Raw genomic sequence first — 227991 nt, 5'->3', positions numbered from 1 at the left:
AACGCCGCCGCCGCGAGGAACGCGCCGCAGATCGTGACGTTCTGGTGGCGCGCGGTCAGCTGGGAGGCCTGGGCGACGAGACCGGACTTGTTCAGCGCGGCGAACCCGAACCCGGTGGTGATGAGGAACCCGATGAACAGCTCGTCGTACTCGGTGCCGATGCCGTAGGTGAAGACGGTCAGGCCGAGGGCGAGAATGCCGACGATGATCAGGATCTCGGCGTAGGCCGGGAGCTTGCCGACCGGCTTCGGGGTGCCTCCGGCGAACGCGGCGCGCAGGGTCGCCCCCGCGTGCCGGGCCCGCTGCCTGAACTGGTCCCAGCCCGAGTCGTCGGGGTCGAGGGGTTCGGGGGCGGGGCGTTCGAAGGGCAGCGCGAGGGCGCCGGCCAGGGCGGCGAGGGACGCGACCGCGGCGAGGAAACCGCCGGGTTCGAGGTTGACGAGGCCGCCGAGCTCGGTGCTGATGGACAAGGCCGTGTACCAGGCGGTCGCGAAGGTGGCGAGCGCCGCGAACTTGACCGCGCCGTCGCTTCCGGCGGGGGTGAGCCAGGTCAGGCCCTTGACGCCGTAGGAGGACAGGCAGAACAGGGTGGTCAGGAGGGCGCCGACCAGGACGAGGACCTGGAGGCCGCCCGGGTAGCCGTACACCGTCAGGTCGCCGGGGAAGTCGGCGGTCCAGGTCCAGGCGAGGAACGCGGAGACGACCGTCAGGGCGGCGCCGCCGGTCGCGAGCGCGCGGCCCGCCTTCTCCGGCAGGGGTATCAGCCCGCCCGCGGCGGGGACCGGGGTGCTCGGGGTCTCGGGCGTGGTGGTCTGTGTCGTCATGGCTCTCACGCCCTGTCCGCGACGCGCTCGCCGAGCAGCCCCTGGGGCCGCAGCAGAAGCACGAGGATGAGGAGTACGAAGGCCCAGACGTCGGCCCAGGACTGGCTGCCGAACTTGTCCAGACCGGGGATGTCCGCGATGTACGCGGTCGCCAGGGTCTCCGCGACCCCGAGGACGATCCCGCCGATCATCGCGCCGTAGATGTTGCCGATCCCGCCGAGGACGGCCGCGGTGAACGCCTTCAGGCCCAGGATGAAGCCCATCCGGAAGTTGATCTCGCCGTACTTCAGCCCGTACGCGACGGCCCCGACGGCGGCGAAGGCGGCGCCCAGCGCGAACGCGATCACGATGATCCGGTCGGTGTTGACGCCCATCAGCCGCGCGGTGTCCGGGTCCTGGGCGGTGGCCTGCATACCGCGCCCGGTGCGGGTCTTCATCACGAAGTACGCGAGGAACGCCATGCTGACCGGCGCCGCGCACAGCAGGAAGATGTCACCGGTCTGGATCGTGACGTTGCCCAGGTGGAAGGGGCCGCCCGCGATCTCGGGGAAGGTGCGCGAGGACTTGGCGTCCGGGTACCAGGCCCAGACCGCCTGCTGGAGCGCCAGCGACAGACCGATCGCGGTGATCAGCGGCGCGAGCCGGGGGGCACCGCGCAGCGGACGGTAGGCGAACCGCTCCGCCCCCACCGCGACGGTGACCGAGACGAGGATCGCCCCGGCCAGCATCAGCGGCAGCAGCACCCACATGCTGGTGCCGCTCGGCAGCCAGAGCGAGACCGTGAGCGCGCCGAAGGCGCCGGTCATGAAGATCTCGCCGTGGGCGAAGTTGATGAGCTGGACGATGCCGTAGACCATGGTGTAACCGATGGCGACCAGCCCGTACATTGCTCCCAGTAGCAGGCCGTTGACCAGCTGCTGCGGCAGTTCGTTCACCGCATGTCCTCCGAGACGGTTCGGTTGGGGGATCCGGCATCCGGATGTGCTCCGGCGGGGCCGGATGCGAGTGCGCGCGGGGCGCCAGTGGAACAGCGCCCCGCGCGGCTCGTGTTGCTGGATCGGCGTCAGTTGCCGTTGTAGGTACCGGACGTGACGGTCGTCCAGACCCCGCCCTTCACGGCGTACACCGTGAGCTGCTTGTTGGTGGCGTCGCCGAACTCGTCGAAGGAGACCTTGCCGGTCACACCGTCGAAGGAGACGTTCTGCATGGCCGCGGTGATCTTGGTGCGGGCGTCGCTGGGGAGCTTGCCGCCGTTGTCGTCGACGACCTTCTTGACGGCCTCGATGACCGCCCAGGCGCTGTCGTAGGAGTAGCCGCCGTAGGCCGAGTAACCGTCCTTGTAACCGGCCGCCTTGTAGTCCGCGACGAACTGCTTGGCGGAGGCCAGGGTCTCGACGGGGGCGCCGACGGAGGTCGCGAGGTCGCCGTCGCTGGCGGTGCCGCCCGCGAGCTTCATGAAGGTGTCGTCCTTGATGCCGTCGCCGCCGACCAGCGGGATCTTGGCACCGGCGGCCTTGATCTGCTTGCTCAGCGGACCGGCCTGCGGGTACTCGCCGCCGTAGTAGACGACCTGCGCGCCGGAGTTCTTCACCTTGGTGACGACCGCGGAGAAGTCCTTGGTGTCGGGGTTGATGTGCTCGGTGCCGACGACCTGGCCGCCGAGCTTCTTGAACTCCGCGGTGAACGTGGCCGACAGACCCGACCCGTAGGTCTTCTTGTCGTCGATCACGAAGACCTTGGTCAGCTTGGCCGTGTTGTACACGTACTGCGCGGCGAACGGACCCTGGATCGCGTCCGTGGTCGCGGTACGGAAGTACGACTTGTACGGGCGGACCTTCTTGGTCTGCCAGTCCTGGCCCTGGGTCAGCGCCGGGCCGGTGTTGGCGGGGGAGACCAGGACCAGCTTGGCGTCGTCGAGGACCTTCTGCATCGACTCGGCGACCGAGGAGTTCAGCGGGCCGACCACGCCGAGGACGTTCTTGTCGGCCACGAACTGGGCCGCGTTCTGCTGGCCCTGGGAGGGCTGGATCTGGTCGTCGAGGGACTCGACCTTGAAGGTGACGCCCTTGACGAACTCCTGCTTGTTGGCGATCTTCGCGGCGAGGTCCGCGGAGTTCTTGATGCCGAGGCCCATGGCGGACAGATCACCGGTCAGCGGGGCGTCGACGCCGATGGTGACGGTCGTGCCGCCCGAGGCGGAGCCCTTGTCATCACTGCCGCCGCGGGAGCCGCAGGCGGTGAGCGTGAGTGTGCCCGCCGCCAGCGCGGCGGTGATGGCGATGAGCGAACGTTGACGCACGTTCCAGTCCTTTCCCTGCACGGGACTTCCCGGCTATTCCGCCGCGCCGTGACTGGCCGTGACTCTAAGCGGGTCCGGGATACCGAGAGGAGAGTCTGGAACAGGATGTGACTCTCTTGTTATGACCAGGGGTAATACGAGGCGGTTCGAGAACCGTCCGGATGCTGAGAACCCGCAGGACTGGCGGGTGCTGCGTTCAGGTGTCTCGGGGTTTTTGGTGATTACCGGGAAAAGGTTCAACGGCCACGGAAATCGTGATCGTTTATTGCGTCGCTATTACGCAGCGTTACGTTTGGGAAAGGGAATCCGGCATTCAGCTCCACATTCCCGCATTCCGCCCCCCCGGGGGGGGTGACACGAAGAAGCGCCCTCCGGCCGGGGCGGGAGGGCGCTGGGCGGGGCCGCCGGCTCAGCCGGGCAGGGACGTCTCCTCGTTCGCCCGTACGTCCCGCAGGAGGCAGGTGAGCCGGGCGGTGCAGACGCGGCGCCCCGACCCGTCGGTGATCACGATCTCGTACGTCGCCGTCGAGCGGCCCCGGTGCACGGGCGAGGCGACGCCGGTCACCGAGCCGGAGCGGATGCCGCGGTGGTGGGTGCAGTTGAGGTCGACGCCGACCGCGATCTTCGAACTGCCGCCGTGCAGCATCGCCCCGACCGAGCCGAGCGTCTCCGCCAGCACGGCCGAGGCGCCGCCGTGCAGCAGCCCGTACGGCTGCGTGTTGCCCTCCACCGGCATCGTGCCCACGACCCGCTCCGCCGAGGCCTCGACGATCTCCACGCCCATCCGGTTGCCCAAGTGGCCCGCGGAGAACAGGGCTTGGATGTCGATGCCGAGGGCGGCGTACTCGTCGATGACGTCCTGGGGGAATCGCGCGTGCTGCTGCTCGCCCATGGGTCGCGGCTCCGTTTCGTCGTGTCCTGCTCGTCGGGTCCCTGCCGTCACTGAGCAAACGCTCAGTCGGACGATTGTTCCAGACGGACCACGACCGACTTGCTGGCCGGGGTGTTGCTCGTGTCCGCCGTGGCGTCCAGGGGGACGAGGACGTTGGTCTCCGGGTAGTAGGCGGCGGCGCAGCCGCGCGCGGTCGGGTAGGCGACGACGCGGAAGCCGGGCGCGCGCCGCTCGACGCCGTCCTTCCACTCGCCGACCAGGTCCACGTAGTCGCCGTCGGCCAGACGCAGCGCGCGGACGTCCTCGGGGTGGACCAGGACGACGCGGCGGCCGTGCGTGATGCCCCGGTAGCGGTCGTCGAGGCCGTAGACCGTGGTGTTGTACTGGTCGTGCGAGCGCAGCGTCTGGAGCAGCAGGCGGCCCTCGGGCAGCTCGGGGGACTCGACCGGCGCGGCCGTGAAGTTGGCCTTGCCGGTCGCCGTCGGGAAGCGGCGTTCGTCGCGCGGGGCGTGCGGGAGGGCGAAGCCGCCGGGGTGGGCCACGCGCGCGTTGAAGCCGGCGAAACCGGGGACCACGCGCGCGATGCGGTCACGGACGGTCCCGTAGTCGCCCTCGAACTCCTCCCAGGGGATGACACTGCGCTCGCCCAGGACGCGCCGCGCGAGCCGGCACACGATCGCCGGTTCCGACAGCAGGTGCGCGCTCGCGGGCGCCAGCCGGCCCCGGGAGGCGTGCACCATCCCCATGGAGTCCTCGACGGTCACGAACTGCTCGCCGCCGCGCTGGAGATCGCGCTCGGTGCGCCCGAGGGCGGGCAGGATCAGCGCGCGGGCGCCGGTCACCACATGCGAGCGGTTGAGCTTCGTCGACACCTGCACCGTCAGCCGCGCGCGGCGCATCGCCGCCTCCGTGACCTCCGTGTCCGGCGCGGCCGAGACGAAGTTGCCGCCCATCGCGAAGAACACCTTGGCCGCGCCGTCCCGCAGCGCGCGGATCGCGCGTACGACGTCGTACCCGTGCGCGCGCGGGGGAGCGAAGCCGAACTCCCTCTCCAGGGCGTCCAGGAACGCGGGCGCGGGGCGTTCGAAGACGCCCATCGTGCGGTCACCCTGGACGTTGCTGTGCCCGCGCACCGGGCACACCCCCGCGCCGGGGCGGCCGATGTTGCCGCGCAGCAGAAGGAAGTTGACGATCTCCCGGATCGTCGGCACCGCGTGCTTGTGCTGGGTCAGGCCCATCGCCCAGCAGACGATGACCCGCTGTGAGGCGAGGACCATGCGGAGGGTTTCCTCGATCTGCGCGCGGGTGAGGCCGGTGGCGGTGAGGGTGCCGTCCCAGCCGGTGGCCCGGGCGGCCCGGGCGAACTCCTCGTAGCCGTGGGTGTGTTCGGCGATGAAGGCGTCGTCCAGGGCGCCCGGGGTCTCGATGATCAGTTTGTTGAGGAGGCGGAAGAGGGCCTGGTCGCCGCCGAGGCGGATCTGGAGGAAGAGGTCGGTCAGCGGGGCGCCGGTGGTGAGGCCCTTGGCGGTCTGCGGATTCTTGAACCGCTCAAGTCCCGCCTCGGGCAGCGGGTTGACGCTGATGATCCGCGCGCCGGACGCCTTGGCCCGCTCCAGGGCGGAGAGCATCCGGGGGTGGTTCGTCCCCGGGTTCTGGCCCGCCACGATGATCAGGTCGGCCTGGTAGAGGTCTTCAAGGAGGACGCTGCCCTTGCCGACGCCGATGGTCTCGCCGAGCGCCGAACCCGACGACTCGTGGCACATGTTGGAGCAGTCGGGCAGGTTGTTCGTGCCCAGCTCGCGGACGAAGAGCTGGTAGAGGAACGCGGCCTCGTTGCTGGTCCGGCCCGAGGTGTAGAAGACGGCCTCGTCGGGCGAGGCGAGCCGCGCGATCTCGTCCGCGACGGTGGCGAACGCCCGCTCCCAGCTGACGGGTTCATAGTGGGAGGCGCCCTCGGGGAGGTACATGGGGTGGGTGAGGCGGCCCTGCTGCCCGAGCCAGTAGCCGCTGCGGGCGGCCAGGTCGGAGACCGGGTGCGCGGCGAAGAACTCGGGGGTGACGCGGCGCAGCGTGGCCTCCTCGGCGACCGCCTTGGCGCCGTTCTCGCAGAACTCGGCCGTGTGCCGCCGGCCGGGCTCGGGCCAGGCGCAGCCCGGGCAGTCGAAGCCGTCCTTCTGATTGACGCGCAGCAGCGTGAGCGCGGTGCGCCGCACGCCCATCTGCTGCTGCGCCATCCGCAGGCTGTGCCCGATCGCCGGGACACCTGCGGCGGCGTGCTGCGGCTCTCCGACCTCCGGCGCGTCCTGGACCGGGTCGGCTTTCGGGGGTTTCGTCGCCATCGCGGACCCACTCCTCACAGCCGTTCTCGCCTGTCCTTCGATCCTGCCACGGACCACTGACAGTCACCCCGTCCGCGCTCCCTCCGGCGGCCGGTGGCACAGCATTGTCAGTGGGCCGTGGCAGGATCGGGGGCGTGGCAGAGACAGCATCGAAGAAGACCGACAAGAGCCCCGGCGCAGGCCGGCCCCGGCTGATGCTCATGGATGGGCACTCACTGGCGTACCGCGCGTTCTTCGCGCTGCCGGCGGAGAACTTCACTACGGCGGTGGGGCAGCCGACCAACGCGATCTACGGCTTCGCCTCGATGCTGGCGAACACCCTGCGTGACGAGGCGCCCACGCACTTCGCGGTCGCCTTCGACGTGTCCCGCAAGACCTGGCGCTCCGAGGAGTTCACGGAGTACAAGGCGAACCGCTCCAAGACCCCGGACGAGTTCAAGGGCCAGGTCGAGCTGATCGGCGAACTGCTCGACGCGATGCACGTCTCCCGGTTCGCGGTCGACGGCTTCGAGGCCGACGACGTCATCGCGACGCTGGCCACGCAGGCGGAGGCCGAGGGCTTCGACGTCCTGATCGTCACCGGCGACCGGGACTCCTTCCAGCTGGTCACCGAGCACACGACGGTGCTCTACCCCACGAAGGGCGTCTCGGAGCTGACCCGGTTCACCCCGGAGAAGGTTTTCGAGAAGTACGGCTTGACGCCCGCCCAGTACCCGGACTTCGCGGCCCTGCGCGGCGACCCGTCCGACAACCTCCCCGGCATTCCCGGCGTCGGCGAGAAGACGGCCGCCAAGTGGATCAACCAGTTCGGCTCCTTCGCGGAACTGGTCGAGCGCGTCGAGGAGGTCAAGGGCAAGGCGGGCCAGAACCTCCGCGACCACCTGGACGCCGTCAAGCTCAACCGCCGCCTCACCGAGATGGTGCGCACGGTCGGGCTGGACAAGACGGTCCCCGACCTGGAACGCGCCCCGTACGACCGCACGGCCGTCGCGATGGTCCTGGACACCCTGGAGATCCGCAACCCGTCCCTGCGCGAGCGCCTGCTGGCCGTCGACCCCGGCGGCGAGGAGAGCGACGCGGCGGCCCCGGCGGGCGAGGGCATCCAGGTCGACGGCGCGGTGCTCGGCACGGGCGGGCTGGCCCCCTGGCTCGCCGGACACACGGACGGCACGCTGGGCGTCGCCACCGTCGACACGTGGGCGCTGGGCGCCGGCTCGGTCGCCGAGGTCGCCCTGGCCACCGCCGACGGCCCCGCCGCCTGGTTCGACCCCGCCCAGCTCGACGAGGCGGACGAGACCGCCTGGGCCGCCTGGCTCGCCGACGCGGCCAGGCCCAAGGTGTTCCACAACGCCAAGGGCGCCATGCGGGTCTTCGCCGAGCACGGCTGGAGCATCGCCGGCGTCAGCATGGACACCGCCCTCGCCGCCTACCTCGTCAAGCCCGGCCGCCGCTCCTTCGACCTCGACGCCCTCTCCCTGGAGTACCTGGGCCACGAGCTCCAGCCCGCCGCCGCGGCCGACGGCCAGCTCGCCTTCGGTGCCGACGACGGCGCCGAGGCCGACGCCCTGATGGTCCAGGCCCGCGCCATCCTCGACCTCGGCGAAGCCTTCGGCACCCGCCTCCAAGAGGTGGGCGCCGCCGACCTGCTGCACGACATGGAGCTGCCCACCTCTGTCGTCCTGGCCCGCATGGAGCGCCACGGCATCGCCGCCGACCGCGCCCACCTGGAGGCCATGGAGCAGATGTTCGCCGGAGCCGTCCAGCAGGCCGTCAAGGAGGCCCACGCGGCGGCGGGGCACGAGTTCAACCTGGGCTCGCCCAAGCAGCTCCAGGAAGTCCTCTTCGGCGAACTCGGCCTGCCCCGGACGAAGAAGACCAAGACCGGCTACACCACCGACGCCGACGCCCTCGCCTGGCTCGCCACCCAGACCGACAACGAACTGCCGGTCATCATGCTCCGCCACCGCGAACAGGCCAAACTGCGCGTCACGGTCGAGGGCCTGATCAAGACGATCGCCGCCGACGGCCGCATCCACACCACGTTCAACCAGACCGTCGCCGCCACCGGCCGCCTCTCCTCCGTCGACCCCAACCTCCAGAACATCCCCGTGCGCACGGAGGAGGGCCGCGCGATCCGCCGCGGCTTCGTCGTCGGCGAGGGCTACGAGTCGCTGATGACGGCCGACTACAGCCAGATCGAACTGCGCGTCATGGCCCACCTCTCCGAGGACCAGGGCCTCATCGACGCGTTCACCTCCGGCGAGGATCTGCACAACACCGTCGCCGCCCAGGTCTTCGCCGTCGACCGCGGCTCCGTCGACCCCGAGATGCGCCGCAAGATCAAGGCCATGTCCTACGGCCTCGCCTACGGCCTCTCCGCGTTCGGCCTCTCCCAGCAGCTGAACATCGACGCCGGGGAGGCCCGCGCGCTGATGGACACCTACTTCGAGCGCTTCGGCGGCGTCCGCGACTACCTGCACCGGGCCGTCGAGGAGGCCAGGGCCACCGGCTACACCGAGACCCTGTTCGGCCGCCGCCGCTACCTCCCCGACCTCAACAGCGACAACCGCCAGCGCCGCGAGACCGCCGAGCGGATGGCCCTGAACGCGCCGATCCAGGGCACCGCCGCCGACATCGTCAAGATCGCCATGCTGAAGGTCGACCAGGCCGTCCAGGAGGCGGGCCTCACCTCCCGGCTGCTGCTCCAGGTGCACGACGAAATCGTCCTGGAGATCGCCCCCGGCGAGCGGGAGCAGGTCGAGGCGCTGGTCCGCGCGGAGATGGCCGACGCGGTACGGCTGCGGGCGCCGCTGGACGTGTCCGTCGGCGACGGGGCGGACTGGGAGTCGGCGGCCCACTGAACGCCCGCCCCGGCCGGGGGAGTTGACGTCCCGGGAGCCCCTTGCGCGACTCAGGCCGAAGGGCTCCCCAGGGCCGTACATGAGCAACGGGTGAAAAGGCGACCCCGACGGGTGCCGGGTCAACGTAAGTTGTCGTAGGGTCGCGTGCGTCGCCCTACCCACCGGTACCACGGGCGAGCGGGGGGACAGGTCCGGCGAAGATCCGCACAACCCGTGCGGTCCGCCGATCGTCTCTACAGGGCGAGCAGTCGAGAAGACGGACGCCCGGGGCGTCCAGTGGGAGGGGTTCGCTTCATGTCGGCGCATTTCGGTAAGAGGCTGCGCAAGGGCGCCGTCAACACCACCGTGGCCGCCGTCGCGGTCGCCGCCCTCGCCGCGTCACAGGCCCCGGACGTCGTCGCGGGAGCGCAGAACAGACAGAGCGCCGCCGACAACACCCCCTCCGCGAGCGGCCAGGCGAGCGGCGGCGGCGCGACCGGCAACTCCCCGTACTACACCGACCTGCCGCCCCTCAACAGCCCCAACCCGGCGCCCAGCACGGGCACGAGCCCGACGACCGGCACCTCCATAGGCAGCTCCGAGTCCGGCATCCCCGCGACCGTCCTGGACGCCTACAAGAAGGCCGCCGACGCCCTCGCCCAGGCCAAGCCCGGCTGCAACCTCCCCTGGCAGCTCCTCGCCGCGATCGGCAAGGTCGAGTCGGGCCACGCCAATGGCGGCCGGGTCGACGCGAACGGCACCACGCTCACCCCGATCCTCGGCCCGCCCCTCAACGGCGTCGGCTTCGCCCACATCAGCGACACCGACAACGGCGCCTATGACGGCGACTCGACCTACGACCGCGCCGTCGGCCCCATGCAGTTCATCCCCTCCACCTGGGCCTGGGCCGGCCGCGACGGCAACGGTGACGGCAAGAAGGACCCCAACAACGTCTACGACGCCGCCCTGGCCGCCGCGCACTACCTGTGCCGCAACAGCTGGGACATGAACACCACCAGCGGCATGCGCAGCGCGATCCTCAGCTACAACCCCTCGACGGACTACTACAACACCGTCATCTCCTGGCTGGAGTACTACCGCAAGGACAGCCACTCCATCCCGGACGGCACCGGCACGCTCCCGTCCCACAGCAGCGGCACGGGTTCGGGCAGCGGCGGCACCACGCCGACGACGCCCACGACCCCGTCGTCCCCGCCGAAGCCGTCCACCCCCTCGACCCCCAAGCCCAACCCGCCGGAGACCCCCAAGCCGCCCACGACGACCCCGCCCAGCACCCCGCCGACCCCCACCGACACGGTCGACCACCTGGAGGCCACCTCCGCCGCCGCGCTCACCGCGACGGCCGGGGACACCTTCGCGACCCAGCTCGGCATCCGCGCGGAGACCGCCACGGGCATACCCGTCGGCAAGGTCCGTGTCCGCTTCGCGATCGTCGGCGACACGGACACCGCCTTCGCGACCGGCGAGAAGGTCGCCACCGTCGTCACCGGCGCCAAGGGCATCGCCACCCTCCCCGCCCTCAAGGCGGGCGAGAAGACCGGCACGTTCACGATCCGCGCCCTCCTGATCGGCCGCGAACTCACCCCGGTCGACACCAAGGCCACCGTCACCGCCCGCGCCGCCGACCTCCTGGCCCGCACCACGGACACCGCCCTCACCTGCGTCACGGGCGCCGAGTTCACCGACCAGGTCGAGGTCAAGGCCACCTACAAGGGCGCTGTCGCCGGCAAGGTCGCAGCCACCGCGACCCTGATCAAGTCCCTCCTCGACCCGGCCGCGAACGACCAGGGCCCCTACTTCAAGGACGCCGACGGCAAGCCCGTACGCACCCTGACCGGCCTGACGACCGACGCCAACGGCCTGCTCAAGCTGCCGAAGCTGTACGCCGACGACGTCACGGGCACGTTCCTGCTGCGCGTCACCACCGAGGGCGGGGCGACGATCGACGTCCCGCTCACCGTGACGGCACCGGAGCCGACGACCACACCGGAGCCGGAGCCCAGCGGATCGGCGGCACCGAGCCCGGCGGCGTGACGCGGCCCCTGTAGAGGCTCCTATAGACGAACGGCGCTCCTCCTCAAGTAGGAGGAGGGGCGCCGTACCTGTTCCCCTCTCCGCCCCCCATTGCTACGGTGCCGCCACCTGACGGCCCGTCAGGCCCGGGAGGTCCGTATGCGTGCCCTGATCGCCGCGGCGGCCGGTCTCGCCGCCGCGCTGGCCCTCGTCCTGACCGTCGGCGCGATCGGCACGCCCACCGGCAGGACGTCCCCGCGGCCGCTGCTGACGACCGTGCCCGCGCACCCCTGAGGAGGCCGCGATGCGCCGCGGAGCCAGCCTCGTCCTGCTCGCCCTGGCCGTGTTCTGCGCGGCCCTGGCCCCCCTCCTGCGCTGGTACGCCTTCCCGCGCCTCGCCAAGGTCCCCGCGAACGCCTACCAGACGATGGTCCTCCAGGCACGGGACGCGACCCTCCTGGACTACGGGACGATGACCGCGCGGACGGTCCCCCAGGTGACGATCGTGCAGACCCTCAAGGGCGACGTGGGCGCGGCCGAGGCGATCGGCAGGAGCACCGGGCGCGACGTCGTCGTATGGGACGGCCTCTCCTATGTCGCCGGTCCCGACGGCAAGATGGTCTCCAAGGTGCCCGAGCGGTACATCTTCGACGCGCACAGCCAGGAGCCCGTCCACGCGGCCGGCGAGATGGTCGACGGCGACCCGGTGACCCGCCAGGGCATCGAGTTCAAGTGGCCCTTCCTGACGCAGAAGCGGGACTACGAGTACTTCGACGCGCAGACCCGCACCACGTCCCCCATCCACTACCGGGGCACCCAGGACTTCCGCGGACTGACGGTCTACTACTTCGAGCAGACCGTCCCCTGGACGCGGGTCCCGATGCCCAAGACGATGCCCGTCGCCGGCATCACCCCCGAGACGATCGCCGCCACCGGCACCACCCGCTGGTACACCACCGTCCGCAAGTTCTGGGTCGAACCCGTCACCGGCGCCCCCGTCTACGGCGAGGAGATCCACCAGGAGGAACTGCGCGGCGGCACGCTCCTAGGGGGCCGCGCCAAGGTCACCGCGTTCGCCGGGGACGTCAAGATGCGCGAGGACTACGTCGAGCACACCGTCGCCCTGGTCAAGCACAACCGCACCCTGGTGCTGCTCCTGGTGTCGTACCTGCCCTGGGGCTGCGTGACCCTGGCGGCCCTCCTCCTGGCCCTCGCCCTCTGGCTGGAGGCACGCGGCCGCCGCCCGGGACCGCCCACGCGCGCGCGGGAGCCGTCCCCGCAGCCGGTCACCGCCTGAGGCGCGCGTTGGTGTGCCGGGTGGGCTCGGCGGCGGCCGGGTCCTCGGGCCACGGATGCTTCGGGTACCGCCCGCGCAGCTCGGCCCGCACGCCCTTGTAGCCGTCCTTCCAGAAGGACGCGAGATCGGCGGTCACGGCCGCGGGCCGCCCGGCGGGCGACAGCAGATGCACCAGCAACGGCACCCCGGCGACCTTAGGCGACTCCTCCAGCCCGAACATCTCCTGGAGCTTCACGGCGAGCACGGGCTGAGCGGGGTCGCCGTAGTCGATCCGCACCCGTGACCCGCTGGGCACGGCGATCCGCTCGGGCGCCAGCTCGTCCAGCCGCCCGGCTTCTCCCGACGCCCAGGGCAGCAGCCGGTTCAGGCCGTTCCCGGCGTCGATCCGCCGCAGCTCCTGCCCCCGCCGACAGCGCCCCAGCTCCGGCTCCAGCCACTCGTCCACGCGCGCGTAGAGCGCGTCGTCACCGACATCCGGCCAGGGCTCGCCAACTCGCCTGTGCAGAAAGGCGAGCCGCTGCCGCAACAGCACCGCCCCCTCGGACCACCGCAGCATCCGCAGCCCCTCCACCCGCAGCCCCTGAAGGAGCGCGGCGCGGACGAGACCGGCGTCGGCGTCCCTCAGGGGCCGCGCGCTCAACTCGACGGCCCCCAGCCGCTCCACACGCCGGGCGACGACGTCCCCGTCGGCCCAGTGGACCTCCTCCCGCCGCTGGAGCAGCGCGCCCGCGGCTTCGCGGGCGACGTCCTCGTCGACGACCGCCGCCAGCTGCACGCGCGCGAGGCCCTTCCCGACGGGACGGTCGGCCACGGCGACGGCCAGCCAGGGGGCCGAGCGCAGCGGCGAGGCCTCGGGGAGTTCGGCGCGGGTGCCGGAGAGCATGAGGTGGCTGGCGCCGGTGAGCCGGGCGAGGCGCTCGGGGTGGGCGAGGGCGGTGACGAGACCGGCCGCGCGTTCGTCGGTGGGGGTGCGGGTGTCGGTTCCGGAGGAGCCGGAGGGGGCTGCGGGCTGGGCGGCGGCGCTTCCTGAGGGCTGCGTGAACTGTGCGGCGGCGGTGCGCAGCCGTCGTACCTCCGTGCGCCAGCGCGCGCTGTAGGCGTCTCCTGAGCGGCGGGCGGTGCGCAGGGCCGCGGTCAGGTCGGGGCCGTACTCGCGGGGGACCTCCTCGCTCAGGAGGGCCACGACCTCGGCCGCCCGCTCCGCGCCGACCGCCGCCGTGCCGTCCAGCAGGGCCCTGCCCAGGCGGGGGTGCAGGCCCAGCCTGGCCAGCCGGAGGCCGCGTTCGGTGGCCCGGCCCGCTGCGTCGACCGCCCCGATCGCCGTCAGCACCTCCCGCGCCGCCGCCATCGCACCCGCCGGAGGCGGATCGAGCAGTGCCAGAGAAGTGGCCTCAGGATCGCCCCAGCAGGCCGTCTGGAGGGCGAACGCGGTGAGGTCGGCCAATCTGATCTCGGGCGCCGGAAAACGCGGCAGACGGGCGTCCTCGGCCTCGGTCCAGCAGCGGTAGACGGAACCCGGCGCCTCACGCCCCGCCCGCCCGGCCCGCTGCCGCCCGGCCGCCTGCGACGCCCGCACGGTCGCCAGCGCGCTCAGCCCCCGCGCGTGATCGACGCGCGGCTCCCGCGCCAGCCCGCAGTCCACGACCACCCGCACCCCCGGAACCGTCAGCGACGACTCCGCGACGGAGGTCGCGAGGACCACCCGCCGCCGCGCGCCAGGGACGAGCACCGCGTCCTGGACGGCGGCCGGCGCCCGACCATGCACCTGGAGCACGTCCACGTCCCCGAGCCCGCCCAGCTGCCCCGCCACCCGGGCGATCTCCCCGACCCCGGGCAGAAAACACAGCACGTCCCCCGCCCGCTCGGCCAGCGCCCGCCGCACCACCGCCGCCACATGCCCGAGGAACACCGGATCGACCCGCGTCCCGTGCGCGGCCCGCACCACACGCGCGGGCGGCGCCCACACGGTCTCCACGGGATACGACACCCCCGCCGCCTCGACCACCGGCGCCCCGCCCAGCAGCCGCGCCCACCCCTCGGCGTCGGTCGTCGCGGACGCGGCCACCAGCCGCAGCTCCGGCCGCAGCGCCTCCCGCACGTCCCACAGGAACGCCGCCGCCGTGTCCGCGTCCAGATGCCGCTCATGGCACTCGTCGAGCACCACCACGTCCACCCCGGCCAACTCCTGGTCCCGCTGGAGCCGTTGCAGCAGCACGCCGGTCGTGACGACCTCCACGCGCGTGCGCGGGCCGACGACCCGCTCCCCGCGCACGGTGAACCCGACGCTCTCCCCGGGCCGCTCGCCCAGCAGCCACGCCATCCGCCGCGCGGCGGCGCGGACGGCGATCCGCCGGGGCTCGGCGACGACGACCCGCCGCGCGGGCCCGCCCCCGACGAGCCCGGCGAGCGCCAACGGCACCAGCGTCGTCTTGCCGGTCCCCGGCGGCGCGACCAGCACAGCGGTGCCGTGCCCGTCGAGAGCGCGGGCGAGCGCGGGGAGGGCGGCGCGGACGGGGAGGGCGTCTAGGGCGTCGTGGCGGATCACGGGCCTAGTGTCGTACGGCGGTGAAAACGCGCACTACGCGCGCGGGTGGGGTGGTAGCGGGTAGTTCGTGTTTCTACCCGATGCATCAATTGATGCATCGCTCGCAGTCCCGTTCAGTCCCGTTCGCAGGTGAAGATCGCCGTTCCCGGGATGAGGTTTCCCCTCAGGGGGGACCAGCCGCCCCACTCCGAGGTGTTCCAGGACGGCCACTCCGGTTCGGTGAGGGCGGTCAGGCGGAAACCGGCGGTGACGATGTCGCGGACGCGGTCGCCCAGGGTGCGGTGGTGCTCGACGTAGACCGCGCGGCCGTCGTCGCCCTGTTCGACATAGGGGACGCGGTCGAAGTAGGAGGAGGTGGCGGTCAGACCCTCGGGGCCGGGCTCGTCGGGGAAGGCCCAGCGGACGGGGTGGGTGACGGAGAAGACGAAACGGCCGCCGGGGCGCAGCACGCGCCGCACCTCGCGCAGCACCAGGACCGGGTCGGCGACGAACGGCAGGGCGCCGTACGCGGAGCAGGCGAGGTCGAAGGAGGCGTCGGCGAAGGGGAGGGCGCCGGCGTCGGCGCACACCAGGGGGAAGCCGGAGCCGATGCGCAGGGCGTGCTGGAGCTGGCGGTGGGAGATGTCCAGGGCGACGGGGCGGGCGCCTTGGGCTGCGAGCCAGCGCGAGCACTGGGCGGCGCCGGCGCCGATCTCCAGGACCGCGCGGTCCTTCAGTCCCTCGGCGGGGCCCAGGAGTTCGGCCTCGACCTCGTCGAGCCCTTCGGGGCACCACACGAAGCGGTCGTCGCCGAGGAACGTGCCGTGCTCGACCTGGTACTCGTCCGCGTTGCGGTCCCACCAGCCCCGGTTGGCGCGGGCGCTCTCGGCGGTCCCGGCGGCACGCCGGGTGGCCTCGGGCTCGGGATCGGCATCGTGGCCGTACGCGGAAACGGTGGACTCTTGGATGATCGGCTCCCTCGTCGTACTCTTCCGTAACTTCTCCGGAGCGGAGCCCGTCGGGGAGGGTCACGGAAGGGGTCTCACGGGCCTGCGTGGCCTCAAGAGACGTTTCTTGCGCCGGGTATGGGGCGATCCGCCCCCGGTGTGCGTCTTCGTGCATTGACCCTGTCCGGCTGCACCCGTATGCTACAAGTTGCGCTGCGGGCCTGCGTACCTCAGACAGAGCAGGCGCGCTCGCATCTGTTGTATGTCCCCTCGGTTCTCGAGGCGTCGTTGCCGATCTCTGGCGGGGCGTTTCTTTGGCTGTCCGGCTTCTTCAGAGCGATAACGGGCTCCCGGCGTAGCAGTACCTACGACTTCAATGTCCGTACCGGAGCCCTTTCCCACATGACGAGCAGCACCGAGACCACCGCCACCACCCCGCAGGTTGCGGTCAACGACATCGGTAACGAGGAAGCCTTCCTCGCCGCGATCGACGAGACGATCAAGTACTTCAACGACGGCGACATCGTCGACGGCGTCATCGTGAAGGTCGACCGGGACGAGGTCCTGCTCGACATCGGTTACAAGACCGAAGGTGTCATCCCGAGCCGTGAGCTCTCGATCAAGCACGACGTCGACCCCAACGAGGTCGTCGCCGTCGGTGACGAGATCGAAGCCCTTGTTCTCCAGAAGGAGGACAAGGAAGGCCGCCTGATCCTCTCGAAGAAGCGCGCCCAGTACGAGCGTGCCTGGGGCACCATCGAGAAGATCAAGGAAGAGGACGGCATCGTCACCGGTACCGTCATCGAGGTCGTCAAGGGTGGTCTCATCCTCGACATCGGCCTCCGCGGCTTCCTCCCGGCCTCCCTGGTCGAGATGCGCCGTGTCCGCGACCTCCAGCCGTACGTCGGCAAGGAGCTCGAGGCGAAGATCATCGAGCTGGACAAGAACCGCAACAACGTGGTCCTGTCCCGCCGTGCCTGGCTGGAGCAGACCCAGTCCGAGGTCCGCCAGACCTTCCTCACGACCCTCCAGAAGGGTCAGGTCCGCTCCGGCGTGGTCTCCTCGATCGTCAACTTCGGTGCCTTCGTGGACCTGGGTGGCGTCGACGGTCTGGTCCACGTCTCCGAGCTGTCCTGGAAGCACATCGACCACCCCTCCGAGGTCGTCGAGGTCGGCCAGGAGGTCACGGTCGAGGTCCTGGACGTCGACATGGACCGCGAGCGCGTCTCCCTGTCGCTGAAGGCGACCCAGGAAGACCCGTGGCAGCAGTTCGCCCGTACGCACCAGATCGGCCAGGTCGTCCCCGGCAAGGTCACGAAGCTGGTTCCGTTCGGTGCGTTCGTCCGCGTCGACGAGGGCATCGAGGGCCTGGTCCACATCTCCGAGCTGGCCGAGCGCCACGTGGAGATCCCGGAGCAGGTCGTCCAGGTCAACGACGAGATCTTCGTCAAGGTCATCGACATCGACCTGGAGCGTCGCCGGATCTCGCTGTCCCTCAAGCAGGCCAACGAGTCCTTCGGCGCCGACCCGGCCTCGGTCGAGTTCGACCCGACCCTGTACGGCATGGCCGCGTCCTACGACGACCAGGGCAACTACATCTACCCCGAGGGCTTCGACCCCGAGACCAACGACTGGCTCGAGGGCTACGAGACCCAGCGCGAGGCCTGGGAGCGCCAGTACGCCGAGGCGCAGACGCGCTTCGAGCAGCACCAGGCGCAGGTCATCAAGTCCCGCGAGGCCGACGAGGCCGCTGCGGCCGAGGGCGGCGACGCGGCGGGTGCGGCTCCGGTCGCGTCCGGCGGCTCCTACTCCTCCGAGGGCCCGGACACCTCCGGCGCGCTGGCCTCGGACGAGGCGCTGGCTGCCCTGCGCGAGAAGCTGGCGGGCGGCCAGAGCTGACCGCTCACCGCTCAACCGGCGCTCACTGAGCGGTAGTTGTTGACTGAAGGGCCGTACCTTTCGAGGTGCGGTCCTTCAGTCTTCTGGTGCATCCGGCCAGTCACGGGAATGCGGGGGACCGCCCGTTCGTTGTCCTCTGTGAACACGAGGAGGAGCGGTCCAAGTGCTTGATCCGCAGGGTTTGTACGCATGGGAGCCGAAGGGGCTGGCGGTCGTCGACATGGCGCTGGCCCAGGAGTCGGCCGGACTTGTCATGCTCTACCACTTCGACGGGTACATCGACGCCGGCGAGACGGGCGACCAGATCGTGGAAGGCCTGCTCGACGCGCTGCCGCACCAGCTCGTCGCCCGCTTCGACCACGACCGGCTGGTCGACTACCGCGCCCGCCGCCCGCTGCTCACCTTCCGCCGCGACCGCTGGCACAGCTACGAGGAGCCGGCCATCGAGGTCCGCCTCGTCCAGGACGCCACGGGAGCGCCGTTCCTGCTGCTGTCGGGCCCTGAGCCGGACGTCGAGTGGGAGCGGTTCGCCGCCGCCGTCCAGCAGATCGTGGAGCGCCTCGGCGTCCGGCTGTCGGTCAACTTCCACGGCATCCCCATGGGCGTCCCGCACACCCGCCCCGTCGGCCTCACCCCGCACGGCAACCGCGCGGACCTCGTCCCCGGTCACGGCACCGCCTTCGAGGAGGCCCAGGTCCCCGGCAGCGCCGAGGCGCTCGTCGAGTACCGCCTGATGGAGGCCGGCCATGACGTGCTGGGCGTCGCCGCCCACGTCCCGCACTACATCGCCCGCTCCACGTACCCGGACGCCGCCCTGACCGTCCTGGAGTCCATCACGGCCGCCACCGGCCTCGTCCTGCCCGGCGTCGCCCACACGCTGCGCACGGAGGCGCACCGCACGCAGACCGAGATCGACCGCCAGATCCGCGAGGGCGACGCCGAACTGACCTCCCTGGTCGAGGGGCTGGAGCATCAGTACGACGCCGTCGCCGGCGCCGAGACCCGCGGCAACATGCTCGCCGAGCCCGTCGACATCCCGTCGGCGGACGAGATCGGGCGCGAGTTCGAGAAGTTCCTCGCGGAGCGGGAGGGGGAGGGCTGAGGGGCCCTTCCTGAACCCGCCTCCCTCTGGAGGCCGAGTGCTTTCCGCGCGGTACGCACAGCCCGAGGGCCCGCTGTCAGTGGCGGGCCCTAAGCTTTCGCTCATGCTGACAGTGGGGCTGACCGGTGGGATCGGGGCCGGCAAGAGTGAGGTGTCGCGGCTGCTCGTGGAGTGCGGCGCCGTGCTGATCGACGCGGACCGCATCGCGCGGGAGGTCGTGGCGCCGGGGACGCCCGGACTCGCCGCCGTCGCCGAGGAGTTCGGCAGACTCGGGGAGGAGGTGCTGGCCCCCGACGGCAGCCTGGACCGCCCGAAGCTCGGCTCGATCGTCTTCGCCGACCCCGAGAGGCTCAAGCTGCTCAACTCGATCGTCCACCCCCTGGTCGGCGCCCGCTCCCGCGCACTCCAGGAGGCGGCCCCGCCGGACGCCGTCGTCGTCCATGACGTCCCCCTCCTCACCGAGAACGGCCTGAAGGGCCTGTACGACGTCGTCGTGGTCGTCGACGCCTCGCCCGCCACCCAGCTCGACCGGCTGACCCGGCTGCGCGGCATGACCGAGCAGGACGCCCGCGCGCGGATGGCGGCCCAGGCGGCGCGGGAGGAGCGGCGGGCGATCGCGGACGTGGTGATCGACAACGACGTGCCGCTGGAGGAGCTTCAGCGGCGCGTGCGGGAGGTGTGGGAAGGGCTTCGGGGACGGGCCAGGGAAGGGGCGAGCGGGGAGTGAAGAGGGCTGTGCGCAGGGGGTCCGCAGGAATAGCGGGTCCCGTGCGGGGCGTTGAACCGTCTCAGCGAGGGAAGGACTTTTCCGTGCCCGAAACCAGCGGTTCGACCGGACGTTCTCCGGAGACGTACGTCATCGACTTCCGCGCCGCGGAGCAGCTCCTCGCCGCACGGGATCCGCGCGGCGCGGTGAAACTGCTCGACGGCGTCATCGCCGCGCACCCCGAGAACACCGCGGCCCGGCTGCTGCGCGCCCGAGCCTTCTTCGCCGCCGCCCAACTGCGCCCCGCCGAGCTGGAGTTCACCATCGTCCTGGAGCGGGAGCCGGACAACGCCTACGCCCACTTCGCGCTCGCGCGCACCTATGAGCGACGGGGGCTGCGCGAGCAGGCCAAACGTCACTTCAGGCTCGCCGCGGCGCTGGACCCGAATCCGGAGTATCTGAAGGCGGCGCGGTTCGACACGTAAGGGCGCCGTACCGGGGTGCTCAGGGGTGGCGGTGTTCCGGGGGCCGGTAGGGCGGGACGTCCCGGCCCGGCTGGTAGTGCGGCCCCTGGTGGATGTGGTGCAGGACGACGAGGAAGTCGACGGTCGCGACCAGCCACAGCACCCCGCAGGCCGCCGCCCACCCCGGCCGCCCCACCAGGGCGAACGCGGCCGTGCCGAAGACCGCCCACGCCAGGCCCCACAGGCTCAGCCACAGGCGCATCCGCAGCGCGCTGCGCGCGGTCGTCGGCTCACTGCCCGTACGCATCCTCGATCACATTCCTTCTTGAAACGTACTCCGTGGCCGTAGCGTTCTCCAGAGGCCCGCTTCGAGCGGCCGAATCGCTTCTTGTCTCGCGGAACGGGGTGTGCTCATGGAGGACGGCGTGGCGGTGCTGTCGCAGGCCGACGAACTGGTGGAGGCGATGCTCGACCTCGGGGTGCCGCATCAGGACATCGCGGAGCCTCTGCGGCTCGCCCGGCAGGTCGTGGGTGATTCCGAGACGCGGGAGGTTCTGGAGCGGTCCGTGGCCGTGCTGACCGACCGGATGGGCGAGATTCGCGGGGGCATCGAGCTGCCGCGCCATCCCGGCGCCTCGCATGCGCTCGCGCGGTGGTTCCCGTTGTACGTGTTCATCGCCGCGTTGCCGGCCGCGCGGGCTTATCACCGGGAGCGGGGGGTTCCGGACGAGGTCAGCAGGCGGACGTTGCTCGATGTCGGGCGGGGGGTTGCCGTGCATCGGCGGTGGCATGGGACGGGCGGGATTCTGACGGCTCGGTGGCTGTCGATGCATCTGCATGGGGAGATTTATCAGTTGGGGCGGTTGCAGTTTCAGCGGGGGTGGGTGGGGGAGGGGTTGGCGGGGGCGGTGACTGGAGCTTCCGGGGCTTCTGAGGCGTCCGGGGTTTCTGGGGTTTCCGGGGCGTCCGGTGAGGGCGGGTCGTTGCTCGGGGAGCGGGAGTTGGCGCTCGGGGTGCATGTGCCGGACTTCATGGGGCCGTTGAGTCCGGAGCTGCTCGATCGGTCGTTCGCCCGTGCCCGGGAGTTCTTCGCGCGGTACTTCCCTGAGGAGCCGTATCAGGTCGCTACCTGCCGGTCCTGGCTGCTGGATCCGCAGTTGCGGCGGTATCTGCCGGGCGACTCCAACATCGTCCGCTTCCAGGATCGGTTCGATGTGGCTCATGTGCCGGAGAAGCCCGAGGACTTGACGCCGGTCCGGTTCGTCTTCGGGTCGCCGCAGCTGCCGTTGGACGAGCTGCCGCGGCGGACGGTGCTGGAGCGGGCGGTGGCGGATCATCTGCGGGAGGGCGGGCATTGGTATGAGGCGGAGGGGTGGTTCGGGCTTCAGGGGTGAGGGTGGGGTTGGGGAGGGGTGCGGGTCGGGCGTCCTGTCGGTGACGCCGATGTCCTGTCGGTGGCGTCGGTGTTCTACGGGGCGGGCCCGGGGTCCTGTCGGCGGTACCGGCGTCCTACGAGGGTGGTGTCGGTGTTCTGCGAGGGCGGGCCCGGGGTTCTGTCGGTGGCGACGGCGTCCTACGGGGGCGGGCCGGGGTCCTGCCGGCGGCACCGACGTCCTACGAAGGCGGCGTCGGCGTCCTACCGTGGGCGTATGCGTCCCCAAGATCCGCTTCCCCTGGACCTCCTCGACGAGCGGGTCTCCGAGTGCCGGGCCTGTCCTCGGCTGGTGGCCTGGCGGGAGGAGGTGGCGCGGGAGAAGCGGGCGGCGTTCAGGGGCTGGACGTACTGGGGGCGACCGGTGCCGGGGTTCGGGCCGGCGGACGCGCGCCTGCTGGTCGTCGGCCTCGCACCGGCCGCGCACGGCGGGAACCGTACCGGGCGGATGTTCACCGGGGATCGTTCCGGGGACGTGCTGTATCAGGCGCTGTATGACGTGGGGCTGGCCTCGCAGCCGGAGTCCGTGCGGGTCGGGGACGGGCTGGAGCTGTACGGCGTGCGGATCACCGCGCCGGTGCACTGCGCGCCGCCGGAGAACAAGCCGACGCCGGGGGAACGGGATGCGTGCCGGCATTGGCTGGTCGAGGAGTTGGGGTTGCTGCGGCCGACTGTGCGGGCGGTGGTCGTGCTGGGGGCGTTCGGGTGGCAGGCGGTGTGGCCGGCGTTGGCGGGGGCGGGGTGGGAGGTGCCTCGGCCTAGGCCGGGGTTTGGGCATGGGGTGCGGGTGGGGGTGGTGGCGCGGGGTGGGGGCGGCGGGGGGTTCGGTGTGGGTGGGGTGGCTGGTGGTGGGGCTCGGGTGTCCGGCGGTGGGGCTGGGGTGACCGGCGCTGGGGCTGGTCAGGCCGGGGAGTTGGAGGTGTTCGGGTGTTTTCACGTCAGCCAGCGGAACACGTTCACGGGGAAGCTCACGCCGGAGATGCTGCGGGAGGTGCTGGGGGAGGCGGCGGAGGCGGCAGGGCTGCCGCGTGTCCCCAGGACGTGACGGGCGTTCCCATCTCGGTGGCTCGGTGGCTCGGTGGCTCGGTGGCTCGGTGGCTCGGTGGCTCGGTGGCTCGGTGGCTCGGTGGGCCGGTGGCTCGGTGGGCCGGTGGGCCGGTGGGCCGGTGGGCCGGTGGGCCGGTGGGCCGGTGGGCCGGTGGGCCGGTGGGCCGCTTGCCCCGTAGGGGCGTCCGCTTCAAGCGGCGTTCCCGGAATCCCGGGCGCGGAACAGAGTCGCGTCGGCGGAGTTCGGCGAAATCGGGGTGAGCGGCGTTCGGCAGCCCGGCTAAGGTGCGGCGGATGAGCCTCTATCCGGAGATCGAGCCGTACGACCACGGGTTGCTCGAAGTCGGGGGTGGTAATCGCGTCTACTGGGAGAGCTGCGGGAACCCTCGGGGGAAACCGGCGTTGGTGCTGCATGGGGGGCCGGGGAGCGGGTGCGGTCCTTATTTTCGGCGGCTGTTCGATCCTGTGAAGTATCGGATCGTCCTGCTGGATCAGCGCGGCGCGGGGCGGTCGACTCCTCGGGCCAGTGACCCCGGCACCGACATGAGCGTCAACACCACCGGCCACCTCATCGCCGATCTGGAGCTGCTGCGGCGGGAGTTGGGGATCGGGCGCTGGCTGGTGTGGGGGGTGTCGTGGGGGTCGGTGCTCGGGCTGCGGTACGCGCAGACGTACCCCGGGGTGGTGTCGGAGCTGGTGCTGACCGGGGTGGCGACCGGGTCGGACGCGGAGGTGGGGCTGCTGACCCGTGGGCTCGGGCGGATCTTTCCCGAGGCGTTCGGGGAGTTTCTCGCCGGGCTGCCCGAGGGGGAGCGGGACGGGAATCTCGCGGCGGCGTACAACCGGCTGCTGGAGTCGTCCGATCCGGCGGTGCGGGAGCGGGCGGTGCTGGCCTGGACCGACTGGGAGACGGCGATCATCCCGGCGCCGCCGCGTTCCGTCGAGCGGTTCCAGGACCCGGAGTTCAGATACTCCTTCGCCCGCACGGTCACGCACTACTTCGGCAACGGCCACTTCATGCCGGACGGGGTGATCCTGCGCGAGGCGCACCTCCTCGCCGGCGTCCCCGGCACCCTCGTCCAGGGCAGCCTCGACTTCGGCAACCTCCTCGGCACGGTCTGGCGGCTCCACCAGGCCTGGCCCGGCAGCGAGTTGGTGCTCGTCGACGATGCCGGGCACAACGCGGGGGCGCCGGGGGTGGGGGAGGCGCTGGTGGCGGCGACGGACAAGTACGCGCGGGGCTGGGGGGCGTAGAGGGGGCCGTCGTACTCGGAAGGGGCGGCGGGCGGTGGCACGTCAGCCGCCCTTCCCGAGTACGACGCCCTCGCGGATTCGCCCTCGCGGATCGGCGGGCGGCGAACCCGGCATCGTCCGCCTTGACTCCGGCCCCTCGGCTCACTTCTCTCCACCGGCCCTGACGTCCCCCGCACGCGCTGCCGCCCTCGCAGCCCGGGCGTCCCCCTCACGCCCCGCTGCCCCGGCGCCCCGGCATCCCCCTCACACCTTGCCGCCCCCGCAGCCCCGACGTCGCCCTCATGCCCCGTCGCCCTCCGCCGCCCCGGCGTCTCCCTCCCCAAACAAATGCCGCAAAGTAGACCGATGGTTCGTGCGGACGTGGTCCAAAGCGTGAGTCCTCGCCCTGTCCGGGTCGCCGGAGGCGATTGCCCTGTACAAGTCTTGGTGTTCCGCCAGGAGTTGGGGCCACTCGTCGTTCTGGTGGGTCAGCCAGCGCAGGCGGCCCGCCACCGGGTCCATGACGGAGATGAGGAGGCTGTTTCCGGCCATGGTCAGGATGCCGTCGTGGAAACGGGTGTTGATGTCGGTGATGGCCTCGGCGTCGGCCTCCTCCATCGCCCTCGCCGCCTCCGTCAGCAGCCCGCGCAGCGCCGCCAGGTCCGCCGGCGTCGCCCGCGCCGCGGCGAGGCCGGCCGCGTAGACCTCCAACGCCTCGCGCAGCTCGAAGAGTTCGTGCACGTCCGCGGCGGTGAGCCGGCGGACGACCGCGCGGCGGGCGGAGGCGAAGTGCACGAAACCCTCGGCCACCAGCGCGCGGACCGCCTCGCGCACCGGTACCCGGGAGACCCCCAGCCGCTCGGCCAGCTCCCGTTCGACGAGCCGGTCGCCGGGGGCGAGGCGGCCCGCGATGATGTCCTGCCGCAGTGTGCCGAGGACGCGTTCGCGGGTGGCGCCGAGGGGTTCGGTGGCCGGTGCGTGCTGAGTGGTGGAGCCCATGGGGTCATTTTCGCCGACGGGGGAGCGCTTTCGGCGGGGGTGCTTCAGCGCGGCCCCCTGTGAGGCCGCCGCGGAGTCGTACGCAGCTGTGCGTGAGGCCGCCGCGCAAGGTTCCACGCGGCCTCACGTGAGAGGCCGCCGCGCAAGCCCCACGCGGCCGTACGCGAGGCCGCCGCAAAGCCGTACGCGAGCTGGCCGCGCAGCCCCGCCTGAACCTGCCGCGCCGCCCCGCTTGAACCCGCCGTGCCGCCTCACCTGAACCCGCCGTGCCGCCTCACCCGGGCCTGCCGTGCAGCCGACCCGAACCCTCGCGCCGCCTCACCCGGGCCCGCCGTGCCGCCTCACCCGGGCCCGCCGCGCAGCCGACCCGAACCCTCGTGCCGCCTCACCCGGGCCCGCCGCGCAGCCGACCCGAACCCTCGTGCCGCCTCACCCGGGCCCGCCGCGCCGCCTCACCCGAACCCGCCGCGCAGCCCACCCGAACCCGCCGCGCAGCCCCCGCTCCCGCCCGCCCCCCCAGGTGCTTTTACGGAGCCTTAACGGGACGGACATCGGTCGAAGTGTTCGGCGGGAGCAGCATGACCCCAGTTTGGTATACCAAACCCCGCTGAAGCGGCCCTCTGAAGTCCCCCCCGCCCTCCGCCACCCCGTCCCCAGGAGCCCCCCGTGGCATTGGCCGAAAGTACCCAAAGCACCGGCATATCCCCCGAGTTCACCCCCGACCCCCGCCTCGTCAACGAAGACCTCGCGCCCGCCGAGAAGCGCAACTGGAAGGTCTTCGACCTCTTCGCGATGTGGATGTCGGACGTCCACAACCTGGGCAACTACACCTTCGCGGCCGGCCTGCTGGTCCTCGGGATGAACGTCTGGCAGGTGTTCACCTCCCTGCTCGCCGGCTTCGTGCTCATCTACATCGGCATGAACTGGATGGGGAAGATCGGCCAGCGCCACGGCGTGCCGTTCCCGGTCGTCAGCCGGATCAGCTTCGGCGTCTGGGGCGCCAACATCCCCGCGCTGATCAGGGCCGTCATCGCGATCATGTGGTACGGCATCCAGACCTACCTCGCCTCCGTCGCCGTCAACGTCATGCTGCTCGCGGCCTGGCCGGGGCTGGAGTCCTGGACCCGGCACTCCTTCCTCGGCCTCGACGCGCTGGGCTGGGTCTCCTTCCTGTCGCTCTGGCTGATCCAGGCGCTGATCATCAGTCAGGGCATGGAGTCGGTGCGCAAGTTCCAGGACTTCTGCGGGCCGGCGATCTGGCTGGTGATGATCGCGCTGGCGGTGTGGATCCTCGCCAAGGCCGGCTGGTCGATCTCGCTCACCTCCACCCCGCACCCGGTCTCCGTCGGCGAGCAGTGGCGGCAGTGGTTCGGCGCGATCGGCCTGATCCTCGCGACCTACGGCACGCTGATGCTGAACTTCTGCGACTTCTCCCGCTTCGCGCCGGACCAGAAGACCGTGCGGCGCGGGAACTTCTGGGGGCTGCCGGTCAACTCCACGGCCTTCGTCGTCGTATCCGTCATTGTCACGGCCGGTTCCCTGAAGGTGTTCGGCGAGGCCATCACCGACCCCGCCGAGCTGGTCGCGAAGGTCGGCAACACCTGGGTGCTGGTGGTGGGGGCGTTCACGTTCGCGGTGGCGACCATGGGCGTCAACATCGTCGCCAACTTCGTCTCCCCGGCGTACGACCTGGCCAACGTCTGGCCGCAGAAGATCACCTTCAAGGTCGGCGGCCTGATCAGCACCGTCGCCGCGCTGCTCGTCACGCCGTGGAACCTCTTCTCCAACCCCACGGTCGTCAACTACTTCCTCGGCGGCCTCGGCGCGTTCCTCGGACCGCTGTTCGGCGTGATCATGGTCGACTACTACTGGGTCAAGCGCGGCCGGGTCGACACCGAGGAACTCTTCGACGCCCGCCCCGGCTCCCGGTACTACTACCGGAACGGCGTCAACCCCAAGGCCCTGTGGGCGTTCCTGCCCTCCGCCGGCGTCGCCGCGGTCCTCGCGCTGGTGAAGACGTTCAGCGACGTGGCGCCGTACTCATGGTTCATCGGCACGGCCCTCGCCGCCGGCCTGTACATGGCGATCTGCCGGAGCGAACGGGCCGAGCCTGCCGGGCAGGAGGTCTGAGCGGGTGCGGATCGTCGTCACCAACTGCAACACCACGCAGGAGATGACCGAGGAGATCGTACGAGGTGCCCGGGCCGCCGCGGCCCCGGGCACCACCGTCGCGGGCCTCACCCCGTCCTGGGGCCCGGAGTCCGCGGAGGGCTGGCTGGACAGCTACCTCTCCGCGGCGGCGGTCCTCGACACCCTGCGCACCTACGACGGTCCCGCGTACGACGCCGTCGTCCTGGCCGGCTTCGGCGAGCACGGCCGGGAGGGGGTCCGGGAGCTGGTCGGCGTACCCGTCGTCGACATCACCGAGGCCGCCGCCCACCTCGCCTGCCTCCTCGGCCGCCGCTACGGCGTGATCACCACGCTGGAGCGGACGCGGGGGCAGATCGAGGACAGCCTGGAGCTGGCCGGAGTCGCCCGCAACTGCGTCGCGGTCACCGGCACCGGTCTCGGCGTCCTCGAACTCACCGACCGGGAACGCACGGAGGCGGCGTTCCTCACGGCGGCCGAACGGGTGGTCGCGGCGGGCGCGGAGGTCCTGGTGCTGGGCTGCGCAGGGATGACGGGCCTCCAGCGGACGGTCGCGGAGAAGCTGGGGGTTCCGGTGGTGGACGGGGTGGGGGCGGCGGTCAAGCTGGCGGAGAGTCTGGTGTCCTTGGGGCTGACGACGAGTCGGGTGGGGGGTTATGCGGCGCCGCTCGCGAAGGGGAGACGGTGGGGGCGGCCCTCCTGAAGTGAAGTCACGGGAGTTTTAAGGGACCACGGCGACGGCCGTGATCTCCACGAGCTGTCCGCTGTAGCCGAGCGCCGAGACGCCGAGGAGGGTGGAGGAGTGCGGGCCGAGACTGAGCCCTGAGGCTTCGACGACCTCCCACACCTTGGCCAGCACGGCGCTCTCGGAGCTCACCACATACACATCGGTGTACACCACGTCCCCGAACCCGCTCCCCACCGCCCGCAGTTGCTCCCCCAGATTCCCCAACACCTGCTCGGCCTGCCGCACATGATCCCCCGCCCCCACCAACTCCCCCTCCGCGTCGAGCGGTACCGCTCCGGAGAGGAAGGCGAGCCTGGTCCCGGCTTCCACGGTCGAGGCGTGGGAGTAGGTGGGAGGCGGGAAGAGGTGGGGGACGGTGCTGCGGCGGATCATGCGGGCTCCTCTGGGTCCTCGGTCTTCTGATCATCCGCAGGGATGAGGCCCCTCGCACGCGGTTTTCCGGTGGCCGTCGCTGAGGACGCGGCGCGGCATGGGTGGGTGGGCCGCTTAGACGTCGGCGGCTGGAGAACCGATCGCCGGCTGCGTTCGCAAGGCCCCGCCCGCGAGTTGCGTTCATAAAGAAGGCGGCCAACCCCATCCTTCTTCATCTCCATGAAACGCAAACCACCCCCACCCCTCCGTACCGTAGAAGCACCCCCCGGTCGACGAAGCCCGCCGGTATCCGTCAATTGTCGATCGGCAGGAGCCCCGTGCCCCCTCGTCCCCGTGTCGTGCTTCCCCCCTGGCTGGCTCATGCGCTGCGGGCGCAGCGGGGGCCCGTGCCGTGGGCCGCGGTGGTGCGGGGGGCGTTGGCCGCCGGGCCGCTGCTGGGAGGGGCCGTCGCGTTTCATGCGACCTCGCTCGGTGTCGTCGCCGCCATCGCCGCCATGCTCGCCGGGATCAACGACCGGCCCGGGAGCCGGCGGGCCGCGGTGCGGCGGCTGGGGGTGCCTGCGCTGGCCGGGGCCGGGGGGATGCTGGTCGGGACGGTCGTCGCCGGGCGCGTCGACGCCGTCGTCCTCACCCTTGTGCTGACCGGGATCGGGCTGCTCGCGGGGTGCATGAGTGCCATCGGGCCCGTCGCCTCCGCCGGGGGGACGCAGATGCTCGTCGCCTCCGCGATCGGGGCGGGGATGCCGGTGGAGGAGAGCGGGTGGGTGCGGGCCGTCGCGTTTCTCGGCGGGGCCGGGTGGCTGATTCTGCTGCGGCTCGCGCTGCCTACGCCTGGGGCCATCGCCGGGGACTTCCGGTTCGACGGGGAGCGGGCCGCCGTCGCCGGGGTGTACGACGCCGTCGCCGGGCTGCTCGACGCGGCCGGAGGTTCCCACGCCGGGCGCGCCCGGGTCGCCCTCACCGCCGCCCTCGATCACGCCCAGGACGCCCTCACCGGGCCCCGGTTGCGGCGGTTCGCGAGTTCCGCGGCCGAGCGGCGGCTGCACGCGCAGTACGCCGCCGCGCTGCCCCTCGCCGAGGCCGCCACGGCGCTGGCCTGGGCCGGGGAGGCGGTGTCGGGGCGGGCGGCGGAAGGGCCGCGCCGGCTCGCCGTCGCCGTACGGGAGAACACGCCCACCGGTCCGCTGCCCGCGCCCGCCCGCTCCGCCCCGGCGCTGCGGGCGCTCGACGACGCGCTGCTGCGCGCCGCCGAGGCCTTCGACCAGGGGCACGGGGTCGCGCTGCACACCCGCCGGCGCGGCGCCCGCGATCTGCTGCGGGCCGCGTTCGGGGCCGGCGGGCGCGAGTACGGGCTGCGCGTCGCCCTCTGCTTCGGCGCCAGCGTCGCCATCGCGCAGGCGCTGCACCACTCCCGCTGGTACGGGGAGCACAGCCACTGGTACTGGCTGCCCGCCACCGCCGTCTTCCTCGTCAAGCCCGACCTCGGGCCGCTCGTCTCGCGCGTGCTGTCCCGGGCCGCCGGGACCGTCCTCGGGGCGCTGCTGTTCGCCGCCTTCGCCGCGTTCCTGCCCCGGCCCGAGGGGCTGATCGCGCTGGTCGCGCTGAGCGGGGCGGTCATCCCCGTCGCCACCCGGCACTTCGCCGCCCAGACGGCCGTCGTCACCGTCCTCGTGCTCGCGCTGGTGATGGTCGGGGGCGAGCCGCAGGCCTCGCTCGGGCGGATCGGCGAGACGCTGCTGGCGTGTGTGCTCGTGCTGGTCGTGGGGCATCTGCCGATGCCGGGGGAGCAGCAGCGCGGCGGGCAGGTGCGGGCGCGGCTCGCGCTGGCCGCCGCGTCCGCCGGGGAGTACCTGGCGCACGTCCTCGCGCAGGGCGCGCGCGCCGAGCGGTGGGCGCTGCGGCGGGAGGCGTACCGGACGCTCGCCGAGGCCCGCGCCTCCATCGCGCTCTCCGCCGCCGAACACCCCGCCCTCGCCCGCCACACCGAGGGCACCGACGAGGTCGCCGTCCTCCTCGAACGGCTCGTCGACACCATCACCGCCTGTGCCGTCCAGCTCGACGACACCGGGCACCTCGGGCGGCGGCACCGGGAGCTGCTGGACGAGATACTGGGTGAACTCGCCGGGTACCGGGGGCGGTTGAAGCTGGTCGGGGAGCTGCCGCGCGCGGTGTGAGCGGGCGGTGCGAAAAAGGCAGGGGGCCGCGCAAAAAAGGCAGCGGGCCGCGCAAAAAATCTTCCCGCCCGGCGATGAGTTCCGCACCCCCCTCAAGTCACCCCCTCCGTAACGACCTTGCGGCACGGAGGAGTGGTTCGGCGATGGTGTTCCCGGAGATCGTTTCGCGGGCGGAGTGGGTGGCCGCGCGGGCCGAGCTGCTGGCGAAGGAGGAGGCGGTCGCGCGGGCGCGGGAGGCGCTGAGCGCCGAGCGGCGGCGGCTGCCGGTGGTCGAGGTCGAGGAGGAGTACGTCTTCGAGGGCGGCGACGGCAAGGCCGTACTGCTCGATCTCTTCGCCGGGCACGCCCAGCTCGTCGTGCACCACTTCATGTTCGCGCCCGAGTGGGAGACCGGCAGCCGCAGCAGTGCCGCGTTCCTCGACCAGGTGGGGCACCTCGCGCATCTGCGGGCGCGCGACACCGCGTTCGCCGTCGTCTCCCGGGCGCCCTACACCCGCATTCTGCCGTTCCAGGCGCGGCTCGGGTGGGTGCTGCCCTGGTATTCGTCCCACGGCAACGACTTCAACCGGGATTTCGAGGCGACCGTCGAGCGGGCGGACGGGGGGCTGGTGGAGCGGTCGGGGGTGAGCTGCTTCCTGCGGGAGCGGGAGCGGGTGTTCCACACGTACTCGGCGTTCGGGCGGGGCCTCGACGGTCTCGGCTCGGCCGCCAGCCTGCTGGATCTCACGGTTTTGGGACGGCAGGGGGAGGCGAGGGTGCTGTTCCATGACGAGTACGAGTTCTGAGCGGCACCGGCTTGCTGAACTGCTCCGCCTGCAACCCGTACAGCTCCGCGTACACCCCTCCCCGCGCCAGCAGCCCCTCCGGCGTCCCCGACTCCACCAGCCGCCCCTGATCGAGGACATGCACGAGATCCGCGTGCCGCACCGACGCCAGCCGGTGGGTGATCAGTACGACCGTCTGCCCGCTGCCCGCCAGCGCGCGGATCTTCTCGAACACCTCCAGCTCGGCCCGCGCGTCCAGCGCGGCCGTCGGCTCGTCGACGACGAGGATCCGCCCCCGCCGGTAGGCCGCCCGCGCGATCCCGAGCCGCTGCCACTGCCCGCCGGACAGCTCGTGCCCGCCGCTGAACTGCCGGGCCAGCAAGGTGTCGAGGCCGCGCGGCAGATCGCCGACGACGTCCTCGGCGCCCGCCTGCACGACGGCGTCGGCGAGCCGTTCGTCGGTCAGCGGCGCGGCGGGGCGGCCGACGGCGACGTTGACCTTCGCGGTGAACGGCCACCGCTTGAAGTCCTGCGCGACCATCGCGATCCGCTCCGCCAGCTGCCGCCGGTCCGCGCCGGCCGCGTCGACGCCGTCCCACAGGATGCGCCCCGCATCCGGCCGGTACAGCCCGGCGAGCAGCTTGACCAGCGTGGTCTTGCCGGAGCCGTTCTCCCCGACGAGGGCGATGATGCGGCCGAGCGGGAGGGCGAGGGTGACGTCGTCCAGCGCGGGGCGCGAACTGTCCCCGGGATAGCGGAAGGTGACGTTCTCGAAGCGGATCTCGCTCGGCTCGGCCGGGAGTTCGGCGCCCCCGTCCGGGATCGCGTGCTCGGCCGCCTCGACGTACAGCCGCTGGAGATCCCCGACGAACAACGCCTCCTCGTGCAGCGAATTCATCTCCAGCACCAGCGAGTTGAGACTCCCCGAGCCGCTGCGTACGGCGATCACGGCCGTCCCCGCCACCGACAGCGCCATCGCCCCGCCGAGCAGCAGCCCGCCCAGCGTCGCGTACGTCGCGACGGTCGCGAGGCCCGTCCAGCCCGCCGCGATCAGGCCGGTGCGCGCCGACAGCCGTGCCAGGCGCGCCTGTTCGGCCTCCGCGGTCTCCGCCATCTGCCGGAAGTGCCGCAGCAGGAACGGGCCCACGCCGTGCACCCGGATCTCCGGCGCCGCGGCCGGCTCGGTCAGCAGCCCCGCGATCAGCTGTCCTGCGCGGGCGTGCTGCACCCAGGTGTGGAACGACTCGTAGCGCCGGCGCGCGTTGGTCAGCGCGCTCCACGCGCTCGGCAGGGTCATCGTGACCAGCAGCGGCAGCAGCGCCGGATGCAGCACCGTCAGCACGCCCGCCGCCGCGGCCAGCGAGATCACCGCGTTCACCACGCGCGTCCCGTACCCGATCATCCGGCGCGCCGACGCCGCGCCGTACTGCGCGGTGTCCAGCAGCTTGTGGAACGCGTGGTCCTCGATCGCCGCCAGCTCCACCCCGGCGGCCCGCTCCAGGTACAGCTCGGTCGCGACCCGCTCGACCTTCGGTTCGAGCCGCCCGGTCGCGTACGTCGACGCGGCCCGCAGCAGGGCGCCGGTCAGCAGGACGACGGCCAGCGCGGCCAGCGCCGGGGCGGCGCCCTCGACCCGGTTCTCGATGGGGCCGCCGGTCAGCAGGCGGGCCAGGACGGCGTTGGTCGCGAGCAGGCCGACGGCCTGGGAGACGCCGCGCGCGGTCTCCGCGGCGACCACGATCCGGGCGGCGCGGGGGTCCGCCTGGCGGGCGAGGCGCAGGCTCATCGCGAGGAGGGAGGGGAGGCGGGTGAGGAGGGCGCGCAGGCCCAGCGCCAGGACGGCGTCGTTGTGCTGGTTCCAGCCGGTGTCGTAGCTGAGGGGGCCGCCGAAGAGGAGGCGTTCGGAGTCGGAGACGCGGCGGGGGCCGGGGGGTGAGTCCGGGTCCGGGTCCGGGGTCGGGGGCGGGTCCGGTGGGTCGCTCGGGGTCTGTTTCGTTCGCTGCCCGCGCGGTGTGCGCACGGCCGACCTCCCCCGGTGCCGATGGCGTGACGGTGCTGTCATATGCACGGAGGGCCACTATGGCGTGTGGGGCCTGTGTGGGGGAGGGCGTGCGGGGGGAGGGGGTGGGTGCGCGGGCGTGCGCCGCACAGGGGGCTGCGGGGCGACTTGGCTGCGCCCGGCGGCGACTTGGCTAAGTCGTACCGGCGCGAAGTCGTCTTACGCGCTGATCGGCCTGGACCAGGCCGGTGTCTCGCCCATCAGCCGGCACAGCGCGAGGTACAGCGGTATCGGCGGGGTGTACGGCAGCGTGCCGTCGGGGCGGTGGACGAGGGTGAGGGTGCGCGGGGCGTCCGGGACGATCGCGCCGGTCGCGTACCGCGCGGGCGCGGGCCAGTCCAGGGCGTAGTCGGAGTCGGCCGGGACGAGCCACCACCAGTGCGCGTCGTCGGCGTACACGCAGCCCACGCGCGGCAGCCGGGCCGTCAGCAGCGGGCCCAGGCGGGCGGGGATCGCCACGGCGTCGCAGCCGAGGGGGGCGGTCATGCCCTCCGGGAGGGGCAGCCGCAGCGGCTTGTCGGCGTGGCCCGCGAGGTCGCGTCCGATCCTGACGAGTGTGTTCATGCTGAGCACCGGCCCTTCGGCGGAGAGGGCGCTCACTCCCGGCTCCGCTCTTGCTCCATGGAGGCGGACGGCTCCGGCGGCCATGACGCGGCGTGCGCCGGAGCGGGATGCGAGCGCCAGGGGGTGAGGTCGGCGGCCGTGCTCTGCGCGCGCTGGTGCGGCACGGAACGGGCCGGGTGACCCTGGGGATTCTGGGAGTGCACCGGGGTGGGGCTCGGGACGTGACTTTGAGGGTGACCTTCCGCGCGGCGCGGCGCGGACTGTCGTACCGCAGTCTGTCGTACCGGCGTGTGCTCCTCGGGGGCGGGGTGGGGTAGTGCGGTGAATCCCTGGTGGGGGAGGGCGAGTTGGCGTACGACGCTCGTGTGCTGGGTCGCCGTCTGCTTCTTCTCCGTCTCCTCGGCGGTGCCCGTGTTCTCGCCCTGGCGTTCGGGGGCGGGCTTGGGGCGGGCGCCCCAGCCGAGGTCGGCGTGCGCGGTGTCCTGCGGAGCGTCACCCCGGGGGAGGTCCGCCCAGACGAGGAGGCCGGAGCCGTGCTCCTGGGCGCCCCACGCGCTACAGATCGCGTCGATGAGCAGCAGGCCGCGGCCGTGCTCCTCCTCGGGGCGCTGCGCCGCCGGGCGCGGCTCACCCGTCGTGCACCCTTGATCACGCACGGTGATACGCACCACGTCGCCGCCGTCGTACAGCTCGCACACGACGGTCCCGCTCTCGGTGTGCACGATCGCGTTGGTGACCAGCTCGGAGACGACGAGGGCGGCCGAGTCGCAGGTGTCCTCGCCCACCGACCAGCCGGTCAGCCGGGCCCGGACCAGGCGTCTGGCCTGAGCGGGGGAGGCCGGGTGCGCGGCCAGCTCGAACCGGAACCGGCGCGCGGCGGCCCGGTCACGGCCTGCTCCCGGCGCACTGCCGAGACCGGCGGGGCGGCCGGCGGCGTCTGTTCCTAAGGGCGCGGACGGAATCACGCTTGCCACTATCGCCCCGCCGTGAACACTTGGCAAGTGTCACTCTGAAAAATGCAGAGTGCTGTGTGACGCGGTGAGGCGCCGTGGCACACTGCTCGCAACAGCACGTAGAGCGGCGCCAATTGGGATCGCCGGCCGCCTTCCGTACCGGGCGTGTGCGTACATCGACGTACACACGCTCCGTAGTCGTACGGATCGCCGCCGGCCAGGTCTCCGAACGGCGCCGCAGGGCTGTCAGGAACCCCGGTGCCGGGGAGCCGGGCGCCCGCACGTGGTCGTCGGCGGTTCCCGGGGGTTTTGTTCGGACGTTCTTCAGCAGAGGTGGAGGTGGAGCGTGAGCGAGCCGCGGTCCGCGCCGACCGTGGGCCAGGTGGTCCTCGGACGGCGTCTGCAAGACCTGCGGGAGAGCGCGGGGCTGGGGCGTGAGGAAGCCGCCCGCGTCCTGCGCGTCGCCCCCGCGACGATCCGCCGGATGGAGACCGCCGAGGTCGCCCTGAAGATCCCCTACCTCCAGCTGCTGCTGAAGGCGTACGGCGTCGCCGACGACGAGGCCGCCGCCTTCGTCCACCTCGCCGAGGACGCCAACCGGCCCGGCTGGTGGCAGCGCTTCCACGACGTCCTGCCCGGCTGGTTCTCCATGCACGTCAGCCTGGAGGGCGCGGCGAGCATGATCCGCCAGTACGAACCGCACTTCGTCCCCGGCCTCCTCCAGAGCGAGGAGTACGCCCGGGGCGTCCTCACGTCCGGTGCCATCGGCCAGACCCGGCCCGAGGACATCGAACGCCTCGTCGACCTGCGGATGAAACGCCAGGAACTGCTCACCCGTCCCGACGCGCCCAGGATCTGGGTCGTCATGGACGAGACGGCGCTGCGCCGTCCGGTGGGCGGCCCGGAGGTGATGCGCGCGCAGTTCGGCAAACTCCTCGACAGCACGGAGCTGCCCAACGTGGTCGTCCAGGTCGCCCCGTTCGCCAACGGGCCGCACCCCGGCACCTACGGGCCCTTCGTGCTGTTCCGATTCGCCATGCCGGAGCTTCCGGACATGGTCTACAGCGAGTACCTGACCGGCGCCGTCTATCTCGACGGCCGCCAAGAGGTGGCGACCCACCTCGAGGTCATGGACCGCATGGCGGCGCAGGCCGCTACGGCACATCGCACGAAGGAGATCCTCCAGGATCTCCGCAAGGAGCTGTAATGGATCGCATCACGTCCTCTCCCTCTCCCGCGCCGCGGATCTACAACGGCATGCCCGCGCGGGAGCTGGGCAGCGAGGGCTGGCACAAGCCGTGGAGCGGCGGGAACGGGGGCAACTGCCTGGAGGCGATGAAGCTCGACGACGGACGGATCGCCCTGCGGCAGTCCACCGACCCCGACGGGCCCGCGCTGATCTACACCACGGCGGAGATGGTGGCGTTCATCGAGGGCGCGAAGGCGGGTGAGGCGGACTTCCTCCTTTCCTGAGCGGGTGACTTTTGCTGATGTTGCTTACTTTGAACAGCCGAACCTGACCGCGCCGCCCCTCCTCGTCACCGGAGCGGGCGGCGCGGCGTACGTCCGCTACACCCCCATAGGCCGGTCGAACGCCGACACCGGCGCCGGAAGCCGAGAGCTTCCCGTCATGTACCGGTCCACCGCCGCCGCGACCGCCCGCCCCTCCGCGATCGCCCACACGACCAGCGACTGACCGCGCCCGGCGTCCCCGGCGACGAAGACTCCGGGGACGGCGGTCGTGAAGTCGTCGGCGCGGGTGAGGGTGCCGCGCCGCTCCACGGCGAGCCCCAGCTGCTCGACCAGGCCGTCGGTGAGGTCGGGACCTGAGAAGCCGAGGGCGAGCAGGACGAGGTCGGCGGGGAGGGCGCGGTCGGTACCGGGCAGGGGCCGGCGGGCGGCGTCCACCTCGACGAGGTGCAGGGCCCGGACCCGCCCGTCGGCGTCCCCCTCGAAGCGGAGCGTGGACGCGGCGAACAGTCGGGCGTCGGCCGCGGGCGCCGTCTCCAGGTCGCGCGCCTCCTCATGGGCCGCCGAGAGCCGGTACAGCTTCGGGTACGTCGGCCAGGGGTCCGCGTCCTCGTCGCGCGCCTCGCCGGGACGGTCGTAGATGTCCAGCTGGGTGACCGAAGCGGCCCCTTGCCGTACCGCCGTGCCCAGGCAGTCCGCCCCCGTATCACCCCCGCCCACGATCACCACGTGCTTTCCCCCGGCCGACAAGGGTGAAGCTGAACCCGACCCCTCGCACACCCTGTTGGCCGCCGGCAGATACTCCATCGCCTGCCGTATCCCCTCCAACGACCGTCCCGGCACCGAAAGTTCCCGCCACGCCGTCGCCCCCGTCGCGATCACCACCGCGTCGTACCGCGCCCGCAGCTCACCCGCCCTGACGTCGCGTCCGACGGCCGTCCCCGTACGGAACTTCGTCCCCTCCGCCCGCATCTGCGCCAGGCGCCGGTCCAGGTGGCGCTTCTCCATCTTGAACTCGGGGATGCCGTAGCGCAGGAGGCCGCCGGGGCGGTCGTCCTTCTCGTAGACGACGACCGTGTGGCCCGCGCGCGTGAGCTGCTGCGCCGCCGCGAGCCCCGCCGGGCCCGAGCCGACGACGGCGACGCGCCGCCCCGACAGCCGGTCCGGCGGCCGGGGCGGCACGAAACCCTCCGCCCAGGCGCGGTCGGCGATCGCGCACTCGACGTTCTTGATGGTCACCGCCGGCTGGTTGATCGCCAGGACGCACCCCGCCTCGCACGGCGCCGGGCACAGCCGGCCGGTGAACTCGGGGAAGTTGTTCGTCGCGTGCAGCCGCTCGGCCGCCGCCCGCCAGTCCTCGCGCGCCACCAGGTCGTTCCACTCCGGGATCAGATTCCCCAGCGGACACGCGTCGTGGCAGAACGGCACACCGCAGTCCATGCACCGGTCGGCCTGCTCGACGATCAGCGGGAGCAGGGCCCCGGGCACGTACACCTCGTCCCAGTCCCGCACCCGCTCCGCGACCGCCCGCCGCGGCCACTCCCGGCGGGGGGCACGCATAAAACCCTTGGGGTCGGCCATGGCGTACACCTCACGTCCACGTTCTTTTCCGGACAGCGGGCGGTGTCTTTTTCGCCACGATACGACGGGGTGGGGGTGGGTGCGCGTCGGGTGGGGCGGGGGCCGGCGGTCGGGTCGGGGGCGTTTCGCGAGGCTCTGCCTGTCGGGTCGGGGGCGCTTCGCGGGGGCTGCCTGTCAGGTCGGGGGGCTCTGTTCGTCAGGTCAGCGCCAGTACGTACGACACCGCCGCCGCTCCCGCCGACGCCGTCCGGACGTGGTTCCAGAACGTCCATCCCCGCAGGTAGGACGGCCAGTACGCGACCCCCTCCGGCGAGTCCGCGCCCAGCTTCAGCAACGTCTCGCCGCGCGGCACGCTGGCCAGGACGGTCACCCCGAACACCCCCGCCAGATACAGCCCGCTGCCCAGCAGCAGCTCCACCCGCCCCGCCTGCGGCCACAGCACGAACGTCACCACCGCGATCACCGCGCACACCCCGGCCGCACCGAAGAACAGCACCATGAACACCGGCCCCAGCGCGACCGAGTTGACCGCGTTCATCGCCGCGGCCCCCCGCGCGGCCGGCAGCGCGGCGAACGCGCGCACGACCAGGACCGACAGACCGGCGAAGAGCCCCGCCATCACACCGGAGACCAGCACACCAGCTGCGGCCATCACCGCGTACGGCCCCTGGACCATGAACGTCAACTCCTGCTTGTAGTACCGGGATCCGTCAACTCCGGTTCGGGGGACGGGGGTCCGACGCCGGTTGCGCTTTGCGCAGCCGCGGGGCGCCGACTCCCGCTCGGCGGAACCGAGCCCCCTTCCGCCGCCGAAGCCCACCCCTCACCCCACCGCAGCCACCCCGCCCCGCCACCGCGCCAACACCGTCTCCGCCCCCGCCGCGATCCTGCGCCGCGCCTCCGCACGCGGGACCCCGTCCATCAGCAGGCGGTCGTACGGGGTGTCGACGTGCCGTACAGAGGCGACGACCGCGGCGGTCACCGCGCTCTCGGTCAGCGCGCGGCCGGCCGCGCTGCGCCCCACCCGGCCGCTGCCGCGCACCGACGCGTGCCCGGCGATCGCCTGCGCGCGGTTCGCCGGGCAGGCCGGGAACAGCCGCCGTATCTCCGCCGCGAACGCCGCCGCGAACCGCACGTCCTCGGCGGCCCGGCGCCGCGCGTCCCGCGCCCGCCGTCTGCGCCGCGCCTCGGCGTCCGCGAGACAGCGGGTCTCCGCCCGCGCGAGCCCCGCCTCCTCGACGAGCACGCCCTGCCGCTCGTACCGCCCCCTGCGCCGGTCGAACCGCACGACCACCACCGACAGCCCGCTCTCCTCCCGCGCCCGCCGGGTCAGCGCCGTGTCCCCGCGCGGGAGGAACACCAGATGCCCGAGATCCGCGCACCCCAGACACCAGGGCGCCCCCTCCTCCCGCACGAGTGACGCCAGCGGACCCCGCCGGCACTTGGCACAACAGACCCGCCGCACCGCCTGAAAGACCAACAGCCCCGAACGCCCGCCAGCCGCCATACGCCTTTCATGCCCGGGTTCCGGGACGGGGACACGCCGGTGGGGGCAGGGGGCGGGGCGGGAACGCGCCGGTGGGGATCGGTCGACGGGGGTGGGCGGAGGGGTGTGGGGCGGGAGCACGCCGGTGGGGGGCGGTCGACGGGGGGTGGGCAGGGGGTGCGGGACGGGATCGCCCCGGTGGGGGCCGGCCGACGGGGGCTGGGCAAGGGTGCGGGGCGGGAACGTGCCGGTGGGGAGGGGGCAACGGGGGCTGGGCGGAGGGGTGCGGGGCGGGAGCACGCCGGTGGGGGCGGCCGACGGGGGTGGGCAGGGGGGTGCGGGGCGGGATCACGCCGGTGGGGATCGGTCAACCGGGGCTGGGCAGGCGGGTGTTGGGGTGCGTCGGCGGGCGGGGGCGGCGGCTGAGGGGCGGACCTCCTGCGCGAGCCCTCACCCCCTTGCCGCATCATGACCCCTGTGCGACTCGAAGCGATCACCTGGGACCGGCTCGGTGAGCTGTTTGGCCGAGCGGCTGGCGGGACTGGAGCCGTCGGACGGCAGCCCCTGGCCGAGGGTCGCCTTCGACGGGGCCCCGGCCGCGCGGCCGGGCGAGCTGGCGGCACGGGTCGCGGACGCGCTGCGGGTACGCGGGCGGCCGTCCCGTACGGTCGACACACACGGCTTCCTGCGCCCCGCGTCCGTCCGCTTCGAGCACGGCCACCATGACGCGGACGCTTATTACGACGGCTGGTTCGACACCCGCGCGCTGTGGCGGGAGGTCTTCGGCCCCCTCGAACCCGGCGGCGACGGACGTGTCCTGCCCGACCTGTGGGACCCGGCGACCGACCGCGCCACCCGCAGCCCGTACGTCCGGCTCCCGCCCGGCGGCTTCCTGTTGCTGCACGGCCCCCTCCTCCTGCGGCACTGGTTCCCCTTCGACCTGACCGTCCACCTCCAGCTCTCCCCGCCCGCCCTGCGCCGCCGCACCCCCGACGCCGAGCAGTGGACCCTGCCCGCGTACGAGCGCTACGCCGCCGAGACCGATCCGGCGACGGCCGCCGATGTCCTGATCCGGGCCGACGATCCACGGCATCCTGCTTGGAACGCCGGCGGGGAGGGCTGACCCCCCGGGGGGGCTTCCGGGAGAGGGCTTCCCAGAGAGGGGGCTTCCCGGAGGGGGGGGCTTCCCGGAGGGCTTTCGGGAGGGCTTCCGGTAGGGCTGAGCTTCTTCGGATGCGGGCTTGGAGCGGCCGGCCTGGTTCCGAAGGGCCGAGCGCTCTGCGAGATGAGCCCGGCGTGCCCTCCCGCTCGGCGCGCCCTTCTTTGGCCGGTGCGGCCCGCCCGGCTTCGCCCCGCCCCGGGAAGGTGCGCCCCCCAGGAGGTGCCCTCCCGGGAAGGTGCGCCCCCTCCACCCCCCGGCGACAATGGATCCCGCCGGGACAGTGACGCCCCCCGCGCCGCGCCGGCCGTCCGGCAAGGGAGGCCGTCCATGACCACGGCCGGAGACATCATGCACCGGGGTGCGCAGTGGATCCCCGCCCACGAGACCCTCGACCGCGCCGCCCAGCTGATGCGCGACCTGAACGTCGGAGCCCTGCCCATCAGCGACGAGAACGAACGGCTCTGCGGCATCCTCACCGACCGCGACATCGTCGTCGGCTGCGTGGCCATGGGCCACGACCCGGCGAAGGTGACCGCCGGCGAGATGGCCCAGGGCACCCCCCGCTGGATCGACGCCGGCGCCGACGTCAGCGAGGTCCTCCAGGAGATGCAGGGCCATCAGATCCGCCGGCTCCCGGTGATCGCCGGCAAACGCCTCGTCGGCATGATCAGCGAGGCCGACTTGGCCCAGCACCTCACCGCGAGCCAGCTGGCGACCTGGACGGAGAGCGTCTACGCGCGGACCGGCCCCGGCCCGCACTGAGCGCCCCTCACAGCCACCCGTTGCGCCGGAAGCCCCGGTACAGGGAGAGGCAGACGACGGCTATCAGCCCGAGGACGAGGGGGTATCCGTAGGTCCAGTGCAGCTCCGGCATGTGGTCGAAGTTCATGCCGTACACCCCGCACACCATCGTCGGCACGGCGATCACCGCCGCCCACGCCGTGATCTTGCGCATGTCCTCGTTCTGCGCGACGGACACCTGCGCCAGATGCGCCTGGAGGATCGAGTTCAGCAGTTCGTCGAAGGCGGCGATCTGCTCGGTGGCCCGCAGGAGATGGTCGGCGACGTCCCGGAAGTACGCCTGTATCTCCGGCTCGATCACCCGCGCCGGCCGGTCCGCGAGCTCCAGCAGCGGCCGGCCGAGCGGCACCACCGCCCGCTTCAGCTCCAGCAGCTCCCGCTTGAGCTGGTAGATCCGCCCCGGGTCGGCCCGCCCGCCCTCGTCGGTGAAGACGTCCGTCTCCACCTGGTCGATGTCCGCCTGCATCGCGTCGGTGACGGCCAGGTAGTCGTCGACGACATGGTCCGCGATCGCGTGCAGCACCGCCGAAGGGCCCTTGGCGAGCTGCGCGGGGGAGGCCTCCAGGCCCTCGCGCAGAGGGCCGAGCGAGCCGTGCCTGCCGTGCCGGACGGTGATCACGAAGTCCCGGCCGACGAAGACCATGATCTCGCCGGTGCTCACCACCTCGCTGGTCGCGGTCAGTTGCTCGTGCTCCACGTAACAGACCGTCTTGAACACCGCGAACAGCGTCTCGTCGTACCGCTCGACCTTCGGCCGCTGATGGGCCTCGACCGCGTCCTCCACCGCCAGCGGATGCAGGTCGAACAGCTCGGCGATGCCCGCGAACTCGGCGTTCGTCGGCTCGTGCAGCCCCAGCCAGACGAAGCCGTGCTTCTGCTTGCGGACCCGCTCCACCGTGTCCACCAGGTCCCCGGCCGCGGGGGCGCGCACCCCGTCCTCGTACGCCACGCAGTTGACCACCGAGGAACCCAGCGGTGAGCGCGCCGGATGGCTGAGGTCGACCCGCGCGACCTTGCGTGCCAGCCGCACCGCCTTGCGCAGCCCCCCGACCCTGCCCAGGCCGGTGACCTTCCGCAGATTTCCCGCCATGGTCATACGGCTCTCCTCCCCGGCTCTTCCCGCTTTGCGCCGATCCGTTCGTCTGGCCCGCCAGTGTGCCAGCCGGACGTATGCGACGGGTAAGGCCTGTGGAAAACCGGCATTCCGCTTTGTTCCCGCCTGTGGAAAACGGTCGCGTCGGCCTCCCTCGACAACCCGGATAAATGGGATGATCACCTCATGACGCGAACCGACGGGTATCTCCTCGACAACCAGCGGGCCGAGGCGGGCGAGCGTTTCGACGCCTTCGCCACCCTCTTCGACCCCACGACCTTCCGTCACCTCGAAGGCCTCGGCATCGGACCCGGCTGGCGCTGCTGGGAGGTCGGCGCGGGCGGTACCTCCGTGGTCTCCTGGCTGGCCAAGAAGGTCGGCCCGACCGGCCGGGTGCTCGCCACCGACCTCGACACCACCCACCTCGCCTCCGCCGCCCGGCCCGTCGAGGTCCGTGTCCACGACGTCGGCGCCGAGGAGCCGCCGGGGGAGGGCTTCGACCTGGTCCACGCCCGCCTCGTCCTCGTCCATGTCCCGGACCGGGACCGGGCGTTGCGCTCGATGATCAAGGCGCTGCGGCCCGGCGGCCGGCTCCTGATCGAGGACGCCGACCCCGCCCTCCAGCCGCTGATCTGCCCCGACGAGCACGGCCCCGCCCAGCAGCTCGCCAACCGGCTGCGGCACGCCTTCCGCACCCTGCTCGCCGAGCGCGGCGCCGACCTCGCCTATGGCCGCCGACTGCCCCGCCTGCTGCGCGAGGCCGGCCTCCAACGCGTCGAGGCCGACGCCTACTTCCCCGTCACGTCCCCCGCCTGCGCGGCCCTGGAGTCGGCCACCGTCCGCCATCTCCGCCCCGCCCTCACCGCCGCCGGCCTCGCCACCGACGAGGACATCGACCGACACCTGGCCAACATCGCCTCCGGAGGGATGGATTTGGCCACGGCACCGATGATCTCGGCTTGGGGGCGGAAGGGGTGATGCGCGCGGGGGCGCTCGGCCGCGGGCGCGTGCGCGGCTGGGGCCTGTACCGCAATTTCCTGACCTGCCGCGCCCTCCGTCCACGGTCGCGTGCGCGGCTGGGCGCTGCCCGCGCGGGGCGGCTCTTCGGCCGGGGCGCCCGCGCGGCTGACGATGCCTTGGCCCGCCGGATACGCCCGCCCGGCCGGGGGCAGTTGACCGCCCGGGGACGCCTCCTCGCCCGAGGCCGCCCGCGCGGACAGCGGCACCCACCGCCCAAGGCCGCCCGCGCCTCCCAGCGCGCCCCTCCCGCCGAACCCCACCCCTCAAACCCCCGGTGGCCGGCCCCCCACCCCCTCCACCGCCCGTGCCCCCGCCCGGCACCCCTCGCCCGCCGCCGTCTCCGCGTCCGCGCCGGACGACAGCGCCGCCAGGAACGCCCCCGTGAACGCGTCCCCCGCCCCCGTCGTGTCCCGGGCCCGCGCTGCGACGGCCGGTACGCGCGCGAGGATCTCGCCGCCGCGTGCCACCACCGCCCCCTCCGCGCCCTGCTTGGCCACCACCAGCGCTACCTGGAGGCTCAGCTTGGCCGCCGCGTCGGCGGTGTCGGGCAGGCCCGTCAGCAGGCACGCCTCGTCACGGCTGGGCAGCAACAGGTCGATGCCGTCGACGAGTTCCAGGAACCGCGCGGTGCCCAGCTCCGTGAGGAAACCGGCCGACGCGGGGTCGAGGCTGACCGGAACGCCCCGCGCGCGGGCCGCCGTCAGCGCCGTACGCACCAGGGCGCGGCCGGTGGCGGAGAACAGCAGGTAGCCCGAGAGATGCAGCCGGGCGACGCCGTCCAGGAGGGCGTCGGACCAGTCGCCGGGGGACAGGCGCAGCGAGGCGCCGCTGTCGGTGAGGAACGTCCGCTCGGCCCCCGCCGCGGAGTCGACCAGGCAGATCACCGTCCCGGTGGCCGCCTCAGGATCGACGACCAGGAGCGGCCGTACCCCGTGGGCGGCCAGTTCCCGCTCGTGCCACGCGGCCGAATCCGCCCCGACCCGGCCCAGCAGCCGTACGTCCGCGCAGCCCCAATGGGCGGCCCAGCACGCCACGTTGGCGCCCGCGCCGCCCGGGAGGGTCGAGATCGCGGCGGCGGTGTCGGTACCGGCCGCCGCAGGGCCCGCGTAACGGGCCACCACGTCCGTCACGACGTCCCCGACGACCAGGAGCCCCCCGCCGCCCGCCACGGCCGCTCAGCCCTCGGCCCAGGCCGCCGCGATCCGCGCGGCCAGCCGGACGTTGCCGCCCACGGCCGCGAGGTTGGCCTCCAGGGACGCGCCGTCGGTGTGCCGGACCAGGTAGCCCAGCAGGAACGGGGTGACCTGCTGCCCCTTGATGCCCGCCTCCTCGCATGCGCGCAGGGCGTCGGCGAGCACGCGCGCGTGGAGCGCGGGATCCAACTGCCGCTCCTCGGGCACGGGGTTGGCGACGATCAGTGCCGAAGGCGGCGTCCGCAGCGCGTCCTGGGCCCGCATCACCTCCGCGACCGCCCCGGGCGTCTCCAGGGTCCACTCCACGGGGTGGCCGGAGTCCGACAGGTAGAAGCCCGGGAAGCGGTCCGTGCCGTACCCGGCGACCGCCACACCCAGCGTCTCCAGGCGCTGGAGCGTCGCCGGCACGTCCAGGATCGACTTCACGCCCGCGCACACCACCGTGATCCGCGTTCGCGCGAGCAGCCCCAGGTCGGCCGACTCGTCCTGGGTGAGCGTCCACTCCCGGTGCACCCCGCCGAGCCCGCCGGTGGCGAACACCCGCACCCCGGCCAGCGCCGCCAGCTGCGCGGTCGCCGACACCGTCGTCGCCCCGCTCACCCCGGCCGCCACCGCCAGCGGCAGATCCCGGTGGCTCAGCTTGCGGACGTCCTCATTGGCGATCCGCTCGATCTGCTCCTTGTCGAGCCCCACATGCGGCAGCCCGTCCAGCACCGCCACGGTCGCCGGTACGCCGCCCTCCGCGCGGACGGCGTCCTCCAGTTCGCGCGCCACCTGGAGGTTGCGCGGCCGGGGCAGCCCGTGCGAGATGATCGTCGACTCCAGCGCCACCACGGGCCGCCGCGCCGCGAGCGCCTCCCGTACCTCTTCCGACACCGCCAGCACCACGGGCCCGCCTCCTCTAGGTCGCTCCTGACCTCATCTCTGGCGGTCGCGGCCCCTGGTCAAACCCTTGCGCCCTGTGGAGCCCGCCACCCTGCGGGGACATGACGGACAACACCACACGTCTCACCCGCCACCCCGCGCCCAGACGCGGTCAGAACAGCGGCTCCGGCAGCACCCCCTCCAGCGCCAGCAGCCTCCGCTTCGTCTCCAGGCCGCCCCCGAACCCGCCGATCCCCCCGTCGCTCTCCACCACCCGGTGACACGGCACCACGACCGGCAGCGGATTGGCCCCCATCGCCACCCCCACCGCCTGAGCCGCCCTCGGCTGCCCCACCCGCCGCGCCAGCTCCCCATAGCCTGCTACGGCCCCGTACGGCACCCCTGACGCCAGCTCGCGCAGCACCTGCCGGTTGAACCCCGTGACCAGCGACCAGTCCAGCGCCAGCGCGAACCGGCGCCGCCGCCCCGCGAAGTACTCCTCCAGCTGGCGTACCGGCTCCGCCAGCGCCGCCGACCCGGGCGCCTCCACGGGCAGACTCCCCAGCCGCTCCCCGAGCCGCTCCAGCGCCCGCCCGCGCACCGCGCCCTCCGCGTGGAACACCACATGCACCAGCCCCGCGCGGGTCGCCGCCAGCAGCAGTGGACCGACGCCACTGCCGACGACGGCCCACACGACCTGCTCCCCGGACTCCCCGACACCGCTCATGCCCTCACGGTACGGCCCGGCACTGACAACGCCGGATCAGTACCAGTACAGCGCCCGCCGCACGACGTCCGGTTTGTTGCTGATGATCCCGTCGACGCCGTACCCGCGCACCGTGCGCGCGGTGGCCGCGTCGTCGACCGTCCACACGAACACCTTCAGCGGCGCGTTGTGCGGCCCCCGGACGCTGTGCGCCGCCGCCACCCAGCTCTGCGACACCCCGCCGTACGCCGGGTTGACCTGGTCGACGAACCGCGCGTAGGCGGGCAGTTCGGCCTCCGTCGGCGTGCCCAGGTAGCCGGTGCGCACCGCCGGGCGCAGGTCATGGACGGTTTTCAGACTCTCCGCGTCGAAGCTCTGCACCACCAGGCGGCTCGTCAGATGCGCCCGGTCCAGCCAGCCCTCGTTGCCGAGCACCTTGACGATCTGCTGCTCGATCCCCGGATACAGCTGCGGGTTCTTGATCTCCAGAAGGAGCTTCTGACCATTGTGTTCGAGGCGATTCACGAACTGCTTCAGGGTCGGTACGCGCGTGCCCGCGTAAGCCTGTGAGAACCAGCTGCCCGCGTCGAGCTTCGCGATCTCCGCCGCCGTGAAGTCCTTCACTTTCCACGGCGCGCGGCCCGGAAAGATCTTGGCCGCATTCGTCGTACGGCGCAGGGTGTCGTCGTGGATCACCACGAGTTCCCCGTCCTTGGTGCGCTGCACGTCGTTCTCGATCCAGCCGATGCCCAGTTGGGCCGCCTTGTCGGCGGAGGCCAGGGTGTTCTCGGGGGCCTGGGAGGAGGCCCCCCGATGGCCGATGACGGCGGGGAAGGGGCGGCTCACCGCCTGGGCCTCCTGGACCGGCGCCATCAGGAGCGCCGCGGCACCGGCCACAGAGGCGGCCGCGGCGACAACTACGCGCGCGTACATGCGTACTCCCTCGCTTCTTGTGACCACGTAAGTATTCACTGTGACATTCGTGGGAGGACCGCGGAGGGGACGCCGGATGGCCACACAATGAATGGAGTTGCCCGCAGGCGCTCACCACTGGCGCACAAGTGGGGCAGAGGCGTGTTTCTTTGCCGGAAAATCGTTCGACCATTCCGGTGAGGGTCATACTCTCTGCGTCGACCCTGACCGCTCGCGCGGTCCACGGGAAGGGGCGCATTCCAGGAAAGTCAACAAACAGGGGCGGAAGGGCAGCCGCGCATGCAGGGCACGGTCGACGGATTCAGCTACGGACTGGTCACCCCGCTGGTGGCCTATGTGCTGGCCTGCCTCGGTGGTGCGCTGGGACTGCGCTGCACGACCAGAGCGCTGCTCGTCGCCCACTCCTGGCGCCCCGGCTGGCTGGCCCTCGCCTCCGCCGCCATGGGCTCCGGCATATGGACCATGCACTTCATCGCCATGATGGGCTTCACCGTCCACGGCGCACCCATCCGGTACGACAAGCCGATCACCTACGCCAGCCTCGGTGTCGCGATCCTCATGGTCGGCGTCGGGATCTTCATCGTCGGCTACAAGGGCGCCTCCGGGACGGCCCTGTTCACCGGAGGGACCGTCACCGGCCTGGGCATCGCCTCGATGCACTACCTGGGTATGGCCGGCATGGAGCTCAACGCCCAGCTGGAGTACAGCACCGCCTCCGTCGCGGCCTCCGTCGCCATCGCCATGGCCGCCGCCACCGCCGCCCTGTGGGCCGCCGGCCGGGTCAGAGGCCTGTGGTGGAGCATCGGCGCCAGCCTTGTCATGGGCCTGGCCGTCACCGGCATGCATTACACCGGCATGGCCGGCCTCAGCGTCCACCTCCACCCCGGCGCCGACGGCTCCGCCGACACGCCCGCCTCCCTCCTCGCGCCCATGCTGATCGGCCCCCTCGCCTTCCTCGCCGTCGCCGGGGTCCTCGTCATGTTCGACCCCCTGATGGTCATGGGCAGACCCGCCGTGCCCCCCGCCGAGCACAAGCCCGGAGTCCCCGCCCACCCCGCCGCCGGACACCCCGGCCGCCACCCCCGCCTGCGCACCCGGCGCGGCGCCGCACACCTCGGCGAGCGCACCCCGCAGAACCGCTGAGCCGCACAAAACCCCTGATCGGACGCTGTTGTCAGTGCGGGGTCGTACGGTGGATGACATGCGGCCCGTTTCCAGCATCGAACGTACGGTGGCGCCCTTCGAGGTCGTCAGCCCCTACCAGCCCAGCGGTGACCAGCCGGCGGCCATCGCCGAGCTCGCCAAGCGCGTCGAGGCCGGTGAGAGGGACGTCGTCCTCCTCGGCGCGACCGGCACCGGCAAGTCCGCCACCACCGCGTGGATGATCGAGAAGCTCCAGCGCCCCACCCTGGTGATGGCCCCCAACAAGACCCTGGCCGCCCAGCTGGCGAACGAGTTCCGCGAACTGCTGCCGAACAACGCGGTCGAATACTTCGTCTCGTACTACGACTACTACCAGCCCGAGGCGTACGTCCCCCAGTCGGACACCTACATCGAGAAGGACTCCTCGATCAACGAGGAGGTCGAGCGGCTGCGCCACTCCGCGACGAACTCGCTGCTCACCCGCCGCGACGTCATCGTGGTCGCCTCCGTCTCCTGCATCTACGGCCTCGGCACACCCCAGGAGTACGTCGACCGCATGGTCCCCCTGAAGGTCGGCGAGGAGATCGACCGGGACGAACTGCTGCGCCGCTTCGTCGACATCCAGTACACCCGCAACGACCTCGCCTTCACCCGGGGCACCTTCCGGGTGCGCGGCGACACCATCGAGATCTTCCCCGTCTACGAGGAACTCGCCGTCCGCATCGAGATGTTCGGCGACGAGATCGAGGCCCTGTCCACGCTCCACCCGCTCACCGGCGAGATCATCAGCGACGACCGGCAGCTGTACGTCTTCCCGGCCTCCCACTACGTTGCGGGACCCGAACGCCTGGAGCGCGCCGCCAACGACATCGAGAAGGAGCTCGGCGCACGCCTCGCCGAACTGGAGAAGCAGGGCAAGCTCCTGGAGGCCCAGCGGCTGCGCATGCGCACCACGTACGACCTGGAGATGCTCCGCCAGATCGGCTCCTGCTCCGGCGTCGAGAACTACTCGATGCACTTCGACGGCCGCGAGCCCGGCTCCCCGCCCAACACACTCCTGGACTACTTCCCGGACGACTTCCTCCTCGTCATCGACGAGTCGCACAACACCGTCCCCCAGATCGGCGCCATGTACGAGGGCGACGCCTCCCGCAAGCGCACCCTCGTCGACCACGGCTTCCGCCTCCCCTCCGCGCTCGACAACCGCCCCCTGAAGTGGGAGGAGTTCCAGCAGCGCATCGGCCAGACCGTCTACCTGTCGGCCACCCCGGGCAAGTACGAGCTGTCCCGCGCGGACGGCGTCGTCGAGCAGATCATCCGGCCCACCGGCCTCATCGACCCCGAGATCGTCGTCAAGTCCACCGAGGGCCAGATCGACGACCTGGTGCACGAGATCCGCGGCCGGGTCGAGAAGGACGAACGGGTCCTGGTCACCACCCTCACCAAGAAGATGGCCGAGGACCTCACCGACTACTTCCTGGAACTCGGCATCCAGGTCCGCTACCTCCACAGCGACGTCGACACCCTGCGCCGCATCGAGCTGCTGCGCGAACTGCGCGCCGGCGAGTTCGACGTCCTCGTCGGCATCAACCTCCTGCGCGAGGGCCTCGACCTGCCCGAGGTCTCCCTGGTGGCGATCCTCGACGCCGACAAGGAGGGCTTCCTGCGCTCGGGAACCTCCCTCATCCAGACCATCGGCCGCGCCGCCCGCAACGTCTCCGGCCAGGTCCACATGTACGCCGACAAGATCACCCCGGCGATGGAGCGGGCCATCGACGAGACCAACCGGCGCCGGGAGAAGCAGGTCGCCTACAACACGGCGAACGGCATCGACCCCCAGCCGCTGCGCAAGAAGATCAACGACATCGTCGCCCAGATCGCCCGCGAGGAGGTCGACACCGAGCAGCTGCTCGGCAGCGGCTACCGCGCGAAGAAGGACGGCCGGGGCACCAAGGCGCCCGTGCCCGCCCTCGGCGACAAGTCCCTCAAGGGGGCCAAGGCGAAGAAGGGCAAGGCCAAGGAGGCCGTGCCGACCGACCGGCCCGCCGCCGAACTCGCCGGGCAGATCGAGGAGATGACCGCGCGGATGCGCGCCGCCGCCGCCGACCTCCAGTTCGAGGTCGCCGCCCGGCTGCGCGACGAGGTCTCCGAGATGAAGAAGGAACTGCGCCAGATGAAGGAGGCCGGTCTGGCCTGAGCCGGCGGCTGTGTTGCAGGACCGACACAAAACACCCGCGCGGGTACGGCACTGTCAGTGCCCTTGCGTAGGGTTCAGGACAACCGCGTCAAGGCAGTTCGAGAGGGGAAACAGCCCGTGACCGTCAACTTGTCCAAGGGCCAGGCCATCAGCCTTCAGAAGAACGACGGAGGCAGCCTGACCGCGGTGCGGATGGGTCTCGGCTGGAAGGCGGCCCCCCGGCGCGGCTTCTTCGGCAGCCGCACCCGGGAGATCGACCTCGACGCGTCCGCCGTCCTGTTCGCGGACAAGCAGCCGGTCGACGTCGTCTTCTTCCGCCACCTGGTGAGCGACGACGGCTCGGTCCGGCACACGGGCGACAACCTGGTCGGCGGCGTCGGCCAGGGCGGTGACGACGAGGCGATCCTCGTCGACCTCTCGCGCGTGCCGGTCCATGTCGACCAGATCGTCTTCACCGTCAACTCCTTCACCGGGCAGACCTTCCAGGAGGTCGAGAACGCCTTCTGCCGCCTGGTCGACGAGACCAACGGCCAGGAGCTGGCCCGCTACACGCTCGCGGGCGGCGGCGCGTTCACCGCCCAGGTCATGGCGAAGGTGCACCGCGTCGGCCAGGGCTGGTCGATGACCGCGATCGGCACCCCGGCCAACGGCCGCACCTTCCAGGACCTGATGCCCGCGATCCTGCCGGTCCTCTGACCGGCCTTCCCGAGAGGGACCGGGGCACCACCACAACAACACACGCACCACAGGGGGACAGGCGATGACGGCCGAGCTGACGCGGGGGCAGAACGTCCCGCTCTCCCAGGTCCGCCTGGAGATCAGGGTCTCGGCCGGCACACCGGTGCTGGCCGGGGCCACCCTCGGCGACGAGGAGGGCCGGGTCCGCGCCGCCGGCCAGGTCGCCCACCCCGGCGCCCCGGCCCTGCCCGGCCTGGAGGTCCCCCGCACCGCGGCCGTGCGCCACCGCCTCGCCGTCGACCTGGACGCCGTACCGGCCACGGCCCACCGTGTCCACATCCTGCTGGCCCTCCCCGCCGGCGGCCCGCCCCGCTTCGGCTCCGTCGCCGCCCCCTACGTGAGCGTCACCACCCCCGACGGCACCGACCTGGCCACCTTCACCCTGACCGGCCTGGACACCGAGTCGGCGGTCGTCGCCCTGGAGCTGTACCGCCGCCGGGGCACCTGGAAGGTCCGCGCGGTCGGCCAGGGCTACTCCGGCGGTCTGGCGGAACTCCTCACGGACCAGGGCCTGCCCCAGGCCCGTGAACTCGCGGCGGCGATCCACGACTGCGCGGCCCCCACCGTCCCCGGCCAGATCCCGGCCCCGGACCGCTTCCACGCCCCCGGCACGGCGTACAGCAGCCAGGAGGCGGGCATCCCGGGAGCCGCCCAGCGGCCGACGGGCCCGTACGACGCCCAGGCGCCCCAGCAGACGCCTCCGCCGGCCTCGCCTGCCCTGGGCGCCCCGGGAGGCCCGTACGCGGCTCCTGAGCCCGCTCAGGGGGCGTCCGCGAGCGGACCGTCCGCCCCGGTCGACTACACCCACCCCGGCCGCCGTACGACCCCTCCCGTCCCGCCGGCCCCGCCCGTCGTGCCGGTCGCCGGGGACGCGAACGGGTGGTCCATGGAGGAGCGGCTCTACAACCAGGTGTGGGGCATGTTCGAGGATCTGGCGCGGTCGGTGGCGGCTTATCGCGGCGCCGTCGACTTCGCGGACGGGCGGATGGAGCGGGAGCTGGACGCGGCGCTGGCGGATCCGCGGCGCAGGGTCGGCGGGGAGGCGGACTCCGCGCGGGAGACGGCCCGGGCGCGGCACGCCGAACTGATGGACCGCGCGCGGGACGTGCTCGACCGGGACCTGGCCCAGCTGGCCGCCGAGTCCGAGGTCGTCGAGCCCGCGCTGCCGGCGCCCTACGCGCGCTGGGACAACCCGGTGTGGCACGGCTATCAGGTACCCGGGGAGGCGCCCATGGCGGTGCGGCTCGGGGAGCTGCGGCTGCCGGAGAGCGCGGAACTGGCCATCCCCATGCTGGTCAAGCTGCCCTTGGAACGCGGTCTGTGGATCGACGGCGGGGCGTCAGGACTGGACTCCCTGGCGGACGGCGACGAGGTGCGCCGGCTCGCTCTGGACGCGGCGGTCGCGCACACCGCGCGGTTGCTCGCGGCGCATCCGGCGGGCGGGTTCGGGGTGCACGTCGTCGACCCGGCGGGCGCGGGGGCCGCGGCCCTGGCCCCGCTGGTGCGCGCGGGCGTGCTCGCCGCGCCGCCCGCCGCCGGCGCGGCCGGGGTGGCGCAGGTGCTGGGGCGGCTCACGGAGCGGGTCGACCTGGTGCAGATGGCGGTGCGCGGCGGCGCGCCCGACGCGCTGCCGCCGGGCCTGGACACCGCGCCCCAGCTGCTGCTCGTCAACGACTTCCCGCACGGCTTCGACGACCGCGCGGTGAACCAGCTGCGCTATCTCGCCGACGAGGGCCCGGACGTCGGCGTGCACCTGATGCTGGTCGCCGACCGCGAGGACGCCGCCGCGTACGGCCCGCTGCTGGACCCGCTGTGGCGCTCCCTGCTGCGGCTGACGCCGGTGCCCGAGGACCATCTGGCCGACCCGTGGGTGGGGCACGCGTGGACGTACGAGCCGGCGCTGGTGCCGCCCGGCAGCCAGGTGCTCCAGCGGGTGCTCGGGCAGGTCGCCGAGGCCCGTATCAAGGAAAGGTAAAGCCATTCTGACCTGCGAGTTTGGTCTTTCTTTCGCTTGGGCCTTTACCTTTTCTTGGGGATAGGGGTACTGTTTTCCGTACGGAGGGGAGTATTCCCCGTCGACTGCGGCGTACCCGTCAATACGGATCAGGCCTGATCCCGGGGCGCCGGCCCATCCTGGGTGGAAGAGACCTCCGGCAGCGCGACGACGCTGAGTTCATGCCGTTACGTAGCCGGAGGCGCAGCAATGGAAGTTTCCGCGACCCTGTGGGTCCTCACGATCGTGGGCCTCAGTGCCCTGATCGCCGTCGATTTCTTCATCGGCCGCAAGCCGCACGACGTGTCCATCAAGGAAGCCGGCATCTGGACGGTCGTCTGGATCGCCCTGGCGGGCCTCTTCGGCCTCGGTCTCGCGGTCTTCGGGGACGGGCAGGCCTCCGGCGAGTTCTTCGCCGGGTTCATCACCGAGAAGTCGCTGAGCGTCGACAACCTCTTCGTCTTCGTCCTGATCATGGCGAAGTTCGCGGTCCCCTCGCAGTACCAGCAGCGGGTCCTGCTCATCGGCGTCCTCATCGCCCTGGTCCTGCGCGCGATCTTCATCGCCGCCGGCGCCGCGATCCTCGCCAGCTTCTCCTGGGTCTTCTACATTTTCGGCGCCTTCCTGATCTGGACCGCCTGGAAGCTCATCCAGGAGGCGCGCGCCGACGCGGAGGACGAGGAGTTCGAGGAGAACAAGCTGCTCAAGGCCGTCGAGAAGCGCTTCGGCGTGGCCGACCGCTACCACGGCACGAAGCTGTGGATCCAGGAGAACGGCAAGCGGGTCATGACCCCGATGCTGGTCGTCATCCTCGCCATCGGCACCACCGACGTCCTCTTCGCCCTCGACTCGATCCCCGCGATCTTCGGCCTGACCCAGGACCCGTACATCGTCTTCACGGCCAACGCGTTCGCCCTCATGGGCCTGCGCCAGCTGTACTTCCTCATCGGCGGCCTGCTGCGCAAGCTGGTCCACCTCAGCTACGGCCTGTCGATCATCCTCGGGTTCATCGGCGTGAAGCTCGTGCTGCACGCCCTGCACGAGTCCGGGGTCCATGTCCCCGAGATCGGCATCCCCGTCTCCCTTGGCGTCATCTGCACCGTTCTGATCGTCACGACGATCACGAGCCTTCAGGCCTCGAAGAAGCAGGCGGCGGCCGAGGCGGCCCGTTCGGCGCGGGAGGAAGCCGAGAAGGACAGCGTCACCAGCTGATCCTCGGGTCGGAGGGGAGCGGTGCCCGGCGAGGACGACGCCGGGCACCGCTCTTGTTTTCGTGAGCACGTTCCTGATCGCCGCGTGACCGTTTGTGGCCGTAATGCGGGTCCATAGGGGCTCTGCGACGATCGCTGCATGATCACTGGGTCTCGGGCGCTCCCCCTGCACTGGACGACGGCCGTACCGGTGCTGTCGGTCGTCCTGCTGGTGTTCACCTGGGGGCGCGACCTCCCCGGGTGGGTGGTCGCCCTGGTCACGCTGGTCCTCGCCGGAGCGGTCCTCTCGGCCGTGCACCACGCCGAGGTCGTCGCCCACCGCGTCGGCGAACCCTTCGGCTCGCTGGTCCTCGCCGTCGCCGTCACGGTCATCGAGGTCGCCCTGATCGTCACGCTGATGGCGGACGGCGGCGACAAGAGTTCCACGCTCGCCCGGGACACCGTCTTCGCCGCCGTCATGATCACCTGCAACGGCATCGTCGGCCTGTGCCTGCTCACCGCCTCGCTGCGGCACGGCCTCGCCGTCTTCAACCCCGAGGGCACCGGCGCCGCCCTCGCCACCGTCGCGACCCTGGCCACCCTCAGCCTCGTCCTGCCGACCTTCACGACCAGCAAGCCGGGACCCGAGTTCTCGGCCGTCCAGCTCACCTTCGCCGCACTGTCCTCGCTGATCCTGTACGGCCTGTTCGTGGCGACCCAGACCGTACGCCACCGCGACTACTTCCTGCCGCTCACCCGGGAAGGCCACGTCATCACGGCCGACGACCACGCCGAACTGCCCAGCTCCCGCACGGCGCTGATCAGCCTCGGACTGCTCGGCCTCGCGCTCATCGGCGTCGTCGGCCTCGCCAAAGGGGTCTCGCCGACGATCGAGTCGGGCGTCGAGTCCGCCGGGCTGCACCACGCCGTCGTCGGCGTCGTCATCGCCCTGCTCGTCCTCCTCCCGGAGACCATCGCCGCGCTGCGCTCCGCCCGCCGCGACCGCGTCCAGACCAGCCTCAACCTCGCCCTCGGCTCCGCCATGGCGAGCATCGGGCTCACCATCCCGGCGGTCGCGCTCGCGTCGGTCTGGCTGTCCGGGCCGCTCGTCCTCGGGCTCGGCGCGACCCACATGGTGCTGCTCGCGCTGACCGTCGCCGTCAGCTCCCTGACGGTCGTACCCGGCCGGGCGACGCCGCTCCAAGGCGGCGTCCACCTCGTGCTGTTCGCCGCCTATCTGGAGCTCGCCATCAACCCCTAGCCGGATCGGCCCGGCAGCCGGATCAGCCCGGCGAACCGCTCAGCTCCGGGGCCGCCACCGGCGCCGGGCGTGTCTCCGGCAGCAGCGCGAAGCAGCCCAGGCTCAGCACCGCCAGCGCGCTCAGATACCCGCCGACGCCCCAGGACACCCGCCCCGCGCCCTGCGCCAGCGCCGTCGCGACCATCGGGGTGAGCGCGCCCCCGAGGACCCCGCCGAGGTTGTAACTGACCGCCGCACCCGTACAACGCACCCGTGGCTCGAAGAGTTCCGGCAGATACGAGGCCACCACCGCCGTCACCGTCCCGCACGCCAGCAGCGCCCCCAGGACGCCGAGGAACATCAGCAGCGGCTCGCCGGTCGACAGCAGCGCGACCAGCGGCGCCATCCACAGCGCCATCCCCGCGCACCCGGCCAGACACATCGGCCGCCGCCCGAACCGGTCGCCCAAGTGCGCCGCGAGCGGCGTCAGGACGCCCACGACGACGACGGCGGACGTGACGCACACCAGCATCACCGTACGGCTCACCCCGAGCCGCTCCGTCGCGTACGCGAGCGACCAGGTCGTCGCCGTGAAGTACACCGCGTACGCGCAGGCCACCCCGCCCGCCGCCAGCAGCACCTGCCGCCCGTGCCGGCGCAGCAGCTCGACGAACGGCACGCGCGCGTGGTCGTCGATCTCCAGGAAACGCGGACTCTCCTCCAGGGACGACCGCAGCCGCAGCCCCGCCAGCGTGAACACCGCGGCGGTCCAGAACGGCACCCGCCAGCCCCAGAGCGCGAACTCCTCCCGGGTCAGCGTCGCCGTCAGCGCCGTCATCACACCGTTCGCCAGGACGAACCCCACGGCGGCCCCGACCATCGGGAAACTCGCCCACAGGCCGCGCCGCCCGGCCGGCGCGTGCTCGGTCGCCAGCAGCACCGCCCCGCCCCACTCCCCGCCGAGCCCCAGCCCCTGGAGGAACCGCAGCGCCACCAGCAGCACCGGAGCGGCCATCCCCAGGGAGGCGTACGACGGGAGGCAGCCGACGGCGACGGTGGAGCCGCCGGTCAGCAGCAGCGAGACGACCAGCACCGGACGCCGCCCGTGCCGGTCCCCCAGGTGCCCGAAGAGCATCGCCCCCAGGGGCCGGGCGACGAATCCCACCCCGAGCGTCCCGAACGCCGCCAGAGTGCCCGCCAGGGGCGAGAACGCGGGGAAGAACAAGGGGCCCAGCACCAGCGCGGCTGCCGTGCCGTAGACGAAGAAGTCGTAGAACTCGATGGCCGTCCCCACGAGCGAGGCCATCGCTAGCCGGCGCATCGAAGGGACCTTGACGGTGCGTAAAGGCTGCATATCAGGTCAACTGGGCGCGATCACCAGGAGTTACGGCGGCGCGCGGAGCGCCAGGGGCGCACTTTCCGGCCGGCGGGCGGACAAGGGAGGCGTGATAGACCGGGGGCCGAGCGGCGGCCTCGTCCTGGGCCGCCCCGAACGGACCGGAGGAACCGTGCCCCGCACCCTGGCCAACGCCCCGATCATGATCCTCAACGGCCCCAACCTGAACCTCCTGGGGCAGCGCCAGCCGGAGATCTACGGCTCCGACACGCTCGCGGACGTCGAGGCACTGTGCGTCAAGGCCGCCGCCGCGCACGGGGGGACGGCCGACTTCCGGCAGTCCAACCACGAGGGCGAACTGGTCGACTGGATCCACGAGGCACGGCTGAACCACTGCGGCATCGTCATCAACCCCGGTGCCTACTCGCACACTTCGGTGGCGATCCTGGACGCCCTCAACACCTGCGACGGGCTGCCGGTCCTGGAGGTGCACATCTCCAACATCCACCAGCGCGAGTCGTTCCGGCACCACTCCTACGTGTCGCTGCGGGCGGACGGGGTGATCGCCGGGTGCGGGGTCCAGGGGTACGTCTTCGGGGTGGAGCGGGTCGCCGCGCTGGCGGGGGCGTGAGGGGGTAGGAGGCCCGGCTGTGTAGAGGGGCTTGATTGCAGAAGGGCTTGGTTGTGTAAGGGGCGTCAGCCATGAAGAACGCCCCTTACACAGGCCCCCAGGGCTCCCTACAGCCGGCCCGCCTCCACGATCCGCCGCAGGAACTGCCGCGTCCGCTCCTCCTGCGGATCCCCGAAGATCCGCTCGGAGTCACCGCGCTCCAGGACGACGCCGCCGTCCAGGAAGCACACCTGGTCGGCGACTTCGCGCGCGAAGCCCATCTCGTGCGTCGCGAGGACCATCGTCATGCCGTCCCCCTTGAGATCGCGCACGACGTTCAGGACCTCGCCCACCAGCTCCGGGTCGAGCGCGGCGGTGATCTCGTCGAGGAGCAGCAGCCGGGGCCGCACCGCGAGCGCCCGCACGATCGCCACACGCTGCTGCTGGCCGCCGCTGAGCCGGTCCGGGTAGTCGGCGGCCTTCCCGCCCAGCCCGAGGCGCTCCAGCAGCTCCCTGGCCCGCCCCTCGGCCTCCTCCCGAGGCACGCCGTGCACACGGCGCGGGGCGAGCGTGATGTTCTCCAGGACCGTCATGTGCGGGAACAGGTTGTACGACTGGAAGACCACGCCGATCCGGCGCCGTACCGCGTCCTGGTCGGCGCGCGGGTCGGTGATCTCCTCGCCGTCCAGCCAGATCGCCCCGTCGTCGATGTCCTCCAGGAGGTTCGCGCACCGCAGCAGCGTCGACTTCCCGGACCCGGAGGCACCGATCAGCGCCGTCACGGTGTGCGGGGCGACCTCCAGATCGACGCCCTTGAGGACGACGGACCCGCCGAACGTCTTGCGGACGGCCTCCATCCGCAGCACCGGCGCGTCGCTCATGTCGTACCTCCCTGGGACCGCTCCCGGTCCATCCGGGCCGTCACCCAGTCCGTGAACCGGGTCATCGGGATGGTCAGCGCCACGAAGAGCAGCCCCGCGACGATGTACGGCGTGTAGTTCAGGCTGCGCCCCACGATGATGTCCGCCGCGCGCACGGCGTCGATCGCGCCGCCGATGGAGACCAGGCCGGTGTCCTTCTGGAGCGACACCAGGTCGTTCAGCAGCGGCGGCACCTGGCGGCGCACCGCCTGCGGCAGCACCACATGGCGCAGCGCCTGCCGCCGGGTCAGCCCCAGGGAACGCGCCGCCGCGCGCTGCGAGGGATGCACGGACTCGATGCCCGCGCGGAACACCTCCGCCACGTACGCGGAGTACGTCAGCGTCAGCGCCGTACCGCCCAGCAGCACCGGATCGACCGTCACCCCCTGGAGGCGCAGCGCGGGGACGCCCAGGACCACGATCATCAGGTTGATCAGCAGCGGCAGCCCGCGGAAGAAGTCCGTGTAGGCCGCCGCGAGCACCCGCAGCGGGAAGAACACCGGGCCGCGCAGCGTGCGCGCGATGGCGATGAGCATGCCCAGGACGAGGACGGCCGCGCCGCAGACCACCAGCAGCCGCAGGTTCAGCCACAGCCCTTCGAGGACCTTGGGCAGCGCCTCGCGCGCGTACTGCCCGTCGAAGAACGTCTCCTTGGTGCGCTCCCAGCCCGGCGCGTTGACGACGACCAGGTAGAGCGCCACCCCGACGACGAGCGTCGACAGCGCGGCGATCGCCGTCGCCTTACGCGCGCGCGTGCGCTTGTAGCGCTCACGCTCCAGGCGGCGCTCCGAGGGGACGTAGGCGTCGTCCCTGGGCTCTTCCTTCGTGACGGTCACTTGAGCACCGGAGCGTCGACCGCGTCGGACAGCCACTGCTGCTCCAGCTTCGCGAGCGTGCCGTCCTTGCGCAGGGCGTCGACGGCGGCCGTCACACAGGGGGTGAGCGCGCTGCCCTTGTCGAGGACCAGCCCGAACTGCTCGGACGCGGCGCCCTGGTTCTCGAACTGGCCGACGATCGTGGCGTCGGTGACCTCGGCGGAGGTGATGTAGAACGCGGTCGGCAGATCGACGACGATGGCGTCGACCTGCTTGTTCTGGAGCGCGGACTTGGCCTGGCTGTTCTCGGCGTACGCGGCGGCCTCCTGGGTCGGCTTCACCACGTCCTGGATGTACTGGAGGCTGGTCGTGCCGACCTGGGCGCCCAGCTTGAGGCCCTTGAGGTCGGCGACGCTCTTCGCCTGCGCCGCCTTGGTGCCCTTCAGCGCGATCACGGCCTGGCGGACGTCGTAGTAGCCGGACGAGAAGTCGACGGCCTTCTTGCGCTCGGCGCTGATGGACACCTGGTTGATGTCGAAGTCGAAGGTCTTCACGCCGGGCGCGAACGCCTTGTTGAACGGCACGGTCTGCCAGACGACGGCGCTCTTGCCGTAACCGAGCTGCTGCGCCACGGCGTAGGCGACGGCCGACTCGAAGCCCTTGCCGTTGGACGGCTTGTCGTCCTTGAACCACGGCTCGTAGGCGGGCGTGTCGGTGCCGACCGTCAGCTTGCCGGACGTCGTGGTCGCCAGCGCGCCCTTGGCGCACGCCGCGCCCGTCGAGGAGCCGGACGGGCTCGCGGCGGCTTTCTCGTCCGGCTGCGGGGCACAGCCCACGGCGGTGGCGAGGAGGGCGACGACGGCGGCCGTGGCGGCACGGCGCGGTACACGGAGGGCAGCAGACATGGCGGGAGAGTGACAGTGAAAGAGGGCGTTTGTCCAGTTCACGCCAGCAGTTGTCCGTATAGCGGGAAGTCGTGTTGCGGCCGTGTGAACATCCGCGCGGGTACGGGGCGCGGGAGTGGCCTGGGCCGCCGGTCGAGGGCGGGGAATGCGGTGAGACCGGCGGCCCGTACCGAGCGGGAGCCGTCATCCCGCGCGGGGCCGTCATCAGTTCACCGCGCCGGCGCGCGCAGGGGGAGCGCGCGCGGCGCCCCGGAGTGTGTGAGCGATTCACACGGGGCGCGTACGGGTGGGTGCGCGCCCCTGCTCCGGTGAGTCTGTCGCCGCGGGTTCAGGCTGCCCGGGTCACCACCCGCGCGCGTGCCACTCCGGCAGCTGCGGGCGCTCGGCGCCCAGGGTCGTGTCGTCGCCGTGGCCGGGGTAGACCCAGGTCTCGTCCGGCAGCGCGTCGAAGATCTTCGTCTCCACGTCGTGGATCAGGCTCGCGAACGCCTCGGGGTCCTGGCGGGTGTTGCCCACCCCGCCCGGGAACAGGCAGTCGCCGGTGAACACGTGCGGGTGCCCGTGCGGGTCGTCGTAGACGAGGGCGATCGACCCCGGGGTGTGGCCCACGAGGTGGCGTGCCGTCAGCCGCACCTGGCCGACCTCGATCACGTCGCTGTCGTCGACCAGGACGTCCGTCGCCACCGGGATGCCCTCGGCGTCGGCGCGCCCCGCGTACGTGCGCGCGCCGGTGGCCGCCACGACCTCCGTGAGCGCCTGCCAGTGGTCACCGTGCCGGTGCGTCGTGACGACGGCCGCGATGCCGTCGTCGCCGATCGCGGTGAGCAGGGTGTGCGCGTCGTTCGCCGCGTCGATCAGCAGCTGCTGGTCGGTGGCGCGGCAGCGCAACAGGTAGGCGTTGTTGTTCATCGGGCCGACCGCGATCTTGGTGATCATCAGGTCCTTGAGCTCGTGCACGTCCGCCGGGCCGCCGACCGTCACCTGTCCGCTGTACGTCATGGCGGCAGCCTATAGCGGCGGCAGAGCAGGCAGCAGGCCGCCGTCGGCCACCGGACCCGGCCCCTCGGGGCGGCCCGAGAGCCAGCCGAGCAGTTCGGCGCCCGAGCCGGTGACGGTGACCTCCGGGGCGTCCGCGGCGCGGCCGAGGCGCCACGCGCGCGTGCCGTCCGTCAGCCGGGTCGGCGGGACCCCGGGCAGACCGTCGTACCGCTCGGCGAGGAACGTGATCTCGCGTTCGGTGAATTCTTGGGGGAGATCTTTCAGGGTGTAGCCGATGCCCAGGTCGACGTGGTGCAGCTCGACCTCGGCCCAGCGGCGGAACGGGATGCGGTCCGCGATGTCGCTGACGCCGCCCCGCAGCTCCACCGCGCGCGACCAGTCCGCCGGGAGTGCCGTGGCGGCCAGGAAGCGGGCGTGGCTGTCGCGCAGGTCGGCGAGGTGGACGGCCAGGGCGCGCGGGGCGTCGCGCTCGATGTCGGCGTCCCGGACCTCGGGGGAGGGGTACATGGGGCGGCCCTCGAAGACGTTCGCGAGGGCGTCCGCGTTGCGGGCGAGATGGGCGAGGACGTGGCCGCGGCTCCAGCCGGGAAGCCGTGACGGTTCGGGCGCCGCCGCGTTGTCCAGTGCGGCGACCGCGGTCAGCAGCCGCTCGGTCGCGTCCCGTACAGATGCCAGGTCACGCACGTGATCGGTCATGGTGCCGACCCTAGTCCCGTCACACCTTCGGGTGAAGGCGGTTCTGGAGCGCCGTAAATCGAATTCGTGTGCGATATGGTCGCTTGCAGGCGTCGGGCATGCTGGATGGTCGGGGATTGTTTGCAACCCGTGAATCCGACCGGCGTTGTCAGTGGCTCCCCCTAGTCTGAGAAAGACGGGGGCCCCGCCCCTGTCACTTCTCTCAAGAAAGGTGCGGACCGGCGTGGCCGACCGTCTCATCGTCCGTGGCGCGCGCGAGCACAACCTGAAGAACGTCTCGCTCGACCTGCCCCGTGACTCGCTCATCGTCTTCACGGGCCTGTCCGGTTCGGGCAAGTCCTCCCTGGCCTTCGACACGATCTTCGCGGAGGGCCAGCGCCGCTACGTGGAGTCCCTCTCCTCGTACGCCCGCCAGTTCCTCGGCCAGATGGACAAGCCCGACGTCGACTTCATCGAGGGCCTCTCCCCGGCCGTCTCGATCGACCAGAAGTCGACCTCGCGCAACCCCCGCTCCACGGTCGGCACCATCACCGAGGTGTACGACTACCTGCGCCTGCTCTTCGCCCGCATCGGCAAGCCGCACTGCCCGCAGTGCCACCGCCCGATCTCGCGCCAGTCGCCCCAGGCCGTCGTCGACAAGGTCCTCGCCCTGCCCGAGGGCAGCCGCTTCCAGGTCCTCTCGCCGCTCGTGCGTGAGCGCAAGGGCGAGTTCGTCGACCTCTTCGCCGACCTCCAGACCAAGGGCTACTCCCGCGCGCGCGTGGACGGCGAGACGGTCCAGCTCTCCGACCCGCCCGCGCTGAAGAAGCAGGAGAAGCACACCATCGAGGTGGTCATCGACCGCCTCACGGTCAAGGAGGGCGCCAAGCGCCGCCTCACCGACTCCGTCGAGACCGCCCTCGGCCTGTCCGGCGGCATGGTCGTCCTCGACTTCGTCGACCTCGCCGAGGACGACCCCGAGCGCGAGCGCATGTACTCGGAGCACCTGTACTGCCCGTACGACGACCTGTCCTTCGAGGAACTGGAGCCGCGCTCCTTCTCCTTCAACTCGCCCTTCGGCGCCTGCCCCGACTGCACCGGCATCGGCACGCGCATGGAGGTCGACCCCGAGCTGATCGTCCCCGACGAGGACAAGTCGCTCGACGAGGGCGCCATCCACCCCTGGTCCCACGGCCACACCAAGGACTACTTCGGCCGCCTCATCACGGCCCTCGCCGACGCCCTGGGCTTCCGCACGGACATCCCCTTCGCCGGACTCCCGCAGCGCGCCAAGAAGGCCCTGCTGTACGGCCACAAGACCCAGATCGAGGTCCGCTACCGCAACCGGTACGGCCGCGAGCGGGTCTACACGACCCCCTTCGAGGGCGCCGTCCCGTTCGTCAAGCGCCGGCACAGCGAGTCCGAGAGCGACGCCAGCCGCGAGCGCTTCGAGGGCTACATGCGCGAGGTGCCCTGCCCGACCTGTGAGGGCACCCGCCTCAAGCCGATCGTCCTCGCGGTCACCGTGATGGGGAAGTCCATCGCCGAGGTCTCCGGGATGTCCATCAGCGACTGCGCCGACTTCCTCGGCGAACTGAAGCTGAACGCCCGCGACAAGAAGATCGCCGAGCGCGTCCTGAAGGAGGTCAACGAACGGCTGCGGTTCCTGGTCGACGTGGGCCTCGACTACCTCTCGCTCAACCGCGCGGCCGGCACGCTCTCCGGCGGCGAGGCCCAGCGCATCCGCCTCGCCACCCAGATCGGCTCCGGCCTCGTCGGCGTCCTCTACGTCCTCGACGAACCGTCCATCGGGCTGCACCAGCGCGACAACCACCGGCTCATCGAGACCCTCGTCCGACTGCGCGACATGGGCAACACCCTCATCGTCGTCGAGCACGACGAGGACACCATCAAGGTCGCCGACTGGGTCGTCGACATCGGCCCCGGCGCGGGGGAGCACGGCGGCAAGGTCGTCCACAGCGGCTCCCTCAAGGAGCTGCTCGACAACACCGAGTCGCAGACCGGGCAGTACCTCTCCGGCCGCAAGGCCATCCCGCTGCCCGACGTCCGCCGCCCCCGCGACCCCGGCCGGCAGCTCACCGTCCGCGGCGCCCGCGAGAACAACCTCCAGGACATCGACGTCTCCTTCCCGCTCGGCGTGTTCACGGCGATCACGGGCGTCTCCGGATCGGGCAAGTCGACCCTGGTCAACGACATCCTGTACACGCACCTGGCGCGCGAGCTGAACGGCGCGAGGAACGTCCCCGGCCGGCACACCCGGGTCGACGGCGACGACCTCGTCGACAAGGTCGTCCATGTCGACCAGTCGCCCATCGGCCGCACCCCGCGCTCCAACCCGGCCACGTACACGGGCGTCTTCGACCACGTCCGCAAGCTGTTCGCCGAGACGAGCGAGGCGAAGGTCCGCGGCTATCTGCCCGGCCGCTTCTCCTTCAACGTCAAGGGAGGCCGCTGCGAGAACTGCGCGGGCGACGGCACGATCAAGATCGAGATGAACTTCCTCCCGGACGTCTACGTCCCGTGCGAGGTCTGCCACGGCGCCCGGTACAACCGGGAGACCCTGGAGGTCCACTACAAGGGCAAGTCCATCGCCGAGGTCCTGAACATGCCCATCGAGGAGGCGACCGGCTTCTTCGAGGCCGTCCCCGCGATCGCCCGGCACCTCAACACCCTCAAGGACGTCGGCCTCGGCTACGTCCGCCTCGGCCAGTCCGCCACCACGCTCTCCGGCGGCGAGGCCCAGCGCGTCAAGCTCGCCAGCGAACTCCAGCGCCGCTCCACGGGGCGCACCGTCTACGTCCTCGACGAGCCGACGACCGGTCTGCACTTCGAGGACATCAGCAAGCTGCTCAAGGTCCTCGCCGGCCTGGTCGACAAGGGCAACTCGGTCATCGTCATCGAGCACAACCTCGACGTGATCAAGACCGCCGACTGGGTCATCGACATGGGTCCCGAGGGCGGCGCGGGCGGCGGCCTCGTCGTCGCCGAGGGCACGCCGGAGGAGATCGCGGGGGTGCCGGCCAGCCACACCGGCAAATTCCTGCGCGAGATCCTCGGCGCCGACCGGATCAGCGACGCGGCGCCGGTGCGGGCGCCGCGGAAGACGGCGGCGAAGAAGAGTGCCGCGGCGGTGAAGAGCGCGGCGGCGAAGACCGGCTCGGCGGTGAAGAAGGCGGCGCCCGCGAAGAAGGTGCCGAGGGCTCGCAAGGCCTGAGATACGGGGCCTGCTGACGGTTCGACAGGTCCGTCCAGAAAAAACCGGAAAAGTTCGCAGAAAAACGGCGCCTCGCGGGAACTGTCCGCGAGGCGCCGTTCGTTGCGCCTGTAACCGGACCGGATCTGCGGTGAGGCGGACGGCATCGCGGGACCGGGCGCACCTTGGCAACTGCACAGTGGAGACGAAACAGAAGCCGGCCCCGCCCCGGCAGCCCCCTCGGTCAGAAGCCCTCGCCCAGCTCCGCGGCGTACGGCGGCTCCGCTCCCGCGCGGGAACAGGTGAGCGCAGCCGCCCGGGCCGCGAAGCCCAGCAGCCGGAGCCAGCTGTCGCGGCCCAAGGTGGTCACCCCGTCCTGAGAGAGGGCGTGCAGCTGCGAAAGTCCGTGCAGGAGCGCCGCGTTCACGGTGTCCCCGGCCCCGATGGTGTCGACGACGTCGACTTCCTCCCCAGGCACCGCGTACCCCTTCCCGATCTGGGTGAAGGCGCTCATCCCGTCCCCGCCGTGTGTGACGACGACCGCGGCGGGACCCGCCTTCAGCAGCTCGGCCGGGGTGGCGCCCAGCCACAGCAGGTCCTCCTCGGAGAGCTTGAGGAGGCAGACATGGGGCAGCCAGCTGTGGAAGCGGGCCCGGTAGGCGTCCGGGTCCTCGATCAGACCGGGCCGGATGTTCGGGTCCAGCAGGGTGAACAGGCCCTCGGCGAAGGCGCGCCGCATCAGCTCCTCATAGGCGCTCGCCCCCGGCTCCAGGACCAGCGAGCAGGTGCCGAACGCCATCGCCCGGGTGCCGTGCGGGAGTTCGGCGGGCGCGGAGAAGAGGCGGTCGGCGGTGCCGCCGACGTAGAAGGAGTAGGCGGCCGAGCCGTCCTCCGCGAGCGTGGCCGCGGCGAGGGTCGTCGGCTCGGGGCCGCGCTGCACGGGGGAGACGTCCACGCCCGCCGTGCGCAGCCCGTCCAGCAGAGCCTCGCCGTAGGCGTCGGTGGAGACCCTGGAGAGGAAGGAGACGGGGGAGCCGAGCCGGCCCAGGGCCACAGCGGTGTTGAACGGCCCGCCCCCGAGCGCCGGTTGCAGCCCGGCGAGGGCACCCGGTCCCAGGGGGACCAGGTCGATCAGGGCTTCACCGGTGACGACGATCACGGGGCGGTTCCTCTCTGGCGGACGGGGGTGGGGACTGAAAGGGCGGCTCCCCGGGGACTCCTGCGGCTGGCCCCCGTCCCGGGACCGCGAGGTCGGGTACGGCCGGGAAGGTATCCCATCCGGCGGGGGACGGTAAATGCCGGCCCGTCCGCTCCCGGAGTCCGGCTCCCCGCCCCTCAATCCCAATCCCACCCGATCCCCACCACCCCCGTCCGGACCCGGGGCTCCACCAGATGGACCGAGTGAGGGTGGCCGGTGAGAGTGAGCGGCCGGCGGCCTGTGCGGGGGGCCGCGGGGGAGTGCTGGGTGAAGCGGTGGCAGCGGGCGGGGAGGGCCAGGTCGTCGAACTGGACCTGGAGGACGTACTGGCCGCCCGCGAGGTTGACGTCACGGGCGTACTCGCGGGACGCCCCGGCGGTGCCGTCCTCGACGGCGTACCGGAAGAGGCAGGTGTCGCCGGGGTGCAGCCGGGTGCCGAGGTGGAGTTCGGCGACGAGGATGCCGGTGTCGTGGTGGCGCAGGACGCGGCCGGTGCGGCAGTTCTCCAGGGCGTGCACGGTCATCCGGTCCGGGACGCAGCCGGGATCGCCGTGGTGGACGGCGACGAAGCGGTCGACGCCGTCGCGGTGGGCGCGCACGATGTGGTGCGACTCGCGGCTGAGGAGCTCGCGGTGGGCGCCGACGCGGACGCGCTCGTGGTGGCCGAGCGTGTGCAGGCCGGTGTCGGACGGGGAGCCCAGTTCGGCGAGGAGGCGTTCCATGACGTCCGTGGCGTGCAGGAGGGCGCGGTAGGAGCGGGTCGCGGGCCGGCCGTGGACCGGGGAGTCGTCCTCGGCCTCCGCGAGCAGCCGGATCAGGGACTCCTCGGGCAGATGGAGGATCTCCTCCAGGGCGCGGACGGCGCGCAGGGACTCGGGGCGCTGGGGGCGGCGGGCGCCTTGCTGCCAGTAACTCAGGCTGGTGACGCCGACCTTGACGCCATGTCGGGAGAGATGGTGCTGGACGCGCTGCAAGGGCAGTCCGCGCGCGGCGATCGCGGCCCGCAGGGCGACGTGGAAGGGGCCGCCTCGCAGGGCCGTGTCCAGTTCCGCGGCTGCGCCGGATGCTTCCGCGTGCTGTGTGGCGTGCGGCATGCAGGGGCCTTTCTGTGAAACAACGGCTGGTCAGGCCGTTCGCGTGTGGTTCGGGACCGGTCCGGCGTGCGCCGGGCGGCCTTCTCCCTCTCCCTACGGTTCACTTGTACGGAGCCGTTCACGGCCCCGAGTTCCCCCGCATTGAAGCGTGTTGACCTAGCCCCGACAACACCTTGGGCAGGGGCTGTCCGGCGGGTGGCCGAGTCGGGTCCCCGGGGACCGGCGGGGCCCGGAGGGGGCGGGGCCAAGGGGGAGCACGGTGACGGGGTGGACCAGAGGGGGTGGAGGGGCGGCGGTGAAGTGACCGGAACGCGGCGGGGACAGGGCGCCGGAGCGGGGTCCGTGACCTGATCGGGGTGCGGCCCGGGGGCGTCCGGCGGACCGTGGGGGAGAAGATCGCGGAGATCGGTCCGTGTGTTGTCCGCGGGGCCGTCGGAGTGTCAGTGGGCGCCAGTAGGGTGGGGTGTATGGCCGATCCCTCCAGCTACCGCCCCAAGCCGGGTGAGATCCCGGACTCCCCGGGGGTGTACAGGTTCCGTGACGAGCACCGCAGGGTGATCTACGTCGGGAAGGCCAAGAGCCTGCGCCAGCGGCTGGCGAACTACTTCCAGGACCTGGCCGGCCTGCATCCGCGCACGCGGACGATGGTGACGACGGCGGCGTCGGTGGAGTGGACCGTGGTGTCCACGGAGGTCGAGGCGCTCCAGCTGGAGTACTCCTGGATCAAGGAGTACGACCCCCGGTTCAACGTGAAGTACCGGGACGACAAGAGCTATCCGTACCTCGCGGTGACGATGAACGAGGAGTACCCCCGGGTCCAGGTGATGCGGGGGCACAAGAAGAAGGGCGTGCGCTACTTCGGCCCGTACGCGCACGCGTGGGCGATCCGCGACACCGTGGACCTGCTGCTGCGGGTCTTCCCCGTACGGACGTGCTCGGCGGGCGTGTTCAAGAACGCCTCCCGCACCGGGCGGCCCTGTCTGCTCGGCTACATCGGCAAGTGCTCCGCCCCCTGCGTGGACCGGGTCTCCGCCGACGAACACCGCGCGCTGGCCGAGGAGTTCTGCGACTTCATGACGGGCCGTACGGGGACGTACCTGCGCCGGCTGGAGAAGCAGATGGTGGCCGCGGCCGACGAGATGGAGTACGAGCGGGCGGCCCGGCTGCGTGACGACATCGAGGCCCTGAAGAAGGCCATGGAGAAGAACGCGGTCGTGCTCGCCGACGCGACCGACGCCGACCTGATCGCCGTCGCCGAGGACGAGTTGGAGGCGGCCGTGCAGATCTTCCACGTCCGCGGCGGCCGGGTGCGCGGACAGCGCGGGTGGGTCACGGACAAGGTCGAGGCGGTCACCACCGCCGGGCTCGTCGAGCACGCCCTCCAGCAGCTCTACGGCGAGGAGACCGGCGACGCGGTGCCCAAGGAGGTGCTGGTTCCCGCACTTCCGGAGCCCGTGGAGCCCGTCCAGGAATGGCTCGCCGCGCGGCGCGGTTCCCAGGTCAGCCTGCGCATCCCGCAGCGCGGGGACAAGAAGGACCTCATGGAGACGGTCGCGCGCAACGCGCAGCAGTCCCTCGTGCTGCACAAGACCAAGCGCGCCTCCGACCTCACCACCCGCTCCCGCGCCCTGGAGGAGATCGCCGACGCCCTCGGGCTCGACAGTGCCCCGCTGCGCGTGGAGTGCTTCGACATCTCCCACCTCCAGGGGGACGACGTCGTCGCCTCCATGGTCGTCTTCGAGGACGGGCTGGCCCGCAAGAGCGAGTACCGCCGCTTCCAGATCAAGGGTCGTGTCGGAGACACGCAACTCTGGCACGGTGAAGGGCAGGACGACGTCCGGTCCATGCACGAGGTGATCACGCGCCGCTTCCGCCGCTACCTCGCGGAGAAGGAGCGCACCGGTGAGTGGGACGCCACCGACGCCACAGCCACCGACGCGACCGATGACGACCTGCCCCCCCTGGACGCCCTCAAAGACGACTCCGGCCGCCCCAAGAAGTTCGCCTACCCACCCCAGCTCCTCGTCGTCGACGGCGGCCGGCCGCAGGTCGCCGCGGCCAGGAGAGCGCTGGACGAGCTCGGGATCGACGACATCGCGGTGTGCGGCCTCGCCAAGCGGCTGGAGGAGGTCTGGCTGCCCGGTGAGGACGACCCGGTGGTCATGCCCCGCACCAGCGAGGGCCTCTACCTCCTCCAGCGCGTCCGCGACGAGGCGCACCGCTTCGCGATCACCTACCAGCGCACCAAGCGGGCCAAGCGCTTCCGCGCGGGCCCGCTGGACGAGGTGCCCGGCCTCGGGGACACCCGCAAACAGGCCCTGATCAAGCACTTCGGCTCGGTGAAAAAGCTGCGTTCCGCAACGATCGACCAGATCTGTGAGGTTCCGGGCATAGGACGTAAGACGGCCGAAACCGTCGCCGCGGCCCTCGCCGGCGCGGCCCCGGCGGCTCCCGCGGTGAACACAGCCACGGGAGAGATCATGGAAGAAGAGGAACGGGGGCACGAGACATGACCGAGCAGGAACCCCAGAAAGACGGAGCACAGGTGAGTACCGACACATCCACGCCGGGCGTCCCCGACGCGGCCATCCCCGAGCTGGTGATCATCTCCGGGATGTCCGGCGCCGGCCGGTCCACGGCCGCCAAGTGCCTGGAGGACCTGGGCTGGTTCGTCGTCGACAATCTGCCGCCCGCCCTGATCCCCACCATGGTGGAGCTGGGCGCCCGCTCGCAGGGCAACGTGGCGCGCATCGCCGTCGTCGTCGACGTCCGCGGCCGGCGGTTCTTCGACAACCTCCGCGAATCCCTCGCCGACCTGGAGTCCAAGCACGTCACCCGGCGGATCGTGTTCCTGGAGTCCTCCGACGACGCGCTCGTGCGCCGCTTCGAGTCGGTCCGCAGGCCGCACCCCCTCCAGGGCGACGGCCGCATCGTCGACGGCATCGACGCCGAGCGGGAGCTGCTGCGCGAACTGCGCGGCGACGCCGACCTGGTGATCGACACCTCCAGCCTCAACGTCCACGAGCTGCGCGCCAAGATGGACGCCCAGTTCGCCGGCGAGGAGGAGCCCGAACTGCGGGCGACCGTCATGTCGTTCGGCTTCAAGTACGGCCTCCCCGTGGACGCCGACCTCGTCGTCGACATGCGCTTCCTGCCCAACCCGCACTGGGTCCCGGAGCTGCGCCCCTACACCGGGCTCAACGAGGAGGTCGCCGCGTACGTCCTCAACCAGCCCGGCGCCAAGGAGTTCCTCGACCACTACGCCGAACTGCTCCAGCTGATCGCGGCCGGCTACCGGCGCGAGGGCAAGCGGTACGTGACCATCGCGGTCGGCTGTACGGGCGGCAAGCACCGGTCCGTGGCGATGTCGGAGAAGCTCGCCGCGCGGCTCGCGGCCGAGGGCGTGGAGACGGTGGTCGTGCACCGGGACATGGGACGGGAATGACAGGACGTACTCCGCGGCTGGGCCGGCTGCGCAGGGGGGCGGCCGGCGGGCGGGGCGAGGCGCGTGAGGTGCGCGGGGCGCGCCCGCGCCGCCGGGGCGCCCAGCCCAAGGTCGTCGCCCTCGGCGGCGGCATGGGCCTGTCGGCCTCGCTCGCCGCGCTGCGCCGGATCACCGGCGACCTCACCGCCGTCGTCACCGTCGCCGACGACGGCGGCTCCAGCGGGCGGCTCCGCGACGAGCTGGGTGTGTTGCCGCCCGGCGATCTGCGCAAGGCGCTGGCCGCGCTGTGCGGGGACGACGACTGGGGGCAGACCTGGGCGCGGGTCGTGCAGCACCGCTTCCAGTCGCAGGGCGAGATCAACGGGCACGCGGTCGGCAATCTGCTGATCGTCGCCCTGTGGGAGCAGCTCGGCGACCATGTCCAGGCGCTCGACCTGGTCGGCAAGCTGCTCGGGGCGCACGGCAGGGTGCTGCCCATGTCGGCGGTGCCGCTGGAGCTCCAGGCCCTGGTCAAGGGGCACGACCCGGAGCGGCCCGACGACGTCGACACCGTCCGCGGCCAGGCGACCGTCGCGCTCACCCCCGGCGAGGTGCAGTCGGTGCACCTCGTGCCGAACGACCCGCCGGCCGTGCCCGAGGCCGTGGAGGCGGTGCGGGACGCCGACTGGGTGGTCCTCGGCCCCGGGTCCTGGTTCTCCTCGGTCATGCCGCACCTGCTCGTGCCCGAGCTGCTCGCGGCGCTCACGGAGACCAAGGCGCGCCGGGTGCTCTCGCTGAATCTCGCCCCGCAGCCCGGGGAAACCGATGGCTTCTCACCGCAGCGTCATTTGGAGGTTTTGGGGCGACACGCCCCTAAACTCGCCCTGGACGTGGTGCTGGCCGACGAGGCCGCCGTGCCCGACCGTGCCCTGCTGACCGACGCCGCCAAACCGTTCGGGGCCGCGGTCGAGCTGGCGCCGGTGGCCCGCACGGACGGGACTCCGCGGCATGATCCGGAGCTGCTGGCCGCCGCGTACGACCGTATTTTTCGGATGCATGGAAGGATCGGCCCATGGCGATGACGGCAGCGGTGAAGGACGAGATCTCCCGGCTACCCGTCACCCGGACCTGCTGCCGGAAGGCGGAGGTCTCCGCCATCCTGCGGTTCGCGGGCGGCCTCCACCTGGTGAGCGGGCGCATCGTGATCGAGGCGGAGCTGGACACGGCGATGGCGGCCCGCCGGCTCAAGCGGGACATCCTGGAGATCTTCGGCCACAGCTCCGAGCTGATCGTGATGGCTCCGGGGGGCTTGCGCAGAGGCTCGCGCTACGTCGTACGGGTGGTCGCCGGCGGTGATCAGCTGGCCCGGCAGACCGGGCTCGTGGACGGCCGGGGCCGGCCGATCCGGGGGCTGCCGCCGCAGGTGGTCTCGGGGGCCACCTGCGACGCCGAGGCCGCCTGGCGCGGCGCCTTCCTGGCGCACGGCTCGCTCACCGAACCGGGCCGCTCCTCCTCCCTCGAAGTGACCTGCCCCGGCCCCGAGGCTGCCCTGGCACTGGTCGGCGCCGCCCGCCGGCTGTCGATCGCGGCGAAGGCCCGCGAGGTGCGCGGTGTGGACCGGGTCGTCGTCCGCGACGGCGACGCGATCGGCGCGCTGCTCACCCGGCTCGGCGCCCATGAGTCGGTGCTGGCCTGGGAGGAGCGCCGGATGCGGCGCGAGGTCCGCGCGACCGCCAACCGGCTCGCCAACTTCGACGACGCCAACCTCCGCCGCTCGGCCCGCGCCGCCGTGGCCGCCGGCGCCCGCGTCCAGCGCGCGCTGGAGATCCTGGGCGAGGAGGTCCCCGAGCACCTCGCCGCTGCCGGCCGGCTGCGCATGGACCACAAGCAGGCCTCCCTGGAGGAACTGGGCGCCCTCGCCGACCCCCCGCTCACCAAGGACGCCGTCGCCGGCCGCATCCGCCGGCTGCTCGCGATGGCCGACAAGAGAGCGTCCGACCTCGGGGTCCCGGGCACCGAGGCCAACATCAGCGAGGAGATGGCGGACAACCTGGCGGGCTGAGAGAACCCACCGGAAGGCTCCAACACCGGGGCGTACAGGCGTCGTTCACCCGTGAACGACGCCTCTTTGCTGCCCCCCACGAGCCCCCCACCGAGGCCCCCTCCCACACCCCCTCCCACACCCCCGCTCATCGGACAGCCCCCCGGATCATTTGAGAGAGAACGCCCCCTACCGTCAGGTACGCGCAGCCTCGCCGTGTATGGCCCGACTCGATGTCACTGCCGCCCTCCGGGAGAGGTAGGGTCGGGGTTGGTCGGGGACATCCCAAACACAGCTCGCCGGCAACGAAGGCCGGCGCACCAACGAGGAGATCGGTTCGTGACGATCCGCGTAGGCATCAACGGCTTCGGCCGCATCGGCCGCAACTACTTCCGCGCGCTGCTGGAACAGGGTGCTGACATCGAGATCGTGGCTGTCAACGACCTCGGTGACACCGCGACCACCGCACATCTGCTGAAGTACGACACCATCCTGGGCCGCCTCAAGGCCGAGGTGACGCACACCGAAGACACCATCACGGTCGACGGTCACACCATCAAGGTGCTCTCCGAGCGCAACCCCGCCGACATCCCGTGGGGCCAGCTGGGCGTCGACATCGTCATCGAGTCGACCGGCATCTTCACGAAGAAGGCCGACGCCGAGAAGCACATCGCGGGCGGCGCCAAGAAGGTCCTCATCTCGGCTCCGGCCAAGGACGAGGACATCACCATCGTGATGGGCGTCAACCAGGACAAGTACGACGCGGCCAACCACCACGTCATCTCCAACGCCTCCTGCACCACCAACTGTGTGGCCCCGATGGCGAAGGTCCTCGACGAGAACTTCGGCATCGTCAAGGGTCTGATGACGACGGTCCACGCGTACACCAACGACCAGCGCATCCTGGACTTCCCGCACTCGGACCTGCGCCGCGCCCGCGCCGCCGCCGAGAACATCATCCCGACCACGACGGGCGCCGCGAAGGCCACCGCCCTGGTCCTGCCCCAGCTCAAGGGCAAGCTCGACGGCATCGCGATGCGCGTCCCGGTCCCCACCGGCTCCGCCACCGACCTGGTCGTCCAGCTGGAGCGCGAGGTCACCAAGGACGAGGTCAACGCCGCGTTCAAGAAGGCCTCCGAGGACGGCGACCTCAAGGGCATCCTGTTCTACACCGAGGACCCGATCGTGTCCTCGGACATCGTCAGCGACCCGGCCTCCTGCACCTTCGACTCCTCCCTGACCATGGTCCAGGAGGGCACCTCGGTGAAGATCCTCGGTTGGTACGACAACGAGTGGGGCTACTCCAACCGCCTCGTCGACCTCACGGTCTTCGTCGGCGGCCAGCTCTGATCACCGCCTGACACAGGCAAGGCACCGCACAGATGTGAGCCGCAGGGCTCGGGCAGCAAGCGAAGAGGCGCTGCCCGGGCCCTGCCGCACGTCACCGCACCCGTACGACCTGGAGACCTCATGAAGACGATCGACGACCTCCTGCGCGCCGGAGTGGAAGGCAAGCGTGTCTTCGTCCGCGCCGACCTCAACGTCCCGCTGGCGGACGGCCTGATCACCGACGACGGCCGGATCCGCGCCGTCCTGCCGACCGTCCGGGCCCTCGCCGAGGCCGGCGCCAAGGTCGTCGTCGCCTCGCACCTCGGCCGCCCCAAGGGCGCCCCGGACCCCGCGTTCTCGCTGCTGCCCGCCGCCGAGCGGCTCGGTGAACTCCTCGGCGCCCCCGTGGCCTTCGCCCAGGACACCGTCGGCCCCGCCGCCCACGCCGCGGTGGACGGCCTGGAGCCCGGCCAGGTCGCCGTCGTCGAGAACCTCCGCTTCAACGCCGGCGAGACCGCGAAGGACGACACCGAGCGCGGCGAGTTCGCCGACCGGCTCGCCGCCCTCGCGGACGTCTACGTCGGCGACGGCTTCGGCGCCGTGCACCGTAAGCACGCCTCCGTCTACGACCTCCCGGCCCGGCTGCCGCACTACGCCGGCTACCTCATCGCCACCGAGGTCGGCGTCCTGAAGAAGCTCACCGAGGACGTCGCCCGCCCCTACGTCGTCGCGCTCGGCGGCTCCAAGGTCTCCGACAAGCTCGCCGTCATCGACCAGCTGCTCGGCAAGGCCGACCGCATCCTCATCGGCGGCGGCATGGCCTTCACCTTCCTCAAGGCCCAGGGCCACGAGGTCGGCACCTCGCTGCTCCAGGAGGACCAGATCCCGGCCGTCACCGAGTACCTGGAGCGCGCGCAGAAGCTGGGCGTCGAGCTGGTCGTCCCGGTCGACGTCGTCGTATCCCCCGGCTTCCCCGACCTGAAGGCCAAGGCGCCCACCGAGCACACCGCCGTCGACGCGGACCGGATGCCCGAGGGGCAGCTCGGGCTGGACATCGGCCCGAAGACCGGTGAACTGTACGCGTCCAGGCTCGCCGACGCCGCGACCGTGTTCTGGAACGGTCCTATGGGCGTCTTCGAGCACCCCGACTACGCCGCGGGCACCAAGGCGGTCGCCCAGGCCCTCATCGACTCGGACGGATTCACCGTCGTCGGCGGTGGAGACTCCGCCGCCGCCGTGCGCACGCTCGGCTTCGACGAGAACGCGTTCGGACACATCTCGACCGGCGGGGGCGCTTCCCTCGAATACCTGGAGGGCAAGACGCTCCCCGGTCTCGCCGCACTGGAGGACTGACCCCCATGACCACCCGCACGCCGCTGATGGCGGGCAACTGGAAGATGAACCTCAACCACCTCGAGGCCATCGCCCACGTCCAGAAGCTCGCCTTCGCCCTGGCCGACAAGGACCACGAGGCCGTCGAGGTCGCCGTCCTCGCGCCCTTCACCGACCTGCGCTCCGTGCAGACCCTGGTCGACGGCGACAAGCTGAAGATCAAGTACGGCGCCCAGGACATCTCGGCGTACGACTCCGGCGCCTACACCGGCGAGATCTCCGGCCCGATGCTCGCCAAGCTGAAGTGCACGTACGTGGCCATCGGCCACTCCGAGCGCCGCCAGTACCACGCCGAGACCGACGAGATCGTCAACGCCAAGGTCAAGGCGGCCTACAAGCACGGGCTGACCCCGATCATGTGCGTCGGCGAGGAGCTGGAGGTGCGGGAGGCGGGCGACCACGTCGCGCACACCCTCGCCCAGGTCGAGGGCGGCCTCAAGGACCTCCCGGCCGAGCAGGCCGAGACGATCGTCATCGCCTACGAGCCCGTGTGGGCCATCGGCACCGGCAAGGTCTGCGGCGCCGACGACGCCCAGGAGGTCTGCGCCGCGATCCGCGCCAAGCTCGCCGAGCTGTACGACGCGGAGCTGGCCGGCAAGGTCCGTATCCAGTACGGCGGTTCGGTGAAGTCCGGCAATGTCGCCGAGATCATGGCGCAGGCCGACATCGACGGCGCGCTGGTCGGCGGGGCCTCCCTCGACACCGACGAGTTCGTCAAGATCGTGCGCTTCCGGGACCAGTGAGTAGGCCCTAGGCGCGATCCGTCGTACCCTTGCGGGGATCGTGTCCATGAATTTGGACAGCCTGAAAGCGGACACGGTCCCCGTCATCGTCCGAATCCGAGGAAGTTGGTCCAGCCGTGGTTCTGGGGTTCTCCATCGCCCTGATCGTCTTCAGCCTGCTGATGATGCTGCTGGTGCTGATGCACAAGGGGAAGGGCGGCGGCCTGTCCGACATGTTCGGTGGCGGCATGCAGTCCTCCGTCGGCGGCTCCTCGGTCGCCGAGCGCAACCTCGACCGCATCACCATCGTGATCGGTCTGCTCTGGTTCGCGTGCATCGTCGTCCTCGGCATCCTGATGAAGACGACCAGCTGACGCCGTACGCACATGACGCACGTAAGGCCCCATGTTCGGTACGCGCCCCTGGGTGCGGCCTATCATGGGGCTTGCGTCTTGTTGTGGGGGCGGTAACTCCAATCACTGGACGCGCGTTGGGCCTTACGTAGACTAAGGCGCTCGCGATGAAGCGAAACGCCGACTCGCTTCGCGGCACCATCACGCAGGGAGTTACGACCGTGGCAAGTGGCAACGCGATCCGAGGAAGCCGGGTCGGGGCGGGGCCGATGGGCGAGGCCGAGCGGGGCGAGTCCGCGCCCCGACTGCGCATCTCCTTCTGGTGCTCCAACGGGCATGAGACTCAGCCGAGCTTCGCCAGCGACGCGCAGGTCCCGGACACGTGGGACTGCCCCCGCTGCGGTTTCCCGGCCGGCCAGGACCAGGACAACCCGCCCGCACCGCCCCGCACCGAGCCCTACAAGACCCACCTCGCGTACGTCCGCGAGCGGCGCAGCGACGCCGACGGCGAGGCGATCCTCGCCGAAGCCCTCGCCAAGCTCCGGGGCGAGATCTAGCCCCGCCCTCTGCCCCAACCCCTGCCTCAACTCCGCCGAGATCAGCCGGAGTTGGGGACGGTCACGCCAACTCCCTGGCTCCGTAAGCACTTTGGGCCCCCGTCAGAACTGACGGGGGCCCAAAACGCTTGTACCGCTAGGCGGTTGCCGGCGGATACAGCGACCTCGGCAACTGCGAGGCCGCCGCCTGGTCCAGCAGCCACAGCGTCCGCGTACGGCCGTACGCGCCCGCCGCCGGGGCCTGGATCTCGCCCGCGCCGGACAGCGCGATCGCCGCCGCCTCCGCCTTGTCCTCGCCGGCCGCGAGCAGCCACACCTCGCGGGCCGCGCGGATCGCCGGGAGCGTCAGCGTGGTCCGCACCGGCGGGGGCTTCGGCGCGCCGCGCACCCCGACGACCGTCCGCGCCGTCTCCCGCACCGCGGGCAGCTCCGGGAAGAGCGACGCGACGTGGGTGTCCGGACCGACGCCCAGCATCAGGACGTCGAACGACGGCACCTTGGCGTGGTTCTCCGGCACCACCGCCTTCGCCAGCTCCTCGGCGTAGGCTTCCGCCGCCGCCTCCACGTCGCTCCCGTACGCCCCGTCCGACGCGGGCATGGCGTGCACGCGGGACGGGTCCACCGGGACCGAGTCCAGCAGCGCCGCGTACGCCTGCGTCACGTTGCGCTCCGGGTCGCCCTCGGGGAGGAAACGCTCGTCGCCCCACCACAGGTCGAGCCGCGACCAGTCGATCGCGTCCTTCGCCGGGGCCGCAGCCAGCGCCGCCAGCAGGCCGTTGCCGTTGCGGCCGCCCGTGAGGACGACCGACGCCGTGCCCCGCGAGGACTGCGCGTCCACGATCTTCGTGATCAGCCGGGCCGCCGCGGCCTGGGCCATCAGGTCCTTGTCGCGGTGGACGACCAACTGGGGTGCCATCATGGGGAGATCGCCTTTCTCGCCGGCGGCTCGTCCTTGACCGGCGCCGGCTCCTTCACCGGCCCCGCCGCCGCTTGCGGTGCGGGAGGTGCGGGAGCTTTCGCAGGCGCCGGGGAAGCGGGGGGAGCACTCGGGGCGAGCCCTCCGGTTCCGGTGACGCCTGCTCCTTTGGCCGGAACAGCCGGAGCAACAGGGGGAGTTGAGGCAGCCGGCGACTGCGCCTCCCGCGAAACCGGCGCGACCGCCACCGGATCCGCCGCCCCCAGCTCCCGCCGCCGCGAGACGGCCGGCGCCGGGAACGCCGAAGTCACCGCCGTCACCGACGTGTTCAGCCGCTCCACCCCGAACCGCAGCGCCGACGCGTACGTGTCGTCCGGGTCCAGGCGGCGCAGCTCCTCCGCGATCAGCTCGGCCGTCTCGCGCCGCTTGAGGGCGACCGCGCGGTCCGGCTGGCCGTGGATGGAGAGGGTGGCCAGCGAACCGTCGGCGCGGTCCAGGGTGATCGGCCCGCCGTCCGTCGTCAGCCGTACCGCCGTCAGGCCGGGGCCCGCCGACAGGGTCCGCTTCACCGGGACGGCCAGCCGGTCCGCGAGCCACATCGCCAGCAGCTCGCAGCTCGGGTTGAACTCCTCGCCCTCGACCTCGACCCCGGTGACCTTCCAGGTGACCTGGTCGAGCGCGGCGGCCAGCATCGAGCGCCAGGGCGTGATGCGGGTCCAGGACAGGTCGGTGTCGCCGGGCGCGTACGCCTTGGCGCGCACGCCCAGTTCGCGCACCGGCTGCTCGGCCGCGAACGTGTCGGTGACCCGGCGCTGCGCCAGCGCGCCCAGCGGATCGCCCGCCGGGTCGAGCGGCGCGTTGACCGGCCACCACACGACGACCGGCGCGTCCGGCAGCAGCAGCGGCAGGACGACCGACTGGGCGTGGTCGGCGATCTCGCCGTGCAGCCGCAGGATCACCGTCTCGCCGGTGCCCGCGTCCACGCCCACCCGCACCTCGGCGTCGAGCCGGGAGGCGGCCCGCTCGCGCGGGGAGCGGGAGACGCGCTTGACGACGACCAGGGTGCGCGAGGGGTGCTCGTGCGAGGCGTCGTCGGCGGCCTTGAGGGCGTCGTAGGCGTTCTCCTCGTCGGTGACGACGACGAGGGTGAGGACCATGCCGACGGCCGGGGTGCCGATCGCGCGGCGGCCCTCGACCAGCGCCTTGTTTATCTTGCTGGAGTTGGTGTCCGTGAGGTCTATCTTCATGGCCGGCGCCAGCTCCGTCCCTCGCGTGCGAGCATCTCGTCCGCCTCGGCCGGGCCCCAGGTGCCCGCCGGGTACTGCGCGGGCGTGCCGTGGTTGTCCCAGTACTCCTCGATCGGGTCGAGGATGCGCCAGGACAGCTCGACCTCCTCCGTGCGCGGGAAGAGGTTGGAGTCGCCCAGCAGGACGTCCAGGATCAGGCGCTCGTACGCCTCCGGGGACGACTCCGTGAAGGACTCGCCGTACGCGAAGTCCATGGACACGTCCCGGATCTCCATCGACGTGCCCGGGACCTTCGAGCCGAAGCGGACCGTGACGCCCTCGTCGGGCTGGACGCGGATGACGATCGCGTTGGAGCCCAGCTCCTCCGTGGCCGTCGAGTCGAAGGGGGAGTGCGGGGCGCGCTGGAAGACGACCGCGATCTCGGTGACCCGGCGGCCCAGGCGCTTGCCCGTGCGCAGGTAGAAGGGGACGCCCGCCCAGCGGCGGTTGTCGACCTCGACCTTGATCGCCGCGTAGGTGTCGGTCTTCGACTGCTTGTCGATGCCGTCCTCTTCGAGGTACCCGATGACCTTCTCGCCGCCCTGCCAGCCGGCCGCGTACTGGCCGCGCACGGTGTCGCGGCCCAGGTCCTTCGGCAGCCGCACCGCGCCGAGCACCTTGGTCTTCTCGGCGGCGAGCGCGTCCGCGTCGAAGGAGGCGGGCTCCTCCATCGCGGTCAGCGCCATCAGCTGGAGCAGGTGGTTCTGGATGACGTCACGGGCCGCGCCGATGCCGTCGTAGTAGCCCGCCCGGCCGCCGATGCCGATGTCCTCGGCCATCGTGATCTGCACGTGGTCCACGAAGGACCGGTTCCAGATCGGCTCGAACATCGTGTTGGCGAAGCGCAGCGCCAGGATGTTCTGGACGGTCTCCTTGCCCAGGTAGTGGTCGATGCGGAAGACCTGGTCGGGCGCGAAGACCTCGTGGACGACCTTGTTCAGCTCCTCCGCCGACTTCAGGTCGTGGCCGAACGGCTTCTCGATGACCGCGCGCCGCCAGGAGCCGCCCGACTGGTCGGCGAGGCCGTGCTTCTTCAGCTGCTGGATGACGACCGGGAAGGCGCGCGGCGGCACCGACAGGTAGAAGGCGAAGTTGCCGCCCGTGCCCTGCGCCTTGTCCAGCTCCTCGATGGTGGCGCGCAGCCGCTCGAACGCGTCGTCGTCGTCGAAGGTGCCCTGCACGAAGCGCATCCCCTGGATGAGCTGCTGCCAGACCTCCTCCCGGAACGGCGTGCGCGCGTGCGCCTTGACCGCGTCATGGACCTCGGCCGCGAAGTCCTCGTGCTCCCACTCGCGGCGGGCGAACCCGACCAGCGAGAAGCCCGGCGGCAGCAGACCCCGGTTGGCGAGGTCGTAGACGGCGGGCATCAGCTTCTTACGGGACAGGTCGCCCGTGACACCGAAGATGACAAGGCCCGACGGCCCCGCGATACGCGGGAGCCGCCGGTCTGCCGGGTCACGCAGCGGGTTGCTGCTCGACAAGTGGCATCAGCCTTCCGAAGGGGCGAGGCGCTTGAGCTCAGCCTCGGTGGACGTGAGCAGGTCGTTCCAGGACGCCTCGAACTTCTCGACGCCCTCGTCCTCGAGGAGCCGCACGACGTCGTCGTACGAGATCCCGAGCTTCTCCACCGCGTCCAGCTCGGCGCGGGCCTGGGGGTAGGTGCCGCGGATGGTGTCGCCGGTGATCTGCCCGTGGTCGGCCGTGGCCTCCAGGGTGGCCTCCGGCATCGTGTTGACCGTGTTCGGGGCGACCAGGTCGTCGACGTACAGGGTGTCCTTGTACGCCGGGTCCTTCACGCCGGTCGACGCCCACAGCGGGCGCTGCTTGTTGGCGCCGGACTGCTCCAGGGCCGTCCAGCGGTCGGAAGAGAAGACCTCCTCGTACGCCTGGTAGGCGAGGCGGGCGTTGGCGAGGGCCGCCTTGCCCTTCAGGGCGAGGGCCTCGTCGGTGCCCAGCGCGGTCAGGCGCTTGTCGATCTCGGTGTCCACGCGGGACACGAAGAAGGAGGCCACCGAGTGGATGCCGGCCAAGTCGATGCCCTTGGCCTTGGCCTTCTCCAGGCCGGTCAGGTAGGCGTCCATGACCTCGCGGTAGCGCTCCAGCGAGAAGATCAGGGTCACGTTGACGCTGATGCCGAGGCCGATGACCTCGGCGATGGCCGGGAGGCCCGCCTTCGTCGCCGGGATCTTGATCAGGGTGTTGGGGCGGTCGACCAGCCACGCGAGCTGCTTGGCCTCGGCGACCGTCGCCTTCGTCTCGTGCGCGAGGCGGGGATCGACCTCGATCGACACGCGGCCGTCCTGGCCGTCCGTGGCGTCGAAGACCGGGCGCAGGATGTCGGCGGCGTCGCGGACGTCGGCCGTGGTGATCATGCGGATCGCCTCGTCGACGGTGACCTTGCGGGCCGCGAGGTCGGTGAGCTGCTGCTCGTAGCCGTCGCCGCTGCTGATCGCCTTCTGGAAGATCGACGGGTTGGTGGTGACACCCACCACGTGCGACTCGCTGATCAGCTCGGCGAGGTTGCCGGACGTGATCCGCTTGCGCGACAGGTCGTCCAGCCAGATCGCGACGCCTTCGTCGGAGAGGCGCTTGAGTGCGTCCGTCATGGAATTACATCTCCTACGTTTCGTATATGAGCGTCAGCGCTGAGCGGCGGCGAGCGATTCCCGCGCCTGGGAAGCCACGTTCTCGGCAGTGAACCCGAACTCCTCGAAGAGCAGCTTGCCGTCGGCCGAAGCGCCGAAGTGCTCCAGGGAAACGACACGTCCGGCGTCGCCGACGTACCGGTACCAGGTCAGCCCGATCCCGGCCTCGACCGAGACCCGCGCCTTGACGGCGGCCGGCAGGACCGACTCCTTGTACTGCGGGGTCTGCTCCTCGAACCACTCCACCGACGGCATGGACACCACCCGGGTCGGCGTGCCTTCGGCTTCCAGCAACTCCCGCGCGGCGACGGCCACATGGACCTCGGAGCCGGTCGCGATCAGGATCACCTCAGGGGCCCCGGAGGACGCCTCGAAGAGCACGTACCCGCCCTTGACGGTGTCCTCGTTGGGCTCGTACGTCGGCACGCCCTGCCGGGTCAGCGCCAGGCCGTGCGGCGCGGAGACGCCGTACTCGCGCTTGCCGCGGCGCATGATCTCGCGCCAGGCGATCGCGGTCTCGTTGGCGTCGGCGGGGCGCACGACGTTCAGGCCCGGGATCGCGCGCAGGGCGGCCAGGTGCTCCACCGGCTGGTGGGTCGGGCCGTCCTCGCCGAGGCCGATCGAGTCGTGCGTCCACACGTAGGTCACCGGCAGGTGCATCAGCGCGGACAGCCGGACCGCGTTGCGCATGTAGTCGGAGAACACGAGGAACGTGCCGCCGTAGATACGGGTGTGGCCGTGCAGCGCGATGCCGTTCATCTCCGCGGCCATGGAGTGCTCGCGGATGCCGAAGTGGATCGTGCGGCCGTAGGGGTCCGCCTCCGGCAGCGGGTTGTCCGCCGGGAGGAAGGACGACGTCTTGTCGATCGTGGTGTTGTTGGAGCCCGCGAGGTCGGCCGAGCCGCCCCACAGCTCCGGGACGACCGCGCCGAGCGCCTGGAGGACCTTGCCGGAGGCCGCGCGGGTCGCGACACCCTTGCCGGGCTCGAAGACCGGGAGCTTCTCCTCCCAGCCCGCGGGCAGCTCGCCGGCGTCGATCCGGTCGAACTCGGCCGCGCGCTCCGGGTTGTCGTCGCGCCACAGCTGGAACGACTTCTCCCACTCGGCCCTCGCCTGCGCGCCGCGCTCCAGGGCGCCGCGCGTGTGCGCGATGACCTCGTCCGCGACCTCGAAGCTCTGCGCCGGGTCGAAACCGAGGACGCGCTTGGTGGCGGCCACCTCGTCGTCGCCGAGCGCCGAGCCGTGCGCCGCCTCGGTGTTCTGCGCGTTCGGGGCCGGCCAGGCGATGATCGAGCGCATCGCGATGAACGACGGCCTGTCCGTGACCTTCTTCGCGGCCTCGACCGCGTTGTAGATCGCGTGCGGGTCCAGGTCGCCGTCCGGCTTCGGGGCGATCCGCTGGACGTGCCAGCCGTAGGCCTCGTACCGCTTGACGGTGTCCTCGGAGACGGCCGTCTCCGTGTCGCCCTCGATCGAGATGTGGTTGTCGTCCCACAGCAGGATCAGATTGCCGAGCTGCTGGTGGCCGGCGAGGGAGGACGCCTCGGCGGAGATGCCCTCCTGGAGGCAGCCGTCACCGGCGATCGCGTACACGAAGTGGTCGAAGGGCGACTCGCCCTGCGGCGCCTCGGGGTCGAACAGGCCGCGCTCGTAGCGGGCGGCCATGGCCATGCCGACGGCGTTGGCGACACCCTGGCCGAGCGGGCCCGTGGTGGTCTCGACGCCGGTCGTGTGGCCGTACTCCGGGTGGCCCGGGGTCTTCGAGCCCCAGGTCCGGAAAGCCTTGAGGTCGTCCAGCTCCAGGCCGAAGCCGGCCAGGTACAGCTGGGTGTAGAGGGTCAGCGACGAGTGCCCGGCGGACAGCACGAAGCGGTCGCGCCCGACCCAGTCGGCGTCCGCCGGGTCGTGCCGCATCACCTTCTGGAAGAGGGTGTAGGCGGCCGGGGCCAGGCTCATCGCCGTTCCCGGATGGCCGTTTCCGACCTTCTGTACGGCATCGGCGGCCAGGACGCGGGCGGTGTCGACGGCCCGCTGGTCCAACTCGGTCCAGTCGAGGTCTGTGGTGGTCGGCTTGGTGCTCACCCTGGGTCAGGGCTCCTCTCCACATGTTCGTTTACCGGCTGTGCGGGCACGCGCCCACCGGTTCGCGGGCGGGCTCCGGGCCCACCGGCGCTGTCGAGCCTACCCCCGTAAGTACGTGCGGTTTCTCCGGTTCATTCCAGACTGACGGGCCTTCCGGAGATCCGCCTCCCGACCGCGGCGAGGGGGTCTTGGCATCTGAATACGGCCCCGCTCATCCGACTGCTCAATCGAGCTTCCGTACGACTCATGCGCGCACCCCCGGGGCCGGTGCCAACACGACCCGACCCCCCTCGGAGGGCGACGTATGGGCAACGTCTACAGTGGCGTGGTACGCGCGGGCCTTTACCGGTACTTCACACGGTCGGGCTTGCTGGGATGTCTCTGTCAGGGGTGTGCGTGACGGCCGTCGAATCCCGTCCAGCGGGGGTAATCGGTGCGAGCCAGAGCCCGGTCCACCGGCCGTCCGGGGCCCGAGTCATGGCGTTCGTGGCACTGACCAAGCCGAGGATCATCGAGCTGCTGCTGATCACCACCGTTCCGGTGATGTTCCTGGCGCAGCAGGGGGTCCCGGACCTCGGTCTGGTGCTGCTGACCTGCTTCGCCGGCTATCTGTCGGCCGGCGGTGCGAACGCGCTGAACATGTACATCGACCGCGACATCGACGCGCTCATGGACCGCACCTCGCAGCGCCCCCTGGTCACCGGCATGGTCTCGCCGCGTGAATGCCTCGCCTTCGGCATCACCCTCGCGATCGGCTCGACCCTCCTGTTCGGCCTCGCCGTCAACTGGCTGTCCGCCTGGCTCTCCCTCGGGGCGCTCCTTTTCTATGTGGTCGTCTACACGATGATCCTCAAGCGGCGGACCGCGCAGAACATCGTGTGGGGCGGCATCGCGGGCTGCATGCCGGTGCTGATCGGCTGGAGCGCGGTCACCGACTCGCTCTCGCTCGCGCCGGTCATCCTCTTCCTCGTCATCTTCTTCTGGACGCCGCCGCACTACTGGCCGCTGTCGATGAAGGTCAAGGAGGACTACGCGCGCGCGGGTGTGCCGATGCTGCCGGTGATCGCCTCCAACAAGACGGTCGCCAAGCAGATCGTCATCTACAGCTGGGTCATGGTCGGCGTCTCCCTGCTGCTCACCCCGCTCGGGTACACCGGCTGGTTCTACACCGTCGTCGCCCTCGCGGGGGGCGGCTGGTGGCTGTGGGAGGCGCACGCGCTCCAGAACCGGGCCAAGGCCGAGGTGACGGGCGGCAAGCTGAAGGAGATGCGGCTGTTCCACTGGTCGATCACCTATGTGTCGCTGCTGTTCGTCGCGGTCGCGGTGGATCCGTTCCTGCGCTGAACCCCGGCGTGAGGATGACCTGGCGCACATTGCCGCCGTCTCCTACCCGTCGGTAGCATCGGGGCCATGGCAGACACCACGGCCCCCACCAAGGCCGACACCAAGCTGGAGCGCCAGGCGGCCAAGCTGGCCAAGCAGATCGGCGCCTTCGCCAAGGAGCACGGCGGCGCCGAGGGCCAGATCGCCTACATCGGCGAACGCGGCGCCCGCATCGCCCTGGTCGGCGCCGACGGCACCTGGGGCAACCTGGTCGCCACCTCCTGCGCCGCCGCCGAGAAGGCCGTCGAGAAGTCCGGCGTCACCCGCCACGAGGAGTTCGACGGCGAGTTCGCGGCGAAGGTCGAGACCGGGGCGTACGAGTGGAAGCGGATGGCCGGGATCCAGATCGGCGGCTGAACCCTGGGCCAGAGGGCGGCGCGTCTTTTGTACGACTGCCCGCGACTTACCCCGCCCTCTCCCGTTAACCCCTGTAAGGCAGCGCACAGCCGCACCGCAGGGAGCCCGGATTGATCGACACCCCGTCCCTGGTGGACCAGTACTGCCACGGCGTCCTCAGGACCGAGCTGGGCCTGGGCACCTTCGAGGCCCAGCTGGCCCGCGACCTGGGCCCGCCGGCCTCCGGCACGACCCTCTTCGACACCCAGACCGGCTTCGCGCTACGCCGCTGGTGCCCGCCGCTGCTGGGCCTGGAATCCCACTGCGCGCCCGCGCGTTATCTGGCCAGACGGCGGGAACTGGGCGTGCCGGAGGCGGGGCGCAGGCTGCTGCGGGGAGCGGGGGTGACGACGTACCTGGTCGACGCGGGGGCGCCGGGCGAGCTGACGGGACCGGACGAACTGGCCGCGCTGGCGGGGGCCGAGGCGCGGGAGGTGGTCCGGCTCGAACCGCTGGCCGAGCAGGTCGCGGACACGTCCGGGACGGTCGAGTCGTTCCTGGCGAACCTCGCGGCGGCGGTGCACGGCGCCGGAGCCGTCGCCTTCACCTCCGTCGCGGGCGCCCGCCTCGCCGTCCCCGGCCAGCCGCCGGGCCCCGGCGAGGTGCGCGGCGCGGCCGGCCGCTGGCTCGCCGCCCGCCGGGCCGGCGGCGCGCTGACCGACCCCGTGCTGCTACGGCACCTGCTGTGGATCGCCGTCGCCTCGAACCGCCCGCTGCAACTGCACACGGGCCCGGCCGCAGACCCGGCCCGCCTCACCGACTTCATGGCGGCCACGGCGGGCCTCGGCACCGACCTGGTCCTGCTCCACGGCTACCCCCACCACCGCCAGGCGGCCCACCTCGCCGCCCGCTTCCCCCACGTCTACGCCGACTCCGGCGCCGCCCTCCTGCGCACGGGCGCCCGCGCGGCGGCCGTCCTCGCGGAACTCCTGGAACTCGCCCCCTTCGGCAAGGTCCTGTACTCCAGCGGCGCCGGGGGCCTGCCGGAGCTGCACGTCGTCGCCGCGCGGCTGTTCCGGGAGGCCGTCACGCGGGTGCTGGGCGGGTGGGCCGCCGAGGGGGCGTGGTCGATGGGGGACGCGCGGCGGGTGGCGGGGATGCTGGCGGAGGGGAACGCGCGGCGGGTGTACGGGCTCTGAAGCGGCTGGGGTTCGGGCCTCAGGCCCGTGCCGGAGCGGCTTCCTGTTCCGTGAGCGGTGCCTCGCCCGCGTCATGCTCCCGCTCCCGCAGCGACAGCAGGACCCTCAGCGTCCAGATCCACGTCACCGTGGACCCGAACATGTGGGCGCCGACCAGGGCTTCGGGGAGGTTCGTGAAGTACTGGACATAGCCGATCACGCCCTGGCCCAGCAGGATCAGGAACAGTTCCCGGGTCCTCGCCAGCGTGCTCTTCGGGGCGTCGACCGCCTTCAGGACGAACCACAGGGCGAAGGTCAGGGTCACCACGATCCACGCCAGGACGGCGTGCAGCTTGGCGATCGTCTCCCAGTCGAGCGGGATGCGCTCGACCTCGCTGGAGTCGCCCGCGTGCGGACCGGCGCCGGTGACGACCGTGCCGACCGCGATCAGCAGCGCGCACGCCACGACCAGCGACCACACCAGCTGCCGCACCGCCTTGCCGACCACCGGCCGGGGCGCCCGGTCCCCCTCACGGGTGCGCTGCCACATGACCGTCGCGACGGCGATCAGCGCCGAGGAGAGCAGGAAGTGGGCGGCGACGGTGTAGGGGTTCAGGCCGACCAGGACGACGATCCCGCCGAGGATCGCGTTGCCCATGACCACCCAGAACTGCGCCCAGCCGAGCCGGGTCAGCGAGCGGCGGTACGGCTTCTCGGAGCGGGCCGCGACGATGGCCCAGCCGACGGCCGCGCACAGCACGTACGTCAGCATCCGGTTGCCGAACTCGATGGCGCCGTGGAAGCCCATCGCGGTGGTCGTGGTGAGCGAGTCGTCGGTGCACTTGGGCCAGGTCGGGCAGCCGAGGCCGGAGCCGGTCAGGCGGACGGCGCCGCCGGTGACGACGATGACCACCGACATGACGAGCGCGGCGAGGGCCGCCCGCTGGACCGTCCGTGGGTCGGGTGTCCAGCGTGCGGCGATGAAGGCGAGCGGGTTGCGCACGGCGGCTACGGCATCGGCGCGGGTCACGTTTGGCACGCGGACCATCGTAGGAGACCGCTTGTGCATGGATTCACGAGGGGTGGGTCCTGTACGAGGAGGGGGTCACTCCCAGCGGAAGAAGCGGCCCGCCGCCGCGAGGCCCGCGACCGCCCACACCGCCAGGATCCCGAGGTTCCCCCACGGCACCCCGGCCCCGTGCTGGAGGACGTCCCGCAGCCCCTCCGACAGTGCCGAGATCGGCAGCAGGCCGAGGACGTCCTGGGCCGCCTGCGGGAACTTGTCGAGCGGGACGATCACGCCGCCGCCGACCAGGAGCAGCAGGAAGACCAGGTTGGCCGCCGCCAGCGTCGCCTCCGCCTTCAGCGTGCCCGCCATCAGCAGGCCGAGGCCGGAGAAGGCGGCCGTGCCGAGGATCAGCAGGAGGAGGACGGTGAGCGGATCGCCGTGCGGGGACCAGCCGAGGGCGAGGGCGATGACGGTCAGGAGGAGGACTTGCAGGACCTCGGTGACCAGCACCGACGCCGTCTTCGCGGTCATCAGGGCCCAGCGGGGCAGCGGGGAGGAGGCGAGCCGTTTCAGGACGCCGTAGCGGCGCTCGAAGCCGGTCGCGATGGCCTGGCCGGTGAAGGCCGTCGACATCACGGCGAGCGCGAGGACGCCGGGGGCGAGGAAGTCGACGGACTTGCCCTTGCCGGTGTCGACGACGTCGACCGAGCTGAAGAGGACCAGCAGGAGGGTCGGGATGACGACGGTGAGCAGCAGCTGTTCGCCGTTGCGCAGCAGCATCTTCGTCTCCAGCGCCGCCTGCGCCGCGATCATGCGGGGGAGGGGGGCCGCGCCGGGCCTCGGGGTGTAGGTGCCGGTGGCGGTCACGAACGCAGCTCCTTGCCGGTCAGCTCAAGAAAGACGTCTTCGAGCGTGTGCCGTTCGACCGAGATGCGGTCCGGCATCACTCCGTGCTGGGCGCACCAGGAGGTGACCGTGGCCAGGAGCTGGGGGTCGATCTTGCCGGTGACGCGGTAGGCGCCGGGGGTCAGTTCCTCGGCGGCCGAGTCGGCGGGCAGCGCCTTCAGCAGGGACGCGACGTCGAGGCCGGGGCGGCCGGTGAAGCGGAGGGTGTTCTCGGCGCCGCCCTTGCAGAGTTCCTCGGGGGAGCCCTGGGCGATGACCTTGCCGGCGTCGATGATCGCGACGTCGTCGGAGAGCTGCTCGGCCTCGTCCATGTGGTGGGTGGTGAGGATGACGGAGACGCCGTCGTCGCGCAGATCGCGCACGAGGTCCCAGGTCGCGCGGCGGGCCTGCGGGTCGAGGCCGGCGGTCGGCTCGTCCAGGAAGACCAGCTCGGGGCGGCCGACGACGGCCATCGCGAGCGCGAGCCGCTGCTGCTGGCCGCCGGAGAGCCGGCGGTAGCCGGTGCGCCCGCAGGAGCCGAGGCCGAGGCGTTCGATCAGGGCGTCGACGTCCAGGGGGTGGGCGTGGAGCTTGGCGACGTGCCGCAGCATCTCGTCCGCGCGGGCGCCGGAGTAGACGCCGCCGGACTGGAGCATGACGCCGATTCTGGGCCGCAGGGCGGCGGCCTCGGCGACGGGGTCGAGACCGAGGACGCGGACGGTGCCCGCGTCGGCCTTGCGGTACCCCTCGCAGGTCTCGATCGTGGTGGTCTTCCCGGCCCCGTTGGGTCCCAGGACCGCGGTCACGCCCGCGTGGGCCGTCAGGTCGAGGGCGTCCACCGCGGTCTTCGTGCCGTACCGCTTCACCAGGGCCCGGACCTGGACGACAGGCTCATCTCGCATGGGGAACGAGTCTAGGGACGCGAGCGGGGCGGCGGTGCCCGGGGGTGGCCGTATTCTTACGCATGATCATTTCCGCAGGTCAGATTAGGTATGCCTAAGTGATGCAAGGCACCGTTCAAGGCGCGGACGCGGCTTGCACGGCCAAAAAGAATTACGCAACAATGGCGTTGTGAAAAACGTCGGTGAGGCCCCGCAGGAGGAGCTGGCGACCGGAGAGCGGTCGACCCGCAACCGCGTCGCGCGCTCGATCCTCGACCACGGCCCTTCCACCGTCGCCGAACTGGCCGGCCGGCTCGGTCTCACCCAGGCCGCAGTGCGCCGGCATCTGGACGCGCTGGCCGCCGACGACGTCGTGGAGGCGCGCGAACGGCGCGTCTACGGGGCGCGCACCCGGGGCCGTCCGGCCAAGGTGTTCGTGCTGACCGACTGCGGCCGGGACGCCTTCGACCAGTCCTACGACAAGCTCGCCGTCGACGCCCTGCGCTGGATCGCCGAGCGCGAGGGCGGCGAGGACGCCGTGGCCGCGTTCGCGCGGGCCCGGATCGCCGCGCAGGCCGCCGCCTACCGCAAGGCGATCGCCGGCGCCGCCCCCGAGAAGCGCGCCCAGGCGCTGGCCAAGGCCCTCTCGGCGGACGGGTACGCTGCTACGGCGCGAAGCGCGCCCGTGGGTGAGCAGCTGTGCCAGCACCACTGCCCCGTGGCGCATGTCGCGGAACAGTTCCCCCAGCTGTGCGAGGCGGAGACGGAGATCTTCGCCGAGCTGCTCGGCACACATGTGCAGCGGCTGGCGACCATCGCCCATGGCGACGGCGTGTGCACGACGTTCATTCCCAAGATTTCCCACCACGCATCAGCAAGCACCGCCGGGAGGAACCCCGCATGACCACGGAGACTGCCCACCCCGAACTTGAGGGCCTGGGCAAGTACGAATACGGCTGGGCCGACTCCGACGCGGCCGGTGCGGCTGCCAAGCGCGGTCTGAGCGACGACGTCGTCAAGGACATCTCGGCCAAGAAGTCCGAGCCGGAGTGGATGACGAAGCTGCGCCTCAAGGGCCTGCGCCTGTTCGAGAAGAAGCCCATGCCGAACTGGGGCTCCGACCTCTCGGGCATCGACTTCGACAACATCAAGTACTTCGTGCGCTCCACGGAGAAGCAGGCGGAGTCCTGGGAGGACCTGCCCGAGGACATCAAGAACACCTACGACAAGCTCGGCATCCCGGAGGCGGAGAAGCAGCGCCTCGTCGCGGGCGTCGCGGCCCAGTACGAGTCGGAGGTCGTCTACCACCAGATCCGTGAGGACCTGGAGGAGCAGGGCGTCATCTTCCTCGACACCGACACCGCGCTGAAGGAGCACCCGGAGCTCTTCAAGGAGTACTTCGGGACCGTCATCCCGGTCGGCGACAACAAGTTCGCCTCCCTGAACACCGCCGTGTGGTCGGGCGGCTCCTTCATCTACGTCCCGCCGGGCGTGCACGTCGAGATCCCGCTCCAGGCCTACTTCCGGATCAACACCGAGAACATGGGCCAGTTCGAGCGGACGCTGATCATCGTCGACGAGGGCGCCTATGTGCACTACGTCGAGGGCTGTACCGCGCCGATCTACAAGTCGGACTCGCTGCACTCCGCGGTCGTCGAGATCATCGTCAAGAAGAACGCGCGCTGCCGGTACACGACCATCCAGAACTGGTCGAACAACGTCTACAACCTGGTCACCAAGCGGGCCGTGGCCTACGAGGGCGCGACCATGGAGTGGGTCGACGGCAACATCGGCTCCAAGGTGACGATGAAGTACCCGGCCGTCTACCTCATGGGCGAGCACGCCAAGGGCGAGACGCTCTCCATCGCCTTCGCGGGCGAGGGCCAGCACCAGGACGCGGGCGCGAAGATGGTGCACATGGCGCCGAACACGTCGTCCAACATCGTCTCCAAGTCGGTGGCGCGCGGCGGTGGCCGTACCTCCTACCGCGGGCTCATCGAGATCGGTGAGGGTGCCCCGGGCTCGAAGTCGAACGTGCTGTGCGACGCGCTGCTGGTCGACACGATCTCCCGGTCGGACACCTACCCGTACGTCGACGTCCGCGAGGACGACGTCTCCATGGGGCACGAGGCGACCGTCTCCAAGGTCTCCGAGGACCAGCTCTTCTACCTGATGAGCCGGGGTCTGTCGGAGTTCGAGGCGATGGCGATGATCGTGCGCGGCTTCGTCGAGCCGATCGCGAAGGAGCTGCCGATGGAGTACGCGCTGGAGCTGAACCGGCTGATCGAGCTCCAGATGGAGGGTTCGGTCGGCTGACCGAAGCCGCCCCCGAATCCCGGCGCCCTCGAAGTAGTCATACCAAGCGTAAGAAAGTGAGCACTACGACAGCCATGGCTGAGGCTCAGAACTCCCCGGTGGGCTCCACCACCGCCGGCGCCATCGCGGTGGCCGCCGAGTCGACGGTCGCCACGCGGATGAGCGCGCCGCCCTCCTTCGACGTCGCGGACTTCCCGGTCCCGCACGGCCGCGAGGAGGAGTGGCGGTTCACCCCGCTGGAGCGGCTGCGCGGGCTGCACGACGGCACCGCCACCGCCACCGGCGAGGGCGTCAAGGTCGACGTCCAGGCCCCCGAGGGCGTCACCGTCGAGCTCGTCGGCCGCGACGACGCCCGGCTCGGCAAGGCCGCCGTCCCGGTCGACCGCGTCGCCGCCCAGGCGTACTCCTCCTTCGAGCAGGCCGGCGTGGTCACCGTCCCCAAGGAGACGGTCCTCACCGAGCCCATCCGGATCGCCGTGCACGGCGAGGGCGGGGTCGCCTACGGCCAGCAGCTCATCGAGCTGGGCGCGTTCGCCGAGGCCGTCGTCGTCATCGACCACACCGGTGACGCCGTGCTCGCCGCCAACGTCGACTACATCCTGGGCGACGGCGCCAAGCTCACCGTCGTCTCCGTCCAGGACTGGGACGACAAGGCCGTCCACATCGCCCAGCACAACGCCCTCGTCGGCCGCGACGCCAGCTTCAAGTCGGTCGTCGTCACCTTCGGCGGCGACGTCGTACGGCTGCACCCGCGGGTCGCCTACGCCGGGACCGGCGGGGAGGCCGAGCTGTTCGGGCTGTACTTCACCGACGCCGGGCAGCACCAGGAACACCGGCTGCTGGTCGACCACAACACCCCGCACTGCAAGTCGAACGTCGTCTACAAGGGCGCGCTCCAGGGCGAGGGCGCGCACGCCGTCTGGATCGGCGACGTGCTGATCGAGGCCCGCGCCGAGGGCACCGACACGTACGAGATGAACCGGAACCTGGTCCTCACGGACGGCGCCCGCGTCGACTCCGTGCCGAACCTGGAGATCGAGACCGGTGAGATCGTCGGCGCCGGACACGCCTCCGCCACCGGCCGCTTCGACGACGAGCAGCTCTTCTACCTGATGTCCCGCGGCATCCCCGCCGACGAGGCCCGCCGCCTGGTCGTGCGCGGCTTCTTCGCCGAGCTGGTCCAGCAGATCGGCGTGCCCGACATCGAGTCCCGGCTGCTGGAGAAGATCGACGCCGAGCTGGAGGCCACGGTCTGATGGCCTACGTACGCGCCTGTGGACTGAGCGAGCTGGAAGAGGACACCCCGCACCGGGTGGAACTCGACGGCACGCCGGTCTCGGTCGTGCAGACCGAGGGGGAGGTGTTCGCGATCCACGACATCTGCTCGCACGCGAACGTCTCGCTCTCCGAGGGCGAGGTGGAGGACTGCCAGATCGAGTGCTGGCTGCACGGCTCCGCGTTCGACCTGCGCACCGGGAAGCCGTCCGGGCTCCCCGCGACGCGCCCCGTCCCCGTATACCCCGTAAAGATCGAAGGGGACGACGTGCTCGTCTCCCTCACCCAGGAGTCCTGAGGCATCCATGGCAACGCTTGAAATCCGAGACCTGCACGTCACCGTCGAGGCCGACAACGCCACGAAGGAGATCCTCAAGGGCGTCGACCTGACCGTGAAGCAGGGCGAGACGCACGCCATCATGGGCCCCAACGGCTCCGGCAAGTCCACCCTCGCGTACTCCCTCGCCGGCCACCCCAAGTACACGATCACCGGCGGCACCGTCCTCCTCGACGGCGAGGACGTGCTGGAGATGACCGTCGACGAGCGCGCCCGCGCGGGCCTGTTCCTGGCGATGCAGTACCCGGTCGAGGTCCCCGGCGTCTCGGTCTCCAACTTCCTGCGGACCTCCGCCACCGCGATCCGGGGTGAGGCGCCCAAGCTGCGCACCTGGGTCAAGGAGGTCAAGGAGGCCATGACGCGCCTCAACATGGACCCCGCCTTCGCCGAGCGCAACGTGAACGAGGGCTTCTCCGGCGGTGAGAAGAAGCGGCACGAGATCCTTCAGCTCGAACTGCTCAAGCCGAAGGTCGCGATCCTCGACGAGACCGACTCCGGCCTCGACGTCGACGCGCTGCGGATCGTCTCCGAGGGCGTCAACCGCGTCCGCGAGACCGGCGAGGTCGGCACGCTGCTGATCACGCACTACACGCGCATCCTGCGCTACATCAAGCCCGACCACGTCCACGTCTTCGCCGGCGGCAAGATCGTCGAGTCCGGCGGCCCCGAGCTCGCCGACAAGCTGGAGAACGAGGGCTACGAGGCGTACACGAAGGGTGGCGCATCCGAGTGACACAGCTGCCGGGCCTTCTCGACACCGAGGCACTGCGCAAGGACTTCCCGATCCTCGACCGGGTGCTGCACGACGGCAAGAAGCTCGTGTACCTGGACAACGCGGCGACCTCGCAGACGCCGCGCCAGGTGATCGACGTGCTCTCCGAGTACTACGAGCAGCACAACGCCAACGTCCACCGCGGTGTGCATGTGCTCGCCGAGGAGGCCACGGCGCTGTACGAAGGCGCGCGGGACAAGGTCGCCGAGTTCATCAACGCGCCCTCGCGGGACGAGGTGATCTTCACCAAGAACGCCTCCGAGTCGCTGAACCTCGTCGCCAACATGCTGGGCTGGGCGGACGACCCCTACCGGGTCGACTCCGACACCGAGATCGTCATCACGGAGATGGAGCACCACTCCAACATCGTCCCCTGGCAGCTGCTGTCGCAGCGCACGGGCGCGAAGCTGAAGTGGTTCGGCCTCACCGACGACGGCCGGCTCGACCTGTCGAACATCGAGGAGATCATCACCGAGAAGACGAAGATCGTCTCCTTCGTGCTGGTCTCCAACATCCTCGGTACGGTCAACCCGGTCGAGGCGATCGTCCGCCGTGCGCAGGAGGTCGGCGCGCTGGTCTGCGTCGACGCCTCGCAGGCCGCGCCGCACATGCCGCTGGACGTGCAGGCGCTCCAGGCGGACTTCGTGGCCTTCACCGGTCACAAGATGTGCGGTCCGACCGGGATCGGGGTGCTGTGGGGCCGCCAGGAACTCCTGGAGGACCTGCCGCCCTTCCTCGGCGGCGGCGAGATGATCGAGACCGTGTCGATGCACTCGTCGACGTACGCGCCGGCGCCGCACAAGTTCGAGGCCGGGACGCCGCCGATCGCGCAGGCCGTGGGCCTGGGCGCGGCGATCGACTACCTCGACGCGATCGGCATGGACAAGATCCTGGCGCACGAGCACGCGCTGACGGAGTACGCGGTCCAGCGGCTGACGGCGGTGCCGGATCTGCGGATCATCGGCCCCTCGACGGCCGAGGACCGGGGCGCGGCGATCTCCTTCACCCTCGGCGACATCCACCCGCACGACGTGGGCCAGGTCCTCGACGAGCAGGGCATCGCGGTCCGGGTCGGCCACCACTGCGCCCGCCCGGTGTGCCTGCGGTACGGAATTCCCGCGACCACGCGAGCGTCGTTCTATCTGTACTCCACGCCCGCCGAGATCGACGCGTTGGTCGAGGGCCTGGAGCACGTACGGAACTTCTTCGGCTGAGGGGCTGTTCGTGAAGCTGGACTCCATGTACCAGGAAGTCATCCTGGACCACTACAAGAACCCGCACGGGCGTGGTCTTCGGGACGGCGACGCCGAGGTGCACCACGTCAACCCGACGTGCGGTGACGAGATCACGCTGCGGGTGAGGTACGACGGCACGCGGATCGCGGACGTGTCGTACGAGGGCCAGGGCTGCTCGATCAGCCAGGCCAGCGCCTCCGTCCTGAACGAGCTGCTGGTCGGCAAGGAGCTCGCGGACGCCCAGAAGATCCAGGAGACCTTCCTGGAGCTGATGCAGTCCAAGGGCCGGATCGAGCCCGACGACGCGATGGAGGAGGTCCTGGAGGACGCCGTCGCGTTCGCCGGGGTCTCCAAGTACCCGGCCCGTGTGAAATGCGCCCTCCTGAGCTGGATGGCCTGGAAGGACGCGACGGCGCAAGCTTTCGCGGAGGAGGCGAAGAGCGTATGACCGAGACTGTCGAGATGAAGCCGGCGTCGGAGGAAGAACTCCGCGAGGCGCTGTACGACGTCGTCGACCCCGAACTGGGTATCGACGTCGTCAACCTGGGTCTGATCTACGGGATCCACATCGACGACGCGAACATCGCGACGATCGACATGACCCTGACCTCGGCGGCGTGCCCGCTGACGGACGTCATCGAGGACCAGGCCAAGTCCGCGACGGACGGCCTGGTCAACGAACTCCGCATCAACTGGGTGTGGATGCCGCCGTGGGGTCCGGACAAGATCACGGACGAGGGGCGGGACCAGTTGAGGGCGTTGGGGTTCAACGTCTGAGATTGTCCGCCGGGCATTGTCTGTCGGGTACGGGGAAGGGCGAGGTCTTTGCGGACCTCGCCCTTCTTCGTGTGGGGGCGTATGTGTGCGGGGGCCGGCTAGTCCAGCGCCGTCACCACACGGAACGCCGAATCCGCCTGGTACAGCCCGGAGTTCTGGTACGGGTCCAGGCGGAGCTGGAAGTCCTTGTGGCGCAGGAAGCGGCCCGGGTAGTTGATGGATTCGAGCATGACCGCGCCCGGGTAGGTGGAGGGGCGGGAGCAGAAGGTGGCGTCTTTTTGGAAGAGGGGGGTGTGGTCGTTCGAGGCGGATCTGAGGACGAAGTTGCTGTGGCGCAGGTAGGCGCCGGTCGCGGACTTGAAGGAGAAGCAGGAGTCGTCGGCCAGGCCGGGGACCACGGTGAACGTCGCGTCCTCGCGGAACTCGGAGCCGCCGGCCTTGTCGAGCTTGATGAAGCCGCGGCTCACGTGCCAGTAGCGGTCGGGGTAGTTGACCGAGCGGATCGAGCGTTCGTAGGAGTCCTGGGCGGGCGGGGCGGGGGGCTTCGGGGCGGCGGGGGAAGGGGTGGCCGCGGGGGTGGGGGACGACTCGGCGCCGCCCGCCGCGGGCTGGTCCGGCTTCGGCGGCGCCGAGGACGGTGACGGGCTGGGGCTGGCTGAACTGCCTTCGTTCTGGGCCGACTTGCCCGTCCCGCCGGCCGCCGCCGCGTGGTCGGAGGGGGAGGGGCTGGCGAAGGAGATCAGGCCGGGGCCCGCCTCCTCGGCGGACTTCGTCTCGGGCTTCGCCTCCGTCTTGACCTGCGGAGCCTTGTCCATGACGGATATCGCCGTGATGCACGCGCCGACCGTCGCCACCGCCAGCACTCCGGCCAGCCAGAGGCGGCGGGTGCCGGGGGCGCGGGAGGCGTCCGGGGTCCAGCCGTTCTCCCAGGGCTGTTCCTGGGAGGGCCGGGGCGAGTTGTCTGGCATGCGCTGATCCTCCAGCGGCGCCCATGACGGGGCCGCGAATGCGGTGGCCCGGTGTGTGAATGGTGAAACAGTAGTGGACCCCGTGACCAGGGAGCACTCGTTTCGGTGGTCCCGTTCGATAACGCTTTCTCAACGCGCGTTCACAACGCGCCATGTCCCGTTGGCCGTTGTGTGTATGTGTACGCTCGTACACATGGGATATCTGACGCTCGCCGGCGCCATCCTCGCCGAGGTGATCGCCACCACCGCCATGAAGTACAGCGACGGGTTCAGCAGGCTGTGGCCCTCGCTGGTGACCGGCCTTGGGTACGTGGTGTCGTTCACGCTGCTCGCGCAGACCTTGAAGACCGTCTCGATCGGGACGGCGTACGCGATCTGGTCCGGCGTCGGGACCGCGACGATAGCGCTCATCGGGCTCACGCTGTTCGGTGAGGGCCTCGGGCTCACGAAGGTCGCCGGGATTCTGCTGATCGTCGGGGGAGTGGTGGTGCTGAACCTGGGCGGGGCGCACTGACCGTGGTACGCCGGTACGACCCCGGGCGGCGCCAGCGGCTCATCGACGCGGCCCTGCGGGTCGTCGGGGAGAAGGGGCTCGCCGGGCTCAGCCATCGCAGCGTGGCCGCCGAGGCGGATGTCCCGCTGGGGTCCACCACGTATCACTTCGCGACCCTCGACGACCTGATGGTCGCCGCGCTGCGGCAGGCCGGGGAGGGGTTCGGGGAAATGCTCGCGGGGCGGGCGGAGTTGTGGGGGCCGGGGAGCGAACTTGCGTCAGGACTGGCCGTGTTACTGGGCGAGTGGCTGCAACTGGACGGCCAGCGAGCCGAGTTGGAGTACGAGCTGTATCTGGCGGCCCTGCGCAAGCCCGCGTTGCGCCCGGTCGCCGCCGAATGGGCCGACGGGGTGGGGGAGTTGCTGGCCCACCACACCGACCCGGAGACCGCCCGCGCACTCGTCGCACTGATGGACGGGATCTGTCTTCAGGTACTGCTGACGGGGGTGCCTTATGACGAGGGGTATGCGCGGGAGATGTTGGGGCGGGTGGTGGGGGGTGGCTGAGGGGCGGTGCGGGGGTGCGGCGCGGGCCGGCTGCTGGGCGCGCGGTCCGGGCGGACGGCGCGGGGCGGCTGCCGGACGGGACTGAGGCGCGCGCCCGCCGCCGGCAAGGCGCCGGGCCCGCCGACGTCCACTGATCGGTTCCGCGTCGGCCGCCGGTCAAGGTGTCCGGCTCGCACGGGATGCCCGCTGGGCCTGCCGATACCCGCCGATTGGTTCCGCGCCCGCCGTTGGTCATGGCGCCTGCTGGGTCTGTCGGCGCTCATCGTTCGGTTTCGTGCCAGCCGTTGGCCAAGGCGCTCGGCTCGCGGGATGCCTGCTGGGCCTGCCGACGACCGCCGATTGGTTCCGCGCCCGCCGTCGGTCATGGCGCCCGCCGATGCCTGCCGACGACCGCCGATCGGTTCCGCGCCCGCCCTCGCCCAAGGCCCCCGCCAGCGCCGATGCCCATGGCCCCCCCCGCCGTGTCCCGCCCCCCGATACCCCCGCCCGCTTCCTGAGACACCGAGCAGCCGGTTCGCTTCTGTGGGGGCAGGGCGGTTAGGTTTTTCTCATGAGCGACACGACTGCACCTGGTACCGGCGGCGCGGTGGCCGCGGGTCTTGCCACCCTCGCCGCCGACGGCACCGTTCTCGACACCTGGTTCCCCGCCCCCGAGCTCGTCGCCGAGCCCGGCCCCGCCGGGACCGAGCGGCTGTCGGCCGGCAAAGCGGTCGAACTGCTCGGCGCGGGCGCGGCCAAGGCGATCGGCCCGGACCCGCGCCGGGGCGTCGAGGTCGTCGCGGTCCGTACGGTCATCTCCTCGCTCGCCGAGAAGCCGGTCGACGCGCACGACACCTACCTGCGTCTGCACCTGCTCTCCCACCGCCTCGTCCAGCCGCACGGCCAGAGCCTGGACGGCATCTTCGGCCACCTCGCCAACGTCGCCTGGACCTCCCTCGGCCCGGTCGCCGTGGACGACGTCGAGACGGCCCGCCTCAACGCCCGCGCCGAGGGACTGCACCTCCAGGTGACGTCCATCGACAAGTTCCCCCGCATGACGGACTACGTCGCCCCCAAGGGCGTCCGCATCGCCGACGCCGACCGCGTCCGGCTCGGCGCGCACCTCGCCGAGGGCACGACCGTCATGCACGAGGGCTTCGTCAACTTCAACGCCGGCACGCTCGGCACCTCCATGGTCGAGGGCCGTATCTCCGCCGGTGTCGTGGTCGGCGACGGCTCGGACATCGGTGGCGGCGCGTCCACGATGGGCACGCTCTCCGGCGGCGGCAACGTCCGCATCACCATCGGCGAGCGCTGCCTCATCGGCGCCGAGGCGGGCGTGGGGATCGCGCTCGGCGACGAGTGCGTCGTCGAGGCGGGCCTGTACGTCACCGCCGGCACCCGCGTCACGATGCCCGACGGCCAGATCGTCAAGGCCCGCGAACTCTCCGGCGCCTCCAACATCCTCTTCCGCCGCAACTCGGTCACCGGCACGGTCGAGGCCCGCCCGAACAACGCGGTCTGGGGCGGCCTGAACGAGATCCTGCACAGCCACAACTAGCCACAACCAGCCACAACTGAGGCTGCCCGCACCACAGAAGCGCCCTCCCCGGACCAACTCCTGGCCGGTGGGGGCGCTTTCGCGTACGACGCCGGCGCGAGTTCTCTGCGCGTGCCCCAGCTTCACAGCACCTCGTACGCCGCCCGCAACCCCTCCCTCACCTCGACCCCCGCCCCCACCAACGGCCCCCGCACCACCCCCGCCGGCCACCCCAGCTCCGCCAGCAGCGCCTTGACCGTCACCGTCCCCGGCAGCCCCGACGCCATCATCAACTCGATGAGCGGCGTGAGGCGTTGCTGCACCCGGGCCGCCCCCGCCGTGTCGCCGGAGTCGAACAGGTCGATGACGGAACGGACTTGGCGGGGCACGACGTTCGCGACGGTGCTGACGTACCCCGTACCGCCGACGGCGTACAGCGCGAGCACGTGTTCGTCGCAGCCCGTGTAGAACGCCAACTCGCTGCGCCCCAGCACCTTTTGGACGCCGAGGAAGTCGTACGAACAGTCCTTCACCGCGACGATCCGGGGATGGTCCGCGAGGTGGAGGAGGGTGTCCGGGGTGATGCGGGTGCCGGTGCGGGCGGGGATGTCGTAGAGCATGACGGGCAGTTCGCTCGCGTCGGCGATCTCGCGGAAGTACGCCGCCACCGCCTCCTGCGGCGGACGGCTGTAGTACGGGGTGACGAGGAGGACCCCGTCGGCGCCGGAGCGGGCGGCCTCCTCGGTCAGGCGGGCGGTGTGGCGGGTGTCGGCCGTGCCCACGCCGGTCAGCAGGGGGACGTCGACGGCGTCCCGGACCGCCCGCAGCAGCGCGGACTTCTCGGCGTCGGAGGTCGTCGGGGACTCGCCGGTCGTACCGGACAGGACGAGCCCGTCGCAGCCCTCGGCGACCAGCCGGGCGGCGAGCCGCTGGGCGCCGTCCAGGTCCAGCTCACCGGCTTCCGTGAACGGCGTGATCATCGCGCAGAGGGCCCGGCCGAACGGGGGTGTCGTGGAGGTCATGGGAGTAGTCTCGGCGCGGCGACGGTGAAGCTCCACTTACATTTTCTAAGCGGTATTGGTTAGTACTGCTGCACACTCCACCGAAAAATCCATCCGCCTGGACAAAAAAAGTTTTCGGTGGGACGGTGGAGCCATGTTGGACGTGACCGTGATCGAGGACCCCGAGGCCGCAGCCGCCTCGCTGGACCCCATACGGGCGAGGCTGCTGGCCGAACTCGCCGCGGGGCCCGCTTCGGCGGCGATGCTGGCCGGGCAGGTGGGGCTGCCCCGGCAGAAGGTGAACTACCACCTCAAGGCGCTGGAGCGGCACGGGCTGGTCGAGCTGGCCGGGGAGCGGCGCAAGGGGAACGTCACCGAGCGGCTGATGCGGGCGACCGCCGCGTCGTACGTCATCTCGCCGCTCGCCCTCGCCCAGGTGCAGCCCGACCCGGACCGCTTCCGCGACCAGCTCTCCGCCCGCTGGCTGCTCGCGCTCGGCGCGCGGCTCGTGCGGGACGTCGGGCGGCTGATCGGGGGCGCGGCGAAGGCCGGCAAAGGGCTCGCGACGTACGCCCTGGACGGCGAGGTCCGCTTCGCCTCCGCCGCCGAACGAGCCGCGTTCGTCCAGGAGTTGACGGCCGGCGTGACCGCCCTGATGCACAAGTACGACACCCCAGGCGCCGCCGGCGGACGCGATCACCGGATCGTCGTCGCCCTCCATCCCACCGTCAAGCCCGACGCGGACGACGCCGCGCCGGACAGCTGAGTTCAGAGGAGTCCGTCATGTCGAAAGAGTTCGAAGTCATCCGGGAGTTCGAGGTCGACGCCCGCCCCGAGGACGTGTGGGACGCCGTCACGCAGGCGTCCGGCGCCTATCTGTGGCCCATGGACCCGCCCGAGCCGCGCGTCGGCGGCGCCGGGCCCTTCGGCTCCGCCGTCACCGCCTGGGACCCGCCGCACCGCTACACCAACCGCAGCGAGAACCCGGGCATCCCGACCCAGTCCCTCAACCAGCTCGACTACACCGTCGAGCCGCGCGACGAGGGCCGGCGGGCGTGGGTGCGGTACGTGCACAGCGGGATCTTCACCGACGACTGGGACACCCAGTACGACGGGGCCAGCCTCCACACCGACTTCTATCTGCACACCCTGCGCGCGTACCTGGTCCACTTCGCCCCGCGCCCGGTCACCTTCGCCGCCGCCCAGGCGCCCGCCGCCTCCGCGACCCCGGAGGCCGTCGGTGTCCTCGCGCGGGCGCTGGGGGTCGGGGAGAAGACGGGGGAGGATCTCCTCACCGTCCACGGGCCCGGTGACTTCCCCGCCGTACTCGACTACCGCACACCGGAGTTCATCGGGCTGCGCACCGACAGCGCGCTCATCCGGTTCTTCGGGCGGGGGCGCTGGGGGGCGCCGGTCGCGGTCAGCGTGCATGAGTTCGGGGGCGGGGACGGGGAGGCCGTCGGGGCGGGGTGGCAGAAGTGGCTGGACGGGGTGTTCGGGGGCTGAATTCGGGGGGAGGGCTGCCGTGTTCGCGGCTCGGGTGGGGCAACTGGGCTGTTCCCTGGGCCAGTTGCCCTACCCGGCTGCCGGAACCATGGCTGACACCGACGCTTTCAGCGCCTCCGGGCTGAAGCGGCACTGGGATCGGCTGCTTCCCCTTCTGGACCGCACCCTGACCGACGGCTGAGGCTCCGGCCGGTTGTCCGACGTGGCTTATTTCAGGGCCAGTTGTCCAACCCGGCTTATTTCAGGGCTGGTTGCTCAACTCGGCTACCCCCGCCCCCAGTTCCCCGCCGCCTTCTCCGTCAGCCGGTGTACCTCCGCCGTCGCCTCGTCCTCCCCCAAGTCCTCCAGCGCCTGCGCGAAGGACCGCAGGACGTGCGGAGTCCCTTGTTTCAGGGCGAAGTTGAGGAGGGCGAGGACGCGGTTGCGCAGGGTTCCGGAGTCCGTGCTCGGGGCCAGCCGGACCGGGGCGATCGCCATGCGTACGGACTCCAGCCAGAGTTCGTACGTCTCTCGGGTGCCGGAGATGGCGGAGTCGACGTAGGCGTCGACGAGGGTGCGTTTGTCGGCCGGGGTGAAGGCGGGGGGCTCCAGGACGGCCACGGGTACCTGAGCCGCCGGTTGGCCAACTGGCCTCGCCGGTACGGGAGTCGGTATCGGCGGCTGCTCCTCCTCCAGCGGCTGCTCCTCCTCCAGCGCCTGCTCCTCCTCCGGCGCCGGCAGCCCGAACGCCGGCCGGTGGTATGCCGCCGACTCCCAGTCCATCTCCGGCAGTTCGGCCACCGCCGACTCCACCATGTGGGCCGTGAGACTGATGACGAAACTGTCGTACGCCCTCGGGTCCTCGCGCATCAGGTCGACCAGGCAGGTGTCCGGGTAGGTGAGGCCGAGGGAGCGCATCCGCAGTTGCAAGTCGGCGATCTCCTTGGGGAGTTCGCGGGTGGGGCGGGTCCAGAGGAGGGGGAGGAGGGCGACCGGGTCGTCGGCCGAGCGGGCGGCGCGGGCGCTGACCACCGCCCATTCGCGGGCGCACCACGGGCTGGTCAGGTAGTCGTCGGTGAGCAGGACCACCAGGTAGCGGGTGCGGCCCAGCGCCTCGCCGATCCTGCGGCGCCAGCCCTGGCCGAGGCGCAGGGAACCGGTGTTGAGGAAACCCTCGTGCGGCGCCGAGCGGCCCCGCTTGATCTGGGCCTCGACCTCCAGGCGGGCGTGGAAGCGCTCCACGAGGTCGCTGTCGGCGCGGCGTTCGGCGTAACTCGTGAAGAAGAAGGGTGGTTGGGTCATGTCGTCCTCCCCGCGCTGCGGCCCCGGTGACCGCTCATCGTGGCCGATGCCCGTTCCACGCCGCCACTCCCTTGTCGACCAGCCGCCGCACGGTGGCCGTCGCCTCGTGCTCGCCCTGTTCCTCCAGGGCGGCGGCGAGGGCGGACAGGACCTGTGCGGAGGACTGGGCGAGGGCGAAGTTGACGATGGCGATCATGCGGTTGCGCAGTGTCCCGCCATCACTCCTGGGGGTGAGCTGGACCGGTTTGATCGACAGCCGGATCGACTCGAGCCACAGGTCGTAGGTCTCCCGGGTGCCGCCTACCGGGGAGCGTAACAAGGCCTCGATGAGGGTGCGTTTGTCGGTCTCGTCCAGCGGGGTGCCGGGGGCGCGGGTGAGCGCCGGTATGCCGTGCGGCGGGGTGCGGGTGTGCGGGACGGAGCCGAGGAGGGCCAAGTAGCTCTCGTAGCCGAGTTTGTTGACGCCGTCGGCGACCGCGAGGAGGGCGCCGGGGTGGCCGTTCGTACGCCGCGCCAGGTGCTCGGCCTGTTCGCCGGTGAGCTGCTCCTGGGCGCCCTCCAGGAGCAGCGCCTCGGCCACCGTCGCGCTCAGGCCGCCGAGTTCGAGCCGGTTCTCGCCCCAGGTGCGGCCCGGGGCGCGGGAGGTGACCAGGCGGTGTCCGGTGCCGGGGGCGAAGTGCTCGTAGATGCGGTCGGGGTCGCAGACGTCGTCGTACACGAACAGCCATTTGCCGTCGGGTCTGCCGGCCGGCTCGGTGCCGAGGGCCGCTTCGTACGCGGCTCTCAGCGCCTCGCGCTGCTCCTCGATCCGGTCGACCAGGCGGGCGTCGTCGGTCTCGCGCCCGCAGGAGAACCACCACGCCACGTCGTAACGGCGGGTGAAACGGCGGCAGTAGGCGATCGCCATCTGCGTCTTGCCGAAGCCGACCCCGGCGGCCTCGTCGTGCAGCAGGACGTGCCCGTACCGCGAGAACAGCCGCAGCAGCTCCGCGATCGGCTCGTCCCGGCCCACGAACGGCAGCCCCAGATCAGGGATGTTCGACACCGGCGGCGGGTCCGTGGCCGAACGCGGTGGTGGAACCGTCACCGGCCCTCCCTCTCCCGCTGCCCCGGCACCACCGGACCCGGCTCCCGCACCAGCTCCCGCAACCGCTCCGCCTGAAGATCCCCCGAACCGCCCAGCTGCGTCACCGGAACCCCCTGCCGCACCAGCAACGGCCGTGGCTCCGCGTCGATCTGAACGGTGATCAGATTCCACGCGTCCCGGCCGACGAACACCTCCTCCCACTGGTACGGGTCCCGCGCCCCGGCCGCGAAATAGCTGCGCGAGAAGACCACGATCACCACCTCGGCACTGCGCCGCGCCTCCGCCACGGCCGCCGACAGCGACTCCAACTCCGTCCGCCAGCGCACCTGTTCGACCTCGGCGCCGCCGTCGGCCGTCAGGACCTCCTCCATCCAGTCGGCCCAGGGCTGGTCCGCGCCGACGTAGCTGATGGCGACCGAGCGGGGCAACGGGGTGTGCGGGGGAGGGGAGTTGACGCCGCCCGGAGCGGCGGAGACTCCCGCGCCGACCGCCGCAGGCCTGCGCACCGGTGACGTGTGCGTCCCGAACGCCGGTTCCAGCGTGGGGAGTTCGGCCGCGTCCAAGGACGGCAGGCCCACCGACCGCGCCTGGGCGATCCGCCGCGCGAGCAGGCCGATCAGCGTGAAGTACAGGTCGTTCGCCTCGGGCCGCTGGGACCTCATCAGGCCCCACAGGCCCTCGCGGTCGTACAGCCGGCAGGCCGGGGAGTCCATGTCGGACAGTTCGGCCGGGCGCCAGGGGGCCGGTGTGCGCCGGGGGCGGGCCGTGACCGGTTTCCACGCCAGGGGGATCAGGCAGGCGGCGACGTCGGCGGCGGAGGTCAGCTCCTGGTGGGACATGCGGCGGCGGAAGACCGCCCACTCCAGGCCGCAGTCACGGTCGCGGAAGTAGTCCGGGGAGTACAGCGCGACCAGCGCGCCGACCCGCGTCACCGCGCTCTCCAGGACCGGCCCCGAGCCCGGCTGCGGGCCCAGCACACCGGCCACCCACAGGCCCTCCTGGGCCTTGAGGCGGTACTCCAGATCGGCGTGGAAGCGGCTCAGCGAAGGCCAGCCGTCGTTGCGGGTGCAACTGGTGTAGAAGTAGTTGACAGTCGGGTCCTGATCCACGCGCCCCTCGCAGACTGCCGCCCCATATGCCTTGAGGATAGGCTTACTTGACCGCCCTGGGTACAGTGAAAGGTGCCGGACGGGCGCACACGTCGGGCGTACGGGGCACGCGTCAGGCGTACGGAGTGGGTATTCGCCGACGTCTCACGAGTCCCGGACTTTAGCAGGGGGGAAGGGGCGTGAGGGTGACGACGAGAACCGAGAGCGGCGGCCCGGGGCAGCCGCCGGGCGACTTAACGCCGCCCGCGCTCCCACTCTTGGAAGAGCTGGCCCGCGCCCTCCCCGCCGCCCACCTCGCCGGCCTCCCACGCTCCGCCGTGGTCGAGGCCCTGTTACGGCGTGGTCGCCCCGCCCCGGAGCCCGCCCCGAGGTGGCACAGTGCGGTCTGAACCGAGGCCCCGCATACGGGAGTTACCACTTACCCCCGCACCCCCCTCCTTCTCCCAGTTCGTCGTCAAACTCCACGCCCGCTGCGACCTGGCCTGCCCCGACTGCTACGTCTACGCCCTGCGCGACACCGGCTGGTCCACGCAACCGCGCGCGATGCCGTACGCCACAAGGGAGTTGACGGTCCGTCGGATCGCCGAGCACGCCCGCCGCCACCGCCCCCCGCGCGTGCGCGTCATGCTGCACGGCGGCGAACCCCTGCTCGCCGGCCCCCGCAGGATCGGCCACTTCGCCGCCGCCCTCCGCGAGGAGTGGCGGCACGGCCTCGACGACGTCCCCCTGGAACTCGCCGTACAGACCAACGGCACACTCCTGGACGCCAGTTGCCTCGACCTGTTCCTGGAGCACGGCATCAAGGTCGGCGTCAGCCTCGACGGCGAGCGCGCCACCCACGACCGCCGTCGCCGGCGCGCCTCGGGGCAGGGGTCCCACGCCGACGTCCTGCGCGCGCTGGAGCTGCTGCGCACCCCCAAGTACCGTTCCCTGTACGCCGGTCTGCTCTGCACCGTCGACCTGCGGGCCGACCCGGTCGCCACCTACGAGGCCCTGCTCGCGCAGCAACCCCCGGTGCTGGACCTGCTGTTGCCGCTGGCGACCTGGCAGCACCCGCCGCCGGGGCGGTCGTCCGCGCCGGGGGCGCCGTACGCGCGGTGGCTCGCGGCCGTGTTCGACCGGTGGTTCGACGCGCCCGTGCGGGAAGTGTCCGTGCGGCTGTTCGACGCGCTGGTCGATGTGCTGCTGGGCGGGCGAAGTGCCAGTGAGGTGTGGGGAGTCGGCGGCGCCGACGTGGTCGTCGTGCAGCCGGACGGGAGTGTCGAGCAGAACGACATCCTCAAAGCGGTGCACGAGGGGGCCGCGCACACCGGGTACCGGCTCGACGCGAGCGGGTTCGACGCCGCCGCCGCGCACCCCGGGTTCGCCGCCGAGCGGGCCGGGGCCGACGGGCTGTGCGCCGGATGCCGGGACTGTCCCGTCGTCCACGTCTGCGGCGGCGGGCTGCGGGTGCAGCGGTACCGGGTGGAGAACGGGTTCGACAATCCGTCGTGCTACTGCGGGGATCTGCGGGAGTTCGTCGGGCATGTGACCGAACGGCTGAACGGCAGTCTGCTCGCGATGGTGAACAGCTGCCGGGAACCCGTTACAGACGGGGACAATCTCACTACCATGGAAGTGCCCGCCGGGGTAGAGCCGTTGCGCTGAGCGGTGGAGCAGCAAGGGCCTGGGGCGGGACGAGGGGGGAGGCGAGCATGGTGCCGTATTTCTTCGTCAGCCATGCGGTCGGCGGAGCGGGCCGGCGGGACGTGGAGGACTTCCACGCGGATCTCCAGACCGAGATCCGGGGCCGTACCGGCCGGGCGGCGGGCGTCGACGGCGTGCTGGCCGACCACCGGCCGACCGACCTCGCGCTCGGCCCGCCGCCCGAGGGCCCGGTGATGAACTGCCGCTGCCTGGTGGTGCTTTACTCCCGCGAGTACTTCCGCAGCCCCTCGTGCAGCTACGACCTCTCGGTCTTCCAGGAGCGGCTGAACTGGCGGCTGCACCGCACCGGGGACGCCTCCGCCGCGCCCGTCGGGGTGGTGTGGCACAACGCCGGGTTACCCGCGCGGCTCGTCGAGGAGACCGCCCGGCTCACCCGCGCGGCCGGCGGCGACTACCCGCGCCGCGGCGTCGGCCAGCTGATCCGCGACCCGGCCGCGCGCGGCGGCTATCTGCGCGTCCTGCGCAGCGTCGCCGACCGCGTCCTGGCCGCCGCCGACCGCACCCCGCCCGCGATGACGCCGCACGATGTCGGCTACCTCACCCCATTCCGGGCTATGTCCCGTACGACTGCTGTCGGATGGGATGTGCACCTTGCGCCCGTACCGGTACCGTGGCTCAGCGGGCGCAGCGGAACACCACAGCGGAAGACCCCGGCAGGGGCCGCGACCGAACGTACCGACTCGCCTCGCCGCACCAGATCGTGGTTCTCCTCCCCGGAGGACGGTGAGCGTCCCATCCTCCGCGGGCCGCATGGCTGACGCGAACATGTGGAGCAGCATCGATGAGCAGCGTGGACCCGGAGCCGCCGGCCGGCGCCGAGCCCGGCGGTGAGCCGGCGACCGTCGTCACCTTCTACTCCTACAAAGGAGGCGTGGGCCGCACGATGGCCCTGGCCAACGTCGCCTGGATCCTGGCGTCCGAGGGCAGCCGCGTCCTCGTCGTCGACTGGGACCTGGAGTCCCCCGGACTGCACCGCTTCTTCCACCCCTTCCTCAACGACCCCGACCTGGCCCGCAGTTCGGGCGTCGTCGACCTGATCCAGGGATATGGCCGGGACGTGGAGGCCCTGCTCGACGCGGAGTTGGCCGAGGACGAGTTCGAACAGCGGTTGCAGGAGCTGCTGTTGACGCACACCGATGTCCTCGCCCACCGCGACACCCTGCGCTGGGACGACTTCCGCGCCCCCGGCTTCATCGACTTCCTCGGCCCCGGCACCCAGAACGAGGAGTACAGCGAGCGCGTCGCCCGCTTCGACTGGGCCGGCTTCTACGGCGAGGGCCAGGGCAAACGGTTCGTCGGGACCTTACGCGAGCGGCTGAAGGCGGGCCCCTACGACTACGTCCTCATCGACAGCCGCACCGGGCACTCCGACAACGCGGGCATCTGCACGCTGTGGCTGCCCGACACCGTCGTCGCCGGGTTCAACCTGAGCGGCCAGTCCATCGAGGGCACCGCAGGCGTCGCCCAGCAGATCCACCAGCAGGCCCGCGAGACCCGGCGGGAGATCCGTATCCTCCCCGTGCCCATGCGGGTCGAGCACGCCGAACCCGTGAAGGCGGCCCGCCGCCGCGCCTACGTCGAGCGGCGCTTCGCCGGACTCGTCGCCCCGCTCGCCGCCGGCACCCTGGAGGAGTACTGGGGGCAGGTCGAGGTCCCGCACCACCCCGCCTTCGCCTACGAGGAGACCCTCGTCCCCTTCACCCTCCAGCCCGGCACCAAGTCCTACCAGCTCGACGCCTACAAGCGCATCGCGCAGGAGATCAGCCGCGGCAAGGTCTCGGCGGTCCGGCCCGTCAGGGAAGAACTCCGCCTGAAATTCGCCGACTTGTTCGAGGCCGTACGCACCCCGGGACCGCCCACCGCGCGCATCGTGCACGCCGCGCCCGACCGGCTGTGGGCCGACTGGATCCGCGCCGTCCTCGCCCGCGCCGGCATCAGCTGCGAGACCACCGCCGAACACGACGACAGCGCGCCGGCCGCGCCGAAACCGACGTACGTCATCCTCGTCGTCTCCCCCGCCCTCCAGTCCGCGCCCGCCCTCGACGCCGTCATGGAACAGCATCTGCGGGCCGCCGCCGGCCGGCTCGGCACCGGGGACCGGACCGACCCGGTCGTCGCGGTGCGGGTCGAGGAGACGCGGGTGCGGCCGCCGCTCGGCGATCTGCGCGGGCCGCATCTGCAAAACCTGGGGGAGAGCGAGGCGGAGGAACTGCTCCTGGAGCACTTCGGCGCCCGCGCCCAGGCCCGCCCGGCGGCCGCCGCCGGCGGGGCGCGCTTCCCCGGCCGGCAGCCCCGGATCTGGGAGATCCCGCCCCGGGGCGCCACGTTCCAGGGCCGCGAGAGCGTCATCGACGAACTGCGCGACGCCTTCCCGCCCGGCCGCCCGGCCCTGCCCGCCGTCCTCACCGGACCGCTCGGCGTCGGCAAGAGCCGCATCGCCCTGGAGTTCAGCTACCGTTTCGCCGCCGACTACGACGTCATCTGGTGGATCCACGCCGGCAGCGCCGAGACGGTCCGCGACGCCCTCGCCGCCCTCGGCGAACGCCTCGGCGTCACCCGCGCGGACGCCAACGACGCCGTCACCGCCGCCCTCACCGCGCTCGCCGCGGGCCACGAGGACGACCGCCGCTTCCTCCTCGTCTACGACGACGTACGCCGCCCCGCCGACCTCGCCGGACTGCTCCCCGGCGGCGGCTCCAGCCACGTCCTCATCACCTCCGACAACGGTGAATGGAACGCCCAGGCACGGGAGTTCACCGTCCGCATGCCCACCGAGGACGAGGCCGTCCAGCAGCTGCGCGTCCAGCTGCCCGGACTGCCCGCCCCGCTCGCCCGCGACATCCTCGCCGTCTGCGGACTCCTCCCGCAGACCGTCGACCAGGCCGCCGCCTACATCGCCAAGACCGGACTGCCCCGCGCCGAGGCCGTCGCCGCGTACACCGCCGCCATGACCGCCCGCACCCGCCCGGCCGCCGGACTCGGCTACCCCGCCGAGGCGTACGCCACCTGGGCCGTCTCCATGGAGTCGCTGCGCGCCGACCACCCCTTCGCCGAGCGGTTCCTGCTGCTGCTCGCCCACCTCTCCGGCACCGGCGCCGCCCTCAAGCTCCTGCGCAGCCCCGCCGCCCTCGAATGGGTCCGCCCCGAAGGCGCCGAACAGCCCACCCCCGAGGCCGCCGGACGCGCCTTCAACGCGCTCGCCGAACGCGCCCTCGCCCGCGTCGACTACGGCGTCGGACGCGTCGTCGGCGACCCCATGGGCCTCAGCTTCCTGCGCGACAGCCTCACCGAGGAGGAGTTCGCCGCCTCCCGCGCCGCCGCCCAGCGCGTCCTCGCCCGGCTCGCCCCGCCCGACCAGGAGTCCGACGACCCCCGCCACCGCCCGCTGCACACCGAACTCGACCTGCACATCGACGCCAGCGGCGCGGCCGGCGGCGACGACGCGGACGTCCGGCGCTGGCTCGTCGGCCAGGTCCGCCACCGCCGCCTCGCCCGCCGCCTGGAGCGCGCCCGCGCCCTCGCCGAACAGCTCCTGGAGACCTGGGGCGCCCGGCACGGCCGCGTCCAGGACACCGACGACGTCCTGCTGCTGCGGCTCGCCGTCGAACTCGGCAACGTCCACCGCGACGCCGGCCGCTTCGTCGCCGCCGAGGAGCTCAACCACCGCGCGCTGCGCGGACTGCGCCGCACGCTCGGCCTCGAACACCCGCACACCCTGCGCAGCGCCACCGGACGCGGCGCCGAACTGCGCGCCCTCGGCCAGGTCCAGGAGGCCTTCGCCGAGGACCAGTCGACCGCCGACATCCTCACCTCCGTGTTCGGCGCCGACAACCCGTACACCCTCATGGCGTTCATGAACCTCGGCCTCTCCCTCGCCATGGTCGGCATGACCGCCGAAGCCCTCGACCTGCACCGCGAGACCTTCGACCGCTGCCGCCGCGTCCTCGGCGCCGACCACGAGCTGACCTGGAGCCTCGCCGTCCAACTCGGCTGCCGCTACCGGGAGTCGGGCGACTACGCCACCTCACTCGCCCAGCTGCGGCAGGCCGCCGGGGAGGCCGAGAAACGCATCGGGCCCGCCGACCCCGTCACCCTCTACGCCGCCCGCGCGCTCGCCGCGACCCTGCGCCGCACCGGCCGGGGCGCCCCCGAACGGCTGCGCACCGCCCGCAAGTGCGACGCCGACGCCATGGCCGGCTGGCACGCCTACGCCGGCCCCGGCCACCACGAACGCCTCGCCGCCCAACTGGCGCTGGCCGCAGACCTGCGGCTGCTCGGCGAGCACACCGAGGCCTGCCGGCTCGCCGCCGACTCCCTGGAGTGGTACACCCGCTGGGACGAGGACCACCCCTTCCGGCACATCGCCCAGACGAACCTCGCCCTGTGCCGCCGCAGCGCCGGACTCCCCGACGAGGCCGCCGAGTTGAGCGGGGAGGGCTGGCGGGGCCTGGCCGGTGCGCTGGGCTCCGACCACCCGCTGACCCTGATCGCCGCCCTCGACCACGCCAACGCCCTTGTCTACGCCGGGGAGTCGGCCCAGGCCCTCGCCCTCGACCACCGCACCTACGACCGCTTCCGCGTCCGCTGCGGCGACCACCACCCCCTCACCGGCTTCGCCGCCACCAACCTCCAGGACAGCCAGGCCCGCGCCGGAGAGAACGACGCCGCCGCGACCGGGGCCGCCCGGATCGAGATCGACCTCGATGTCCCGTACATCTGATCGAGTGTCAGAAGGCGTTCGCCGGGCATCAGTTGAAGATCTCCGACAGCGGGCCCAGGAAAGGCGTATGAGGATGAGGGAGCCGAGAGAGTGGGGGCAGCCCTGGTCGGCGGCCGTGCTGTCGCCCTGGGCGCGGGCCGGCGCGAGCCTGGTGACCGTCGCCGCCGGAGCCGTCATCGACGCGGGCACCGGCGCCAAGGGCCAGACCGTCATCTTCATGGACGCCGACCTGCGCACCGCCGGACTGACCTCGCTGCTCAGGGCCTGGCAGGCGCCCGGCGACGAGTACGGGCCCGCCGGCGGCGACGGGGGCGGGCTCGCCGGGTACGTCCTCGACCGCAAGGTCGACCTCGCCCACCGCTCCGTCCAGTGCCGCCTCCAGGACCTGCGCTCGCCCGGCGGCAGCCGCACCGGCGACATGACCCTCCTCGCCGTGCGCGGACCCGGCAGCTCCGCGCTCGCCGGGGCGCGCGATCTCGTGGGCACCGTCGGGAAGGCCGCCGAACGCCTCGCCGAGCTCGCCGGATGCCTCCTCGTCGACTGCGGGCCCGGCTGGAGCCCGCTCACCCGGCGGCTGTGCGAGACCGTCGAGTTCCTCTTCCTCGTCGGCCCGCCGGACGGCCGCGCCCGCCCCGAACTGCGCGCGCTGGTCGAACAGTTGGAGCGGGCGGGGCTGAAGCGGAAACTCGCCGGATATGTGGCCAACAGGTCCGATCCGAAAGGACCGCTTCCCGGCCAGAGTCGGTCGAACGGGGTTGGAACCACCCGTTCCAGGGACACACTGCCCGTAAGAACCATCCTCGATCTGCCCTACGACCCCGTCGCCGCGCAGCGGCTCGGACAAGGGCGGCTGCCCGACCCCGGGAGCCCCTTCGGCCGCGCCCTCTGCCAAGGCATGGAGGCACTTGAACCCGACCTGTTCCGCACCGGCTTCGGCCCAGGCGGCGCTTGAGGAGGCACGGTGGACCCGAACCCGCTCGACCCCCGAGGCACCTCGGTGGTGACGCCCGCCCGCCACCGTGCGGCCCATGTCACGGCCGCCAGCGACGACTTCATCGAGATGTGCGCCGACACCCTCGACCCGCACGGCCTCCACCACGTCGCCGCCTACCACCGGGGCGTCTACAACTACTCCGCCGACATCCTCGACGCGGTCGCCGCCGACGCCCCCGCCGACCGCGACCTCTACATCCGCGTCGGCCGTCAACTGAACTTCCTGCTCGGCCGGATGGACCGCGCCCTGCGCCCCGCCGAGAGCGGCCGGCTCATCCGCACGGTGCTGCGCCTGGGCGAGGCCGCCGTCTTCCACTACTACGTCCGCCCCGGCGAATACCTCACCGGCGTCTCCCTCGGCGCCGAGCACGACGAGCCCGGCGACCGCGCCATGGCCCGCCTCGCCACCCGCTACGCCGAGACCCTGCGCCAACGCGGCCTGAACTACGGCGGGTTCGAGGAGGACGTCCCCAAAGAGCCGCCCCCGCCGCCCCGTTCGCAGCCCGCCGCCCCCACCGAGCTGGCCGAGGCCCTGCACACCGACCGCTCCGGGGCCGTCGGACCCGACCCCGAGAGCATCCTCACCGAGTGCGCGGGCGCCCTCTCCGTCGAGGACCTGCACTACCTCGCCTACGTCGACCCGGCCGGCTCGCTCTGCGCCGACGTCCTCGAACTCGCCCAGCTCTCCCCGTACTTCCGCAACATCTCCCGCGAGGGGCGGCGCGAGCGCTACCAGGACATCGCCCAGCGGCTGCCGTTCGTCGTCGCCCGCCTCAACCACTCCCTCAAGGCGGTCCTGCCCGGCAAACTCACCCGGACCGTCCTCGACGTCGACGAAGGCGCCCTCTTCTACTCGGTCGTCGGCGACGGCCCCTTCCTCCTCGGCGTCACCCTCCACCAGGACCGCGTCTTCCACGCCGACCAGCGGATGAACGTCCTGGCGGGGGAAGTACGGCGCATTCTCGCGGCGGGGCGCTGAGGTGGGCGGGCTGTTGAGGGCGAGCCTCGGTACGGGGGCCGCCGCTGGGGTGAGCCTCTGTACGGGGGCCGCCGAGTCGGGCCGGCTCTCTGGGGCGAGCCTTCGCGCGGCGACCCTCTGAGATGGCCCGTCTCGCCCTCCTCCTCGCCCTCCTCGCGGCCGGCTGGGCGAGCGGGGCGGTGGCGGGGGACGCCAGTGGCTCCCGTACGTATCTCTTTCTGACGATGCTGCTGCTCGCCGTCGGCCTGTACGGCTCCACCGCCGACATCGAACCGCGCGAAGTCCGCCACGACGTACGCCTGTTGGTGCTCGCCGTGACCGTCGGTGTCGTCGCCAAGGCCGCGCTGATCGCCGGCGCCCTCTGGCTCGCGCTGACCGACCGCTCGTACACGATCCTCGCCATCACCGTCGCCCAGATCGACCCCCTCTCGGTCGCCGCCCTGCGCGGTTCCTCCCGGATGTCGCCGCGCGCCAAGAACATCCTGTCGGTGTGGGCGTCCTTCGACGACCCGGTGACCGTCCTGCTCACCGCCTACACGGTCCCCCTCCTCGCCCACGGCCAGGGCCTCGGCGGCTCGGCGGGCGGCTACGCGGCCCAACTGGGCTGGAACGCGGCCCTCGTTGCGGGAGCAGGAGTGCTCTGGCTGCTCGTACGACGGCTGCGGGGCCGGCTCGCGGAAGTGACCGGAGTCGCCCTGACCGCAGGGGTGCTGGTCACCGGAGCCGCGTTCACGCTGATGCTCGGGGTCGCCGCCGCCGGGCTCTTCCTGCGGCCCGGGACCCTGCGCCGGATGCTGGGCCGGCTGACCCAAGGGGCATACGCGGTCGCGGCGTTCCTGCTGGGGATGCTGCTCGTCGGGGGCGTCGACTTCGTGTACGGGCTGATCCTCGGCGCGTCCGCGTTCGCCGCCCACGCGCTGGTGTCGACGGTGCTGACCCGGAGACTGGAGCGGGCCGACCGGGTGCTGCTGGCGCTGGGGCAGCAGAACGGGGTCACGGCGATCGTGCTCGCGCTGTCGCTCCAGCCGGTGTTCCCGAAGGCCCCGGCGATCGTCGCGCCCGCGATCGTCGTCGTCAACTTCCTCCACTTCGCGGCGAATTCACTGGCGGACCGATCGGCTGTACTGACCCCGGCGTACGCGGGGACGGCCCGGCCCCCAGGAGACTGAGGGCCGGGCCGTCGTCCAACTGACCTGCTAGGGCTACGGCTTGAAGCGCAGGACCTGCGGGTCGTGGTCGCTGATCTGGTCGTGGAACTCCGAGTTGATGTGCACGCTGTCGTAGTCGAAGCCGCAGGAGCGGCGGATCGACGGGCTGATCAGGATCTGGTCGAGGACCTGGGTGTTGCCCTGGTAGACGTACGAGTAACGCTCGCTCGCCGGCAGGGACTTGACGGCCGACCACAGGGCGCCGCCGCTCTCCAGGAGCTTCGCGGTGTCGGAGAACTCGAAGTCGTTGATGTCGCCGAGGGCGATGACGTCGGCGTTCTTCTGGACCGCGAGGACGTCCTTGACGAACGCGTTGACCAGCGTGGCCTGCTGGTGGCGCTGGACCTCCGAGGAGCGGACCGGGGGCTGGTACTGCGAGGTCAGACCCTGGTCGCCGCCCTTGGAGTTGAAGTGGTTGGCGACGACGAAGACGGTCTTGCCGCGGAAGACGAACTCGCCGACGAGCGGCTTGCGGCTGGACTTCCAGGCGTCGTTCGCCGGGTCGATCCGGCCCGGGGAGACGGTCAGTTCGGCCTTGCCGCGGACCTTCGTGACCTCGACGGCGGTCGTGGCGTCGCCGCCCGCGCGGTCGGTGAAGGACACCCGCTGCGGGTTGAAGAGGAAGACCTGGCGGATGTTGCCGCCGGGCTCGCCGCCGTCCGTGTCGTTCGTCGGGTCGATCGAACGCCAGTCGTACTTCGGGCCGCCGGCCGCGACGATCGCGTCGATCAGCTTGTTCACCGTGACATCGGCGGCCGTCGTGCCGTCGTCCTTGGCGCCGTTGTTGTCCTGGATCTCCTCCAGGGACACGATGTCGGGCGACTTCAGGTTGTTCACGATCGCGGCGGCGTGCGCGTCGAACGTGGTGTCCGAGGGGTCCAGGTTCTCGACGTTGTACGTCGCCACCGCCAGCTCGTCCCGACCCTGCTTGCGGGTCGACTCGCGCTGCACACCACCGCTCTTGAGGGTGCCCAGCTTGTTCGCGACGAGGGTGTAGCCGCCGAACTGGTTGAAGTCCAGGGGCCCTTCGGTCGTACCGGTCAGCGAGTCGCCGACGTTCGCGACGGGGAAGTCCGCCGTCGCGCCGAGCGACTGGATCTGGATCCGGCCGGTGTTCTGGGCGTCGTACGCGCCGTAGACCGTGCCGCCGCGGCGGTTGTCGTTCTCGCGCGGCTTCACCGTGACCCACAGCTCGGTGTACGGGTCGGTGGCGCCCACCACGCGGGTGTTGGCGACCTGGACGTTCATGCCCTCCAGAGACTCGTAGTAGTCCAGGGCGTACTTCTTCGGCTGCAACGGCAGGGCGTTTATGGAGCCGTTCGCCGCCGTGTCACCGGCCGGCGCGTAGACCGCCGGGACCGACTTCGCGTCGACGACGACCGGGGCCGGCACCGCGTTGCCGCTGGACAGGACCGTGGTCGTCGGCTTGGTGATCTCGGTGACCGACTGGTTGCCGGAGGTGGTGCCGCCGGGCACGTACTCCGAGACGATGCCGGTGACCGTGACCGAGTCGCCGACCGCGACGCCCTTCGGGACCGAGCTGGTGAAGACGAAGACGCCCTCGCTGGTCGCGGGGTTGTCGTCCGGGTTCGGGTCCTGGATCCAGAAACCTCTGGAGGAGCCGTAGGTGCGGATGCCCGTGACGATGCCCGGGACGTCCGTGACCTTCTGGCCGGCGTACGGGGAGAGGCGGGTGGTGCCCTGGATGTCGTGGATGCGCACGGAGTCCGCGTGCGCGGGCGAGACGAGGACGATGGTGGACGCGGCCGAGCAGGCGGCGGCGACAGTGAGCGCGGCGAGACGCGCGGACGACTTGCTGGGCAAGTGATCCCTCCGGGGCGTACAGGGTGTACAGGGGTGTGTACGGACACGTGCGGGACGGCCGGGCGAGTGGGGGCGCCTGACGCGCGTAGACAAGGTGAACGATTCTTCACCGTTGCTCCCCTTGTTTCTACGCGCGTCAATCTCCAGGTTGATCAAGCCAGTTGTCAAGGTTCAGGCCATGTACGGGGGCCGGCGTGCAGATGAACCGGGCGGTGTGGGGGGAAACCCGTCTACGCTTCGGTTCTACGCTTCAGTGAGAGCTGTACGGCCGCCGGGTGCTCGCCCGGGTGCTCGCTAGGAGAGAAAACACCGATGTCAGAGATCTCCCCCCTGCCGCCCGTGCGGCTCGCCCCCGAAGCGGAGCTGGCGCGGGCGGCGCTGTCCGCGCCCGTGCTGGAGCGGGCGGTACGGCTCGCGCGGTGGGCGGGGCCGGGGGCTCGGGTGGATGCGGGGGGTGGGCTGGTCGAGGAGCAGTTGGGGGCGGCTGCGGAGGCGCTGGGGCTGATCGGGGCTGGGGGCGCCGGGGCTGGGGGGAGCGGGGCTGGGGTGGCTGGGGCTGGGGTGGCTGAGGCCGGGGTGGCTGGGGCTGGGTCGGCTCATTCCGAGGCGGCTTACTCCGGGTCGGCTTACTCCGGGTCGGCTTATGAGGAGGCCATCGATCTCACCGACGACGCGTGGCGGGTCGCCGTCGATGTCGGGCTGATCGAGATCGACGACGAGGAGGCCGGGACCGTCCGTACCGGCGCCGACCTCGCCGTCCTCACCGGCGGCTCGCCGCACGACGTCCTCGCGATCTGGCTCGCCGCGCTGGAGACGGTCCTGGCCGACGCCGCCGCGCCCGACCTCGACGCGCTGATGGACGGCATGGACGAGGAGGGGCGGGTCGACCTCTCCGAGCTGGAGTGGGACCCCGAGGCCGAGGCGGACTTCCTCGACGGGGTGCTCGGGAATCTGTATCTGCTGACGGTCAGCGAGGAGGGGCCGGGCGACGGGACGGTACCGCTGCCCGCGCTGGCGGCGTCGATGATCGTCCCCGGGGACATGGATCCGACGAACGACATGCTGGAGCAGGTGTCGGACGCGATGATGCGGCTGGATGATCAGTTCCGGTTGTTGGAGCCGGTGGGGTTGGTGGAGTATCGGCCGGTGGATGAGGGGTTGTTGGAGGAGGAGGGGGATTCGGGGGATGCGGGGGTTGGAGGGGGTGTGGAGCTGGACTCGGGTGTCGGCGGCCCGGCTTCTGATGCGGAGCTGGACTTGGATTCGGGTGTGGGCGTCGACGCCGGTCTGGACGCGGGCTCCGGTTTGGGTGCGGCCTCGGAGTTGGGCTCGGGTGTGGATGTCGGCTCCGGCCCGGCTTCCGGCCCGCTCGACGACACCGACGTCTCCCGCTACGGCATGGTCCGGCTGACGCCGCTCGGTCTGTACGGCATCCGCGCGCGCATCCTGGAGGCCGGGATCGCGGCGCCGGCGATCGGGGAGCTGGCGGACAAGGGCGCCGACGCGCTGCTCGACGGGACCGCCGGGTACGGTCCCCGGGCGGCGCTGGCGGAGACCGGGCTGTGGCTGGACCGGCGTGAACCGCTGGGCGCGGCAAGGGAGTTGCTGGCGGCGGCGCGGGGCACCGACGAGGACGCGCCGCTGCGGCGGCTGCGCTGCCAGCAGGCGCTGTCCCTGGTCGGCGGGCAGGCCGAGGCCGCCGTCCGCGAGGTGCTCGACGATCCCGAGCTGGGCGGGCTGGCCCGGGTGTGGCTCAGCGAACTGGGCGCCGCCGACGTCCCCGCGCCCTCCCAGGAGCTGGTGTTCTGGCTGACCATCGACACGGTCGCCGCCCAGCTCGCGGCGGAGGGGAACTCGGAGGAGTTGCAGGCGTTGGTGGAGGGGCTGGCCGCCCAGCACGACGGGTTCTTCGACGCGGCCTGGCGGGTGGAGCACCCGGCGACGGCGGACGTGTTGGAGGCGATGGGCCGGCTGCACCCGGACAAGAGGGTGGCGAAGGAAGCCCGAAAGGCGGCGTTCAAGGCTCGGTCGCAGCAAGGGATTTGAGGGGGCGGGGAGGCGGCGGGGCGGGAGTGGCGGCGGCCCGAGGGCTTGGCGGCCGGCCAGGGTGCGGCTCGCGGCGAACAGGTGTTCGTCCGCGCGTGGCCCCGCAGGTCCCCCCTCGTTCAGACCCCGTTCAGACCGGCAAGGGACGGTGACGGTGCACTGAGGCCCGCCTCTCCTCGTCCGCCCCAGGAGCCGACATGCCGCTCACCCGCAGGGACTTCGCGTTCACCGGCGCCTCGGTCGTACTCGCGGGCAGCGTGGAGGTGCTGGCCTCGGCACCGCAGGCGCTGGCGTTGACGGAGACGTCGACTGCGGCTGGGGAGGCTCCAGTTGGGGGCGCCCGGGCCGGGGGCGTTCCGGCGGGGGACACCTCGGCCGGCGACGCTTCCTTCGGCGTCGAGAACCCCGCCTACGGCAACGGCGTCGGCTACGGCCCCCTCCTCCCCGACCCCGCCGGCCTCCTCGCCCTCCCCGCCGGCTTCACGTACCGCGTCCTCACCCGCGCCGGCAGGACGACGCTGGAGTCCGGCGAGAGCACCCCCTCCCACCACGACGGCACCGCCGCCTTCGCGGGCCCGCGCGGCACGACCCTGCTCGTCACCAACCACGAGCTGAGCGGCCCCCGTTCACGATGGCCGCACCCCGTCCCGCTCGCCGAAGACCTGGTGTACGACCCGGCGGCGGCCGGCGGCTGCACGGTCGTCGAGATCCGCCCCGACGGCCACCACGCCGAGTGGGTCGGCCTCGCCGGCACCGCCACCAACTGCGCGGGCGGCAGCACCCCTTGGGGCACCTGGCTGACGTGCGAGGAGACCGAGGACAAGGCCGGCGCCAACGGCATGACCAAGGACCACGGTTACGTCTTCGAGGTCGACCCCGCCGACCGCCGCGCCAATCAACACCCCGTCCCCGTCAAGGCGTTGGGCCGCTACGCGCACGAGGCCGTCGTCATCGACCCCAAGCGCGGCCACGCGTACCTCACCGAGGACGCGGCGAACCCCAACGGCCTGCTCTACCGCTGGACCCCGCCGCCCGGCTTCCGCCACGGCCCCGGCCGGCTGCGCGCCCTCCCCGCCGACGCCGGGCTCCTCCAGGCCTTCAAGTGCTTCGACTCCGGCGGCCGGCACATCGACGACCTCTCCCGCGCGACGCGGACCGGCACGGTGTACGGCGTCGACTGGGTGCCCGTCCCCGACCGGGACGCGCGGGCCGTGTCGGTGCGCAAGCAGTTCGCCTCCGGCGAGGTGACGCGTGCGCGCAAGCTGGAGGGCATGTGGTGGGGGGACGGCGGCGCGTACCTGGTCTCGTCGTACGCCCGCGCGGAGAGCCCCGCCCGGCACGACGGCCAGGTCTGGTTCTACGACCCCCGCAGGCGGACCCTGACGTTGAAACTCCTGCTGGGCGGCGACCCGGACCGGTCCGCCGACGCCGCTTTCGACGCCCCCGACAACATCACCGTCTCCCCCTACGGCGGCCTGGTCATCGCCGAGGACGGCGAGGGCGCCCAGCACCTCTTCGGCGCGACCGACTCCGGCCGCACGTACCCGATCGCCCGCAACGAACTCAACATCGGCACCGAAGAGGCGCCGGAATACAGCGAGTTCACGGGCGTCACGTTCGCCCCCGACGGCAGAACCCTGTACGCGAACATCCAGACCCCGGGAATCACCCTGGCGATCAGGGGCCCATGGAAGCGGCAACGCACCCGCGCATAAATCCCCTCGCCCCTCCGGCCGGGCCCCGCATAGAGTGAGCCCACGAAAGCACGCACCTCCCGGTGCGCAGGCGGCGGTTACTTCTTCCAAAGAACCCGACACCGCAGCCGACTTGATCTCGGGAGGCGCAGCTTTGTCCGCCGCCCCCCTCGTCGGGGGCGCCTGCCACGCTGTGTCTCCCCTCGCAACTCACCGAATTCCGGGGGGAATTCGCCATGTCCAGATTCAACTCCCGCGCCACGCGACCCCGCCCCGCCTCTCCCGTGTCCACCACGGGCCGCACCCTGCGCACCTACGAAGGCGGCAAGGGGCACGAACGGGACGCGCGGTCCGAACTCTTTCTGCTCGCGGTCGCCAACTTCGTCTCCCAGCAGACCTTTTACGAGTCGGCCACCGACCGGGACAACCGATTCTCCGAGCTGGTACGGAAGTTGGCGGTCACCGACGCCGAGTGGACCGCAGGTCTCCTCGGGTGGCTGCGCGGGGAGGGCAACCTCCGTACGGTGGCCGTGGCCGGCGCCGCCGAATACGTGCACGCCCGCCTCGCGGCCGGCGCCACGGACGGCCCCTCGAACCGGCAGGTCATCGATTTGGTGCTGCAACGCCCGGACGAACCCGGCGAGTTGATCGCGTACTGGACGGCGGCGCACGGCCGTAACCTCCCCAAGCCGGTCAAGCGCGGCGTCGCCGACGCCGTACGGCGGCTCTATCACCCCAAGTCGCTGCTGAAGTACGACACTTCGGCCAAGGGATACCGCTTCGGCGACATCCTCAACCTGGTCCACGCGGCACCGGACCCGGCGAAGCCGTGGCAGGGGGAGCTGTTCCGGTACGCGCTGGACCGGCGGCACCACCCGGAGGCAGCAGTGCCGCCCGCCTCGGCCCAAGTGCTGCTCGCGCACCGGGAGTTGATGGATCTGCCGGTCGAGCGCCGGCGTGCGGTCGTCACCTCGCCGGGCGGTGCCGAACGGCTCGCGGCGGCCGGGATGACGTGGGAGGCGCTGGCGGGCTGGCTCCAGGGGCCGATGGACAAGGCGGCCTGGGAGGCGGTCATCCCGTCGATGGGCCTGATGGCGCTGCTGCGCAACCTGCGCAACTTCGACGAGGCCGGCGTCTCCGACGAGGTCGCGCGGCGCGTCGCGGACCGGATCAGCGACCCCGAAGAGGTGGCCCGCGCACGGCAGTTCCCCTTCCGCTACCTCGCCGCCCACCGCACCGCGCCCTCGCTGCGCTGGGCGTACCCGCTGGAGCGCGCGCTCGGCCACGCGCTGGCCAACGTGCCCGCGCTGCCCGGCCGCACCCTCGTCCTGGTCGACCGCTCGGGCTCGATGTGGGACCGCCTGTCGGAGCGCTCGCAGCTGAACCGGGCCGACGCGGCGGCGATCTTCGGCACGGCGCTGGCGCTGCGCGCGCAGGACGCGGACCTGGTGGAGTTCGGTACGACCAGCAGGCGGCTGGAGTTCGGCGCGGGCGAGTCGGTGCTGAGGATCCTGGACCGGTTCGGCAGCCTCGGCGGCACCGACACCGTCTCGGCGGTCCGCTCGCACTACCGGGGGCAGGACCGGGTGCTGATCGTCACCGACGAGCAGTACCAGTACAGCTTCCAGGGCGACCCGACGCAGCAGATCCCGCCCCATGTCCCGGTCTACACCTGGAACCTGGCCGGCTACCGGGCCGGGCACGGACCTGCGGGAAACAGCAACCGGCATACGTTCGGGGGGCTTTCGGACGCGGCGTTCCGGATGGTGCCCTTGCTGGAGCGGGCGCGGGACGCGGACTGGCCCTGGGGTTCCTGAAGCCGACGGCGCCGCCCTTGTCCGGAAGGGTGACTGACATCTAACATTTCAATCATGGAAGCCCTCCGCCCCGTCGGCCGCACCCTCCTCAGGGAGCGCGCCTACACCGCCATCCGCGACGCGATCGTCGCCGGGGAGATCGAGCCCGGCACGGTCGTGCGCGACGCCGAACTCGCCGAGCGGCTCGGCCTGTCGCGGGCGCCGGTGCGCGAGGCGTTCGCGCGGCTCGTCGACGAACGGCTGCTGGAGAGCAAGCCGCAGAGCTATACGCGGGTGACCCCGGTGGTCGCGGGCGAGGTGCGCGACGCGGCGGCGGTCGTCGGCGCGATGCACGAGTTGGCCGCGCGGATCGCCGTAACCCGCCTGACCCGCGCGGACATCGAGGAGATGCGGACCGCCAACGTGCGGTTCGCGCGCGCGGTCGGCGCGGGGGACGTCGACGGCGCGCTCTTCGCCGACGACGAGCTGCACGCCGTACTGGTCCGGGTGGCCGGCAACCGGGCCGCCGCCGCGACCGTCGCCCGCTACACCCCGCTGATCCGCCGCCTGGAGCGCCGCCGCTTCGGCCAGGGCGGCAACTGCCGTTCCGCCGGGCTGCACGAGCGGCTGATCGAGGCGTGCGCGGCGGCGGACGTCGACGCGGCGGTCCGGATCACGGCGGAGATCTGGCGCGGCCTCGAAGAGCTGGTGGACCTTCCCTGAGCGCCGACTCCCGCCGGACCGTGGCCCCTTGACCCGACGCTTTCCGAACAGGCGCCTCCCGAACCGGCGTTGCGCGAGCTGATCCCCCGAGCACGGAAGGAAACCCCATGTCCCTTTCCTCGTACGAGCGTTACCCGCTGCTCTTCGGCCCGTCCCCGGTGCACAAGCTGGAGCGGCTCACCGCGCATCTCGGCGGGGCGGCGGTGTGGGCCAAGCGCGAGGACTGCAACTCCGGTGTGGCGTACGGCGGCAACAAGACGCGCAAGCTGGAGTACCTGGTCGCCGACGCGCTCGCGCAAGGGTGCGACACGCTCGTGTCGATCGGTGGGGTGCAGTCCAACCACACCCGCCAGGTGGCCGCCGTCGCCGCCCGCGCCGGGCTCAAGTGCGTGCTGGTGCAGGAGAGTTGGGTGGACTGGCCGGACGCCGTGTACGACAAGGTCGGCAACATCCTGATCAGCAGGCTCGCCGGGGCCGACGTACGGCTGGTGCGGGCCGGGTTCGGGATCGGCTTCAAGGAGAGCTGGGAGCTGGCGCTGCGCGAGGTCGAGGAGGGCGGCGGCAAGCCGTACGCGATCCCGGCGGGCGCCTCCGACCATCCGCTGGGCGGCCTCGGCTTCGCCGGGTGGGCGTACGAAGTCGCCGAGCAGGAACGGGAGTTGGGTGTCTTCTTCGACACCGTGATCATGTGTTCCGTGACCGGCTCCACGCAGGCCGGCATGGTCGCCGGGTTCGCCGCCCTGGAGGAGTCCGGCGCCCGCCCGCGCCGGGTGCTCGGCGTCGACGCCTCCGCCAAGCCCACCGCGACCCGCACCCAGATCGCCCGCATCGCCCACAACACCGGCCAACTCATCGGCGTCAAGCGGGAGTTGACCGAGGCGGACGTGGAACTGGACGAGCGCTACCACGGCGGCGTGTACGGCGTCCCGGACGAACCCACCCTGGAGGCGATGCGCCTCGCCGCCCGCACCGAGGGCATGGTCACCGACCCCGTGTACGAGGGCAAGTCGATGGCGGGGCTGATCGACCTGGTGGGCCGGGGCGAGATCGCCCGCGACGCGACCGTCCTCTACGCCCACCTGGGCGGCCAGCCCGCGCTGAACGCGTACAGCGCGCTGTTCTAGAGCGGCCGCGTAGGGTCCCGATAAGGTACAGCGAGGCGCCCGCTCGCAAGGAGAGACTCGATGACGCAGGTCAAGCCCATGCGCGCGGACGCTCGGCGCAACTACGAGCGACTGCTGAAGGCCGCGACCGAGGCGTTCGGCGAGTACGGCGAGCAGGCGTCCCTCGACGACATCGCCAAGCGCGCGGGCGTCGGCTCCGGCACGCTGTACCGGCACTTCCCGACCCGGCAGGCCCTGCTGGAGGCCGCCTACCTGGACCGGATCGAGGCGTTCGCCGTGCGCGCCGACGCGCTGGGGGAGGCGCTGGCGCCCGGGGAGGCGCTGGTGGAGTGGCTGAACGAGCTCTGCGTCGGCACGCTCCAGATGCGCGGCATGCGGGCCCTGCTCGGGTCGGCGGTCACCGACGGGCGGGAGGTGTCCGTCAACGAGTGCGGCACCCGGATGCTGTCCGCCGCCGGCCGGCTGGTGGAGTCGGCGCAGTCCACGGGCTGTGTGCGCGCCGATGTGTCGGCCGTGGACATCCTGCGCCTGGCCCACGGGGTGGCGACGGCCGCCGGACTCGCCCATGAGGACGACGGCACGCTGATGCGGCGCTACGTGGCGCTGCTGGTGGAGGGGCTGCGGTCCCCGTGAAGAGCCGCACCCCCCGCCGAGTGCTCCTACGGCGCCGTCAGAGCGCCTGCGCGGCCGGCTTCACCATGTTCCGTACCGTCCGCGCCTTCACGAAGTCGCCCATCGCCGTCATGTCCCACTCCCCGGAGAACTGCCGGACCAGTTTCGCCATCATCACCCCCGTCTGCGCCTCGGCGCTGGTCAGGTCGAAGCGGGCCAGCTCCTCGCCGGTGGCGGCGTCGAGGAGGCGGCAGTAGGCCTTGGCGACCTCGGTGAACTTCTGGCCGGAGAAGGAGTTCACGGTGAAGACCAGGCCGGTGACCTCCTGGGGGATACGGCCGAGGTCGACGACGATCACCTCGTCGTCACCCCCGCCCTCGCCCGTGAGGTTGTCGCCGGAGTGCTTGATCGCGCCGTTCAGGATCGACAGCTTGCCGAAGTAGCAGCTGTCGATGTGGTTGCGCTGGGGGCCGTAGGCGATGACCGAGGCGTCGAGGTCGATGTCACGGCCCCGGTAGGCGGGCTCCCAGCCGAGCCCCATCTTGACCTGGGCGAGCAGCGGCCGGCCGCCCTTGACGAGGGACACGGTCTGGTTCTTCTGGAGGCTGACGCGGCCCTTGTCCAGGTTGATCTTCCCCGCGCCCGGGGGAGGGGTCGCCGGCATCGGGGGAGCGGCCACGGGAGCAGCGGCCACCGGAGCGGCGGGCGTCGGCGCCGCAGCGGCGGGCGTCGGTGTCTGCGCTGCGGGCGCCGGTTCCTCCACCGTCACCCCGAAGTCCGTCGCGATCCCGGCGAGCCCGTCGGCGTACCCCTGCCCCACCGCGCGGACCTTCCACGCGCCGCCCCGCAGATAGATCTCCACGATCACCAGGGCCGTCTCCGCGCCCAGCTGGGGCGGGGTGAACGTGGCGATCACGGCGTTGTCGTCGGCCCCCCGGATCGTCGCCGTCGGCTCGACGCCCTGGAAGGTCTGTCCTGTCGCGTCGGGGCTCGCCGTGACGACGATCTTCTCGATGCCCGGGGGCAGCGCGGCGGTGTCCACCTGGATCGCGTCGGGGGCCGAGCCGCCGCCGGAGCGGTACGTCACCCCCGGGCCGGCGGGCTGGTTGTAGAAGATGAAGTCGTCGTCGGAGCGCACCTTGCCGTCGGCGGTGAGCAGCAGGCCCGAGACGTCGAGCCGCACCGGGGCGCTGACGTCGACCGTCACGCGTGCGACGGGGAGGGGGATGTTCGAGCCGGGGGTCATAGCGGTCATGCCGGGTGAACGAACGAACCCACTTTGCCGTTCCCTTACCCGTGTATCCGTCTCGCCTTCACTCGAAAGTGTGTCCTCCCTCACCCCGCCGCCCGGCTACGGCACCACGACGATCTTCCGCCCCACCCCTTGCGCGAACTGCTCCAGCGCCTGCGGATACCGCTCCAGCGGCAGCCGGTCGCTGATGAACACCTCCGGGTCGAGCACCCCGTTCGCGAACAGCTCCGCCGCCCGCTCGAAGCTGTGCAGCACGGCCATCGAGCCGGTGATGGTGATCTCCTGGTGGTAGATCCGGTACGGGTCGATGCTCACCCGGGTCGCGTAGTCGGCGACCCCGAACTGGAGGTACGTCCCCGCCTTCGCGACCCGCCCGAGCCCGTCCTGGATCGCCGCCGCGTTCCCGGTCGCGTCCACGACGACGTCCCAGCCCTGCGGCCGGTCCAGCTCGTCGGGGTCCGGGGCGGCGGCGGAGACACCGAGGCGCCGCGCGGTCTCCAGCCGGTCCGGGTTGATGTCGACGACGTCGACGCTCGCCGCGCCGGTCCGCTTGGCGAGCTCCAGCATCATCAGGCCCATCGTCCCCGACCCGTAGATCAGCACATGCGCGCCGAGCCTCGCACGCAGCACGTCGTAGCCGCGCACCGCGCAGGACAGCGGTTCGATCAGCGCCGCGTCCTCGGTGCGCACGTGCTCGGGCAGCCGTACGCAGTTGGCGACCGGGGCGAGCGCGTAGCGGGCCGCGCCGCCGGGTGTGGTCACGCCGATCGCCGCCCAGCGTTCGCAGAGGTTGCCCCGGCCGGCGCGGCAGAAGCGGCATTCGTGGCAGTGCAGCGAGGGGTCGACGGCGACCCGGTCGCCGACCGTCAACTCCGTGACCTGGGAACCGAGTTCCACGACCGTACCCGCGAACTCGTGGCCCGGCACGATGGGCAGCTTGGGCGCGAACTCGCCCTGGAGGATGTGCAGATCGGTGCCGCACAGCCCGCACGCGGCGACCTCGACGACGACGTCGCGCGGGCCCGGAGCGGGGTCGGGCACCTCGGTGACGACGGCCCGGCCCACGGACGCGATGACGGCGGCCTTCATTTCACGGCTCCCAACTCGCTGCTCGCGCGCCTCACTTGACGGCTCCCAGCGACAGGCCCTGGACCAGCTTGTCCTGGGCGGCGAACCCCGCGGCGAGCACCGGCAGGGAGATCACGAGCGACGCGGCGCACACCTTCGCCAGGAACAGGCCCTGGCTGGTGATGAACCCGGTCAGGAACACGGGCGCGGTCTCGGCGACCACCCCCGTCAACACCCGTGCGAACAACAGCTCGTTCCAGCTGAAGATGAAGCAGATCAGGGCGGTCGCGGCGATCCCCGGCAGCGCGATCGGCGCGACCACCCGCGCCAGCACCGTCGGCAGCCGCGCCCCGTCGACCCGCGCGGCCTCGATGACCGCGACCGGGACCTCAGCCAGGAACGACTGCATCATCCACACCGCGATCGGCAGGTTCATCGACGTGTAGAGCAGGACCAGCAGCCAAATGTTGTCCAGCAGGCCCGAGTTCTTCGCGAACAGATAGATCGGCAGCAGCCCGGCGACGGCCGGCAGCAGCTTCGTCGACAGGAAGAAGAACAGCACGTCCGTCCACTTCCGCACCCGCCGGATCGACAGCGCGTACGCCGCCGGCAGCGCGAGCAGCAGCACCAGCAGCGTCGAACTCACCGACGCCACCGCCGAGTTGATAAGCGCCGGCCAAGGGCTCGCGCCCCCGCCCACGCCGAAGAACTCCCGGTAGCCGTCCAGCGTCAACGGCGCGGTGAAAGAAGGCGGGTTGGCCGCCGCGTCCGCCTCCGAGTGCAGCGACGTCAGCGCCATCCACGCGATCGGCAGGAAGAACACCACCCCCGCGAACCAGGCCAGCAGCCCGAGTCCCTTGCCGCGTACGGCGTTCACGCGCGCGCCACCTCCTCGCGGAACAGGGACGACACCACGCGCAGCGCCAGCGTCGCGATGAGCAGCGACCCGATGACGACGAGGACGCCCGCGGCGGACGCGAGCCCGTTCTCGTGGGCCTGGTAGAAGGTCTGGTAGACGGTGTACGGCAGGTTGGCGGTGCCGAGGCCGCCGGAGGTGAGGGTGAAGACGGCGTCGAAGTTCTGCACGATGTAGATCGAGCCGAGCAGCGCCCCGAGTTCGAGATAGCGGCGCAGATGCGGCAGCGTGAGATGGCGGAACACCTGCCAGTCCCCGGCCCCGTCGACGCGCGCGGCCTCGATCTGCTCCCGGTCGCGGCTCTGGAGCCCGGCGAGCAGGATCAGCATCATGAACGGCGTCCACTGCCACACCAGCGCCGCCTCCACCGCGAGCAGCGGAGTGCCGGAGATCCAGTCCGGCTGCGGCCCGCCGACGTAGTGCAACAGCCCGTTCAACAGCCCGTATTCGGGGTTGTACAGGACGTGCTTCCACAGCAGCGCGGCGGCCACCGGCACCACCAGGAAAGGCGCGATGAGCAGCGTCCGTACGACACCCCGGCCCCGGAACGGCCGGTCCAGCAGCAGCGCGAGCCCGAGCCCGAGGACCAGGCTGGCGAGCACGACGGCCGCCGTCAGCAGGACGGTTGTGCCCACCGAGCGGCGCAGGTCCGGGTCGGTCAGGACCTGCTGGTAGTTGCCGAACCAGGTGAAGTGCCGGGCCTTGGGGTAGAGGGCGTTCCAGTCGAAGAACGAGATCACCACCGTGGCCACGAAAGGCAGTTGGGTGACGACGATCATGAAGACCAGGGCGGGCAGCAGCGGCGCCCGGGTGGCCCAGGCCCGCAACTTCGATGGTCGGAGCGTGTGTTGGTGAACGGGTCTCGCCAGGGCGGGAGTTGTGGCGGTCATCGGCCCTCGTACTCCTCGGAGATCTGCTCGGCGAGCCGCTGGGATTTACGCAGCGCCGAGGTGACGGACTGGCGGCCGGCGATGGCCGCGCTGATCTCCTGGGAGACCTTGGTGCCCAGATCGGTGAACTCGGGGATGCCGACGAACTGGATGCCGGGCGCGGGCCGCGGCTGCACCCCGGGGTCGTTCGGGCGGGCCGCCTCGATGGACTCCCGGGTCGCCTCCTGGAACGCCGCCGCGGCCTGCCGGTACGCCGGGTTCGCGTACGTCGAACTCCGCTTGCCCGCAGGGACGTTCGCCCAGCCGATCTGCTCGCCGACCAGTTGCTCGTACCCCTTGCCGGACGCCCAGGACACGAACTTCCAGGCCTTGTCGGCGTTGCGGGACGCGTGCTGGATGCCCCACGCCCAGGTGTAGAGCCAGCCGGAGGCGGCGGTCTTCTCGACGGGGGCGAGGGCGTAACCGACCTTGCCCTTCACGGGAGATCCGGCGGCTTCGAGGGAACCGGCGGCCGACGTGGCGTCGTACCACATGGCGACCTTGCCCTGCGTCATGTTGTTCAGGCACTCGGCGAACCCGGACTGCGCGGCGCCCGACTCGCCGTGCTCGCGGACCAGGCCGACGTAGAAGGAAACGGCCTGCTTCCACTCGGGGGAGTCGAGGCGGGCCTTCCAGTCCTTGTCGAACCAGGTGCCGCCGAAGGTGTTCACGACCGTCGTCAGCGGCGCCATCAGCTCGCCCCAGCCGGGCAGCCCGCGCAGGCAGACGCCCTTCATGCCGGGCTCGGCGCCGTCCAGCTTCGCGGCGATGTCCGCGACCTGGGTCCAGGTCGGACGCGCGGGCATGGTCAGCCCGCGCGCGGCGAGCACGTCCTTGCGGTACATCAGGAACGACGACTCGCCGTAGAAGGGCTGCCCGTACAGCTTGCCGTCGTCCCCGGTGAGCGACTCCCGCATCGGCTTCAGGACGTCCTGCTCGTCGTACGACGGATCGGCGGCCAGATAGCCGTCCATCGCGTGCAGCCAGCCGTTGCGGGCGTAGATCGGGATCTCGTAGTTGGACAGGGTCGCGACGTCGTACTGGCCGGCCTGGTTGGCGAAATCCTGGCTGATCTTGTCGCGGACGTCATTCTCAGGGAGGACGGTGAAACTGACCTTGATGCCGGTCTCCTTGGTGAAGTGATCGGCGGTGAGCTTCTGGAGCTCGGTCATCTGGGGGTTGTTGACCATCAGGACGTTGATCGAGTCACCGCCGGAACCGGCGCCGCCCGCGCCGGTCCAGCAGCCGGACAGCAGGAGGAGGGCGGCCATGGAGAGCGGGGCTCCTCTGCCGGGGATGCGCATGGGACGCTCCAGGATTTATCGGTTCATATGGGATGCGGCAGGCATGCGTGGAGGGAAGCGGGACCCCCTAGAGGTGTGTTTCGGTGGGTCAGACCCGCAGGACCTGTGGCCCCAGCAGTGAGTACCGGTGCGCCTCGGCCGCCGGCAACAGGGTGCTCGTCACGATCGCGTCCAGGGTGCTCACCTCGGCGAACCGGCAGAAGCTGACCGCCCCGAACTTGGTGTGCACCCCCGTGAAGACGGTCCGCCGGGCCGCGCGCACCGCCTGCGCCTTGACCTCGGCGACGGCCGGGTCGGGGGTCGTCAGGCCGTGCTCGCGCGTGATGCCGTTCGCGCCCAGGTAGGCGAGGTCGATGACGAACCCGGCCAGCATCTTCGTCGTCCAGTGGTCGACGGTCGCGAGCGTGCCCGCGCGGACGCGTCCGCCCAGCAGCAGCACCGAGACGCTGTCCGCCGTCGCGAGAGCGCCCGCGACCGGCAGGGACGCCGTGACGACCGTCAGCGGGCGGTCCCTGGGCAGCGCCTCCGCGATCAGCTGCGGGGTGAAGCCCTCGTCGACGAAGACCGTCTCCGCGTCCCCGAGCAGCCCGGCCGCCGCCGCGGCGACCCGCCGCTTCTCCGGCACGTGACTGGTCGCCCGGAACGCCAGCGTCGTCTCGAAACCGGCGCTCTCCACGGGGTAGGCGCCCCCGTGGGTACGCCGGAGCAGCCCGTGGTCCTCCAAGGCCCGCAGATCGCGCCGTACGGTCTCCTTGGCCACCCCCAGCTCGGCCGCCAGGGCGTTCACCTCGACCGAACCGCCGGCGCGCGCCAGCCGTACGATCTCGCGCCGGCGTTCCTCCGCCGTGCCCGCCTCCATGACCGTCACCCGCCTTCCGCCGGCTGCCCGTTCGGGCCCACGCAGGAAGTTCTACCGCCGGGGTGCGGCACTGACCAGGCCTCTTGCACGCCCGATGCGGCCCGTTCGGGCCCGTTTCCCCCGCCCCGCGCCCGCGCGCGGACCTGCGAGGTCGCTGTGAGCGGCGGGGGAGCGGGCGCGGGGCGTGCCCGGACAGGCCGGCGGGCGGGCCCGTTCGGTGCCCGCCCGCGCGCGCGTGGCTGTTCGGACCGCTGTTCAGTACGGCCAGATCGGCGGGTCCGTCACGAAGGCGCCGCCCAGGTAGGCGTGTGCCTCGTCGCCCTCTTGCAGTTCGCCCTGTTCGGCGATCAGCTTCTCGGCGTACGGCTCGGAGTCGTCCTGGGGGTCGTAACCGAGCGCCCGCGCGGAGGTGAGGTCCCACCACAGGCGGGTGTTGGCGGAGGAGCCGTAGACGACCGTGTGGCCGACCTCCTCGGCCGTCAGGGCGGCGTGGAAGAGGCGAGCGCCGTCGGCGGGGCTCATCCAGATCGACAGCATGCGCACGCTGCTCGGCTCGGCGAAGCAGGAGCCGATGCGTACGGAGACGGTCTCCAGGCCGTGCTTGTCCCAGTAGAACTGCGCGAGGTCCTCGCCGAAGGACTTGGACAGGCCGTAGAAGGTGTCCGGGCGGTGCCGGGTCTCCACCGGGATCAGCGGGTCGTCGCCCTGGGGGCGCGGGGTGTAGCCGACGGTGTGGTTGGAGGAGGCGAACACGATCCGGCGCACGCCCTCCGCGCGGGCGGCCTCGTACAAGTGGTAGGTGCCCTCGATGTTCGCCTTGAGGATCTTCTCGAAAGAGGCTTCCAGGGAGATGCCCGCCAGGTGGATGATCGCGTCGACGCCCCGTACGGCCTCGCGCAGGGCCGCCCGGTCGGAGAGGTCGGCGGTGATCGCACCGGGGTCGCCCGCCACCGGGAGCAGGTCCAGGGAGCGCAGTTCGTAGCCGTACCCGGGCAGCAGGCCCCGCATCAGGGTGCCGAGGCCGCCGGCGGCGCCGGTGAGCAGGACGGTGCGCGGAGCGGGCATCCTCGGGTCTCCTCGGGGCTTGCACGGGCCGTCCCGGGAGGGCGACCGCATGCGTGATCGTGATTCACATTCTTGGACAAGCTAAGGATCCCCGCCGTTCTCCGTCAAGGGGATGCGACACCGGGGAATCCGTGTCCTGAGCCGCCGTCGCCAGCTTGACCCGCGGGGAAGGGGCTCCTTAGGGTGGTCGTGTTCATGGATGTGTACACAGATCAGAAGCGTGACCACATTCCTTACTGCCAGGGAGAGCCCGTGCCGACCGCCCCTCTCGCCGCCCGACTCACCGTCCCCAGCGGGCCGCTGTTCTTCCCCGTCACGCCCTACGGCCCCGACGGCGAACTCGCCCTCGACACCTACCGGACCCACGTCCGCCAGGGCGTCGAGGCCGGCGCCGCCGCCGTCTTCGCCGCCTGCGGCACCGGGGAGTTCCACGCGCTCGACCCGGAGGAGTACGAGGCCTGCGTCCGCGCGGCCGTCGAAGCGGCCCAAGGGCGCGTCCCGGTCGTCGCGGGCGTCGGCTACGGCACCAGGATCGCCGTCCGCTACGCGCGCGCGGCCCACGCCGCCGGCGCCGACGGGCTGCTCGTCCTGCCGCCCTACCTCGTCGTCGCCGCCCAGGAGGGCCTGCTGCGCCACTACCGCGAGGTGACCGCAGCGACCCCCCTCCCGGTGATCGTCTACCAGCGCGACAACGCCGTCTTCACCCCCGAGACCGTCGTCGCGCTCGCCCGCACCGAGGGAATCGTCGGCCTCAAGGACGGCGTCGGCGACCTCGACCTCATGCAGCGCATCGTCAGCGCCGTACGCACCGAAGTCCCCGGCGACTTCCTGTACTTCAACGGGCTGCCGACCGCCGAGCAGACCCAGCTCGCCTACCGCGCGCTCGGCGTCACCCTGTACTCCTCCGCCGTGTTCTGCTTCGCGCCCGACCTCGCGAACGCCTTCCACCGCGCGCTGCGCACCGGGAACGACGCCCTGGCGCACCGCCTCCTGGACGGCTTCTTCCGCCCGTACGTCGAACTGCGCGCGCAGGGGCGCGGGTACGCCGTCTCCCTCGTGAAGGCCGGGGTGCGGCTGCGCGGCCTCGACGTCGGGGAGGTCCGCCCGCCGCTGCACGAGCCCGGCGAGGATCATGTGAAGCGGCTCGCCCAGCTGATCGAGCGCGGACACGCGCTGGTGGAGGAGGACAAGTGAAGGCGTCGACGTTCGTCTACCCCTGGGACGTCAACGGCGATCCCGCCGCCCCGGACCGCATCGCCGGCCTCGGCGTGGAGCAGGTGACCCTGGCCGCCGCCTACCACTCCACCCGCGCCTTGACCCCCCGTCACCCCGCCCACCGCATCGTCACCGCCGAGCACGCGGCCGTCCTGTACCCGCCTGACGGCCGCTGGAGCGGCCGGACCCTCCAGCCCTACCCGGCGGGCTCCTGGGCCCCAGGAGACGCCTTCGGGGCCGCCGCGCAGGCCCTCGCGGCGGCCGGCCTGGAGGTCCACACGTGGGTCGTCCTCGCCCACAACTCCCGCCTCGGCGCCGAACACCCGGGCACGTCCGTCGTCAACGCCTACGGCGACCGCTACCCCTGGGCCCCCTGCATCGCCCAGCCCGGCACCCGCGCCTACCTCACCGACCTCGCCGCCGAGGCCGCCGTACGCCCCGGCGCGCGCGGCACCGAACTCGAGTCCCTCGGCTGGTACGGCCTCCAGCACCTGCACGCCCACGACAAGACCGCCGGCGTCCCCCTGGGCGACGCCGGCATGTACCTGATGGCCCTCTGCTTCTGCGCCGTCTGCCGCGAGGGCTACGCCGCCGAAGGCGCCGACCCCGACGCGCTCGCCGCCGCCGTACGCCAGGCCCTCGAACCCCTCTGGCAGGGCGCGCCCGACACCGAAGGCTGGACGGGCGTCGAAAAACTCCTCGGCGCGGACAACGCCGCCCGCACGCGCGCATGGCGCGACGAACGCGCCCGCACCCTCCAGGAAACCGCCGTCACGGCCGTACGCGCCGCCGCCCCCGAAGGGTTCCAAGTCCTCCTGCACGCCGACCCGGTGACGTACCACGTGGGCGCCAACCCGGGCGTCGACCCCGCCCACATCCTGTCGGTCGCCGACGGGGTCGTCGTCCCCTGCGCGGGCGGCCCCGAACTCCTCACCCCGTTCACCGAAACGGGCACGGCCGCGGTGATCGCCGCCAACTTCGGCATCGTCTCCGGCATGGGGGGCCACCCGGAGACCCTCGCCGAGGACATCACCCGCGCGCGCGAGTCGGGTGCCACGGAACTGCGGCTGTATCACGCGGGGTTGGCTTCGGAGAGAGATCTGGGGGTGGTGCGGGGGGTGTTGGGCGGGCGGTAGGCGGCCGACGTAGATCCCCCCATCCCCCTGCGCCCCAAAGCAGTTGATGCCTACGCTCGACGGCATGCCCCTGAGTCTCACCGTCCTCGGGACCTCCTCGCCGCATCCCGCGCCGGATCGGCCCTGTTCGGGGTATCTGTTGCGTGGGGGGAGCGCGGAGGTGTGGGTGGACGCGGGGCCGGGGACGTTCGCCGAGTTGCGACGGCACACCGATCCGAGCCGGCTCTCGGCGATCTGGGTGAGTCATCTGCACGCCGACCACAGCGCGGATCTGCTCGCCGCCGTGTACGCGTTCGCGTTCGGCGGGATGACGCCGCCCGCGCCCATCCCGGTGTACGCGCCGCGCGACTGCGCCCTGCGCGTCGCCGGGTTCCTCGGGCGGTCCGACCTCCGGTTCCTCAGCGGCATCCTGGACTTCCGGCCGCTGTACGACGGGCTGCTCGTCCGGCACTGGAACCTGCGCCTCGCCGCCCGCGCGGTGCGGCACGACACCGAGACGTACGGGCTGCGGGCCGAGTGCCAGGGGAGCGTGCTCGCCTACTCGGCGGACACCGGCCCCTGCGCCGCGCTCACCGAACTCGCCTCCGGCGCCGACGTGTTCCTGTGCGAGGCGGACATCGACCGGCATCGCGAAGGCGAACAGGTGCACCTGACGCCGGAGGACGCGGGGGAGGCGGCGCGGAAGGCGGGGGTGCGGGAACTCCTCGTCACCCATGTGGGGCCGACGCTGACCCGCGAGGACGCCACCGGGCGCGCGACGATCGCCTTCGGCGGGCCGACCCGCATGGCCAGGGAAGGGTCAACTTTCCGCTTCTGAACGGGACTTGGCCGCCACCTGCGGGAGGCCCGAGCGGCGGACGGGATTCCGTTTCCTCAACTGCCGTTCCCTGTCAGAAGCATTGACGAAACACAGCCCCCCTCCTACCTTCAACCCGTCATACCTCGTACGTCATATATGAGACGCGATACGTGAGATCAGATACGCGACTTCCGAGAGGCGCGCATGACCTCTGTGCCCACGCCGATCCCGTCCCGGACGCAGTACGTCCTGGAGGAGATCAAACGCCGCATCCTCGCCGGGCAGCTGACGCCCGGTCAGGCGCTGGTGGAGACCGAACTCGCCGCACACTTCGGGGTGTCCAAGACACCCGTGCGCGAGGCGCTCAAGACCCTCGCCGGCACCGGGCTCGTCGTGATGAGCCAGTACAAGGGCGTCACGGTGCGCATGGTGGACGCGGACATGGCACGCGAGATCTACGACGTACGGCTGCTGCTCGAACCGGAGGCGCTGCGCCGGACGGTGAGCCGCGCCGCCTCCCTCGACGCCGCCCGCGCCGCCCTCGCCCGCGCCGACGCCGCCGGTGACACCGCCGAACGCTCCCTCGCCAACCGGGAGTTCCACCGCGCCCTCTATCTGCCCTGCGGCAATCCGCTGCTCGGCCGGATGCTCGACGAGGTCCGCGACCAGGCCGCCCTCGTCTCCGCCGTCGCCTGGGCCGCCTCGCCCTCCTGGGAGCGCGAGGCCGGCGAGCACCGCGAGATCCTGCGGCTCGCGCTGGCCGGCGACGCGGACGGGGCGGCACGGGCGCTGCACGCGCACATCGGGTCGTTCGTGGAGCGGGCGTTCCCTCAATCAGCGGCTGTCCCCGCCTCCCCGGCACAGGAAGGTCAGGAATGAGCAACGTGGCGTTCGAGACCCAGCGCGCGGCCCTCGCCGACGTCGTCGCCATCCCGGTGACCCCGTTCACCGCGGACGGCAACGTCGACGAGCCCGCCTGCCGGGCACTGCTGCGCCGCCTCCTCGACGGCGGGATCAACACCCTTACGCCCAACGGGAACACGGGCGAGTTCTACGCGCTGACCCCTGAAGAGCGGCGGTCCGTCACGGAGTTGACCCTGGACGAGGCGGGCGGCCGGGCCGCCGTCCTCGTCGGCGTCGGCCACGACATCCGCAGCGCCGTTCAATCCGCGCGCCACGCACGGGAGTTCGGCGCCCACATGGTGATGGTCCACCAGCCCGCCCACCCCTACGTCGCCCAGGCCGGCTGGGTCGACTACCACCGCGCCATCGCCGAGGCCGTCCCCGAACTGGGCGTCGTCCCCTACGTCCGCAATCCGCAGCTGCGCGGCGAACGGCTCGCCGAACTCGCCGACGTCTGCCCGAACGTGATCGGCGTCAAGTACGCCGTCCCGGACGCCGCCCGCTTCTCAGGGTTCGCCCGTGACGCGGGACTTGAGCGGTTCGTGTGGGTCGCGGGGCTCGCGGAGCCGTACGCGCCGTCGTACTTCTCGGCCGGGGCCACCGGGTTCACGTCCGGACTCGTGAACGTCGCCCCCGCCGTCTCGCTGAACATGATCGAGGCGCTGCGGTCCGGGGACTACCCGGGCGCGATGAAGGTCTGGGAGCAGATCCGCCGCTTCGAGGAACTCCGCGCGGCGAACGGCTCCGCCGACAACGTCACGGTCGTCAAGGAGGCCCTCGCCTCACTCGGCCTGTGCCGCCGGGACGTACGGCCGCCGAGCCGGGTACTGCCGGAGGAGGAACGGGCGGAGGTCGCGGCGATCGCGGCGGGGTGGTCGATATGAACGCCGCCGGCATGGCCAACTCCGGTGTGCCGGAAGCCGACTTGGGCAACTCCGGTACGGCCGACGCAAGTTCGCCCGCCTCCCGCAGACCCCCCGAATCCCTCCGCAGCCACCAGTGGTACGGCACCGAAGGTCTCCGCTCCTTCAGTCACCGCGCCCGCACCCGCCAGCTCGGCTACCTCCCCGAGGAGCACCTCGGCAAGCCGGTCGTCGCGATCCTCAACACCTGGTCGGACATCAACCCTTGCCACGTGCACCTCCGCGACCGCGCGCAGGCCGTCAAGCGCGGGGTGTGGCAAGCCGGCGGATTCCCGCTGGAGTTCCCCGTCTCGACGCTCAGCGAGACGTTCCAGAAACCCACCCCCATGCTGTACCGCAACCTCCTCGCGATGGAGACCGAGGAGCTGCTGCGCTCGTACCCGGTCGACGGCGCGGTCCTGATGGGCGGCTGCGACAAGACGACCCCGGCGCTCCTGATGGGCGCGGCCTCGGCCGACCTGCCCACCGTCTTCGTCCCGGCGGGGCCGATGCTCCCGGGGCACTGGCGCGACGAAGTCCTGGGCTCCGGCACGGACATGTGGAAGTACTGGGACGACAAGCGCGCCGGACTCATCGGCGACTGCGAGCTGGGCGAGCTGGAGAACGGCCTCGCGAGATCGCCCGGGCACTGCATGACGATGGGGACGGCGTCCACGCTGACGGCCGCCGCGGAGGCCCTCGGCGTGACGGTGCCGGGCGCGTCCAGCATCCCGGCCGTCGACTCCGGACACGACCGCATGGCGGCGAAGGCGGGCCTGACGATCGTCGAACTGGTCCACAAGGACCGGAAGTTGAGCGAGCTGCTGACCCGCGAGGCGTTCGAGGACGCGGTGACGACCGTGCTCGGGCTCGGCGGTTCGACGAACGCCGTGATCCACCTGATCGCGATGGCGGGCCGCGCGGGCGTCAAGCTCACCCTCGACGACTTCGACCGCATCGCCCGCACGGTCCCCGTCCTCGCCAACGTCCGCCCCGGCGGCCGGACTTACCTGATGGAGGACTTCCACTTCGCGGGCGGCCTGCCCGGCTTCCTCTCCCGCATCCCGGACCTGCTCCACCTGGAGCGGCCGACGGCGTCCCACGACACGATGCGCGAGCAACTGGCGGGCGCCCAGGTCCACAACGACGACGTCATCCGCACCCGCGACAACCCCGTCGCGAACGAGGGCGGGGTCGCCGTACTGCGCGGCAACCTCTGTCCGGACGGCGCCGTCATCAAACACATCGCCGCCGAACCGCAGTTGCTGAAACACACCGGCCGCGCGGTCGTCTTCGACGACTACAGGACCATGCAACGCACCATCAACGACCCGCAGTTGAACATCACCGCCGACAGCGTCCTGGTCCTGCGCGGCTCAGGCCCCAAAGGCGGCCCGGGTATGCCCGAGTACGGCATGCTGCCGATCCCCGACCACCTGCTCAAGCAGGGCGTGCGCGACATGGTCCGCATCTCCGACGCCCGTATGAGCGGCACGAGTTACGGCGCCTGCGTCCTGCACATCGCCCCCGAGTCGTACGTCGGCGGCCCCCTGGCGCTGGTGCGCACCGGCGACACCATCACCCTGGACGTCGCCGCCCGCACCCTTCAACTCGACGTGGACGACGACGAGTTGGCGCGCCGCCGGGCCGACTGGACGCCCCCGCCCACCCGTTACGAACGCGGCTACGGCGCCCTCTACAACGAGCAGATCACGCAGGCCGACACCGGCTGCGACTTCGAGTTCCTCGCGCGCCCCGGCAAGGTCCAGGACCCGTACGCCGGCTGAAGCAACCGCACGGCCACCGCACACCACCGCACCGCCAAGTACGCCCAGGCACACGCATGTTGGTGAGGAAAGCGCTTACCGCCATGTCGACGTACACGAACGGAGACCAGTCATGGCCCAAGCCGCAGCCGTGGCGAAACCGCCCGCACCGGACCGGCGGCGCCGGGCCTCCGCCACGCCGCGCAGGCTGCCGTATCTGCTGATCGCGCCGGCGGCCCTGCTGATGCTGGGGTTCATCGCCTACCCGGTGCTCAGCGTCTTCTACTACAGCCTCCAGCACTTCAACCCCACCAAGCCCTGGCGCGACGGCTTCGCGGGGCTCGGCAACTTCACCCAGATCTTCACCGACGACCCGCAGTTCTGGGACACGCTCGTCTTCAGCGCGAAGTGGGTGTTCGTCGAGGTCGGCCTCCAGCTGCTGTTCGGGCTCGCGCTGGCGCTCGTCGTCAACCAGTCTTTCGCGGGGCGGGCGTTGGGCCGGGCACTGGTCTTCTCGCCATGGGCCGTGTCCGGTGTGCTGACCTCCGCGATCTGGGTGCTGCTCTACAACTCCCAGACAGGGATCACCCGTTACCTCGCCGACATGGGCCTCGGCTCGTACGGGACGAGCTGGCTCTCGGACACCTCGACCGTCTTCCCGGCGGCCGTCGTCGCCGATCTGTGGCGCGGGGTGCCGTTCTTCGCAATCCTCATCCTCGCCGACCTCCAGTCCGTCTCGAAGGACCTGTACGAGGCCGCCGAGGTCGACGGGGCCAGCCGTATCAAGCAGTTCTGGCACATCACCCTGCCGCACCTCAAGGACGCGATCATCCTCTCCACGCTGCTGCGCGCGGTCTGGGAGTTCAACAACGTCGACCTGCTCTACACGCTGACCGGCGGCGGACCGGCCGGGGAGACCACCACCCTGCCCCTCTACATCGCCAACACCAGCGTGGAATCACATGACTTCGGCTACGCGTCCGCCCTGACCACGGTCGCGTTCGTGATCCTCCTCTTCTGCTCGATGGTCTATCTGCGGCTGAGCAAGTTCGGAGGCGAGTCCAAGTGATCACCGAGGAAGCCACACCGGCGACCGCCGCCCCCGCGCGCCGCCGCCCGCCCGAGCCGCCGCGCCCGGTGAAACACCGCCGCGCCTGGGACGAAGTACCGCGCTGGCAGCTCTACTTGCCGCTGTCGGTCTACCTCGTCTTCACCCTCGTCCCCTTCTACTGGATCCTGCTGTTCGCGCTGCGCCCGGCCGGCTCGACCTCGCTCGTGCCCTGGCCGGCCACCACCGACCACTTCGAGAAGGTGTGGAGCGAACGCGGCTTCGGCACCTACTTCCAGAACAGCGTGTACGTCGGTGTCGCCACCCTCGTCATGACGACCGCCGTGGCCCTGGCGGGGGGTTACGCCCTCGCGCGCTTCGACTTCAAGCTCAAGCGCGGGTTCATGCTGGCCCTGCTGTGCTCGCAGTTCGTGCCGGGCGCGCTGCTGCTCGTACCGCTCTTCGAGATCTTCGCCAACCTGAAGATGATCAACTCGCTGGGCAGTGTCATCCTCGCCGAGACCGTCTTCCAGCTGCCGCTGTCGATGATCCTGATCAGCAACTTCATCAAGAACGTGCCCTACTCGCTGGAGGAGGCGGCCTGGGTCGACGGGTGCAACCGGTTCACCGCGTTCCGCATCGTCGTCCTGCCGCTGCTGCGGCCCGGCATCATCGCCGTCGGCTCCTTCGCGTTCGTCCACTCCTGGAACCACTTCCTGTTCGCCCTGATGTTCCTCAACAACCAGGACAAGCAGACGATCCCGGTCGGCCTCAACACCCTGATGAGCGCCGACAGCGTCGACCTCGGCGCCCTCGCCGCCGGCGGCATCATCGCCGCCGTCCCCGTCGTGATCGTGTTCGCGTTCATCCAGAAATGGCTCATCACCGGGTTCAGCGCGGGGGCGGTGAAGGGATGACACTCCGTCAAGTTGGTGTGGTGACAGCCCAGTCGCCCGTACTGCCGCTCCCCGCCCACGCCGAGGCCCGCGACACCGGCCGCAGCGGCGAACGCGCCCTCGCCGCCGACGCCGGCTGGGCGCCTACTCTGCACACCGAGATCGACAGCGCCCGGGCGGCCGACCGGAAGGCCGCCAGGAGCGCCGGTGCAGGGAGGCTGCCATGACCATCGACATCGTCCTCGCCGGAGCCCGCGGCCACGGCCGCTGGCACCTGGACAACATCCGCCGGCTCCAGGACAAGGGCATCGTCCGCCTCGCGGGCGTCTGCGAACTGCACCCCCTCACCCCGGACGAACTCCCCGAGGGCCTCGGCAGCCCCGAGCAGTCACCCGACCTCGGCACGCTCCTCGACACGACCGGCGCCCGGATCGCGGTCGTCTGCACCCCGATCCCGACCCACACCGACCTCGCGCTGACCGCCGCGAGCCGGGGCGTGCACCTGCTCCTGGAGAAGCCGCCGGCGCCGTCCTACGCCGAGTTCCGCCGCATGGCCGACGGAGTCGCCGCCGCAGGGGTCGCCTGCCAGATCGGCTTCCAGTCGCTGGGCTCGCACGCCGTCCCCGCCATCCGGAAACTCCTCGCCGACCAGGCGATCGGCGAGGTCACCGGGGTGGGCGGAGCCGGCGCCTGGGCCCGGCCCGAGTCCTACTACCGGCGCGCACCCTGGGCGGGCAAGCGCCGCCTCGACGGCACCGACGTCATCGACGGGGCCCTCACCAACCCCCTCGCCCACGCCGTCGCCACCGCGCTCGCCCTCGCCGGCGCCACCCGCGCCGAGGACGTCCGCACGGTCGAGACCGAGCTGTTCCACGCCAACGCGATCGAGTCCGACGACACCTCCTGCCTGCGCATCACCACCTCTCAAGGGCACACCGTCACCGTCGCCGCGACCCTCTGCGCCGAGCGGCCGGGCGAGCCGTACGTCCTCGTCCACGGCAGCCGGGGCCGCATCACCTACTGGTACAAGCAGGACCGCGTCCTCCTCCAGCGCGCCGGCCACGGGCCGCAGGAGTACGAGTACGGCCGCACCGACCTACTCCACAACCTCGTCGATCACCTGACGGACCACACCTCCCTTCTCGCGCCTCCCGACTCCACCGGCGCCTTCATGACAGCCGTGGAAGCCATCCGCACCGCCCCGGACCCCGCCCAGCTGCCCGAAAACGCCTGGTATCTCCTGAACGGCGAGGACCGCCGCGTGGTTCCCGGGATCGACGAACTCGTCGAAAAAGCCGCCGACTCCCTCTGCCTCTACTCCGAACTGGGCGCGCCCTGGGCCCCGCGGAAGGCACCGGGGGCCCCGCCGAAAGAGGTGACCACATGACCGCTCCCGGACACCTGGGCCATCCCGGCCTTCCCGCCCTGCGCGTCGTGGGCCGCCCCGGCGCGGCCCACGGCGGTCACGACGGGGCGACGGCCCTGGTGCGGAAGGCGGTCGGCCGGTGACGGACGCGTACGAGAACCCGGACGCGGACCCCGGGATGTACGAGAACCCGGTCCTGAACGCCGACTGGTCCGACCCGGACGTCATCCGGGTCGGCGACGACTTCTACCTCACCGCCTCCAGCTTCGGCCGCGCCCCCGGCCTCCCCCTGCTGCACTCCCGCGACCTCGTCAACTGGACCCTCGTCGGCCACGCCCTCCAACTCCTCGAACCCGCCTCGGAGTTCAGGAGACCCCGGCACGACTGCGGAGTCTGGGCACCGGCGTTACGTCACCACGACGACCGCTTCTGGATCTTCTGGGGCGACCCCGACCAAGGCATCTTCCAGGTCAACGCCCCCGAGATCAGAGGCCCTTGGAGCCGCCCGCACCTGGTCAAGGCCGGCCAGGGCCTGATCGACCCCTGCCCGCTGTGGGACGACGAGACCGGCGAGGCCTACCTCGTGCACGCCTGGGCCAAGTCCCGCTCCGGCGTGAAGAACCGCCTCACCGGCCACCGCATGCACCCTGACGGCACGTCACTTCTCGACGCGGGCAAGGTCGTTGTCGACGGCGACCGCATCCCCGGATGGTTCACCCTCGAAGGCCCCAAGCTCTACCGCCACGACGGCTGGTACTGGATCCTCGCCCCGGCAGGCGGCGTCGGCACCGGCTGGCAAGGCGCCTTCCGCGCACGGGAGTTCTTCGGCCCGTACGAGGAGAAAGTGATCCTGGAGCAGGGCGCGACCGACGTCAACGGACCCCACCAGGGCGGCTGGGTGCGCACCCCGGCCGGCGAGGACTGGTTCCTGCACTTCCAGCAACGCGGCGCCTACGGAAGGGTCGTTCACCTCCAGCCCATGCGCTGGGCCCCCGACGGCTGGCCCGTCCTCGGCGCCGACGGCACCCCCGTCGCCGTACACCGCCGCCCCGCCCTGCCCCCGCAGCCGCCCGCCGCGCCCGCCACCGACGACGACTTCCCCGGCGGACGCTTCGGCCGGCAGTGGGCCTGGACCGCCAACCCCCAGGACGGCTGGGCCACTCAGCACTCCGGCGACGGACTGCGGCTCACCTGCGTACGCACCGCCGACGCCCACGACCTGCGCACGCTCCCCAGCGTCCTGACCCAGCGGCTGCCCGGCATCCCCTCCGCCGTTGAAGTCGAACTACGGCTGCCCAGCGAGGAGTCGGGCGCGCGAGCCGGACTCGCCGTGCTCGGCGACGCGTTCAGCTGGATCGGACTGCAACGGGGGACCGACGGGACGGTCCACCTCGTGCACCGGTTCGCCGAGACGACCGCCGAACGCGAACGCGACGCCGCACACCCGCAGTTGGCGCCGGAAGGCCGGGTCAGGCTGCGCGTGGAGATCGGCGCGGGCGCCCGCTGCCGCTTCTTCCACGACCTCGGCGCGGGACCGCGTCCCTCCGGCCCCGTCTTCGCCGCCACCCCCTGGCGCTGGGTCGGCGCCCTCCTCGGCCTGTTCGCCCTCGCCCCCGAGGGCAACGGCCACGCGGGAGCAGGGGTGTTCACGCGCTTCCGCATCACCCCGCTCTAACCCCCTTGCCCCGCACGCCTGTTGGGAGCCGCAATGACGCACTTCCCGAGCAAGCGCGGACTCGCCCTCGCCGCGCTCGCCGCCCTGATCGCGGCGCTCGGAATCGGCACGGTCGACGCCCAGGCCACCAATTCCCTTACGGAAGCAGCACGTTGGACGGACGAGCCGCACGGCTTCGCCTCCCTCGCCGGCGGCACCACCGGTGGCGCGGGCGGCAAGGTCGTCACCGTCACCGACCAGGCCGCACTCAAGAGATACGCCGCCGCGCCCGAGCCGTACATCATCCGCGTCCAGGGCTCGATCGCCGTCGAACCCTTCGGCTCCGACATCGTCGTCGCCTCCGACAAGACCGTCATCGGCGTCGGCGACACCGGCGAGATCGTCCACGGCGAACTCCACCTCAACTCCGGTACCAGCAACGTCATCATCCGCAACCTGACGATCCGGGACAGCTACGTCGAGGGCGACTGGGACGGTAAGACCAACGACTTCGACGCCATCCAGATGGACACCGCCGACCACGTCTGGATCGACCACAACCGGCTCCAGCACATGGGCGACGGGCTGCTCGACATCCGCAAGAACAGCCAGTACATCACCGTCTCCTACAACCAATTCCGCAGCCACAACAAGGCGTTCGGGATCGGCTGGACACCGGACGTCCTGACCCAGATCACCATCGACCACAACTGGTTCGAGGGCACCAAACAGCGCAACCCCTCGGCGGACAACTGCGCCTACGCCCACCTCTACAACAACTATTTCTCCGCGCCGGTGGCCGACGGCGATCCCGTCTGGACGTACGGCAGTTGGTCCCGGGGCCACACCAAGATGGTCATCGAGAACAGCTACTACGACGGCGTCCAGCACCCCTACCAGGCCGACGCCACCGCCGAGTTGGTGCAACGCGGCTCGATCCTGCACAACACCAGCGGCCGCACGGACAGTTGGGGAACCGCCTTCGAGCCACGCGCCTTCTACCCGTACCACCTCGACCCGGCGGCGGCCGTACCCGCCCTGCTGGCCCGCCTCTCCGGACCGCAGCAGCGGATCGGGAGCGTCCTGATCACCGGGTCGAGGATCGTCGAACTGCCGGCCGCGGTCAAGTCCACCCCGTGGACCGGCATGAGCGGCGCCGACGGCTGGGCGCCGCAGTACACCCGCACCTACTGGAAAGAGAGCTGACCGATGACGTTCAGAAGATCCAGGAACCGCAGAACCGGCCGTACTGTCACGGCAGTTGCCCTCGGCTCGGTGCTCGCGCTCACCGCGACCGGCTGCGGTGACGACGGCAGCGCGAGCGGCGACGGCGCCGAGGGCAGCGGCACCGGGAAGATCCTCTTCTGGGACAACAACGGCGGTGTCCGCACCGACATCTGGAAGGAGATCATCGCCGATTTCGAGAAGGCCAACCCCGACATCAAGGTCGAGTACGTCGGGATCGCCGCGACCGAGTACCAGTCCAAGGTCGACACCGCGATCCGGGGCGGCGGGCTCCCCGACGTCGGCGGGGTCGGCGCGGCCATGCTCGCCGGCTTCTCCGCGCAGAACGTACTCGACCCCCTCGACGACCGGCTGGCCGGCTCCGCCCTGAGCAGTCAGCTCAACAAAGACATGGTCGCCTCGCTGAAGGCCGCCGGGGGCCGCGACGACACCCTCTATTCCATACCGACCTCCGCCAACAACGGCGTGCTCTATTACCGCACCGACCTGTTCCGGAAAGCGGGCCTCCAGCCGCCGACGACCTGGGACAACTTCTACACGGCCGCCGAGAAGCTCACGAACTCCGGCAAGAACGAATTCGGTTACACCATCCGCGGCGGCGCCGGTTCCATTGCCCAGGCGCTCGACGCGATGTACGGTCAGTCCCAGATCGCGTCCTTCTGGAACGGCGACAAGACCACCGTCAACGACCCGAAGAACGTGGCGGCCCTGGAGAAGTACACCGGGCTCTACAAGAAGGTCACCCCCGCGGCCGACCTCAACAACGACTTCACCAAGATGGTCGCGCAGTGGGACTCCGGCACGATCGGGATGCTCAACCACAATCTCGGTTCGTACCAGGACCACGTGAAAGCGCTCGGCGCCGACAAGTTCCGCGGCATTCCCCTTCCCACCGCCGCCGACGGAAAGCGAGTCCAGGTCTCCAACCCCGTCGACGGGCTCGGGGTGTTCAAGTCCTCCAAGAACAAGGAGGCCGCCTGGAAGTTCATCGAGTTCGCGCTGTCCAAGGCGGAGAACTCAAAGTTCAACAAAGCGGCCGGGCAGGTGCCGGCGAATACGGCTGCCGCCGGGGACGCGTGGGTCCAGCAGGCGGAGCCGACCAAACTGGCCGCTGCCGCGTTGACCGACGGGTCCACGAAGATCGTGCAGTTGCCGTACTACTTGCCTGACTGGAACAGCATCTCCAAGGCTGAGAATGAGCCGAACTTTCAGAAGGTGTTGTTGGGGAAGATGAGTTCCAAGGACTTCCTGGACAAGTTGGCGGAGGAGTTGAACGCGGCTCAGGCTGAGTGGAATCAGCAGAAGGGGTAGGGGTTCTGAGTATCGCCGTTGGGGTGGCCTGTACGTCGCAGGGTGCAGGCCGTCCCTGGCTGGTCGCGCCCACGCGGCGGAGCCGCAAATTGATACAGCCCCGCGCCCCTTAAAAACTGAACCCTCTCTTGAAAGGCTTCGGTATGACCCTCAGCCGTCGGCAGGTCACCGCCTCCGGCCTTGCCGCCTTACCCCTCCTTCTCCTCGCCACCCCCGCTCACGCCTCCCCCCACCGCACCCTCTACATCGCCGGCGACTCCACCGCCGCCCAGAAATACTCCTCCGCCGCCCCCGAAACCGGCTGGGGAATGGCCCTCCCCTTCTTTCTCACCGAAACCCTCACCGTCGCCAACCACGCCATGAACGGCCGGAGTTCCAAGAGCTTCTTCGACGAAGGACGCCTCGCCGCCATTCTCGATGTGATCCGGCCCGGCGACCTCCTCCTCGTCCAATTCGCCCACAACGACGAAAAGACCGAGGACCCCGCCCGCTACACCGAGCCCTGGACGACCTACCAGGACTACCTCCGCCGCTACCTCGACGGCGCCCGCGCGAAAGGCGCCCGGCCCGTTCTCGCCACCCCCGTCGAGCGCCGCAGGTTCGACACCGCCGGGAACGCCGTGCCGACGCACGGGCAGTACCCGGCGGCCATGCGGGCGCTCGCGGCGGACGAAGGTGTGGCGCTGCTCGACCTCCAGGCGCTGTCGCTCGCGCTGTGGCAGGAGCTCGGGGTGGAGGAGACGAAGAAGTACTTCAACTGGACGGCCACGGAACAGGACAACACGCACTTCAACCCGCCGGGCGCGATCGCGGTCGCCCGCCTGGTGGTGCGGGAGCTGCTGCGCACAAGGGTTCTGGCGAAGCGTCAAGTGTGCCGTCTGGAAGAGCAGATACCGGAGTCCTGGATCACCTGGCCCGAAGGCACCGCCGAATAACAGCACGTCCCTCTTCCCGAAAGAAGGCGAGCGCACGATGCACATGCAGAAGTGTCATGATCACGACAACACTCGACGTTATGGCGCACTCCTCGGCTGCACCGCCCTGATCCTCTCCCTGACCGGCGTAGCCGCCCAGGCCCAGCCCCAACACACCATCCCCAAACCCGACTTGACCCGCCAGACGCTCCCCGCGAACGACGGCTGGGCCGCCTACGGAACCGGCACCACCGGAGGCTCCGCCGCCGACGCCGACCACGTCTATACGGTCACCACCTGGGCCGAGTTCAAGGCCGCCCTCGCCGCCGGCGGGAGCGCTCCCAAGGTCATCAAGGTGAAGGGGACGATCGACGCGGACGGCGAGAGCTGCGCCGACTTCGAGGTCCCGGGCTACAGCCTCGCCGACTACCTCACGACGTACGACCCCCAAGTCTGGGGCTACGAAAAGGACTTGAGCGCCGAACCGGCCGACAGTCCGGAGGGGCTGCGCAGGGCTTCGATGGCCAACCAGGACAAGTACATCAAGGCGAACGTCACGGCGAACACCACGATCGTCGGCATCGGCAAGGACGCCGGGTTCAAGGGCGCCAGCCTCCAGATCAAGGCCGTCGACAACGTCATCGTCCGCAACCTCTCCTTCGAAGGCCCCGTCGACTGCTTCCCCCAGTGGGACCCGACCGACGGCACCACCGGCAACTGGAACTCCGAGTACGACTCGGCGGTCGTCTACGGCTCCACGCACGTCTGGCTGGACCACAACACGTTCACCGACGGCGACCACCCCGACAGCGCCGCGCCGGTCTACTTCGGCATGCTGTACCAACAGCACGACGGGCAGCTGGACATCGTCCGGGGCGCCGACTACGTGACCGCCTCCTGGAACGTCTTCAAGGACCACGACAAGACGATCCTGATCGGCAACAGCGACAGCGCCGCCACCGCGGCCGGTGACCGGGGGCATCTGAAGGTCACCTTCCACCACAACCTCTTCCAGAACCTGCTGGAGCGCGCGCCGCGGGTCCGGTTCGGCCAAGTCGACTCCTACAACAACCACTTCATCGCGAGCGACGGCTACATCTACAGCTACGGCGTCGGCATGGAGTCCCAACTCGTCGCCGAGCACAACGCGTTCACGATCCCGGCCGGCATCTCCGCCGGGCAGATCCTGAAGAAGTGGAAGGAAGCGCCGCTCACCGCCGCCGACAACTACGTCAACGGCCGCCTCGTCGACCTGATCGCCGTCCACAACGCGCAGATCCCCGAGGAGACGCTCCAGTCCGGCGCCGGCTGGACCCCCACCCTGCGCACGAAGGTCGACCCGCCGCGCCTGGTCCCGCTGATCGTCGCCGTCGGCGCGGGCGCGGGGCGACTGCGCTGACGCAGCACCCGGCGCCGACGTGAACTCGGCTCCACCGCAAGCCACTTCGCACCGAAGTGGGCACCCCAAGACCGCCGGGGCGGTCCTGCACACCGCCCCGGCACCCCACCCCCGCAGGAGCACCCCGCATGCCCTCCCCCCAACTCCCCCTCCCCAGACGCGGGTTCCTCACGGCGACCGCCGCCACGGCCGCCGCCCTCGTGACCACCCCCGCGCACGCCACCCGCCAACACCCGCACCACACAAACCCGTTCGGCCGCTACGGCACCCCCGCCGCCCGCCTCACCCCGCAGACCCTCTACGTCGATCCCGCCGGCCAGGGCGACCACACCACCGTCGCCGCGGCCGTCGCCGCCGCGACCGGCACCGGCTGGACCCTGGTCCTCGCCCCCGCCACCTACCGGGAGACGGTCGCCGTGGACGCCACCCGCGCCGGCATGACCTGGATCGCCGCCGCAACTGACCCGCAGGCCACGGTCATCGTCTACGACAACGCGGCCGGCACCCCCAGACCCGGCGGCGGCACCTACGGCACCACCGGCTCGGCCACCACCACCGTCCAGGCAGCCGGCTTCACCGCCCACCGCCTCACCTTCGCCAACGACTGGCTGCGCGCCGACCACCCCGGCATCAGCGGCACCCAGGCGGTCGCCATCAAGGTCCAGGGCGACCGCAGCGCCTTCCACCACTGCCGCTTCCTCGGCCACCAAGACACCTTGTACGCCGACACGTTGGCGCTCACCGCGTTCGCCCGCCAGTACTTCGCGGACTGCTATATCGAGGGCGACGTCGACTTCGTCTTCGGCCGCGCCACCGCCGTCTTCGAGCGCTGCCACTTCCGCACCCTCGACCGCACGGACCTCGCCGCCCCGCCGTACGGCTTCGTCTTCGCGCCCTCGACGGCCGGCGCCAACCCGCGCGGCTATCTGGTCACCGGCAGCCGCGTCAGCAGCCAAGCCCCGGACGCCGCCTACAAGTTGGCCCGCCCCTGGGTGCCCAGCTCCGACCTGACCGCCCGCCCGATGCTCACCGTCCGCGAGACCCGCCTGGACTCCGGCATCGACGCGGTCGCCCCCTACACGAACATGTCGGACAGCTACCCCTGGCAGCAGCAGCGGTTCGCCGAGTACCGCAACACCGGCCCCGGCGCGGTCGTGACCGCCCCGCAGTACCGGCCCCAACTCACCGCCGCCCAGGCCGAGTCGGCGACCCGGGCCGCGTACCTCGGCGACTGGGAACCGGAGGTGCGCTGAGATGCGCAACTCCCTCAGCCGCCGCACCTTCCTCGCAGCCGCCGGACTCCTGACGGCCGCGGCAACCCCCGCAACCGCCGCCCCCAGAAACCGAGTTACTCACGTCCACCCCGGCGACTCCGTCCAGACAGCCGTGGACCGCGCCGACACCCCCGGCTGGACGATCGTCATCCACCCCGGCACCTACCGCGAAACCGTCGACATCCCCGCCGAAAAAGCCGAGTTGACGATCCGAGGCGCCACCCCCGACCCCCGCGCCGCGGTCATCGTCCACGACAACGCCAACGGCACCCAGAAACCGGATGGTTCAGGCACCTACGGCACAGCGGGCTCCGCCACCTTCACCTCGGCCGCCCCCGGCCTGACCCTCCGCGACCTGACGCTCGCCAACGACTGGCTGCGCGCCGACCACCCCGACATCACCGGCACCCAAGCGGTCGCCGCCTGCCTCACGGGCGACCGCACCCACGCCGAGAACGTCCGCTTCCTCGCCCACCAGGACACCCTGTTCGCGGACACGACGACCCTGGACGCCTTCAACCGGCAGTATTACCACCGCTGTTACCTCGAAGGCGACGTCGACTTCGTCTTCGGCCGGGCGCGGGCCGTCTTCGACGGATGCCGGTTCCACACCCTCCAGCGGGACGTCGGCTTCACCCCCAAAGGCATGGTCTTCGCCCCCGCCACCGCCCGCGCCAACCCCTACGGCTTCCTCGCCGTGCGCGGCCGGATCACCTCGGGCGCGGAGCCGGCGGCGTACAAACTGGCCCGCCCCTGGGTGCCCACCTACGAGACAACAGCCTGGCCCTCCTTGGTGGTTCGGGACACCTGGATCGGCCCCGGCATCGACGCGGCGGCCCCGTACACGAACATGCGCGACGCCTACCCGTGGCAGGCGATGCGCTTTCGCGAGTACGCCAACTCCGGCCCCGGAGCGGTGATTTCGGCGCCGGAGAACCGGCCGCTACTGACGGACGCGGAGGCGGTCGTACACACCCCGCGTACCTACCTCGGGGACTGGCGCCCCGAGAAGCACCAACAGCACCAGCAGCACTAACGGCACCACCAGATCAGCCCCAACTCCCCATCCCCACACGACGAAAGGGACCGCACTCCATGTCTCGTCGTACCGTTCCCAGCGCTCTCGCAGCCCTCGCACTCGGTGCCGGGCTCGCCGTCGCCCTGCCCGGGTCCGCCCAGGCGGCGACGGTGGTCGTCAGCAACTCGACCGACCTGACCAGCGCCATCAAGAACGCCACCGCCGGCACCGTCATCCAGGTCCGCGGCGGCACCTACTACCCGACGGCTACCCTCCAGTCCACGGCCAACGGCACCTCCTCGGCGCCGATCACGCTCACCGCGTACGGCTCGGAGACCGTGAAGATCGACGGGTCCTCCATGGCGGCCGGCTCCTGGATCTTCAAGCTGACCGCGTCGTACTGGAACGTCTCCAACATCACGTTCCAGAACTCCCCGGACAGCGCCGTCGTCTGCCAGTCCTGCACCGGCACCAACTGGAACAACGTCAAGACCATCAACGGCGGCGACTCCGGCTTCACCCTCACCGGGGCCAACACGGTCAACAACACCGTGAAGAACCTGGACAGTTACGGCAACTACGACGCCGCGACGCACGGCCAGAACGCGGACGGCGTCGCCATCAAGTTCGGCTCCGGCACCGGCAACCTCGTCACCGGCGCCCGGCTGTACAACAACTCGGACGACGGCATCGACCTGTGGTCGTTCTCCTCGCCGGTCACCATCGAGCACAGCTGGTCCTTCGGCAACGGCGTCAACCGCTGGGGCGACTCCGCGTTCGAGGGCAACGGCAACGGGTTCAAGCTCGGCGGCAACGGCGTCACCGTCGCCCACGTCGTCAACAACTCGGCCGCGTGGGGCAATTCGGGCAACGGGTTCACCGAGAACTCCAACACCGGTGCCATCGTCGTCAATCGGACCACGTCCTACGCCAACAGCAAGTGGGGCTACTACTTCGCGACCAGCGCCGCGAAGCTCGGCAAGAACCTCGCCGTCGGCAACGGCGGCGGCCAGGTCAGCAAGGGCTCCAGTGTGACCTCGGCCGGCAACAACTGGGACTCCGGCATCTCGACGCCCGCGTTCGTCTCCACGGACGCCTCGTCGACGTACAACTCCCGTAGTTCCAGCGGCACTCTGCCCGCCACCACGTTCCTGACGACGGGCAGCGCCACCATCGGCGCCACCATGGACTGACCCCGGCACAGGGCGCTTGACCCGTTCTTTGCCGCGGGGGAGATCTCGATCGGGCAACGGGTCTCGCGCCCGCCCGGGTGACGCGCGTAGAAAACGTCTCATGCAAAAGTCTCTGCGCCTCGCGGCAGCCGCCGCGGCCTGTGCCCTCACCGGCGCCGTCCTGTACGGCGCCGGTGCGGCCACCGCCCACCAGTCGACGGTCGACTCCTCCCACGAGCCCTACAACATCGGGCAGTTGGTCAAGGACATCGACACCTACTACGGCACCACCCTGGACGCGAACGGCGTCTACCAGGCGTCCCCGGACAGCCAGTACGCCAAGGACCTCGCGGCCGTCGACAAGGCCGCCCGCAAGCAGATCGACCAGGCGGCCCGCAAGGGTCACCACAAGGGGTCCAAGCCCGCGGTCGTCTTCGACATCGACGACACGCTGCTGCTCAGCCTCGACTACGAGAAGAAGACCAACTACACGTACAACGGCACCACTTGGGCCGACTACGTGAACAAGGCCGACCGCCCCGGCGTCTTCGGCAGCGCCGAACTGGTCCGCTACGCCGCCGCCAAGGGCGTCGAGGTCTTCTACAACTCCGGCCTGAGCGAGGCCCAGCGCGCCGCCGCCGTCGCCAACCTCAAGAAGACCGGCGCCGACGTCAACCTCGACGCCGCCCACATGTTCCTCAAGGACAAGGCCAACCCGCCGTCCTACCTGGCGGGCTGCGCCACCCCGGGCACCTGGAACTGCACCACCGTGCAGTACAAGTCCGGCACCCGCAAGCACATCGAGGACCTCGGCTACGACATCGTCGCCAACTTCGGCGACCAGTACTCCGACCTCGAAGGCGGCTACGCAGACAAGGCGTTCAAGCTGCCGAACCCGACGTACTTCGTGAGCTGAAGCCGGCTGAAGTCAGCCGACGTCCGCTGACGCCCCCTCGGGCTCGATCGACCCCAGCGTCGGCACCACCACCCTGATCAGCCCGTCCGGCCCGAACTCCAGCCGGTCCACGGCCACTTCACGGTGCGTGCCGTCACCCCCGGGCCGTCCGGGCCCCTCCAGCGCGAACCGGTGGTACACGATGTACCACCGGTCCGTGCCGGGCGCGTTCACCACCGAGTGATGCCCGGTGCCGAGAATCCCGTACTCGGGCCGCTTCGCGAGCATCGTCCCCCGCCCGGTCCACGGCCCCAGCGGCGAGGGACCCGTCGCGTACGCCACGTGATAGTCCTCGCTGCGGGTGTCGTCCTCGGACCACATGAAGTAGTACGTCCCCTGCCGCTCGATCACGAACGACCCCTCGCGGAAGTCCCCTTGGGTGATCTCCCGCACCTCGGCCGGATCGAACGACACCATGTCCGCGCCCAACGGCACGACGTAGGCGTGCATGTTGCCCCAGTACAGATACGACGTCCCGTCGCGGTCCGTGAACACCGCCGGATCGATCATCTGCCCCGGGAACGCGTCCCGCGCCACGAGCGGCCCGCCCAGCGCGTCCCGGAACGGCCCGGCGGGCGAGTCGGCGACGGCCACGCCGATCTGCTGCTCGGCGCAGAAGTAGAAGTAGAACTTTCCGTCCCGCCCGGCGGCGGCCGGCGCCCACGCGTACTTGCTCGCCCAGCCGACATCGGTCTCCAGGTCGAGAATCACCCCGTGATGCGTCCAACTCACCATGTCCGGCGAGGAGTACGCCGTGAACCGCGTCCCGCCCCACCCCTCGAACCCGTCGGTGGTCGGATAGATCCAGTACCTCCCGTCGAGGAAATGCACATCGGGATCGGCGTGCAGCCCCGGCAGCAGCGGACCGCGCACGGCGACGGCCTCGACCGACCACTCCCGCCGCACCCCGTCACCCCCGACGACCGTATAGATCTGCGGCGTACGGAAGTCCCGCACGGTCCCGGACGCGGGCTCCAGCGAAGCCCCCGCCCCGACCGTGAACTCCGGTGCGAGCGAGCCGAGTTCGGCATCGGGCTCCATGGGCAGCACGACCTTCGAGGCGGCCTCCGTGACGACGGCCCACCCCCGCTGCCCGGCGACGGTCACATCGACGACGGACGCGGGCCCGTCCGGATAAGCGGCCAGCAACCGCTCGTACTCCTCCCGCGTCACCGGAACGACCGTCCCGTGCCGGGGACTTGAGGGCAGCCGGTAGTCCGAGCAAGGAGTCCACAACTCCAAGTCCACGCTCTCGAACGGCACATACCCCCGCCCGCCGTACTCGTCGATGAACAGGTACCACTTCTCACCGGAGTTGGCCGCGAACACGATCGGCCCCTCACCCTGATCGACGACCCCGGCCCCGACACAGTCGGCGACCAGTTCGTACGACGTACTGGTCAACTCCCGTGACTTCTCGACGGTGATGAACTTCGACCCCGGCGAACTCGCCGCCGGATCCCGCTCGTCCTTGGTGAACCGGTAGTAAGTCCCCTCGTGCGCGAGGACGGTGGAGTCGATGACCGAGTACCCCGGGTCGTGCCAGACCTGCGGCTCGCCGAACGTCCGGAAGTCCTTGGTCGTCGCGTACAGCATCCTGTTGTACGACGCCCCCGCGTGCCCGGGGTCGTCGTACAGCCGGGACGCCCAGAAGACGACGTACGCGCCGAGGGAATCGTCCCAAACCGCCTCCGGCGCCCAGGCGTTGCCCGCGCCGGCCGGGGCCAGCTCGACCAGGCGGCGGTCGGTCCAGTGGACGAGGTCGGTGGACTCCCAGACCAGGATCGAGCGGCTGCCGTGGCGCTGGTGGCGGTCCCAGTCGCCGTCGCCGTGGACGCGCAGGTCGGTCGCGAGGAGGTAGAAGCGCTCGCCGTCGGGGGAGCGGACGACGAACGGGTCGCGTATTCCGCCGGTGCCCTCGGGGGACGTCAGGATGGGGGCGCCCGCGTTCAACTCCCGCCAGTGCAAAGGGTCGTCGCCCCGGCTGAGGGCGTAGCGGGGCCGCTCGCCGTCGGGGGTGGCGTCGCCCGTGAAGTAGACGAAGAGATAGCCGGCGTACTGGGTCACGGGCGGTGCTCCGGGGTGATCGGGGATCAAGGGCGCCCTCGGAGTTTCACCAGCTCCGGCGCGTGCGTCAATCGATCAGCGGGGGGTGCGAAACTTTCGATCCTTCTGATCCGGCGGCAACCTTTCCGGCTGGTGCGGCGACCTGTCGCTGTTCGTGACACCCGAGGAAAGGAAGCCTCGTGCGCCTCAGCCCTGTGCGCCTCAGCCCCGTGCGCCTCAGCACCGGACGCCACCGCAGGACCCGCACCCTCTCGATCGCCGCCGCGGTCGCCCTCTCCGCCGGCGCCGGAGGCGTCTGGCTCGGCCTGTCGAACGGCGGCGCCCAGGCGGCCGGCACCACGGTCACCGTGTCCACCACCGCCCAGCTGGAGACAGCCGTCAGAAACGCGGCGGCGGGTACCGTCATCCAGGTCCGCGGCGGCACCTACACCCCGGCCGCCACCCTCAAGTCCACGGCCAGCGGCACGAGTTCGGCCCGCATCACGCTCAAGCCGTACGGCACCGAGAAGGTCAAGGTCGACGGCTCCAAGCTGCCCGCCGGCTCCTGGCTCGCCGGGATCTACGGCAGCTACTGGACCGTCCAGGACATGACGTTCCAGAACTCACCGGCCCAGGGCTTCGTGGCGACCTCGTCGACCGGCGGCATCTTCAAGAACCTGGTCACCGCGGACAACGGTGACTCGGGATTCACCCTGCGCGGCGACAAGACCATGAACAACCTCGTCCAGAACCTGGACAGTTACGGCAATTACGACCCGTCCGGACACGGCCAGAACGCCGACGGGATCGCCATCAAATTCGGCTCGGGAACGGGAAACAAAGTCACCGGTGCCCGCCTCTACAACAATTCGGACGACGGCCTCGACCTCTGGCAGTTCTCGTCCCCCGTCACCGTCGAACACAGCTGGGCTTTCGGCAACGGCAAGAACCGCTGGAACGACTCCGCCTTCGAGGGCAACGGGAACGGCTTCAAGCTGGGCGGCGGGGGCGCCTCCGTGGCCCACGTCGTCAACAACGACGCGGCCTGGGACAACACCCTCAACGGATTCACCGAGAACTCCAACACCGGCGCGATCGTCCTGAACCGCAACACCGCGTACGCCAACCAACAGACCGGCTTCTATTTCGCCACCGGAAAGGCGAGGCTGGCCAGGAACCTGGCGGTGAACAACGCGAACGGCGCGGAGAAACTGAGCAAGTCGACGGTCTGCGCGGCCAACAGCTGGAACAGCGGAACGCCGGCCCCGAAATTCGCGTCGACGGACGCGAGCGCCGCATACGGCCCCCGCCGGGCCGACGGCTCACTCCCGGAGACGGAATTCCTCACCACGGGGGTGACGACACTGGGGACGGCGATGAACTGAGGGAAGAGGGGGCCTACGAGCCCCCGAACCCACCCCCCACAGCCAGCCCCTTCCCCCCAGCGGTCCCCGACACGGCGTACACATCGCCCCCCGCGTCCCGCCCGCCCCGCTCATGGTCGTACTGCCCCGCGAACACCCACTCACCCGGATACACCGTGCGCCCGTCCTTCAACACCCACGTATAGACGACGAACCCGTCCTTCTCCGCGAGCGTGAAGGTGAAGTCGTCCTCGGGCAGCGACCGCCACGCCCCGGTCGAGGTGACCCCGCCGGTCTGGGCGACCTTCAACTGGACGGTGAGCGCGGTGAGTTCGGCGGAGGTCTTCAGCGTGATGTCGCTCTGCGCCCAGAACTCGTTGCTGTGCGGATCGACGGAACCGTCCGACGACAGCGGCCCGTCCTCCCGCCCGGCGGCGGAAGCCGGCGCACTGGGGCCGGGCGCCGGAGAGGCGGAGACGCTGGCCGAAGGCGTGGGCCGCTCCTGGGACTTGCCGGTACCGCCCCCGGAACTCGGCGCGGGGGAAAGGGAGTCGCGGGGCCGGCTGGTGGCGTCGGGCATCTCTTCCGGCGTGGGGGACACCGCGACGGTCTCCTGGGCGGCGGGCCCGTCCCCCTTGACGGCGGAGGCGACCGCGTACCCGCCCACCGCGAGCATGCCCGCGACGGCGGCCGTGGCCCCGACGATCCGCGCCCACCCGAGCACGGCGGGCCGGGTGGCCCGATGCCCGCGCCGGCCCTCCTCGGGGGCGGCGCTCAGGCCCCGCTCGACCCGGGCGAGCATGCGTGCCCGGTCGGGTTCGTGCGCCTCGGCCGCCTCGTGCAGCCGGGCGCGCAGTTCGTCGTGCACGTCCCGCCGCATCGTCATCTGTCCCTTCCGGCGGGCTCGGAGGCCCGCTGCCCCGAACTCCTTGGTCTGCCCGCGACGGCGTGCACCCGTTGCGGAACGGCTTGCGCGCCGAGCAGCTTCTGCAACTCGGCCATCCCTTTGGAGGTCTGGCTCTTCACGGTACCGACCGAGACCCCGAGCGCGAGCGCGGTGTCCTTCTCGGAGAGGTCGAAAGCGTGCCGCAGCACGACGCAGGCGCGTTTGCGGAACGGAAGTCTACGCAGCGCGCTCTGTACGTCCACCACCCCGGCCACGTCCGGGTTCTCGGTCTTCTCCTCGCGCTGCGACCAGAACAGTGCGATCCGGCGCCGCTCCCGCACGGCGCTGCGGATCTTCGTACGGGCCAGGTTGGCGACGACGCCCCGGGCGTAGGCCACCGGGTGATCGGCGGCGCGCACCCGGTCCCAGCGGTGCCAGAGCGCGAGCAGCGCGTCCGCGGCGAGGTCGTCCGCGGTGTCCGCCTCACCGGTCAACAGGTAGGCGAGACGCGACAGTTCGGCGTAGTGGCGGTCGAAGAAGGCATGGAACTCCACGGAGGCGGCGTCGTCGACGACTGTGCCCACGGGCTGACCTCTTCTCGGTGCGACGGATTCGGCGACCGGCGCTTCACGGGGCGTTTTCCGTGCGTGTGTCATGTGTATGACATGCGGACGCGCCGGGGAGATCACCGGGATGAGGTGTGGAAGCGTAGCAGCGATCGACTGACGGATTCCGTACGGGACTTCGAATACCGCAGGGCGCCTCGAACGACGGGCCCAGCCTCAGGGGAACGGCGGGCCCGCCCCAGGCGCTACCCCTTGAGAGCGGCCTCCATCATCGCCTTGGCGACCGGGGCGGCCAGCCCGTTACCGCTGACCTCGGACCGCGCCGCGTCGGACTGCTCGACCATGACGGCGACGGCGACCTCCTTGCCCCCGGCCTTCGCGTACGACGTGAACCAGGCGTACGGCGTCTTGCTGTTGTTCTCGCCGTGCTGCGCGGTACCGGTCTTGCCGCCGACGGTCGCCCCGCTGATCTGCGCGTTCGACCCCGTGCCGTCCTGGACGACCGTCTGCATCGCCGACTGGAGCTGCTCGGCGGTCCTGGAGCTGACGATCTGCGTGGAGCCGGCCTGCTTGTCGTAGTTCTCCAGGACGTTGCCGCTGCCGTCGGTGATCTGGGACACCATGTGCGGCGAGACCAGCTTGCCGCCGTTGGATATCGCCGCCGACACCATGGCCATCTGCAACGGCGTGGCCGTCACGTCGAACTGCCCGATGCCCGAGAGACCGGTCTGCGCCTCGTCCATGCCCTTGGGGTAGACGCTGGCGTACGCGCGCACGGGCACGTCCTGCGACTCGTCGTCGAACCCGAACTTCTCCGCCATCGCCCGCACCTTGTCCTGCCCGAGCTGCACGGCCATGTGCGCGAAGACGTTGTTGCAGGAGTACTGGAGCGCCACCCGTATCGAGGCGTTAGCACAGGGCGCCGAGGCGTTCTCGTTGGCCAGCACCGTGGTCGTCCCCGGCAGGGTGTACGGGTTCGGGCTGTCGGTCTTGGCGTCGACGTCGCCGTACAGCCCGTCCTCCAGGGCGGCAGCCGCCACGACCAGCTTGAACGTGGACCCCGGCGGCAGCGGCTGGCGCAGCGCGCGGTTGGTGAGCGGCTTGTCGGCGTCGGCGTTGAGCGACTTCCAGGCCGAGCCTGCCGTGTTGGCGTCCGTCAGCGTCGAGGGGTCGTACGAGGGTGTCGAGACGACCCCGAGTATCTTCCCGGTGGCCGGGTCGATCGCGACGGCCGCGCCCTTCTTGCCGCCCAGGGCGTCGTACCCGGCCTTCTGGACGGCGGGGTCGATGGTCGTGATCACATCGCCCGGGGTCGCGCGGGTGTCCGTCAGGGTGTCCATCGCGGTCTTCAGGCGCGTGTCCGTGCCGTTCAGGAGGTCCGCGTAGATGCCCTCCAGCTGCGTGGGCGCGTAGGCCTGCGAGGCGTAGCCGGTCACCGCCGCGTACAGCTCGCCGTCCGTGTACGTCCGCTTGTACTTCAGGTCGCCCGAGGTCTGCGCCGAACCCGTGACCGCCTTTCCGGCCACGATGATGTTCCCGAGCGGCTCCGAGTAGGTCTCGATGGCGTTCCGCCGGTTGTGCTGGTCGTCCGCGAGCGCCTGGCCCTCGTAGAACTGCACCCATGTCGCCCGCAGCAGCAGGGCGAACACGAGCAGCAGCGTGAAGACGGCGGTACGCCTGATCGTCTTGTTCATGGCGAACAGATAGACGAATACGGCGGATGCGAAAGTTCCCGTCCGTCCACATTTCTCATCAGACGCTCATGAATGGACAGCAGGCTTTCATGAACGGACAGGAGCCGCCGCGCGGCTTCAGAGTCTGCGCGTCGCGAGCGTCAACCGATCACGGGCGTCGAACAACGCGTCCTTGACCATCTGTTCATGCGCCGGAGTCAGCCGCGCGACCGGCACCGAGCAGCTGATGGCGTCCCGCGCGGGCGTGCGATAGGGAATGGCGACCCCGAAGCAGCGCAGCCCCAGGGTGTTCTCCTCGCGGTCCACGGCGAACCCCTGCTCACGGATCTGGTGCAGCTCCTCGATGAGCTTCTCCCGATCGGTGATCGTGTGCTCGGTGAGCGCCGGAAGCGTCTCCGGAAGCATCTTGCGCACCTGCTCGTCCGTATAAGTGGACAACAGGGCCTTGCCCAAGGACGTCGAGTGAGCGGGCAGCCGCCGCCCCACGCGTGTGAAGGGCCGCAGGTAGTGCTGGGACTGCCGGGTGGCGAGATAGACGACGTTCGTCCCGTCGAGCCGCGCGAGGTGGATGGTCTCGGTGGTGTCGTCGGAGAGCCGGTCGAGGGTGGGACGCGAGGCGGCGACCACTTCGTCCCCGTCGATGTACGAAGTGCCGACCAGCAGGGCCCGCACCCCGATCCCGTACCGCGTCCCGGTGGCGTCGGTCTCGACCCACCCCAGCTCGACCAGGGTGCGCAGCAGCATGTAGAGGCTGGACTTCGGATAGCCCACGGCCTCCTGGACCGCCGCGAGGGAGTGCATCCCGGGCCGGCCGGCGAAGTACTCCAGCAGTTCGACCGTCCGCACCGCGGACTTGACCTGCGCCCCGCCCCCCGTCTCGCCTGCCGACATCGACTGTGACCCCTTCGTTCGACGAGAAGCTGAAGTTATAGTCTCCAACAGCATATTCACCATCAGAGACAGTGTTCAGCATATCGAACACCCCTGATGGCGACAGGACACCCGCGGCACGACTTGTTGGAGGGACCCCCGGTGGCAGCAGCACCAGTCTGGAGTGTCGACCCCCGAACCGGGAAGCAGCGGGAGCAGGTCGCCGACGAAGCGACACCCCAGGAGGTCGACGCCGCCGTACGCGCCGCTCTCGACGCCCGCGCCTCCCTCGCCGACCGCACCGTCCGCGCGGCCTTCCTGCGCTCGGCCGCCGCCGGCCTGGAAGCCGCCAAGGAAGCCCTGGTGGAGACCGCCGACGCGGAGACCGCCCTCGGCCCGGTCCGCCTCAACGGCGAGCTGGCCCGCACCTGTTACCAGCTCAGGGCGTTCGCCGGCATCGTCGACGAAGGCGCCTTCCTCGACGTCGTGATCAACCACCCCGACGACACCGCCACGCCCCCCATCCCCGACCTGCGCCGCTACAAGGTCCCCCTGGGCGTCGTGGCCGTCTACTCGGCCTCCAACTTCCCCTTCGCCTTCTCCGTCGCCGGCGGCGACACCGCGAGCGCCCTCGCGGCGGGCAACCCGGTCGTGGTCAAGGCCCACCCCGACCACCCGGCCCTCTCCGAACTCGTCGCCAAGGTCATCCGCCGCGCGGCGGCCGAACACGGCATCCCCGAAGCGGTCCTCGGCCTCGTCCACGGCTTCGAGGCCGGCCTCGAACTGATCAAGCACCCCCAGATCGCCGCCGCGGGCTTCACCGGCTCCATCCGGGGCGGCCGAGCCCTCTTCGACGCCGCCGCCGCCCGCCCGGTCCCGATCCCCTTCCACGGCGAACTCGGCTCGCTCAACCCGGTGGTCGTCACCGAAGCCGCCGCCACCGAACGGGCCGACGCCATCGGCACCGGCCTGGCCGGCTCGATGACCATGGGCGTGGGCCAGTTCTGCGTCAAGCCGGGCCTCGTCCTGGTCCCGGCGGGCGACGCGGGCGACACTTTGGTGAAGACCCTGACGGCGGCCGTCAGCGACACCGACGCCGGCGTCCTCCTCGACCACCGCATGCGCGACAACTTCATCGCCGGCGTCGCCGAACGAGCCGAACTCCCCGACGTCGAAAGCCCGGTGACCCCCGGCGCGGGCGGCGAACACACGGTCAGCGCAGGCTTCCTGACCGTCCCCGCCGCCCACCTCGCCACCGAGGGCGCCCACGACCTCCTCCTGGAGGAGTGCTTCGGCCCCGTCACCGTCGTGGCCCGCTACGCCGACGACACCGAGGTCAAGGCCGTCCTCTCCCGCCTCCCCGGCAACCTGACCGCCACCGTCCAGCTCTCCGACGCCGAGGCGGCGGGCGAGGGCAAGGGCGCCGGCATCCTCGCCGAACTGACCCCGCTCGCGGGCCGCGTCCTGGTGAACGGCTGGCCCACCGGCGTGGCGGTGGCGGCGGCCCAGCACCACGGCGGCCCGTACCCCGCGACGACGTCCACCTCAACGTCCGTAGGCGGCACGGCAATCGAGCGCTGGCTGCGCCCGGTGGCCTACCAGAACGCCCCCACCGCCCTTCTCCCGCTGGAACTGCGGGACGAGAACGAGCTGGGTCTGCCGCGCAGGTTCAACGGCGCGCTGGAGCGCTAGGACGAGAGAGCTGGGCGCGCAGCTCCTGGGCTGACCGGGGTTGCGCGCCCTGCCGCGTCCGCGGATGCGCCCTAGAGTGTCCGTCCATGGACCTCACGATCCCCCAACTGCCCTTCCCCTTGCGGACGTACGGCCCCGACGGCCACTGGACGTACGAGGACGGAGTACTCACCGGCTGGGCGGGCCCCCGCCAGGACCGCTTCGTCCCGCCCACGGGGGAGTCCCTGGAGTCGGTCTCCGACGCCCCGAGGCTCCTGGGGGCACCGGAGGGGGACTTCCAGCTCATCGCGAGGGTGACGGTGGACTTCAAGTCCACGTTCGACGCCGGGGTGTTGTACGTCCACGTGGCCGAACAGGCATGGGCGAAGCTCTGCTTCGAATACTCCCCGGACATCCCCACCGTCTGCTCAGTGGTGACAAGGGGCCACTCCGACGACGCCAACTCCTTCACCACAGAAGGCAATTCCCTCTGGCTAAGGCTCAGCAGAACAGGCAGGGCCTTCGCCTTCCACGCCTCAAAAAACGGCACCCACTGGACTTTCGTCCGCTTCTTCACCCTGGCGGACGAAGAGCAAACAGGCAGGGCCTTGATCGGCTTCCTGACGCAGTCGCCGATGGGCGAGCAGTGCGTGGTGACATTCGACAACATCGAGTACCGCGAGAGTTGGCCGAAGGACTTGAGGGACGGCAGCTGAGAGGGCCGCGAACGGCGGGAAGGGGACACGGCGGGGGGTGTCCCGCCCGCAGCGTCCGGCGTGAAAATAGGGCTCTTATGAACGGGGAGCCCCGCCGGACCGAGGACGGGACACCCCCCGCCGGGTCCCCGCCCCACGACGAGCAGAAGGCGCTACACAAGCCCCCACCGGGCCGGGCAGGCCGCCGCAGGCATCGAACCGCGCCTCGCACGCGCAGAGGCCGGGGAATGAACCCGACAGATCGAACGTTCACGCCCAGGGAGGCACCCCGCCCCCACACCCCCCGAAAGAGTAGAGACATGCGCGTCGAAATCTGGAGCGACATAGCCTGCCCCTGGTGCTACGTGGGCAAGGCCCGCTTCGAGAAGGCGCTGGCAGCCTTCCCCCACCGCGACCAGGTGGAGGTCGTACACCGCTCCTTCGAACTGGACCCGGGCCGGGAGAAGACGGACACCGGCCCGGTGATCCCGATGATCGCGAAGAAGTACGGCATCAGCGAGGCCCAGGCGGAGGCGGCGGAGGACAACCTCGGCACGCAGGCGGCAGCGGAGGGCTTGGCGTACCGCACGAGGGGCAGGGACCACGGCAGCACCTTCGACATGCACCGACTCCTGCACCTGGCGAAGGAGCACGGAAAACAGGCGGACCTCTTCCAGATCTTCTACCGGGCCAACTTCGCGGAGGAGCGCTCGGTGTACACGGAGGGTGACGACCGCCTGATCGAGCTGGCGGTGGAGGCGGGCCTGGACGAGGCGGAGGCGAGGAAGGTCCTGGCGGACCCGGAGGCGTACGCGGAAGCGGTACGGGAGGACGAACAGGAGGCCGCACAGCTCGGCGCGACCGGAGTCCCCTTCTTCGTACTGGACCGCAAGTACGGAATCTCGGGCGCCCAGCCGGCGGACGTCTTCACGCAGGCCCTCACCCAGGCCTGGGGAGAACAGTCCCCGCTGAAGCTGATCGACTCGCCGGAGGCGGAGGCGTGCGGCCCGGACGGCTGCGAGGTGCCGGCGAGGTAACCGCCCCCAGGGGCCGGGCGCCGCTTGGCAGATAAGCGCCGCTACCCGATAAACGGTAGCAATGTGCGATGGACGCGACCACGCACCGTCACCCACAGTGGACGTATGACGCCCTTCGCCACCTTGGTCCGCACCGAGTTCACCCCCGCCACCACCTTCCTGAACACCGCGTCCAACGGCCTCCTCCCGTCCCGCTCGGCCACCGCCCTGCGGGAGGCGGTGAGCGTGCGGTCGGAGGGCCGCCCGCTGGACGCGGCGTTCGAGGAGGTGGAGGCGGCGCGGAGGGCGTTCGCGAGACTGGCGGGCGTCCCGGCGGAACGGGTGGCGACGGGTACGTCGGTGGCGGCGCACACGGGCCTGATAGCGGCGTCGCTGCGCCCGGGCGCCGAAGTCCTCACGGCGGAGGGCGACTTCACGTCGGTCCTGAACCCCTTCCACGTAAGGGGAGACCTGAAGGTCCGCACGGTCCCCCTGGAACGCCTGACCGAGTCGATCCGCCCCGGCACGGACCTGGTCGCGGTGAGCGCGGCCCAGTCGGCGGACGGCCGCGTGGCGGACCTGGAGTCCCTGCGGGAGACGGCCCGCACCCACAACACCCGCACCTACGTCGACTTCTCCCAAGCGGCGGGCTGGCTCCCGTACGAAGCGGCCGCGTACGACTTCACGGCGGCGGTCACCTACAAGTGGCTGCTCGGCCCGCACGGCACCGCGTTCCTGACCGTCCCGGAGGACTTCGGCGGCCTGACGCCCCTCCTGGCCGGCTGGGTCGCGGGCGAACGCCCCTGGGACAGCTGCTACGGCCCGGTCACCCAACTCGCCGGCTCCGCCCGCCGGTTCGACATCAGCCCCGCCCTGTTCAACTACGCGGCACTGCGCCCGTCCCTCGAACTCGTCGAAGAACTGGGCGTGTCCGAGATCCACGCCCACAACACCGCGCTGGCGGACCGCTTCCGCACCGGAGTCGCGGAGCTGGGGTGCAGGGTGCTGCCGGCGCCGGGCTCGGCGATCGTATCCGTCCCCGAACTGGGCCACCGGCAGGGCGAGCTGGCGGAGAAGGGTGTTCAACTCTCCAGCAGGGCGGGGAACTTGAGGGCGTCGTTCCACTTGTACAACACGGAAGAGGACGTGGACCGCCTGCTGGAGGAACTGAAGCCCTAGGCTCCGGTGACCCCGTCGATCCCCTCCCGCAGGATATCGGCGTGCCCGTTGTGCCGCGCGTACTCCTCGACCATGTGAATGAGCACCCACCGAAGGCTGACCTCGACCCCCTTCATGGCCCCGTCGGGAACCCGCACAGGAAAGTCCCCCGGCAGCCCGGCGATCACCTCACGCCCCCGCTCGACCTCCCGCCGCCAGTCGGCCAGCGCCTCGTCGAGCCCCCGCTCGGGAGAGAGCGGATACCCGGTCTCCTCGCCGTACACATACGGCACGTCCAGCTTTCCGACTCCCCGCTGGAACCAGTTCCGTTCGACCTCGGCGAGATGCTGGACGAGGCCGAGCAGGGTCAGTGAGGAGGGTGCGGCGGCGGTGCGCCGGACCTGCTCGTCGCTGAGCCCGGCGCACTTCACCTCCAGCGTCCCGCGATGAAAGTCGAGCCAGCTCACCAGCATGGGCAGCTCGTCGCCGGTGAACAGCGGAATGGGACGCCCGTCGGGAAGGGAACCAGAAGTCATACGGGCAGCATGCCGCACACGGACCTCAGCTCCCCACCCGATTTCACCCCCACACGGACCTCAGCCTCACCCGATGTCCCCACCTGATAGCCCTCACCCGATTTCACCCCCAGGCCCCGGCGACGGCGTCCCGAGCCCCGGCGAGATCCACCACGACCCCCCGCTCACCCAGCGCCGCCCCGATCCCCTCCAGGCACCGCACCACGACCTCCCGGGTCGCCTCGGCCCCGTAGTGGTTGACCCTGATCATCTCGGCGGCCAGCGCACCCCCGCCCGCGGCCAGCGGCAGCGTCGGATCGGCGGCCAGCGCCCGGGCCACCAGCTCCGAGGCGGGCACCCCGGCGGGCGCCCGGAGGGTGGTGGCGACGGGGGCGGCGTCCTGGGCGTCGTACACATAAGGCTCGATGCCCAGGGCGACGGCGCCCGCGCGGGTCGCCGCGGCGGCTGAGGTGTGGCGGGCCATGACGGTGTCCAGGCCGTCGCGTTCGATCCGCTCGACGCATGCCTCCAGGGCCAGCATCTCCAGCTGGGCGGGGGCGTGGGGGAGGGTCTTGCGGCCGGGGTCGGTCCAGCGGGCCTTCCAGTCGAGGAGGGAGAGGTACGAGCCGCGCGGCGCCCTCGGGTTCGCGGCCATGCGGGCCCACGCCCTCTCGCTCACGGAGATCGCCGACACCCCGGCGGGACCGCCCATCGCCTTCTGCGCGCCGATGACGCACAGGTCGACGCCCCACTCGTCGGGCAGGACGGGTTCGGCGCCGACGGAGGCGACGGCGTCGAGGTAGAACAGCGCGCCCTGTTCCCGGACGGCCTCGGAGATCTCCCCTACGGGATTGGTGTTGCCGGTCGCCGCCTCGGCGTGCACCAGCGACACGAAGTCGATCTTCGGGTGGGCGGCGAACGCCTCGCGGACCTGGGCGGCGGTGACGGCGGTGTGGAAGGGGACGGCGAGGTCGATCACGCTCGCCCCGCAGTCGCGCAGCCAGTTCCCGAAGGTCTGCCCGTAGGGGCCGGTGATGATGTTGAGGGCGGTCGTACCGGGCCCGGCGGCGCCGCGGATCGCGCCCTCCAGCGGCAGCAGCGCCTCACCCTGCATGATCACGACACTCTGGGAGGTGCCGAGGAGCTTCGCGATCCGGTCCTCGACCGAGGCGAAGCGAGCGGCGCCCAGCGGGGGCAGGTCCAGGAAGGGGTGGGTGGTCACGGCGTTGCTCTCTTCGCTCTCTTCGCAGGTCACGGACGGCCGACGGAGATGAGGGTAAACCCGGACGCCGGCCGCCGGACACGGGGAGGCCCTCTCCCCAAGTCCCACCTGTCCCCCTACAGTCGTAGAGCCCCGTTCATCCGTACGGCCCCTTCCTTCCCGGCCCGATTTGAGAGACAGGCGCGGCTCCCCGAGCATCGGACACAGCACAACCTCGTACATCAGGGAATTTTCAGGGCAAACCCCTACGGAGGTCTCCCGTGCACACGTTCCCAGGCCGCCCCCGCACCTCGGCAGCGGCTGCCGCACTGCTGCTCGCGGCCCTGGCGGGCTGCACGTCGACGGACAGCGGCGGCTCAGGCGCGTCGAAGACGGCCGCCGGGGGAGTGGAGCTGGCCAAGGCGGGTCAGCTGACGACCTGCACCCACCTCCCGTACCCGCCGTTCCAGTCGGAGATCGACGGCAAGGTGCAGGGGTTCGACGTCTCCCTCATCGACCTCGTCGCGAAGGACCTCGGCGTCAAGCAGGTCATCCTCGACACCCCCTTCGAGAACTTCAAGACGGGCGCGTTCCTCAACTCCGGCGAGTGCGACGTGGCGGCGGCCGGGATGACCATCACGCCCGAGCGCAAGAAGAACGTCGACTTCTCCGACCCCTACTTCGACGCCACCCAGGCCGTGCTGGTCGACAGGAACAGCGGTCTGACCTCGCTCGCGGACGTGAAGGCGAAGGGCGCGAAGCTGGGCGCGCAGGCGCAGACGACCGGCGAGGACTACGCGAAGAAGCAGGGCTTCGACCCGGTCTCCTTCGAGTCCTCCGACGCGGTCCTCAACGGACTGCGCACCGGCCAGGTGAAGGCCGTCATCATCGACTACCCGGTCGTCGAGGGCTGGCTGAAGACGAAGGCCAACGCGGACGCCTTCAAGGTGGTGGGCAACCTCAACACCGGTGAGCAGTACGGCTTCACGGTGAAGAAGGGCAACACGAAACTCCTCGACGCCATCAACAAGGCGCTCGGCACGGCGCGTTCGGACGGGACGTACAAGGCGCTGTACGAGAAGTGGATCGGCCCGTATACGGCGGCGACGGCGTCACCGTCCGCGTCATGACCGCCCCCGAGGGCCAACTCGACGTACACAGACCGAAACTGACGCGCCGCCAGAAGCAGCGCCTGACCCGGGGTGCCCAGTACCTCGTCTTCGTCGCAGCCGTCCTCGCCTTCGCGTTCGGCGCCGACTGGGGGCGGCTGCGCAACCAGTTCGCGCAAGGCGACCTCGCCCGGCAGATGTTCCCGGACGTCATCACGCTGGCGCTGCGGAACACGGTCCTGTACACCCTCGCGGGCTTCCTCCTCGGGCTCGCGCTGGGCCTGGTCATCGCGCTGATGCGGCTCTCCTCCGTCGGCCCCTACCGCTGGGTCGCCGGCGTCTACATCGAGATCTTCCGGGGCCTGCCCGCCCTGCTCATCTTCGTGTTCATCGGCGTCGCCGTCCCCCTCGCCTTCCCCGGCACCGAGATCGTCGGCGGCACCTACGGCAAGGCGGCGCTCGCGCTCGGTCTGGTCGGCGCCGCCTACATGGCGGAGACGTTCCGCGCCGGCATCCAGGCGGTGCCCAAAGGGCAGACGGAGGCGGCCCGTTCACTCGGTTTCAGCCCGGCGCGCGCGATGCTCTCCGTCGTCATCCCGCAGGCGGTCCGCATCATCCTCCCGCCGCTCACCAACGAACTGATCATCCTCTTCAAGGACTCCTCCCTGGTCCTGCTCCTCGGCGTGACCCTGGAGGAGCGTGAACTGTCCAAGTACGGGCGGGACTTGGCGAGTACGACGGCCAACTCGACGCCCATTCTGGTGGCGGGGCTGTGCTATCTGCTGGTGACGGTCCCGCTCGGGTTCGTGGTGCGGCGGATGGAAGCGAAGGGGGCGGCGAAGTGATCGAACTCCGTTCCCTGCACAAGTCGTTCGGCGCCAACGAGGTGCTGCGCGGCATCGATCTGGAGGTCGCCCGGGGCGAGGTCGTCTGCGTCATCGGCCCCTCCGGCTCCGGCAAGTCGACCCTGCTGCGCTGCGTCAACCTCCTCGAACAGCCGACGCGCGGCCAAGTCGTCGTAGGCGGAGTGGAGTTGACCGATCCGGACGTCGACCTCGACGCCGCCCGGCGCCGGATCGGCATGGTCTTCCAGCAGTTCAACCTGTTCCCGCACCTCACCGTCACCGAGAACCTCACCCTCCCGCAGCGCCGCGTCCTGAAACGGGACCGCAAGTCGGCGGAACGCGTCGCCGCCGAGCACCTCGCCCGCGTCGGCCTCGCCGAGAAGGCCCACGCCCACCCCGCCTCCCTCTCCGGCGGCCAGCAGCAACGCGTCGCGATCGCACGGGCGTTGGCGATGGGCCCGGAGGTGATGCTCTTCGACGAACCGACGTCGGCGCTGGACCCGGAGCTGGTGGGGGACGTGCTGGCGGTGATGCGGATGCTGGCGGACGAGGGGATGACGATGATGGTGGTGACGCATGAGATGAGCTTCGCGCGCGAGGTGGCGGACCGGGTGGTGTTCATGGACGGCGGGGTGGTGGTGGAGGAGGGGCCGCCGGGCAGGGTGATCTCCGATCCGGCGCATGAGCGCACGCGCGTCTTCCTGTCCCGTCTGCTGGACCCGGCGGCGGCGCGGATCGACGAGGAGGATCCGGGCAGTTGAGCCCCGGGCGCCCTCGGCCGATCCCGTTCTCCTGGCTAAGGTGCCGTCCATGAACGATCAAGAGGTGCTGCACGTAAAGGGCCGAATCCTGATCGGCCCGGAAGACATCCGCGACGAGCTCTGGATCATCGGCGGCCGAATCACCTACACCCGCCCGACCGGCCCGCACAACCACCGGACGGTACAGGGCTGGGCCCTCCCCGGCCTGGTCGACGCCCACTGCCACGTGGGCCTCGGCCCCCACGGCCCGGTCGACCGCGCGGAAGCGGAGAAGCAGGCCCTGGCCGACCGCGAGGCCGGCACCCTCCTGATCCGCGACGCGGGCTCCCCCTCCGACACCCGCTGGGCGGACACCCGCGACGACCTCCCGCACCTCATCCGCGCCGGCCGCCACATCGCCCGCACCCGCCGCTACATCCGGGGCTACGCGCACGAGATCGAGCCGGAGGACCTGGTCGCGTACGTCGCCCAGGAGGCCCAACGCGGCGACGGCTGGGTCAAGTTGGTCGGCGACTGGATCGACCGCGAGGCCGGCGACCTGACCCCGACCTGGCCGAGGGAGGCGCTGAACGCGGCGATCGCGGAGGCCCATCGGCTCGGCGCCCGCGTCACCGCCCATTGTTTCGCGGAGAGTTCACTGCGGGACCTGGCCGAGGCAGGCATCGACTGCGTCGAACACGCGACCGGCCTCACCGCCGACACGATCCCCCTCTTCGCCGAACGCGGCATCGCGATCGTCCCGACTCTGGTCAACATCGCGACCTTTCCCCAACTCGCCCTGGGCGGCGAGGCGAAGTTCCCCCGCTGGTCGGCCCACATGCGCCGGCTCCACGCGGCCCGCTACGACACGGTCCGCGACGCGTACGACGCCGGCATCCCCGTGTACGTCGGCACCGACGCCGGCGGCACCCTCCCGCACGGCCTGGTCGCCGCCGAGGTCGCCGAACTGGTGACCGCCGGCATTCCCGTGACCCAGGCGCTCGCGGCGACGACCTGGGCCGCCCGCGCCTGGCTCGGCCGCCCCGGGCTCGACGAGGGCGCCCCGGCCGACCTGGTCGTCTACGCCGAGGACCCGCGCGCCGACGTACGCGTCCTGGCCGCGCCGCGCCGGATCGTCCTCAAGGGGAAGGTCGTCGGCTGACGCCGTGCCCGCAGGATTCGAAAGCGCTCACGGAACATCCACTTTGGAGTGAAGTCACGCAGGATCTCCGCCAGTTCACGCTGAGTGCGTAATCCTTTCGGGGTCCCGAGCGGTTCGCGGTTTGACGAACGGCTCATTGGTTGACGCATGTCACTTGGGGAGTCCCACCACCGTGAAACGCACCACCTTCCGTACGCCCGCACGCCGTCTCGCCTCCGTCGCGACGGCCACGGCACTGGCCGCGGGTCCCGCGGCCCTCGCCGTGGCGGGCCCCGCCCACGCGACGGAGCAAGGCCGCGCGAGCGCCGTCGTCCTGCGCACCGGCCTCGACGTCTCCTTGCTCAACAAGACGGTCCAAGTCCCCCTGGCCGTCTCGCTGAACGAGGTCAACGCGCCGGAGAGCGCCGACCGGACCGCCCTCACCGCGACGCTCGACGGCGTCGACCGGGGCAAGCCCTTCAGCGTGCTGCGCGCCGACGTCGCCGAGTCCAGGGCGACCGTCGACGACAGCACGGCCGAGGCGTCAACTCGCCTCGCGCACGCGAGACTTCACGTACCCGGTCTGCCTCTGCTCTCCCTCGTCGAGATCGGCGCGGTGAGTTCGAAGGCGGTCTGCGAGACGGGGAAGACCCCGACCGCCGAAGCGAGCCTGGTCGGCCCGGTCACCATCCTCGGCAAGAAGATCTCCGTCTCCGTGACCGGCCCCGTCGAGGTCAAGGTCCCCGGCGTCGGCGAGGTCCGCCTCGACCTGTCCAAGCGCGAGACGACGACCCGTACGGCGGCGGCGACGGCCCTCGAACTCAGCGTCACCGTCAACCCGTTGAACCTGAACGTCGCCGAGGTCCAGGGCACCCTGACCCTGGCGAAGGCGACGTGCGAGACGCCGGGAGCCGCACCGCGGAAAACACCCCCGAGCACGAAGCCGGCCGACCCCGAACCGCAGGGCTCCGCCGGGAACCCCGCCGAAGCCGAACCGGCGTCCGACCCGACCCCGGCGACCGCCCACCCCCAGTCCCAGGGCAGCCTCGCGGAGACCGGCGGCAACTCGATGACCCCGTACCTCGCGGGCGGCGCGGCCGCACTCCTCGCGGTGGGCGGGGGAGCGGTGGCGCTGGCGCGGAGGAAGAGGGCCTGAGGAACGGCTCCCGCCGGCTGACGCAGGGGCCGGCGGGGGCTGTCGGGGGTGCCAAGTCAGGGACTCAGAACGGGAGATGAGGGCGCGGCCCGCGACCGGCGCTCCGAGCCGGGGACGCGGAGCCCGAGCCGGGAGTGCACCCCGCCGACCCGGACGCGAGCGCCCCAGCCCCCGGCTCCCGCCCCCAAGTCAGGCGTCAGCCACCACAGTTCCCCCGGCCCCCGGCTCCCGCCCCCAAGTCAGCCCTCAACCCCCGGAGTTCCCCCCAACCTCCCCCAACACCCGCCCCAACACCCCCAAAAACCGATCCACCGTCCCCCGGTCCCGCACCGCCAACCGCACCCACTCCCGCCCCAGCCCCGGAAACGTGTCCCCCCGCCGCACGGCGAACCCCTCCTCCCGCAGTCGCTCGCGCAGCGCGTCCGCGCCCGCCACCCGCATCAGTACGAACGGCCCCGCCGCCGGACCCGCGACCCGGACCCCCGCCAACTCCCGCAGCCCGGCCACGAGATGAGCCCGGTCGGCGGCGATGCGGTCGGCCGCGAGCGAAGCCTCCGCCAGCGCCTCCGCCGACACGCACGCCTCCGCCGCCGCCAGCGCCGGAGTCGACACCGGCCACAGCGGCTGCGCCCGCTCCAGCAGCGCGACCGTCTCCGGATCGGCCAGGACGTACCCGATCCGCAGCCCGGCGAGCCCCCACGTCTTCGTCAGACTCCGCAGAACGACCAGACCAGGTATGTCAGTTCGGCCCGCCAGCGCCTCCCGCTCACCCGGCACCGCGTCCATGAACGCCTCGTCGACCACCAACGTCCGCCCAGGACGCGCGAGTTCGGCGATCACCTCAGCCGGGTGCAGCACGGACGTCGGATTCGTCGGATTGCCGATCACCACGAGGTCGGCTCCCTCGGGCACCTCCGCCGGATCGAGCCGGAACCCCTCCTCCGCCCGCAGCAGCACCCGCCCGACCGTGTGCCCGGCGTCCCGCAGCGCCGCCTCCGGCTCGGTGAACTGCGGGTGCACGACGACCGGTTGCCGCACCTTCAGCGCCCGCGCCAGCAGCACGAACGCCTCGGCGGCCCCCGCCGTCAGCAGCACCCGCTCCACCGGCACCCCGTGCCGCGCCGCGACCGCCGCCCGCGCCGCCCGGCCGTCCGGATAGGCGGCCAGGCCGGTCAGCGAGTCCGCGATCCGCTCCCGCAGCCACGAAGGCGGCGTGTCCGCACGGACGTTGACCGCGAGATCGGTCAACCCGGAGCCGTCGTCCCGGACTTCGGCGTCCCCGTGATGCCGCAGATCATGCACGCCGGCATGCACCTCCCCGTGCACTCCCTCAGTGCGCATGCGAATGCGCGTGCCCATGATGGTGGTGATGCCCGTCGTCGTCCGGATGGAAGTGCGGCTGCTGCGGCGCCCCCACCTTGTCCTCGAACCCCGGCAGCGCGATCCGGTACACGCACGAGTCGCAGTTCATCCGCAGATCACCCTTGACGGCCTCCGCGTACCGCTCCATCACCAGATCCAGCAACTCCGGCTCAGGACCGATGACTTCGGCGGAGAACACCTCGACCTCCGGATGCGCGGCGGCCCACCCCTCGGTCTGCTGCCGCACCCGCTCCGGAAGGATGCCGGTGAACAGGAAGTAGGGGAGCACGACGATCCGCCGCGCCCCCAGCTTCACGCACCGGTCCAGCCCGCCCGGCACGTCCGGCGCCGCGAGCGACACGAAAGCGGTCTCGACACCGGCGTACCCGCGCCCCTCCCACAGCAGCCGGGCCGCCTTGTACACCTCGGCGTTGGCGTCCGGATCGGTCGAACCCCGCCCGACCAGCAGCACCGTCACATCCGCGCGGTCCTCGGGGGTACGCCCGCCCGCACCGCCGAGCGCTTCTTCGAGCCGCCGCTCCAGCACGGACAGCAGCGCCGGATGCGGGCCCAGGGGACGGCCGTAGGTGTACGAGATCCCGGGGTGACGTTCCTTCTCGCGGGACAGCGCGGCCGGGATGTCGCCCTTGGCGTGCCCGGCGGACACCAGCATCAGCGGAACGGCCGCGAAACGCTGCACGCCCCGCTCCACCAGCTCGGTCACGGCGTCGCCCAGCGGCGGCGGCGACAGCTCGATGAAGCCGCCCGCGACGGGCAGCTGGGGGTTGCGGCGCCCCAGCTCCCGGACGAAGTCACGGAACGCCTCGGCTCCGGCGTCGTCCCGGGTGCCATGGCCGGCGATGAGCAGGGCGGGCGGCGGGGTGTTCACTGTTTCTCCTCGGAAGCGGAACTCGGGTGGTACAGCAGGGCGTTGAGCGCGGCGGCGGCGACCGCCGAACCGCCCTTCTCGGAAATGTTGGACACGGCGGGCAGCCCGCTCGCCCGCAGCGCCGCCTTGGACTCGGCCGCTCCGACGAAGCCGACGGGCAGCCCGATGACGAGTGCGGGGGAGGCGTCCAGGACCAGCAGCTCCTCCAGAGCGGTCGGCGCGCAGCCGATCACCCAGATCGCCCCGGGCCCCACCTCGTCGAACGCGAGCCGCATCGCGTGCGCCGAACGGGTGAGACCAGGGCCGGACTCGGCGTCCTTCAGGCGGCACACCGTCTCGCGGCGGGTGATGCCTGCGGCGACCATCTCCACGTCCGTGACGACGGGCGCCCCGGCGTGCAGCGCGAGGTGCGCGGACGTCAACTCGCCCTCGTCCAGGACGAGATCGGCCGCGTACTCCAGATCGGCCGCGGAGTGGATGACCCGCTCCACCACCGCCCGTGACAGCGGCGGGAAGTGCGAGGTGTCCAGCCGGGCCCGCAGCCGCCGGAAGGACTCCACCTCGATGGGATGGACGACGCGGTTCACTCGGCCTCCTGCCAGCGGTAGCCGCGCGGCGTCACCATGCGCCCCGCGATGATCCTGGTGGCCGTGTTCCCCACGGTCACGACCGTCATCATGTCGACCGTCGCCGGGTCCAGCTCACCCAGGGTGGTCACCCGGCTCGACTCGTCGGCGCGGGAGGCGTTGCGCACGACACCCACGGGCGTCGTCGCCGTCCGGTGCCCGGAGAGGATCGACAGCGCCTTCGGCAGCTGCCAGTCCCGGCCGCGCGAACGGGGGTTGTAGAACGTGACCACCAGATCCGCCTCGGCCGCCGCCCGCACCCGCCGCTCGATGACCTCCCACGGCGTGTGCAGATCGGACAGGCTGATGGAGACGTGGTCGTGCCCGAGCGGCGCCCCCAGGATCGCCCCGGCCGCCAGCGCGGCCGTCACCCCGGGCACCCCGACGACGTCGATGTCGTCCGACGCCTCCGCGAGCGCCGGCGACGCCATCGCGTACACCCCGGCGTCCCCGCTCCCGATCAGCGCCACGGCTTTGCCACGTCGCGCCTCGGCCACGGCGGTTCGCGCCCGCTCCTCCTCGGCGCCCAGCCCCGACTCCAGCACCAGCGTGCCCGGCCGCAGCAGATCCCGGATCTGGTCGACGTACTGGTCCAGCCCCACCACCACGGCGGCGCGCCGCAGTTCGGCCTTCGCGCGGGGCGTCAGCAGGTCCCGGGCACCGGGCCCGAGCCCCACCACGGCGAGCCGGCCGCGCGAGGGACGGCGGACGACCGCGCAGGTCGCCATCGCCGGGGAGCCCCCCGACTTCCGCTTGGGCACGAGGAGTTCACCGCCCCCGACCAGCGCGGCGGCCTCCGCGACGGACGGCGTGCCCACCGCCGCGAGCGGCGCGGCCGAGGGGTTCGGCACTTCTACGGCTGCCAACTCCTCGGCGGAGTACGTGACAAGGGGTACTCCAAGCCGGGCGGCGGCCTCGACGATGCCGGGCTCCTCCGACTTCGCGTCCACCGTGGCGAGTCGGGCGATGCTGCGCGGGGACAGCTCCGCCGCGTCCAGGACGTCCTCGATCAGCTCCAGGACCTCCTCGACGGGCGCGCCCTTCGAGGCACCGACGCCGACCACGAGCGACGGGGGCCGCAACACGGCCTGCCCGTCGCCGAGTTCGGAGCGCTCGACGGTCCGGTCGGTCAGCCACACCTTGTACGCGCCCGCCTCCGCGAACGGCAGCGCCGGCAGCGGCCAGGGCACCTCCCGGTCGAGCACGACCGGCTCCCCGTCCAGCAACGCCCGCGTCACGGCGGCCACATCACCCTCGACCGGCAGCCCGAGCGTGTCGAGCCCGGCCACCCCCACGGAGTCCGTCGCCGTGGTCACCACCGGCGTCGCCCCCAGCAACTCCCCGACCGCACCCGCGAGTTCATTCGCCCCGCCGCCGTGCCCGCCGACCAGCGCCACGGCGAACCGCCCGCCCTCGTCGACGCACACCACACCGGGATCGGCGCTCTTGTCCGACAGCAGCGGCGCGAGGATCCGCACGGTCGCCCCCGTCGCGAGGAAGCACACAAGCTGCTCGCACTCCCCGAACGCGGCCCGCACGGCGTCCCCTACGGACCCGAAAACATCCGCGTCGTACACCCGCGTACGCCCCGGCCACGCCGCGGCCACCCGGTCGCGTGCCGCCGCCCCCGCCGCGGTGGCGGAAATGAGGCCGATCACTGGACAACTCCTTCGTCAGACAAGGACGTTCGCACGCCCCACAGCAGAAAAACCGGATTGGTGGCCGCGAGCCGCGTCACCTCACCGGGCAGCGGCGCGAGCCGCGACGACTGCAACAGCACCCCGTCACAGGCGAATCCGGCCCCCGAGAGCGCCGCCCGCACGGCGGGCACCCGGTCCAGCGCCGCCATCGCCACCACGACCGACCGCCGCGCCCGCCGCGCACAGGCGGAGACGATGGCAGCCAGCTCGCTCCCCCCACCCCCGACGAACACGGCGTCAGGATCGTCGAGTTGATCCAGAGCCTGCGGCGCGACCCCGTGCACGACCCGCACCTCCACCCCGTGCGCGACGGCGTTCGCCCGCACCCGCTCCACCCCGTCCGCCGCCTTCTCGACGGCCGACACGGCGGCCCCGAACCGCGCGCACTCCACGGCCACCGACCCCGACCCCGACCCGACGTCCCAGACCGACTCCCCCGGCCGGGGCCCGAGCCGCGCCAGCGCCAGCGCCCGCACCTCGAACTTGGTGATCATAGAATCACGGTGCGCGAACGCGTCCTCCGGCAGCGCCCACCGCTCGGGCGACAACCGGCCACCGGCCAGCGTCCGCACCGGACTTGGCGCCCGCCGCTCGTCGAGACACAGCACGACACTGACCGCCGTCCCCCAGTCCCGCGCGGCGGCCTCGGCCGGCGTGACCCGCTCGATCCGCTCCCGCTCCGGATCGCCCAGCGCCGAAGCGACGACCAGGACCCGGTCGTACCCGGCGAGCGCCGCGCCCAGCTCGGCCGGACCGCCGCCCGGGCCGGTCAGCACGGCGACCTTCGCGAACGCGCGGCACACGTTGAAAGCGGTCCGCGGATCACGCCCGTGCGCGCTCACCACCACGGCGTCGTCCCAGGTCAGCCCCAGCCGCGCGAACCCGGCCGCCACCGACGACACCCCCGGCCGCACCTCCAGCGCCCCCGGCCCGAACCGCTCCGCCAGCACCCGCACGATCCCGAAGAACCCCGGGTCGCCGGAGGCCAGCACGACCACCCGCCGCCCCTGCCCGGCGTACCCGTCGATGACGTCCAACGCGGGTGCCAGCGCCCCCAGTTCGACCCGCTCCGCGCCCTCCGGCAGCCGCACGGACGCCAGATGACGGCGCCCGCCCACCACCAGGTCGGCCCCCGCGAGGAGTTCGGCGGGGACCGGGGCACCCGTACCCGTGCCGACGACCGTGATCACGTACTCGCACCCCGCTCGCGCAACGCCTTGCGGGCCGCCGGGTCGGCCTTGCGGTAGCCGTGGAAGTGACCCGGGTGGTACAGATGCGACCGCGTGCCCCCCGCCCCCAGCGCGGGCCCCACCAGGAACAGCGTGTGCTTCCACAGCTTGTGCTCCTTGACGGTCTCCTCCAGCGTCCCGATCGTGCACCGCACCAGCAGCTCCTCCGGCCAGGTCGCCTGATACGCGACCAGTACCGGCGTCGACGTCGGGTACCCGCCCTCCAGCAGCTCCCGCACCAGCTGCCCGCTGCGCGCCGCCGACAGGAAGACCGCCATGGTCGTCCCGTGCTTGGCGAACTCCCGCACCTCCTCCCCGGGCGGCATCGGCGTCTTCCCGCCGCCCAGCCGGGTGAGCACGACCGACTGCGCGACCTCCGGGATCGTCAGCTCCCGCCGGGCCAGCGCGGCGACCGCGGAGAACGACGAGACACCGGGCACGACCTCCGTCGCGATCCCGATCTCGTCGCACCGGTCCAGCTGCTCCTGCGTACCGCCCCACAGCGCCGGGTCCCCGGAGTGCACGCGCGCCACCTTCAGCCCCTCCCGATGGGCCCGCTCGTACACCGCGACGACGTCCTCCAGCGACATCCCCGCCGAGTCCAGCACCTCCGCGCCCTCCCGCGCGTGCTCCAGCACCTCCGCCTGGACGAGGCTCGCCGCCCAGATCACGACGTCCGCGCCGGCGATCGCGCGGGCGGCCCGGAAGGTCAGCAGGTCGGCGGCACCGGGCCCGGCACCGACGAAGGTCACCTTGCCGGCGGGGGCATCGGCCATGGGAGGGGTTCCTTTCGAGGAGGGGTCCACCGGGGTTGTCCCGGCCACCCGGACATATGAAGGCTCCGGCAGGGTTGTCGCCGGGACCCGGACATGCGGAGAAGGGGTCGGATCGGATACGAAGACCTCATGGCGGTCCTCGTCGCGCTCGGCGCGTTCCTGATGACGCTGGCCGGCGGCTGGACGGCACAGCGCGTGACCGACCGCCGCCATCTCGTCCTGGGCCTGGCCGGCGGCCTGATGCTCGGCGTCGTCGGCCTCGACCTGCTGCCCGAGGCCCTCGACGCGGTCGGCCACGAGGTCTACGGAGTCCCGGCCGCCCTGCTGCTCTTCGTCGCCGGCTTCCTCGCGGCCCACCTGGTGGAACGCCTGCTCGCGGTGCGCCAGGCCGCGCACGGCGCACCGGAGACCGACGGCCGGGCCCCCGAGGTGGGCCTGACGGCCGCCGCCGCGATGGTCGGCCACAGCGCCATGGACGGCGTCGCGATCGGCGCGGCCTTCCAGGTCGGCGGCGGCATGGGCACGGCCGTGGCGCTCGCCGTCATCGCCCACGACTTCGCGGACGGCTTCAACACCTACACGATCACCAGCCTGTACGGGAACGCGCGCCGCAAGGCCGTCACGATGCTCGTCGCGGACGCGGCGGCCCCCGTCCTCGGCGCGGCCTCCACGACCCTCTTCACCATCCCGGAGCAACTGCTCGGCGGCTATCTCGGCTTCTTCGGCGGCGCCCTGCTCTACCTGGCCGCCGCCGAGATCCTCCCCGAGGCCCACCACGACCACCCGGCCCGCTCGACGGTGCTGTGCACGATCGCCGGGGCGGCGTTCATCTGGCTGGTGGTGGGCCTGACGGCGTGACCCCTCCCGGGAGATCACAACTTTCCACCCCGGCCGCCGTCCCGCCGCGCGGGCGCGATCAGCGTGGAGAGATACGGCAACGGGGACCCGTCCAGCTCGGCGGCGCCGCGGATGTCCTCCCCCTCAAGACCCAGCGCCGCCCCCCACACGGCCCCCTCCACCCGCCCGCTCTCCCGCAGCGCGGCCAGCACCTCCTGCGCCTGCCGCCCGAACTTGTACGCCACCACCGTCCCCGGCCCGGCCAGCGCCTCCTTCAGCACGGCGGACCCGGCGGTGACCGGCACCAGCGTCAGCGGCTCGGTCCCCTCGGTCAGCACGGCCCCCGACCGGGCGGCGAGATCCTGCATGGCGGTGATCCCGGGAACCGTCTCGACCTCCGTGCCGGGAAGCAGCTCGGCGATGGTCTGCGCGAGGTAGGTGAAGGTCGAGTACACGTTGGGGTCCCCGATGGTCGCGAACGCGACGGAAGAATGATCGCCCAGCAACTCGGCGACCCGCTGCCCGGCGGCATCCCAAGCAGCCTCCCGCCGCCCCCGGTCCGACCGCTCGTTCAGCGCGAACACGACCCGTACGACCTTGTCCTCGGGGACGTAATGCAGAACGGTCGCCTCCGCCCGCCCCCGCTCCCCGGTGTCCATGACGGGTACGACGACGACATCGGCGTCCCGCAGCGCGTTGACGCCCTTCACGGTCACCAGCTCCGGGTCCCCGGGACCCACCCCGACCCCGACCAGCCTGCTGCTCATGACGTCCGGCACCTCTCGACGAACCGACGCACCACACCCGGCTCACTCGCCCAGTGCGTATGCAAATAACTCGCGTGTACATTACGCGCCGTAAACCCCTCGACCCGCTGGGGCGCCCCCCTGAACCCCCAGGCGGGCGCGGTACCGGCGCCCGGCTCGACAACGGTCCGGTGGAACTCGTGCCCGCGCATCCGCGTACCCGGCACGGCGAGCACACTCTCACTGACGGCGACGGCGTCCCGGTATCCGAGAGTCAGCCGCTCGGTCATCCGCGCGGAGGCGTCGAAGACACCGCACATGGGAATGCCGTCGAGTTCCCGGCAGAGATAAAGCAGCCCGGCGCATTCGGCGGCGACGGCTCCACCACGCTCGACGAACGAGGAAACGGCTTTCCGAAGCGGGGAGTTGTCCCCCAGCTCGGAGGCATAAACCTCAGGAAACCCTCCGCCGATGACCAACCCGGAAGTGCCGGGAGGCAGCTCCTCATCCCGCAACGGATCAAAGGAGACGACCTCGGCACCGGCGGCGGTGAGCAGTTCGGAATGCTCGGCGTAGGAGAAGGTGAAGGCGGGTCCGGAGGCGAGGGCGACGAGGGGGCGTGGCATTTCCGGCGGCTGGGGACAATCCAGAGCGGTGGTCGCAGACCAAGCCGCACCCCCCACCTCCCCAGCTCCCTTAGCCACCCGCATCAACGCCTCAAGGTCGCACCCCGCCTCCACCTGAGCCGCCATAGCCGCGACAGCCTCCGCCGCCGCCCCCCGCCGCTCCCCGACCGGCACCAGCCCCAAATGCCGGGACGGCGTATCCACTTGAGGAACGCGCCGCAAAACCCCCAGCACGGGAACCCCGGCCCCTTCCAGAGCCTCCCGCAGCAATTCCTCATGCCGGTCGGAGGCGACCTTGTTGAGAATCACCCCGCCGATCCGCACCCCGCTGTCCCAGGAAACGAACCCGTGGACGAGCGCGGCGACGGACCGGGACTGCGAAGAGGCGTCGACCACCAGCACGACAGGCGCCCGCAAAAGCTTGGCGACCTGCGCGGTGGACCCCAACTCCCCTTCCCCGGCAGCCCCGTCGAACAACCCCATGACCCCTTCGACGATGGCGATGTCACACCCGTCGGCGCCATGGGAGAACAACGGCCCGATCAGATCGGGCCGGCACAGATAAGAATCGAGATTCCGCCCCACCCGCCCGGCGGCGAGCGAGTGATACCCGGGATCGATGTAATCGGGCCCCACCTTGTGCGGAGAGACCGAAAGCCCGCGCGCGGCGAACGCCCCCATCAACCCCGTGGCAACGGTGGTCTTCCCGCTCCCCGAAGAGGGCGCGGCAATGACCAGCCGAGGAACGGAACTCACCACTCGATCCCCCTCTGCCCCTTCTGCCCGGCATCCATAGGATGCTTCACCTTCGACATGTCGGTGACGAGATCCGCGAAGTCGACCAGCTTCTCAGGAGCGTTCCGCCCGGTGATGACGACATGCTGCTGCCCCGGCCGGTCCCGCAGCACGGAAATCACCTCGTCGGTGTCGATCCACCCCCAGTGCAGGGGATAGGCGAACTCGTCGAGCACGTACAGCTGATACGTCTCGGCGGCGAGATCCCGCTTGACCTGCTCCCACCCCTCGCGGGCCTTCTCCTCGTTGTCCATCTGGGCGTCCCGCTGCACCCAGGACCACCCCTCACCCATCTTGTGCCAGTCGACGCGGCCCCCCTCGCCGGAATCCCCGAGCACCCGCAGCGCCCTTTCCTCCCCGACCTTCCACTTCGCCGACTTCACGAACTGGAAAACCCCGATCGGCCACCCCTGATTCCAGGCCCGAAGAGCAAGCCCGAAAGCGGCGGTCGATTTCCCTTTACCGACCCCGGTATGCACGACGACAAGCGGCCGATTACGCCGCTGCCGGGTCGTCAGACCGTCTTCGGGTACGACACTCGGCTGTCCCTGAGGCATTACGCGGCCCTCCTCTGTACGTCCTTGACCAATCCGGCGATGGATTCGGCCCGCAGTTCGTCGAGCGTCACGGCGGTCCCCCCGAGCTCCCCGGCCAGCTCCCGGGCCAGCCCCAGCCGCACCGGACCGGACTCGCAGTCCACGACGACGGAGGCGATCCCCTCGGCGGCGAACAGCCGGGCCGCCCGCCCGGCGAGAGCGACCGGCTCGGGCCCCCCGGTCGCCCGCCCGTCGGTCACCACCACGACCAGCGCCCGCCGGGCCGGATCCCGCAACCGCTCGACACGCAGCACCTCATGCGCCTTCAGCAGCCCGGCGGCCAGCGGCGTACGCCCCCCGGTCGGCAGCGACTCCAGCCGGACGGCGGCGGCGTCGACGGACGAGGTCGGCGGCAGCGCGACCTCCCCGGCGGACCCCCGGAACGTCACCAGCCCCACCTTGTCCCGCCGCTGATAGGCGTCCAGCAGCAGCGACAGCACCGCCCCCTTGACGGCGCTCATCCGCTGCCGCGCCGCCATCGACCCGGAGGCGTCGACGACGAACAGCACGAGGTTCCCCTCCCGCCCCTCCCGCACGGCCTGCCGCAGATCGTCCCGCCGCACGACCAGCCCGCGCCCGGCCCGCCCCCGGGCCCGCTGATGCGGCGCGGCGGCCTGGACAGTGGCCGCCAGGTGCAGCTTGGTCAGGGCCCCTTGAGGCCGCCGCGACCCGGTCGTACGCCCCCGCTCGGCCCGCGCCCGGGACCGCCGCCCGGCGGCCCCCTCGCCGACCCCCGGCACGCTCAGCACCTTCGCGCGAAACGGCTCGGCGGCGCGGACGGCGGACTGCTCGCCGGAGGATCCGCCGGGCACCTCGGGCCCGCCGTCCCCGGCCTCGGGCCGCGCCCCGGCGCCCCCGTCACCGGAGTCACCGTCCTGCGGCGAAGGCTGCCCCCCGCCGCCCCCGGGCCCGTCCGGATCGTCGTCCCCCTCACCGGAGTCCCCGGCGAACTCCTCCAACGTCTCGTCGAGCTTGTCCTCGTCAAGTCCCGGCGCGTCAAAGGGATTTCGCCTGCGGCGGTGCGGCAGCGCCAGCAGCGCGGCCTGCCGGACGTCCTCCGCCAGCACCTCGGTCCGCCCCGCCCACGCGGCGAGCGCGGTCGCGGTGCGGGCCATCACGATGTCGGCGCGCATCCCGTCGACCTCGAACGCCGCGCAGGTCGCGGCGATCTGCCGCAGCGCGCCGTCCCCGAGCCGCACCGACGGCAGCAACTTCCGCGCGGCGACGATCCGTTGCCGGACGGCGGCTTCCTCGTCGGCCCAACGCGCCACGAACTCGGCCGGGTTGTCGTCGTAGGCGAGCCGGCGCCGCACGACCTCGACCCGCTGATCGGGTTCCCGGGAGGCGGCGACCTCGACGGTGAGCCCGAACCGGTCGAGCAACTGCGGGCGCAGTTCGCCCTCTTCGGGGTTCATGGTCCCGACGAGCAGGAACCGCGCGGCGTGCCGCACGGACACGCCTTCCCGCTCGACGTAGGACGCGCCCATGGCGGCGGCGTCGAGGAGGAGGTCGACGAGGTGGTCGTGGAGCAGGTTGACCTCGTCGACGTACAGGATCCCGCGGTGCGCGTCGGCCAGCAGGCCGGGTTCGAAGGCCTTGACGCCTTCGGCGAGGGCCCGCTCGATGTCGAGCGCGCCGACCAGCCGGTCCTCGGAGGCGCCCACGGGCAACTCGACCATACGGGCGGCCCGTCGGGTATCCCCGCCGGCCTCGTGCGGCCCGTCGGGACAGGCCGGATCGGGAGCGGCGGGGTCACAGGAGAACCGGCACCCGGCGACCACGGAAACCTCCGGCAACAACGCCGAAAGCGCCCGCACGGCAGTCGACTTGGCGGTCCCCTTCTCCCCCCGCACCAGCACGCCGCCCACAGCGGGCGACACGGCGTTCAACAACAACGCGAGCCGCAGATCGTCCTGCCCGACAACAGCGGTGAACGGAAACGGAGTACTCACTGGTCGCCCTCCAAGTCGCCCTCAAGCTCCAGATAGGTGGCCCGCAGCCGCTCCAGCGTCTCCGCGTCCGGCTCGGCCCACAGCCCGCGCTCCGCCGCCTCCAGCAGCCGCTCGGTGATCCCGCGCAGCGCCCACGGGTTGGACTTCCGCATGAAATCTTGGTTCTCTGGCGAGAACACGTACTCCGCGCTCAGCTTCTCGTACATCCAGTCGTCGACCACGCCCGCCGTCGCGTCGTACCCGAACAGGTAGTCCACCGTCGCGGCCATCTCGAAAGCGCCCTTGTACCCGTGCCGCCGCATCGCCGCCATCCAGCGCGGGTTGACCACGCGGGCGCGGAACACGCGGTGTGTCTCCTCGCCCAGGGTGCGGGTCTTCACCTGGTCCGGGGTCGCCGAATCGCCCACGTACGCCTCGGGGTTGGCCCCCGTCAGGTGGCGGACCATCGCGACCATGCCGCCGTGGTACTGGAAGTAGTCGTCGGCGTCGACCAGGTCGTGCTCGCGCGTGTCCACGTTCTTCGCGGCCACCGCGATCCGCTTGAACGCCGTCTCCATGTCCCCCCGGGCCGCCCGCCCGTCGAGCCCCCGCCCGTACGCGTAACCGCCCCACACCGCGTACACCTCGGCGAGATCCGCGTCCGAGCGCCAGTTGCGCGCGTCGATCAGCGGCAGCAGACCGGCGCCGTACGCCCCGGGCTTGGAGCCGAAGATACGGGCCGTGGCCCGGCGCCGGTCGCCGTGCTCGGCCATGTCCTCGTCGGCGTGCGCGCGCACATAGTTCCCCGACGCGGGCTCGTCCAGCTCCGCGACCGCGCGGACGGCGTCGTCGATGAGCCCCACGACGTGCGGGAACGCGTCCCGGAAGAAGCCGGAGATACGGACCGTCACGTCGATGCGCGGGCGCCCCAGCTCCTCCAGGGGGACGACCTCGAAACCGGTCACCCGGCGCGAGGCGTCGTCCCACACCGGACGGCAGCCCAGGAGGGCGAGGATCTCGGCGATGTCGTCACCCTGGGTCCGCATCGCGGAGGTGCCCCACACCGTCAGCCCGACGGACTTCGGGTACTCACCGGTGTCGGCCAGATACCGCTGCACGAGCGAGTCCGCCAGCGACTGCCCGACCTCCCAACTCAGCCTGGACGGAATGGCCTTGGGGTCGACGGAGTAGAAGTTGCGGCCGGTCGGCAGGACGTTGACCAGACCGCGCGTGGGGGAGCCGGAGGGACCGGCGGGTACGTAACCCCCGTCCAGCGCCCGCAAGATGTGCCCGATCTCGTCCGTCGTCCGCGCGAGCCGCGGCACGACCTCGTCGCACGCGAACTCCAACACGGCGACGGCGTCCGGGAGTTCGGTGCCCAGCACCTCACGCACGAGCGCCGGCACCGCCGAGACGGACCAGCCGGACGACTCCATGCCGAGCGCCACCCGCCGGCACAGCTGCTCCAGCAGATCGATCGCGTCGGCGGCGGTCCGCGCCGGACCCTCCACCCGCTCGCTCAGCTCCGCCGGTACCTTCAGCGCGGCCCCCGGCTCGGCCAGCAACTCCTTCTCCACCAGCCCGAAATGAGCGGCGAACGCGGCCCGCAGCCCGGGCAGCGCGTTGGCCTGCCCGCCCCACACCTGGGACGCGCGCAGCACGGCCAGCACCAGGTTCACCCGGGCCTCGTCGACCGGCCCGCCGCCGAGGATGTGCAGCCCGTCGCGGATCTGCACGTCCTTGATCTCGCACAGATAGCCGTCGATGTGCATGACGAACTCGTCGAAGTCGCCGTCGTCCGGCTGCTCGTCGACATGCAGGTCGTGATGGAGCTCGGCGGCCTTCACCAGCGTCCAGATCTGCGCCCGCACGGCCGGCGCCTTCACCGGGTCGAGATCGCTCACCAGGGCGTACTCGTCGAGGAGTTGCTCCAGCTTCGCGAGGTCGCCGTAGGTGTCCGCGCGGGCCATCGGCGGCACCAGGTGGTCGACGACCGTGGCGTGCCCGCGCCGCTTGGCCTGCGTGCCCTCGCCGGGGTCGTTGACGATGAACGGGTAGATCAGCGGCAGATCCCCCAGCACCGCGTCCGGCGCACAACTCCCGCTCAGACCGAGGCCCTTGCCCGGCAGCCACTCCATCGTGCCGTGCTTGCCCATGTGGACGATCGCGTCCGCGCCGAACGAGTTCTCCAGCCACCTGTAGGCGGCCATGTAGTGGTGCGACGGCGGCATGTCCGGGTCGTGGTAGATCGCGATCGGGTTCTCCCCGAAGCCGCGCGGCGGCTGGATCATCACGACGACGTTCCCGAACTGGAGGGAGGCCAGGACGATCTCGTCCCCGTCGACGTACAGCGAACCCGGCGGCTCGCCCCACGCCTCGGTCATCGCGTCCCGCAGCTCCGGGTCCAGCTTCCCGAACCACGCCTGGTAGTCGGCGAGCGGCACCCGCGCGGGCGCCGAGGCCAGCTGCTCCTCGGTCAGCCACTCCACGTCGTGACCGCCGGCCTCGATCAGCCGGTGGATCAACTCGTCGCCCTCGGACGGGTATTGGCTGACCCCGTACCCGGCGTCCCGCAGCGCGTCCAGGACCCGCACGGCGGAGGCGGGCGTGTCCAGGCCGACCGCGTTGCCGACCCGGGAGTGCTTCGTCGGATAGGCGGTGAAGACCAGCGCGACCTTCTTCTCCGCGTTCGGCTTGTGCCTCAACTTCGCGTGCCGCACGGCGATTCCGGCGACCCGGCCGGCCCGCTCGGGGTCGGCGACGTACACGGGGACGTCGTCCGGGCCCTGCTCCTTGAAGGAGAACGGGACGGTGATGATGCGCCCGTCGAACTCCGGGATCGCGACCTGCATCGCCGCGTCCATCGGCGACAGCGCGGCGTCGGAGCCGTCCCACGCCGCCCGCGACGACGTCAGGCAAAGCCCTTGCAGCACAGGGATATCGAGTTCGGCGAGGGCGCCGATGTCCCACGCCTCCTCGTCGCCGCCGGCCGACGCCTGCGAGGCGTGCGTGCCGCCGGCCGCGAGGACGGTCGCGACCAGGGTGTCGGTGCGGCCCAGGATCTCGAACAGAGCGGCGTCCGCGCCGCGCAGCGAACCGCAGTACACGGCAAGGGCGTTGGCGCCCCGCGCCTCGATCGCGTCGCACAGCGTGTCGACGAAGGCGGTGTTCCCGCTCAGCTCGTGCGCCCGGTAGAAGAGGACGCCGACGGTCGGCCGGCCCTCGATGAACTCACGCGCACCATGGACGCCGAACTCCGGCATCTTCACCGGCTCGACGAACCCCTCACCGGTCAGCAGCACGGTGTCGGAGAGGAACCGGGCCAGCTCGACCAGGTTCGCCGACCCGCCCTCGACGAGATACCGCAGCGCCTCCGCGACCACCCCGGCCGGCACCGACGACTCGGCCATCAGCTCCGCGTCCGGCACACTCTCGCCGCCCAGCAGCACGGTGGGGATCCCGGCCGCCTTGAGCGCCGTGAGCCCGTCCTCCCAGGCCCGCTTCCCGCCGAGCAGCCGTACGACGGCGATGTCGGCGCGCGCGATCAGCGCCGGCAGCTCCCCGGCGACGTCCACCCGCGACGGGTTCCCGATCAGATACGGCGCGCCGGAGGCCCGGGCCGCCAGCAGATCCGTGTCCGCGGTCGACAACAACAACACTGTGCTCATGCGGGCGCTCCTGGGGGGATGAAAGGCAGTCCTTGCGGCGCTCCGGACTCGATGAGCCGCCAGAGCGCGTCGGTGTCCGCGTGCTGTTCGATCAGGTCGCCGAGCAGGTCGAGCTGCCGCTCGCGCAGTTCGGCGAAGGAGGTGTCGTCGGCAGGCGTGAAGCGGCGGCCCGCGGTGGCCGCCACCTCCCGCAGGAAGGCCCGCCGGAACCCGTCCGACTCCAGCGAACCGTGCCAGTGCGTACCCCAGACGGCGCCGACCCGGCACCCGTCCAGGCTGTGTCCTTTGTCATCAGAGATGAACGCTTCGCCCCCATGGACGGAGGCGACCCCGTGATGGATCTCGTACCCCTCGACCCGCTCCCCGAGGGCCTCGCCCACCGGCCGGGTCAAAGTCTTCTCGCGGGCGAACCGCACCCGCACGGGCAGCAGCCCGAGCCCGTCGACGAGCCCGGCCCGCGACTCGACGTCGTCCTCGATCAGCTCACCCAGCAACTGGTAGCCGCCGCAGATCCCGAGCACGGGCTGTCCGTCGACAGCCCGGCGTTCCAAGGCGGTCGCGAGCCCCCGCTCCCGGAGCCACCCGAGCGCCTTCACCGTCCCCCGGGTGCCGGGCACGACGACCAGGTCCGCGTCGGCCAGCTCCTCGGGCCGGTCCACGAACCGCACCACCACACCGGGTTCGGCGGCCAGCGCGTCCACGTCCGTGAAGTTCGACATCAGCGGCACCGCGCACACGGCGACCCGCAGCACCTCGTCCCCGACCGGCGCCGCCGCGGACGACTCACGCACCGCGCCCCGCAGGGACACGGCCATGCCGTCCTCCTCGTCGATCCCGAGCCCGGCCCGCAGCGGCAGCACCCCGTACGACGCCCGCCCGGTCAGCCCGCGCAGCATCTCAAGGCCCGGCTCCAGCAGCGACACATCGCCCCGGAACTTGTTCACCAGGAACCCGGCGACCAGCGCCTGGTCCTCGGGCGACAGCAGCGCGACCGTCCCGAAGAAGGAGGCGAACACCCCGCCCCGGTCGATGTCCCCGACCACCAGCACCGGCAGCCCGGCGTTGCGCGCGATGCCCATGTTGACGATGTCGGTGCGCCGCAGATTGATCTCGGCCGGCGATCCGGCGCCCTCGCAGATCACGGCGTCGTACTCGGACCGCAGCTGAGCCAGGCAGTCGAGGACGGTCGCGAGCAGCTGCCGCTGGCGCCCGCCGTGATAGCGCCGGGCGTCCATCTCACCGACCGGCTTGCCCAGCAGGACGACCTGGCTGCTCTGCTCGCCGCCCGGCTTCAGCAGCACGGGGTTCATCAGCGCCGTCGGCTCGATGCGGCACGCCTGCGCCTGCATGGCCTGCGCCCGCCCGATCTCCGCGCCCTCCCGGGTCACGAAGGAGTTCAGCGACATGTTCTGCGCCTTGAACGGCGCGACCTTCACCCCCTGCCGGACCAGCCACCGGCAGATCCCGGCCGTGACGACGCTCTTCCCGGCGTCGGACGTGGTCCCGGCGACCAGCAGCCCCCCGCTCATACGGCCCGCCCCTTCACAGTTTTAAAGCGCTTGAAATCCCGCAGGACCCGCTTCCCGGCGACCCGCCCGGCGACGGTCGCCCCGAGCGCCAGCCAGCTCACCCGCCGCGACAGCCGCACGGCCCGCTCGATGTCGCCCACGCCCACCGCCCGCCCGCCCCCGTTCAGCACCGGCCGGTGCTCGACCCGCCCGGCGTACGACAGCGTCCCGCCCAGCCGCACCCCGAGCGCGCCCGCGAACGACGCCTCCACAGGACCGGCGTTCGGGCTCGGATGCCTGCGCGAATCCGCACGCCACGCCCGCACGGCCCCCCGGGGATCGTCCCCGGCGGCGCACGCGAGCACGGCCGTCAGCCGCGCCCCCGGCCACCCGGCGACGTCGTCGAGACGCGCGGACGCCCACCCGTAGCGGCGGTGGCGCGGCGACTTGTGCCCGACCATCGCGTCCAGCGTGTTGACGGCCCGGAACCCGAGCAGCCCCGGCACCCCGGCCACCCCGCCCCACACCAGCGCCCCGACGACGGCGTCCGACGTGTTCTCCGCGACCGACTCGACGACCGCGCGGGCGATGCCGTCCGCGTCCAGCGCCTGCGGGTCGCGCCCGCACAGGTGCGGCAGCCGCTCCCGCGCCGCCTCGACGTCCCCGGCCGCCAGGGCGCGCCCGATGTGCCGGGCCTCGCGGGCGAGCGAGGTCCCGCCGACGACGGCCCAGGTGGCGGCGCCGGTCAGCAGGAGGGAGGCGGCGGGGGAGCGGCGTACCAGGGCGGCTGAGGCGGCGCCCAGAGCCACGGCTCCGCCCGCGCAGACGGTGGTGTGCAGGGCGCCCCAGCCGCGGTGGTCGTGCCAGAGGGCCTGCTCCACGGCGCTCGCGGCGCGGCCGAACGCGGCGACCGGGTGTCCGCGGCGCGGGTCGCCGAGGAGGAGGTCGCCGAGGAGGCCGGCGGCGGCGCCGTACGCGTACGTGCGGTCGGCACCCACCGGGTCAGCCGGCCGCGGGGGCGGGCAGGGGGCGTCGGGACCTCGGCGGGCGGCCGTGCATGGCGGTATGTCCTCACTCAGGGTGTCCACGCCCTGGTTCGACGAGACCGGCGGTGGGAGTTCCTGGCTCCCGGGGATGACTACCCCGGTCACAGTGGCGGGACCGCGCCGGATTCGCACCGGCCTTCCTCCTGAGCCGCCGAAGCTGGCCCCGGCAGTCCACCACGGGCCGCGAAGGGCCGTCAACTCGCTGTTGACCTGCGGGAGCGGAGTGTGCAGAACCCCACACGGGCGGCGCCGTGCGGGGTTCGGGAGGAGGTTTGAAGGCTCAGGCGACGATCAGATTGATGCCGTACGCCACCGCCGCGAGGCAGGCCGCGAAGCAGACGTAGGCGCCGCTCACCGCGAGCGCCGCGGAGCCGCCGCCGGCCTGGGCCCGCTCGTGCCGGGACAGGCCCATGACGCCGAGGGTGAACAGGGCCACGATGCCCACGGTGACGACGAGGCTGACGCCGAAGACGGAGCCGAGGGCGGACCAGTCGATCTTCATGGAGGGAGTCCTTCAGTCCTTCGCGCTCAGAGCGCGGCGGCCGGGGGAGTGGCGGTGGGGGCGGCGGCCTGGTCGGCGGGCGCGGCCGGGGCGGGGATGACGACCTTCAGCTCGTCCAGGCCGTCGTCGGTGCTCTCGGTGCCGTTGACGTTGGTGTGGTCGACGACCTCGCGCCGGGACAGCTTCCAGATGGCGGCGCTGGAGGCGATGAGGAAGACGGCGACGGCGGCCGTGCCCCAGTCACCCAGATCGGTGACGGACTCGGCGAGCGCGCCGACCAGCGCGGCGGCCGGCAGCGTCAGCCCCCAGGCGACGAACATGCGGGTCGCGGTCGACCAGCGCACGACCCCGCCCTTGCGGCCGAGCCCCGCGCCCATCACGGAACCGGAGACGGCGTGCGTGGTGGAGAGGGAGAAGCCCAGGTGGGAGGAGGCCAGGATGACGGTCGCGGCGGACGTCTGGGCGGCGAAGCCCTGCTGCGGCCGGAGGTCGGTGAGCCCCTTGCCCATCGTCCGGATGATCCGCCAGCCGCCGAGGTAGGTGCCGAGCGCGATCGCGAGGCCCGCGGAGAGGATGACCCAGGTGGGCGGGTCCGAGTCGGGGGCGAGGGAGCCGCCGGCGATCAGCGCGAGGGTGATGATGCCCATCGTCTTCTGCGCGTCGTTGGTCCCGTGCGCCAGCGAGACGAGCCCGGCGGACGCGATCTGCCCGAACCGGTACCCCTTCTCGGCGGCCTTCCCCTCGGCCTTCTTGTTCAGGGTGTACGACAGCCGCGTCGCCAGCAGCGCGGCGACGCCCGCGACGATCGGGGCGGCGACCGCCGGGATCAGCACCTTCGTGACCAGGACGTCGCCATGGACCGCGCCGGTGCCGGCGGAGGCGATGGTGGCGCCGATCAGACCGCCCATCAGGGCGTGCGAGGAGCTGGAGGGCAGGCCGACCAGCCAGGTCAGCAGGTTCCAGAGGATCGCGCCGACCAGGGCGGCGAAGATGACCTCGGGGCGGATACCGCTTTCGTCGACGAGCCCCTTGGAGATCGTGTTGGCGACCTCCACGGAGAGGAAAGCTCCCACAAGGTTGAGCACGGCGGACATGGCCACCGCGACCTTGGGCTTGAGCGCGCCGGTCGAGATGGTCGTGGCCATCGCGTTGGCGGTGTCGTGGAAACCGTTCGTGAAATCGAACGCGAGCGCGGTCACGACCACGATCGCGAGGATCAGCGAGAAGCTTTCCATTTACCCAGGCAATCTTTTGATGTCATTGGCTGGACGAAGGTAGGTAACCTGGATGAACGGAAGGTGAACTGAGGCGGGCGTCGGAGTGTCGTTAAGACTTGCTCTCCGGGAAGTCCCCTAGGGGCGCCCGCGCCGCCGTTCCCTAGGGGTCCGGGAAAGAGATTCCGGTCACCCCGATGGGTAGGAGCCGGTCATGGAGAAACCGAAGGAACGCCGCCCCGGCCCGGCGGAGTGCGCCGCCTGGGAAACCCTCATCGCCACCGCCCGCCGCACGGTCACCGACGGCCTGGTCGTCGGCACCTCCGGCAACGTCTCGGTGCGCGTCGGCGACACCGTCCTGGTGACTCCGTCAGGAGTCCCCTACGACCGCCTCGGCCCCGACGACGTCACGGGCGTCGACCTCGCCGGGCGGCAGGTGCTGGGCGTCCTGGAGCCGACCAGCGAACTCCCGATGCACCTCACCGTCTACCGCACCACCGACGCCGGCGCGGTCGTCCACACCCACTCCGTCCACGCCACCGCCGTCTCGACCCTCGTCGACGAACTCCCCCTGATCCACTACATGTCCGGCGCCCTCGGCGGAGCGGTCCGGGTCGCCCCGTACGCCACCTACGGCACCGAACAGCTCGCCGAGCACATCAAGGACGCCCTGACCGACCGCACGGCCTGCCTCCTGCGCAACCACGGCACCCTGACCTACGCCCCGACCCTGGAACGCGCCTTCACGGACACGGCCCAGCTGGAGTGGATGTCGCGTCTTTGGCTGACGGCGTCCTCGGTACCGGGGCTGCGGCCGACCTTGCTCACGGAGGGGCAGGTGAAGGAGGCGGGGGAGAAGCTGAGGGGGTATGGGCAGCGGGGGGAGTGAGATACGCCCCTCCCAGCCAGGCCCCGCTCGTATACGATCCCGCGCCCCCAGTGCCGTCCCGGTACCCCGACTGCCGCACCCCGCCCTCTCCACCACTGGCCGCCCCCGCCTCCGCCCCGGACACTGGGGACGTGCGCACTGTCAAAGCGGCGGCCGTGGCCGTCTCCGCAGTAGTGGCCGCCGGGGCGGCGAGCGTGGCCGTGGGCCGGATGGCCGGGGACGCCGCGCTGAAGGCGGCGTCCGGCGGACCGCTGCCCACGGAACCCAGACTCACCGTGCACGGGACGGCGGCCGGCCAGGTCACGCTGACCCGCGCGCTCGCCGCGCTGCGCCCCGGGACGTACGGGCTGTCCGGCGCCGGGGTGCACGCGGTGTGCGGACCGGTGCTGCCGAACGCCCCGCACGCCGCCGACACCGTCGTACGCCGCCTCGAACGGGTCACCGAAGGTGCCCTCGGGCCCGGCACGGCCGTGCGGCTCACGCCGGGGCTGCACGTCGGGACGCCGGCCGGGGCGCTCGGGATCGACCACATCGACGTCGGGATCCCGGGGGAACTCGGCACGCTGCCCGCCTGGTACGTCCCCGGGGCCCGGCTCACCTGGGTGATCGCGGTGCACGGCCTCGGCACGACCCGCGAACACGCCCTGAACGTCCTGGGCTTCCTGCACCGCCGCCGCTTCCCGGTCCTGATCCCCGCCTACCGGGGCGACGCCGGCGCGCCCCCGTCGCCGGACGGCCGGGGTCACCTCGGGACGACGGAGTGGCGCGACCTCGACGCGGCGATCCGGTACGCCGTCGGGCACGGCGCGGGCCGTGTCGTCCTGCTGGGCTGGTCGACCGGCGCCGCCATGGCCCTGCGCGCCGCCGCCCACTCCGGGCTGCGCGAGCGGATCTCCGGGCTCGTCCTCGACTCGCCGGTGCTGGACTGGCAGGCCGCGCTGCGCACCCTCGCCGGGGCCCGGCACACCCCGGGCGCGCTGCTGCCGCTCGCGGTCCGCGCGGCCCAGGCCCGCCTCGACCGCAACGGCGACCAGCCGGACGCGAAGTCCCAACTGGCCGAACTGGCAGGCCAGTTGACCGTACCGACCCTGATCTTCCACGGCCCCGACGACACCGTCGCCCCCTGGGAACTCTCCCAGTACCTCACCGCCCTGCGGCCCACCCAGACCACCCTCCACGAGGTCAGGGGCGCACCGCACAACGCGATGTGGAACGTCGATCCGGCGGCGTACGAGGAGACGCTGCGGAGGTTTCTCACGCCGTTGATGTGAGACGGGGGTGCCGTTGATGTGACCCTCGACACGGCCCGCGTCAAGTCCCGTTTCCTCCAATCTCCCGCGCGTCACCGCCGCCCCGCGCCTTTCGGCCACCCCCGTCCGCCGGCTCGCGCGCACCGCGCCGCGCCGCCCCCGCGCGGCAACGGCCCTGACCGGCGGGCCCGTGCCGCCCAAGGGCCCGCGTCCGGCCCGGGTTCCGGCGGGAAGGGTTCCGTTTAGGCCTGTCGGGCGGGGTGCGGGGCCGCCCGGCCACCCGTGCATTGGCCATTCCCGTAGCCCGCCGTGACATTCCGTTTGGGTTTTCGGACCGTCAACCGGAAGACTGCACCCGTGACGTCCCGTATCCCGCGCGACTCCAGGCTTCGACTCGTCCGCCCGCGACCCCTGGCCGCCGCCCCCTCAGCTGTGAACCAGCGGCGCCCGCGCCGCCCCGCGCCCCGCCCCCCGGAGGGCACCCCGGCCCCGGCGGAGCTGGCCAGAATGGCTCGCTCGGGCCTGGCCGCCGCCGCCAAGGTGGCCCGCTGGGCGGACAGCGCCCTCGGCCCCGGCAAGGACGCCGCGACCGCCGACGGCAAGGCCACCCTCTCCGCCGCCAGCGCCGAACGCGCCGCGACCGACCTGGGCCTGACCCCCGACCGCGTCCGCGCCGACTGGGACACCGCCCGGCTGGCCGGACTCATCGAGGTGCACGGCGACAGCGCCCGCCCCGGCTGGCGGCTGCGCGCCTGGGACCGCGACGACAGCGCCGTGCTGCGCGGCTGGGTGGCCCTCTTCGACGCCTGGTCCCTCGCCACCCCCGAACCGGACGGCGAGCACGCCGGGGCCGTCGCCGAAGTCGTCTCGGCCATGCCTCAGGTCCTCTCCTTCCTCCAGCTCTCCGCCGGCCCCGTGCCCGTCGAACAGCTCCTCGACCTCCTCGGCCAGCGCGTCACCGAACTGCGCACGGAACGCTGCGAGGTCCCCTACGACACCGACAGCGCGCCCCTGCCGGCGCCGGCCCCCGCCGAGCCCGTGCAGGAAGTCGAACTCGCGCCCTTGCTCGACTGGGCCCTGCACGCGCTGGCCTCCGTCGGCGCCCTCACCTGCGGCACCGGACAGGCCACCCTCACCCCGCTCGGCAGCTGGGCGACCTGGGTGAAGCTGGAGCAGATCTGCGTCGCCGCCCAGAGCCCCGCCGGGAACATCGAGCAGGCCGCCGAGGGGATGCTGCGCGGCTGCGCCCAGCTGCGGCCCAACGCCGCCCGCGCCGAGTACCGCGCCTGGCTCGCCGCCCGCCCCGTCGGCAGCGCGGTCACCGAACTGCTGGGCGCCGCCCGGGGCGAGGACGCCCTGCTGCGCGGCCTCGCCTTCGAGGCGCTGCGCGTCGTCGGCGCCCCGGCCGAGCCCGACGTACGGGCCGTCGTCGAGGAGGCGGCGCTGCGGCCGTACGCGCTGCTCTGGCTCGCCGAGCACGACGGGGTCGATCCGGAGGACGCCCACGAAGTGCTCACCCGGGAAGAGGCGACCTGGCTGTGGGTCGACACCGCCGCCGCCGTCGCCGACCACGGTGAGGCGCCGATGCTCGTGCGTCACCTGGAGTCCGCGCTCCAGCCGACCGTCCCCGCGCTGCTCGCCGAGGTCCGCGCGGTCGGGCATCCCCGGACCGTCCAGGTCCTCGTCGCCCTCGCCGCCGCCCATCCGGACCCGGCCCTCGCCAAGGCCGTCCGGCGCGCCGCGTTCCAGGTGCACACCGGGGGCAGCTGACGCCTGCGGAGGGGGCGGGCAGCCGCCCCCTGGCGGTCGCCTTGCGGGGGTGGTCCTGCGGGGGCGGCTCGCGGAGAGCGCCTTATGGAGGGCGCCTCGCGAGGGCGGGCGGCTCGCGAGGGCTATCCCTGTATCTCCGGCGCGTACGTCCCGAAGCTCCACACATTGCCCTCGAGATCGCGGGCCATGTAGTCGCGTGAGCCGTACTCCTGGTCCGTCGGCGGCATCAGGATCTCCACGCCCTGGTCGACCGCGCGCGCGTGATGCGCGTCCACGTCGTCCACCACGACGTACACGCCGACCGGGCCCGCGCCCTTCATCGCCGAGTCGAACAGCCCGCCGCGCCCCTTCGAGCCGAGCATCACCACCCCGTTGCCGTGCGCCAGCTCCGCGTGCAGGACGGCGCCGCCCTCGCCCTCGTACACCGTCAGCTCCACGAAGCCGAAACCCTCGGTCAGCTGCCGGATCGCCGCCTTCGCGTCGGCGTACAGCAACGTCGGACACAGACTCGGACTCCCACTCGCCATCCCGCTCACTCCCTCGCCTCTCGAACAGCCCCGCCGCCGGAAATGTCACCTGCTGCCCAGTCTTGCACCAGCCACTGACAATGCCTCCCGGAAGGGGGCGGGGCTCTCCTCGGCGGAAGCGGGCGGCTCAGCGGAACGTGTCGCAGCGGTCCATGTCGCCACTCTGGTAGCCCGTCCGGAACCACTGCTGGCGCTGCGCCGCCGACCCGTGGGTCCAGGACTCCGGGGTCACCCGGCCCTGGAAGCGCTCCTGGATCCGGTCGTCGCCGACGGCCGCCGCCGCGTCGAGGCCGTCGGCGATGTCGGTGTCCGTGAGGCTGGTCAGCAGCGGGCGGCCGGTCGAGCGGTAGGCGGCCGTCGTCGCGTGCTTCGTCCACACGCCCGCGTAGCAGTCGGCCTGGAGCTCGACCTTCACGGCGTTGCTGTCCGCCCCGGTGCGCCCGTCCTGGGAGCGGCCCAGGGTGCCCAGCAGGTTCTGGACGTGGTGGCCGTACTCATGGGCGACGACGTACGCCTGCGCGAAGGGGCCCCCGCTCGCGCCGAACTTGGTCCGCAGCTCGTCGAAGAAGCCGAGGTCGAGATAGACCATGTGGTCCCCGGGGCAGTAGAACGGGCCGACCGCCGAGGTCGCCGCCCCGCACGCGGTGTTCACGCGCGCGCTGAAGAGCTTCGTCGTCGACGCGGAGTACGCCATGCCGCGCCGCGCGAACTCCTGCCGCCAGTAGTCCTGCACGCTGTTGACGACCGCGACCATCCGGCAGTCGTCCTTGGTGTTGGCGTCCTTCCCGGTGCGGCACGTCTGCTGGACCTGCCCGAGCGAGGTCGGGGTGGCCACCGGGCCGTCACTGCCGGAGGAGAGACCGAGCTGCTCGGGGCCCACCCCGAGGAACAGCGCCACCAGGAGGACGACGAGGCCGACCACCCCGCCGCCCACAGCCATCCCACCCCCCGGAATACGGCTCCCGCGTTCGTCCTGGACCTCGGAGGTGTCCAGCTGGGCATCGTCGTCGAACTGCATGCGCACATCGTCCCCCGCGCGCGGGGGAGGGGCGTACGACGGCACCCCGGAGGGCGGCCGAAAGCCTCCGTCGCGACTCAGCAAAACCGCTTGCGCTCCCCCGTTAGAATGGGGTCCATGGCCATTCTCCTCGCGCATTAGACGGCCGGACCGTCCCCACCGCCCGTCCGTCCACCCTTCACGCCCTGGAGTCTGACCGTGATCTCCGCCTCCGGTATCGAGCTGCGCGCCGGTGCCCGCGTCCTCATCGAAAACGCCACCTTCCGCGTCGCCAAGGGCGACCGCATCGGCCTGGTCGGCCGCAACGGCGCCGGCAAGACGACCCTGACGAAGGTCCTCGCCGGCGAGGGCATGCCCGCCGGCGGCCAGGTGACCCGCTCCGGCGAGGTCGGCTACCTCCCCCAGGACCCGCGCACGGGCGACCTCGACGTCCTCGCCCGCGACCGCGTCCTCTCCGCGCGCGGGCTCGACGTCCTGCTGCGCAAGATGCGCGAGAACGAACAGCGCATCGCCAACGGCAGCGGCGCCACGCGCGACAAGGCGATGCGCCAGTACGAGCGCCAGGAGACCGAGTTCCTCACCAAGGGCGGGTACGCCGCCGAGGCCGAGGCCGCCACCATCGCCGCCGCGCTGAACCTGCCCGACCGGGTGCTGGGCCAGCCCCTGCACACCCTCTCCGGCGGCCAGCGCCGCCGTATCGAGCTGGCCCGCATCCTGTTCTCGGACGCCGACACGCTCCTGCTCGACGAGCCGACGAACCACCTCGACGCCGACTCGATCATCTGGCTGCGCGACTATCTGAAGACCTACCGCGGCGGCTTCATCGTGATCTCCCACGACGTCGACCTGGTCGAGACAGTCGTCAACAAGGTGTTCTACCTGGACGCCAACCGCGCCCAGATCGACGTCTACAACATGGGCTGGAAGCTCTACCAGCAGCAGCGCGAGGCCGACGAGAAGCGCCGCAAGCGCGAGCGCGCCAACGCCGAGAAGAAGGCCGCTGCGCTGCACTCCCAGGCCGACAAGATGCGCGCCAAGGCCACCAAGACGGTCGCCGCGCAGAACATGGCCCGCCGCGCGGACAAGCTGCTGTCGGGCCTGGAGGCGGTCCGCGTCTCCGACAAGGTCGCCAAGCTGCGCTTCCCGGAGCCCTCGCCCTGCGGCAAGACCCCGCTGATGGCGGAGGGCCTGTCGAAGTCGTACGGCTCCCTGGAGATCTTCACCGACGTCGACCTGGCCATCGACAAGGGCTCCCGGGTCGTCATCCTCGGGCTGAACGGCGCGGGCAAGACGACCTTGCTGCGGCTGCTCGGCGGGGCGGAGAAGCCCGACACCGGCGAGGTCATCGAGGGCCACGGCCTCAAACTCGGCTACTACGCGCAGGAGCACGAGACCCTGGACCCGGAGCGCACGGTCCTGGAGAACATGCGCTCCGCCGCCCCCGACCTGGACCTGGTCGAGGTCCGCAAGACGCTCGGCTCGTTCCTGTTCTCGGGCGACGACGTCGACAAGCCGGCCGGAGTGCTCTCCGGCGGCGAGAAGACCCGCCTGGCGCTCGCGACCCTCGTCGTGTCCTCGGCGAACGTCCTGCTGCTCGACGAGCCCACCAACAACCTCGACCCGGCCAGCCGCGAGGAGATCCTGGGCGCGCTGCGCACCTACAAGGGCGCCGTCGTCCTGGTCACGCACGACGAGGGCGCCGTCGAGGCGCTCCAGCCCGAGCGGATCATCCTGCTGCCCGACGGCGTCGAGGACCTGTGGGGCGCCGACTACGCGGATCTCGTCGCCCTGGCCTGATCCGGCGTCGCCCTGGCTTGATCGAATGGGTGATCCACGGCGGATGGATCATTCGGCCTAGCGGTGATCCATCATCTGTGTGAGATCTCCTCGTACCGAGGTGTGTCCGTTCGCGATCTTCCGGCCGATCCCTTTACCGAACACGCTCGGTGAGGGATCGGCCGTCGTGCTTCTCTGACCTGCGCATTTGTGAAAACGGTCGTTCGACCCTTCGGACGCCGCCGAGCGGAATCAAAGATTCCGTTCGTGGGGACGCGCTCCTGTCGTCAAAACCCTCATCCACGGACCTTGCCGAATGGGTGGCCATCACGCCCCGGAGGGGTGATCATGAGGGGACCAGAGCGCACTTCCCATGAGGAGGCACGGGTGGCCGAGACTCTGAAGAAGGGCAGCCGGGTGACCGGCGCCGCGCGCGACAAGCTCGCGGCAGACCTGAAGAAAAAGTACGACTCCGGTGCGAGCATCCGGGCGCTGGCCGAAGAGACCGGCCGCTCGTATGGCTTCGTCCACCGGATGCTCAGCGAGTCCGGCGTCACGCTGCGTGGACGCGGCGGGGCGACGCGGGGCAAGAAGGCCGCTTCGTCCTGACGCCGGGCGGCCCATCGGCTTCGATGGTGGCCACCCGGTCGGCGTGACGATCGACCGGGTGGTTACTGTGCAGTCACTTGAGCTCACGGCTCGGCTGACCGCACGCATCGGAGGCGCCCGCATGGCTTCGCTCGACCCGGTACTGGACAAGGACGGCGTACGGCTCACCGTCGAAGACGCGCTCGCCACGGTGACGCTGACCAACCCGGCCAAGCGCAACGCGCAGAGCCCCGCCCTGTGGCGGACGCTCGCCGAGGCCGGGCGGCTGCTGCCGGGCTCCGTCCGTGTCGTGGTGCTGCGCGGCGAGGGCAAGTCCTTCTCCGCCGGGCTCGACCGGCAGATGCTCACGCCTGAGGGCATCGAGGGCGAGCCGTCCTTCGTCGACCTCGCGCGCAGCGGCGACGCCGAACTCGACGCCGCCATCGCCGAGTTCCAGGAGGGCTTCACCTGGTGGCGGCGCAGCGACCTCGTGTCCGTCGCTGCGGTCCAGGGGCATGCCATCGGCGCCGGCTTCCAGCTGGCCCTCGCGTGTGACCTGCGCGTCGTCGCCGACGACGTGCAGTTCGCCATGCGCGAGACCAGCCTCGGCCTCGTCCCCGACCTCACCGGCACCCACCCCCTGGTGTCCCTCGTCGGCTACGGCCGCGCGGTCGAGATCTGCCTCACCGGCCGGTACGTCCACGCCGAGGAGGCCGTGAACATCGGCCTCGCCAACCTCGCCGTCCCGGCGGCCGACCTCGACACCGCCGTGTCCGACCTGACGGCCACGCTGCTGGCGGCGCCCCGGGACGCGGTGGTGGAGACGAAGGCGCTGCTTCAGGGGGCGGCGGGGCGGTCCTACGACGAACAGCGGGCGGCGGAGAGGGCTGCTCAGGGGCGGAGGTTGCGGGATATCGCGGGGGTGGGGGAGTAGAGCTGGGGCCGGTTTCGGGGGGCTTAAAGCGCTTTAGGTGACTTGAAGCGCTTTAAGCGCCGAGCGCGCTGATCAGTACGGCGACTGTCGGCCTGCCCGGCAGCCGCTCCCACACGGTCGTGCGGGCCTCTTGGGCGACGGCGAGGAGCGGTAGGTCCGCGCGGACGGTGAGTTCCACGCGGGCGTGAGGCTGGGCGGGGTGCGCACGCGAGGCGGGCTCCACGCGCGCGTGGGGTTCCTCCAGCCGCACGCTCCCCGCCAGCACCCCCTCCACCCCGGCCAGCGCCTCGTCGACCCTCCCTGACCGGTCCGGGAGCGGGGCGACGGGGTCGTCCGGCGCCTCCTCCAGCAGTTCCGCCGCCCTCAGGTCCACCTCGGCCACGATCAGCCCCGTCTCCCCGGCCGCCGCCGCGAGCGCGGTCCGCAGGCGGGCGGCGAGCACCGGGAGCGGTTCGGCCGGGACCGCCGAGAAGTCCGCCGTCAGCCTCAGGGGGCCGGGCGGCAGCGCGGACGCGGGAGGGGGCACGACGGCGTCGGGGGCGTGCTCCGGATCGGCCAGGGCGAGCCTCAGGGCGCCCAGACGGGTGCCGGGCACCTGACCGGCCACCGCGCGCCGCAAGGCCGTCACAGCCGCGCTCTCGGCGATCCACGAGCCGTCCCGGGGGCCGCCGAGGGGCAGGACACGGCCGAGGCCCAGCTGATCGCGTACCGCTCTTCGCCTTTGCTGATCCGCCGTCATTCCTCCAGCCTGCCGCATCCCCGGGGCGCGGGGGCGTATCCGCGCTTACGGTGGTCGAAGGAGGCCGACCGGAAGAGGGTGTACGACAAGATGACCGACACGACACCGGGCACCGTCCCCGAAGACGGGACGACGGTGCGCAAGGCGACCAAGCGCGGCGGAGGCGACCCGGCGACCCGGGGGCGCACGACGATCGCCGACGGAGTGGTGGAGAAGATCGCCGGCCTCGCCGCGCGGGACGTCGTCGGCGTGCACGCCATGGGCAGCGGACTCAGCCGCACCTTCGGCGCCGTCCGTGACCGGGTCCCCGGCAGCTCCAAGGCGGCCACACGCGGGGTGAAGGCGGAGGTCGGCGAGGTGCAGACCGCGCTGGACCTGGAGATCGTCGTCGACTACGGAGTCTCCATCGCCGACGTCGCCCGCGCGGTGCGCGAGAACGTCATCGCCGCCGTCGAGCGGATGACCGGGCTCGAAGTGGTCGAGGTCAACATCGCGGTGAGCGATGTGAAGCTGCCCGATGAAGAGGACGAGGAGCCGGAGCCCAGGCTCCAGTGAGAGCGCCGGAGAGAACCTTGGTGACGGCCCTGGCGGCAGCCCGGGGGACGGCTTCGGAAGCGGCTTCAGCGACTCGGAGGGACACAGCATGAGCAGGGCCGTGATCGGCATGATCGCCGGAATGGCGCTGGGCTTCGCCGGCTACTTCGGCGGGTTCGGCGCCTTCCTCCTGGTGGCCGCGCTCGGCGCCATCGGGTTCGTCATCGGCCGGTTCCTGGAGGGGGACCTGGAGGTCGGGGACTTCCTGCGCTCGCGTGACGACCGGCGCCGATGACCACCTCCGTCGCCCCCGGGGAGCGCGGGGCGACCAGGATCGCCGACCGGGTCGTCGCGAAGATCGCCTCCCAGGCCGCGCGTGAGGCCCTGGGCCCGCTGCCCCCGGACGCCGCCCCGCCGCACGCCATGGTCGTCGTGCACGCCAACCACGCGCGCGTACGCGTGGCGGTCGAACTCGACTACCCCTGCGACATCGGGGCGCGCTGCCGCGCGGTGCGTCAGGAAGTGGTCGAGCGGGTAGGCGCGTTGGTGGGAATGGAGGTGCCGGAGGTCGCCGTCCAGGTCGAACGGCTCCACCCGGCGCTTCCCTACGGCGAAGCACAGGGGAGGACGCGATGAGCGCATCCCAGGGCGCCGACGGCACGACCCAGAGGCTGCCGGTCGTACTGGACAAGGAGCCCCCGCCCTCGGAGGAGCCCTCACTCCCAGGGGACGCGGACGTCCGCCGCTTCTGGTCGGCCCGCAAGGCCCCGGCCACAGCCGTTGCCCTGGCCTCCCTGGTCGTCGCGGGCGCCTTCCTGTACGACGTCGCCGCCGTCCGCGCCCATCACCGCGCCCTGGCCTGGCGCCGCGACCTCGCCCGCCAGCTCGCCGGACGCCCCCTGGACGACACCTGGGTCCTCACCGGCGCCGCCGTCGCCATCGCCCTGGGGCTGCTGCTCCTGTGGCTGGCCGTCACCCCGGGCCACCGCGACGTCCTGCCGATGCGCCGCACCCACCCCGACGTCCGCGCGGGGCTGCACCGGGGCGCCGCCGCCCTCGTCCTGCGCGACCGCGCGATGGAGGTCGCCGGGGTCCAGTCCGTCCACGTCCGCATGGGCCGCCGCAAGGCCGACGTCCGCGCGCTGTCCCACTTCCGGGACCTGGACGACGTCCACAGGGACCTCGCCGCGACCCTGGACGCCGCTCTGGAGGGACTGGGGCTCGCGCGTCCGCCGGCCCTGTCGATCCACGTACGCCGCCCCGCGCGCGGGAAGGGATGAGCCATGCTGCGGACCGTCAACCGCGTTCTCCTGGGCGCCGCCGGACTGATCCTGCTCGCCGTCGGGGGGACGGCCCTGGCGACCGGGCTGGGGGCGCGCCTGCTGTCCTGGTGGGTGCACAGGGGGCGGCACGACGTCCTGCTCACCGCCGCCGAGCGCACTCGCTGGCGGGGCGAGGGATGGTGGTGGCCGGCCGTCCTGGGCGGGCTGGCCGTGCTCGTCCTGCTCGCCCTGTGGTGGCTCACCGCGAACCTCAGGAGGCGGCGGCTGGGCGAGGTCCTGGTCGACACCGGTGACGGGGAGTCGGCCGTCCTGCGCGGCAGCGCCCTGGAGCACGTCCTCGCCACCGAGAGCGCCCACCTCGACGGCGTCGCCCACGCGCGCGTGCACCTCACCGGGCGGCGGCACGCCCCGGAGACGCGGGTACAGCTCCAGGTGGAGCCGCACACGGACCCGGGGCAGGCGCTGCGGCACTTCACGGAGGAGTCCCTGACGCACGCCAGGGACTCCGTCGCCCTGAAGGCGCTTCCGGCGGAGGTGCGGGTGAGGGCGGTCAAGCACCGCGCGGAGCGGGTCAGTTGACCTCTGGGGCGCCTGTGCTCTCCCGGACGCCTCCAGGTGCCCCAGTCGCCGTCAGAAGCCGCTAGAAGCCCCGCCTGGCCCCACCGTCGACCGGCACCATGATGCCCGTCAGGTAGGAGGCCGCCGGCGACAGCAGGAAGGCCGCCGTCCGCCCGAACTCCTCCGGGGCGCCGTAGCGGCGCAGCGGGATGGACGCCTCGTTGGCCGCGCGGGCCGCCTCCGGGTCGGGGGCCAGGCCGTCCAACTCGCGGACGCGGTCGGTGTCGATACGGGCCGGGAGGACACCGACGACGCGGATGCCGCGCGGGCCCAGCTCGTTCGCGAGGGAGTTCGCGAAACCGGCGAGCCCGGGGCGCAGCCCGTTGGAGATGGTCAGCTGTGGCACCGGCTCGTACACCGAGCCGGACAGCACGAACCCGATGACGCCGCCCTCCTCCAGCTCGGCCGCCGCCGCGCGCGCGAGGCGCACCGCGCCGAGGAAGACCGACTCGAACGCCGCCTGCCACTGCTCGTCGGTGTTGTCCGCGACGCCCCCGGGCGGCGGCCCGCCGACGCTGACCAGGATGCCGTCGAACCCGCCGAACGCCTCGCGCGCGCGGGCGATGACCCGCTGCGGCGCCCCGGGGTCGGCGTTGTCGACGGCCACCCCCACCGCGTTCTCGCCCAGCGCGCGGGCCGCCGCCGCGGCGCGCTCCTCGTCCCGCCCCGTGATGACGACCTTCGCGCCGTCGGCGACCAGTTCGCGCGCGACCGCGTTGCCCAGCCCGCGCGTGGCGCCCGTGACGACGTACACACGGTCCTTCAGTCCAAGATCCATGCCCCCTATCCTGCCCCCTCACCGCAGAACAGGGCGAGGGCGGAATTCACCAGTCCGATATGGCTGAACGCCTGCGGGAAGTTCCCCAACAGCCGCCCGCGCGCGGGGTCGTACTCCTCCGCGAGCAGCCCCACGTCGTTGCCGAGCCCCACGAGCCGCTCGAACAGCGCGCACGCCTCGTCGGTCCGCCCGGTCAGGTGGAGGGCGTCGACCAGCCAGAACGAGCAGACCAGGAAGGCCCCTTCGGAGCCGGGCAGCCCGTCGGCGGCCTGGCCGTCGGTGCTGTAGCGGCGCACCAGACTGCCCTGGCCGAGCTCCGCGCGGACGGCGTCGACCGTGCCCATCACGCGCGGATCGTCCCCTGGCAGGAATCCGACACGGGGGATCAGCAAGAGGGACGCGTCGAGTTCGGACGAACCATAGGACTGCGTGAACGTGCCGCGCGCCGGGTCGTACGCCCGCTCGCACACCTCCTGGTGCACCGTGTCCCGCAGCTCCCGCCACCCCTCCAGGTCGCCGCGCAGCCCGGGATGCGTCTCCAGCGCGCGCACCGCGCGGTCGGCGGCCACCCACACCATCACCTTGGAGTGCGTGAAGTGCCGCCGCCCGCCCCGCACCTCCCACAGCCCCTCGTCCGGCTGCCGCCAGTTCTCCCGCAGCCACTCCATCAGGGCCCGCTGCAACGCCCACACGTGCGGGCGCGCGGGCAGCCCGAAGTCACGGGCCAGCGCCAGGGAGTCCATCACCTCGCCGTACACGTCCAGCTGAAGCTGGTCGACGGCCCCGTTGCCGACGCGTACGGGCCTGGAGTCCGCGAACCCCGACAGCCACGCCAACTCGACCTCCGGCAGCCGCCGTTCGCCCGAGAGGCCGTACATGATCTGGAGGTCGGCCGGGTCGCCGGCGACCGCGCGCAGCAGCCAGCGGTGCCAGGCCTGCGCCTCCTCGTGGTAGCCGGCGCTCAGCAGCGAGCCCAGGGTGAGCGTGGAGTCGCGCAGCCAGCAGAAGCGGTAGTCCCAGTTGCGCACCCCGCCCGGCTCCTCCGGCAGCGACGTCGTCGGCGCCGCCACGATGCCGCCCGTCGGCCGGTACGTCAGCGCCTTCAGCGTGATCAGCGAACGCAGCACAGCGGCCCTGTGCGGCCCGTCGTAGCGGCAGCGGGCCGACCACGCCGTCCAGTCCGCCAGACTCGCCGAGAGGGCCTCGTAGGGGTCCACACGGGGCGGGCGCGGCTCGTGCGAGGGGTGCCAGGTCAGCACGAACGCCACCCGCTCGCCCTCGGCGACCTCGAACTCGGAGTGCGTGCCGAAGTCCTCGCCCCACGTCCGTACGGCCGGCTCGCTGCGCAGCCACACCGAGTCGGGGCCCGCGACCGCCACCCGGTGGCCGTCCGAACGGCGCATCCAGGGCACGATCGAGCCGTAGTCGAAGCGCAGCCGCAGCGTGCTGCGCACGGTGACCCGGCCGCGCAGCCCCTCCACGATCCGCACCAGGTCGGGCGCCGCGTCCCGCTGCGGCATCAGATCCGTGACCCGGACGGCGCCCTCGGCGCTCTCCCACTCGGTGTCCAGGACGAGCGTGTCCCCCCGGTACGCGCGCCGCGCACACCCCCCGTCCGCGTCCCTGGGAGCGATCGTCCAATGGCCGTTCTCCTCGTCGCCCAGGAGGCGCGCGAAGCACGCCGCCGAGTCGAAGCGGGGCAGACAGAGCCAGTCGACCGAACCGTCCTTGCCGACCAGCGCGGCCGTCTGTTCGTCGCCGATGAGGGCGTAGTCCTCGATGCGGTGCATGAAGGTGCGGGTTCCCGGGAGGGGGCCCGGGCAATCGAGGGGTACGCCCGCGCGGGTTACACCGTCGCCGGCTCCGCCTGCTCCACGCCGTCCTTCTCGGCCGCCTCGCGGCGGTCGCGGACCTCGCGGCGGACCAGGACGACCCAGCCGACGGGCACACCGGCGGCGAACAGCCACCACTGGATGGCGTACGCGTAGTTGAGGGCCTCGTTCTCCTCACCCGGCTTGCCGATCAGCTCCGGGGTGTCGCCGCCGGGCTCCGGCGCGGTCTGGACGACGTACCCGCCCAGAACCCGCGCGCCCAGGCGCTGGGCCTCCTCGCCGCTGCTGATCAGCATGATCTGCCGGTCGGGCAGGCCCTTGAGGTTCTTGATGCCGCTCGCCTGGGTCGTCTCGTCCGGCATCAGCCGCCCGGTGACCGTGACCTGCCCGCCCGGCGGCGCGGGAACGCTCGGGAACGCCGTCTGGCTCGTCCCGTCGGCGGGGATCCAGCCCCGGTTGACGAGGACGACCTTGCCGTCGGCCAGCACGAACGGGGTCAGGACGTGGAAGCCCACCTCGTCGTCCGCGTTGACCCGGCGGCGTACGACGACCTGCCGCGCGGTGTCGAAGTGCCCGGTGGCCGTCACCGTGCGGTAGCGCTCCTTGCGGGTCACCGCATGTCCCGGCTGGGACAGCTCCTCCACGGGCACGGGGTCGGCGTGCAGCGCCCGGGCGACGAGCTGGTTACGCGCGTGGCGCTCCTCGTAGCGGTGCATCTGCCAGATGCCCAGCCGGATCATCGTGGGGATCAGGACGAGGGCGACCAGCGTGAGGATCACCCACTGCCGGGACAACAGGAAGCGGTACACCCCATGACGGTACCCCCGGAGCTTCCGGGCACATCCGGCAGGGGGTCACTCGCCGGCCGCCTCCACGTCCCGCAGGAGTTGCCCGAAGGCCGCCTCGTCGAGCACCGGGGTGCCGTACTGGCGGGCCTTGAGGACCTTCGACGTGCCCGAGTCCGGGTCGTTGGTCACCAGCAGGCTGGTCAGCCGGGAGATGCTGGAGGAGACGTGCAGGCCCGCCTCCGTCGCCCGGTCCTCCAGCAGCTCGCGCTCGGTCGAGGTGTCCCCGGAGAACGCCACCCGCATGCCCTGTTTGAGCCGCCTGCCGTCCTCGTAGCGGCCCGGGTTCGGATGCGGGCACACCGGGCGCTTGCGGGCGGGCCGCCAGTTCGTCGGATAGCGGCTCGCGCCCGCCTGCCGGCCGATCCAGGGGGACGAGGCCGAGGCGGACGGCGCCGGGCGGTCCTGCCACTCCGTCAGCGGACGGCACTCGTGCAGCGGAAGCCGCACCCCGCGCGCGGCGGCCGTCCGCAGGCTCGGCCGGAACGCCTCCGCGAGCACCCGCGCGTCGTCCAGCGCGTGGTGCGCCTTCTCCTGGACGACGCCGAAGTGCGCCGCCAGGGTCTCCAGTTTGTGGTTCGGCAGCGGCAGGCCCAGCTCCTTGCTGAGCACGATCGTGCACAACCGCTGGCGCACCGGCGCCTCGCACTCCGCGCGCGCGTACTCCCTCGCGATCATCTGCCAGTCGAACACCGCGTTGTGCGCGACGAGGACCCGCCCGTCCAGGCGGCGCGAGAACTCCTCGGCGACGTCCTTGAACAGGGGAGCGCCTTCCAGGACGTCGCTCGTCAGACCGTGGATCCACACCGGGCCGGGGTCACGCTCAGGGTTGACCAGCGTGTACCAGTGGTCCTCGACCTCACCGCGCGCGTCCAGCCGGTAGACCGCCGCCGACACTATCCGGTCGTCCCGGGCCAGGCCTGTGGTCTCCACGTCGACCACCGCGTACCCCTGCTGGGGGTAGGCGGCGGGCCAGTCCGGGGGAGCGGCGGTCGTGGGCGTGCGGTCTTCGAGCATGGTCAATGAGGATACGGGGCGGCACTGACAGCCAATCACACGGATACGTCTCGCCTTTGGGTGCCGGTCACTTGGACCGAGCCGCTTTTCTGCCGGGGGTCCGGGGGCCGTCCCCCGGGCAAGCGCGGCATCCGGAGGTGCACAAGCGGGCTGCCCGACCCTCTCCTGCGGGGCGCAAGCCCCCCGACGTACCGTGAAGTGCGCCCCCACCCTGGGCGTCCCCCCGATGCCACCGCGCGAGAGAAGGCCTCCCCATGCGTGCCACCACCATCCACGCCCCCTACGACATGCGGGTCGAGGACGTGCCCGACCCCGTGGTGCAGCTGCCCACGGACGCCGTCGTACGCGTGGTGCGCTCCTGCATCTGCGGCAGCGACCTGTGGGCGTACCGGGGCGAAGCGGCGCGGCAGCCCGGGCAGCGGATCGGGCACGAGTTCCTGGGGGTCGTCGAGGAGACCGGCTCCGCGGTGAGCACCCTGCGCGCGGGGGACCTCGTCGTCGCCCCGTTCGTGTGGTCCGACGGGGTCTGCGACTTCTGCCGCGAGGGCCTGACGACGTCCTGTGTGCACCGCGGCTTCTGGGGCTCCGTCGGCTACGACGGCGGCCAGGGCGAGGCCGTGCGCGTGCCCTTCGCCGACGGCACCCTCGTCCGGCTGCCCAAGGAGGCCGCCTCCGACGAGCGGCTGCTGGCCGCCCTGTTGACGCTCTCCGACGTCATGGGCACCGGCCACCACGCGGCCCTCGGCGCGGGCGCCCGCCCCGGCGCGACGGTCGCGGTCGTCGGGGACGGCGCGGTGGGCCTGTGCGCCGTTCTCGCGGCCAAACGGCTCGGCGCCGAGCGCATCATCGCCCTGGGCCGCCACGAGGCCCGTACGGACATCGCACGCCGCTTCGGGGCCACCGACGTCGTCGCCGAGCGCGGCGAGGCCGCCGTGGAGGCCGTACGCGCCCTCACCCGCGGGCAGGGGGCCCACGCGGTCGTCGAGGCCGTCGGCACCGAGCAGTCCATGCGCACCGCCCTCGACGTCGCCCGCGACGGCGGCGCCGTCGGCTTTGTCGGCGTCCCGCACGGCAGCGCCACCGGCGTCGACCTGGACGCCATGTTCGACCGCAACATCGCCCTGCGCGGCGGCGTCGCCCCCGTCCGCGCCTACATCCCCGAACTCCTCCCCGACGTCCTGGAGGGCCGCATCGACCCCTCCCCGGTCTTCGACCTGACCATCCCCCTGGAGGACGTCCCCGCCGGCTACAAGGCGATGGACGAGCGGACGGCGCTGAAGGTGATGGTCGCCAGCTAGCCGGGCGAGGGGGAGGGCGGCGGGGGAAGGGCCGACGGGGGAGAGGGCGTCGGCCTAAAGGGCGTCAGCCAGGGGCGGGTGTCGGTCAAGAGGGCGTCGGCCAAGGAGGCGTCAACCAAGGGTGCACGCCGGTCACTTGGCCGACGCCCCTCACCGAAGCGGCAGAGCCGACGGCACCGGCAACGCCGTCAGCAACCCCGACACCGCGACCACGAACCCCAGCAACACGACCTCCACGCGCGCGGGCGCGCACGCCGCCAATGGATCGTCCGCCCGCCGCAGCCGCCCCCGCGCGGCCAACGCCACCAAGGCGACCCCGGCCACCAGCACCACCTTGGCGAGCAGCACCCGCCCATAGGCCGACGACATGAGCGCCTCCGCAGGCAGCCGCCGCAGCGAACTGCACACCCCGCTCGCACTCACCCCGGCGAGCAGCAGCGCCGCCCCGCGCGCGTAGACCCCCAACAACGCGGCCCCGCAAGGAGCCCCGCCCCACCGCCGCAGTGTCCGCACGACCGCCAGCAGGCCGCCCGCCCACAGCGCCGCACACCCCAGATGAACGACCGTCAGCGCCGCCCCCACCAACGCCATGCGCTCACCGGGAGGGTGCGCACGCAGGGCCTCGGCGAGGACGACGACAACTAGGGGCCAGAGTTGCGGGGCGATCTGACTGCGCTGACATGACTGCGCAGTCACACGCCCGTCCATCTGACTACGCTGACATGACAGCGCAGTCAGCCCCGCCCCACGCCTGTCCGCCTGACTGCGCTGACATGACTGCGTAGTCACCCCCGCCCCAGACCCGCCCGTCTGACTGCGCTGACATGACTGCGCAGTCACACGCCCCACCGCCCCACCCGACACCGCAGCCACCCCCGCCCCCAAAAACCCACCCACCTCCACCACCGCCACCACCCCCTCCCAACTCCCCCACGGCACCATCGCCGCAACCCCCACCGCAGCCACACCCCCACCACACGCCGCATACGCCCCCCAAGCAACCACCCGCACCCCCGCCGCCTCAGCCTCCGCCGCCCCCGGCACCCGCCCCGCCAGCCACCGCACCCACACCTCCCCCACCCCCACGCACACCGCGCAGAACAGCACAGCCCGCAGCAGTCCCGTCGTCCCGGCCCCGCCCGCGACGGTCTCCCCGGTGCCCCGCGCCGCGACCCCGGGGCCCAGCAGCGGGACCAGTGCCCCGAGCGTCACCAGTACGAGCATCCCGGCCGACCGGCCGCGTCCGCTGCCGTGGGGGTGCGGCCCGGAGAGTTCGGGGGTCGGTCGTATCAACGTCATGCCGCGATCCTCGGCAGGCGGGCATATGCGGGCAACTCGGGTGGAACGGGTGGAGTAATACCGGCCCCGGACAGGAGAAGAGCCGCCGCCGACGGATCACGTCGGCGGCGGCCCGGCGACTCCAGCGAGCGCGGACAGCTACTCCCGCGCCCCCCGCACCGCCCGCGCCGCTATTTCCGCGCAGCCCGCCTCACTACCTCTGCACCGCCCGCAGCGCGTTCACGATCCCCGCGCCGTAGAAGCCGTTGTACCGCTTGCCGCCCTTGCACCAGGCGTCGACGATGCCGTCGCCGTTGCCGTCGTACGGCTCCGCCGGGCAGGACTGGGTGTCGGCCTGGGACTTCAGCAGGGCCGTCAGCTGGGCGGGGGAGGCCCAGGGGTAGGTGGACTTCAGGAGGGCGGCGACGCCCGCGACGTGCGGGGACGCCATCGAGGTGCCCTGGTAGAAGCCGTAGGAGTTGTTCGGCAGCGTCGAGAGGATGCGGCCGTTCTGGGACGGGGTGTCCGGGATCTGGTAGCGGTCGCCGCCGGGCGCGGCGACGTCGACGGCGCCGTAACCGTAGGACGAGTAGTACGACTTGGTGCCCTTGACGCCGGTCGCGCTGACCGTGACGACGCCCGGGAGCTGGGTCGGGACGTCGTAGCAGGTGTGCGGGTCGATCGTCCGCGTCGTCGGCGTCGAGTCGTCGGGGCTGGTGGTGTCGGTGATGGAGGCCGCGTCGAGGTCCTGGTTGGAGTTGCCCGCCGAGGCCACGTTCAGGGTGCCCTTGCGCTGGGCGTACAGCTGGGCGCGGTTGACGGCGTCGACGATCGCCTTCTGGTCGGGGTCGTCGAGGCAGTTGTAGAGCCAGGGGTCGACGTAATAGCTGTTGTTGGTGATCTCCACGCCGTGGTCGGCGGCGAAGACGAACGCGCAGACGACGCTCTCCGGGTAGAAGAACTGGCTGGTGCCCTCGGAGACGCGGATGCCGGAGACCTTCACGCCGGGCGCGACGCCGGCGACGCCGATGCCGTTGCGGGCGGCGGCGATCTCACCGGCGACGTGGGTGCCGTGGGCCTGGTCGGGGGCGGCCGGCCGCCAGGCGCCCGGGGTGGTGTCCGCGACGCCGCCGACGCAGCTCGCCGACTGCGAGGCCGAGAAGTTGGGGGCGAGGTCGGGGTGGGTGTCGTCGACGCCGGTGTCGATGACGGCGACGGTGACCTTCGGGCTGCCCGGGTTGATCTTCGCGGCCTTGTCGGCGCCGATCGCGCGCAGGTCCCACTGGTCGGCCTCCATCGGCTCCTCCCCGGCCGCGGCGGTCCTGGTGAGCTGCGCGACCTGCGCCTTGGACAGGACCTGGACCGCGCCCTCCTCGGTGGTGCCCGAGGGGGTCAGCGGCGCCGTACGGGTCGCGCCCGCCGACTGCACACCGCGCGCGGCGCGTATCCGGGGACCGAAGTCCGGGGCCGCCGAGCGGACGACGATCACGCCGATCTTGTCGTACGCGATGACGACGCTCCCGCCCGCCGCGGTGATCGCCTTCTTGACCGCCGTGAGGGTGCGGTGGTCGGTCTTCGTGTTGACGACGTACGTCAGGGTGCCCGCCGCGGTCGCCCGAGCGGTCGCCGTGGTCTGGGCGGGTGCTGCCGAGGCCGCCGTCGGGAGCAGGCCGAAGCCGGCGGTGAGCGTCAGGGCGACGGGCACCGCGAGCGCGAGGCGGCGTCTGGAAGGCAGCTGGGCCATGAGGTCTCCACATCATCCGGAACACGGAAAACCGTCCGGGCGGCGGCGGGTCACCCGGACAGGTACATGACGACTTTGCGGTTCCGAAACTATCTGTTGACCGGCGGGCCAGCAATGATCCGCAGGCCGATTTCCCGCGCCGTCAACTTCCGAAACACCACGAACGAGTTGAACCGGCCCTCGCGCGGCGCCGTGACCTTGGACAGGAAGCCGAGGTCCGCAGCGCTTCACTCGTATGCCTGTACATATATGCCTGTACACCCCGCAGATCTGACAGATCCGACACATCCGACCTTCGCAACGCGAGGAGACTCCGTGGCCACCGAGACACCGCCCCCCTCAAAGGCTTCAGTCCTGCTCCCCAGCGCCGAGGAGTTCGTCTCGGTGCAGGAGAGCGCGGAATTCGGTGAACTGCGCCGCTCCTACCGCAGCTTCGCCTTCCCCCTCACCGTCGGCTTCATCGCCTGGTACCTGCTCTACGTCCTGCTCTCCAACTACGCGGGCGACTTCATGGGCACCCGGGTCGTCGGCAACATCAACGTCGCCCTCGTCCTCGGCCTCGCCCAGTTCCTCACCACGTTCCTCATCGCCTGGTGGTACGCGCGCACCGCCGCCGCCAAGTTCGACCCCAAGGCCGAGGCGATCAAGTCCCGGATGGAGGGCGGCGAATGAGCCCCGCGATCCCCCTGGCGGGCCAGAGCCTGGCCGCGAACGCGACCAGCGAGCACCGCCCGCTGATCATCACGCTGTTCTCCCTGTTCGTCGTCGCGACCCTCGTCATCACCGTCTGGGCCGGCCGGCAGACCAAGGACGCCGCCGACTTCTACGCCGGCGGACGGCAGTTCACCGGATTCCAGAACGGCCTCGCCGTCTCCGGCGACTACATGTCCGCCGCGTCCTTCCTCGGCATCGCCGGCGCCATCGCCCTCTTCGGCTACGACGGCTTCCTGTACTCCATCGGCTTCCTGGTCGCCTGGCTCGTCGCCCTCCTCCTGGTCGCCGAACCCCTGCGCAACTCCGGCCGCTACACCATGGGCGACGTCCTCGCCTACCGCATGCGCCAGCGCCCGGTGCGCACCGCCGCCGGCACCTCCACGATCGTCGTGTCGATCTTCTACCTGCTCGCGCAGATGGCCGGCGCCGGCGTCCTCGTCTCGCTGCTGCTCGGCATCACCAACGACGCCGGCAAGATCGGCGTCGTCGCCCTCGTCGGCGTCCTGATGATCGTCTACGTCACCATCGGCGGCATGAAGGGCACCACCTGGGTCCAGATGGTCAAGGCCGTCCTGCTCATCGCGGGTGCCCTGCTGCTGACCTTCCTGGTGCTGCTGAAGTTCAACTTCAACATCTCCGAGCTGCTCGGCTCGGCCGCCGACAACAGCGGCAAGGGCGCGGCCTTCCTGGAGCCCGGCCTGAAGTACGGCCTCACCGGCACCACCAAGCTCGACTTCATCTCCCTGGGCATCGCCCTCGTCCTCGGCACCGCGGGGCTCCCGCACATCCTGATCCGCTTCTACACCGTCCCCACCGCCCAGGCCGCCCGCAAGTCCGTCATCTGGGCCATTGGTCTCATCGGCGCCTTCTACCTGATGACCCTCGCCCTCGGCTTCGGCGCCGCCGCGCTCATCAAGCCGGAGGAGATCACCGCCTCCAACAAGGCCGGCAACACCGCCGCCCCGCTGCTCGCCCTGCACCTGGGCGGCGTCGATTCCAACTGGGGCGCGATCCTCCTGGCGACGATCTCCGCCGTCGCCTTCGCGACGATCCTCGCCGTGGTCGCCGGCCTCACCCTGGCCTCCTCCTCGTCCTTCGCGCACGACATCTACGCGAACGTCATCAAGAAGGGCCAGGCCACCGAGAAGCAGGAGATCAGCGCCGCCCGCTGGGCCACCGTCGGCATCGGCGCCGTGTCGATCGTCCTGGGCGCGATGGCCCGCGACCTGAACGTGGCAGGACTGGTCGCCCTGGCCTTCGCGGTAGCGGCCTCGGCGAACCTCCCGACCATCCTCTACAGCCTCTTCTGGAAGCGCTTCACCACGGCCGGCGCCCTCTGGTCCATCTACGGCGGCCTCGTCACCGCCGTCGGCCTGGTCCTCTTCTCCCCGGTCGTCTCCGGCAAACCCAGCTCGATGTTCCCGGACGTCGACTTCCACTGGTTCCCCCTGGAGAACCCCGGCATCATCTCGATCCCGGTCGGCTTCCTCCTCGGCGTCCTCGGCACCTACCTCTCCAAGGAGGAGCCCGACCCGAAGAAGTACGCCGAACTGGAGGTCCGCTCCCTGACCGGCACCGGGGCGCACTGAGATCAGCCGTACGACTCCGAAGGGCCGCCTCGCGAGACGCTCGCGGTGCTGCCCTTCCGTATACAGGCATTCGGGCGTTGTCAGTGGGGTCACGTAGGCTCGGTGGTGGAAACGGAGTTCCGCGAAGCGAGGGGAGGGGGCGCACATGCTGGCCGACACGTTCGGAAGGGTCGCGACCGACCTTCGGGTCTCGCTGACCGACCGCTGCAATCTGCGCTGCACGTACTGCATGCCCGAGGAGGGTTTGCAGTGGCTGGCCAAGCCGGATCTGCTCACGGACGACGAGATCGTCCGCCTCGTCGACATCGCCGTCCGCCTCCTCGGCGTCGAAGAGGTCCGCTTCACCGGCGGTGAACCGCTGCTGCGCCCCGGCCTCGTCGGCATCGTCGAACGCGTCGCGCGGCTGGCCCCCCGCCCCCAGACCTCCCTCACCACCAACGGCATCGGCCTGCGCCGCACCGCCGCCGCCCTCAAGGAGGCGGGCCTGGACCGGGTCAACGTCTCCCTCGACACGCTGCGCCCCGACGTCTTCAAGACCCTCACCCGGCGCGACCGCCACCAGGACGTCCTCGACGGCCTGCACGCGGCGCACGAGGCGGGCCTCACCCCCGTCAAGGTCAACTCCGTCCTCATGCCCGGGCTCAACGCCGACGAGGCCCCCGACCTCCTGGCCTGGGCCCTCGCCCATGACTACGAACTGCGCTTCATCGAGCAGATGCCCCTGGACGCGCAGCACGGCTGGAAGCGCGAGGGCATGGTCACCGCCGACGACATCCTCACCTCCCTGCGCACCCGCTTCGAGCTGACTCCCGAGGGCGGTGCCGAACGCGGCTCGGCCCCCGCCGAACGCTGGCTCGTCGACGGCGGTCCGTACCGGGTCGGCGTCATCGCCTCCGTCACCCGCCCGTTCTGCGCCGCCTGCGACCGCACCCGCCTCACCGCCGACGGCCAGATCCGCACCTGCCTCTTCGCCCGCGAGGAGACCGACCTGCGGGCGGCGCTGCGCGGGGACGCGGGGGACGAGGAGATAGCCGAGCTGTGGCGCAAGGCGATGTGGGGGAAGAAGGCGGGGGCGGGGTTGGACGAGCCGGGGTTCGTGCAGCCGGAGCGGCCGATGTCGGCGATCGGGGGCTGAAGCCTTCGGAGCCCTCCTCAAGAGAGCCGGGCGCCGCCGGGAAACCTAGGCCCCTTCCGGCGCTTCCCACTCCTCCAACCGCACCACGTCCTTGAGGAACCCCCGCACCCCGAGGAACTGCGACAGATGCTCCCGGTGCTCCTCGCACGCGAGCCACGTCTTGCGCCGCTCCGGCGTATGGATCTTCGGGTTGTTCCACGCCAGCACCCACACGGCGGCCTCGCGGCAGCCCTTGGCGGAGCAGATGGGGGTCTCGTCAGTCACAGCGCGTCTCATTACCCGTACTCGTACAAAAGGCGACGCCGAGCAGCCACGGGGGGAGCTGCCCGGCGTCGGTCCGTCGCTCCGACGGGGGATGCGGAGCGCGTACGCAGTATGTCACGGCGAGCTGTGCGCACGGCACCGGAACAACGTGATTGATCTGAGCTTTTCTTGAGCCTTCGCGGACAGCCGGCGGACAGGCCGATGACAGCGCCCGCACAGCAACCGGACCGTCAACTCACGGACGGCGCTCGCCCGTTGCCGGCCCGGCACCCTCCGTGAACGGTTCCGCCTCGGTCCGCGGAGCGCCGATCTCGGGCCGCACCGGAGTGCTCAGATGCGTCGACGGCAGCCCCGGGGCGTTCTCCCGCCCCGCGTTGGCGATCACCACCGCGACGTACGGCAGCAGGATCCCCAGCACCAGCGCGACCATCGCGACGTGCCGTTCCACGTTCCACAGCACCGCGGCGAGGACCACCGACACCGTCCGCACGCTCATCGAGATGATGTACCGGCGCTGGCGCCCCCGCACATCGTCCTGCAACCCCTGCCGGGCCCCGGTGATCCGGAACACCTCGGCGTTCGCGCCGCCACTCCGCTTCCGCATGCCGTTCCACCGTCCGCCCGCACCGATCGTCCCTGGACCGCAGCCGGCTGGAAAACCCCGGTCAGGGCCCGGCCCCGGACACCCTCCACGGTACGCCGGGGCTGCGCCCCCTTCGAGACCGGGTCGCCTTCCGGCTGGGTGATCCCCCTGCGCCGGACCCCGTAGCGCCGCCCTCGACATGCGCCGTACGCGGACCGGAACGACACTGAGGGCAATGCTCACGTCGATCCGTACGAGGAGGCAGCCATGGGCTGGTTGTGGGCGATCATCGTGGGGTTCGTGCTGGGTGTGATCGCGAAGGCGATCATCCCGGGCAAACAGCACAGCCCGCTCTGGCTGACCACCATCTTCGGCATGCTGGGCGCCATCGTCGGCAACGCGATCGCCCGCGCGGCGGGAATCGCGTCCACCTCGGGCATCGACTGGGGCCGGCACGCGTTCCAGCTGGTGGCCGCGATCGTGATCGTGTTCCTGGGCGACATGCTGTACTCGGCGACGCTGGGGAAGAACAAACAGCGCACTTGAGAACGCCGGGAAGGCGGCAGAGGTGGCATCCGTACCCGGGTGCCACCCCTGCCTCGTCCTACGACCGCTCAGCCGGTGAACTCCACCGCCGCGAGACTCTTCTTGCCCCGCCGCAGCACCAGCCACCGCCCATGCAGCAGCTCCCCGGCGGCCGGCACCGCGTCCTCCGAGGCGACCTTCACGTTGTTCACGTAGGCCCCCCCTTCCTTCACGGCCCGCCGGGCGGCCGACTTGCTGGCCACCAGCCCCACCTCGGCCAGCAGATCGACGACAGGCCCGAGTTCGGCGACCTGGACCCGCGGCACCTCCGACAGCGCGGCGGCCAGCGTCCCCGCGTCGAGATCCCCCAGCTCCCCCTGCCCGAACAGCGCCTTCGACGCCGCGATCACGGCCTCGGCCTGCGCAGCCCCGTGCACCAGCGCCGTCAGCTCCTGCGCCAGCGCCCGCTGAGCGGCCCGCGCCTGCGGACGCTCCTCGGTCTGCCGCTCCAACTCCTCAAGCTCCGCACGGGACTTGAAGGACAGGATGCGCGCGTACCGGGAGATGTCCCGGTCGTCGACGTTCAGCCAGAACTGGTAGAACGCGTACGGCGTCGTCATCTCCGGGTCGAGCCAGACCGCGCCGCCCTCGGTCTTGCCGAACTTCGTGCCGTCCGCCTTCGTCATCAGCGGGGTCGCCAGCGCGTGCGCCTCGGCGCCGGGCTCCAGGCGGTGGATCAGGTCCAGGCCCGCCGTGAGGTTGCCCCACTGGTCGCTGCCGCCCTGCTGGAGCGTGCAGCCGTAGCGGCGGAACAGCTGGAGGAAGTCCATGCCCTGGAGGAGCTGGTAGCTGAACTCCGTGTAGCTGATGCCCTGGTCGGACTCCAGGCGGCGGGCCACCGAGTCCTTCGTCAGCATCTTGTTGACCCGGAAGTGCTTGCCGATGTCCCGCAGGAACTCGATCGCGGACAGACCCTCGGTCCAGTCCAGGTTGTTGACCATCACGGCCGCGTTCTCGCCCTCGAAGGACAGGAACGGCTCGATCTGCCCGCGCAGCCGGCCGACCCAGCCCGCCACCGTCTCCGGGTCGTTCAGCGTGCGCTCCGCCGTCGGACGCGGGTCGCCGATCAGCCCCGTCGCCCCGCCGACCAGCGCCAGCGGGCGGTGCCCGGCCCGCTGGAGCCGCCGTACGGTCAGCACCTGGACGAGATGGCCGACGTGCAGCGACGGGGCCGTCGGGTCGAAGCCGCAATAGAACGTGACGGGACCGTCCGCGAACGCCTTGCGCAAGGCGTCCTCGTCGGTGGACTGGGCGAAGAGCCCTCGCCACTTCAGGTCGTCGACGATGTCCGTCACGTTCTCTTGTCTCCTTGAAGATCCCTCGGGCGGCCGACCGGCCACCCGCCTACGAGGTTATACGCCCTGACTGACAGAGCTCATATTGAAATCCGGCACCCGCAGCGCCGGCATCGCGGCCCGCGTGAACCAGTCGCCCCACTCGCGCGGCAGCGTCTTCTCCGTGCGCCCCGCCTGCGTCGCCCGGCCCAGCAGGTCCACCGGCGACTCGTTGAAGCGGAAGTTGTTGACCTCGCCCACGACCTCGCCGTTCTCCACCAGGTACACCCCGTCCCGGGTCAGCCCGGTCAGCAGCAGCGTCGCCGGGTCCACCTCGCGGATGTACCACATGCACGTCAGCAGCAGCCCGCGCCCGGTCGCCGCGACCATCTCCTCCAGGGAGACGTCCTCGCCGCCGTCCAGGATCAGGTTGTCCACGGCCGGCGCGACCGGCAGCCCCGTCAGCGCCGCGCTGTGCCGGCTCGTCGCCAGCCGCGCCAGCTCGCCCCGCTCGACCCACGAGGTCGCCCCGACGGGCAGCCCGTTGTCGAACACCGAGCTGTCCCCGCCGGAGGAGTGCGCGATCACGAACGGTGCCGATTCCAGCCCGGGTTCGTGGGGATCGCTGCGCAGCGTCAGCGGCAGCTCGGCCAGCCGCTCCCCGATCCGCGTCCCGCCGCCGGGCTTGGAGAACACCGTCCGCCCCTCGACCGCGTCCCGCGCGGACTGCGACCACATCTGATAGATCAGCAGATCCGCGACGGCCGTCGGCGGCAGCAGCGTCTCGTACCGCCCCGCCGGCAGCTCGACGCGCCGCTCGGCCCAGCCCAGGCGTACGGCCAGCTCGGCGTCCAGCGCCCCCGGGTCGACGTCCTTGAAGTCCCGCGTCGCGCGCCCGGCCCACGCCGAGCGGGTGCGGTCGGGGGACTTGGCGTTCAGCTCCAGCGTCCCCTTGGGCTGGTCGTGGCGCAGCCGCAGCCCCGTCGACGTGCCCAGGTACGTCGTCACCATCTCGTGCAGCGCGAAGCCGTACAGCTCCCGGCCGCCCTCGCGCGCGCGGGCGAACGCCTCGCCCAGGGCGGGCGCGAAGTCCGCGAACACCGCGGACGACGTCTCCAGGGGCGCCTCGCGGAAGTCCGGGGACGCCGGTACGCCCTCGACCAGCGGCTGCGCGTCCTCGGCGGGCCCCGCCCCGCGCGCGGCGGCCTCGGCGGCCCGCACCAGCGGCTCCAGCTCGGCGGCGGTCACCGCGGAGCGCGACACCACACCGGAGGCGGTGCCCTCCTGGCCGTCGACGGTCGCGACGACCGTGACCGTACGGCCCCGGGTGACGCCGTTCGTCGTCAGCGCGTTGCCCGCCCACCGCAGGTTCGCGGTCGACTCCTCGTCGGCGATCACGACACACCCGTCGGCCCGCGACAGCTCCAGCGCCCGCTCGACGATCTCGTACGGCTTGGTGCTCATCGACCGGCCTCCTGCGTGGTGTTCAGACTGTGCTTACCCGGGGGATAACCCCCGGACCCCCAGCAGATCTCGGTGCTGACGCTCATCGACCGGCCTCCTGGGTGGTGTTGAGGATGTTGACGCCCTTGAAGAGGGCCGACGGGCAGCCGTGGGAGACCGCCGCGACCTGGCCCGGCTGGGCCTTGCCGCAGTTGAAGGCGCCGCCCAGGACGTACGTCTGGGGGCCGCCGACGGCCGCCATGGAGCCCCAGAAGTCGGTGGTCGTCGCCTGATAGGCCACGTCCCGCAGCTGGCCGGCGATCCGCCCGTTCTCGATCCGGAAGAACCGCTGGCCGGTGAACTGGAAGTTGTAGCGCTGCATGTCGATCGACCAGGAGCGGTCGCCGACGACGTAGATGCCCCGGTCGACCCCGCCGATCAGGTCCTCCGTGGAAAGCCCCGCCGGGTCCGGCCGGAGGGAGACGTTCGCCATGCGCTGCACGGGCACGTTCTTCGGGGAGTCCGCGTACGCGCACCCGTTGGAGCGGCCGAGCCCCGTCAGCCGCGCGATGCGCCGGTCCAGCTGGTAGCCGACCAGGGTGCCGTCCTTGACGAGGTCCCAGGACTGGCCCGCGACGCCCTCGTCGTCGTAGCCGATGGTCGCCAGGCCGTGTTCGGCGGTGCGGTCGCCGGTGACGTTCATCAGCTCCGAGCCGTACTTGAGGCTGCCCAGCTGGTCGAAGGTCGCGAAGGAGGTGCCGGCGTACGCGGCCTCGTAGCCGAGCGCGCGGTCCAGCTCGGTGGCGTGGCCGATGGACTCGTGGATCGTCAGCCACAGGTTGGAGGGGTCGACGACCAGGTCGTACAGGCCCGCCTCGACGCTCGGGGCGCGCATCTTCTCGGCGAGCAGGGACGGGATCTCCGCCAGCTCCGCGTCCCAGTCCCAGCCGGTGCCGGTGAGGTACTCCCAGCCCCGGCCGGCCGGCGGGGCGAGGGTGCGCATCGAGTCGAACTCGCCGCTGGAGCCGTCCACGGAGACGGCCGTCAGCTGCGGGTGCAGCCGGACGCGCTGCTGGGTGGTGACGGTGCCGGCGGTGTCGGCGTAGAACTTGTTCTCGTGGACGGTCAGCAGCGAGGCGTCGACATGGCTGACGCCGTCCGCCGCGAGCAGCCGGCCGCTCCAGTCGGCGAGCAGCGCCGCCTTCTCCTCGTCGGGCACCGAGAACGGGTCGATGTCGTACGCGGACACCCAGGTCCGCTCGGCGTGCACCGGCTCGTCGGCCAGCTCCACCCGCTCGTCCGCCCCGGCGGCCCTGATGACCTGCGCGGACAGCTTCGCCATCGCGACCGCCTGGGAGGCGACCTTCGCGGCGGCGTCCATCGTCAGGTCCACGCCCGAGGCGAACCCCCACGTCCCGCCGTGCACCACCCGCACCGCGTACCCGAGGTCCGTCGTGTCCGACGACCCCGAGGGCCGCGCGTCCCGCAGCCGCCACGACGCGCTGCGCACCCGCTCGAACCGGAAGTCGGCGTGCTCGGCCCCCAGCGCCCGCGCGCGGGCCAGCGCGGCGTCGGCCAGGGAGCGTAGGGGGAGGTCGAGGAACGACTGATCGATGTCATGGGGCACGGAAGTGGGTTTCCCTTCGCTGCGGGAGCCAGGAGTTCTTCGGGGTCGGGAGTCGGCTTCGGGGACCGAGAGCTGGCGCAAGACGGAAGTCAAGCACGCCCGAAGCCCCGGGCACATACGGAAATTCCGGCCCCGCGAACCGTCCCCGAACTGTAGGAACCCCACAGCGGGGGACAGGACGCACTGTCGGTGCCCGCTTGTCCGCCGCCCAGGTCGGCCCGATAGGTTTCAAGGGAAGCCGCCTGTCCGCGTTCGTACGTTCGGGCGGACGCGCCAGACTCTATCGAAAGGGTGATCCGTTGAGCCGCTCGGTTCTCGTCACCGGAGGCAACCGGGGCATCGGCCTCGCCATCGCCCGCGCCTTCGCCGATGCCGGCGACAAGGTCGCGATCACGTACCGCTCGGGTGAACCGCCGGCCGGCTTCCTGGCCGTCAAGTGCGACATCACCGACTCCGAGCAGGTGGAGCAGGCCTACAAGGAGATCGAGGAGCAGCACGGCCCCGTCGAGGTCCTGATCGCCAACGCCGGCATCACCAAGGACCAGCTCCTCATGCGCATGTCCGAGGAGGACTTCACCTCGGTCATCGACACGAACCTCACCGGCACCTTCCGCGTCGTCAAGCGCGCCAACCGCGGCATGCTGCGCGCCAAGAAGGGCCGGGTCGTCCTGATCTCGTCCGTCGTCGGCCTCTACGGCGGCCCCGGCCAGGCCAACTACGCCGCCTCCAAGGCCGCCCTCGTCGGCTTCGCGCGCTCCCTCGCCCGTGAACTGGGCTCGCGCAACATCACCTTCAACGTCGTCGCGCCCGGCTTCGTCGACACCGACATGACCCGGGTCCTCACCGACGAGCAGCGCGCCGGCATCGTGTCCCAGGTGCCGCTCGGCCGGTACGCGCAGCCCGAGGAGGTGGCCGCGACGGTGCGGTTCCTCGCCTCCGACGACGCCTCGTACATCACTGGAGCCGTCATCCCCGTTGACGGCGGACTGGGAATGGGTCACTGACAACCATGAGCGGAATCCTCGAGGGCAAGCGCGTCCTGATCACCGGTGTGCTGATGGAGTCCTCCATCGCCTTCCACGCCGCGAAGCACGCCCAGGAGCAGGGCGCGGAGATCATCCTCACCGCGTTCCCGCGCCCCACGCTGACCGAGCGCATCGCGAAGAAGCTGCCCAAGCCCACCAAGGTGATCGAGCTGGACGTCACCAACGACGAGCACCTGGGCCGGCTCGCCGACGTCGTGGGCGAGGAGCTGGGCGGCCTCGACGGCGTCGTCCACTCCATCGGCTTCGCCCCGCAGGACGCCCTCGGCGGCAACTTCCTCAACACCCCGTTCGAGTCCGTGGCCACCGCCATGCACGTCTCGGCGTACTCCCTGAAGTCGCTGACCATGGCCTGCCTGCCGCTGATGCAGAACGGCGGCTCGGTCGTCGGCCTCACCTTCGACGCCCAGTTCGCCTGGCCGCAGTACGACTGGATGGGCCCCGCCAAGGCCGCCCTGGAGGCCACCAGCCGCTACATGGCGCGCGACCTCGGCAAGCAGAACATCCGCTGCAACCTCATCTCCGCCGGCCCGCTCGGCTCCATGGCCGCCAAGTCCATCCCGGGCTTCAGCGACCTGGCCGCGGTCTGGGACCACCGCTCCCCCCTGGAGTGGGACCTCAAGGACCCCGACCCGGCCGGCAAGGGCGTCGTCGCCCTCCTGAGCGACTGGTTCCCGAAGACGACGGGGGAGATCATCCACGTCGACGGCGGGCTGCACGCGATCGGCGCGTAAGGGTTTTCGCGCGCGGAGGGTTTTTGTCACGACCATGAGGGCCCCGTCAGTGATGGCGGGGCCCTCACCCGTTCGGCGTACCCGGCCGGGCGCCCGGGGTCCGCAACTGCGCACCCTGGAGGCAGCGTTCGTCACACGCCCCCTGGAATGCACCCCTCGCCGAGGAGGTCCTCCTTGTGCGCCTGTCCCGCAGCCTGGCCCCGCTGACCGCCGCCGTGGCACTGCTGCTCTGCCTGCCGTACGAAGCGCTGCCCCACGCGCGCGCGGGACACGAGACGACATCCCGCGCGCGGGACGATCGGTTCGGCGCCGAATGCCGCACCCAGGTGCACGGCTCCTGGGCCGTCGCCTACTGCCACAACCCCTACGCGGCCACCGACCAGGTCGGCCTGCACATCAAATGCGACCACTGGTGGGACCTCGACACCGACACCGCCCCCGTCGCCGCCGACCCCGCGCGCACGGTACGGCTCACCGGGCGCTGCTGGAAGGACATCCGCACCGCCTGGGTCAGCCACCGGCGCGACTGAACCGGCACACGAACGGGTAACCGGCGGCCACGGTCGCCGCCGTCTCGGCGTCACCCGCGCGGATCGCCTCCACGAGCTGCGCGTGACCGACGTACGTCTGCGCCGTCATCTCCCGCCCGACGTCGTCGCGCAGGAAGTCCCGCAGCACCTCGCCCAGGTCCGCGTACAGCGCCGTCAGGGCGTCGTTGTGGGAAGCCGCCACCACGGCCAGGTGCAGCGTCGCGTCCGCGCTCACGAACGCCTCCAGGTCCCCGGCCGCCCACGCCTCCTCGCGCCGCCCCAGCAGCGCGTCCAGCTGTCTCAGGTCCTTCTCGGTACGCCGCTCGGCCGCGAGCCGCGCCGCGCTCGACTCCAGGGCCGCGCGCAGCTCCGCGATGTGCCGGGGGTCGGCGTCGGCGAACCGCCGCTGCATCACGCCCGCCAGCTCGCTGGTCGCCGCCACGTACGTGCCCGAGCCCTGGCGGATGTCCAGCAGCCCGTTGTGCGCCAGCGCCCGCACCGCCTCCCGCACGGTGTTGCGGGCCACGCCCAGCTGCTCCACCAGCTCCGGCTCGGTCGGGATACGGGAGCCCACCGGCCATTCGCCCGAGGTGATCTGGGTGCGCAGGGCGGCGATGACCTGTTCGGACAGGGCCGAGCGGCGGGGGTTCGTCAAGGGCATGGGACACCTTTGCACGGGGTCGGGGGTGGACCGAAAGTCATCCCATGATTCTATGATGGGCGGCATGGCTGGCGAGGAGATACGGACGACGGTGTCCACGGACAAGGTGGACGTCGACAAGGCGGCTGCCGAAAGCAGCTCCCCGCGTGCGCGCGCGTGGCGGACCCGGCTGCTGGTCCTGGGGATCGTCCTGACCGCCGTCAACCTCCGTCCCGCCATCACAAGCCTGGGGGCGCTCCTGGAGGACGTCCGCGCGGGTCTCGGCATGGGCGGCGGCGTGGCCGGCGTCCTCACCTCCGTCCCCCCGCTGTGCTTCGCCGTCTTCGGCGTGACGGCACCCCGGCTGGCCCGCCGCTTCGGTCCCGTGGCCGTGGTCTGCGCGGGGATGGCCGCGCTGACCACGGGCCTGCTGATACGCCCGTACGCGGGCGGCACCCCCGGCTTCCTCGCGGCGACCGCCCTCGCCCTCATGGGGATAGCCGTCGGTAACGTCCTGATGCCGGTCATCGTGAAGCGGCACTTCCCGGATCGGGTGGGGGCGATGACGGGCCTGTACTCGATGGGGCTCGCGCTGGGGACGGCCGCTGCGGCGGCGGTGACTGTTCCGGTGACCGGTGTGTTGGGGGGTGACTGGCGGGGTGGGTTGGTGGTGTGGGCTGGGTTGGCGGGGGTGGGGGTGGTGCCGTGGTTGTTTTTTGTACGGGGGAGGGGGCGGGGGCGGGGGCGGGGGCGGGGTCGGGGGAGTGCGGGGGTAGGGCGTGATGGGGGTGCGGGTGGGGGGTCGGCGGGGGTGCGGGTCGGGGTCGGAGCTGGGGCTGGGCCCAGGGCTGGGACTGGAGTTGGGGGCGGGGCTGGGGGCGGAGCCGGGATTGGAGCTGGGACCGGGGTCGGAGCTGGGGCTGGGGCTGGGGCTGGGGCCGGGGTCGGAGCTGGGGCTGGGGCTGGGGCCGGGCCCAGGGCTGGAGCTGGAGCTGGAGTTGAGGCCGGGACTGGGGGCGGAGTTGGGGACGGGGGTGAGGCGCCGCCGTTGAGGATCACTCGTAGTCGTACGGCGTGGGCGCTGGCGGTGTTCTTCGGGCTTCAGGCGACGGCCGCGTACATCACGATGGGGTGGATGGCGCAGATCTTCCGGGACGCGGGGGTGTCGGCGGGGACGGCGGGGCTGCTGCTGGCGACGACGATGGTGATGGGCGTACCGCTGGCCTTCGTCATCCCGCGGCTGGCCGGGCGTATGCCCCACCAGGGCCCGATCGTCCTGGCGCTGGGCGTCTGCGGTCTGGCCGGATACGCCGGCCTGTACCTGGCCCCCGCCGCGGGCGCCTGGGCTTGGGCGCTGCTCCTGGGCGTCTCGAACTGCTCTTTCCCCCTGGCCCTGACGATGGTCGGCATGCGCGCCCGCACAGGCACGGGCGTGGCCCAACTGTCGGCGTTCGCCCAGAGCACCGGTTATCTGATCTCCGTACCTGGCCCGTTGCTGGTCGGTGTGCTGTATCAGGCGAGTGGTGGGTGGGGGGTGCCGTTGGGGCTCATGGCGGTGCTGATGGTTCCGCAGATGGTTGTGGGGGTGCTGGCGGGGAGGGAGGGGACTGTGGAGGGGGAGTTGGGGCGGTGAGGGGGAGTTGGGTGGGGGTGTGGGGGTTGGGGCGGGTTGGGAGTTGCGGCGCGAGGGGTGGCCGGGGCTGCGGGCTGGGGGCTGGGTCGGGGTTGGAGGAGGCGGTGAGGGGGTTGGAGCGGGCGGGGTGTGTGTCGGGTGGGTCGGAGTCTGGGGAGTTGCGGTGTAGGAGGTGGCCCGGGCTGGGGGCTGGGCGGGGTTGGAGGAGGTGGGGTGTCGGCGGGTTGGGGGAGTGGGCGGCTGAGGTGTGGAGGTTCAGGGGGGTGGGCCGCCGGAGCAGTCGAGGGTGCGGAGGGTTGGGCGGACAGCCGAGTGGGCGGGAGGTTGGGTGAGCCGTCGAGGTCGGTGTGAGCGGGATGTGGGGGCCGGCGGAGTTCGGGGGGCCGGTGGTTCGGTGTTGTTCCACCCCGGCCGATGGGCCGTCCTCTTGGGGTGGGACACTGGCGGTATGCCAATGCTCGACCCGAATCCGCAGAACGGGCAGCGGAAGATGCTCATCGTCTTCGGCTCGTTCTTCGCCATCTTCGCCGTGATCGCGATCATCGCTACGATCGCGTCGCCCTGAGGGACCGCTTCTTGGAGGGCTGCTCGGCGGGCTGGCCGTAAGGGTTTTCGGCCACGTCTCCAAGGGGGGGGCTTCGTCGCTGTCCCTAGGGGGCTTCGGCTCTGGCCGTCTTTGAGGGGCCCTGAGACGACCCCGCGAAGCTTCTCTCCGGAAGCCTGGACTCTTGAGGGCCGGCCTTTGCTGAGCTGGCCCTCCCTCCGATCCGTTCGGCTGCGCCCCTGGACCGCGGCTCGCTGCCCGCTCTCCCGCGCCGACCTGTTGCCTTGGCCTCCGGACTCCGACTCGCTGCCCCGCTCTCCAGCTCCGACCCGGCCTTGGCCTTTGCTCCGCCTCGCTGGCTAGCCCCCCGGTCGCTGCGGCCTGCGGCCCGGCCGCCAAGCCCCCCGGCCTGCTGACTCGCTCCCGGCTCCCGGCTCCCGGCTCCCGGCTCCCGGCTCCCGGCTCCCGGCTCCCGGCTCCCGGCTCCCGGCTCCCGGCCCCCGGCCCCCGGCCCCCGGCCCC

201 protein-coding genes, 3 pseudogenes and 1 riboswitch (1 of these 205 running past the window's edge) are annotated in these 227991 nt (G+C 71.6%); of the genes and pseudogenes, 117 read left to right on the top strand and 87 right to left on the bottom strand.

Going from position 1 to position 227991, the window contains the following annotated elements; translation table 11 throughout:
- From ACYUD3_RS17140 to ACYUD3_RS17120, 5 genes are all read right to left on the bottom strand, one after another.
- Positions 1-824, bottom strand: partial view of a branched-chain amino acid ABC transporter permease gene (locus ACYUD3_RS17140; protein WP_470970374.1) — the beginning only. The gene continues 1000 nt to the left of window position 1, outside the view; 824 of the gene's 1824 nt are visible here — the first part of the coding sequence; it begins with the start codon at positions 822-824; its stop codon lies beyond the left edge, outside the window.
- Positions 825-829: 5 nt separating this feature from the next.
- Complete coding sequence (locus tag ACYUD3_RS17135) at positions 830-1759, bottom strand: branched-chain amino acid ABC transporter permease (protein ID WP_470970371.1); 930 nt, start codon at positions 1757-1759, stop codon at positions 830-832.
- A gap of 128 nt (positions 1760-1887) precedes the next feature.
- On the bottom strand, positions 1888-3123 hold the full coding sequence (locus tag ACYUD3_RS17130; RefSeq protein WP_470970369.1) for a branched-chain amino acid ABC transporter substrate-binding protein: 1236 nt from the start codon (positions 3121-3123) through the stop codon (positions 1888-1890).
- A gap of 409 nt (positions 3124-3532) precedes the next feature.
- The gene (locus ACYUD3_RS17125) at positions 3533-4015 is read right to left on the bottom strand and encodes a PaaI family thioesterase (RefSeq protein WP_470970367.1); all 483 of its coding nucleotides are present in this window, start codon (positions 4013-4015) and stop codon (positions 3533-3535) included.
- Positions 4016-4077: 62 nt separating this feature from the next.
- The gene (locus ACYUD3_RS17120) at positions 4078-6354 is read right to left on the bottom strand and encodes an FdhF/YdeP family oxidoreductase (protein WP_470970365.1); all 2277 of its coding nucleotides are present in this window, start codon (positions 6352-6354) and stop codon (positions 4078-4080) included.
- Positions 6355-6488: 134 nt separating this feature from the next.
- On the opposite strand from ACYUD3_RS17120, the gene polA reads away from it, so the two are divergent.
- The 4 genes from polA to pgfA all read left to right on the top strand — a co-directional run bounded on the left by polA (position 6489) and on the right by pgfA (position 12525).
- Positions 6489-9215: a DNA polymerase I gene (gene polA / locus ACYUD3_RS17115; protein WP_470970363.1), complete on the top strand. Its 2727-nt coding sequence runs from the start codon at positions 6489-6491 to the stop codon at positions 9213-9215.
- Positions 9216-9509: 294 nt separating this feature from the next.
- A complete protein-coding gene (locus ACYUD3_RS17110; RefSeq protein WP_470970360.1) occupies positions 9510-11249 on the top strand; it encodes a lytic transglycosylase domain-containing protein in 1740 nt (579 codons plus the stop codon).
- A 138-nt stretch (positions 11250-11387) separates the two neighbouring features.
- Entirely contained in the window at positions 11388-11522 is a 135-nt protein-coding gene (locus ACYUD3_RS17105) for an SPW_0924 family protein (RefSeq protein ID WP_470970358.1), read from the top strand.
- Positions 11523-11532: 10 nt separating this feature from the next.
- Positions 11533-12525, top strand: coding sequence for a cell envelope lipid trafficking protein PgfA (gene pgfA / locus ACYUD3_RS17100; protein ID WP_470970355.1), 993 nt, complete (start codon positions 11533-11535; stop codon positions 12523-12525).
- Here the strand turns inward: pgfA and hrpB are convergent.
- Together hrpB and ACYUD3_RS17090 are read right to left on the bottom strand one after the other, a co-directional pair.
- Positions 12515-15070 (bottom strand): ATP-dependent helicase HrpB, encoded by a 2556-nt coding sequence (gene hrpB / locus ACYUD3_RS17095; protein WP_470970353.1) that lies wholly within the window; start codon positions 15068-15070, stop codon positions 12515-12517. The genes pgfA and hrpB overlap by 11 nt on opposite strands.
- Positions 15071-15183: 113 nt before the next feature.
- Positions 15184-16020 (bottom strand): class I SAM-dependent methyltransferase, encoded by an 837-nt coding sequence (locus ACYUD3_RS17090; RefSeq protein WP_470970958.1) that lies wholly within the window; start codon positions 16018-16020, stop codon positions 15184-15186.
- A gap of 378 nt (positions 16021-16398) precedes the next feature.
- On the opposite strand from ACYUD3_RS17090, the gene rpsA reads away from it, so the two are divergent.
- The 4 genes from rpsA (at position 16399) to ACYUD3_RS17070 (ending at position 20188) form a co-directional block, all read left to right on the top strand.
- Entirely contained in the window at positions 16399-17895 is a 1497-nt protein-coding gene (rpsA, locus tag ACYUD3_RS17085; RefSeq protein ID WP_470970351.1) for a 30S ribosomal protein S1, read from the top strand.
- Between the two features lie 163 nt (positions 17896-18058).
- Positions 18059-18997 (top strand): PAC2 family protein, encoded by a 939-nt coding sequence (locus ACYUD3_RS17080; protein ID WP_470970349.1) that lies wholly within the window; start codon positions 18059-18061, stop codon positions 18995-18997.
- A gap of 103 nt (positions 18998-19100) precedes the next feature.
- Positions 19101-19724, top strand: a complete 624-nt coding sequence (gene coaE, locus ACYUD3_RS17075; protein ID WP_470970346.1) for a dephospho-CoA kinase — start codon at positions 19101-19103, stop codon at positions 19722-19724.
- Between the two features lie 83 nt (positions 19725-19807).
- On the top strand, positions 19808-20188 hold the full coding sequence (locus ACYUD3_RS17070; RefSeq protein ID WP_470970344.1) for a tetratricopeptide repeat protein: 381 nt from the start codon (positions 19808-19810) through the stop codon (positions 20186-20188).
- A 19-nt stretch (positions 20189-20207) separates the two neighbouring features.
- On the opposite strand, the gene ACYUD3_RS17065 is transcribed toward ACYUD3_RS17070, so the two are convergent.
- Complete coding sequence (locus ACYUD3_RS17065; protein WP_470970341.1) at positions 20208-20474, bottom strand: DUF6343 family protein; 267 nt, start codon at positions 20472-20474, stop codon at positions 20208-20210.
- Positions 20475-20580: 106 nt separating this feature from the next.
- Between ACYUD3_RS17065 and ACYUD3_RS17060 the strand changes: the two genes are divergently transcribed.
- The 3 genes from ACYUD3_RS17060 to pip all read left to right on the top strand — a co-directional run bounded on the left by ACYUD3_RS17060 (position 20581) and on the right by pip (position 23900).
- Entirely contained in the window at positions 20581-21561 is a 981-nt protein-coding gene (locus tag ACYUD3_RS17060) for an acyltransferase domain-containing protein (RefSeq protein ID WP_470970339.1), read from the top strand.
- Between the two features lie 255 nt (positions 21562-21816).
- Entirely contained in the window at positions 21817-22644 is an 828-nt protein-coding gene (locus tag ACYUD3_RS17055) for a uracil-DNA glycosylase (RefSeq protein WP_470970337.1), read from the top strand.
- A gap of 296 nt (positions 22645-22940) precedes the next feature.
- Positions 22941-23900: a prolyl aminopeptidase gene (gene pip / locus ACYUD3_RS17050; RefSeq protein ID WP_470970335.1), complete on the top strand. Its 960-nt coding sequence runs from the start codon at positions 22941-22943 to the stop codon at positions 23898-23900.
- Positions 23901-24179: 279 nt separating this feature from the next.
- Here the strand turns inward: pip and ACYUD3_RS17045 are convergent, their stop codons facing one another.
- Entirely contained in the window at positions 24180-24878 is a 699-nt protein-coding gene (locus ACYUD3_RS17045; protein WP_470970332.1) for a GntR family transcriptional regulator, read from the bottom strand.
- 666 nt (positions 24879-25544) lie between these two features.
- On the opposite strand from ACYUD3_RS17045, the gene ACYUD3_RS17040 reads away from it, so the two are divergent.
- Positions 25545-27008: an NCS1 family nucleobase:cation symporter-1 gene (locus ACYUD3_RS17040; RefSeq protein WP_470970331.1), complete on the top strand. Its 1464-nt coding sequence runs from the start codon at positions 25545-25547 to the stop codon at positions 27006-27008.
- 4 nt (positions 27009-27012) lie between these two features.
- The gene (locus ACYUD3_RS17035; protein ID WP_470970328.1) at positions 27013-27729 is read left to right on the top strand and encodes an aspartate/glutamate racemase family protein; all 717 of its coding nucleotides are present in this window, start codon (positions 27013-27015) and stop codon (positions 27727-27729) included.
- An 18-nt stretch (positions 27730-27747) separates the two neighbouring features.
- Here the strand turns inward: ACYUD3_RS17035 and ACYUD3_RS17030 are convergent, their stop codons facing one another.
- Positions 27748-28146: a RidA family protein gene (locus ACYUD3_RS17030; RefSeq protein ID WP_470970326.1), complete on the bottom strand. Its 399-nt coding sequence runs from the start codon at positions 28144-28146 to the stop codon at positions 27748-27750.
- A gap of 317 nt (positions 28147-28463) precedes the next feature.
- Here ACYUD3_RS17030 and ACYUD3_RS17025 point away from each other — a divergent pair, with 317 nt between their 5' ends.
- A complete protein-coding gene (locus ACYUD3_RS17025; RefSeq protein ID WP_470970324.1) occupies positions 28464-30320 on the top strand; it encodes an FUSC family protein in 1857 nt (618 codons plus the stop codon).
- A gap of 143 nt (positions 30321-30463) precedes the next feature.
- The gene (locus ACYUD3_RS17020; protein WP_470970321.1) at positions 30464-31105 is read left to right on the top strand and encodes a DUF899 family protein; all 642 of its coding nucleotides are present in this window, start codon (positions 30464-30466) and stop codon (positions 31103-31105) included.
- On the opposite strand, the gene ACYUD3_RS17015 is transcribed toward ACYUD3_RS17020, so the two are convergent.
- From ACYUD3_RS17015 to ACYUD3_RS17005, 3 genes and pseudogenes are all read right to left on the bottom strand, one after another.
- Positions 31044-33104, bottom strand: a complete 2061-nt coding sequence (locus tag ACYUD3_RS17015; RefSeq protein ID WP_470970319.1) for an ABC transporter ATP-binding protein — start codon at positions 33102-33104, stop codon at positions 31044-31046. The two genes, ACYUD3_RS17020 and ACYUD3_RS17015, sit on opposite strands and share 62 nt — an antisense overlap.
- Before the next feature lie 198 nt (positions 33105-33302).
- Positions 33303-33707 carry a hypothetical protein gene (locus tag ACYUD3_RS17010; RefSeq protein WP_470970317.1) on the bottom strand — a complete coding sequence of 135 codons (405 nt, stop codon included), beginning with the start codon at positions 33705-33707 and terminating at the stop codon, positions 33303-33305.
- 395 nt (positions 33708-34102) lie between these two features.
- Positions 34103-34708: pseudogene (locus tag ACYUD3_RS17005) on the bottom strand (ATP-binding protein); the annotation flags it as partial.
- Between the two features lie 298 nt (positions 34709-35006).
- Between ACYUD3_RS17005 and ACYUD3_RS17000 the strand changes: the two are divergent.
- Positions 35007-35867 (top strand): helix-turn-helix domain-containing protein, encoded by an 861-nt coding sequence (locus ACYUD3_RS17000; RefSeq protein ID WP_470970314.1) that lies wholly within the window; start codon positions 35007-35009, stop codon positions 35865-35867.
- A complete protein-coding gene (locus tag ACYUD3_RS16995; RefSeq protein WP_470970312.1) occupies positions 35867-36133 on the top strand; it encodes a DUF397 domain-containing protein in 267 nt (88 codons plus the stop codon). Before ACYUD3_RS17000 ends, ACYUD3_RS16995 begins: the two co-directional genes overlap by 1 nt.
- Positions 36134-36229: 96 nt before the next feature.
- Here the strand turns inward: ACYUD3_RS16995 and ACYUD3_RS16990 are convergent, their stop codons facing one another.
- The 3 genes from ACYUD3_RS16990 to ACYUD3_RS16980 all read right to left on the bottom strand — a co-directional run bounded on the left by ACYUD3_RS16990 (position 36230) and on the right by ACYUD3_RS16980 (position 39218).
- Complete coding sequence (locus ACYUD3_RS16990) at positions 36230-37711, bottom strand: glutamate synthase subunit beta (protein ID WP_470970309.1); 1482 nt, start codon at positions 37709-37711, stop codon at positions 36230-36232.
- A gap of 196 nt (positions 37712-37907) precedes the next feature.
- Complete coding sequence (locus ACYUD3_RS16985) at positions 37908-38387, bottom strand: anthrone oxygenase family protein (protein WP_470970307.1); 480 nt, start codon at positions 38385-38387, stop codon at positions 37908-37910.
- 147 nt (positions 38388-38534) lie between these two features.
- The gene (locus tag ACYUD3_RS16980; protein WP_470970305.1) at positions 38535-39218 is read right to left on the bottom strand and encodes a DUF2293 domain-containing protein; all 684 of its coding nucleotides are present in this window, start codon (positions 39216-39218) and stop codon (positions 38535-38537) included.
- A 447-nt stretch (positions 39219-39665) separates the two neighbouring features.
- Here ACYUD3_RS16980 and ACYUD3_RS16975 point away from each other — a divergent pair.
- Positions 39666-40320: pseudogene (locus tag ACYUD3_RS16975) on the top strand (nucleoside/nucleotide kinase family protein).
- A 366-nt stretch (positions 40321-40686) separates the two neighbouring features.
- The gene (locus ACYUD3_RS16970; RefSeq protein ID WP_470970302.1) at positions 40687-41121 is read left to right on the top strand and encodes a CBS domain-containing protein; all 435 of its coding nucleotides are present in this window, start codon (positions 40687-40689) and stop codon (positions 41119-41121) included.
- 7 nt (positions 41122-41128) lie between these two features.
- Here ACYUD3_RS16970 and corA read toward each other — a convergent pair whose 3' ends face one another.
- Entirely contained in the window at positions 41129-42256 is a 1128-nt protein-coding gene (corA, locus tag ACYUD3_RS16965) for a magnesium/cobalt transporter CorA (protein WP_470970299.1), read from the bottom strand.
- 183 nt (positions 42257-42439) lie between these two features.
- Between corA and ACYUD3_RS16960 the strand changes: the two genes are divergently transcribed.
- Entirely contained in the window at positions 42440-43231 is a 792-nt protein-coding gene (locus tag ACYUD3_RS16960) for a methyltransferase domain-containing protein (RefSeq protein ID WP_470970297.1), read from the top strand.
- 305 nt (positions 43232-43536) lie between these two features.
- Here the strand turns inward: ACYUD3_RS16960 and ACYUD3_RS16955 are convergent, their stop codons facing one another.
- The 4 genes from ACYUD3_RS16955 to ACYUD3_RS16940 all read right to left on the bottom strand — a co-directional run bounded on the left by ACYUD3_RS16955 (position 43537) and on the right by ACYUD3_RS16940 (position 46969).
- On the bottom strand, positions 43537-44442 hold the full coding sequence (locus tag ACYUD3_RS16955; RefSeq protein WP_470970295.1) for a carbohydrate kinase family protein: 906 nt from the start codon (positions 44440-44442) through the stop codon (positions 43537-43539).
- Between the two features lie 6 nt (positions 44443-44448).
- Positions 44449-45354: a pseudouridine-5'-phosphate glycosidase gene (locus tag ACYUD3_RS16950; RefSeq protein WP_470970292.1), complete on the bottom strand. Its 906-nt coding sequence runs from the start codon at positions 45352-45354 to the stop codon at positions 44449-44451.
- Positions 45355-45502: 148 nt separating this feature from the next.
- Entirely contained in the window at positions 45503-46057 is a 555-nt protein-coding gene (locus ACYUD3_RS16945; protein WP_470970290.1) for a methylated-DNA--[protein]-cysteine S-methyltransferase, read from the bottom strand.
- Between the two features lie 36 nt (positions 46058-46093).
- Positions 46094-46969, bottom strand: coding sequence for a glycerophosphodiester phosphodiesterase (locus ACYUD3_RS16940; RefSeq protein ID WP_470970288.1), 876 nt, complete (start codon positions 46967-46969; stop codon positions 46094-46096).
- A 279-nt stretch (positions 46970-47248) separates the two neighbouring features.
- Between ACYUD3_RS16940 and ACYUD3_RS16935 the strand changes: the two genes are divergently transcribed.
- The 6 genes from ACYUD3_RS16935 to ACYUD3_RS16910 all read left to right on the top strand — a co-directional run bounded on the left by ACYUD3_RS16935 (position 47249) and on the right by ACYUD3_RS16910 (position 55491).
- Entirely contained in the window at positions 47249-48112 is an 864-nt protein-coding gene (locus ACYUD3_RS16935; protein ID WP_470970286.1) for an MHYT domain-containing protein, read from the top strand.
- A gap of 58 nt (positions 48113-48170) precedes the next feature.
- Positions 48171-50309 (top strand): excinuclease ABC subunit UvrB, encoded by a 2139-nt coding sequence (uvrB, locus tag ACYUD3_RS16930; protein WP_470970283.1) that lies wholly within the window; start codon positions 48171-48173, stop codon positions 50307-50309.
- Between the two features lie 117 nt (positions 50310-50426).
- Positions 50427-51005 carry a TerD family protein gene (locus ACYUD3_RS16925; protein ID WP_470970281.1) on the top strand — a complete coding sequence of 193 codons (579 nt, stop codon included), beginning with the start codon at positions 50427-50429 and terminating at the stop codon, positions 51003-51005.
- A gap of 64 nt (positions 51006-51069) precedes the next feature.
- Complete coding sequence (locus ACYUD3_RS16920) at positions 51070-53022, top strand: TerD family protein (RefSeq protein WP_470970278.1); 1953 nt, start codon at positions 51070-51072, stop codon at positions 53020-53022.
- A gap of 228 nt (positions 53023-53250) precedes the next feature.
- The gene (locus tag ACYUD3_RS16915; RefSeq protein ID WP_470970276.1) at positions 53251-54252 is read left to right on the top strand and encodes a TerC family protein; all 1002 of its coding nucleotides are present in this window, start codon (positions 53251-53253) and stop codon (positions 54250-54252) included.
- A 138-nt stretch (positions 54253-54390) separates the two neighbouring features.
- A complete protein-coding gene (locus ACYUD3_RS16910) occupies positions 54391-55491 on the top strand; it encodes a calcium:cation antiporter (RefSeq protein WP_470970273.1) in 1101 nt (366 codons plus the stop codon).
- Positions 55492-55513: 22 nt separating this feature from the next.
- Here the strand turns inward: ACYUD3_RS16910 and ACYUD3_RS16905 are convergent, their stop codons facing one another.
- A complete protein-coding gene (locus tag ACYUD3_RS16905) occupies positions 55514-56791 on the bottom strand; it encodes an MFS transporter (RefSeq protein WP_470970271.1) in 1278 nt (425 codons plus the stop codon).
- A 187-nt stretch (positions 56792-56978) separates the two neighbouring features.
- On the opposite strand from ACYUD3_RS16905, the gene aroQ reads away from it, so the two are divergent.
- Entirely contained in the window at positions 56979-57437 is a 459-nt protein-coding gene (aroQ, locus tag ACYUD3_RS16900) for a type II 3-dehydroquinate dehydratase (RefSeq protein WP_470970268.1), read from the top strand.
- 107 nt (positions 57438-57544) lie between these two features.
- Here the strand turns inward: aroQ and ACYUD3_RS16895 are convergent, their stop codons facing one another.
- The 5 genes from ACYUD3_RS16895 to ACYUD3_RS16875 form a co-directional block, all read right to left on the bottom strand.
- Positions 57545-58297, bottom strand: a complete 753-nt coding sequence (locus ACYUD3_RS16895; protein WP_470970266.1) for an amino acid ABC transporter ATP-binding protein — start codon at positions 58295-58297, stop codon at positions 57545-57547.
- Complete coding sequence (locus ACYUD3_RS16890; RefSeq protein ID WP_470970264.1) at positions 58294-59172, bottom strand: amino acid ABC transporter permease; 879 nt, start codon at positions 59170-59172, stop codon at positions 58294-58296. Before ACYUD3_RS16890 ends, ACYUD3_RS16895 begins: the two co-directional genes overlap by 4 nt.
- On the bottom strand, positions 59169-60056 hold the full coding sequence (locus ACYUD3_RS16885; RefSeq protein WP_470970261.1) for an ABC transporter substrate-binding protein: 888 nt from the start codon (positions 60054-60056) through the stop codon (positions 59169-59171). Before ACYUD3_RS16885 ends, ACYUD3_RS16890 begins: the two co-directional genes overlap by 4 nt.
- 342 nt (positions 60057-60398) lie before the next feature.
- Positions 60399-61055 (bottom strand): MBL fold metallo-hydrolase, encoded by a 657-nt coding sequence (locus tag ACYUD3_RS16880; RefSeq protein ID WP_470970259.1) that lies wholly within the window; start codon positions 61053-61055, stop codon positions 60399-60401.
- A gap of 9 nt (positions 61056-61064) precedes the next feature.
- On the bottom strand, positions 61065-61751 hold the full coding sequence (locus ACYUD3_RS16875; protein WP_470970257.1) for a maleylpyruvate isomerase family mycothiol-dependent enzyme: 687 nt from the start codon (positions 61749-61751) through the stop codon (positions 61065-61067).
- Positions 61752-61974: 223 nt separating this feature from the next.
- Between ACYUD3_RS16875 and uvrA the strand changes: the two genes are divergently transcribed.
- Positions 61975-64965, top strand: a complete 2991-nt coding sequence (gene uvrA, locus ACYUD3_RS16870; protein WP_470970254.1) for an excinuclease ABC subunit UvrA — start codon at positions 61975-61977, stop codon at positions 64963-64965.
- 223 nt (positions 64966-65188) lie between these two features.
- On the opposite strand, the gene ACYUD3_RS16865 is transcribed toward uvrA, so the two are convergent.
- Both ACYUD3_RS16865 and ACYUD3_RS16860 read right to left on the bottom strand, forming a co-directional pair.
- The gene (locus tag ACYUD3_RS16865) at positions 65189-66103 is read right to left on the bottom strand and encodes a carbohydrate kinase family protein (protein ID WP_470970252.1); all 915 of its coding nucleotides are present in this window, start codon (positions 66101-66103) and stop codon (positions 65189-65191) included.
- Between the two features lie 176 nt (positions 66104-66279).
- The gene (locus ACYUD3_RS16860; RefSeq protein ID WP_470970250.1) at positions 66280-67236 is read right to left on the bottom strand and encodes a hypothetical protein; all 957 of its coding nucleotides are present in this window, start codon (positions 67234-67236) and stop codon (positions 66280-66282) included.
- A gap of 467 nt (positions 67237-67703) precedes the next feature.
- Between ACYUD3_RS16860 and uvrC the strand changes: the two genes are divergently transcribed.
- From uvrC to ACYUD3_RS16815, 9 genes are all read left to right on the top strand, one after another.
- Entirely contained in the window at positions 67704-69749 is a 2046-nt protein-coding gene (gene uvrC, locus ACYUD3_RS16855) for an excinuclease ABC subunit UvrC (RefSeq protein WP_470970247.1), read from the top strand.
- A complete protein-coding gene (gene rapZ, locus ACYUD3_RS16850) occupies positions 69746-70681 on the top strand; it encodes an RNase adapter RapZ (RefSeq protein ID WP_470970245.1) in 936 nt (311 codons plus the stop codon). Before uvrC ends, rapZ begins: the two co-directional genes overlap by 4 nt.
- A complete protein-coding gene (locus ACYUD3_RS16845) occupies positions 70678-71742 on the top strand; it encodes a gluconeogenesis factor YvcK family protein (protein ID WP_470970242.1) in 1065 nt (354 codons plus the stop codon). Before rapZ ends, ACYUD3_RS16845 begins: the two co-directional genes overlap by 4 nt.
- Entirely contained in the window at positions 71733-72722 is a 990-nt protein-coding gene (gene whiA / locus ACYUD3_RS16840; RefSeq protein WP_470970240.1) for a DNA-binding protein WhiA, read from the top strand. Before ACYUD3_RS16845 ends, whiA begins: the two co-directional genes overlap by 10 nt.
- Positions 72723-73040: 318 nt before the next feature.
- Positions 73041-74051, top strand: a complete 1011-nt coding sequence (gene gap / locus ACYUD3_RS16835) for a type I glyceraldehyde-3-phosphate dehydrogenase (RefSeq protein WP_470970237.1) — start codon at positions 73041-73043, stop codon at positions 74049-74051.
- Between the two features lie 120 nt (positions 74052-74171).
- Entirely contained in the window at positions 74172-75383 is a 1212-nt protein-coding gene (locus ACYUD3_RS16830; protein WP_470970235.1) for a phosphoglycerate kinase, read from the top strand.
- A gap of 5 nt (positions 75384-75388) precedes the next feature.
- On the top strand, positions 75389-76165 hold the full coding sequence (gene tpiA, locus ACYUD3_RS16825; protein ID WP_470970232.1) for a triose-phosphate isomerase: 777 nt from the start codon (positions 75389-75391) through the stop codon (positions 76163-76165).
- A gap of 116 nt (positions 76166-76281) precedes the next feature.
- A complete protein-coding gene (gene secG / locus ACYUD3_RS16820; RefSeq protein WP_470970230.1) occupies positions 76282-76518 on the top strand; it encodes a preprotein translocase subunit SecG in 237 nt (78 codons plus the stop codon).
- A gap of 200 nt (positions 76519-76718) precedes the next feature.
- Complete coding sequence (locus ACYUD3_RS16815) at positions 76719-77054, top strand: RNA polymerase-binding protein RbpA (protein ID WP_073952427.1); 336 nt, start codon at positions 76719-76721, stop codon at positions 77052-77054.
- 136 nt (positions 77055-77190) lie between these two features.
- Here the strand turns inward: ACYUD3_RS16815 and pgl are convergent, their stop codons facing one another.
- Genes pgl through tkt form a run of 5 tightly spaced genes read right to left on the bottom strand, consistent with a single transcriptional unit; the run spans position 77191 to position 83983 of the window.
- On the bottom strand, positions 77191-77973 hold the full coding sequence (pgl, locus tag ACYUD3_RS16810; protein WP_470970228.1) for a 6-phosphogluconolactonase: 783 nt from the start codon (positions 77971-77973) through the stop codon (positions 77191-77193).
- A complete protein-coding gene (opcA, locus tag ACYUD3_RS16805) occupies positions 77970-79217 on the bottom strand; it encodes a glucose-6-phosphate dehydrogenase assembly protein OpcA (RefSeq protein ID WP_470970225.1) in 1248 nt (415 codons plus the stop codon). The genes pgl and opcA overlap by 4 nt, the downstream gene beginning before the upstream one ends.
- Positions 79214-80737, bottom strand: coding sequence for a glucose-6-phosphate dehydrogenase (gene zwf / locus ACYUD3_RS16800; RefSeq protein WP_470970223.1), 1524 nt, complete (start codon positions 80735-80737; stop codon positions 79214-79216). The genes opcA and zwf overlap by 4 nt, the downstream gene beginning before the upstream one ends.
- 6 nt (positions 80738-80743) lie before the next feature.
- Positions 80744-81862, bottom strand: coding sequence for a transaldolase (tal, locus tag ACYUD3_RS16795; protein WP_470970221.1), 1119 nt, complete (start codon positions 81860-81862; stop codon positions 80744-80746).
- A gap of 33 nt (positions 81863-81895) precedes the next feature.
- The gene (gene tkt / locus ACYUD3_RS16790; RefSeq protein WP_470970218.1) at positions 81896-83983 is read right to left on the bottom strand and encodes a transketolase; all 2088 of its coding nucleotides are present in this window, start codon (positions 83981-83983) and stop codon (positions 81896-81898) included.
- 390 nt (positions 83984-84373) lie between these two features.
- On the opposite strand from tkt, the gene ACYUD3_RS16785 reads away from it, so the two are divergent.
- From ACYUD3_RS16785 to ACYUD3_RS16775, 3 genes are all read left to right on the top strand, one after another.
- Positions 84374-85327, top strand: a complete 954-nt coding sequence (locus ACYUD3_RS16785) for a heme o synthase (protein ID WP_470970955.1) — start codon at positions 84374-84376, stop codon at positions 85325-85327.
- Positions 85328-85393: 66 nt separating this feature from the next.
- Positions 85394-85723 (top strand): hypothetical protein, encoded by a 330-nt coding sequence (locus ACYUD3_RS16780; RefSeq protein WP_470970216.1) that lies wholly within the window; start codon positions 85394-85396, stop codon positions 85721-85723.
- 110 nt (positions 85724-85833) lie between these two features.
- The gene (locus ACYUD3_RS16775) at positions 85834-86901 is read left to right on the top strand and encodes an amidohydrolase family protein (protein ID WP_470970214.1); all 1068 of its coding nucleotides are present in this window, start codon (positions 85834-85836) and stop codon (positions 86899-86901) included.
- Positions 86902-86920: 19 nt separating this feature from the next.
- Here the strand turns inward: ACYUD3_RS16775 and ACYUD3_RS16770 are convergent, their stop codons facing one another.
- Genes ACYUD3_RS16770 through ACYUD3_RS16760 form a run of 3 tightly spaced genes read right to left on the bottom strand, consistent with a single transcriptional unit; the run spans position 86921 to position 89676 of the window.
- Complete coding sequence (locus ACYUD3_RS16770) at positions 86921-87928, bottom strand: COX15/CtaA family protein (protein ID WP_470970211.1); 1008 nt, start codon at positions 87926-87928, stop codon at positions 86921-86923.
- 57 nt (positions 87929-87985) lie between these two features.
- Positions 87986-88702: an ABC transporter permease gene (locus ACYUD3_RS16765; RefSeq protein ID WP_470970952.1), complete on the bottom strand. Its 717-nt coding sequence runs from the start codon at positions 88700-88702 to the stop codon at positions 87986-87988.
- Positions 88703-88752: 50 nt separating this feature from the next.
- Positions 88753-89676, bottom strand: coding sequence for an ABC transporter ATP-binding protein (locus tag ACYUD3_RS16760; RefSeq protein WP_470970209.1), 924 nt, complete (start codon positions 89674-89676; stop codon positions 88753-88755).
- Positions 89677-89845: 169 nt separating this feature from the next.
- Here ACYUD3_RS16760 and ACYUD3_RS16755 point away from each other — a divergent pair, with 169 nt between their 5' ends.
- From ACYUD3_RS16755 to ACYUD3_RS16720, 8 genes are all read left to right on the top strand, one after another.
- Positions 89846-90559: a helix-turn-helix transcriptional regulator gene (locus ACYUD3_RS16755; protein WP_470970207.1), complete on the top strand. Its 714-nt coding sequence runs from the start codon at positions 89846-89848 to the stop codon at positions 90557-90559.
- Complete coding sequence (sufB, locus tag ACYUD3_RS16750) at positions 90556-91971, top strand: Fe-S cluster assembly protein SufB (protein ID WP_470970204.1); 1416 nt, start codon at positions 90556-90558, stop codon at positions 91969-91971. Before ACYUD3_RS16755 ends, sufB begins: the two co-directional genes overlap by 4 nt.
- Before the next feature lie 74 nt (positions 91972-92045).
- The gene (gene sufD, locus ACYUD3_RS16745) at positions 92046-93227 is read left to right on the top strand and encodes a Fe-S cluster assembly protein SufD (RefSeq protein ID WP_470970950.1); all 1182 of its coding nucleotides are present in this window, start codon (positions 92046-92048) and stop codon (positions 93225-93227) included.
- Positions 93227-93544, top strand: coding sequence for a non-heme iron oxygenase ferredoxin subunit (locus ACYUD3_RS16740; protein ID WP_470970202.1), 318 nt, complete (start codon positions 93227-93229; stop codon positions 93542-93544). Before sufD ends, ACYUD3_RS16740 begins: the two co-directional genes overlap by 1 nt.
- Positions 93545-93551: 7 nt before the next feature.
- Complete coding sequence (gene sufC, locus ACYUD3_RS16735; RefSeq protein ID WP_470970200.1) at positions 93552-94316, top strand: Fe-S cluster assembly ATPase SufC; 765 nt, start codon at positions 93552-93554, stop codon at positions 94314-94316.
- Positions 94313-95569, top strand: coding sequence for a cysteine desulfurase (locus tag ACYUD3_RS16730; protein ID WP_470970197.1), 1257 nt, complete (start codon positions 94313-94315; stop codon positions 95567-95569). Before sufC ends, ACYUD3_RS16730 begins: the two co-directional genes overlap by 4 nt.
- Positions 95570-95579: 10 nt before the next feature.
- On the top strand, positions 95580-96038 hold the full coding sequence (gene sufU / locus ACYUD3_RS16725) for a Fe-S cluster assembly sulfur transfer protein SufU (RefSeq protein WP_470970195.1): 459 nt from the start codon (positions 95580-95582) through the stop codon (positions 96036-96038).
- A complete protein-coding gene (locus ACYUD3_RS16720) occupies positions 96035-96367 on the top strand; it encodes a metal-sulfur cluster assembly factor (protein WP_470970192.1) in 333 nt (110 codons plus the stop codon). The genes sufU and ACYUD3_RS16720 overlap by 4 nt, the downstream gene beginning before the upstream one ends.
- A 98-nt stretch (positions 96368-96465) precedes the next feature.
- Here ACYUD3_RS16720 and ACYUD3_RS16715 read toward each other — a convergent pair whose 3' ends face one another.
- Positions 96466-97335 carry an AbfB domain-containing protein gene (locus ACYUD3_RS16715; RefSeq protein ID WP_470970190.1) on the bottom strand — a complete coding sequence of 290 codons (870 nt, stop codon included), beginning with the start codon at positions 97333-97335 and terminating at the stop codon, positions 96466-96468.
- A 193-nt stretch (positions 97336-97528) separates the two neighbouring features.
- Between ACYUD3_RS16715 and ACYUD3_RS16710 the strand changes: the two genes are divergently transcribed.
- From ACYUD3_RS16710 to dapD, 3 genes are all read left to right on the top strand, one after another.
- Positions 97529-97849 (top strand): DMT family transporter, encoded by a 321-nt coding sequence (locus ACYUD3_RS16710; protein WP_470970187.1) that lies wholly within the window; start codon positions 97529-97531, stop codon positions 97847-97849.
- A gap of 2 nt (positions 97850-97851) precedes the next feature.
- Positions 97852-98394, top strand: a complete 543-nt coding sequence (locus tag ACYUD3_RS16705; RefSeq protein WP_470970184.1) for a TetR/AcrR family transcriptional regulator — start codon at positions 97852-97854, stop codon at positions 98392-98394.
- 550 nt (positions 98395-98944) lie between these two features.
- Positions 98945-99934: a 2,3,4,5-tetrahydropyridine-2,6-dicarboxylate N-succinyltransferase gene (gene dapD, locus ACYUD3_RS16700; protein WP_470970182.1), complete on the top strand. Its 990-nt coding sequence runs from the start codon at positions 98945-98947 to the stop codon at positions 99932-99934.
- A gap of 122 nt (positions 99935-100056) precedes the next feature.
- On the opposite strand, the gene dapA is transcribed toward dapD, so the two are convergent.
- Positions 100057-100935, bottom strand: a complete 879-nt coding sequence (dapA, locus tag ACYUD3_RS16695; protein ID WP_470970179.1) for a 4-hydroxy-tetrahydrodipicolinate synthase — start codon at positions 100933-100935, stop codon at positions 100057-100059.
- A 133-nt stretch (positions 100936-101068) separates the two neighbouring features.
- Between dapA and ACYUD3_RS16690 the strand changes: the two genes are divergently transcribed.
- Both ACYUD3_RS16690 and ACYUD3_RS16685 read left to right on the top strand, forming a co-directional pair.
- Positions 101069-101680 carry an ArsR/SmtB family transcription factor gene (locus ACYUD3_RS16690; RefSeq protein ID WP_470970177.1) on the top strand — a complete coding sequence of 204 codons (612 nt, stop codon included), beginning with the start codon at positions 101069-101071 and terminating at the stop codon, positions 101678-101680.
- 17 nt (positions 101681-101697) lie between these two features.
- A complete protein-coding gene (locus ACYUD3_RS16685; RefSeq protein WP_470970175.1) occupies positions 101698-102420 on the top strand; it encodes an SRPBCC family protein in 723 nt (240 codons plus the stop codon).
- Between the two features lie 264 nt (positions 102421-102684).
- Here ACYUD3_RS16685 and ACYUD3_RS16680 read toward each other — a convergent pair whose 3' ends face one another.
- Genes ACYUD3_RS16680 through ACYUD3_RS16670 form a run of 3 tightly spaced genes read right to left on the bottom strand, consistent with a single transcriptional unit; the run spans position 102685 to position 105897 of the window.
- Positions 102685-103701, bottom strand: a complete 1017-nt coding sequence (locus ACYUD3_RS16680) for a TIR domain-containing protein (protein WP_470970172.1) — start codon at positions 103699-103701, stop codon at positions 102685-102687.
- Positions 103702-103735: 34 nt separating this feature from the next.
- On the bottom strand, positions 103736-104788 hold the full coding sequence (locus tag ACYUD3_RS16675; RefSeq protein WP_470970170.1) for a hypothetical protein: 1053 nt from the start codon (positions 104786-104788) through the stop codon (positions 103736-103738).
- Positions 104785-105897 (bottom strand): TIR domain-containing protein, encoded by a 1113-nt coding sequence (locus ACYUD3_RS16670; protein ID WP_470970168.1) that lies wholly within the window; start codon positions 105895-105897, stop codon positions 104785-104787. Before ACYUD3_RS16670 ends, ACYUD3_RS16675 begins: the two co-directional genes overlap by 4 nt.
- Before the next feature lie 378 nt (positions 105898-106275).
- Between ACYUD3_RS16670 and ACYUD3_RS16665 the strand changes: the two genes are divergently transcribed.
- From ACYUD3_RS16665 to ACYUD3_RS16640, 6 genes are all read left to right on the top strand, one after another.
- Positions 106276-107544, top strand: a complete 1269-nt coding sequence (locus tag ACYUD3_RS16665) for an FxsB family cyclophane-forming radical SAM/SPASM peptide maturase (protein WP_470970165.1) — start codon at positions 106276-106278, stop codon at positions 107542-107544.
- Positions 107545-107591: 47 nt separating this feature from the next.
- Positions 107592-108362 carry a hypothetical protein gene (locus ACYUD3_RS16660; protein ID WP_470970162.1) on the top strand — a complete coding sequence of 257 codons (771 nt, stop codon included), beginning with the start codon at positions 107592-107594 and terminating at the stop codon, positions 108360-108362.
- A gap of 23 nt (positions 108363-108385) precedes the next feature.
- Positions 108386-112324 (top strand): FxSxx-COOH system tetratricopeptide repeat protein, encoded by a 3939-nt coding sequence (gene fxsT, locus ACYUD3_RS16655; protein ID WP_470970159.1) that lies wholly within the window; start codon positions 108386-108388, stop codon positions 112322-112324.
- A gap of 73 nt (positions 112325-112397) precedes the next feature.
- Positions 112398-113276: a hypothetical protein gene (locus ACYUD3_RS16650; RefSeq protein WP_470970157.1), complete on the top strand. Its 879-nt coding sequence runs from the start codon at positions 112398-112400 to the stop codon at positions 113274-113276.
- A gap of 9 nt (positions 113277-113285) precedes the next feature.
- The gene (locus ACYUD3_RS16645) at positions 113286-114296 is read left to right on the top strand and encodes a hypothetical protein (protein ID WP_470970155.1); all 1011 of its coding nucleotides are present in this window, start codon (positions 113286-113288) and stop codon (positions 114294-114296) included.
- A 122-nt stretch (positions 114297-114418) separates the two neighbouring features.
- Positions 114419-115465 (top strand): hypothetical protein, encoded by a 1047-nt coding sequence (locus ACYUD3_RS16640; RefSeq protein ID WP_470970152.1) that lies wholly within the window; start codon positions 114419-114421, stop codon positions 115463-115465.
- Positions 115466-115498: 33 nt separating this feature from the next.
- Here the strand turns inward: ACYUD3_RS16640 and ACYUD3_RS16635 are convergent, their stop codons facing one another.
- Positions 115499-117328, bottom strand: a complete 1830-nt coding sequence (locus tag ACYUD3_RS16635) for an endonuclease/exonuclease/phosphatase family protein (protein WP_470970150.1) — start codon at positions 117326-117328, stop codon at positions 115499-115501.
- Positions 117329-117640: 312 nt separating this feature from the next.
- Here ACYUD3_RS16635 and ACYUD3_RS16630 point away from each other — a divergent pair, with 312 nt between their 5' ends.
- The 6 genes from ACYUD3_RS16630 to ACYUD3_RS16605 all read left to right on the top strand — a co-directional run bounded on the left by ACYUD3_RS16630 (position 117641) and on the right by ACYUD3_RS16605 (position 125344).
- Positions 117641-119374 (top strand): hypothetical protein, encoded by a 1734-nt coding sequence (locus ACYUD3_RS16630; RefSeq protein ID WP_470970148.1) that lies wholly within the window; start codon positions 117641-117643, stop codon positions 119372-119374.
- Positions 119375-119571: 197 nt separating this feature from the next.
- Entirely contained in the window at positions 119572-121089 is a 1518-nt protein-coding gene (locus tag ACYUD3_RS16625) for an alkaline phosphatase PhoX (RefSeq protein ID WP_470970145.1), read from the top strand.
- Positions 121090-121304: 215 nt separating this feature from the next.
- On the top strand, positions 121305-122885 hold the full coding sequence (locus tag ACYUD3_RS16620) for a TROVE domain-containing protein (protein WP_470970143.1): 1581 nt from the start codon (positions 121305-121307) through the stop codon (positions 122883-122885).
- 54 nt (positions 122886-122939) lie between these two features.
- Positions 122940-123587, top strand: coding sequence for a GntR family transcriptional regulator (locus ACYUD3_RS16615; RefSeq protein WP_470970140.1), 648 nt, complete (start codon positions 122940-122942; stop codon positions 123585-123587).
- A 107-nt stretch (positions 123588-123694) separates the two neighbouring features.
- Positions 123695-124711, top strand: a complete 1017-nt coding sequence (locus ACYUD3_RS16610) for a 1-aminocyclopropane-1-carboxylate deaminase (protein WP_470970138.1) — start codon at positions 123695-123697, stop codon at positions 124709-124711.
- 60 nt (positions 124712-124771) lie between these two features.
- The gene (locus ACYUD3_RS16605; RefSeq protein WP_470970136.1) at positions 124772-125344 is read left to right on the top strand and encodes a TetR/AcrR family transcriptional regulator; all 573 of its coding nucleotides are present in this window, start codon (positions 124772-124774) and stop codon (positions 125342-125344) included.
- Positions 125345-125381: 37 nt separating this feature from the next.
- Here ACYUD3_RS16605 and ACYUD3_RS16600 read toward each other — a convergent pair whose 3' ends face one another.
- The 7 genes from ACYUD3_RS16600 to ACYUD3_RS16570 all read right to left on the bottom strand — a co-directional run bounded on the left by ACYUD3_RS16600 (position 125382) and on the right by ACYUD3_RS16570 (position 132716).
- Positions 125382-126569 carry a TerD family protein gene (locus tag ACYUD3_RS16600; RefSeq protein ID WP_470970947.1) on the bottom strand — a complete coding sequence of 396 codons (1188 nt, stop codon included), beginning with the start codon at positions 126567-126569 and terminating at the stop codon, positions 125382-125384.
- A gap of 105 nt (positions 126570-126674) precedes the next feature.
- Positions 126675-127664 carry a zinc-dependent alcohol dehydrogenase family protein gene (locus tag ACYUD3_RS16595; protein WP_470970133.1) on the bottom strand — a complete coding sequence of 330 codons (990 nt, stop codon included), beginning with the start codon at positions 127662-127664 and terminating at the stop codon, positions 126675-126677.
- A 31-nt stretch (positions 127665-127695) separates the two neighbouring features.
- Entirely contained in the window at positions 127696-128520 is an 825-nt protein-coding gene (locus ACYUD3_RS16590; protein ID WP_470970131.1) for a carbohydrate ABC transporter permease, read from the bottom strand.
- Positions 128517-129449, bottom strand: coding sequence for a carbohydrate ABC transporter permease (locus ACYUD3_RS16585; RefSeq protein ID WP_470970128.1), 933 nt, complete (start codon positions 129447-129449; stop codon positions 128517-128519). The genes ACYUD3_RS16590 and ACYUD3_RS16585 overlap by 4 nt, the downstream gene beginning before the upstream one ends.
- Positions 129446-130792, bottom strand: coding sequence for an ABC transporter substrate-binding protein (locus tag ACYUD3_RS16580; RefSeq protein ID WP_470970126.1), 1347 nt, complete (start codon positions 130790-130792; stop codon positions 129446-129448). The genes ACYUD3_RS16585 and ACYUD3_RS16580 overlap by 4 nt, the downstream gene beginning before the upstream one ends.
- Positions 130793-130880: 88 nt before the next feature.
- Positions 130881-131651 carry a DeoR/GlpR family DNA-binding transcription regulator gene (locus ACYUD3_RS16575; protein WP_470970944.1) on the bottom strand — a complete coding sequence of 257 codons (771 nt, stop codon included), beginning with the start codon at positions 131649-131651 and terminating at the stop codon, positions 130881-130883.
- A 255-nt stretch (positions 131652-131906) separates the two neighbouring features.
- Complete coding sequence (locus ACYUD3_RS16570; protein ID WP_470970123.1) at positions 131907-132716, bottom strand: NAD-dependent epimerase/dehydratase family protein; 810 nt, start codon at positions 132714-132716, stop codon at positions 131907-131909.
- Positions 132717-132968: 252 nt separating this feature from the next.
- Between ACYUD3_RS16570 and ACYUD3_RS16565 the strand changes: the two genes are divergently transcribed.
- From ACYUD3_RS16565 to ACYUD3_RS16470, 20 genes and pseudogenes are all read left to right on the top strand, one after another.
- A complete protein-coding gene (locus ACYUD3_RS16565; protein ID WP_470970120.1) occupies positions 132969-133910 on the top strand; it encodes a 5-dehydro-4-deoxyglucarate dehydratase in 942 nt (313 codons plus the stop codon).
- Complete coding sequence (locus ACYUD3_RS16560; protein WP_470970118.1) at positions 133907-135067, top strand: hypothetical protein; 1161 nt, start codon at positions 133907-133909, stop codon at positions 135065-135067. Before ACYUD3_RS16565 ends, ACYUD3_RS16560 begins: the two co-directional genes overlap by 4 nt.
- A gap of 64 nt (positions 135068-135131) precedes the next feature.
- A complete protein-coding gene (locus tag ACYUD3_RS16555; protein ID WP_470970115.1) occupies positions 135132-135884 on the top strand; it encodes an MBL fold metallo-hydrolase in 753 nt (250 codons plus the stop codon).
- Positions 135885-136070: 186 nt separating this feature from the next.
- Positions 136071-136745 carry a GntR family transcriptional regulator gene (locus ACYUD3_RS16550; protein WP_470970113.1) on the top strand — a complete coding sequence of 225 codons (675 nt, stop codon included), beginning with the start codon at positions 136071-136073 and terminating at the stop codon, positions 136743-136745.
- Positions 136742-137653 (top strand): dihydrodipicolinate synthase family protein, encoded by a 912-nt coding sequence (locus tag ACYUD3_RS16545; RefSeq protein ID WP_470970110.1) that lies wholly within the window; start codon positions 136742-136744, stop codon positions 137651-137653. The genes ACYUD3_RS16550 and ACYUD3_RS16545 overlap by 4 nt, the downstream gene beginning before the upstream one ends.
- Complete coding sequence (gene araD, locus ACYUD3_RS16540) at positions 137650-139458, top strand: L-arabinonate dehydratase (protein WP_470970108.1); 1809 nt, start codon at positions 137650-137652, stop codon at positions 139456-139458. The genes ACYUD3_RS16545 and araD overlap by 4 nt, the downstream gene beginning before the upstream one ends.
- Before the next feature lie 112 nt (positions 139459-139570).
- Positions 139571-140506 (top strand): carbohydrate ABC transporter permease, encoded by a 936-nt coding sequence (locus tag ACYUD3_RS16535; protein WP_470970106.1) that lies wholly within the window; start codon positions 139571-139573, stop codon positions 140504-140506.
- Positions 140503-141402, top strand: a complete 900-nt coding sequence (locus tag ACYUD3_RS16530; protein ID WP_470970103.1) for a carbohydrate ABC transporter permease — start codon at positions 140503-140505, stop codon at positions 141400-141402. The genes ACYUD3_RS16535 and ACYUD3_RS16530 overlap by 4 nt, the downstream gene beginning before the upstream one ends.
- 20 nt (positions 141403-141422) lie before the next feature.
- Positions 141423-141608, top strand: coding sequence for a hypothetical protein (locus ACYUD3_RS16525; protein WP_470970101.1), 186 nt, complete (start codon positions 141423-141425; stop codon positions 141606-141608).
- Positions 141605-142768: a Gfo/Idh/MocA family protein gene (locus ACYUD3_RS16520; RefSeq protein WP_470970099.1), complete on the top strand. Its 1164-nt coding sequence runs from the start codon at positions 141605-141607 to the stop codon at positions 142766-142768. The genes ACYUD3_RS16525 and ACYUD3_RS16520 overlap by 4 nt, the downstream gene beginning before the upstream one ends.
- The gene (locus ACYUD3_RS16515; protein ID WP_470970096.1) at positions 142765-142890 is read left to right on the top strand and encodes a hypothetical protein; all 126 of its coding nucleotides are present in this window, start codon (positions 142765-142767) and stop codon (positions 142888-142890) included. Before ACYUD3_RS16520 ends, ACYUD3_RS16515 begins: the two co-directional genes overlap by 4 nt.
- A 35-nt stretch (positions 142891-142925) precedes the next feature.
- On the top strand, positions 142926-144422 hold the full coding sequence (locus tag ACYUD3_RS16510) for a glycoside hydrolase family 43 protein (protein WP_470970942.1): 1497 nt from the start codon (positions 142926-142928) through the stop codon (positions 144420-144422).
- Positions 144423-144455: 33 nt separating this feature from the next.
- Positions 144456-145565: pseudogene (locus tag ACYUD3_RS16505) on the top strand (pectate lyase family protein); the annotation flags it as partial.
- Between the two features lie 45 nt (positions 145566-145610).
- Positions 145611-146957 carry an ABC transporter substrate-binding protein gene (locus ACYUD3_RS16500; RefSeq protein ID WP_470970094.1) on the top strand — a complete coding sequence of 449 codons (1347 nt, stop codon included), beginning with the start codon at positions 145611-145613 and terminating at the stop codon, positions 146955-146957.
- A gap of 143 nt (positions 146958-147100) precedes the next feature.
- A complete protein-coding gene (locus tag ACYUD3_RS16495) occupies positions 147101-147892 on the top strand; it encodes a rhamnogalacturonan acetylesterase (RefSeq protein WP_470970092.1) in 792 nt (263 codons plus the stop codon).
- Positions 147893-147929: 37 nt separating this feature from the next.
- Positions 147930-149270, top strand: coding sequence for a pectate lyase family protein (locus tag ACYUD3_RS16490; protein WP_470970089.1), 1341 nt, complete (start codon positions 147930-147932; stop codon positions 149268-149270).
- A gap of 128 nt (positions 149271-149398) precedes the next feature.
- The gene (locus ACYUD3_RS16485; protein ID WP_470970087.1) at positions 149399-150523 is read left to right on the top strand and encodes a pectinesterase family protein; all 1125 of its coding nucleotides are present in this window, start codon (positions 149399-149401) and stop codon (positions 150521-150523) included.
- Between the two features lies 1 nt (position 150524).
- Positions 150525-151580, top strand: coding sequence for a pectinesterase family protein (locus tag ACYUD3_RS16480; protein ID WP_470970084.1), 1056 nt, complete (start codon positions 150525-150527; stop codon positions 151578-151580).
- Between the two features lie 59 nt (positions 151581-151639).
- Positions 151640-152755, top strand: coding sequence for a right-handed parallel beta-helix repeat-containing protein (locus ACYUD3_RS16475; protein WP_470970081.1), 1116 nt, complete (start codon positions 151640-151642; stop codon positions 152753-152755).
- A gap of 100 nt (positions 152756-152855) precedes the next feature.
- Positions 152856-153650 carry an HAD family acid phosphatase gene (locus ACYUD3_RS16470; protein WP_470970079.1) on the top strand — a complete coding sequence of 265 codons (795 nt, stop codon included), beginning with the start codon at positions 152856-152858 and terminating at the stop codon, positions 153648-153650.
- Positions 153651-153662: 12 nt separating this feature from the next.
- Here ACYUD3_RS16470 and ACYUD3_RS16465 read toward each other — a convergent pair whose 3' ends face one another.
- On the bottom strand, positions 153663-155828 hold the full coding sequence (locus ACYUD3_RS16465; protein WP_470970939.1) for a glycoside hydrolase family 43 protein: 2166 nt from the start codon (positions 155826-155828) through the stop codon (positions 153663-153665).
- 137 nt (positions 155829-155965) lie between these two features.
- Between ACYUD3_RS16465 and ACYUD3_RS16460 the strand changes: the two genes are divergently transcribed.
- Positions 155966-157120, top strand: a complete 1155-nt coding sequence (locus tag ACYUD3_RS16460) for a right-handed parallel beta-helix repeat-containing protein (protein WP_470970936.1) — start codon at positions 155966-155968, stop codon at positions 157118-157120.
- Between the two features lie 13 nt (positions 157121-157133).
- Here ACYUD3_RS16460 and ACYUD3_RS16455 read toward each other — a convergent pair whose 3' ends face one another.
- From ACYUD3_RS16455 to ACYUD3_RS16440, 4 genes are all read right to left on the bottom strand, one after another.
- On the bottom strand, positions 157134-157985 hold the full coding sequence (locus tag ACYUD3_RS16455; RefSeq protein ID WP_470970076.1) for a hypothetical protein: 852 nt from the start codon (positions 157983-157985) through the stop codon (positions 157134-157136).
- Positions 157982-158569, bottom strand: a complete 588-nt coding sequence (locus ACYUD3_RS16450) for a SigE family RNA polymerase sigma factor (protein WP_470970074.1) — start codon at positions 158567-158569, stop codon at positions 157982-157984. Before ACYUD3_RS16450 ends, ACYUD3_RS16455 begins: the two co-directional genes overlap by 4 nt.
- Before the next feature lie 227 nt (positions 158570-158796).
- A complete protein-coding gene (locus ACYUD3_RS16445) occupies positions 158797-160245 on the bottom strand; it encodes a peptidoglycan D,D-transpeptidase FtsI family protein (RefSeq protein ID WP_470970071.1) in 1449 nt (482 codons plus the stop codon).
- Between the two features lie 117 nt (positions 160246-160362).
- Positions 160363-161136, bottom strand: a complete 774-nt coding sequence (locus ACYUD3_RS16440; protein ID WP_470970069.1) for an IclR family transcriptional regulator — start codon at positions 161134-161136, stop codon at positions 160363-160365.
- Positions 161137-161277: 141 nt separating this feature from the next.
- On the opposite strand from ACYUD3_RS16440, the gene ACYUD3_RS16435 reads away from it, so the two are divergent.
- The 4 genes from ACYUD3_RS16435 to ACYUD3_RS16420 all read left to right on the top strand — a co-directional run bounded on the left by ACYUD3_RS16435 (position 161278) and on the right by ACYUD3_RS16420 (position 165676).
- Positions 161278-162807: an aldehyde dehydrogenase (NADP(+)) gene (locus ACYUD3_RS16435; protein ID WP_470970066.1), complete on the top strand. Its 1530-nt coding sequence runs from the start codon at positions 161278-161280 to the stop codon at positions 162805-162807.
- Between the two features lie 86 nt (positions 162808-162893).
- Positions 162894-163502, top strand: a complete 609-nt coding sequence (locus tag ACYUD3_RS16430) for a DUF1349 domain-containing protein (protein ID WP_470970064.1) — start codon at positions 162894-162896, stop codon at positions 163500-163502.
- A gap of 299 nt (positions 163503-163801) precedes the next feature.
- The gene (locus ACYUD3_RS16425) at positions 163802-164518 is read left to right on the top strand and encodes a DsbA family oxidoreductase (protein WP_470970061.1); all 717 of its coding nucleotides are present in this window, start codon (positions 163802-163804) and stop codon (positions 164516-164518) included.
- A 105-nt stretch (positions 164519-164623) separates the two neighbouring features.
- Complete coding sequence (locus ACYUD3_RS16420; RefSeq protein WP_470970059.1) at positions 164624-165676, top strand: aminotransferase class V-fold PLP-dependent enzyme; 1053 nt, start codon at positions 164624-164626, stop codon at positions 165674-165676.
- On the opposite strand, the gene ACYUD3_RS16415 is transcribed toward ACYUD3_RS16420, so the two are convergent.
- Positions 165673-166191, bottom strand: a complete 519-nt coding sequence (locus ACYUD3_RS16415; protein WP_470970056.1) for a DinB family protein — start codon at positions 166189-166191, stop codon at positions 165673-165675. The genes ACYUD3_RS16420 and ACYUD3_RS16415 overlap by 4 nt on opposite strands.
- 103 nt (positions 166192-166294) lie before the next feature.
- The gene (locus ACYUD3_RS16410; RefSeq protein WP_470970054.1) at positions 166295-167392 is read right to left on the bottom strand and encodes a pyridoxal-phosphate-dependent aminotransferase family protein; all 1098 of its coding nucleotides are present in this window, start codon (positions 167390-167392) and stop codon (positions 166295-166297) included.
- Positions 167393-167652: 260 nt separating this feature from the next.
- Here ACYUD3_RS16410 and ACYUD3_RS16405 point away from each other — a divergent pair, with 260 nt between their 5' ends.
- The 5 genes from ACYUD3_RS16405 to ACYUD3_RS16385 all read left to right on the top strand — a co-directional run bounded on the left by ACYUD3_RS16405 (position 167653) and on the right by ACYUD3_RS16385 (position 172362).
- Positions 167653-168501, top strand: coding sequence for an ABC transporter substrate-binding protein (locus ACYUD3_RS16405; protein ID WP_470970051.1), 849 nt, complete (start codon positions 167653-167655; stop codon positions 168499-168501).
- Positions 168498-169325, top strand: a complete 828-nt coding sequence (locus ACYUD3_RS16400; RefSeq protein ID WP_470970933.1) for an amino acid ABC transporter permease — start codon at positions 168498-168500, stop codon at positions 169323-169325. The genes ACYUD3_RS16405 and ACYUD3_RS16400 overlap by 4 nt, the downstream gene beginning before the upstream one ends.
- Positions 169322-170086, top strand: coding sequence for an amino acid ABC transporter ATP-binding protein (locus ACYUD3_RS16395; RefSeq protein WP_470970048.1), 765 nt, complete (start codon positions 169322-169324; stop codon positions 170084-170086). The genes ACYUD3_RS16400 and ACYUD3_RS16395 overlap by 4 nt, the downstream gene beginning before the upstream one ends.
- 49 nt (positions 170087-170135) lie before the next feature.
- Positions 170136-171227 (top strand): amidohydrolase family protein, encoded by a 1092-nt coding sequence (locus tag ACYUD3_RS16390; protein WP_470970046.1) that lies wholly within the window; start codon positions 170136-170138, stop codon positions 171225-171227.
- Positions 171228-171399: 172 nt separating this feature from the next.
- Positions 171400-172362 carry an SCO1860 family LAETG-anchored protein gene (locus tag ACYUD3_RS16385; RefSeq protein WP_470970043.1) on the top strand — a complete coding sequence of 321 codons (963 nt, stop codon included), beginning with the start codon at positions 171400-171402 and terminating at the stop codon, positions 172360-172362.
- A gap of 246 nt (positions 172363-172608) precedes the next feature.
- On the opposite strand, the gene cobC is transcribed toward ACYUD3_RS16385, so the two are convergent.
- The 6 genes from cobC to cobM are packed head-to-tail and all read right to left on the bottom strand — an operon-like array spanning position 172609 to position 178944.
- Complete coding sequence (cobC, locus tag ACYUD3_RS16380; protein ID WP_470970040.1) at positions 172609-173703, bottom strand: Rv2231c family pyridoxal phosphate-dependent protein CobC; 1095 nt, start codon at positions 173701-173703, stop codon at positions 172609-172611.
- Positions 173693-174613 (bottom strand): sirohydrochlorin chelatase, encoded by a 921-nt coding sequence (locus ACYUD3_RS16375; RefSeq protein WP_470970038.1) that lies wholly within the window; start codon positions 174611-174613, stop codon positions 173693-173695. Before ACYUD3_RS16375 ends, cobC begins: the two co-directional genes overlap by 11 nt.
- Positions 174610-175200, bottom strand: a complete 591-nt coding sequence (locus tag ACYUD3_RS16370) for a precorrin-8X methylmutase (RefSeq protein WP_470970035.1) — start codon at positions 175198-175200, stop codon at positions 174610-174612. Before ACYUD3_RS16370 ends, ACYUD3_RS16375 begins: the two co-directional genes overlap by 4 nt.
- Complete coding sequence (gene cobJ, locus ACYUD3_RS16365) at positions 175197-176897, bottom strand: precorrin-3B C(17)-methyltransferase (RefSeq protein ID WP_470970033.1); 1701 nt, start codon at positions 176895-176897, stop codon at positions 175197-175199. The genes ACYUD3_RS16370 and cobJ overlap by 4 nt, the downstream gene beginning before the upstream one ends.
- Entirely contained in the window at positions 176894-178129 is a 1236-nt protein-coding gene (cbiE, locus tag ACYUD3_RS16360) for a precorrin-6y C5,15-methyltransferase (decarboxylating) subunit CbiE (protein WP_470970030.1), read from the bottom strand. Before cbiE ends, cobJ begins: the two co-directional genes overlap by 4 nt.
- Positions 178126-178944: a precorrin-4 C(11)-methyltransferase gene (gene cobM / locus ACYUD3_RS16355; protein WP_470970026.1), complete on the bottom strand. Its 819-nt coding sequence runs from the start codon at positions 178942-178944 to the stop codon at positions 178126-178128. The genes cbiE and cobM overlap by 4 nt, the downstream gene beginning before the upstream one ends.
- Before the next feature lie 129 nt (positions 178945-179073).
- Between cobM and ACYUD3_RS16350 the strand changes: the two genes are divergently transcribed.
- Positions 179074-179802 (top strand): ZIP family metal transporter, encoded by a 729-nt coding sequence (locus tag ACYUD3_RS16350; protein ID WP_470970023.1) that lies wholly within the window; start codon positions 179074-179076, stop codon positions 179800-179802.
- A gap of 14 nt (positions 179803-179816) precedes the next feature.
- Here the strand turns inward: ACYUD3_RS16350 and cobI are convergent, their stop codons facing one another.
- The 9 genes from cobI to ACYUD3_RS16305 all read right to left on the bottom strand — a co-directional run bounded on the left by cobI (position 179817) and on the right by ACYUD3_RS16305 (position 192434).
- A complete protein-coding gene (gene cobI, locus ACYUD3_RS16345; protein WP_470970020.1) occupies positions 179817-180548 on the bottom strand; it encodes a precorrin-2 C(20)-methyltransferase in 732 nt (243 codons plus the stop codon).
- Positions 180545-181912 (bottom strand): cobyrinate a,c-diamide synthase, encoded by a 1368-nt coding sequence (locus ACYUD3_RS16340; protein ID WP_470970017.1) that lies wholly within the window; start codon positions 181910-181912, stop codon positions 180545-180547. Before ACYUD3_RS16340 ends, cobI begins: the two co-directional genes overlap by 4 nt.
- Complete coding sequence (gene cobO / locus ACYUD3_RS16335) at positions 181906-182505, bottom strand: cob(I)yrinic acid a,c-diamide adenosyltransferase (RefSeq protein WP_470970014.1); 600 nt, start codon at positions 182503-182505, stop codon at positions 181906-181908. The genes ACYUD3_RS16340 and cobO overlap by 7 nt, the downstream gene beginning before the upstream one ends.
- Positions 182505-184496, bottom strand: coding sequence for a putative cobaltochelatase (locus ACYUD3_RS16330; protein ID WP_470970011.1), 1992 nt, complete (start codon positions 184494-184496; stop codon positions 182505-182507). The genes cobO and ACYUD3_RS16330 overlap by 1 nt, the downstream gene beginning before the upstream one ends.
- The gene (cobN, locus tag ACYUD3_RS16325; protein ID WP_470970008.1) at positions 184493-188143 is read right to left on the bottom strand and encodes a cobaltochelatase subunit CobN; all 3651 of its coding nucleotides are present in this window, start codon (positions 188141-188143) and stop codon (positions 184493-184495) included. The genes ACYUD3_RS16330 and cobN overlap by 4 nt, the downstream gene beginning before the upstream one ends.
- Positions 188140-189672 carry a cobyric acid synthase gene (locus ACYUD3_RS16320; protein ID WP_470970005.1) on the bottom strand — a complete coding sequence of 511 codons (1533 nt, stop codon included), beginning with the start codon at positions 189670-189672 and terminating at the stop codon, positions 188140-188142. Before ACYUD3_RS16320 ends, cobN begins: the two co-directional genes overlap by 4 nt.
- Positions 189669-190649 (bottom strand): cobalamin biosynthesis protein, encoded by a 981-nt coding sequence (locus ACYUD3_RS16315; RefSeq protein ID WP_470970002.1) that lies wholly within the window; start codon positions 190647-190649, stop codon positions 189669-189671. The genes ACYUD3_RS16320 and ACYUD3_RS16315 overlap by 4 nt, the downstream gene beginning before the upstream one ends.
- Positions 190650-190747: 98 nt before the next feature.
- Positions 190748-190888: riboswitch (cobalamin riboswitch) on the bottom strand.
- Between the two features lie 89 nt (positions 190889-190977).
- Positions 190978-191199, bottom strand: a complete 222-nt coding sequence (locus tag ACYUD3_RS16310; RefSeq protein ID WP_470970000.1) for a hypothetical protein — start codon at positions 191197-191199, stop codon at positions 190978-190980.
- 26 nt (positions 191200-191225) lie between these two features.
- A complete protein-coding gene (locus ACYUD3_RS16305) occupies positions 191226-192434 on the bottom strand; it encodes an inorganic phosphate transporter (RefSeq protein ID WP_470969997.1) in 1209 nt (402 codons plus the stop codon).
- Positions 192435-192627: 193 nt separating this feature from the next.
- Between ACYUD3_RS16305 and ACYUD3_RS16300 the strand changes: the two genes are divergently transcribed.
- From ACYUD3_RS16300 to ACYUD3_RS16290, 3 genes are all read left to right on the top strand, one after another.
- Positions 192628-193302 carry a class II aldolase/adducin family protein gene (locus tag ACYUD3_RS16300; RefSeq protein ID WP_470969994.1) on the top strand — a complete coding sequence of 225 codons (675 nt, stop codon included), beginning with the start codon at positions 192628-192630 and terminating at the stop codon, positions 193300-193302.
- A 131-nt stretch (positions 193303-193433) separates the two neighbouring features.
- On the top strand, positions 193434-194573 hold the full coding sequence (locus tag ACYUD3_RS16295) for an alpha/beta hydrolase (RefSeq protein ID WP_470969992.1): 1140 nt from the start codon (positions 193434-193436) through the stop codon (positions 194571-194573).
- Between the two features lie 336 nt (positions 194574-194909).
- Positions 194910-196322, top strand: coding sequence for a hypothetical protein (locus tag ACYUD3_RS16290; RefSeq protein WP_470969989.1), 1413 nt, complete (start codon positions 194910-194912; stop codon positions 196320-196322).
- A 122-nt stretch (positions 196323-196444) separates the two neighbouring features.
- Here ACYUD3_RS16290 and ACYUD3_RS16285 read toward each other — a convergent pair whose 3' ends face one another.
- Positions 196445-196849 carry a VOC family protein gene (locus tag ACYUD3_RS16285; protein ID WP_470969987.1) on the bottom strand — a complete coding sequence of 135 codons (405 nt, stop codon included), beginning with the start codon at positions 196847-196849 and terminating at the stop codon, positions 196445-196447.
- Between the two features lie 127 nt (positions 196850-196976).
- Positions 196977-197867 (bottom strand): KPN_02809 family neutral zinc metallopeptidase, encoded by an 891-nt coding sequence (gene ypfJ / locus ACYUD3_RS16280; RefSeq protein ID WP_470969984.1) that lies wholly within the window; start codon positions 197865-197867, stop codon positions 196977-196979.
- Between the two features lie 198 nt (positions 197868-198065).
- On the opposite strand from ypfJ, the gene ACYUD3_RS16275 reads away from it, so the two are divergent.
- The 3 genes from ACYUD3_RS16275 to ACYUD3_RS16265 all read left to right on the top strand — a co-directional run bounded on the left by ACYUD3_RS16275 (position 198066) and on the right by ACYUD3_RS16265 (position 201165).
- On the top strand, positions 198066-199664 hold the full coding sequence (locus tag ACYUD3_RS16275) for an ABC-F family ATP-binding cassette domain-containing protein (protein WP_470969981.1): 1599 nt from the start codon (positions 198066-198068) through the stop codon (positions 199662-199664).
- Between the two features lie 366 nt (positions 199665-200030).
- A complete protein-coding gene (locus tag ACYUD3_RS16270) occupies positions 200031-200252 on the top strand; it encodes a helix-turn-helix domain-containing protein (protein WP_004002281.1) in 222 nt (73 codons plus the stop codon).
- A gap of 121 nt (positions 200253-200373) precedes the next feature.
- Positions 200374-201165, top strand: a complete 792-nt coding sequence (locus ACYUD3_RS16265) for an enoyl-CoA hydratase/isomerase family protein (protein ID WP_470969979.1) — start codon at positions 200374-200376, stop codon at positions 201163-201165.
- A gap of 52 nt (positions 201166-201217) precedes the next feature.
- Here the strand turns inward: ACYUD3_RS16265 and ACYUD3_RS16260 are convergent, their stop codons facing one another.
- The gene (locus ACYUD3_RS16260) at positions 201218-201904 is read right to left on the bottom strand and encodes a nucleopolyhedrovirus P10 family protein (protein WP_470969976.1); all 687 of its coding nucleotides are present in this window, start codon (positions 201902-201904) and stop codon (positions 201218-201220) included.
- Between the two features lie 90 nt (positions 201905-201994).
- Between ACYUD3_RS16260 and ACYUD3_RS16255 the strand changes: the two genes are divergently transcribed.
- The 5 genes from ACYUD3_RS16255 (at position 201995) to amaP (ending at position 204300) form a co-directional block, all read left to right on the top strand.
- Positions 201995-202459 (top strand): Asp23/Gls24 family envelope stress response protein, encoded by a 465-nt coding sequence (locus tag ACYUD3_RS16255; RefSeq protein ID WP_470969973.1) that lies wholly within the window; start codon positions 201995-201997, stop codon positions 202457-202459.
- Positions 202460-202547: 88 nt separating this feature from the next.
- Complete coding sequence (locus tag ACYUD3_RS16250) at positions 202548-202733, top strand: hypothetical protein (protein WP_470969971.1); 186 nt, start codon at positions 202548-202550, stop codon at positions 202731-202733.
- Positions 202730-203074: an Asp23/Gls24 family envelope stress response protein gene (locus ACYUD3_RS16245; RefSeq protein WP_470969968.1), complete on the top strand. Its 345-nt coding sequence runs from the start codon at positions 202730-202732 to the stop codon at positions 203072-203074. Before ACYUD3_RS16250 ends, ACYUD3_RS16245 begins: the two co-directional genes overlap by 4 nt.
- A complete protein-coding gene (locus ACYUD3_RS16240) occupies positions 203071-203718 on the top strand; it encodes a DUF6286 domain-containing protein (protein WP_470969965.1) in 648 nt (215 codons plus the stop codon). The genes ACYUD3_RS16245 and ACYUD3_RS16240 overlap by 4 nt, the downstream gene beginning before the upstream one ends.
- A gap of 3 nt (positions 203719-203721) precedes the next feature.
- Positions 203722-204300: an alkaline shock response membrane anchor protein AmaP gene (amaP, locus tag ACYUD3_RS16235; RefSeq protein WP_470969962.1), complete on the top strand. Its 579-nt coding sequence runs from the start codon at positions 203722-203724 to the stop codon at positions 204298-204300.
- A 61-nt stretch (positions 204301-204361) separates the two neighbouring features.
- Here the strand turns inward: amaP and ACYUD3_RS16230 are convergent, their stop codons facing one another.
- The 4 genes from ACYUD3_RS16230 to ACYUD3_RS16215 are packed head-to-tail and all read right to left on the bottom strand — an operon-like array spanning position 204362 to position 208811.
- The gene (locus ACYUD3_RS16230) at positions 204362-205117 is read right to left on the bottom strand and encodes an SDR family oxidoreductase (protein WP_470969960.1); all 756 of its coding nucleotides are present in this window, start codon (positions 205115-205117) and stop codon (positions 204362-204364) included.
- Positions 205118-205122: 5 nt separating this feature from the next.
- Positions 205123-206907 (bottom strand): glycoside hydrolase family 15 protein, encoded by a 1785-nt coding sequence (locus ACYUD3_RS16225; RefSeq protein ID WP_470969957.1) that lies wholly within the window; start codon positions 206905-206907, stop codon positions 205123-205125.
- Positions 206908-206963: 56 nt separating this feature from the next.
- Positions 206964-207758, bottom strand: coding sequence for an SURF1 family cytochrome oxidase biogenesis protein (locus ACYUD3_RS16220; protein WP_470969955.1), 795 nt, complete (start codon positions 207756-207758; stop codon positions 206964-206966).
- Between the two features lie 45 nt (positions 207759-207803).
- On the bottom strand, positions 207804-208811 hold the full coding sequence (locus tag ACYUD3_RS16215) for a DEDDh family exonuclease (protein ID WP_470969952.1): 1008 nt from the start codon (positions 208809-208811) through the stop codon (positions 207804-207806).
- A 254-nt stretch (positions 208812-209065) separates the two neighbouring features.
- Between ACYUD3_RS16215 and ACYUD3_RS16210 the strand changes: the two genes are divergently transcribed.
- The gene (locus ACYUD3_RS16210) at positions 209066-210109 is read left to right on the top strand and encodes a zinc-dependent alcohol dehydrogenase family protein (RefSeq protein WP_470969950.1); all 1044 of its coding nucleotides are present in this window, start codon (positions 209066-209068) and stop codon (positions 210107-210109) included.
- Positions 210110-210259: 150 nt separating this feature from the next.
- On the opposite strand, the gene ACYUD3_RS16205 is transcribed toward ACYUD3_RS16210, so the two are convergent.
- Positions 210260-211408 carry a CopD family protein gene (locus ACYUD3_RS16205; protein ID WP_470969947.1) on the bottom strand — a complete coding sequence of 383 codons (1149 nt, stop codon included), beginning with the start codon at positions 211406-211408 and terminating at the stop codon, positions 210260-210262.
- Positions 211409-211601: 193 nt separating this feature from the next.
- Complete coding sequence (locus tag ACYUD3_RS16200) at positions 211602-213131, bottom strand: S8 family serine peptidase (protein ID WP_470969944.1); 1530 nt, start codon at positions 213129-213131, stop codon at positions 211602-211604.
- 315 nt (positions 213132-213446) lie between these two features.
- On the opposite strand from ACYUD3_RS16200, the gene ACYUD3_RS16195 reads away from it, so the two are divergent.
- The 3 genes from ACYUD3_RS16195 to moaA all read left to right on the top strand — a co-directional run bounded on the left by ACYUD3_RS16195 (position 213447) and on the right by moaA (position 216569).
- Entirely contained in the window at positions 213447-213803 is a 357-nt protein-coding gene (locus ACYUD3_RS16195; RefSeq protein ID WP_470969942.1) for a DUF485 domain-containing protein, read from the top strand.
- Positions 213800-215434, top strand: a complete 1635-nt coding sequence (locus ACYUD3_RS16190) for a solute symporter family protein (RefSeq protein WP_470969939.1) — start codon at positions 213800-213802, stop codon at positions 215432-215434. Before ACYUD3_RS16195 ends, ACYUD3_RS16190 begins: the two co-directional genes overlap by 4 nt.
- Positions 215435-215579: 145 nt before the next feature.
- A complete protein-coding gene (moaA, locus tag ACYUD3_RS16185; RefSeq protein WP_470969937.1) occupies positions 215580-216569 on the top strand; it encodes a GTP 3',8-cyclase MoaA in 990 nt (329 codons plus the stop codon).
- A 45-nt stretch (positions 216570-216614) separates the two neighbouring features.
- On the opposite strand, the gene ACYUD3_RS16180 is transcribed toward moaA, so the two are convergent.
- Both ACYUD3_RS16180 and ACYUD3_RS16175 read right to left on the bottom strand, forming a co-directional pair.
- On the bottom strand, positions 216615-216833 hold the full coding sequence (locus ACYUD3_RS16180; protein ID WP_470969935.1) for a hypothetical protein: 219 nt from the start codon (positions 216831-216833) through the stop codon (positions 216615-216617).
- Positions 216834-217068: 235 nt separating this feature from the next.
- Positions 217069-217437, bottom strand: a complete 369-nt coding sequence (locus ACYUD3_RS16175; protein ID WP_470969932.1) for a DUF3099 domain-containing protein — start codon at positions 217435-217437, stop codon at positions 217069-217071.
- 246 nt (positions 217438-217683) lie between these two features.
- On the opposite strand from ACYUD3_RS16175, the gene ACYUD3_RS16170 reads away from it, so the two are divergent.
- Positions 217684-217962: a GlsB/YeaQ/YmgE family stress response membrane protein gene (locus tag ACYUD3_RS16170; protein WP_470969930.1), complete on the top strand. Its 279-nt coding sequence runs from the start codon at positions 217684-217686 to the stop codon at positions 217960-217962.
- A gap of 68 nt (positions 217963-218030) precedes the next feature.
- Here the strand turns inward: ACYUD3_RS16170 and tyrS are convergent, their stop codons facing one another.
- From tyrS to ACYUD3_RS16155, 3 genes are all read right to left on the bottom strand, one after another.
- Positions 218031-219296: a tyrosine--tRNA ligase gene (tyrS, locus tag ACYUD3_RS16165; protein WP_470969927.1), complete on the bottom strand. Its 1266-nt coding sequence runs from the start codon at positions 219294-219296 to the stop codon at positions 218031-218033.
- A 57-nt stretch (positions 219297-219353) separates the two neighbouring features.
- Positions 219354-220739 (bottom strand): metallopeptidase TldD-related protein, encoded by a 1386-nt coding sequence (locus ACYUD3_RS16160; protein WP_470969924.1) that lies wholly within the window; start codon positions 220737-220739, stop codon positions 219354-219356.
- 82 nt (positions 220740-220821) lie between these two features.
- Positions 220822-222345 carry a TldD/PmbA family protein gene (locus ACYUD3_RS16155; RefSeq protein WP_470969922.1) on the bottom strand — a complete coding sequence of 508 codons (1524 nt, stop codon included), beginning with the start codon at positions 222343-222345 and terminating at the stop codon, positions 220822-220824.
- A 299-nt stretch (positions 222346-222644) separates the two neighbouring features.
- On the opposite strand from ACYUD3_RS16155, the gene fabG reads away from it, so the two are divergent.
- From fabG to ACYUD3_RS16140, 3 genes are all read left to right on the top strand, one after another.
- Positions 222645-223349, top strand: coding sequence for a 3-oxoacyl-[acyl-carrier-protein] reductase (gene fabG / locus ACYUD3_RS16150; RefSeq protein WP_470969920.1), 705 nt, complete (start codon positions 222645-222647; stop codon positions 223347-223349).
- Positions 223350-223354: 5 nt separating this feature from the next.
- Entirely contained in the window at positions 223355-224122 is a 768-nt protein-coding gene (fabI, locus tag ACYUD3_RS16145) for an enoyl-ACP reductase FabI (RefSeq protein WP_470969917.1), read from the top strand.
- A gap of 176 nt (positions 224123-224298) precedes the next feature.
- Positions 224299-224652 (top strand): hypothetical protein, encoded by a 354-nt coding sequence (locus ACYUD3_RS16140; RefSeq protein ID WP_470969914.1) that lies wholly within the window; start codon positions 224299-224301, stop codon positions 224650-224652.
- Here ACYUD3_RS16140 and ACYUD3_RS16135 read toward each other — a convergent pair.
- Positions 224633-225313: a FadR/GntR family transcriptional regulator gene (locus tag ACYUD3_RS16135; protein WP_470969911.1), complete on the bottom strand. Its 681-nt coding sequence runs from the start codon at positions 225311-225313 to the stop codon at positions 224633-224635. The two genes, ACYUD3_RS16140 and ACYUD3_RS16135, sit on opposite strands and share 20 nt — an antisense overlap.
- A 64-nt stretch (positions 225314-225377) precedes the next feature.
- Between ACYUD3_RS16135 and ACYUD3_RS16130 the strand changes: the two genes are divergently transcribed.
- Together ACYUD3_RS16130 and ACYUD3_RS16125 are read left to right on the top strand one after the other, a co-directional pair.
- Positions 225378-226925: an MFS transporter gene (locus ACYUD3_RS16130; protein ID WP_470969909.1), complete on the top strand. Its 1548-nt coding sequence runs from the start codon at positions 225378-225380 to the stop codon at positions 226923-226925.
- 448 nt (positions 226926-227373) lie between these two features.
- On the top strand, positions 227374-227490 hold the full coding sequence (locus ACYUD3_RS16125) for an SGM_5486 family transporter-associated protein (protein WP_470969906.1): 117 nt from the start codon (positions 227374-227376) through the stop codon (positions 227488-227490).
- The last annotated feature ends 501 nt before the right edge of the window (positions 227491-227991 follow it).

This window comes from Streptomyces sp. AMJ-169 (genome assembly GCF_055597585.1).
The sequence above is the reverse complement of the archived record's forward strand: the minus strand, read 5'-3'. Positions and strand labels throughout refer to the sequence as shown.

What these genes read in the sequence shown, in the direction of transcription:
- ACYUD3_RS16445 (WP_470970071.1), bottom strand. Translation starts at nt 160,245, where the DNA reads ATGAACAAGACGATCAGGCGTACCGCCGTCTTCACGCTGCTGCTCGTG.
- ACYUD3_RS16240 (WP_470969965.1), top strand. Translation starts at nt 203,071, where the DNA reads ATGAGCGCATCCCAGGGCGCCGACGGCACGACCCAGAGGCTGCCGGTC.
- ACYUD3_RS16535 (WP_470970106.1), top strand. Translation starts at nt 139,571, where the DNA reads ATGGCCCAAGCCGCAGCCGTGGCGAAACCGCCCGCACCGGACCGGCGG.
- dapD (WP_470970182.1), top strand. Translation starts at nt 98,945, where the DNA reads ATGAGCGACACGACTGCACCTGGTACCGGCGGCGCGGTGGCCGCGGGT.
- ACYUD3_RS16935 (WP_470970286.1), top strand. Translation starts at nt 47,249, where the DNA reads ATGCAGGGCACGGTCGACGGATTCAGCTACGGACTGGTCACCCCGCTG.
- ypfJ (WP_470969984.1), bottom strand. Translation starts at nt 197,867, where the DNA reads ATGCAGTTCGACGACGATGCCCAGCTGGACACCTCCGAGGTCCAGGAC.
- ACYUD3_RS16515 (WP_470970096.1), top strand. Translation starts at nt 142,765, where the DNA reads ATGACCGCTCCCGGACACCTGGGCCATCCCGGCCTTCCCGCCCTGCGC.
- ACYUD3_RS17055 (WP_470970337.1), top strand. Translation starts at nt 21,817, where the DNA reads ATGCGTCCCCAAGATCCGCTTCCCCTGGACCTCCTCGACGAGCGGGTC.
- ACYUD3_RS16130 (WP_470969909.1), top strand. Translation starts at nt 225,378, where the DNA reads ATGGCTGGCGAGGAGATACGGACGACGGTGTCCACGGACAAGGTGGAC.
- ACYUD3_RS16830 (WP_470970235.1), top strand. Translation starts at nt 74,172, where the DNA reads ATGAAGACGATCGACGACCTCCTGCGCGCCGGAGTGGAAGGCAAGCGT.
- ACYUD3_RS17045 (WP_470970332.1), bottom strand. Translation starts at nt 24,878, where the DNA reads ATGGGCTCCACCACTCAGCACGCACCGGCCACCGAACCCCTCGGCGCC.
- sufB (WP_470970204.1), top strand. Translation starts at nt 90,556, where the DNA reads ATGACCACGGAGACTGCCCACCCCGAACTTGAGGGCCTGGGCAAGTAC.
- corA (WP_470970299.1), bottom strand. Translation starts at nt 42,256, where the DNA reads ATGACCATGGCGGGAAATCTGCGGAAGGTCACCGGCCTGGGCAGGGTC.
- ACYUD3_RS16305 (WP_470969997.1), bottom strand. Translation starts at nt 192,434, where the DNA reads ATGGAAAGCTTCTCGCTGATCCTCGCGATCGTGGTCGTGACCGCGCTC.
- ACYUD3_RS16545 (WP_470970110.1), top strand. Translation starts at nt 136,742, where the DNA reads ATGAGCAACGTGGCGTTCGAGACCCAGCGCGCGGCCCTCGCCGACGTC.
- ACYUD3_RS16160 (WP_470969924.1), bottom strand. Translation starts at nt 220,739, where the DNA reads ATGAGCACCAAGCCGTACGAGATCGTCGAGCGGGCGCTGGAGCTGTCG.
- cobM (WP_470970026.1), bottom strand. Translation starts at nt 178,944, where the DNA reads ATGGCCGATGCCCCCGCCGGCAAGGTGACCTTCGTCGGTGCCGGGCCC.
- ACYUD3_RS16440 (WP_470970069.1), bottom strand. Translation starts at nt 161,136, where the DNA reads ATGTCGGCAGGCGAGACGGGGGGCGGGGCGCAGGTCAAGTCCGCGGTG.
- ACYUD3_RS16570 (WP_470970123.1), bottom strand. Translation starts at nt 132,716, where the DNA reads ATGCCCGCTCCGCGCACCGTCCTGCTCACCGGCGCCGCCGGCGGCCTC.
- ACYUD3_RS16680 (WP_470970172.1), bottom strand. Translation starts at nt 103,701, where the DNA reads ATGACCCAACCACCCTTCTTCTTCACGAGTTACGCCGAACGCCGCGCC.
- ACYUD3_RS16600 (WP_470970947.1), bottom strand. Translation starts at nt 126,569, where the DNA reads ATGACCCCCGGCTCGAACATCCCCCTCCCCGTCGCACGCGTGACGGTC.
- pgfA (WP_470970355.1), top strand. Translation starts at nt 11,533, where the DNA reads ATGCGCCGCGGAGCCAGCCTCGTCCTGCTCGCCCTGGCCGTGTTCTGC.
- ACYUD3_RS16510 (WP_470970942.1), top strand. Translation starts at nt 142,926, where the DNA reads ATGTACGAGAACCCGGTCCTGAACGCCGACTGGTCCGACCCGGACGTC.
- ACYUD3_RS16770 (WP_470970211.1), bottom strand. Translation starts at nt 87,928, where the DNA reads ATGGTCCGCGTGCCAAACGTGACCCGCGCCGATGCCGTAGCCGCCGTG.
- ACYUD3_RS16575 (WP_470970944.1), bottom strand. Translation starts at nt 131,651, where the DNA reads ATGGAGGCGGGCACGGCGGAGGAACGCCGGCGCGAGATCGTACGGCTG.
- ACYUD3_RS16715 (WP_470970190.1), bottom strand. Translation starts at nt 97,335, where the DNA reads ATGCCAGACAACTCGCCCCGGCCCTCCCAGGAACAGCCCTGGGAGAAC.
- ACYUD3_RS16940 (WP_470970288.1), bottom strand. Translation starts at nt 46,969, where the DNA reads ATGTACGCGCGCGTAGTTGTCGCCGCGGCCGCCTCTGTGGCCGGTGCC.
- ACYUD3_RS16710 (WP_470970187.1), top strand. Translation starts at nt 97,529, where the DNA reads ATGGGATATCTGACGCTCGCCGGCGCCATCCTCGCCGAGGTGATCGCC.
- ACYUD3_RS16495 (WP_470970092.1), top strand. Translation starts at nt 147,101, where the DNA reads ATGACCCTCAGCCGTCGGCAGGTCACCGCCTCCGGCCTTGCCGCCTTA.
- ACYUD3_RS16920 (WP_470970278.1), top strand. Translation starts at nt 51,070, where the DNA reads ATGACGGCCGAGCTGACGCGGGGGCAGAACGTCCCGCTCTCCCAGGTC.
- ACYUD3_RS16760 (WP_470970209.1), bottom strand. Translation starts at nt 89,676, where the DNA reads ATGCGAGATGAGCCTGTCGTCCAGGTCCGGGCCCTGGTGAAGCGGTAC.
- ACYUD3_RS17010 (WP_470970317.1), bottom strand. Translation starts at nt 33,707, where the DNA reads ATGAACACACTCGTCAGGATCGGACGCGACCTCGCGGGCCACGCCGAC.
- ACYUD3_RS16690 (WP_470970177.1), top strand. Translation starts at nt 101,069, where the DNA reads ATGTTGGACGTGACCGTGATCGAGGACCCCGAGGCCGCAGCCGCCTCG.
- sufD (WP_470970950.1), top strand. Translation starts at nt 92,046, where the DNA reads ATGGCTGAGGCTCAGAACTCCCCGGTGGGCTCCACCACCGCCGGCGCC.
- ACYUD3_RS16390 (WP_470970046.1), top strand. Translation starts at nt 170,136, where the DNA reads ATGAACGATCAAGAGGTGCTGCACGTAAAGGGCCGAATCCTGATCGGC.
- ACYUD3_RS16580 (WP_470970126.1), bottom strand. Translation starts at nt 130,792, where the DNA reads ATGCGCATCCCCGGCAGAGGAGCCCCGCTCTCCATGGCCGCCCTCCTC.
- ACYUD3_RS16555 (WP_470970115.1), top strand. Translation starts at nt 135,132, where the DNA reads ATGCCCCTGAGTCTCACCGTCCTCGGGACCTCCTCGCCGCATCCCGCG.
- moaA (WP_470969937.1), top strand. Translation starts at nt 215,580, where the DNA reads ATGCTGGCCGACACGTTCGGAAGGGTCGCGACCGACCTTCGGGTCTCG.
- ACYUD3_RS16490 (WP_470970089.1), top strand. Translation starts at nt 147,930, where the DNA reads ATGCACATGCAGAAGTGTCATGATCACGACAACACTCGACGTTATGGC.
- ACYUD3_RS16415 (WP_470970056.1), bottom strand. Translation starts at nt 166,191, where the DNA reads ATGACTTCTGGTTCCCTTCCCGACGGGCGTCCCATTCCGCTGTTCACC.
- ACYUD3_RS16225 (WP_470969957.1), bottom strand. Translation starts at nt 206,907, where the DNA reads ATGCACCGCATCGAGGACTACGCCCTCATCGGCGACGAACAGACGGCC.
- ACYUD3_RS16585 (WP_470970128.1), bottom strand. Translation starts at nt 129,449, where the DNA reads ATGACCGCCACAACTCCCGCCCTGGCGAGACCCGTTCACCAACACACG.
- ACYUD3_RS16960 (WP_470970297.1), top strand. Translation starts at nt 42,440, where the DNA reads ATGACGCGAACCGACGGGTATCTCCTCGACAACCAGCGGGCCGAGGCG.
- ACYUD3_RS16650 (WP_470970157.1), top strand. Translation starts at nt 112,398, where the DNA reads ATGAGGGAGCCGAGAGAGTGGGGGCAGCCCTGGTCGGCGGCCGTGCTG.
- ACYUD3_RS17110 (WP_470970360.1), top strand. Translation starts at nt 9,510, where the DNA reads ATGTCGGCGCATTTCGGTAAGAGGCTGCGCAAGGGCGCCGTCAACACC.
- opcA (WP_470970225.1), bottom strand. Translation starts at nt 79,217, where the DNA reads ATGAAGATAGACCTCACGGACACCAACTCCAGCAAGATAAACAAGGCG.
- ACYUD3_RS16640 (WP_470970152.1), top strand. Translation starts at nt 114,419, where the DNA reads ATGGCCCGTCTCGCCCTCCTCCTCGCCCTCCTCGCGGCCGGCTGGGCG.
- ACYUD3_RS16610 (WP_470970138.1), top strand. Translation starts at nt 123,695, where the DNA reads ATGTCCCTTTCCTCGTACGAGCGTTACCCGCTGCTCTTCGGCCCGTCC.
- ACYUD3_RS16430 (WP_470970064.1), top strand. Translation starts at nt 162,894, where the DNA reads ATGGACCTCACGATCCCCCAACTGCCCTTCCCCTTGCGGACGTACGGC.
- ACYUD3_RS16605 (WP_470970136.1), top strand. Translation starts at nt 124,772, where the DNA reads ATGACGCAGGTCAAGCCCATGCGCGCGGACGCTCGGCGCAACTACGAG.
- uvrB (WP_470970283.1), top strand. Translation starts at nt 48,171, where the DNA reads ATGCGGCCCGTTTCCAGCATCGAACGTACGGTGGCGCCCTTCGAGGTC.
- ACYUD3_RS16860 (WP_470970250.1), bottom strand. Translation starts at nt 67,236, where the DNA reads ATGCCGCACGCCACACAGCACGCGGAAGCATCCGGCGCAGCCGCGGAA.
- ACYUD3_RS16915 (WP_470970276.1), top strand. Translation starts at nt 53,251, where the DNA reads ATGGAAGTTTCCGCGACCCTGTGGGTCCTCACGATCGTGGGCCTCAGT.
- ACYUD3_RS16765 (WP_470970952.1), bottom strand. Translation starts at nt 88,702, where the DNA reads ATGATCGCGGCGCAGGCGGCGCTGGAGACGAAGATGCTGCTGCGCAAC.
- ACYUD3_RS16995 (WP_470970312.1), top strand. Translation starts at nt 35,867, where the DNA reads ATGGATCGCATCACGTCCTCTCCCTCTCCCGCGCCGCGGATCTACAAC.
- sufC (WP_470970200.1), top strand. Translation starts at nt 93,552, where the DNA reads ATGGCAACGCTTGAAATCCGAGACCTGCACGTCACCGTCGAGGCCGAC.
- ACYUD3_RS16485 (WP_470970087.1), top strand. Translation starts at nt 149,399, where the DNA reads ATGCCCTCCCCCCAACTCCCCCTCCCCAGACGCGGGTTCCTCACGGCG.
- amaP (WP_470969962.1), top strand. Translation starts at nt 203,722, where the DNA reads ATGCTGCGGACCGTCAACCGCGTTCTCCTGGGCGCCGCCGGACTGATC.
- ACYUD3_RS17125 (WP_470970367.1), bottom strand. Translation starts at nt 4,015, where the DNA reads ATGGGCGAGCAGCAGCACGCGCGATTCCCCCAGGACGTCATCGACGAG.
- coaE (WP_470970346.1), top strand. Translation starts at nt 19,101, where the DNA reads ATGCTGACAGTGGGGCTGACCGGTGGGATCGGGGCCGGCAAGAGTGAG.
- ACYUD3_RS16425 (WP_470970061.1), top strand. Translation starts at nt 163,802, where the DNA reads ATGCGCGTCGAAATCTGGAGCGACATAGCCTGCCCCTGGTGCTACGTG.
- ACYUD3_RS16200 (WP_470969944.1), bottom strand. Translation starts at nt 213,131, where the DNA reads ATGGCCCAGCTGCCTTCCAGACGCCGCCTCGCGCTCGCGGTGCCCGTC.
- cobO (WP_470970014.1), bottom strand. Translation starts at nt 182,505, where the DNA reads ATGCCTCAGGGACAGCCGAGTGTCGTACCCGAAGACGGTCTGACGACC.
- fxsT (WP_470970159.1), top strand. Translation starts at nt 108,386, where the DNA reads ATGAGCAGCGTGGACCCGGAGCCGCCGGCCGGCGCCGAGCCCGGCGGT.
- ACYUD3_RS16660 (WP_470970162.1), top strand. Translation starts at nt 107,592, where the DNA reads ATGGTGCCGTATTTCTTCGTCAGCCATGCGGTCGGCGGAGCGGGCCGG.
- tpiA (WP_470970232.1), top strand. Translation starts at nt 75,389, where the DNA reads ATGACCACCCGCACGCCGCTGATGGCGGGCAACTGGAAGATGAACCTC.
- ACYUD3_RS16125 (WP_470969906.1), top strand. Translation starts at nt 227,374, where the DNA reads ATGCCAATGCTCGACCCGAATCCGCAGAACGGGCAGCGGAAGATGCTC.
- ACYUD3_RS16945 (WP_470970290.1), bottom strand. Translation starts at nt 46,057, where the DNA reads ATGAGCGGTGTCGGGGAGTCCGGGGAGCAGGTCGTGTGGGCCGTCGTC.
- ACYUD3_RS16205 (WP_470969947.1), bottom strand. Translation starts at nt 211,408, where the DNA reads ATGACGTTGATACGACCGACCCCCGAACTCTCCGGGCCGCACCCCCAC.
- ACYUD3_RS16350 (WP_470970023.1), top strand. Translation starts at nt 179,074, where the DNA reads ATGGCGGTCCTCGTCGCGCTCGGCGCGTTCCTGATGACGCTGGCCGGC.
- cobC (WP_470970040.1), bottom strand. Translation starts at nt 173,703, where the DNA reads ATGCGCACTGAGGGAGTGCACGGGGAGGTGCATGCCGGCGTGCATGAT.
- ACYUD3_RS16215 (WP_470969952.1), bottom strand. Translation starts at nt 208,811, where the DNA reads ATGCTCGAAGACCGCACGCCCACGACCGCCGCTCCCCCGGACTGGCCC.
- ACYUD3_RS16190 (WP_470969939.1), top strand. Translation starts at nt 213,800, where the DNA reads ATGAGCCCCGCGATCCCCCTGGCGGGCCAGAGCCTGGCCGCGAACGCG.
- ACYUD3_RS16260 (WP_470969976.1), bottom strand. Translation starts at nt 201,904, where the DNA reads ATGACGGCGGATCAGCAAAGGCGAAGAGCGGTACGCGATCAGCTGGGC.
- ACYUD3_RS16895 (WP_470970266.1), bottom strand. Translation starts at nt 58,297, where the DNA reads ATGAGCGACGCGCCGGTGCTGCGGATGGAGGCCGTCCGCAAGACGTTC.
- ACYUD3_RS17060 (WP_470970339.1), top strand. Translation starts at nt 20,581, where the DNA reads ATGGAGGACGGCGTGGCGGTGCTGTCGCAGGCCGACGAACTGGTGGAG.
- ACYUD3_RS16255 (WP_470969973.1), top strand. Translation starts at nt 201,995, where the DNA reads ATGACCGACACGACACCGGGCACCGTCCCCGAAGACGGGACGACGGTG.
- ACYUD3_RS16320 (WP_470970005.1), bottom strand. Translation starts at nt 189,672, where the DNA reads ATGAGCGGGGGGCTGCTGGTCGCCGGGACCACGTCCGACGCCGGGAAG.
- ACYUD3_RS16470 (WP_470970079.1), top strand. Translation starts at nt 152,856, where the DNA reads ATGCAAAAGTCTCTGCGCCTCGCGGCAGCCGCCGCGGCCTGTGCCCTC.
- ACYUD3_RS16990 (WP_470970309.1), bottom strand. Translation starts at nt 37,711, where the DNA reads ATGGCCGACCCCAAGGGTTTTATGCGTGCCCCCCGCCGGGAGTGGCCG.
- ACYUD3_RS16875 (WP_470970257.1), bottom strand. Translation starts at nt 61,751, where the DNA reads ATGACCGATCACGTGCGTGACCTGGCATCTGTACGGGACGCGACCGAG.
- ACYUD3_RS16880 (WP_470970259.1), bottom strand. Translation starts at nt 61,055, where the DNA reads ATGACGTACAGCGGACAGGTGACGGTCGGCGGCCCGGCGGACGTGCAC.
- ACYUD3_RS16175 (WP_470969932.1), bottom strand. Translation starts at nt 217,437, where the DNA reads ATGCGGAAGCGGAGTGGCGGCGCGAACGCCGAGGTGTTCCGGATCACC.
- cobN (WP_470970008.1), bottom strand. Translation starts at nt 188,143, where the DNA reads ATGAGCACAGTGTTGTTGTTGTCGACCGCGGACACGGATCTGCTGGCG.
- ACYUD3_RS16210 (WP_470969950.1), top strand. Translation starts at nt 209,066, where the DNA reads ATGCGTGCCACCACCATCCACGCCCCCTACGACATGCGGGTCGAGGAC.
- ACYUD3_RS16620 (WP_470970143.1), top strand. Translation starts at nt 121,305, where the DNA reads ATGTCCAGATTCAACTCCCGCGCCACGCGACCCCGCCCCGCCTCTCCC.
- ACYUD3_RS16885 (WP_470970261.1), bottom strand. Translation starts at nt 60,056, where the DNA reads ATGTCTGCTGCCCTCCGTGTACCGCGCCGTGCCGCCACGGCCGCCGTC.
- ACYUD3_RS16455 (WP_470970076.1), bottom strand. Translation starts at nt 157,985, where the DNA reads ATGACGATGCGGCGGGACGTGCACGACGAACTGCGCGCCCGGCTGCAC.
- whiA (WP_470970240.1), top strand. Translation starts at nt 71,733, where the DNA reads ATGGCGATGACGGCAGCGGTGAAGGACGAGATCTCCCGGCTACCCGTC.
- ACYUD3_RS16625 (WP_470970145.1), top strand. Translation starts at nt 119,572, where the DNA reads ATGCCGCTCACCCGCAGGGACTTCGCGTTCACCGGCGCCTCGGTCGTA.
- ACYUD3_RS16720 (WP_470970192.1), top strand. Translation starts at nt 96,035, where the DNA reads ATGACCGAGACTGTCGAGATGAAGCCGGCGTCGGAGGAAGAACTCCGC.
- ACYUD3_RS16780 (WP_470970216.1), top strand. Translation starts at nt 85,394, where the DNA reads ATGGCAGACACCACGGCCCCCACCAAGGCCGACACCAAGCTGGAGCGC.
- ACYUD3_RS17105 (WP_470970358.1), top strand. Translation starts at nt 11,388, where the DNA reads ATGCGTGCCCTGATCGCCGCGGCGGCCGGTCTCGCCGCCGCGCTGGCC.
- ACYUD3_RS17030 (WP_470970326.1), bottom strand. Translation starts at nt 28,146, where the DNA reads ATGATCCGCCGCAGCACCGTCCCCCACCTCTTCCCGCCTCCCACCTAC.
- ACYUD3_RS16420 (WP_470970059.1), top strand. Translation starts at nt 164,624, where the DNA reads ATGACGCCCTTCGCCACCTTGGTCCGCACCGAGTTCACCCCCGCCACC.
- ACYUD3_RS16685 (WP_470970175.1), top strand. Translation starts at nt 101,698, where the DNA reads ATGTCGAAAGAGTTCGAAGTCATCCGGGAGTTCGAGGTCGACGCCCGC.
- ACYUD3_RS16400 (WP_470970933.1), top strand. Translation starts at nt 168,498, where the DNA reads ATGACCGCCCCCGAGGGCCAACTCGACGTACACAGACCGAAACTGACG.
- ACYUD3_RS16910 (WP_470970273.1), top strand. Translation starts at nt 54,391, where the DNA reads ATGATCACTGGGTCTCGGGCGCTCCCCCTGCACTGGACGACGGCCGTA.
- pip (WP_470970335.1), top strand. Translation starts at nt 22,941, where the DNA reads ATGAGCCTCTATCCGGAGATCGAGCCGTACGACCACGGGTTGCTCGAA.
- ACYUD3_RS16615 (WP_470970140.1), top strand. Translation starts at nt 122,940, where the DNA reads ATGGAAGCCCTCCGCCCCGTCGGCCGCACCCTCCTCAGGGAGCGCGCC.
- ACYUD3_RS16845 (WP_470970242.1), top strand. Translation starts at nt 70,678, where the DNA reads ATGACAGGACGTACTCCGCGGCTGGGCCGGCTGCGCAGGGGGGCGGCC.
- ACYUD3_RS16170 (WP_470969930.1), top strand. Translation starts at nt 217,684, where the DNA reads ATGGGCTGGTTGTGGGCGATCATCGTGGGGTTCGTGCTGGGTGTGATC.
- ACYUD3_RS16985 (WP_470970307.1), bottom strand. Translation starts at nt 38,387, where the DNA reads ATGGTCCAGGGGCCGTACGCGGTGATGGCCGCAGCTGGTGTGCTGGTC.
- dapA (WP_470970179.1), bottom strand. Translation starts at nt 100,935, where the DNA reads ATGACCTCCACGACACCCCCGTTCGGCCGGGCCCTCTGCGCGATGATC.
- rapZ (WP_470970245.1), top strand. Translation starts at nt 69,746, where the DNA reads ATGACCGAGCAGGAACCCCAGAAAGACGGAGCACAGGTGAGTACCGAC.
- ACYUD3_RS16310 (WP_470970000.1), bottom strand. Translation starts at nt 191,199, where the DNA reads ATGAAGATCGACTGGTCCGCCCTCGGCTCCGTCTTCGGCGTCAGCCTC.
- ACYUD3_RS16480 (WP_470970084.1), top strand. Translation starts at nt 150,525, where the DNA reads ATGCGCAACTCCCTCAGCCGCCGCACCTTCCTCGCAGCCGCCGGACTC.
- ACYUD3_RS16230 (WP_470969960.1), bottom strand. Translation starts at nt 205,117, where the DNA reads ATGGATCTTGGACTGAAGGACCGTGTGTACGTCGTCACGGGCGCCACG.
- cobI (WP_470970020.1), bottom strand. Translation starts at nt 180,548, where the DNA reads ATGAGCAGCAGGCTGGTCGGGGTCGGGGTGGGTCCCGGGGACCCGGAG.
- araD (WP_470970108.1), top strand. Translation starts at nt 137,650, where the DNA reads ATGAACGCCGCCGGCATGGCCAACTCCGGTGTGCCGGAAGCCGACTTG.
- ACYUD3_RS16250 (WP_470969971.1), top strand. Translation starts at nt 202,548, where the DNA reads ATGAGCAGGGCCGTGATCGGCATGATCGCCGGAATGGCGCTGGGCTTC.
- pgl (WP_470970228.1), bottom strand. Translation starts at nt 77,973, where the DNA reads ATGATGGCACCCCAGTTGGTCGTCCACCGCGACAAGGACCTGATGGCC.
- ACYUD3_RS16550 (WP_470970113.1), top strand. Translation starts at nt 136,071, where the DNA reads ATGACCTCTGTGCCCACGCCGATCCCGTCCCGGACGCAGTACGTCCTG.
- ACYUD3_RS16135 (WP_470969911.1), bottom strand. Translation starts at nt 225,313, where the DNA reads ATGCCCTTGACGAACCCCCGCCGCTCGGCCCTGTCCGAACAGGTCATC.
- ACYUD3_RS16970 (WP_470970302.1), top strand. Translation starts at nt 40,687, where the DNA reads ATGACCACGGCCGGAGACATCATGCACCGGGGTGCGCAGTGGATCCCC.
- ACYUD3_RS17120 (WP_470970365.1), bottom strand. Translation starts at nt 6,354, where the DNA reads ATGGCGACGAAACCCCCGAAAGCCGACCCGGTCCAGGACGCGCCGGAG.
- ACYUD3_RS16245 (WP_470969968.1), top strand. Translation starts at nt 202,730, where the DNA reads ATGACCACCTCCGTCGCCCCCGGGGAGCGCGGGGCGACCAGGATCGCC.
- ACYUD3_RS16905 (WP_470970271.1), bottom strand. Translation starts at nt 56,791, where the DNA reads ATGCGCCGGCTAGCGATGGCCTCGCTCGTGGGGACGGCCATCGAGTTC.
- ACYUD3_RS16265 (WP_470969979.1), top strand. Translation starts at nt 200,374, where the DNA reads ATGGCTTCGCTCGACCCGGTACTGGACAAGGACGGCGTACGGCTCACC.
- ACYUD3_RS16630 (WP_470970148.1), top strand. Translation starts at nt 117,641, where the DNA reads ATGTCAGAGATCTCCCCCCTGCCGCCCGTGCGGCTCGCCCCCGAAGCG.
- ACYUD3_RS16740 (WP_470970202.1), top strand. Translation starts at nt 93,227, where the DNA reads ATGGCCTACGTACGCGCCTGTGGACTGAGCGAGCTGGAAGAGGACACC.
- uvrC (WP_470970247.1), top strand. Translation starts at nt 67,704, where the DNA reads ATGGCCGATCCCTCCAGCTACCGCCCCAAGCCGGGTGAGATCCCGGAC.
- ACYUD3_RS16520 (WP_470970099.1), top strand. Translation starts at nt 141,605, where the DNA reads ATGACCATCGACATCGTCCTCGCCGGAGCCCGCGGCCACGGCCGCTGG.
- ACYUD3_RS17020 (WP_470970321.1), top strand. Translation starts at nt 30,464, where the DNA reads ATGGTGTTCCCGGAGATCGTTTCGCGGGCGGAGTGGGTGGCCGCGCGG.
- ACYUD3_RS16595 (WP_470970133.1), bottom strand. Translation starts at nt 127,664, where the DNA reads ATGAAGGCCGCCGTCATCGCGTCCGTGGGCCGGGCCGTCGTCACCGAG.
- ACYUD3_RS17065 (WP_470970341.1), bottom strand. Translation starts at nt 20,474, where the DNA reads ATGCGTACGGGCAGTGAGCCGACGACCGCGCGCAGCGCGCTGCGGATG.
- ACYUD3_RS16980 (WP_470970305.1), bottom strand. Translation starts at nt 39,218, where the DNA reads ATGGCGGCTGGCGGGCGTTCGGGGCTGTTGGTCTTTCAGGCGGTGCGG.
- ACYUD3_RS16300 (WP_470969994.1), top strand. Translation starts at nt 192,628, where the DNA reads ATGGAGAAACCGAAGGAACGCCGCCCCGGCCCGGCGGAGTGCGCCGCC.
- rpsA (WP_470970351.1), top strand. Translation starts at nt 16,399, where the DNA reads ATGACGAGCAGCACCGAGACCACCGCCACCACCCCGCAGGTTGCGGTC.
- tal (WP_470970221.1), bottom strand. Translation starts at nt 81,862, where the DNA reads ATGACGGACGCACTCAAGCGCCTCTCCGACGAAGGCGTCGCGATCTGG.
- ACYUD3_RS16475 (WP_470970081.1), top strand. Translation starts at nt 151,640, where the DNA reads ATGTCTCGTCGTACCGTTCCCAGCGCTCTCGCAGCCCTCGCACTCGGT.
- ACYUD3_RS16500 (WP_470970094.1), top strand. Translation starts at nt 145,611, where the DNA reads ATGACGTTCAGAAGATCCAGGAACCGCAGAACCGGCCGTACTGTCACG.
- fabI (WP_470969917.1), top strand. Translation starts at nt 223,355, where the DNA reads ATGAGCGGAATCCTCGAGGGCAAGCGCGTCCTGATCACCGGTGTGCTG.
- ACYUD3_RS16285 (WP_470969987.1), bottom strand. Translation starts at nt 196,849, where the DNA reads ATGGCGAGTGGGAGTCCGAGTCTGTGTCCGACGTTGCTGTACGCCGAC.